Source organism: Actinacidiphila acididurans, from assembly GCF_016918855.1.
Classification (GTDB): domain Bacteria; phylum Actinomycetota; class Actinomycetes; order Streptomycetales; family Streptomycetaceae; genus Actinacidiphila; species Actinacidiphila acididurans.
On the sequence record NZ_JADKYB010000007.1, the window covers coordinates 112,745 to 343,430 of the forward strand.

189 protein-coding genes, 3 tRNA genes and 4 pseudogenes (2 of these 196 cut by a window edge) are annotated in these 230,686 nt (G+C 71.9%); 86 read left to right on the top strand and 110 right to left on the bottom strand.

The genetic code is table 11. The annotated features are described in order from the left end of the window. On the bottom strand, positions 1-760 hold the 5' end (the start) of the coding sequence (locus ITX44_RS14865) for a sensor histidine kinase (protein ID WP_205357908.1). The gene continues 818 nt to the left of window position 1, outside the view; the window shows 760 of its 1,578 coding nt (coding positions 1-760); its start codon is at positions 758-760; the stop codon falls past the left edge of the window. After that, entirely contained in the window at positions 760-1,446 is a 687-nt protein-coding gene (locus ITX44_RS14870) for a response regulator transcription factor (RefSeq protein WP_205357907.1), read from the bottom strand. The genes ITX44_RS14865 and ITX44_RS14870 overlap by 1 nt, the downstream gene beginning before the upstream one ends. Before the next feature lie 484 nt (positions 1,447-1,930). On the opposite strand from ITX44_RS14870, the gene ITX44_RS14875 reads away from it, so the two are divergent. The 6 genes from ITX44_RS14875 to ITX44_RS14900 all read left to right on the top strand — a co-directional run bounded on the left by ITX44_RS14875 (position 1,931) and on the right by ITX44_RS14900 (position 6,966). Continuing rightward, positions 1,931-2,857 (top strand): MEDS domain-containing protein, encoded by a 927-nt coding sequence (locus ITX44_RS14875; protein WP_205357683.1) that lies wholly within the window; start codon positions 1,931-1,933, stop codon positions 2,855-2,857. 188 nt (positions 2,858-3,045) lie between these two features. Further along, the gene (locus ITX44_RS14880) at positions 3,046-4,857 is read left to right on the top strand and encodes a sensor histidine kinase (RefSeq protein ID WP_205357684.1); all 1,812 of its coding nucleotides are present in this window, start codon (positions 3,046-3,048) and stop codon (positions 4,855-4,857) included. Positions 4,858-4,912: 55 nt separating this feature from the next. Then, positions 4,913-5,329, top strand: coding sequence for a roadblock/LC7 domain-containing protein (locus ITX44_RS14885; RefSeq protein ID WP_205357685.1), 417 nt, complete (start codon positions 4,913-4,915; stop codon positions 5,327-5,329). Beyond that, positions 5,326-5,748: a DUF742 domain-containing protein gene (locus ITX44_RS14890; protein ID WP_372440916.1), complete on the top strand. Its 423-nt coding sequence runs from the start codon at positions 5,326-5,328 to the stop codon at positions 5,746-5,748. The genes ITX44_RS14885 and ITX44_RS14890 overlap by 4 nt, the downstream gene beginning before the upstream one ends. Beyond that, positions 5,720-6,325, top strand: coding sequence for a GTP-binding protein (locus ITX44_RS14895; protein ID WP_205357686.1), 606 nt, complete (start codon positions 5,720-5,722; stop codon positions 6,323-6,325). The genes ITX44_RS14890 and ITX44_RS14895 overlap by 29 nt, the downstream gene beginning before the upstream one ends. An 83-nt stretch (positions 6,326-6,408) precedes the next feature. Then, positions 6,409-6,966 carry a GAF domain-containing protein gene (locus ITX44_RS14900; protein WP_205357687.1) on the top strand — a complete coding sequence of 186 codons (558 nt, stop codon included), beginning with the start codon at positions 6,409-6,411 and terminating at the stop codon, positions 6,964-6,966. A 220-nt stretch (positions 6,967-7,186) separates the two neighbouring features. On the opposite strand, the gene ITX44_RS14905 is transcribed toward ITX44_RS14900, so the two are convergent. Further along, positions 7,187-8,425 (bottom strand): acyl-CoA dehydrogenase family protein, encoded by a 1,239-nt coding sequence (locus ITX44_RS14905; RefSeq protein ID WP_205357688.1) that lies wholly within the window; start codon positions 8,423-8,425, stop codon positions 7,187-7,189. A 12-nt stretch (positions 8,426-8,437) separates the two neighbouring features. Between ITX44_RS14905 and ITX44_RS14910 the strand changes: the two genes are divergently transcribed. Both ITX44_RS14910 and ITX44_RS14915 read left to right on the top strand, forming a co-directional pair. Next, positions 8,438-8,713, top strand: a complete 276-nt coding sequence (locus ITX44_RS14910; RefSeq protein WP_205357689.1) for a hypothetical protein — start codon at positions 8,438-8,440, stop codon at positions 8,711-8,713. A 74-nt stretch (positions 8,714-8,787) separates the two neighbouring features. Beyond that, positions 8,788-9,018 carry a DUF2277 family protein gene (locus ITX44_RS14915; protein WP_205357690.1) on the top strand — a complete coding sequence of 77 codons (231 nt, stop codon included), beginning with the start codon at positions 8,788-8,790 and terminating at the stop codon, positions 9,016-9,018. A 26-nt stretch (positions 9,019-9,044) separates the two neighbouring features. Here the strand turns inward: ITX44_RS14915 and ITX44_RS14920 are convergent, their stop codons facing one another. From ITX44_RS14920 to ITX44_RS14945, 6 genes are all read right to left on the bottom strand, one after another. Continuing rightward, positions 9,045-10,727: an MDR family MFS transporter gene (locus tag ITX44_RS14920; RefSeq protein WP_205357691.1), complete on the bottom strand. Its 1,683-nt coding sequence runs from the start codon at positions 10,725-10,727 to the stop codon at positions 9,045-9,047. Then, complete coding sequence (locus tag ITX44_RS14925) at positions 10,724-11,491, bottom strand: MarR family winged helix-turn-helix transcriptional regulator (protein ID WP_236060620.1); 768 nt, start codon at positions 11,489-11,491, stop codon at positions 10,724-10,726. Before ITX44_RS14925 ends, ITX44_RS14920 begins: the two co-directional genes overlap by 4 nt. Before the next feature lie 311 nt (positions 11,492-11,802). After that, positions 11,803-12,264: a hypothetical protein gene (locus tag ITX44_RS14930; protein WP_205357692.1), complete on the bottom strand. Its 462-nt coding sequence runs from the start codon at positions 12,262-12,264 to the stop codon at positions 11,803-11,805. Positions 12,265-12,367: 103 nt separating this feature from the next. Further along, on the bottom strand, positions 12,368-13,831 hold the full coding sequence (locus ITX44_RS14935; protein ID WP_205357693.1) for an LCP family protein: 1,464 nt from the start codon (positions 13,829-13,831) through the stop codon (positions 12,368-12,370). 180 nt (positions 13,832-14,011) lie between these two features. Beyond that, entirely contained in the window at positions 14,012-14,398 is a 387-nt protein-coding gene (locus tag ITX44_RS14940) for an anti-sigma factor antagonist (protein WP_205357694.1), read from the bottom strand. Positions 14,399-14,564: 166 nt separating this feature from the next. Beyond that, complete coding sequence (locus ITX44_RS14945) at positions 14,565-15,431, bottom strand: Sco1979 family transcriptional regulator (RefSeq protein WP_205357695.1); 867 nt, start codon at positions 15,429-15,431, stop codon at positions 14,565-14,567. Between the two features lie 181 nt (positions 15,432-15,612). Here ITX44_RS14945 and ITX44_RS14950 point away from each other — a divergent pair, with 181 nt between their 5' ends. Further along, positions 15,613-16,086 carry an ATP-binding protein gene (locus tag ITX44_RS14950; protein ID WP_205357696.1) on the top strand — a complete coding sequence of 158 codons (474 nt, stop codon included), beginning with the start codon at positions 15,613-15,615 and terminating at the stop codon, positions 16,084-16,086. Between the two features lie 42 nt (positions 16,087-16,128). On the opposite strand, the gene ITX44_RS14955 is transcribed toward ITX44_RS14950, so the two are convergent. Next, positions 16,129-16,371 (bottom strand): DUF397 domain-containing protein, encoded by a 243-nt coding sequence (locus tag ITX44_RS14955; protein ID WP_205357697.1) that lies wholly within the window; start codon positions 16,369-16,371, stop codon positions 16,129-16,131. Positions 16,372-16,642: 271 nt separating this feature from the next. Here ITX44_RS14955 and metG point away from each other — a divergent pair, with 271 nt between their 5' ends. After that, a complete protein-coding gene (gene metG, locus ITX44_RS14960) occupies positions 16,643-18,367 on the top strand; it encodes a methionine--tRNA ligase (protein WP_205357698.1) in 1,725 nt (574 codons plus the stop codon). 75 nt (positions 18,368-18,442) lie between these two features. On the opposite strand, the gene ITX44_RS14965 is transcribed toward metG, so the two are convergent. From ITX44_RS14965 to ITX44_RS14975, 3 genes and pseudogenes are all read right to left on the bottom strand, one after another. Further along, positions 18,443-19,246: a hypothetical protein gene (locus ITX44_RS14965; RefSeq protein WP_205357699.1), complete on the bottom strand. Its 804-nt coding sequence runs from the start codon at positions 19,244-19,246 to the stop codon at positions 18,443-18,445. Positions 19,247-19,331: 85 nt separating this feature from the next. Continuing rightward, a complete protein-coding gene (locus ITX44_RS14970) occupies positions 19,332-20,066 on the bottom strand; it encodes a hypothetical protein (protein WP_205357700.1) in 735 nt (244 codons plus the stop codon). Between the two features lie 187 nt (positions 20,067-20,253). After that, a pseudogene (locus ITX44_RS14975) lies at positions 20,254-20,760 on the bottom strand (SigE family RNA polymerase sigma factor); the annotation flags it as partial. Between the two features lie 243 nt (positions 20,761-21,003). Between ITX44_RS14975 and ITX44_RS14980 the strand changes: the two are divergent. After that, a complete protein-coding gene (locus ITX44_RS14980; RefSeq protein ID WP_205357702.1) occupies positions 21,004-21,318 on the top strand; it encodes a hypothetical protein in 315 nt (104 codons plus the stop codon). A gap of 76 nt (positions 21,319-21,394) precedes the next feature. Here ITX44_RS14980 and aspS read toward each other — a convergent pair whose 3' ends face one another. Then, entirely contained in the window at positions 21,395-23,161 is a 1,767-nt protein-coding gene (gene aspS / locus ITX44_RS14985; protein WP_205357703.1) for an aspartate--tRNA ligase, read from the bottom strand. Between the two features lie 204 nt (positions 23,162-23,365). Between aspS and ITX44_RS14990 the strand changes: the two genes are divergently transcribed. Together ITX44_RS14990 and ITX44_RS14995 are read left to right on the top strand one after the other, a co-directional pair. Beyond that, entirely contained in the window at positions 23,366-25,462 is a 2,097-nt protein-coding gene (locus ITX44_RS14990; RefSeq protein ID WP_205357704.1) for an ATP-binding SpoIIE family protein phosphatase, read from the top strand. A gap of 122 nt (positions 25,463-25,584) precedes the next feature. Further along, positions 25,585-26,763 carry a hypothetical protein gene (locus tag ITX44_RS14995; RefSeq protein ID WP_205357705.1) on the top strand — a complete coding sequence of 393 codons (1,179 nt, stop codon included), beginning with the start codon at positions 25,585-25,587 and terminating at the stop codon, positions 26,761-26,763. A 61-nt stretch (positions 26,764-26,824) separates the two neighbouring features. On the opposite strand, the gene ITX44_RS15000 is transcribed toward ITX44_RS14995, so the two are convergent. Further along, on the bottom strand, positions 26,825-28,108 hold the full coding sequence (locus tag ITX44_RS15000) for a M18 family aminopeptidase (RefSeq protein WP_205357706.1): 1,284 nt from the start codon (positions 28,106-28,108) through the stop codon (positions 26,825-26,827). Positions 28,109-28,759: 651 nt separating this feature from the next. After that, complete coding sequence (locus tag ITX44_RS15005; protein ID WP_205357707.1) at positions 28,760-30,586, bottom strand: acyl-CoA dehydrogenase; 1,827 nt, start codon at positions 30,584-30,586, stop codon at positions 28,760-28,762. Between the two features lie 167 nt (positions 30,587-30,753). Here ITX44_RS15005 and ITX44_RS15010 point away from each other — a divergent pair, with 167 nt between their 5' ends. Continuing rightward, entirely contained in the window at positions 30,754-31,215 is a 462-nt protein-coding gene (locus tag ITX44_RS15010) for an SseB family protein (protein ID WP_205357708.1), read from the top strand. A 134-nt stretch (positions 31,216-31,349) separates the two neighbouring features. Next, on the top strand, positions 31,350-32,312 hold the full coding sequence (locus ITX44_RS15015) for a pirin family protein (RefSeq protein WP_205357709.1): 963 nt from the start codon (positions 31,350-31,352) through the stop codon (positions 32,310-32,312). A gap of 179 nt (positions 32,313-32,491) precedes the next feature. Here ITX44_RS15015 and ITX44_RS15020 read toward each other — a convergent pair whose 3' ends face one another. The 5 genes from ITX44_RS15020 to ITX44_RS43015 form a co-directional block, all read right to left on the bottom strand. Next, complete coding sequence (locus tag ITX44_RS15020; RefSeq protein WP_205357710.1) at positions 32,492-33,286, bottom strand: protein kinase family protein; 795 nt, start codon at positions 33,284-33,286, stop codon at positions 32,492-32,494. An 81-nt stretch (positions 33,287-33,367) separates the two neighbouring features. Next, positions 33,368-33,538 (bottom strand): hypothetical protein, encoded by a 171-nt coding sequence (locus ITX44_RS15025; protein ID WP_205357711.1) that lies wholly within the window; start codon positions 33,536-33,538, stop codon positions 33,368-33,370. Continuing rightward, positions 33,535-34,656: a radical SAM protein gene (locus ITX44_RS15030; RefSeq protein ID WP_205357712.1), complete on the bottom strand. Its 1,122-nt coding sequence runs from the start codon at positions 34,654-34,656 to the stop codon at positions 33,535-33,537. The genes ITX44_RS15025 and ITX44_RS15030 overlap by 4 nt, the downstream gene beginning before the upstream one ends. Positions 34,657-34,737: 81 nt before the next feature. Further along, the gene (locus tag ITX44_RS15035) at positions 34,738-35,127 is read right to left on the bottom strand and encodes a hypothetical protein (protein WP_205357713.1); all 390 of its coding nucleotides are present in this window, start codon (positions 35,125-35,127) and stop codon (positions 34,738-34,740) included. After that, positions 35,079-35,801, bottom strand: coding sequence for an ATP-binding protein (locus tag ITX44_RS43015; protein ID WP_372440918.1), 723 nt, complete (start codon positions 35,799-35,801; stop codon positions 35,079-35,081). The genes ITX44_RS15035 and ITX44_RS43015 overlap by 49 nt, the downstream gene beginning before the upstream one ends. Before the next feature lie 144 nt (positions 35,802-35,945). On the opposite strand from ITX44_RS43015, the gene ITX44_RS15045 reads away from it, so the two are divergent. Then, the gene (locus tag ITX44_RS15045) at positions 35,946-37,124 is read left to right on the top strand and encodes a helix-turn-helix domain-containing protein (RefSeq protein ID WP_205357715.1); all 1,179 of its coding nucleotides are present in this window, start codon (positions 35,946-35,948) and stop codon (positions 37,122-37,124) included. A gap of 89 nt (positions 37,125-37,213) precedes the next feature. On the opposite strand, the gene ITX44_RS15050 is transcribed toward ITX44_RS15045, so the two are convergent. Continuing rightward, a complete protein-coding gene (locus ITX44_RS15050; protein ID WP_205357716.1) occupies positions 37,214-39,292 on the bottom strand; it encodes a transglycosylase domain-containing protein in 2,079 nt (692 codons plus the stop codon). Positions 39,293-39,667: 375 nt separating this feature from the next. Between ITX44_RS15050 and ITX44_RS15055 the strand changes: the two genes are divergently transcribed. Then, positions 39,668-40,999, top strand: a complete 1,332-nt coding sequence (locus tag ITX44_RS15055) for a polysaccharide deacetylase family protein (protein WP_236060622.1) — start codon at positions 39,668-39,670, stop codon at positions 40,997-40,999. A gap of 68 nt (positions 41,000-41,067) precedes the next feature. On the opposite strand, the gene ITX44_RS15060 is transcribed toward ITX44_RS15055, so the two are convergent. Together ITX44_RS15060 and ITX44_RS15065 are read right to left on the bottom strand one after the other, a co-directional pair. After that, positions 41,068-42,678 (bottom strand): DUF5010 domain-containing protein, encoded by a 1,611-nt coding sequence (locus ITX44_RS15060; RefSeq protein WP_205357717.1) that lies wholly within the window; start codon positions 42,676-42,678, stop codon positions 41,068-41,070. Positions 42,679-42,915: 237 nt separating this feature from the next. Continuing rightward, the gene (locus ITX44_RS15065; RefSeq protein ID WP_205357718.1) at positions 42,916-43,383 is read right to left on the bottom strand and encodes a MarR family winged helix-turn-helix transcriptional regulator; all 468 of its coding nucleotides are present in this window, start codon (positions 43,381-43,383) and stop codon (positions 42,916-42,918) included. Between the two features lie 59 nt (positions 43,384-43,442). On the opposite strand from ITX44_RS15065, the gene ITX44_RS15070 reads away from it, so the two are divergent. Then, on the top strand, positions 43,443-44,042 hold the full coding sequence (locus ITX44_RS15070) for a putative glycolipid-binding domain-containing protein (protein ID WP_205357719.1): 600 nt from the start codon (positions 43,443-43,445) through the stop codon (positions 44,040-44,042). Positions 44,043-44,049: 7 nt separating this feature from the next. Here ITX44_RS15070 and ITX44_RS15075 read toward each other — a convergent pair whose 3' ends face one another. Both ITX44_RS15075 and ITX44_RS15080 read right to left on the bottom strand, forming a co-directional pair. Next, complete coding sequence (locus ITX44_RS15075) at positions 44,050-44,460, bottom strand: VOC family protein (RefSeq protein ID WP_205357720.1); 411 nt, start codon at positions 44,458-44,460, stop codon at positions 44,050-44,052. A gap of 93 nt (positions 44,461-44,553) precedes the next feature. Further along, the gene (locus tag ITX44_RS15080; protein ID WP_205357721.1) at positions 44,554-44,946 is read right to left on the bottom strand and encodes a helix-turn-helix domain-containing protein; all 393 of its coding nucleotides are present in this window, start codon (positions 44,944-44,946) and stop codon (positions 44,554-44,556) included. 159 nt (positions 44,947-45,105) lie between these two features. Here ITX44_RS15080 and ITX44_RS15085 point away from each other — a divergent pair, with 159 nt between their 5' ends. Next, positions 45,106-45,360 (top strand): hypothetical protein, encoded by a 255-nt coding sequence (locus ITX44_RS15085; RefSeq protein WP_205357722.1) that lies wholly within the window; start codon positions 45,106-45,108, stop codon positions 45,358-45,360. A 121-nt stretch (positions 45,361-45,481) separates the two neighbouring features. Here the strand turns inward: ITX44_RS15085 and ITX44_RS15090 are convergent, their stop codons facing one another. Beyond that, positions 45,482-47,311, bottom strand: coding sequence for an NHL domain-containing thioredoxin family protein (locus ITX44_RS15090; protein WP_205357723.1), 1,830 nt, complete (start codon positions 47,309-47,311; stop codon positions 45,482-45,484). A gap of 40 nt (positions 47,312-47,351) precedes the next feature. On the opposite strand from ITX44_RS15090, the gene ITX44_RS15095 reads away from it, so the two are divergent. Continuing rightward, positions 47,352-47,846 carry an LURP-one-related/scramblase family protein gene (locus ITX44_RS15095; RefSeq protein WP_205357724.1) on the top strand — a complete coding sequence of 165 codons (495 nt, stop codon included), beginning with the start codon at positions 47,352-47,354 and terminating at the stop codon, positions 47,844-47,846. 269 nt (positions 47,847-48,115) lie between these two features. Here the strand turns inward: ITX44_RS15095 and ITX44_RS15100 are convergent, their stop codons facing one another. Next, complete coding sequence (locus tag ITX44_RS15100) at positions 48,116-48,907, bottom strand: carbon-nitrogen family hydrolase (RefSeq protein WP_205357725.1); 792 nt, start codon at positions 48,905-48,907, stop codon at positions 48,116-48,118. A 132-nt stretch (positions 48,908-49,039) separates the two neighbouring features. Here ITX44_RS15100 and ITX44_RS15105 point away from each other — a divergent pair, with 132 nt between their 5' ends. From ITX44_RS15105 to ITX44_RS15130, 6 genes are all read left to right on the top strand, one after another. Beyond that, positions 49,040-49,867, top strand: coding sequence for a maleylpyruvate isomerase family mycothiol-dependent enzyme (locus ITX44_RS15105; RefSeq protein ID WP_205357726.1), 828 nt, complete (start codon positions 49,040-49,042; stop codon positions 49,865-49,867). 381 nt (positions 49,868-50,248) lie between these two features. Then, a complete protein-coding gene (locus ITX44_RS40985) occupies positions 50,249-52,357 on the top strand; it encodes a sensor histidine kinase (RefSeq protein ID WP_236060628.1) in 2,109 nt (702 codons plus the stop codon). A 12-nt stretch (positions 52,358-52,369) separates the two neighbouring features. After that, complete coding sequence (locus ITX44_RS15115) at positions 52,370-52,825, top strand: roadblock/LC7 domain-containing protein (protein ID WP_205357727.1); 456 nt, start codon at positions 52,370-52,372, stop codon at positions 52,823-52,825. Next, positions 52,822-53,187 carry a DUF742 domain-containing protein gene (locus tag ITX44_RS15120; RefSeq protein ID WP_205357728.1) on the top strand — a complete coding sequence of 122 codons (366 nt, stop codon included), beginning with the start codon at positions 52,822-52,824 and terminating at the stop codon, positions 53,185-53,187. The genes ITX44_RS15115 and ITX44_RS15120 overlap by 4 nt, the downstream gene beginning before the upstream one ends. After that, on the top strand, positions 53,168-53,863 hold the full coding sequence (locus tag ITX44_RS15125) for a GTP-binding protein (RefSeq protein WP_372440919.1): 696 nt from the start codon (positions 53,168-53,170) through the stop codon (positions 53,861-53,863). Before ITX44_RS15120 ends, ITX44_RS15125 begins: the two co-directional genes overlap by 20 nt. Beyond that, on the top strand, positions 53,860-55,569 hold the full coding sequence (locus ITX44_RS15130) for a cytochrome P450 (protein WP_205357729.1): 1,710 nt from the start codon (positions 53,860-53,862) through the stop codon (positions 55,567-55,569). The genes ITX44_RS15125 and ITX44_RS15130 overlap by 4 nt, the downstream gene beginning before the upstream one ends. Positions 55,570-55,659: 90 nt before the next feature. Here the strand turns inward: ITX44_RS15130 and ITX44_RS15135 are convergent, their stop codons facing one another. Next, positions 55,660-56,973, bottom strand: a complete 1,314-nt coding sequence (locus tag ITX44_RS15135; RefSeq protein WP_205357730.1) for an MFS transporter — start codon at positions 56,971-56,973, stop codon at positions 55,660-55,662. After that, positions 56,970-57,659: a GntR family transcriptional regulator gene (locus tag ITX44_RS15140; protein ID WP_205357731.1), complete on the bottom strand. Its 690-nt coding sequence runs from the start codon at positions 57,657-57,659 to the stop codon at positions 56,970-56,972. The genes ITX44_RS15135 and ITX44_RS15140 overlap by 4 nt, the downstream gene beginning before the upstream one ends. A 502-nt stretch (positions 57,660-58,161) precedes the next feature. On the opposite strand from ITX44_RS15140, the gene ITX44_RS15145 reads away from it, so the two are divergent. Continuing rightward, a complete protein-coding gene (locus tag ITX44_RS15145) occupies positions 58,162-60,024 on the top strand; it encodes a glycoside hydrolase family 76 protein (RefSeq protein ID WP_205357732.1) in 1,863 nt (620 codons plus the stop codon). A 60-nt stretch (positions 60,025-60,084) separates the two neighbouring features. Here the strand turns inward: ITX44_RS15145 and ITX44_RS15150 are convergent, their stop codons facing one another. The 4 genes from ITX44_RS15150 to ITX44_RS15165 all read right to left on the bottom strand — a co-directional run bounded on the left by ITX44_RS15150 (position 60,085) and on the right by ITX44_RS15165 (position 63,710). Continuing rightward, positions 60,085-60,786 carry a hypothetical protein gene (locus ITX44_RS15150; RefSeq protein WP_205357733.1) on the bottom strand — a complete coding sequence of 234 codons (702 nt, stop codon included), beginning with the start codon at positions 60,784-60,786 and terminating at the stop codon, positions 60,085-60,087. A gap of 121 nt (positions 60,787-60,907) precedes the next feature. Beyond that, positions 60,908-61,279: a hypothetical protein gene (locus ITX44_RS15155; RefSeq protein WP_205357734.1), complete on the bottom strand. Its 372-nt coding sequence runs from the start codon at positions 61,277-61,279 to the stop codon at positions 60,908-60,910. A gap of 84 nt (positions 61,280-61,363) precedes the next feature. Continuing rightward, positions 61,364-62,929: an AbeC-like domain-containing protein gene (locus tag ITX44_RS15160; protein WP_205357735.1), complete on the bottom strand. Its 1,566-nt coding sequence runs from the start codon at positions 62,927-62,929 to the stop codon at positions 61,364-61,366. A gap of 130 nt (positions 62,930-63,059) precedes the next feature. Further along, complete coding sequence (locus tag ITX44_RS15165; protein ID WP_205357736.1) at positions 63,060-63,710, bottom strand: class I SAM-dependent methyltransferase; 651 nt, start codon at positions 63,708-63,710, stop codon at positions 63,060-63,062. Positions 63,711-63,930: 220 nt separating this feature from the next. On the opposite strand from ITX44_RS15165, the gene ITX44_RS15170 reads away from it, so the two are divergent. Then, positions 63,931-65,337, top strand: a complete 1,407-nt coding sequence (locus ITX44_RS15170; protein WP_205357737.1) for a chloride channel protein — start codon at positions 63,931-63,933, stop codon at positions 65,335-65,337. Positions 65,338-65,356: 19 nt separating this feature from the next. Here ITX44_RS15170 and ITX44_RS15175 read toward each other — a convergent pair whose 3' ends face one another. Continuing rightward, positions 65,357-66,826 (bottom strand): DUF2252 domain-containing protein, encoded by a 1,470-nt coding sequence (locus ITX44_RS15175; protein ID WP_205357738.1) that lies wholly within the window; start codon positions 66,824-66,826, stop codon positions 65,357-65,359. A gap of 376 nt (positions 66,827-67,202) precedes the next feature. On the opposite strand from ITX44_RS15175, the gene ITX44_RS15180 reads away from it, so the two are divergent. Continuing rightward, complete coding sequence (locus ITX44_RS15180; protein ID WP_205357739.1) at positions 67,203-67,625, top strand: SHOCT domain-containing protein; 423 nt, start codon at positions 67,203-67,205, stop codon at positions 67,623-67,625. A gap of 70 nt (positions 67,626-67,695) precedes the next feature. On the opposite strand, the gene ITX44_RS15185 is transcribed toward ITX44_RS15180, so the two are convergent. The 5 genes from ITX44_RS15185 to pdhA (ITX44_RS15205) form a co-directional block, all read right to left on the bottom strand. After that, positions 67,696-67,890, bottom strand: coding sequence for a hypothetical protein (locus ITX44_RS15185; protein WP_205357740.1), 195 nt, complete (start codon positions 67,888-67,890; stop codon positions 67,696-67,698). An 89-nt stretch (positions 67,891-67,979) separates the two neighbouring features. Further along, positions 67,980-68,843 carry an LLM class F420-dependent oxidoreductase gene (locus ITX44_RS15190; RefSeq protein WP_205357741.1) on the bottom strand — a complete coding sequence of 288 codons (864 nt, stop codon included), beginning with the start codon at positions 68,841-68,843 and terminating at the stop codon, positions 67,980-67,982. Positions 68,844-68,992: 149 nt separating this feature from the next. Continuing rightward, entirely contained in the window at positions 68,993-70,492 is a 1,500-nt protein-coding gene (locus ITX44_RS15195; protein ID WP_205357913.1) for a dihydrolipoamide acetyltransferase family protein, read from the bottom strand. A 19-nt stretch (positions 70,493-70,511) separates the two neighbouring features. Then, positions 70,512-71,477, bottom strand: a complete 966-nt coding sequence (locus tag ITX44_RS15200) for an alpha-ketoacid dehydrogenase subunit beta (protein ID WP_372440928.1) — start codon at positions 71,475-71,477, stop codon at positions 70,512-70,514. A 34-nt stretch (positions 71,478-71,511) separates the two neighbouring features. Next, a complete protein-coding gene (gene pdhA, locus ITX44_RS15205; protein ID WP_205357743.1) occupies positions 71,512-72,678 on the bottom strand; it encodes a pyruvate dehydrogenase (acetyl-transferring) E1 component subunit alpha in 1,167 nt (388 codons plus the stop codon). A 481-nt stretch (positions 72,679-73,159) separates the two neighbouring features. Here pdhA (ITX44_RS15205) and ITX44_RS15210 point away from each other — a divergent pair, with 481 nt between their 5' ends. After that, positions 73,160-74,191: a phosphotransferase gene (locus tag ITX44_RS15210; RefSeq protein WP_205357744.1), complete on the top strand. Its 1,032-nt coding sequence runs from the start codon at positions 73,160-73,162 to the stop codon at positions 74,189-74,191. A gap of 71 nt (positions 74,192-74,262) precedes the next feature. Here the strand turns inward: ITX44_RS15210 and ITX44_RS15215 are convergent, their stop codons facing one another. Next, positions 74,263-75,846 (bottom strand): protein kinase domain-containing protein, encoded by a 1,584-nt coding sequence (locus ITX44_RS15215; RefSeq protein WP_205357745.1) that lies wholly within the window; start codon positions 75,844-75,846, stop codon positions 74,263-74,265. Between the two features lie 483 nt (positions 75,847-76,329). On the opposite strand from ITX44_RS15215, the gene ITX44_RS15220 reads away from it, so the two are divergent. Continuing rightward, positions 76,330-78,051: a protein kinase domain-containing protein gene (locus ITX44_RS15220; protein WP_205357746.1), complete on the top strand. Its 1,722-nt coding sequence runs from the start codon at positions 76,330-76,332 to the stop codon at positions 78,049-78,051. Positions 78,052-78,203: 152 nt separating this feature from the next. On the opposite strand, the gene ITX44_RS15225 is transcribed toward ITX44_RS15220, so the two are convergent. The 7 genes and pseudogenes from ITX44_RS15225 to pdhA (ITX44_RS15255) form a co-directional block, all read right to left on the bottom strand. Then, positions 78,204-78,779, bottom strand: coding sequence for a bacterial proteasome activator family protein (locus tag ITX44_RS15225; protein ID WP_205357747.1), 576 nt, complete (start codon positions 78,777-78,779; stop codon positions 78,204-78,206). Between the two features lie 1,994 nt (positions 78,780-80,773). Beyond that, a complete protein-coding gene (locus tag ITX44_RS15230) occupies positions 80,774-81,730 on the bottom strand; it encodes an NAD(P)H-quinone oxidoreductase (protein ID WP_205357748.1) in 957 nt (318 codons plus the stop codon). A 51-nt stretch (positions 81,731-81,781) separates the two neighbouring features. Then, the gene (locus ITX44_RS15235; protein WP_205357749.1) at positions 81,782-83,197 is read right to left on the bottom strand and encodes a molybdopterin molybdotransferase MoeA; all 1,416 of its coding nucleotides are present in this window, start codon (positions 83,195-83,197) and stop codon (positions 81,782-81,784) included. A gap of 767 nt (positions 83,198-83,964) precedes the next feature. Continuing rightward, a pseudogene (locus ITX44_RS15240) lies at positions 83,965-84,902 on the bottom strand (DUF6457 domain-containing protein). Between the two features lie 425 nt (positions 84,903-85,327). Continuing rightward, a complete protein-coding gene (locus tag ITX44_RS15245) occupies positions 85,328-86,989 on the bottom strand; it encodes a dihydrolipoamide acetyltransferase family protein (protein WP_205357750.1) in 1,662 nt (553 codons plus the stop codon). Further along, the gene (locus ITX44_RS15250; protein ID WP_205357751.1) at positions 86,989-88,020 is read right to left on the bottom strand and encodes an alpha-ketoacid dehydrogenase subunit beta; all 1,032 of its coding nucleotides are present in this window, start codon (positions 88,018-88,020) and stop codon (positions 86,989-86,991) included. The genes ITX44_RS15245 and ITX44_RS15250 overlap by 1 nt, the downstream gene beginning before the upstream one ends. Beyond that, positions 88,017-89,117, bottom strand: coding sequence for a pyruvate dehydrogenase (acetyl-transferring) E1 component subunit alpha (pdhA, locus tag ITX44_RS15255; RefSeq protein WP_205357752.1), 1,101 nt, complete (start codon positions 89,115-89,117; stop codon positions 88,017-88,019). The genes ITX44_RS15250 and pdhA (ITX44_RS15255) overlap by 4 nt, the downstream gene beginning before the upstream one ends. Positions 89,118-89,297: 180 nt before the next feature. On the opposite strand from pdhA (ITX44_RS15255), the gene ITX44_RS15260 reads away from it, so the two are divergent. Further along, complete coding sequence (locus ITX44_RS15260) at positions 89,298-89,780, top strand: Lrp/AsnC family transcriptional regulator (RefSeq protein WP_205357753.1); 483 nt, start codon at positions 89,298-89,300, stop codon at positions 89,778-89,780. Between the two features lie 47 nt (positions 89,781-89,827). On the opposite strand, the gene ITX44_RS15265 is transcribed toward ITX44_RS15260, so the two are convergent. From ITX44_RS15265 to ITX44_RS15275, 3 genes are read right to left on the bottom strand one after another with little or no spacing between them, the layout of a single operon-like run. Then, positions 89,828-90,547, bottom strand: coding sequence for an alpha/beta hydrolase family protein (locus tag ITX44_RS15265; RefSeq protein WP_205357754.1), 720 nt, complete (start codon positions 90,545-90,547; stop codon positions 89,828-89,830). Positions 90,548-90,576: 29 nt separating this feature from the next. Then, positions 90,577-91,164, bottom strand: coding sequence for a TetR/AcrR family transcriptional regulator (locus tag ITX44_RS15270; protein ID WP_205357755.1), 588 nt, complete (start codon positions 91,162-91,164; stop codon positions 90,577-90,579). After that, positions 91,161-92,690 carry a 3-hydroxyacyl-CoA dehydrogenase gene (locus tag ITX44_RS15275; RefSeq protein WP_205357756.1) on the bottom strand — a complete coding sequence of 510 codons (1,530 nt, stop codon included), beginning with the start codon at positions 92,688-92,690 and terminating at the stop codon, positions 91,161-91,163. Before ITX44_RS15275 ends, ITX44_RS15270 begins: the two co-directional genes overlap by 4 nt. Positions 92,691-92,845: 155 nt before the next feature. Here ITX44_RS15275 and paaN point away from each other — a divergent pair, with 155 nt between their 5' ends. After that, positions 92,846-94,522: a phenylacetic acid degradation protein PaaN gene (gene paaN / locus ITX44_RS15280; protein ID WP_205357757.1), complete on the top strand. Its 1,677-nt coding sequence runs from the start codon at positions 92,846-92,848 to the stop codon at positions 94,520-94,522. Between the two features lie 35 nt (positions 94,523-94,557). Here the strand turns inward: paaN and ITX44_RS15285 are convergent, their stop codons facing one another. The 3 genes from ITX44_RS15285 to ITX44_RS15295 are packed head-to-tail and all read right to left on the bottom strand — an operon-like array spanning position 94,558 to position 97,478. After that, positions 94,558-95,358, bottom strand: coding sequence for a TrmH family RNA methyltransferase (locus tag ITX44_RS15285; RefSeq protein ID WP_205357758.1), 801 nt, complete (start codon positions 95,356-95,358; stop codon positions 94,558-94,560). A gap of 18 nt (positions 95,359-95,376) precedes the next feature. Beyond that, a complete protein-coding gene (locus tag ITX44_RS15290; protein WP_205357759.1) occupies positions 95,377-96,687 on the bottom strand; it encodes an HTTM domain-containing protein in 1,311 nt (436 codons plus the stop codon). Next, on the bottom strand, positions 96,684-97,478 hold the full coding sequence (locus ITX44_RS15295) for a DUF5819 family protein (protein WP_205357760.1): 795 nt from the start codon (positions 97,476-97,478) through the stop codon (positions 96,684-96,686). Before ITX44_RS15295 ends, ITX44_RS15290 begins: the two co-directional genes overlap by 4 nt. Before the next feature lie 266 nt (positions 97,479-97,744). Between ITX44_RS15295 and paaA the strand changes: the two genes are divergently transcribed. From paaA to ITX44_RS15320, 5 genes are read left to right on the top strand one after another with little or no spacing between them, the layout of a single operon-like run. Next, positions 97,745-98,758 (top strand): 1,2-phenylacetyl-CoA epoxidase subunit PaaA, encoded by a 1,014-nt coding sequence (gene paaA, locus ITX44_RS15300; protein ID WP_205357761.1) that lies wholly within the window; start codon positions 97,745-97,747, stop codon positions 98,756-98,758. Further along, positions 98,755-99,054: a 1,2-phenylacetyl-CoA epoxidase subunit PaaB gene (paaB, locus tag ITX44_RS15305; RefSeq protein WP_205357762.1), complete on the top strand. Its 300-nt coding sequence runs from the start codon at positions 98,755-98,757 to the stop codon at positions 99,052-99,054. Before paaA ends, paaB begins: the two co-directional genes overlap by 4 nt. Before the next feature lie 35 nt (positions 99,055-99,089). Next, positions 99,090-99,791 (top strand): 1,2-phenylacetyl-CoA epoxidase subunit PaaC, encoded by a 702-nt coding sequence (paaC, locus tag ITX44_RS15310; protein ID WP_205357914.1) that lies wholly within the window; start codon positions 99,090-99,092, stop codon positions 99,789-99,791. After that, positions 99,785-100,312 carry a 1,2-phenylacetyl-CoA epoxidase subunit PaaD gene (gene paaD / locus ITX44_RS15315; protein ID WP_307795281.1) on the top strand — a complete coding sequence of 176 codons (528 nt, stop codon included), beginning with the start codon at positions 99,785-99,787 and terminating at the stop codon, positions 100,310-100,312. The genes paaC and paaD overlap by 7 nt, the downstream gene beginning before the upstream one ends. Continuing rightward, positions 100,313-101,368 (top strand): 2Fe-2S iron-sulfur cluster-binding protein, encoded by a 1,056-nt coding sequence (locus tag ITX44_RS15320; RefSeq protein WP_205357763.1) that lies wholly within the window; start codon positions 100,313-100,315, stop codon positions 101,366-101,368. Between the two features lie 70 nt (positions 101,369-101,438). Here the strand turns inward: ITX44_RS15320 and ITX44_RS15325 are convergent, their stop codons facing one another. The 3 genes and pseudogenes from ITX44_RS15325 to ITX44_RS15335 form a co-directional block, all read right to left on the bottom strand. Beyond that, positions 101,439-101,771, bottom strand: a complete 333-nt coding sequence (locus ITX44_RS15325) for a rhodanese-like domain-containing protein (protein WP_205357764.1) — start codon at positions 101,769-101,771, stop codon at positions 101,439-101,441. Between the two features lie 300 nt (positions 101,772-102,071). Then, positions 102,072-102,899, bottom strand: a complete 828-nt coding sequence (locus ITX44_RS15330; protein ID WP_307795282.1) for a hypothetical protein — start codon at positions 102,897-102,899, stop codon at positions 102,072-102,074. A gap of 116 nt (positions 102,900-103,015) precedes the next feature. Next, positions 103,016-104,458, bottom strand: a pseudogene (locus ITX44_RS15335) (DUF2252 domain-containing protein). A 147-nt stretch (positions 104,459-104,605) separates the two neighbouring features. Here ITX44_RS15335 and ITX44_RS15340 point away from each other — a divergent pair. After that, entirely contained in the window at positions 104,606-107,731 is a 3,126-nt protein-coding gene (locus tag ITX44_RS15340; RefSeq protein ID WP_236060629.1) for a SpoIIE family protein phosphatase, read from the top strand. Positions 107,732-107,859: 128 nt separating this feature from the next. Continuing rightward, positions 107,860-108,294 (top strand): MarR family winged helix-turn-helix transcriptional regulator, encoded by a 435-nt coding sequence (locus tag ITX44_RS15345; RefSeq protein ID WP_205357765.1) that lies wholly within the window; start codon positions 107,860-107,862, stop codon positions 108,292-108,294. A gap of 30 nt (positions 108,295-108,324) precedes the next feature. Here the strand turns inward: ITX44_RS15345 and ITX44_RS15350 are convergent, their stop codons facing one another. Beyond that, on the bottom strand, positions 108,325-108,723 hold the full coding sequence (locus ITX44_RS15350; RefSeq protein WP_205357766.1) for a winged helix-turn-helix transcriptional regulator: 399 nt from the start codon (positions 108,721-108,723) through the stop codon (positions 108,325-108,327). A 155-nt stretch (positions 108,724-108,878) separates the two neighbouring features. Here ITX44_RS15350 and ITX44_RS15355 point away from each other — a divergent pair, with 155 nt between their 5' ends. Further along, the gene (locus ITX44_RS15355; protein WP_205357767.1) at positions 108,879-109,526 is read left to right on the top strand and encodes an FMN-dependent NADH-azoreductase; all 648 of its coding nucleotides are present in this window, start codon (positions 108,879-108,881) and stop codon (positions 109,524-109,526) included. 173 nt (positions 109,527-109,699) lie between these two features. Here ITX44_RS15355 and ITX44_RS15360 read toward each other — a convergent pair whose 3' ends face one another. Together ITX44_RS15360 and ITX44_RS15365 are read right to left on the bottom strand one after the other, a co-directional pair. Next, complete coding sequence (locus tag ITX44_RS15360) at positions 109,700-110,275, bottom strand: TerD family protein (protein WP_205357768.1); 576 nt, start codon at positions 110,273-110,275, stop codon at positions 109,700-109,702. A 194-nt stretch (positions 110,276-110,469) separates the two neighbouring features. Then, complete coding sequence (locus ITX44_RS15365) at positions 110,470-111,063, bottom strand: PadR family transcriptional regulator (protein WP_205357769.1); 594 nt, start codon at positions 111,061-111,063, stop codon at positions 110,470-110,472. A gap of 117 nt (positions 111,064-111,180) precedes the next feature. Here ITX44_RS15365 and ITX44_RS15370 point away from each other — a divergent pair, with 117 nt between their 5' ends. After that, entirely contained in the window at positions 111,181-111,756 is a 576-nt protein-coding gene (locus ITX44_RS15370; RefSeq protein ID WP_205357770.1) for a hypothetical protein, read from the top strand. A 290-nt stretch (positions 111,757-112,046) separates the two neighbouring features. Here the strand turns inward: ITX44_RS15370 and ITX44_RS15375 are convergent. Beyond that, a tRNA-Leu gene (locus ITX44_RS15375) sits at positions 112,047-112,130 on the bottom strand. A 576-nt stretch (positions 112,131-112,706) separates the two neighbouring features. Between ITX44_RS15375 and ITX44_RS15380 the strand changes: the two genes are divergently transcribed. From ITX44_RS15380 to pknB, 6 genes are all read left to right on the top strand, one after another. Then, a complete protein-coding gene (locus ITX44_RS15380; RefSeq protein ID WP_205357771.1) occupies positions 112,707-113,624 on the top strand; it encodes an FHA domain-containing protein in 918 nt (305 codons plus the stop codon). 10 nt (positions 113,625-113,634) lie between these two features. Beyond that, on the top strand, positions 113,635-114,150 hold the full coding sequence (locus tag ITX44_RS15385; protein WP_205357772.1) for an FHA domain-containing protein FhaB/FipA: 516 nt from the start codon (positions 113,635-113,637) through the stop codon (positions 114,148-114,150). Between the two features lie 87 nt (positions 114,151-114,237). Then, entirely contained in the window at positions 114,238-115,836 is a 1,599-nt protein-coding gene (locus tag ITX44_RS15390) for a Stp1/IreP family PP2C-type Ser/Thr phosphatase (protein ID WP_236060630.1), read from the top strand. A gap of 22 nt (positions 115,837-115,858) precedes the next feature. Next, a complete protein-coding gene (locus ITX44_RS15395; RefSeq protein ID WP_205357774.1) occupies positions 115,859-117,241 on the top strand; it encodes an FtsW/RodA/SpoVE family cell cycle protein in 1,383 nt (460 codons plus the stop codon). Continuing rightward, the gene (locus tag ITX44_RS15400; protein ID WP_205357775.1) at positions 117,238-118,698 is read left to right on the top strand and encodes a peptidoglycan D,D-transpeptidase FtsI family protein; all 1,461 of its coding nucleotides are present in this window, start codon (positions 117,238-117,240) and stop codon (positions 118,696-118,698) included. The genes ITX44_RS15395 and ITX44_RS15400 overlap by 4 nt, the downstream gene beginning before the upstream one ends. A gap of 239 nt (positions 118,699-118,937) precedes the next feature. Next, the gene (gene pknB / locus ITX44_RS15405) at positions 118,938-120,941 is read left to right on the top strand and encodes a Stk1 family PASTA domain-containing Ser/Thr kinase (RefSeq protein ID WP_205357776.1); all 2,004 of its coding nucleotides are present in this window, start codon (positions 118,938-118,940) and stop codon (positions 120,939-120,941) included. 107 nt (positions 120,942-121,048) lie between these two features. Here the strand turns inward: pknB and ITX44_RS15410 are convergent, their stop codons facing one another. The 5 genes from ITX44_RS15410 to ITX44_RS15430 all read right to left on the bottom strand — a co-directional run bounded on the left by ITX44_RS15410 (position 121,049) and on the right by ITX44_RS15430 (position 125,159). Beyond that, complete coding sequence (locus ITX44_RS15410; protein ID WP_205357917.1) at positions 121,049-121,753, bottom strand: class E sortase; 705 nt, start codon at positions 121,751-121,753, stop codon at positions 121,049-121,051. A gap of 110 nt (positions 121,754-121,863) precedes the next feature. Continuing rightward, positions 121,864-123,363, bottom strand: a complete 1,500-nt coding sequence (locus ITX44_RS15415) for a class E sortase (protein ID WP_205357777.1) — start codon at positions 123,361-123,363, stop codon at positions 121,864-121,866. After that, positions 123,360-124,016, bottom strand: coding sequence for an aminodeoxychorismate/anthranilate synthase component II (locus tag ITX44_RS15420; protein ID WP_205357778.1), 657 nt, complete (start codon positions 124,014-124,016; stop codon positions 123,360-123,362). Before ITX44_RS15420 ends, ITX44_RS15415 begins: the two co-directional genes overlap by 4 nt. Then, complete coding sequence (locus tag ITX44_RS15425) at positions 124,013-124,228, bottom strand: hypothetical protein (RefSeq protein ID WP_205357779.1); 216 nt, start codon at positions 124,226-124,228, stop codon at positions 124,013-124,015. Before ITX44_RS15425 ends, ITX44_RS15420 begins: the two co-directional genes overlap by 4 nt. Positions 124,229-124,397: 169 nt before the next feature. Continuing rightward, positions 124,398-125,159, bottom strand: a complete 762-nt coding sequence (locus ITX44_RS15430) for a DUF881 domain-containing protein (protein WP_307795290.1) — start codon at positions 125,157-125,159, stop codon at positions 124,398-124,400. 103 nt (positions 125,160-125,262) lie between these two features. Here ITX44_RS15430 and crgA point away from each other — a divergent pair, with 103 nt between their 5' ends. After that, positions 125,263-125,517 (top strand): cell division protein CrgA, encoded by a 255-nt coding sequence (crgA, locus tag ITX44_RS15435; protein ID WP_205357781.1) that lies wholly within the window; start codon positions 125,263-125,265, stop codon positions 125,515-125,517. A 339-nt stretch (positions 125,518-125,856) separates the two neighbouring features. On the opposite strand, the gene ITX44_RS15440 is transcribed toward crgA, so the two are convergent. Next, positions 125,857-126,708 (bottom strand): rhomboid family intramembrane serine protease, encoded by an 852-nt coding sequence (locus tag ITX44_RS15440; protein ID WP_205357782.1) that lies wholly within the window; start codon positions 126,706-126,708, stop codon positions 125,857-125,859. A 131-nt stretch (positions 126,709-126,839) separates the two neighbouring features. Beyond that, positions 126,840-127,367 carry a peptidylprolyl isomerase gene (locus tag ITX44_RS15445; protein WP_205357783.1) on the bottom strand — a complete coding sequence of 176 codons (528 nt, stop codon included), beginning with the start codon at positions 127,365-127,367 and terminating at the stop codon, positions 126,840-126,842. 228 nt (positions 127,368-127,595) lie between these two features. On the opposite strand from ITX44_RS15445, the gene ITX44_RS15450 reads away from it, so the two are divergent. The 7 genes from ITX44_RS15450 (at position 127,596) to ITX44_RS15480 (ending at position 137,599) form a co-directional block, all read left to right on the top strand. Next, positions 127,596-128,369 (top strand): DUF5324 family protein, encoded by a 774-nt coding sequence (locus ITX44_RS15450; protein WP_205357784.1) that lies wholly within the window; start codon positions 127,596-127,598, stop codon positions 128,367-128,369. 275 nt (positions 128,370-128,644) lie between these two features. Continuing rightward, a complete protein-coding gene (locus tag ITX44_RS15455; protein WP_205357785.1) occupies positions 128,645-130,462 on the top strand; it encodes a S1 family peptidase in 1,818 nt (605 codons plus the stop codon). 4 nt (positions 130,463-130,466) lie between these two features. Beyond that, positions 130,467-133,079: a tetratricopeptide repeat protein gene (locus ITX44_RS42175; RefSeq protein WP_205357786.1), complete on the top strand. Its 2,613-nt coding sequence runs from the start codon at positions 130,467-130,469 to the stop codon at positions 133,077-133,079. Positions 133,080-133,252: 173 nt separating this feature from the next. Next, positions 133,253-134,869 carry a vWA domain-containing protein gene (locus tag ITX44_RS15465; protein ID WP_205357787.1) on the top strand — a complete coding sequence of 539 codons (1,617 nt, stop codon included), beginning with the start codon at positions 133,253-133,255 and terminating at the stop codon, positions 134,867-134,869. Next, positions 134,866-135,828 (top strand): hypothetical protein, encoded by a 963-nt coding sequence (locus ITX44_RS15470; RefSeq protein WP_205357788.1) that lies wholly within the window; start codon positions 134,866-134,868, stop codon positions 135,826-135,828. Before ITX44_RS15465 ends, ITX44_RS15470 begins: the two co-directional genes overlap by 4 nt. Before the next feature lie 122 nt (positions 135,829-135,950). Next, complete coding sequence (locus ITX44_RS15475; protein ID WP_205357789.1) at positions 135,951-137,243, top strand: ABC transporter substrate-binding protein; 1,293 nt, start codon at positions 135,951-135,953, stop codon at positions 137,241-137,243. 29 nt (positions 137,244-137,272) lie between these two features. Next, positions 137,273-137,599, top strand: coding sequence for a CU044_2847 family protein (locus ITX44_RS15480; RefSeq protein ID WP_205357790.1), 327 nt, complete (start codon positions 137,273-137,275; stop codon positions 137,597-137,599). A gap of 10 nt (positions 137,600-137,609) precedes the next feature. Here ITX44_RS15480 and ITX44_RS15485 read toward each other — a convergent pair whose 3' ends face one another. Together ITX44_RS15485 and ITX44_RS15490 are read right to left on the bottom strand one after the other, a co-directional pair. After that, a complete protein-coding gene (locus tag ITX44_RS15485) occupies positions 137,610-138,302 on the bottom strand; it encodes an 8-oxoguanine DNA glycosylase OGG fold protein (RefSeq protein WP_205357791.1) in 693 nt (230 codons plus the stop codon). Between the two features lie 269 nt (positions 138,303-138,571). Next, entirely contained in the window at positions 138,572-140,260 is a 1,689-nt protein-coding gene (locus ITX44_RS15490; protein ID WP_236060632.1) for an arylsulfotransferase family protein, read from the bottom strand. Positions 140,261-140,804: 544 nt separating this feature from the next. Here ITX44_RS15490 and ITX44_RS15495 point away from each other — a divergent pair. Then, positions 140,805-142,001, top strand: coding sequence for an alpha/beta hydrolase family protein (locus ITX44_RS15495; RefSeq protein WP_205357792.1), 1,197 nt, complete (start codon positions 140,805-140,807; stop codon positions 141,999-142,001). A 179-nt stretch (positions 142,002-142,180) separates the two neighbouring features. Here ITX44_RS15495 and ITX44_RS15500 read toward each other — a convergent pair. Then, a tRNA-Ala gene (locus ITX44_RS15500) sits at positions 142,181-142,253 on the bottom strand. A gap of 101 nt (positions 142,254-142,354) precedes the next feature. Between ITX44_RS15500 and ITX44_RS15505 the strand changes: the two genes are divergently transcribed. Next, positions 142,355-142,915: a helix-turn-helix domain-containing protein gene (locus tag ITX44_RS15505; protein ID WP_205357793.1), complete on the top strand. Its 561-nt coding sequence runs from the start codon at positions 142,355-142,357 to the stop codon at positions 142,913-142,915. 189 nt (positions 142,916-143,104) lie between these two features. Further along, entirely contained in the window at positions 143,105-144,640 is a 1,536-nt protein-coding gene (locus ITX44_RS15510) for a serine/threonine-protein kinase (protein ID WP_205357794.1), read from the top strand. A 102-nt stretch (positions 144,641-144,742) separates the two neighbouring features. Here ITX44_RS15510 and ITX44_RS15515 read toward each other — a convergent pair whose 3' ends face one another. From ITX44_RS15515 to dnaA, 11 genes are all read right to left on the bottom strand, one after another. Beyond that, the gene (locus tag ITX44_RS15515) at positions 144,743-146,239 is read right to left on the bottom strand and encodes a hypothetical protein (protein ID WP_205357795.1); all 1,497 of its coding nucleotides are present in this window, start codon (positions 146,237-146,239) and stop codon (positions 144,743-144,745) included. A 293-nt stretch (positions 146,240-146,532) separates the two neighbouring features. Further along, positions 146,533-146,673 (bottom strand): DLW-39 family protein, encoded by a 141-nt coding sequence (locus ITX44_RS15520; protein WP_205357796.1) that lies wholly within the window; start codon positions 146,671-146,673, stop codon positions 146,533-146,535. A gap of 216 nt (positions 146,674-146,889) precedes the next feature. Further along, a tRNA-Ile gene (locus tag ITX44_RS15525) sits at positions 146,890-146,966 on the bottom strand. Between the two features lie 47 nt (positions 146,967-147,013). Further along, on the bottom strand, positions 147,014-147,658 hold the full coding sequence (locus tag ITX44_RS15530; protein WP_205357797.1) for a DUF3566 domain-containing protein: 645 nt from the start codon (positions 147,656-147,658) through the stop codon (positions 147,014-147,016). 3 nt (positions 147,659-147,661) lie between these two features. Next, complete coding sequence (gene gyrA, locus ITX44_RS15535; protein ID WP_205357798.1) at positions 147,662-150,313, bottom strand: DNA gyrase subunit A; 2,652 nt, start codon at positions 150,311-150,313, stop codon at positions 147,662-147,664. Positions 150,314-150,356: 43 nt separating this feature from the next. Then, a complete protein-coding gene (gene gyrB / locus ITX44_RS15540; RefSeq protein ID WP_307795283.1) occupies positions 150,357-152,357 on the bottom strand; it encodes a DNA topoisomerase (ATP-hydrolyzing) subunit B in 2,001 nt (666 codons plus the stop codon). A 449-nt stretch (positions 152,358-152,806) separates the two neighbouring features. Continuing rightward, positions 152,807-153,409: a DciA family protein gene (locus tag ITX44_RS15545; RefSeq protein ID WP_205357799.1), complete on the bottom strand. Its 603-nt coding sequence runs from the start codon at positions 153,407-153,409 to the stop codon at positions 152,807-152,809. Positions 153,410-153,429: 20 nt separating this feature from the next. Further along, a complete protein-coding gene (gene recF / locus ITX44_RS15550) occupies positions 153,430-154,563 on the bottom strand; it encodes a DNA replication/repair protein RecF (protein ID WP_205357800.1) in 1,134 nt (377 codons plus the stop codon). 104 nt (positions 154,564-154,667) lie between these two features. Beyond that, entirely contained in the window at positions 154,668-155,549 is an 882-nt protein-coding gene (gnd, locus tag ITX44_RS15555; RefSeq protein ID WP_205357801.1) for a phosphogluconate dehydrogenase (NAD(+)-dependent, decarboxylating), read from the bottom strand. Between the two features lie 178 nt (positions 155,550-155,727). Further along, positions 155,728-156,858 carry a DNA polymerase III subunit beta gene (dnaN, locus tag ITX44_RS15560; RefSeq protein ID WP_205357802.1) on the bottom strand — a complete coding sequence of 377 codons (1,131 nt, stop codon included), beginning with the start codon at positions 156,856-156,858 and terminating at the stop codon, positions 155,728-155,730. An 846-nt stretch (positions 156,859-157,704) separates the two neighbouring features. After that, a complete protein-coding gene (gene dnaA, locus ITX44_RS15565; RefSeq protein WP_205357803.1) occupies positions 157,705-159,699 on the bottom strand; it encodes a chromosomal replication initiator protein DnaA in 1,995 nt (664 codons plus the stop codon). A gap of 394 nt (positions 159,700-160,093) precedes the next feature. Here dnaA and rpmH point away from each other — a divergent pair, with 394 nt between their 5' ends. The 9 genes from rpmH to ITX44_RS15610 all read left to right on the top strand — a co-directional run bounded on the left by rpmH (position 160,094) and on the right by ITX44_RS15610 (position 166,874). Then, positions 160,094-160,231, top strand: coding sequence for a 50S ribosomal protein L34 (rpmH, locus tag ITX44_RS15570; protein WP_205357804.1), 138 nt, complete (start codon positions 160,094-160,096; stop codon positions 160,229-160,231). Between the two features lie 21 nt (positions 160,232-160,252). Further along, complete coding sequence (rnpA, locus tag ITX44_RS15575) at positions 160,253-160,651, top strand: ribonuclease P protein component (RefSeq protein WP_205357805.1); 399 nt, start codon at positions 160,253-160,255, stop codon at positions 160,649-160,651. Beyond that, on the top strand, positions 160,648-160,965 hold the full coding sequence (gene yidD, locus ITX44_RS15580) for a membrane protein insertion efficiency factor YidD (RefSeq protein WP_205357806.1): 318 nt from the start codon (positions 160,648-160,650) through the stop codon (positions 160,963-160,965). Before rnpA ends, yidD begins: the two co-directional genes overlap by 4 nt. Positions 160,966-160,967: 2 nt before the next feature. Next, entirely contained in the window at positions 160,968-162,254 is a 1,287-nt protein-coding gene (yidC, locus tag ITX44_RS15585) for a membrane protein insertase YidC (RefSeq protein ID WP_205357807.1), read from the top strand. Positions 162,255-162,270: 16 nt separating this feature from the next. After that, positions 162,271-162,789 (top strand): Jag family protein, encoded by a 519-nt coding sequence (locus tag ITX44_RS15590; RefSeq protein ID WP_205357808.1) that lies wholly within the window; start codon positions 162,271-162,273, stop codon positions 162,787-162,789. A 169-nt stretch (positions 162,790-162,958) separates the two neighbouring features. Beyond that, positions 162,959-163,699, top strand: coding sequence for a 16S rRNA (guanine(527)-N(7))-methyltransferase RsmG (rsmG, locus tag ITX44_RS15595; RefSeq protein WP_205357809.1), 741 nt, complete (start codon positions 162,959-162,961; stop codon positions 163,697-163,699). A 252-nt stretch (positions 163,700-163,951) separates the two neighbouring features. Beyond that, entirely contained in the window at positions 163,952-165,088 is a 1,137-nt protein-coding gene (locus ITX44_RS15600) for a ParA family protein (RefSeq protein ID WP_205357810.1), read from the top strand. After that, positions 165,085-166,179, top strand: a complete 1,095-nt coding sequence (locus tag ITX44_RS15605) for a ParB/RepB/Spo0J family partition protein (RefSeq protein WP_205357811.1) — start codon at positions 165,085-165,087, stop codon at positions 166,177-166,179. Before ITX44_RS15600 ends, ITX44_RS15605 begins: the two co-directional genes overlap by 4 nt. A 77-nt stretch (positions 166,180-166,256) precedes the next feature. After that, positions 166,257-166,874, top strand: coding sequence for a GNAT family N-acetyltransferase (locus ITX44_RS15610; protein ID WP_205357812.1), 618 nt, complete (start codon positions 166,257-166,259; stop codon positions 166,872-166,874). Positions 166,875-166,969: 95 nt separating this feature from the next. On the opposite strand, the gene trxA is transcribed toward ITX44_RS15610, so the two are convergent. From trxA to ITX44_RS15645, 7 genes and pseudogenes are all read right to left on the bottom strand, one after another. Next, on the bottom strand, positions 166,970-167,299 hold the full coding sequence (trxA, locus tag ITX44_RS15615) for a thioredoxin (RefSeq protein WP_205357813.1): 330 nt from the start codon (positions 167,297-167,299) through the stop codon (positions 166,970-166,972). A gap of 61 nt (positions 167,300-167,360) precedes the next feature. Beyond that, positions 167,361-168,326: a thioredoxin-disulfide reductase gene (gene trxB / locus ITX44_RS15620; protein WP_205357814.1), complete on the bottom strand. Its 966-nt coding sequence runs from the start codon at positions 168,324-168,326 to the stop codon at positions 167,361-167,363. Between the two features lie 158 nt (positions 168,327-168,484). Continuing rightward, positions 168,485-169,510, bottom strand: a complete 1,026-nt coding sequence (locus tag ITX44_RS15625; RefSeq protein ID WP_205357815.1) for an RsmA family anti-sigma factor — start codon at positions 169,508-169,510, stop codon at positions 168,485-168,487. Next, positions 169,507-170,262 carry an RNA polymerase sigma factor SigM gene (gene sigM / locus ITX44_RS15630; RefSeq protein ID WP_372440922.1) on the bottom strand — a complete coding sequence of 252 codons (756 nt, stop codon included), beginning with the start codon at positions 170,260-170,262 and terminating at the stop codon, positions 169,507-169,509. Before sigM ends, ITX44_RS15625 begins: the two co-directional genes overlap by 4 nt. A gap of 40 nt (positions 170,263-170,302) precedes the next feature. Further along, a pseudogene (locus ITX44_RS15635) lies at positions 170,303-172,054 on the bottom strand (protein kinase family protein); the annotation flags it as partial. Between the two features lie 690 nt (positions 172,055-172,744). Next, complete coding sequence (gene murJ / locus ITX44_RS15640) at positions 172,745-175,267, bottom strand: murein biosynthesis integral membrane protein MurJ (protein ID WP_205357817.1); 2,523 nt, start codon at positions 175,265-175,267, stop codon at positions 172,745-172,747. 25 nt (positions 175,268-175,292) lie between these two features. After that, positions 175,293-177,704 carry a DUF6049 family protein gene (locus ITX44_RS15645; RefSeq protein WP_205357818.1) on the bottom strand — a complete coding sequence of 804 codons (2,412 nt, stop codon included), beginning with the start codon at positions 177,702-177,704 and terminating at the stop codon, positions 175,293-175,295. Positions 177,705-177,863: 159 nt separating this feature from the next. On the opposite strand from ITX44_RS15645, the gene ITX44_RS15650 reads away from it, so the two are divergent. Further along, positions 177,864-179,279, top strand: coding sequence for a CCA tRNA nucleotidyltransferase (locus ITX44_RS15650; protein WP_307795284.1), 1,416 nt, complete (start codon positions 177,864-177,866; stop codon positions 179,277-179,279). Positions 179,280-179,472: 193 nt separating this feature from the next. On the opposite strand, the gene ITX44_RS15655 is transcribed toward ITX44_RS15650, so the two are convergent. The 3 genes from ITX44_RS15655 to ITX44_RS15665 all read right to left on the bottom strand — a co-directional run bounded on the left by ITX44_RS15655 (position 179,473) and on the right by ITX44_RS15665 (position 182,682). Further along, positions 179,473-180,774 carry an MFS transporter gene (locus ITX44_RS15655; protein WP_205357820.1) on the bottom strand — a complete coding sequence of 434 codons (1,302 nt, stop codon included), beginning with the start codon at positions 180,772-180,774 and terminating at the stop codon, positions 179,473-179,475. Positions 180,775-180,931: 157 nt separating this feature from the next. Then, positions 180,932-182,014, bottom strand: a complete 1,083-nt coding sequence (locus ITX44_RS15660) for an inositol-3-phosphate synthase (RefSeq protein WP_205357821.1) — start codon at positions 182,012-182,014, stop codon at positions 180,932-180,934. Between the two features lie 23 nt (positions 182,015-182,037). Then, positions 182,038-182,682 (bottom strand): PadR family transcriptional regulator, encoded by a 645-nt coding sequence (locus tag ITX44_RS15665; RefSeq protein WP_205357822.1) that lies wholly within the window; start codon positions 182,680-182,682, stop codon positions 182,038-182,040. 542 nt (positions 182,683-183,224) lie between these two features. Between ITX44_RS15665 and ITX44_RS15670 the strand changes: the two genes are divergently transcribed. Continuing rightward, entirely contained in the window at positions 183,225-185,873 is a 2,649-nt protein-coding gene (locus tag ITX44_RS15670) for a transglycosylase domain-containing protein (protein WP_236060640.1), read from the top strand. A 139-nt stretch (positions 185,874-186,012) separates the two neighbouring features. After that, a complete protein-coding gene (locus ITX44_RS15675) occupies positions 186,013-187,512 on the top strand; it encodes a glycosyltransferase family 87 protein (RefSeq protein ID WP_205357824.1) in 1,500 nt (499 codons plus the stop codon). 136 nt (positions 187,513-187,648) lie between these two features. On the opposite strand, the gene ITX44_RS15680 is transcribed toward ITX44_RS15675, so the two are convergent. The 3 genes from ITX44_RS15680 to ITX44_RS15690 form a co-directional block, all read right to left on the bottom strand. Continuing rightward, a complete protein-coding gene (locus ITX44_RS15680; protein ID WP_205357825.1) occupies positions 187,649-188,689 on the bottom strand; it encodes an alanine racemase in 1,041 nt (346 codons plus the stop codon). Positions 188,690-188,749: 60 nt separating this feature from the next. Beyond that, positions 188,750-189,871 (bottom strand): lipid II:glycine glycyltransferase FemX, encoded by a 1,122-nt coding sequence (locus tag ITX44_RS15685; RefSeq protein WP_205357826.1) that lies wholly within the window; start codon positions 189,869-189,871, stop codon positions 188,750-188,752. 146 nt (positions 189,872-190,017) lie between these two features. Next, complete coding sequence (locus tag ITX44_RS15690; protein WP_205357827.1) at positions 190,018-190,314, bottom strand: hypothetical protein; 297 nt, start codon at positions 190,312-190,314, stop codon at positions 190,018-190,020. A gap of 277 nt (positions 190,315-190,591) precedes the next feature. Here ITX44_RS15690 and rpsF point away from each other — a divergent pair, with 277 nt between their 5' ends. The 4 genes from rpsF to rplI are packed head-to-tail and all read left to right on the top strand — an operon-like array spanning position 190,592 to position 192,266. Continuing rightward, positions 190,592-190,882 (top strand): 30S ribosomal protein S6, encoded by a 291-nt coding sequence (gene rpsF / locus ITX44_RS15695; RefSeq protein WP_205357828.1) that lies wholly within the window; start codon positions 190,592-190,594, stop codon positions 190,880-190,882. Positions 190,883-190,941: 59 nt separating this feature from the next. Next, positions 190,942-191,517: a single-stranded DNA-binding protein gene (locus ITX44_RS15700; RefSeq protein WP_205357829.1), complete on the top strand. Its 576-nt coding sequence runs from the start codon at positions 190,942-190,944 to the stop codon at positions 191,515-191,517. Positions 191,518-191,562: 45 nt separating this feature from the next. Continuing rightward, complete coding sequence (gene rpsR / locus ITX44_RS15705) at positions 191,563-191,799, top strand: 30S ribosomal protein S18 (RefSeq protein ID WP_031512678.1); 237 nt, start codon at positions 191,563-191,565, stop codon at positions 191,797-191,799. Positions 191,800-191,816: 17 nt separating this feature from the next. Then, complete coding sequence (gene rplI / locus ITX44_RS15710; protein WP_205357830.1) at positions 191,817-192,266, top strand: 50S ribosomal protein L9; 450 nt, start codon at positions 191,817-191,819, stop codon at positions 192,264-192,266. A 137-nt stretch (positions 192,267-192,403) separates the two neighbouring features. Here rplI and ITX44_RS15715 read toward each other — a convergent pair whose 3' ends face one another. Further along, positions 192,404-193,834, bottom strand: a complete 1,431-nt coding sequence (locus ITX44_RS15715) for an MATE family efflux transporter (RefSeq protein ID WP_372440923.1) — start codon at positions 193,832-193,834, stop codon at positions 192,404-192,406. A 456-nt stretch (positions 193,835-194,290) separates the two neighbouring features. Here ITX44_RS15715 and dnaB point away from each other — a divergent pair, with 456 nt between their 5' ends. Continuing rightward, positions 194,291-195,745 carry a replicative DNA helicase gene (gene dnaB / locus ITX44_RS15720; protein WP_205357831.1) on the top strand — a complete coding sequence of 485 codons (1,455 nt, stop codon included), beginning with the start codon at positions 194,291-194,293 and terminating at the stop codon, positions 195,743-195,745. A gap of 301 nt (positions 195,746-196,046) precedes the next feature. Here dnaB and ITX44_RS15725 read toward each other — a convergent pair whose 3' ends face one another. Both ITX44_RS15725 and ITX44_RS15730 read right to left on the bottom strand, forming a co-directional pair. Further along, on the bottom strand, positions 196,047-196,799 hold the full coding sequence (locus tag ITX44_RS15725) for a hypothetical protein (RefSeq protein ID WP_205357832.1): 753 nt from the start codon (positions 196,797-196,799) through the stop codon (positions 196,047-196,049). A gap of 30 nt (positions 196,800-196,829) precedes the next feature. Then, complete coding sequence (locus ITX44_RS15730) at positions 196,830-199,883, bottom strand: phage tail family protein (RefSeq protein WP_307795285.1); 3,054 nt, start codon at positions 199,881-199,883, stop codon at positions 196,830-196,832. A 522-nt stretch (positions 199,884-200,405) separates the two neighbouring features. On the opposite strand from ITX44_RS15730, the gene ITX44_RS15735 reads away from it, so the two are divergent. After that, a complete protein-coding gene (locus ITX44_RS15735) occupies positions 200,406-201,077 on the top strand; it encodes a M15 family metallopeptidase (protein WP_236060641.1) in 672 nt (223 codons plus the stop codon). Between the two features lie 10 nt (positions 201,078-201,087). Here the strand turns inward: ITX44_RS15735 and ITX44_RS15740 are convergent, their stop codons facing one another. Further along, entirely contained in the window at positions 201,088-201,600 is a 513-nt protein-coding gene (locus tag ITX44_RS15740) for a protein-tyrosine phosphatase family protein (RefSeq protein WP_205357833.1), read from the bottom strand. Between the two features lie 72 nt (positions 201,601-201,672). On the opposite strand from ITX44_RS15740, the gene ITX44_RS15745 reads away from it, so the two are divergent. Further along, the gene (locus ITX44_RS15745) at positions 201,673-202,404 is read left to right on the top strand and encodes a class I SAM-dependent methyltransferase (protein WP_205357834.1); all 732 of its coding nucleotides are present in this window, start codon (positions 201,673-201,675) and stop codon (positions 202,402-202,404) included. A 24-nt stretch (positions 202,405-202,428) separates the two neighbouring features. Here ITX44_RS15745 and ITX44_RS15750 read toward each other — a convergent pair whose 3' ends face one another. Both ITX44_RS15750 and ITX44_RS15755 read right to left on the bottom strand, forming a co-directional pair. Continuing rightward, positions 202,429-205,455, bottom strand: coding sequence for an ATP-binding protein (locus tag ITX44_RS15750; protein ID WP_205357835.1), 3,027 nt, complete (start codon positions 205,453-205,455; stop codon positions 202,429-202,431). A 132-nt stretch (positions 205,456-205,587) separates the two neighbouring features. Beyond that, positions 205,588-208,809: a discoidin domain-containing protein gene (locus ITX44_RS15755; RefSeq protein WP_307795291.1), complete on the bottom strand. Its 3,222-nt coding sequence runs from the start codon at positions 208,807-208,809 to the stop codon at positions 205,588-205,590. Positions 208,810-209,280: 471 nt separating this feature from the next. Between ITX44_RS15755 and ITX44_RS15760 the strand changes: the two genes are divergently transcribed. After that, complete coding sequence (locus ITX44_RS15760) at positions 209,281-210,627, top strand: serine hydrolase domain-containing protein (protein WP_236060729.1); 1,347 nt, start codon at positions 209,281-209,283, stop codon at positions 210,625-210,627. Here the strand turns inward: ITX44_RS15760 and ITX44_RS15765 are convergent. From ITX44_RS15765 to ITX44_RS15785, 5 genes are all read right to left on the bottom strand, one after another. Then, complete coding sequence (locus tag ITX44_RS15765) at positions 210,566-212,107, bottom strand: DHA2 family efflux MFS transporter permease subunit (protein ID WP_205357838.1); 1,542 nt, start codon at positions 212,105-212,107, stop codon at positions 210,566-210,568. The two genes, ITX44_RS15760 and ITX44_RS15765, sit on opposite strands and share 62 nt — an antisense overlap. A gap of 188 nt (positions 212,108-212,295) precedes the next feature. Beyond that, entirely contained in the window at positions 212,296-212,799 is a 504-nt protein-coding gene (locus ITX44_RS15770) for a MarR family winged helix-turn-helix transcriptional regulator (RefSeq protein ID WP_205357839.1), read from the bottom strand. Between the two features lie 223 nt (positions 212,800-213,022). Beyond that, positions 213,023-213,529, bottom strand: a complete 507-nt coding sequence (locus ITX44_RS15775; RefSeq protein WP_205357840.1) for an NUDIX domain-containing protein — start codon at positions 213,527-213,529, stop codon at positions 213,023-213,025. Positions 213,530-213,684: 155 nt separating this feature from the next. Beyond that, the gene (locus tag ITX44_RS15780; RefSeq protein ID WP_205357841.1) at positions 213,685-214,881 is read right to left on the bottom strand and encodes a cystathionine gamma-lyase; all 1,197 of its coding nucleotides are present in this window, start codon (positions 214,879-214,881) and stop codon (positions 213,685-213,687) included. Further along, positions 214,878-215,255: a phage holin family protein gene (locus ITX44_RS15785; protein ID WP_205357842.1), complete on the bottom strand. Its 378-nt coding sequence runs from the start codon at positions 215,253-215,255 to the stop codon at positions 214,878-214,880. The genes ITX44_RS15780 and ITX44_RS15785 overlap by 4 nt, the downstream gene beginning before the upstream one ends. A 143-nt stretch (positions 215,256-215,398) precedes the next feature. On the opposite strand from ITX44_RS15785, the gene ITX44_RS15790 reads away from it, so the two are divergent. Beyond that, entirely contained in the window at positions 215,399-215,716 is a 318-nt protein-coding gene (locus ITX44_RS15790) for a cupin domain-containing protein (protein WP_205357843.1), read from the top strand. Between the two features lie 145 nt (positions 215,717-215,861). Then, on the top strand, positions 215,862-216,080 hold the full coding sequence (locus ITX44_RS15795; protein ID WP_205357844.1) for a DUF5326 family protein: 219 nt from the start codon (positions 215,862-215,864) through the stop codon (positions 216,078-216,080). 51 nt (positions 216,081-216,131) lie between these two features. Here ITX44_RS15795 and ITX44_RS15800 read toward each other — a convergent pair whose 3' ends face one another. Further along, the gene (locus tag ITX44_RS15800) at positions 216,132-217,565 is read right to left on the bottom strand and encodes a YibE/F family protein (protein ID WP_205357845.1); all 1,434 of its coding nucleotides are present in this window, start codon (positions 217,563-217,565) and stop codon (positions 216,132-216,134) included. 192 nt (positions 217,566-217,757) lie between these two features. On the opposite strand from ITX44_RS15800, the gene thiC reads away from it, so the two are divergent. Then, positions 217,758-219,620 carry a phosphomethylpyrimidine synthase ThiC gene (gene thiC / locus ITX44_RS15805; protein WP_372440930.1) on the top strand — a complete coding sequence of 621 codons (1,863 nt, stop codon included), beginning with the start codon at positions 217,758-217,760 and terminating at the stop codon, positions 219,618-219,620. Between the two features lie 128 nt (positions 219,621-219,748). Here the strand turns inward: thiC and ITX44_RS15810 are convergent, their stop codons facing one another. From ITX44_RS15810 to ITX44_RS15820, 3 genes are all read right to left on the bottom strand, one after another. Further along, a complete protein-coding gene (locus ITX44_RS15810) occupies positions 219,749-220,507 on the bottom strand; it encodes a hypothetical protein (RefSeq protein WP_205357846.1) in 759 nt (252 codons plus the stop codon). A gap of 250 nt (positions 220,508-220,757) precedes the next feature. Continuing rightward, positions 220,758-221,816, bottom strand: a complete 1,059-nt coding sequence (locus ITX44_RS15815; protein WP_205357847.1) for a metallophosphoesterase — start codon at positions 221,814-221,816, stop codon at positions 220,758-220,760. Between the two features lie 273 nt (positions 221,817-222,089). Further along, complete coding sequence (locus ITX44_RS15820; RefSeq protein WP_205357848.1) at positions 222,090-223,223, bottom strand: LacI family DNA-binding transcriptional regulator; 1,134 nt, start codon at positions 223,221-223,223, stop codon at positions 222,090-222,092. 580 nt (positions 223,224-223,803) lie between these two features. On the opposite strand from ITX44_RS15820, the gene hisC reads away from it, so the two are divergent. The 4 genes from hisC to cydD all read left to right on the top strand — a co-directional run. Continuing rightward, on the top strand, positions 223,804-224,883 hold the full coding sequence (gene hisC / locus ITX44_RS15825) for a histidinol-phosphate transaminase (protein WP_205357849.1): 1,080 nt from the start codon (positions 223,804-223,806) through the stop codon (positions 224,881-224,883). A 280-nt stretch (positions 224,884-225,163) separates the two neighbouring features. Further along, a complete protein-coding gene (locus tag ITX44_RS15830) occupies positions 225,164-226,678 on the top strand; it encodes a cytochrome ubiquinol oxidase subunit I (RefSeq protein ID WP_205357850.1) in 1,515 nt (504 codons plus the stop codon). A gap of 39 nt (positions 226,679-226,717) precedes the next feature. Beyond that, a complete protein-coding gene (gene cydB, locus ITX44_RS15835) occupies positions 226,718-227,722 on the top strand; it encodes a cytochrome d ubiquinol oxidase subunit II (RefSeq protein ID WP_205357851.1) in 1,005 nt (334 codons plus the stop codon). Between the two features lie 109 nt (positions 227,723-227,831). After that, a protein-coding gene (gene cydD, locus ITX44_RS15840) for a thiol reductant ABC exporter subunit CydD (RefSeq protein WP_205357852.1) crosses the window boundary here: on the top strand, positions 227,832-230,686 show its 5' portion. Its footprint extends 736 nt past the window's final position; only the first 2,855 of its 3,591 coding nucleotides appear in the window; the start codon lies at positions 227,832-227,834; the stop codon falls past the right edge of the window.

Here is a 230,686-nt window from a genome sequence, read left to right on the forward strand (position 1 = left end):
CGGTGTCGGAGTCGGGCACCCGCTCGTGCAGGGCCACTTCGCCGCGGTGCAGGGGCAGTTCGGAGACGCGGGTGGCGGTGGCGGCGACCCGGCGCAGCGGCTGGAGGGCGATCCGCATCAGGGCGGCGCCGGCCAGCCCAGCGGCGACCAGGCCGGCCGCGGACACCGAGACCTCCACCCACAGCAGGGTGCCCAGGGTGTCCTGGACGCTCTTGGTGGACAGGCCGACCACGACGGTGGGGGTACGGCCGCCGGGCTGGGAGGAGGCGGCCCGGAAAGTGCCGAGGTCGGGGATGTGCAGGGTGTGGGTGCGGCCGTCGAGCGGGACCGTGGCGAAGGCGGCGGCCTGTTTCGCGGTGAGCGGGTCGGCGATCAGGGAGCCGCTGCCGGTGCGGGCGGCGCTGACCGAGGCCTGGGTGACGTTTCCGGCCGGGCCGACGACCGCGCCGACGGTGTCGCCGGGCTGGCCGCCGCCGACCAGGAAGCCCAGCGGTGGCCCGGCCGCGCGGTCCGGCCGCGGCGGGGCCGGGAGGCCGGCCCCCGGCGGCGGGGCCCCGTCGTGCGCGGCTCCGTCGTCGTGTCCGGAGGCGCGCAGGGCCAGTTCCTGCACCTTGCCGTCGAGCTGGCCGTAAAGGAAGTCGTGCAGGGCGAAGATGGTGACGGCGCCGATCACCGCGCAGACCACCGCGACCAGCGCGACGCAGGAGGCGACCAGCCGTCTGCGCAGCGACCAGCGGCGGCGGGTCCGGCGGAGCTGGATCACGCCGGCTCGCCGGGCTTGATCAGGTAGCCGGCGCCGCGCCGGGTGTGGATCATCGGGGGCCGGCCGACGTCGATCTTGCGGCGCAGGTAGGAGATGTACAGCTCGACCACGTTGGCCTGGCCGCCGAAGTCGTACGACCACACCCGGTCGAGGATCTGCGCCTTGCTGAGCACGCGGCGCGGGTTGCGCATCAGGTAGCGCAGCAGCTCGAACTCGGTGGCGGTCAGGTGGATGTTCGCGCCGCCGCGGCTGACCTCGTGGCTGTCCTCGTTGAGCACCAGGTCGCCGACGACCAGCAGCGATTCGTTGCGCACGGCGGCGGCTCCGGAGCGGCGGAGCAGGCCGCGCAGCCGGGCGACGACCTCTTCCAGGGAGAACGGCTTGGTGACGTAGTCGTCGCCGCCGGCGGTGAGCCCGGCGATGCGGTCCTCGACGGCGTCCTTGGCGGTCAGGAACAGCACGGGCACGTCCGGGGTCTCGCGGCGCAGCCTGGCCAGCACCTCCAGGCCGTCCATGTCCGGCAGCATCACGTCGAGGACCACCGCGTCGGGCCGGGCCTCGCGGGCGGCCCGAAGCGCGGAGGCGCCGTCGGACTCGGTGCGCACCTGCCAGCCCTCGTAGCGCAGCGCCATGGACAGCAGGTCGGCCAGCGGCGCCTCGTCGTCGACGACCAGGACCCGCACGGGGGAGCCGTCGGGCCGGGCGAGGTCGAGGGCCGGGGCCGTGGCGGGGCCCGGGGCGGAGGAGGCGGGGCGCTGGGCCGGGACGGTCCGGGGCACGGCGGCGGCGCGCGGGGCCGCGGGCGCGGTCCGGGCAGCGGCGTTACGGGCGGTCGCCGCGGTACGGGCGGCCGCGGCGCGGGCGGCGGTCGTACCGGTCGCGGTGCCACGGCCGACGGCGGTACGGGCGCCGGGGACGCCCGTCGAACGGTTCGGGAGCGGTGAGGTGTTAGCCATGGTGGACACCCTGTGGGCGCGCTATGAAAACAGCCTTGGCCGTTTCTGTGAAACGTCTGAGAATCCACGCGAGGAGAACCGGTCGGCACCTCCACCGGACACGTAACCGGATGGCCGAAAATGATCACTTGCGGTCACCGATGGTGGAGATCCGGTCGCGGGGCGTGTCGGCCGGACTGATCGGCGTACGTTCTGCCCTATGCGAGGTGGCATGGTTGCCCAGGGCACCGGACCGACCCCGCGGACCGTCGCCGTCGAGCGGCTGGCCGCGGGTGATCACGCCTGCCTCGATTTCACCGGCGACGACCAGCGGTGGGCGGCCAGGGCCGCCTTCGCGGCCGCGGGGCTGGTGCGCGGGGAGCGGGTGCTGATCTGCACCGAGGCCGGGGTGGACGGGACCGTCGCGCTGGACCGGCTGGCCGAGCACGGGCTGCGGGCCGAGCGCGCCGCCAAGGACGGCCGGCTGGAGTTCGTCACCGAGCAGCCCGGATACCACCCCGCCTCCGGCTTCGACCCCGGGGTGCGCACCGGCTTCTGGTCTTCGGCCTACGACACCGCGCTGGCCTGCGGCTTCACCGGGCTGCGGGCGGCCGGCGACATGGCGTGGGCGGCCGGCCACGACGTCGACCCGGCCGACCTCGCGCGGTACGAGGCGGGGATCACCGGGCTCTTCGCCGACTTGGGCCTGACCGGGATGTGCGAGTACGACCGGCGGGTCTTCGGGGTGCTCGGGGACAACCCCGCGGCGGCCGGTCATCCGCTGTCGATCCTGCCGCCGACCGAGGGGCTGCTCACCCGCCGGGAGGGCGACGTGCTCCGGCTCGTCGGGGACGCGGATCTGGCCACTCGCGAGGAGTACGAGCTTTCGCTGCGGGAGGCGGCGGACGATCCCGGGCTCGGCGTGATTGATATCACGGGACTGGCATTCATGGGGGCACACTGCGCCCGATTCCTGCTCGGAATCGCCGCGCGCGGAACAGGTCGGACGAAATTGCCGAATTCGATTGCCATCGAATGCACAGCGGCCCAGTACCGGCTGCTCAGGCTGTGCGGCGCAGACGAATCGGACGGCAACTCGGACGAGGTCGACCTGCGGATCCGCCACGTGTCGGGCCATGTTTCCCGGGAAGCCGAGTGACTATGCGCGTGGCATCGAACTTGCTACTTGTGCAAGGCTGTTGTCCGCTCACATGCCCGCTCGTGCTCGACTCTGTCCGGCAGTGCGGGGATTGACGGAACACCAGGACCGATATCTGCACACATGTGATAATCGGTGCCCAGTGTGACGGTTGATGCCAGTAGTCGCCCAGTGTGCTGAGGACGTCGATGACCACTCTCTCAACCAGCCGACGCGCTCCCCGGTCGTCCGCCGTCCCCGACTTCCAGCGCGTAGTCCTCATCGAGGGCGCCGCACTGGTGATCCTCGGCGGTGGCACGGCCGCCTGGCTGCTGGCCGCTCATCCGACCGGGTCGAAGCGCGCCGTCGTGCTCATCGTCCTGTTCGTCCTGGCCCTGGGGGTGCTCGGCTGGGGCATAGCCGCGGCGGGCCGCGCCCAGCGCCGGGCCACGCGCGCGCAGAGCGAACTCCAGCGCGCCGCGGCGGACGTGGCCAACGCCGTCTCCTTCGGCGACGAGCGGCTGCGCCGGGCGCTGGAGGAGGTCCGCCAGGGCCGCACCCCCGCCCCGCCGCCGGCCGCCCCCGAACCGCGCACCGTCTCCGGGCCGTTCGGCCAACTGCTCGGCCAGATCGAGTACTCCCAGCTCGCCGCGTACACCGCGGTGGTCGAGGCGTCCGACATGCCGGCGCCCAACGCGGCCGCCACCCAGCAGGTCACCGTTCTGGTCAACCTCGCCCGGCGGCTGCAGTCCCTGGTCCACCAGGGCATCCGCATTCTCGACGAGCTGGAGCAGCAGGTCGAGGACCCGGACCTGCTGCGCGGCCTGTTCGAGGTCGACCACATCGCCACCCGGATACGGCGCTACGTCGAGAACGTCGCCGTGCTCGGCGGCGAGGTCACCCGCCGCCAGTGGCGCAAGCCCGTGCCGCTGGCCTCCGTGGTCCGCTCCGCGATCGGTGAGGTCGAGCGCTACTCCCGGGTCAAGCCGGTGCCGCCGATCGACGGCCGACTCGACGGTGGCGCGGTCGCCGACGTCGTCCACCTGCTCGCCGAGCTCATCGAGAACGCCACCGCCTTCTCCCCTCCCGGCACCCAGGTCTACGTCCGCACCCAGCGGGTCACCACCGGTCTCGTGGTGGAGATCGAGGACCGCGGCCTCGGCCAGGAACCGGACGACGAGCGGATGCGCAACGCCCTGCTGTCCAACCCCGAGCGCGTGGAGCTGGGCGCCCTGCTCAACGACGGCCGCGTCGGCCTGTACGTGGTCGCCGTCCTGGCCCGCCAGCACTCGATCCGGGTCGAACTGCGCCGCAACCTGTTCGGCGGTGTGACCAGCCTGGTGCTGCTGCCCAACCCCCTGCTGGCCGCCGAGGGCGCGGACGACGACGGCGAGGAGGACCACGGCCGCACCGAGGAGGCCGCCCACCAGGAGGCCCGCCGGCCCGTCGCGGTGGCCCCGGCCCAGCCGCAGGCCGCGCTGTCCGCCGCTCCCGCTCCCGCCGCCGTGACCGCCCCCGCTCCCGTGCGGGAGCGCGCCGCCGTCGCCGCCGAACCGGTCGGCGCGGCAGCCGGGGCCCCGGCCGGCGCGCAGCAGCAGAGCGCCGCGTACCAGCAGCCGTACGCCGGTGCCGGTTACGGCGGCACCTCCCCGTACCCGCAGCAGGCGACGGCGCAGCAGGCGTACGCCCAGCCGCAGACCCGCGGTTACGCCGAGCCGCAGCCGCAGGAGCAGACCCGTCAGCTCTACCCGCAGCCGGGGCAGCCCGGGCAGCCGCAGGCCCGCACCCAGGGTCAGCCGACCGCCGCGAGCGAGGGGGCCGGCCAGAACGGCCGCCCGCCGCTCCCCCAGCGCACCCAGCAGACCCACATGGCACCGCAGTTGCAGCGACCGCAGTCCTCGCCGTGGCAGTCCGGCTCCGCCGAGGAAGCGGAGTTCACCCCCGCGAACCCGGGGCTGATGGCCACCTACCGCCGAGGAGTGCGTGCCGCCGAGGAGCAGTCTGGACTGTCCGGCGAGTGACTTCCCCGACTCGCGTATCCCCCGATCTCGCGTTACGTTCCTAGGAGTTCCACTGATGGCGAGCGACACAACATCCGGCAACGAGCTCGGATGGCTGCTTGAGGACCTCGTCGGCCGGGTCCCCTACACCCGTGCCGCCGTCCTGCTGTCGTCCGACGGCATCAAGAGAGCGGTGCACGGACTGGACGTCGAGGGTGCCGACCACCTCGCGGCGGTCGCCTCGGGGCTCTGGTCGATCGTGCGCAGCGCCGGCAAGCACTTCGGGAACGGACCGCAGGCCCGCCAGGTGGTCGCCGAACTCGACGGCGCTCTGCTGTTCGTCTCGGCGGCGGGCAAGGGCAGCGTGCTGGCGGTGCTGGCCGGGCCCGAGGCCGATCCTGGCGTGCTCGGCTTCGAGATGAGCCGACTGATCATCCAGGTGACCAAGAGCCTGGAGACTCCGGCCCGCAACGCGGCGTCCGCGGTACGGTGAGCCGGGCCGAGGGGCTGGGCCGGCGGGCCGGACCGGAACGCCGGCCCGAGGGCCGTGACAACAGCTGGCTGGACGCCGACGCGGGCCGCCTGGTCCGGCCCTACACCGTCAGCGGCGGCCGGACCAGGCCCAGCGTGGCGCTCGAACTGCTGTCCATGGTCCGGGCCACCGGGCGTGCGCTCAAGGTCGACCTGACCCCCGAGCACACGCTGGCCCTCGACATCAGCCGCTCCCCGGTGACCGTGGCCGAGATCGGCGCCCACCTCAAACTCCCCGTCGCGGTGGCGAAGATCCTGCTCTCCGACCTGATCGACCAAGGGGCCGTGACGGCCCGTCCGCCAGACCCGGCCGCCGACCCCGCGGACCGGGACATCCTGCAGAGAGTGCTCGATGGCCTACACAAACGACTACGGCAGTGACGGCGCGACCCAGACCACCGACGACATTTATCCTCAGCCGCTGAAGATCCTGGTCGCGGGTGGGTTCGGGGTCGGCAAGACCACCTTCGTCGGCACCGCCAGTGAGATCGAGCCGTTGAGCACCGAGGAGACGGTCACGGTGGCCAGCGCCGGCACCGACCACCTCGACGGGGTGCAGAACAAGACCACGACCACCGTGGCCATGGACTTCGGCCGGATCACCCTGGACGACCAGTACATCCTGTACCTGTTCGGCACGCCCGGGCAGGATCGTTTCTGGTTCATGTGGGACGAGTTGTCCAACGGCGCCCTGGGCGCGGTGATCCTGGCCGACACCCGGCGGCTGGTGGACTGCTTCGACGCCGTGGACTTCTTCGAGAGCCGCGGCATGCGGTTCCTCGTCGCCGTCAACGAGTTCGACGGCTCCTACTCCTACACCCCCGACGAGGTGCGCGGTGCGCTCGCGCTGGCCCCGCACGTGCCGGTCGTGCTCTGCGACGCGCGGCAGGGCAGCTCCTCCACCCGGGTGCTGATCGACCTGGTCACGCACCTCCTCCAGGCGACCGCGGTGGCCTGAGCAGCACCAGTACCACCCTCACGACCACTTCTCCGCCCCGACAAGATCCGACAGGAACGTTTCCCGACAGGAAGCCGGACGTCATGACATTCGATCCCAGCAACCGTACGAATATCGAAGAGGACCCCGAGCAGACACGGGTGCGCGCGGAACGTCTGCAGGCGATGGGCATCGTCGACCAGCCCTACCCGGAGCTGGACGCGATCGCCGACCGGCTGCGGGAAATCACCGGCGCCTCGTACGCGATGGTCAACTTCATGGTGGAGGGCCGGCAGTACTTCGCCGGTCTGTCCGGCCCCGCCGGCGCGCAGCCGCTGGCCGGCGGCACCGGGCCGGCCCGTGAGATGACGATGGACCAGGGCTGGTGCCCGCACGTGGTCAGCCGCGGCACCGCGCTGCCGCTGGCGGACGTCTGCGCCTACCCGCGGTTCGCCGGCAACTCGGTGGTGGACGAGCTCGGTATACGCACCTACCTGGGCGCACCGGTGAAGGACCCGGTCTCCGGGGTCACCCTGGGCACGGTGTGCGTGATCGACACCGAGCCGATCCAGTGGACCAAGCAGGACGTGGAGAACATCAAGGGGGTCGCCGAGCAGGTGACCTCGGTGCTCCAGCGGCGCGAGCAGGAACCCGGCCAGTAACGGGTCAGCCGCGTGAGCGGCCCGGCGGGTCTGACTGCGGGGGGTCAGACCGCCGCCGGGACCCGGCCGGCGCACGTGAACGCACGTAAGCGCGCGCACGCGAACGGGCACATGCGAAGGGCGCACGCGAACGGGCGCGCCCGCACGCTGTCGCGTGAGGTACGCGCCCGGATACGACCGCCGGCCCGGGCCGGCGAACGGTGCGGCGTCAGAAAGGCGATCAGACGGGCAGGTTGCCCAGCGGAAGGTGACCGATCCGGCCCATCGGCATCGGGTCGAGTCGGACCAGGTCCGACAGCCGCTGCGACCACTGCCCCTTGTCAAGGCCCAGCGCGACCTCGCCCAGCCGCAGGAGCTGGACGTCGGAGGTCCCGGCCGGGGCGAAGATGTGGTGCGCGTCGCGCAGGTAGCGCTCGACCGGGCTGTTGGTGAACAGCCCGCTGGCCGCGTGGATCTCCATCGCGGTACGCGCCGAGTCCAGCGCCATCTCCACGTTGATCAGCTTGGCGTTCATCAGCTCCGCGTCGCACGACTCGCCCTGGTCCAGCAGGAAAGCGGCGTGGTACGCGGCCAGGCGCGCGGTCATCAGCCGGGACTGCATCTGGCCGATCTTCAGCTTGACCGGGGCGACGTCGTACAGCGGCTTGCCGTAGCGCTGCCGGTTGGAGGCGAAGGCGGTGGTCTCCTCCAGGATGGCCTGGTGGATGCCCAGGGCGACCGCGGTGAGGTTGGGCCGGCCGTACAGCACGCTGGAGGAGTACGCGACCGGCAGGCCGTCGCCCTCGTTGCCGAGCCGGTTGGCCGCCGGGACCCGGCAGTTCTCGAAGATCAGCTCGCCGAAGCTGAAGCCGTGCAGGCCCATCGCGGGCTGGTGCTCGCCGAGCGAGAAGCCGGGCCGGTCGGCCTCGACCAGGAAGGCGCTCAGGCCGCGGGAGCCCGGTCCGGTGCGGACCACGACGCCGTGCAGGTCGCCCACGTGGCTGTTGCCGACGAAGACCTTGCGGCCGTTGAGGATGTAGTCGTGGCCGTCGCGGACCGCGGTGGCCTCCATGCCGAGCACGTGGCCGCCCGAGCCGGGCTCCGTGACGGCAATGGTCGGCAGGCAGTCGCCGGCGGCTATCCGCGGCAGCCACTGCCACTTCTGCTCCTCGGAGCCGAAGTGCACGATCTTCGCGACGCCGAGCTGCGAGGCCTGCACCATCGCGCCCATGGCGCCGCTGACCCGGGCGAGTTCCTCGATAATGATGGTCTTGGCCAGGTGGCCCATGCCCATACCGCCGTAACCGCGGCCGATTGTGACCCCGATCCAGCCCTGTCGCGCGATCAAACGCGACAGTTCGTACTCCACGCTCCTCGATGACTCCATCGCGGGAATCCGAGGACGGACCTCGCGTTCCGCGAAGTCCCTGACCAGCTCACGCAGCCGCTCGTGCCGTTGTGTCGTGAAGTAGCCGCTCAACCGAACCCCTCCATGGAAGTCTTCCTGCCCGCCTCGGGTGAAGTGCGCAGGAAGTGCTGCCGCAACGCCCATCCCGGTCTTGAACAGGTCGACAGGATCATGGTGGTGACTCGAAACCGACGATTCAAGATCGACCATTGGATTGGCTGGATCTGGGCCAAAGCAAGCGGAAATATTGCCAACTTCGATCCGACCGAAAGCAATTTGCGGCATAAGGCCCGCGCTCCGCTGTTTCACGGTAGAGCGTTGCGCTTAAAACCAAACAAACGTTCGGGCATGTGCCCATGACAATACCGTTTTTCCGCGGAAACGTGAACCCGGCACTGTGTCACGCGGGACGGGAAGGCGCGAGACTGGGGGGCATGTGCCGAAGCATCAAGACCCTGCGCCCGCCCATGGCCCCCGAGGTGCACGACGAGGACATCCGGGCGGCCGCCCTGCAGTACGTCCGGAAGGTGTCCGGGTTCCGCGCCCCCGCCGCCCACAACCGGGAGGTGTTCGAGGAGGCCGTCGAGGCCGTGGCGGCGGCCACCGCCGCCCTCCTGGACGGCCTGGAGATCCGCGGCGTGGCGGGCGCGGCGGCCCAGGCGTAGGACCGCCGCGGCCCCGCCGGGAGCGGCTACGCCTCCTTGGAGGGCGCGGGCTCGGGCGCCGGCTCGGCCTCCGGGCGGCCCGCCGTCTCGGCCGCGCGCGCCTGGATGCCGGACAGGCGCCGCAGCGGCACCTCGCGGATGGTGAGCATCAGCAGGAAGCACAGCGCGGCGAGCATCGCGGCGATCAGGAACACCACGTGCATCGCGTTGGCGAACCCCTGCTTGAAGGGCTCGGCCAGCACCGGGTCCAGCTGCTTGAGGAACGACGAGTCGGTGACCACCGTCTTGGCGCTGTCCGGGCTGATGGCGTGCGGGTGCGCGGCGATCGCGGCCTGGAAGTCGGCGTGGCCGCGGGCCTTGGTGAAGGCGTCCGCGATCTTCGAGCCGACCGTGCTGAACAGCACCGACAGGAAGATGGCGGTGCCCGCGGTGCCGCCGAGCTGACGGAAGAAGGTCGCCCCCGCGGTCGCCGTGCCCATGTCCTGCGGCGGCACCGTGTTCTGCATGGAGAGCGTCAGTGGCTGCATCGTGCAGCCCAGCCCCGCGCCGAACAGCACCATCATGGCGCTGGTCTCGGGCAGCGGGGTGTTCCACTGCAACTCGAAGAAGAACAGCAGCAGCGCGACGCACATCACCGCCGTGCCGATCACCGGGAAGATCTTGTACCGGCCGGTCCGGGAGGTGGTCTGGCCGGTGACCACCGAGGCGGTCATCAGGCCCAGCATGAGCGGCAGCATCAGCAGACCGGACTTGGTGGGGCTCGCGCCCTTCACGATCTGGAGGTACTGCGGGATCATCAGCAGCCCGCCGAACATCACCATGCCGACCATCGCGCTGAGCAGGCTGGTCCGACTGAAGACGGTGTTGCCGAACAGCCGCATCGGCACCAGGGCGTCGTCGCCCATCACCCGCTCGATCAGTACCCACGACACGCAGCCTGCCACGCCGATCACGTAGCAGAGGATCGCCGGCACCGAGCCCCAGCCCCAGGACTCGCCCTGCTCGGCGACGAGCAGCAGCGGCACCACGCCGAGGGCGATGGTGGTCGCGCCCCACCAGTCGATCCGGTGCTCGCGGCGGCGGTTCGGGATGTCCAGCACCTTGGCGACCACGACCAGTGCCACCAGGCCGATCGGCACGTTGACCAGGAAGACCCAGCGCCAGCCGACGATGCCGAGGATGCTGCTCTGGCCGGCCAGGAAGCCGCCGATCAGCGGTCCGGCCACGCTGGACAGGCCGAACACGGACAGGATGTAGCCCTGGTAGCGGGCCCGCTCGCGGGGCGAGACGATGTCGGCGATGATCGCCAGCGCCAGCGACATCAGACCGCCGGCGCCCAGGCCCTGGAAGGCCCGGAAGGCCGCCAGCTCCACCATTGAGGTGGAGAACGTGCACAGCACCGAGCCGACGATGAACACGCCTATCGCGGTGAGGAAGAACGGCTTGCGCCCGTAGAGGTCGGACAGCTTGCCGTACAGCGGCGTGGTGATGGTCGAGGTGATCAGGTAGGCGGTGGTGGTCCACGCCTGCTCGTTCAGCCCGTGCAGGTCGTCGGCGATGGTCCGGATGGACGTGCTGACGATCGTCTGGTCCAGCGAGGCCAGGAACATGCCCAGCATCAGGCCGCTGAGGATGGTGAGGATCTTGCGGTGGCTGAGCGCGCCGGGCTCGGCCGGCGCCGCCGACGTTCGGCTGACGGACGTGGTCACGGAGTGGGCTCCTTGATCCAGGCCGCGGCATCGTGTGCGCGCGGGCGGTGGGGGGCCGCGGAGGCGGCGGAACCGGCGGGGTCGGCCGGTGCGGGCGGGTGCGGGCGGTCCGGGTCGGGCGGGGGCTCGTCCGGGGTCCGGTCCGGCGGGGCCGGAGCGGGCCGGGCCGCGGCGGCTACGGCCGGGCTCTCGGCGGGGGCGTGGGCCGCGTAGGCCTCGCCCAGGGCCTCGGTGAGCCGGCCGAGCAGCCGTACGAGCTCCCGCCGGTCGGCGGCGGGCCAGGCGGCGAGGGCGCCCGCGATCGCCCGGTCGCGCTGCGCACGGAAGCGCAGCACCTCGGCGCGGCCGGCCGCGGTGACGGCCAGCAGCGCGCCGCGCTTGTCCTCCGGGTCGGGCCGGCGGCTGATCAGCCCCCGCTCGAACAGGGACCGGACCTGCCGGCTGACCGTGGACAGGTCGAGCAGAGTGTCGGCCGCCAGGTCGGTGGCGCGCTGCTCGCCGCAGTCGACCAGCCGCGCGAGCAGCATCCGGTCGCCCGAGCTCCACTGGTTCTCGTCCCGGCCGCGCTGCTTCAGCACGTTCATCAGCCGGACCAGCCGGGTCAGCTCACCACCAAGAGCGGCGCCGTCCGCCAGCGCCGCCTCGTCCAGCACCGCGTCGTCCAGCACCGCGTCGTCCAGCACCGCGTCGTCCAGCACCGCGTCGTCCAGCACCGCGTCGTCCAGCACCGCGTCGTCCGCGCCGGCGCCGGTTCCGTCGTCCATCGCATCGCCTCCGGAAAAACTTGCTTGCCTCAAGCAATAAGATAAGCATACGACCGGTCCGGAGCATCGTCCCCCGTGCCCCGCCCGGCACAGCAGGCACCCGGCGGGCGCCCTGAGGCGATCAGCGGCGCGTCCCGGCCGCCAGGGGTGCCCCGGGGCGGCTCAGGGGGTGGTGCGAGGAGTCGTACGAGGCCCGGTGCGGCCGTACGCGCCCGCGCCCGGCCCGGCGGACGGGGAACGCACGCCTGCCGGATCGGCGGACGGGCACGTACAGCCGCCGGATCAGCGAAGGGAGACGCACGCCCGCCGGCTCAGCGGACCGGGACGAACACCTGCCGGGACTCGCTGTAGCGGTGCGCGGCGTCCGGCTCGAGGTAGGTCGCCCAGGTGCCCGGGCCGTATGCCTCGGTCACCAGCTTGTAGCGGCCGGCCGCGTCGGCGCGGCCCTTGACCACCCAGTACCACTGGCTGTCGCCCTGCGGACGGAAGGCCAGCACCACGCGGGCGCCGGGCAGGCGCACCCAGCCGCGGCGGGTGAGCTGGGTGACCGCGCCGGTGGCGGTCAGCCGCGCGTTCCGGTACGGCCGGGCCGGCGCCATGGCGATCGACATCGCGGTGCGCACCCGCCGCGGGATCGGCACGCTCGGCATCGGCGCCGTGTCGGCGGACGCGGCCGGGGCCAGGCCGGCGGCGAGACCGCCGGCGAGCGCGGCCGCCGCGGAGATCACGCCGGCCCGCAGCACGGCTCGCCGCGAGCTGCCCTCGTCACGCATCGCGGCTCCCCCCAGAGGTCTCGACGGGCGCCCGGCGGACGGCGCGGCGCCCGGACCGGAGTCTATCCGGCCCCTGCCGGGGCCCCGCGGGCCGGGCTCGCTCCTAGGACTGCCCGTAGGACAGCTTGGAGCAGGGGTTGGCGTCGGCGCTGCGGGCCTGCTGGGTGAGCGACTTCGGCAGCGGCTTGGGCGGGGCGGTGGCCGCGGCCTTGGCGTAGTCCTGGCCGAGCACCACGTTGATGCCGGAGATGTTCAGCTGCTCCAGCTGCGAGCCCGGGAAGAGGCCGGCCAGCGCCTTGGCCTGGGCCTGGTCGGCGGCGCCGTACTCGATCAGGGTGGTGGCGTGGTCCTGGCTGCGGGCGGTCGTGGTGGTGGTGACGGTGTAGTGGGAGGCGGTGAGCTTGTCCGCGCCCTTGCCGGCCAGGCCCGTCATGGTGGTGCCGTTGTAGACGCCCACCTGCACGCCGGTGCCGTCCACGGTCGGGGTCGGCGTCGGCTTGGGGGTGACCTTGCCGGAGGCGTTGACGCCGTCCAGGGTCTGGTTCGCCTTCAGGGTGTCGAAGAGGTTGTCCACGTCCGGGTGGACCAGGTCTATCCGCGCGCCGACGTAGCGCCAGGGCGCGGTGATGAACTTGATGTTCTTCAGGTCGATGTTCTGCATCGACAGCCCGAACTTCGCCAGCTTCAGGCCGCTGTCCAGGGCCGGGTCCACGGTGAGGGACTTCGTGACGGCGTTGGCCAGCGGGAGCATGTTGGTCAGGCTCATGCCGCCGTTCTTGACCTTGGCGATCAGGGCGGACAGGAAGGCCTGCTGGCGCATCATCCGGCCGACGTCGGAGTTGTCGCCGATGCCGTGCCGCATCCGCACGTAGTCCAGGGCCTTCCGGCCGGACAGGTTCTGCATCCCGGCCGGCAGGACGAGGTTGCCCCGGTGGCCGAGGTTGGGGTTCAGGTCGCCCTGGTAGATGTTGTTGGGCACGCAGACCTCGACGCCGTGGACGGCGGAGGTCATGGACGCGAAGCCGGCGAAGTCGATCACCAGGGTGTGGTCGATCCGCATCCCGGCGAGCTTCTCCACCGTGTTCTGGGTGCAGGCCGGGTTGCCCTTCGCGGTGTCGCCGGTGGAGAAGGCCGAGTTGAACATGGCCTGGGGCTTGTCGGCGGACCAGGTGCCGTCGGGCAGCAGGCACGGGGGTATGTCGACCAGGGAGTCGCGGGGTATCGATATGCCCACCGCGTGCTTGTGGTCGGGGTAGACGTGCAGCAGGATCGTGGTGTCCGAGCGGCCGATGGGTCCGGCGGCCGAGCCGCCGAGCTTGCCGTTCGCGCCGGCCCGGGAGTCGGAGCCGATCAGCAGGATGTTCACCGGCTTGTCGCCGTTGGCGTCGGCCTTCGCCTCCGCCGGGCGGTTCTTGGACAGGCCCGACGCGTCGAAGGTCGAGATGTTGGCGTTCAGCTTGAGGTAGATCGCACCGGCGGCGCCGACGATCACGACCGCCAGCGAGGCGATCACCGCTATGACGATCTTCTTCCGGCTGCGTTCGCGCTTGACGCCCCGAACACCCATGCCCAGCCCTTCGGTCCGGCGACCTGCGCACAACGAGGGCCCCACGTCTATCACGGCGCCCCGAACACCCGTATGACAGGGGTCACAGGGGTTACGGGACGGGGCACGCGAGACGGACGGCGGGCGCGCCGCGCCGGCGGCGCGGACCGGGCAGCGCCTTCGCCGGACGCTACGGCTCCGCTACGGCTCCAGCGCATCGGCGAGCGTGTGCACCGGGTGGAAGACGGCGTCCAGGCCGGTGAGGGTGAGCAGCCGGCGGGTCTGCGGGCGGGCGCACGCCATCCGCACCTCGCCGCCGCGGTCGGTGATCCGGCGCCGGCCGCGCAGCAGCAGGGACAGGCCGTAGCAGTCGATGAACTCCAGCGGGCCCAGGTCGAGCACCACCCGCGGCCATGCCGCGGCGGCGTCCAGGTGCGGGACCACGAACGGGGCCGCGCCGAGGTCGATCTCGCCGGTCAGCTCGACCACCGTGATGTCACGTATCCGGTACGTGCGCGCGAACGCCGTCGGTGGCGGGATGATGTCGCCGGGCCGGTGCGCGTGCTCCGGCCGATCCCCGTGGTGCACCGCAGCCCCCTCACCTGACCTGCGGTTACCGTAGCGGTGCGGCGGTGTCGCGGGGGAGGCCGACGGGACAATCGGTGGCCGAGGTTCACCCGATTGGCGCAATGCCGACCGGGTGGCCGTCACCGTGTGTCGTCGTCCTCCGGGGTCACATCGCGGACCGGACGCGTCACATCTCGGACTGGAAGGAGTTCAGCCAGTCCAGCGAATCGGCCGGCGAGAGGGCCACCTTGTCCAGCGCGTTCATCGCCTTGTCGTACTCGACCACTTCGTCGTGCTTGTCGACGTAGAGAGCGCCGGTGAGCTGCTCCAGGTAGACGAGATCCGGCAGGTCGGACTCGGGGAAGCTCAGCAGTGTGAAGGCGCCGCCGCCCGCCGCGTGGCCGCCGGTGGCGAACGGCAGGATCCGTACGTCCACGTTCGGCGCCTCGGCCGCCTCCAGAATGTGCCGGATCTGGTCGCGCATCACCTGGCGGGTGCCGAACGGCCGGTGCAGCGCACCCTCGTCCATCACCGCGACGAAGTGCGGGGCCCGCTCGGACACGAGCAGCTTCTGCCGCTCCAGACGTAGTCCGACTCGTCGTTCCACCCAGGAGTCGGCTCCTTCGGGGTGACCAAGTCGGATCACCGCCCTTATGTAGTCCTCCGTCTGCAGCAGGCCGTGCACGAACTGGACCTCGAACGTACGGATGAGGGCCGCGGACTCCTCCAGGCCTACGTACGTCTGGAACCAGGTCGGCATCACCTCGCCGTACCCGTGCCACCAGCCGGCCGCGTTGGCCTCGCTGACCAGGCCGAGCATCGCGGTGCGCTCCGCCTCGTCGGTGACTCCGTACAAGGTCAGCAGGTCGGCGACGTCCCGCTCCTTGAAGCTGACCCTGCCCAGCTCCATGCGGCTGATCTTCGACTCGGAGGCGCGGATCGAGTAGCCCGCGTCCTCCCTGGTGATGCCCCGGGTCTCACGCAGCCTGCGTAGCTGCGCCCCGAGCAGCATTCGTCGCACGATGGACCCGCCTCCCGGCTGCCCTGCGCTCATAGGTCACGCTCCGCCCTTGGTTCATCAGCAGTCTGCCACTAACGGACTGCGCGCAGTACCCATTCAGTCACTCTCCAACGTCACGTGCATCAATTCCTTGCAGATGCACGTGCAGACGCCCTTGCATCATGTGGTCCCGATCCATGAGCATGGTCCCTGTGCAGATACTCCGGGGGCACGTATGAGGCAAGAGGCCGCAGCAGTGCTGGAGCCGTTAAGGCAGCGCGTGCTCGCACCCGAGCGGCTCGCCGCCGGTGACGGAGCCACCTGCGAACTGCCTGCCGCCTTCGAATCGGTGCGTGAGGCGCGCCGGTTCACTCGTACGACCCTTCAGCACTGGGATCTGTCCGCCCTGCGCGAGTCGATGGAACTGGTCGCCTCGGAACTGGTGACCAACGCACTGCGATACGGCGTGCCGGTGGGGTCGCCGGGCCGGCCGGTGCGGCTGAGCATCGTGCGCTGGACGTCACGAGTGGTGTGTGCGGTGCGCGACCCCAGTCCGGTCGGACCGGTCCCCAAGGACCCCGACTTCGTCGCGGAGACCGGCCGCGGACTGCACCTGGTGGAATCCTTCAGCGAAGGCTGGGGCTGGTTCCCGCTGACGGGCGCGGGCAAAGTCGTCTGGGCGCTCTTCCTCGCGGCGGAGCGCCGCTGAGTCGTGTTCGGCCCGCGGGCGGACCCGCGGGAAAGTCCGGCGTCAGCCGGCGGCGATCAGGTGATCGAACTCGCCCGCCTTCACCCCGATGATCATCGATTCGATCTCGGCCCGGGTGTAAATGAGCGCGGGGCCGTCCGGAAAGCGTGAATTGCGGACGGCGACTTCTCCGTCAGGCAGCGCGGCAAACTCCATGCAGGTGCCATTCGCGTTGCTGTGACGGCTCTTCTGCCAGACCACTCCTGTGAGGTCTTCGGCGGCCATTCCATTGTGCGTCCGACGCATCAGCCACTCCCCATAAGTACCGTGCCTGGTCCTCAACGATGATAACTCGCCACGCCCGCACGTGCATCTGCACGTGCAAGTGCACGTGCAGTCACACCCGGTGAACTTCTGGGTGGACCCGGTACGCTCCGTCCCCGGCCGGGTCCGTCAGGTGAAATCGGCGGGAGATACGCCCGATGGGTCCGATACGATATTGAGCATCAGAACCGGCCCGGCACCGGCCCCGAAGCTGAATTCATCACTCCGCGCAACGAATTGGGAGCAGCCTGCAATGGCTCGTCACCTCATCACTTCAGCCCTGCCCTATATCAACGGGATCAAGCACCTGGGCAACATGGTGGGGTCCATGCTCCCGGCGGACGTCTACGCCCGGTATCTGCGGCAGCGCGGTCACGAAGTGCTGTACATCTGCGCCACGGACGAGCACGGCACCCCGGCCGAACTGGCCGCCAAGGAGGCCGGACTCCCGGTGGACGTCTTCTGTGCCCGCGCGCACGACGCGCAGAAGGCGGTCTACGACGGATTCGAGCTGTCCTTCGACCACTTCGGCCGCAGTTCCTCCGCGGAGAACCGGGACATCACCCAGGAATTCGCCCGCGCGCTGAACACCAACGGCTTCATCGAGGAGCGGTCGATCCGCCAGGTGTACTCGCTGGACGACGAGCGCTTCCTGCCCGACCGCTACATCGTCGGCACCTGCCCGCACTGCGGGTACGACAAGGCGCGCGGCGACCAGTGCGAGAACTGCACCCGCGTGCTCGACCCGACCGACCTGATCGAGGCCCGCTCGGCGATCAGCGGAAGCAGCCGGCTGGAAGTCCGCGAGACCAAGCACCTCTTCCTCCTGCAGTCCAAGCTGGCCGGCGAGGTGGAGGCGTGGATCGACGCCAACGGCGCCGAATGGCCGACCCTGGCCTCCTCGATCGCCCGCAAGTGGCTCACCGAGGGCCTCCAGGACCGGTCGATCACCCGCGACCTCGAATGGGGCGTCCCCGTCCCCGCCGACACCTGGCCTGAGCTGGCCGCCGAGGGCAAGGTCTTCTACGTGTGGTTCGACGCGCCGATCGAGTACATCGGTTCCACCAAGGAATGGGCCGACGCCGATCCCGGGAACCGGGACTGGAAATCGTGGTGGTACGAGGCCGATGAGACGGTTCGGTACACGGAGTTCATGGCGAAGGACAATGTCCCCTTCCACACCGTGATGTTCCCGGCCACGCAGTTGGGCACACGTGAACCGTGGAAGAAGGTCGACTACGTCAAGGCTTTCAACTGGCTGAACTACTACGGCGGCAAGTTCTCCACCTCGCAGCGGCGCGGGATCTTCACGGATGCCGCACTCGAACTCCTCCCCGCCGACTACTGGCGCTACTTCCTGATGGCGAACGCGCCCGAGTCGGACGACACCTCCTTCACCTGGGAGCTGTTCGCGGCCTCCGTCAACAAGGACCTGGCCGACACCCTCGGCAATTTCGTGAACCGGGTGCTGTCCTTCTCCCGCAAGCGGTTCGGCGAGCAGGTCCCGGCGGGCGAGGCGGCGGGAGCGGCCGAGGTCCGGCTCGGTGAGCAGATCGCCGGGCTGCTGGCGGAGTACGAGGCGCACCTGGAGACCCTCCAGTTCCGCAAGGCCGCGCAGGCCCTGCGGGCGCTGTGGAGCGCCGGCAACTCCTACCTGGAGGAGAAGGCGCCCTGGCTGGAGATCAAGACCAACCCGGAGGGCGCGGCGCTGACCCTGCGGACCGCGATGAACCTCATCCACCTGTACGCGGTGGTCTCCCAGCCCTTCATCCCCGCCTCGGCCCGCGCGATGCGCACCGCCTTCGAACTGCCCGCCGACGACGCGGCCTGGGTCACCCCGGACGAGGCCCGCGCCCTGGCCGCGGTCCCGGCCGGCACGCCCTTCACTCTGCCGCCGGTGCTGTTCGCCAAGATCACCGACGAGGAACTGGCATCGTACGTCGAGCGGTTCGGCGGCGACCCGGACGCGGCGGCCTGAGCGCTTGCGCGCTTACGGACACCCCGGGCGTACGGACCCGCGCGTCCGTACGCCCGGACCCGTACCGACGGGCGGTCAGCGGGACAGCGCGGCCGCGTCCCCCATCACCACCACCGGGTGGAGGGCCGGGTCCAGCGTGCGCAGCAGGGTCCGCATCGCCGCGGCCGGCAGCGACACGCAGCCCTGGGTGGGGCCGCCGTGGTCCACGTGCAGCCAGATGCCGCCGCCCCGGGACGCGCCGAGCGGCCGGGTCCAGTCGCGCGGTGACGTACCCGGTACGTGGTTGTAGTCGATCGCGATCACGTAGTCGAAGGCGTGGGCCAGCGGCTCCCCGTTGAAGCCGGTGCCGTGCACGGTGAAGCCGATCGGGGCGTGGTCGTAGGTCAGGCGGGTGCCCGGGTCGGCGAGCCGGCCGCCCGCGTCGGTGAGGGCGAACACCCCGATCGGGGACCGCAGATCACCGGTGTGGTGGTCGGACGTCCAGCCGCGCAGCGCGTTGTGCCCCGGCCAGGCGGGCCCGGCGGCGACCCAGCCGCGCACCGGGTCGAGCCGGTAGAGGGCGACCGTGGACCGCGACGCGTCGTGCCCGGCGCCGGTGACCAGCACCACCTGGCGGGCCGTGGCCGGCACCCGGGCGAGGGTGGCCGGGCCGAGTCCCGGGAGCCGGGCCGGCGCGGGCTGCGGCGCGGACCGTCCCGCCCGCCCGGCCTCGGCGGGCACCACCCGCGGCACCGGCACGTCCTTCGTCACGTGCGAGGGCTGCGCCGCGGTCCCCGGGTGCGCGCACCCGGCCAGCACCGGCAGTGCCAGCAGGGACAGCACGCCCACGGCCGCGGCCGGACCGCGGTGACGGCGGGGCACCCCGCGGGATATGCGCATGGAAAACGGCCTTTCGGGACGAGGGGGAGGGGTCGAGGGGGAGCGGCGCGCGCGGTCGGCGGTACGTCACGTCGCCGTGAGGGGCTCAGGAAAAGCTCACCGAGAGCAGGGCGTCCTGCACGGCCCGGCGCTCGGCGGCGGTGGGGCGGGCCAGGCAGTACACGCCGGTCAGCACCTTGCCGGTGGCGGGGCGGTGGGGGTCGGCGAGCATGACGTACCACTGCTCGGTGCCGCCCTCGACGCGGCAGTCCTTGGGGACCGTCAGCGCCGGGCTGATGTTCTTGCCCGGCACGGCCTTGGCCGCCAGACCCGGGCTCTTGACGACCGAGACGACCAGGTAGCCGCCGCCGGGGGCGAGTTGGTGACGCAGCGGCAGGCACATCTGCTGAGTCGGTTGCGCGCAGGCCGCCTGGGGCCACAGCGCCTGGCTGGCGGCGAACACGTTGCCGTACGCCTCGCTCCCCTGCCAGCCCGGCGGCAGCCGCAGGGTCAGCGCCGGGTTCCCGAACCGGACGAGCCGCTTGTCGGTGGTCGGGGGAGGGGTGAAGGTGCGCGGGTCGGTGGTGGGCGCCGCGGTGCCGGCCGCGGCGGGCGGAGGCGCGCCCGGCTCGGTCCCGGCCCCGCCGTCCCGGCCGCCCCCGGGCAGCAGCACTCCCGCGCCGGCGATGGCGGTCACCAGGAGCGCCGACACCCCGGCGGCCCGGCGGCGCCGCCTGCGGCGCACCCGTTCCCGGATCCGCTCCAGGCGCTGCGCCGGCGCCGGAAGCTGCGGCACCCCGCGCTCCAGCAACGCCCGCAGGTCGTCCTCCTCCACGGTCACCCCGTCCACCCCCCTCCGATGGTCCCCGCGGCTCTCAGCACGGCCGCCGCCCGGCGTGATGCCCTTCGTCCACGGCCCGGACGTCCGGCGACGTGCGGTCCGCGTCCGATCCGGTCCGCGGGTCCGTGCCGGTCGATCCGGAGGGTGCCGCTTCCCGTACGCCCGCCCGGTCCGGCGATTCCCGGGTGCCCGGGAGCGAGACCGTGGCCGGCAGGCGGTCGCGCAGGGCGCGCAGGGCCTTGGCGGCCTGGCTCTTGACCGTGCCCTCGGTGCAGCCCAGGGCCTCGGCGGTCTCGGCGACGCTCAGGTCCTCGAAGTAGCGCAGCACCACCACCGCGCGCTGCCGTACCGGAAGCGCGCGGATCGCCTCGGCCAGGGCCTGTTCCAGGTCCACGTCGGCGAAGGGGTCGCCCGGGCGGGCGCGGTCCGGCAGTTCGCCGTGCGGGACCTCGGCCCGCCAGCGGCGGCGCCACCACGAGGCGTGGGTGTGCACCAGCGCCGTACGGACGTACGCCTCCGGGTTCTCCGCGGCGATCCGCGGCCACTTGGGCCAGACCCGGGCCAGGACCGTCTGCAGCAGGTCCTCGGCGAGGTGGGCGTCGCCCGTGAGCAGCCAGGCGACCCGCAGCAGTCTCGGGCCGCGGGCCGCGACGAATTCCTCGAACCCGAGGGGTTCCCTCACCGTCCACCTCATCTCCCACACTTCAGGAACGCCCTCGGTGCGGAATGAGGTTGCCCCGGACACCCCGGAAAACGGAGCGGGGCCGCGGCGACGCGCGGTGCGGGCGGTGACGGGGGTACGCGGCGGCGGCCTGTTCCTCGCGCGCGCCGCTTCATTATCACTTTACGCGGTCGCGCAACCACGTCCGGTAATTCTTGAAGCGGGACGTCTCACCCCCCACACCCCGCAATTCCCGCCCAAGGATTGGAGTGTCCCATGAGGAAACTGCTGACCGCCCTGGCCATGAGCACTGTCGCGATGACCGTACTCGCGGTGCCCGCCGCAATGGCGTCGACCCCGTCGGCCCCGGCGCCCGGCGCACCCACGGTGAATTTCGTCACGTCGGCCACCTGCACCTCCGGCGGCGGCAAAGTGGAGTCCGGACTCTCCCTGACCGGTCAGGTCTGCAAGGGCGGTTCCTCGGACGGCGCCTGGGTGATCCCGGACCTGCCGAGCGCCCCCGCGGCGCCCGGCACTCCCACCGCACCCGGCGCACCCGCGGCTCCGGGCGCCTCCGCGCAGAACGGCTGACCGCCGCCCGGACGGACTCCGGCTTCCGGCCCAGGGCGCGGGCCGGAAGCCGGGCTGCTGCGGAGCCTTGAGAAGATCAGCTCTTCTTCTGCTGCCCGCGCAGCGCGAGGTGCAGCTCGCGCAGCCGGGTCTCGGGAACTGGCGAGGGCGCCCCCATCAGCAGGTCCTGCGCCTGCTGGTTGAGCGGGAAGGCGATGGTCTCGCGGATGTTCGGCTCGTCCGCCAGCAGCATCACCATGCGGTCCACACCCGGTGCGATGCCGCCGTGCGGCGGGGCGCCGTAGTGGAACGCCCGGAGCATGCCGCCGAACTCGGCCGCCACGGTCTCGCGGGAGTAGCCGGCGATCTCGAACGCCTTGTACATCACGTCCGGCTCGTGGTTCCGGATCGCGCCCGAGGACAGCTCGACACCGTTGCAGACGATGTCGTACTGCCAGGCCAGCACGTCCAGCGGGTCCTTGGTCTCCAGCGCCTCCAGACCGCCCTGCGGCATGGAGAACGGGTTGTGGGAGAACTCGATCTGCCCGGTGTCCTCGTTGCGCTCGAACATCGGGAAGTCCACGATCCAGCAGAAGCGGAAGACATCCTCGGTGAACTGGCCGGCCCGGCGCGCGGCCTCCACCCGGACCGCGCCCATGATCCGCGAGACCTCGTCGAAGTCCCCGGCGCCGAAGAAGACCGCGGTGCCGGGCTTGGCGCCGACCGCGGCGACCAGGGCGGTGACGTCCTCCTCGGTGAGGAACTTGGCGATCGGCCCGGTCAGCGCGTTGCCCTCGCCGACCCGGACCCACGCCAGGCCCTGGGCGCCGAGCGAGACCGCGTACTCGCCGAGGGAGTCGAAGAACTTGCGCGGCTGGTCACCGGTGTCCGGCACGGCCAGGGCGCGCACGTGCTTGCCGGCGAACGCCTTGAAGTCGGAGCCCGCGAAGACGCCGGAGACGTCGACCAGTTCCAGCGAGGTGCGCAGGTCCGGCTTGTCGTTGCCGTACTTGACCATCGCCTCGCGGTAGGGGATGCGCGGGAACGGCGAGGTGACGTGGCGGCCGCCGCCGAACTCGGTGAACAGGTCGGTCATCACCTTCTCGATGACGCCGAACACGTCCTCCTGCTCCACGAAGCTCATCTCGACGTCGAGCTGGTAGAACTCGCCGGGCGAGCGGTCGGCGCGGGAGTCCTCGTCGCGGAAGCAGGGCGCGATCTGGAAGTACCGGTCGAAGCCGGAGATCATCAGGAGCTGCTTGAACTGCTGCGGGGCCTGCGGCAGCGCGTAGAAGGTCCCGGGGTGCACCCGGGAGGGCACCAGGAAGTCGCGGGCGCCCTCGGGCGAGGTGGCCGACAGGATCGGGGTGGCCATCTCGTTGAAGCCGAGCGCGGTCATCTCGCGCCGCAGGAAGGCGATCACCTGGGTGCGCAGCATGATGTTGCGGTGCATGCGCTGGCGGCGCAGGTCGAGGAAGCGGTTGGTCAGCCGCATCTCCTCGTTGGCGTTGTCCTCCGGGAAGACCGGGAAGGGCAGCGCGTCGGCGGCGCCCAGCACCTCGAAGGAGGTCACCTCGACCTCGACCTCGCCGGTGGCCAGGTCCGGGTTGATGTTCTCGTCGGCGCGGGCCACGACCCGGCCGTCCACCCGGACCACGGACTCCTTGGACTGGCCGGACAGCTGCTCGTACGCCGGGGAGCCGGGGCGGGCCACGAGCTGCGTGAAGCCGTAGTGGTCACGCAGGTCGACGAAGAGGATGCCGCCCAGATCACGGCGATTGTGCAGCCAGCCGGACAGGCGGACGTCGGTGCCGACGTCGGTGGCGCGCAGTTCGCCGCAAGTGTGGGACCGGTACCGGTGCATCTCTCGTCTCTCGTCCCGTCTCGTCCAGACCCGGGCCTCGTCCGGGCCCGTGGGTGTCGGGCTCAGCCTACCGGCGCCCGCCCCCGCTCCCCCAGCCGGATACCGGGCCACGGGCCGGCCACGGGCGGAACACGGCCGGAACGTCTCTTGCCATATCTTGCCCCGGCTTGTCGAATACCGACCCATTCCTCATAAACTGGCGAAATGCGCACTGAGGACGTCCTTGCCGCAGTGGGCTACGGCCTGTGGCAGTGGGACGAATCCACCGGCACGGTGACGGTCGACGGCCGCGCCGCCCGGCTGCTGGAGCTGTCCGGCGGTGCCGCCACGCACCGGTCGTCGGCGGTACGGGAGCGGCTGCACGCCGCGGACTACGTGGCACTGGCCGGCGCGGTGTCGCTGGCCACCGCCGAGGGCACGGTCGCCGAGTCCGTGCTGCGGGTGACCGGCGACGACGGCAGCGTGCGGCGCACCGTACGGGCCCGGCTGCGCCGGCAGGGTCCGCTGCTCAGCGGGTCGCTGCACGAGGTACGCCCCGGCCGGCCCGGGGAGCAGGCGGCGCCGGCCGGCGGGCGGCGGCAGGTCCGCGAGGCGTTCCTGCTGGACGCCGGGCGGGCGCTGGCCGAGGCGGACTCCACCGCGGAGGTGCTGCGGGTCGCGGCCGGCCTGTCGCTGCCCGGCTTCTCGCCCGACGGCCTCGCGGTGTTCGGCCTGGACGGCGACCGGCTGGCCCTCATCGGCCGACACGGACGGGAGACGGTCGCCGACGGCCCGTTCACGCAGATGCCGCTGACCACGGACTACCCGGCCGCGCTCGTGGTCCGCACCGGGCAGGCGGTCTACCTGCCCACCCCCGAGGAGTACGAGAAGCGGTTCCCGGACACGTGGCCGCTGACCCGCCCCTTCGGCCGCTCCTCGTGGGCGTTCCTGCCGCTGACCGTGGCGGGCACCACCATCGGCGCGTGGCTTGCCGCCTTCCGGGAGCCGGTGGAGTTCACCCCCGACGAGCGGTCGGTGCTCACCACCGTGGCCCGGATGCTCGCCCAGGCGCTGTCCCGGGCCCAGGTGCAGGAGTCGGAGCGGGCGATGCCCGACGGGCCGCGGCACGCCGTGCCGCCGGTGTCCGAGCCCGGCATCGACGGCATGAAGATGGCCGCCCGCTACGTGCCGACCGGCGGCGGGCTCCAGGTCGGCGGCGACTGGTACGACGTGATCGACCTGCCCTCGGGACGTACCGCGATCGTCATCGGCGACGTGCAGGGCCACGACGTACGGGCCGCGGGGATCATGGGCCAGCTCCGGATCGCGCTGCGCGCCTACGCCGCCGAGGGGCACGGCCCGGACGCGGTGATGTCCCGCACCTCGCGGTTCCTGGCCGCCCTCGACGGTCACCGGGACCCGTCGGAGATACGGTTCGCCACCTGCATGTACGTCGAGGTGGACCCGGCCACCGGCACGCTGGACCTGGTCCGGGCCGGCCATCCGGAGCCCGCGGTACGGCTCGGTGACGGCAGCGCCATCGTGCGCCGCACTCCCGGCGGGCTGCCGCTGGGCATCGACCCGGACGCGGACTACCGGACCACCCGGCTGGTGCTGGAGCCCGGCGAGGTGCTGATGCTGTGCACCGACGGCCTGATCGAGACCGGCGGGCACGACCTGGAGACTGGCTGGTCACGGCTGACCGGCGTGCTGGAGGCCGGCCCCGCCCACGACCTCGAGGCGCTGGCCGACGCCATGGTCCGCGCGGTGCACGGACCGGGCTCGCACCACACCACCGGGCCGCTGGCCGACCGGCGCGAGGACGACATCGCGCTGGTCCTGCTGCGCCGCGACCCGGACGGCCCGACCTGCGCGATGCCCAGCCGCCGCACCGTCATCACGGTGCCGCAGGACGAGCCGGCCGCGATCAAGTCGGCGCGCGACGACATCCGCGCGCTGCTGCACGACTGGGCCTCGGACGACCAGCGCGAGTCCGCGGTGCTGCTGGTCTCGGAGCTGGTCGCCAACGTCCTGGTGCACACCGACGCCGACGCGTTGCTGGCCGCGGAGCTGACCGGCCTGCCCGGGGTGCGCCGGCTGCACGTCGAGGTCGCCGACTCCTCCGACGAGATGCCGCACCGCCGCTCCCCCGGCGAGATGGCGTCCTCCGGCCGCGGCCTGCTGCTGCTCGAGGAACTGGCCGACTGCTGCGGCGTGAATCCGCGGGGCGACGGCAAGTGCATCTGGTTCGACTTCGTCGAGCCGCCCACCTCGGCCCCGCCGGGCGAGCCGGCGCCCGGGGAGCCGCGCGCGGCCGCGTAGCCGGGGCCACGTCATCGGGGGCCCGCCGCCACGGCACCCCGCACGACCGCACGCGTAACACCGCGTACCGGCCGGCGCGTCACTGGTGTGACCGATGTTCCGGCCGAACGGAAGGCACGATCGTGCGCGTATTGAGGGCTGTGGCGGTGGCCGCCGCAATGGTGACGGTGGGGGCGGCGGGGATGCTGGCCCCCCAAGCGGCGGTGGCGGGAACGCCGGGCGGCGGATTCGTGCGGCCGGCGCTGCCGCCCGGCGACGGCTCGCTGATCGGTGCGCTGCCGGTGGACGCGGGCGCCACCTGGGCGTTCGGGATGACGTTCGTCCCGTACGGCCGGGGCAGCGCCGTCACGCCGCTGCTGCTGACCGGGGACGGCGCGGGCCGGTGGAGCCAGGCACCGCTGGCCCCCTTCGGCGGGCACAGCCGGATCAACGCGGCGGCAGCGCACGGCGCCGGGGACGGCTGGGTGGTGGGCGACGAGGACGACTCGCTGGGCGGGATCTGGACCCAGCACTGGAACGGCTCGGCCTGGTCGCTGGTGACCGCGCCGCTGCCGGACGGGGCACGCGGCGGCGGCCTGCTGTCGGTGTCCGAGCCGGCCCCGGACGACGTGTGGGGCGCGGGCTGGTCGGAGATCACCGACAGCGTGATCCCCGACCCGAACGGCGGCCCGACCCAGATCGTCTCGCACTTCGAGGCGCTGGTGGAGCACTGGGACGGCTCCGCCTGGAAGCGGATCCCGGTGCCGCAGCCGGCGGACTTCACCCCGCAGACCGTGGTGGCCCGCGGGCCCGGCGACGTGTGGGTGGCCGGCTACAGCGCCGAGGACAACCCCGAGATCCAGCACTTCGACGGGCAGAACTGGACCAAGGAGGCACTGCCGGCCACCGGCGTGTTCGGCGAGGTCGCCCAGCTCGGCCAGAGCCCGGACGGCAGGCTGTGGGCGGTGGGCCGTACCGGCCTGGACGACAGCGACCGCGGGCACGCCCTGGTGCTGCGCCGTACCGCCGGCACCTGGCGCCAGGTCGCGGCCCCGCCGGCCCTGCACCGCTTCACCGGTCTCGCGGTCACCCCGGGCGGGATCACGGCGGTCGGCGACACCATTGCCGACGGCTCCCCCGCCCTCTACCGGCTGACCGGGCCGGCCTGGCGGCAGGTCCCGCTGCCGCAGCCGTCCGACGGGTCGTACTGGTACGTGCTCGGGCTCGCGGCCGGTCCCGCCGGCCTCACCCTGGCCGGCGCCGCGCAGACGTCGGAGACGACCGAGCCGGTTCCGCTGGTGCTCACCGGGTCCGGCGGCTGAGCGGCAGCCGTACGGCCTGTACGGCCCGTACGGCCCGGTCGGTTCGCTCCCGTCCGTCCGGTCAGTCCGTCAGGAACGCGGTGAGCGCCGCGGCCAGGTAGCCGGGGTCGTCGGCCGCGCACAGTTCGCGGGCGGAGTGCATGGACAGGATGGGCACGCCGACGTCGACCGTGGCGATGCCGTGGCGGGCGGCGGTGATCGGGCCGATCGTGGTGCCGCACGGGATGGTGTTGTTGGACACGAAGTGCTGGAACGGCACCCCGGCGCGCTCGCAGGCGGCGGCGAACAGGGCCCGGCCGGTGCCCTCGGTGGCGTAGCGCTGGTTGACGTTGGCCTTCAGGATGGGGCCGCCGCCCGCCTTCGGGTGGTGGGTGGGGTCGTGGCGCTCGGCGTAGTTCGGGTGCACCGCGTGGCCGACGTCGGAGGAGACGCAGACCGTGCCGGCCAGGGCCCGCAGCCGGTCCTCGTAGCTGCCGCCGCGGGCGTGCACCGAGCGCTCCAGCACATTGCCGAGCAGCGGGCCGCGCGCGCCGGAGTCGGACTCGCTGCCGTTCTCCTCGTGGTCGAAGGCGGCCAGCACCGGCACGTACGGCAGCGCGTCCCCGGTCGCCGCGGCGGCCAGCAGCGCGGCCAGCCCGGCGTGCACGGACAGCAGGTTGTCCAGCCGCGGGGCGGCCAGCAGTTCGCCGTCGCGGCCGAGCCGGGCGGGCGGCTGCACGTCGTGCGTCATCAGGTCCCAGCCGGTCACCTCGGTGGCCGGCACGCCCGCTTCCTCGGCCAGGAAGACGATCAGGTCGCCGTCCTGCGCCTCGCCCAGTCCCCACAGCGGCTGGAGGTGGCGCTGCTTGTCCAGGGTCAGGCCGTCGTTGACCGACCGGTCGAGGTGGATGGCGAGCTGCGCGACCCGCAGCAGCGGCCGGTCCACCGAGACCAGCCTGGTCGACCCGTCGCGCAGCACCAGCCGGCCGGCCAGGCCCAGGTCCCGGTCGAGCCAGCTGTTGATCAGCGGGCCGCCGTAGACCTCCACGGCCACCTGCCGCCAGCCGTGCGCGCCCAGGTCCGGCCGGGGCTTGACCCGCAGGTTCGGCGAGTCCGTGTGTGCGCCGACCACTCGGTACGGGCTGTACGGAAGGGCTCCGCCCGGGACGAACCAGGCGATCACCGCGCCGCCGCGCAGCACGAATTTGCCGCCGCTTTCGCCGTCCCACGCGTCCGTCTCGCTCACCTGCCGGAAGCCGGCTGCCGTCAGTCGCTCCGCGACGGTGGCCACGGCGTGGTACGGCGAGGGGCTCGCCGTGACGAACGCGGCGAGGTCATCTGTGTGGGTGTGGTCGAAAGGGCTCATGGCGGCCAAGCATAGGTTCGGGCCGGGCGAAGGGTGCCGTACTCCTTCGGCGGTGCGTTCTTCCGGCTTGGGCTTTTTACGGTTTCCAGCTCGGGGGGTTGCTGCTGTGTGCCGGGGCCTGCTGCGTTGTGGTTCCTCGCGCCCACGCGGCGCCAGCCGCACATCGGACACAGCCCCGCGCCCCTATGTCGGTGCCGCACTCCGCCTGGGCGGCAGCCCGCCGTCGTACCTGCGGTACATCGCCGGCTGCCGCCGCATCGTGGTTGCTCGCGCCCACGCGGCGCCAGCCGCACATCGGACACAGCCCCGCGCCCCTATGTCGGTGCCGCACTCCGCCTGGGCGGCAGCCCGCCGTCGTACCTGCGGTACACCGCCGGCTGCCGCCGCATCGTGGTTGCTCGCGCAGTTCCCCGCGCCCCTTTGGGTGCCGCACTCCACCGGGTCATGGTTGCTCGCCCCCACGCGGCGCCAGCCGCACATCGGGCACAGCCCCGCGCCCCTCATGGGTGCCGCACTCCACCGGGTGCCGCACTCCACCGGGTGCCGCACTCCGCCGGGTCGTGGTTGCTCGCGCCCACGCGGCGCCGGCCGCACATCGGGTGCAGATCGGACAGCTATCGGGTGCCGTACGCCGTCAGCGGCAGCAACGGATCAGAAGGCCTCTTCCGGGAGGTCCATCACCGTGAGGTCGACGGATTCGGCGAGGGTGCGGGTGGTGGCGAGGGTGGGGAGGATCGTGGCGGCGAAGAACTTGGCCGCGGCGATTTTGCCGGCGTAGAAGGGGGTGTCCTTGGGGGAGGCGGAGGGGAGTTTTTCGGTGGCGACGGCGGCGCCGCGGAGGAGGAGGTAGCCGACGACGACGTCGCCGGAGGCGAGGAGGAGGCGGGTGGTGTTGAGGCCGACCTTGTAGATGGAGCGGACGTCCTGCTCGGTGGCCGAGAGATCGGCGAGCATGGCGCCGACGATGGCCTCGAGGTCGGAGGCGGCGCGGGCGAGCTGGTCGCGGGCGGTGGCGAGCTCTTCACCGCCGGCGGCCTCGGCGAGGAACTTCTTGATCTCCTCGCTGAGGGCGGTGAGGGCCTGGCCCTGGTCGCGGACGATCTTCCGGAAGAAGTAGTCCTGGCCCTGGATGGCGGTGGTGCCCTCGTAGAGGGTGTCTATCTTGGCGTCGCGGATGTACTGCTCGACCGGGTACTCCTGGAGGTAGCCGGAGCCGCCGTACGTCTGGAGCGACTGGGCGAGCTGCTCGTAGGACTTCTCCGAGCCGTAGCCCTTGACGATGGGCAGGAGCAGGTCGTTGAGGGACTGGAGCCGCTTGGTGTCCTCGCCGGCCGCTTCGGCGACCTGGATGGCGTCCTGGACGGACGCGGTGTACAGGACCAGCGCGCGCATGCCCTCCGCGTACGCCTTCTGCGTCATGAGGGCGCGACGCACGTCGGGGTGGTGGGTGATGGTGACCTTGGGCGCGGTCTTGTCCATGAAGCGGGCCAGGTCGGGGCCCTGGACGCGCTCCTTGGCGTACTCCAGGGCGTTGAGGTAGCCGGTGGACAGGGTGGCGATGGCCTTGGTGCCGACCATCATCCGGGCGAACTCGATGATCCGGAACATCTGCCGGATGCCGTCGTGGCGGTCGCCGATCAGCCAGCCCTTGGCCGGGTGCTTGTCGCCGAAGGTCAGCTCGCAGGTGTTGGAGACCTTCAGGCCCATCTTGTGCTCGACGTTGGTGGCGTAGACGCCGTTGCGCTCGCCCAGCTCGCCGGTCTCCGGGTCGAACTCGTACTTCGGCACCAGGAACAGCGACAGCCCCTTCGTGCCGGGGCCGGCGCCCTCGGGACGGGCCAGCACGTAGTGGAGGATGTTGTCGGACAGGTCGTGCTCGCCGGACGTGATGAAGCGCTTCACGCCCTCGATGTGCCAGGAGCCGTCGGGCTGCTGGATCGCCTTGGTGCGGCCGGCGCCGACGTCGGAGCCCGCGTCCGGCTCGGTGAGCACCATGGTGGAGCCCCAGCGCTTGTCGACCGCGAGGGCGGCGATCTTCCGCTGCTCCTCGGTGCCCTCCTCGTGGAGGATCGCGGCGAACATCGGGCCCGAGGCGTACATCCACACCGCGGGGTTGGAGCCGAGCAGCAGTTCGGCGTAGGACCAGACCAGGGAGCGCGGCGCGGGGGTGCCGCCGATCTCCTCGGGCAGGCCCAGGCGCCAGTACTCGGAGTCCATGAAGGCGGCGAAGCTCTTCTTGAACGTGTCGGGGAGCGGCGCGGTGTTGGTCTCCGGGTCGAAGACGGGCGGGTTGCGGTCACCGTCGGCGAAGGACTCGGCCAGCTCGTTCTCGGCCAGCCGCGCCAGTTCGCCGAGGATGTCGCGCGCGGTCTCGGCGTCGGTTTCCGCGAACGGACCGGTGCCGTAGAGCTGGTCGCGCCCGAGCACCTCGAAGAGGTTGAACTCGATGTCGCGGAGGTTCGACTTGTAGTGGCCCATGAGGCTGGCTCCTGGCTCCGTTTCCGGCACTGTTTCCGGCACTGCTGTCACGACAGATCATGCGATGCGCACATCTAGGGGTCGTGGTAAATGATGCTACCCGTCAGTAATAAGAAGCAAGCCCCATCGGCCGGATGTGACGTGATTCCTTCGTTAGGCTTGGACGCGTGTACGGCTACGAGCAGAGCGTGAACTCAGGGCCCGGCGTCCCGGGCGGCGGCGCCATGGGCGGCGGCTACGCCGAACCGTCGGCCGCCTATCCCGAGCCGTCCCCGCCGTCGCTGGCCGACGCGGTGCGCGCCTTCACCACCGGCTCGATGGCCGCCGAGGACTTCCAGGCGATCTTCGCCACGTCCAAGGTGTACTGCCCGCGCGGCGAGAACCCCGGCTTCCTGGCGCTGCACGACACCCAGCAGCCGGTCATCCCGATGTTCTCCTCCCTGAAGGAGCTGCGGCGGTACGCAGGCAAGGAGTCCAAGTACTTCGTGATCACCGGCGCCGAGGTGCTGGACCTGCTGCCCACGGGGTACGGCTTCGTGCTCGACATCGACGGGCAGCACCGGATGGTGTTCGACGCGAAGGCGGTCGAGCAGATGGTCGACTTCACGATGCGCAGGATGTACGGATAGCGGACGCTTCGGGTCCCGCGGAACCGGGCAGGACCGGGCCGGAGACCGGGCAGAACCCTGCGGGAACAGCTACGCCTTGCTGGATGTTCAGCTTTCAACTAGATTGGAAGCAGAGGAACCGAAGGAGGGCTGTCATGCCTGCCGTCACCGTGGACAATCCGCTGACCCTGCCGAAGGTGACCGCGCCCACCGGCGCCCGCCCGCGGCCCGCGCTCGCGGTCAGCACCGCGCCCAGCGGCCTGGAGGGCGAGGGCTTCCCGGTCCGCCGCGCCTTCGCGGGCATCGACTACAAGTACCTCGACCCGTTCATCATGATGGACCAGATGGGCGAGGTCGACTACGCGGCCGGTGAGCCCAAGGGCACCCCCTGGCACCCGCACCGCGGCTTCGAGACCGTCACGTACATCATGGACGGCACCTTCATCCACCAGGACTCGCACGGTGGTGGCGGCACCATCACCAACGGCGACACCCAGTGGATGACGGCCGGCTCCGGCCTGCTGCACATCGAGACGCCGCCCGAGGAGCTGGTGCTCAGCGGTGGCCTCTTCCACGGGCTGCAGCTGTGGGTGAACCTGCCGCGCAACGACAAGATGATCGCGCCGAAGTACCAGGACATCCGGGCCGGCGGCCTGAAGCTGCTGACCTCCGCGGACGGCGGCGCCCTGATCCGGCTGATCGCCGGCGACCTGGACGGCCACCAGGGTCCGGGGGCCACCCACACCCCGATCACGATGATCCACCTGTCGCTCACCGCGGGCGCCGAGGTCACCCTGCCCTGGCGCTCGGACTTCAACGCCCTCGCCTACGGCCTGGCCGGCAGCGGCTTCGCGGGCCCCGAGCAGCGCCCCTTCCGGATGGGCCAGGCCGTGGTCTACGGCGGCGGCGAAACACTGACCGTCCGCGCCGCGGAGACCCAGGACTCCCGCAGCGCCCACCTCGAGGTCGTCCTGCTGGGCGGCCGGCCGATCCGCGAGCCGATGATGCAGTACGGCCCGTTCGTCATGAACACCCACGCCGAACTCGCCCAGGCCTTCGACGACTTCCAGGCCGGCCGCCTCGGCACCATCCCGGCCGACTCGCCGTACGGCCGCTGAGTCCTGCCGTACAGCTTGTGCGTTTCTGGCGCGGGGACGAGCCCGCGGAACCGCGCCCAGGGTGGCTGTTGCGCGTACGGACGACGCCGGCCCTCCGCACTGTCGACGCGGAGGGCCGTGGAGAGTCAAGGTGTTGATCTCGCTCAAGGGTCGCGTTACGAACCGCCTGCGGGATGTCGCTACAGGACGTGGCGGTATCGCGCCCACTGTTGGGCTGCCGTTCGTACGTTCGCGGTGAAGGGGTCAGGGTCGGGTCCGGCAACCTGGTCCCAGTAGTTCGCCTTGGCCTCCGCGAAGGCCGTCAGCGCCTCCGGCGGGGCCTCACGCCAGGCCGGTACTTCGCCGGCCCATTTCTCCGCGGAAGCGGGATCGTGCTTGCCTGCGGCCATGAGCCAGATGACCCAGTAACCGGCGTCCAGCCACGCGGCCCCACAAGATGCCCAGGCCCAATCGACCAGCTTGGCCGAAGAGCCCGTCACGATCACGTTCGTGTCGTTCGGGTCCGTGTGGACCAGCGCCTCCCCCTTGAAGAGGTTGGCGTCGGAAGGCTTCGTCACGTAGCTCTTGAGGCGGTCATCCACGGGCCGCAGATCGAGGTCGGGGCATGGCGTCTCGGAGAGGCGGGAAAGCAGCGTGGCGACCATCGGCAGGTCTGCCGACCCGGCAGAGTAGTCGGCGTGGTGACCTTCGAGGGCTTCGAAGATCAGCAGCTCCCAGCCATGGTCGCTGATGTGCCGGATGAGAGCCGGTGAGAGCCCGTTCAGGTGGGGGTTGATCTCGGCTTCCCGCTGCTGTGTCCACACACGCTTGTGGCTGGACTGGAGTCCCTTGACGAAGTAGGTCCCGGAGGCGCAACGGATGCGTACGGCGATCTGGCTGTTGTACCCCTCGCTCACGGACACCACCTCGCCGATGGGGCCCGTGCGGGCCTCGATGTCGGCGACCAGGCCCGGCGGGAGGATGCCGAACGCCATTCGTGCTGTCGTCACGATGTGCTCTCATGCGTAGGCCGGCGGGCCGGCTCTCGCCGACCCGCCAGCAGTCGGTGCGGACGTTCAGTTGTAGGGGTTGTCGTCGCCGCAGCCCGGCGTGGCCCCCTCGGCCAGGGTCTCGACATCTTCCACGATGACCGGCCCCGCGGGCTCCATCGCTACTCCCGTGATCGGCCTGGGTGCGAGGGTGCCGACTGAAGGGCGCGTGGTGATCTCCACGACTACAGCCGTCATAGAGCATCATCTCCGTTTCCGTGTTGGCAGTACGTTTCCAGCGGTGCCTTCGCTTGCTGGTAGACCTTCGCCAGCGGCCGGCACACTCGGCACGTGGCCGAGAGCCGGCAGCCGCTACAGCCACCGGAGCGAAGCATTTGGGCGTCCGCGATGGCGGGCAGACGCAGCAGACCGTCCAGTCCTTCTGCCATGAGGCCGATCGGGTTCTTCCGGCCGACCTTGCACATGGTTGCGAACCCGTGCGGGTCCACATGGAAGAACGTGTGACCTGCGGGACAGCCGTTGAAGACGGCGGATTTGTCGAGGAACCCGGGGGCTTGGGCGGCCAGCGGGTCAGGTGTTCCGTCGTAGGTCGGTGAGATGTTCGCGTACTCAGTGAAGGAGGTCGCGTACTCCTCGGCCAGGGTCCGCATCGCGGGTACTTCGTGGGCGTTGTGCTTGGTGATGATGAGCGCGAGTTCCACCGCGACGCCGGCCTCCTTCATGGCCTGGAGCCCGCGGATCAGGAGTTTGAAGGCCCCGCGCTTACGGGTCAGCGCATCGAAGCTCTCTTCTGACGCCCCGTACAGAGAGACGGTCACCTTGTGGGGGCGCAGCGAGGACAGGAGATCGATGATCTCGGGGCGGTGGAGCCGGCTTCCGTTGGTCAGGATTTCGATGAGCATACCGAGCCGGTAGGCGTACTCGTAGGAATGGGCGAAGTCCTTGTCGATGGTGGGCTCGCCGCCCGTGAACTGGAGCCACAGCACGCCGGCGTCACGAATCAGGTCGAGGAGTTGTTCCTTGCCGTCTCTCGGAAGGCCCTCGAACCGGCGCTCTGCGAGGTAGCAGTGCTCACAGTTGAAGTTGCACCCCTTGTTGATCTCCCACGTCGCCCGGTTGTACCCAAGGCGCGTGGGAGTACGAACCAGCACGCTGCCCGGCGTGGAGAGGACGGCAGCGCTGAGGCCCCACGCCTTCTCTGCCAGCGGTGGCAACCAGGCCGGCAGGCCACCGTTGCTGGTCACGGCCTCGCTCAAGCCGGTGAACATGGCTTCGGGGATCTGCACCGCCGTCCGGGCTCCCGGGCGTACGAGGGTGAATTTTCCGTTCTGTGGGCTGGCGATAATTTCATGCATTGGGCTCCCCTTTACTCCGCTGGATGGGTGGAGCCTGGGCCCGGAATCGCCCTGGCCGGGGAATGGCGGGGGGGTAGAGCGTCAGACCGTCGCTGCGGCGCTCGCGGGCTCGTGGGTGGGGTTCCAGGGGTCGTGGATCTGCCAGGTGTGGCCGCCGGGGTGGTCCTGGTATTCGCAGCAGCGGCCGTGTTCGGCGTGGGTGGCGGGGCAGTCGGGCAGGACCAGAAGGTTCTCCGGGCCACGGTCGTCGGACCACCGGGTCCACACGGCAGTGTTGTCGGCCACGGCGTTGACCATGGCGTAGTGCTGGCCGGTGGTGTGGTGCTCCAGGGTGCAGCGCAGGTCCCGGATGTCGGCAGGCATGCCGGCAGCGTCCCCCGCCCATGCCAGAGCGGTACGGGCCAGCGGGTAGGGCAGGACGGTCAGGGTCGAGCAGATGGGCGGACGGCTGGTGATGGTGGTGTTGGGCAAGGCACTGTCCTGTAGCTGAAGTGGATGGTGGTGGGTGTTTCGAGGGTTGGCCTGCTGCCGGTAGGGCCTGCAGGCACGGCCGAAGGGTTCTGGGTGGTGCGGGTTGGTGCCGCTCCGGTCACACGGGACGGGGAAGCCGGCCCGGGAACGGGGTGGGATCCGGGGCGCTGCCGCTCGCGCGGCGTCTCGTACCGCTGTGGCTGTCCCCTGTCCGTGGACACCTGTGCCTGCTGTGCAGGTGGCGTGATCAGGAGGCGCGCCCAGACCAGCTTGCCGGAGGTGGGAGTGGGGTAGATGTAGCCCCAAGCTGCGCTGAGCCCAGCGACCAGCAAGAGCCCGCGGCCCGACTCGGCTTCGTCTGACGGCTCTCGCAGGACAGGGGGTCGGCGATCCTTGTCGTACACAAGGATGAGCAGGTGATCCGGCATGAGCCGCAGGTTGAGAGTGCAGCCGTGAACGGTGGGCTCCCCAGGAGATTGTTCGTGGCCCGGCTGCGGCTGTGGGTTGGCGTGACGTACGGCATTGCTGATCAGCTCGCCGACGATCGACAGAGCATCGGCCTTGGCCGGGGCTGGGACTCGCCAGGCGCGAAGTACGTCCTCGGTGTGCATGCGGGCGTACCTGGACGCTGACGGTGTGGATGCCAGGTCTAGCCGGTTGTGGAGTGGTCCCACCGCTGGTCCTTCCTGGGCGCGGCTCGCTGTCTGTAACCAGAGAACTCCGCTGGACCAAGATCACTTGGCACAAAGCTTGCACAACAGGACGGTCGCCAGGTTCATTTGATGTGGCAACAGGTCCCTTCGTGGAAGAGTGGCTTCATGGAGAGCACACCTGCGGCCGGTGAAAACATCGCCGTCCTGCGTAAGGCCCGAGGGATGGGCCAGGCCAAGCTCGCTCGCGAAGCGGGCATCTCGCTTTCCCTGCTCAGCAAAATCGAAGTGGGGACCCGTGCCGCGACGCCACCGGTGGTGGCCGATATCGCGAGGGCTCTCCACGTCACCACAGCACGGATCTACGGCCAACCGTTCATGGGACCGTCCGAGCAGGCCGACCTGCTCAACGAACTGCGCAGTGCTGTAAGGCGGCACACGCTCCCGCGAGAAGATCAGCCGACCCCAACCGCGCTGGCCGAAGAACTCAATCGCGCTGCCGCGCTGCGGGCGGACACGCGGTATCTGGAACTGCTGAGGCTGCTGCCCTCGCTCCTGGGCCGGGTCACGGCGAGCGCTCTGGCCTCCGGCGGCGACGCGACGGCGTGGGGCTACGTGGCCGACGTCTACAGTTGCGCATACGCCGTTGCCCACCGGCTCGGTCAACCCGATCTCGCGGACATGATCGTGTCCCGTCAGTTCTGGGCTGCTCAGCAGACATGGAATCCGCAGGCCGAGGCCGCGGCGGCCTGGAATGAAGCAGGTACGTATCAGTCGGCCGGCCAGTACGAGGACGGCCTGGCGATCGTTGAGCGCGCCATCGGACGCTACGAAGCTGCACGGTCGAACGGGGTGGATCGGGTCGTCCACCTCGGTAGCCTGCATCTGCGCGGCGTGGTGCTCGCCTCCCGCAACAAGGACAAGCAAGCCACCGCGGAACACCTGCGGCGCGCCCACGAACTGGCAAGTCAACTTGACTCGGACATGCTCAGGCACAACCTGACATTCGGCGCGGGAAACACGGCTCTGTACGAATTGGCTGCCCGAGTGGAGCTTGGCCAGCCAGACAAAGCCACAGAGATGTCAGCGCCTCTGGTGACAACTCCGCCGCCCGGTTTGAAACCGAACCGAGTCGGCCGGCTCTACATCGACGTGGCTCGGGCGAGGCTCGCTACGAAGGATCTGCCCGGCGCCGAGGAAGCACTCAAGCGTGCCTTCGCTGTTGCCCCTCAACTGTCGGAAATCCATCCGATGAGCCGTGAAGTTCTCCGCGTGCTGTTCGTTCTCCACCAGCGGTCAAAGCCTGAACTCCTGACCATGGCAAAGCGGGCGGGTTTGGCCTCTTAGCCCACTGGGCCTGACCAGCCCACTTCAGCAACTGTGCCCAAAGAAGCGCGGCAGCACGCCTGGGCACGAGGAACTTTCCGGTCGGTCGCTCAGCGCACGCTTGCCATGTAGTGCGTCCAGATCGCGGTCGGCATGCCGCTTCCGGGCTGCGCAGCCGGCCGGCCCTCCGTGCCCGTCAGCGGCATCAGCTGCTGCGTTCTGGGGTCGATACGGAAGACGGTCACGGCCGTCGCCGCCCGGGAGTCGTAGCCGACGAAGGACGCGGAGGTGTTGTCCGGTGCCGTCCCCGGTGTGCCGGCCAGGCCCGGTCCCGCCGCCGCGACCTGCTTGGCGGCACCGGCGGTGACGCTGTCGCGCAGCGCGTCCGTCACGTCGGCGGCGACCTGCGGCGTGAAGGGGTGCGTGACGACGGGCGCGGGCAGCGTGATCCGGTCGCCGCCATGGGTGATGCGCAGCACCGAATACGGTTCGGTGTGCGTGCCGCCCGCCAGGAAGGTCCCGTACGCGGCGGCCATGCGGATCGGGCTGGGGGTGGCGGTGCCGAGCGAGAACTGCGGGACCTGCTCGCCGAATCCGGTGTCCTGGAGCAGCCCGGCGTCGAGGGACGCCTGCCGCAGCTTGTCGATGCCGACGTCCATGCCCAGTTGCATGATGGGACCGTTGACGCCCTCGGCCACCGCCTGCCGCAGCGTGATCCTGCCGTAGGAGCGCTTGCCGGCGTTGGCGGTTCTGACGATTCTGCCGTTCCGGTCCCAGTACGGGCCTTCGGGCGTTTGTATCGGTACGTGGTCGTCGCCGTCGTAGACCGAGTCCGGGGTGACCGGCACGCGGGGCGCGTCGCGGGTGCGCACCACGCCGTCGCGCAGGGCGGCCGCGTACACCAGGGGGGCGTATGTGGTGCCGGCCGGGACGATGGAGATGTTGGCGTCGTCGAAGCCCTGGGTGACGTAGTCCGGGCCGCCGTAGAGGGCGAGGATGCGGCCGTCGCCGGCGACGGAGGCCGCGCCGACCCGGACGTCGCGGTCGGCCGGGCGGGTCGCCGGGCGCAGGTCCGCCATGCGCTGCTTGACCGCGGCGTCGAGCGCCTGGACCTTGGGCTTTTCGAAGGTCGTGTAGATCTGATAGCCCCCGAGGTCGAACCGGGCGTCGGAGATGTCGCTGTGCTGGGAGATCCAGGCCCGCGCGGTGTCGACCAGGTAGCCGGTCTCGCCGCTCAGCCCGGCCGGCCGGGGCGGCGCCTTGGGCTCGGGGAAGGTCTTGTACTGCGCGCGTTCGGCGGGGGACAGCTGCCCGATCGCGACCATGCGGTCCAGCACCCACTTCCACCGGGCCACCGCCCGTTGGTGGTTGGCCTTGCTGATCGCGGGGTCGTAGAGGCCGGCGCCCTTGAGCAGCGAGGCGAGGAAGGCCCCCTCACTGGCGTTGAGCTGCGAGACGTCCTTGCCGTAGTACGCCTTGGCCGCGCGCTGGATGCCGTAGGCGCCGCGGCCGAACCAGCTCGTGTTCAGGTAGCCGTCGAGGATCTGCTGCTTGCTCTCCTTGTTGTCGAGCTTGATCGAGATGAAGATCTCGTCGATCTTGCGGGAGAGGGTCTGGGACTGGTTGAGATAGGCGTTCTTGACGTACTGCTGGGTGATGGTGGAGCCGCCCTGGACGTCGCCGCCGGTGGCCATCTTCGTCACGGCGCGCGCGAGGCCCCGGGGTGAGACTCCGTGGTCGTGGTAGAAGTTCGCGTTCTCCGCCGCCAGCACGGCCCACTGGACGGACGAGGGGATGCGGTCCAGGGGCATCGCCTGCCGGTCGACCGGGCCGACGCGGGCCATCTCGGTGCCGTCGGCCCAGTAGTAGACGTTGTCCTGCTGGGTGGCGAAGGTGTTGAGCTCGGCGGGGATCGCGGTGCGCTCGTAGGCGTAGACGACGAGCGCGGTCAGGGCGAGCACCGACCACACGCACAGCAGCAGGACCTGCCGTGGGGAGGGCAGCCAGCGGCGTACGCCGGTACGGCCGGGTCGCGGGTAGCGCGGCCGCAGTTTCCGCAGGCCCCGCCGCAGCAGCCGCGCGGTCCGTAACCGCCGCGCGATCCGGGCCGGGCCGGCTCCCCGTACCCGTGCCGCATTCCGTGCCCGGTCCGCCAGGCGCGTCAGCCGGGCCCGCCACTGGGGGGTCATGAGCCGCCGTGTGAACATCCGCATCCCTCGCTGGAGCCGCCGTACCGGAGCCGCATCCGTGCCGGAACCGTCCGTGCCGGAACGGCTGTTGCCGGAGGCCGGAACCGACGTCGGGACCGGCGGGGATCACCGTAGGAAGGGGTTGGGACAGTCCCTGGATCGGTTCGTCACGGTCCCGCAACAGATGGGCCGGGGCGTTGACGTGCTGCGGTCCGGCGGGCGGCGCCCGGTGGCGGGCGCGGCCGTTACCGTCTCGTGATCATTTGGGCCAGGGACCATCATGCGCGGACCCCAGAGTGAAGCCGTACCTCTGCCCCGGCGTCCTTGGTTCCCGTGAGCCGCCGTCGCCCCGCGATCCGTCCCCCAGGAGACCTCATGCCTCGACTGCGGCAGCGAATATCGGCGTTACGGCCGGCAGTCCGCCGGCGCCCCGGTGTCTACGCGCTGTGCGGAGTGCTGTCCGCGGCCCTGATCGGCACGGTCGTGGGGGTCACGACCGCGTCGGGCCACTCGGACGGCGGGGCCGGTGGCGCGGCGGCCGCCCCCGACCGGGCGACGGCGTCCGCGAACCGCCCGGCGCCGAAGGGGACGACGCGGACGACGCCGGCGCCGACTCCCACCTGGGACGGGAAGACCAAGGTGATCGGGGACGGCTCGACCTCCTACACCGGGCCGCAGCCCCACCAGTTGAAGCCGGAGAAGCTCAAGCCCGGTGAGAAGCCGCCCCAGTTCGTCGTGTTCTCGTGGGACGGCGCCCTGGAGAACGACGACCACCTCTTCTCCCGCTTCCGCGAACTGGCCCAGCAGAACAACGCCCACATGACGTTCTTCCTCAGCGGCCTGTACCTCCTGCCGAAGGCCAAGCGCACCCTCTACCACCCGCCGATGCACTCCGCCGGCTCGGCCGCCATCGACTTCCCGACCGACCAGCACATCCGGTGGACGCTCCAGCAACTGCGGCTGGCCTGGGAGGACGGCGACGAGATCGGCACCCACTTCAACGGCCACTTCTGCGCGCCCGACCCCGGTGGCGGCGGCAACTGGACCACCGCGGACTGGCTGAGCGAGATCTCCCAGGCGAAGTCGTTCGTCCGCGACTGGAAGACGAACACCGGCTTCACCGACATCCCGCCGCTGCCCTTCGACTACGACCAGGAACTCGTCGGCGGCCGCGCGCCGTGCCTGGAGGGGCAGAAGAACCTGCTGCCCGCCGCCAAGTCCCTCGGCTGGCGCTACGACGCGAGCTCGCCGGGCGACTTCCAGCAGTGGCCGGCCAAGAAGGACGGGGTCTGGAACTTCCCGCTGGAACTGGTGCCGTATCCCGACAAGGACTACCAGGTGCTGTCGATGGACTTCAATTTCCTCTACCACCAGTCCGGCGGCGACGTCACCGAGGGCGACCCGGCGAAGTACGCGCAGTGGGAGAAGACCACCCGCGACGGCTATCTCAACGGCTTCGAGCGCGCCTACAACGGCAGCCGAGCCCCCCTCTTCATCGGCAACCACTTCGAGACCTGGAACGGCGGGATCTACATGCAGGCCGTCGCGGACGTCGTGAAGGACGTCTGCAACCGCCCGGGAGTGCGCTGTGTGTCCTTCAAGGAGCTGTGCGACTGGCTCGACGCCCAGGACCCGGCGGTCCTGGCCAAGCTGCGCAACCTCGACCCGGGCGAGTCCCCGGACTGGTCGACGTTCCTGAAGAAGTGACCCCGCGGAAGCGGAACCCCCGCGGGAGCGCCGGGCGGGCGGGCGACGACCCGCCCGCCCGGCGTGGCTCAGCTACGGGTCGCGGTCCAGTAGTTGAGGTTCAGATTGCCGGTCAGGAACTCGATCCGGACCGTGTGGTAGGTGCCGGTGGCGAAGGCGAAGCTGCCCGCGTCCACCGTCTGGTACGTCTGCCAGCCGCCGGTGGCGGGCACGGAGACCGTCGGGCCGGCCACGCCGTCGACCACGAAGCGCAGCCGGCCGGCGGAGTTGTCCGAGGCGACCCGGACCTGGAAGTCCGTCGTGCCCTGGAGCGGCAGCTGCTCCCACTCCAGCCACTCGCCGGAGGCGATGCCGCCGACGTTCCAGCCGCCGCCGGTGTCGGTGGTGGCCTGCACGTCCAGGTCACCGGCCCGGTAGGCGTTCCAGGCGTTGCCGGCGGTGGTGTCCAGGTACGCGTCGGCGGTCTCGGCCTCGACCTTGGTGGCCGCCGGGAACGGGGTCTTCGAGAACCGGCGCATGATGTTGATCATCTGGCCGGGGTAGTCGGTGTGCCGCTGGTCGTAGCCGCCGTCGGCGGTACGCAGCAGCGCCGCGTTCTCCTCCCAGTCGGTGAAGCCCTCCACCAGGGTCACCTTGGCGCCCTTGCCGACGGTGGCGGTCAGCCCGTTGACCAGGGCCTGGCCGTGGTTCGGGTCGATGTTCATGGTCGTGGTGCCGCTGGCGAAGTGGAAGCCGGGCACGGCCGCCCCGTAGGTCGCCCCGTTGAAGGTGGCCAGGGTGCTGGCCGGGGTGGGCACGCCGAACCAGTCGTCCACCCCGCCGATCTGCGCCGAGACCGTCGGGTCCTGCTGGAGCCAGCTCTGGTCCACCACGAAGTAGGGGTCGACGCCGAACTGGGCCTTGGCCTGCGTGCGCACATAGGCCAGCATCTTGGCGGCGTTGCCGTTGCCCTGGTTGGTGAAGGCGAAGTCGTTGATCGACCACTCGTACACCAGCGGGCGCCCGTCGACCTTGTACCGCAGGCTGTCGGGGACGCGCGAGTAGAACTCCTTCAGGTTGTCGTCCCAGATGTACTGGTAGCCGCCTTCGCCCGCACCGGTGGCGTCGCCGATGTCGAAGGGCGGGGTGTAGCCGCCGGTGTGGTGCTTGACCTGGTTCTTCTTGTCGGTCAGCGAGGCCGGGGTGTCGTCGAAGGCGGCGATCTTCAACTGACCTCCCACCCCTCGGCGGTTGATCGCGTCGACCAGTCCGGTCAGCACGCGCGGGTCGCCGCCGCCGTCCGGGACGGCCCGGCCGGGCACGTAGCCGCGCACGTCCACCGCGACGAAGTCCACGCCCGCGGTGGTGAGTTCCTCCACGTAGTCGTCCCAGAAGGCGGCATTGTTCCCGGTCGTCAGGTACATGGGCAGGTTGTAGATGGTGTTGCCCTGGTTCTGGTGGTTGCCGTTCAGGGTGTCGGTGCTGAATCCGAAGGTCACCCCGAGCGCCCCGGTGGTCGCCGCGTCGCGGTGCGGCAAGGTGGTGCCGCCGTTGTCCGTGATCACGGCGGCCGGGCCGGCGGAGGCCGCGGGAGCCGCCGCGACCTGCCCCGCGCCCGCGAGGGCGGTGGTGACGGCCGCGCCGGCCGCCAGCACGGCCAGCACCGCCCTGATCCTCGTGCGCGCACTCGTACGCCTCACGTCGCTCACTGTCCTCGGCCTTTCGTCGTCGACGAGGGAAAGGCCCGCCCCGGCGGTCGCGGGGGCGGTGCAGCGGCGGCGCACGATCACGGCGCACGGGCCGTCATCGAGTACGGCCACAGGATCACGGGTCCCCGGCGGGCTGTCAACGAGCGCCGGGGTGACGGGAGTGAACCCGAGTGACGGACCACAGGTGACGGCCCGGGGCCGGCCGATCGGTCGGGCCCGAGGGACGGCTCAGGTCTGGCTGATGCGGTCCAGGACGGCCAGCGCCTCGATGAGGTTGCGGCGCTCGGCCTCGGTGCAGGTGTCCTGGAGGACCCGGGCCAGCCATTCCTCTCGGGCCCGGCGGTCCCCGGCGATCATCTCGCGGGCCTGGTCGGTGAGGCTGACCAGCTGCTTGCGGCCGTCCTCGGGATCGGGGTCACGGCGCACCAGGCCGCGCTCCTCCAGGACGGCGACGGTCGCGGCCATCGACTGGGGCCGCACCCGTTCGCCCGCGGCCAGGCCGCTGGTGGTGTCCGCGCCGTCCTGGAGGAGCCGGCTGAGCACGGCCGTCTGCGAGGGCGTGAGGTCGTCGACCTCGGCCACCTGCTTGAGCCGGCGGCGCAGCCGGCTCATCACGGTGCGCACGTCGCTCGCCGCGCGGACCGCCGAGGCCGAGACCGGCCCCGACGTCGCGGTGCCCTGGGGGCTGTCGTTCATCCCCTCACCGTAAGACCTGCCACCGACAGCGTGCAGCCTTTGCGGCATACGGTGGGGTGATGACGACTTCTCGCGTCCTGACCTGGCAGGTCACCGAGAGCGGCGGCTACGAGACCGCGTGGATCGAGCTGGAGGCGGGCGCGCTGCGGGCCCGCGGCCGGGTGGTGGGCACCCGGCCGGAGCCGTACTGGATCACCTACGAGCTGCGGACCGGCGACGGCTTCGGCACGGGCTCGCTCATGGTGAGCGCCGAGACCGCGGACGGCACCCGCGGGCTGGACCTGCTGCGCGACCCCGGCGGCCATTGGACGGCCGACGGGGAGCCGCTGCCCGGCCTGGACGGGGCGCTCGACTGCGACCTGGGGCTGTCGCCGCTGACCAACACGATGCCGGTGCTCCGGCACGGCCTGCACGAGCGGGCCGGCTCCCAGGAGTTCCTGATGGCCTGGGTACGGGTGCCCGACCTGGCCGTCCTGCCGTCCCGCCAGACGTACACCCATCTCGCGCCCGGCCTGGTCCGCTTCACCAGCGGCTCCTACCGCAGCGACCTGTCCTTCGACGCGGACGGCCTGGTCACCGCCTACCCGGGCATGGCCCGTCGGCTCGAACGCGGCACCGGCGAGGCGGCACCGGACGACCAGGGACCCTCGGCCGGCTGAACCGCGGTCACTCCTTCGGCTGGGTGAAGCGGATGCTGTTGCCGAAGGGGTCGCGCAGCGCGCAGTCGATGCCGTACGGGCGCTCGGTGGGCTCCTCGGTGAACTCCACGCCCCGGGCGCGCAGGGTCTCGTAGGTCGTGCGGCAGTCGTCGGTGCCGAAGATGAGCGAGCCGCCCATGGCGCCCTTGGTGACCAGGTCACGGACCTGCTCGGCGATCTCCTCGGACAGCCGCGGCGGGCCCGGCCGCTCCAGCAGGATGTTCCGCTCGGGCCGGCCGGCGACGCTCACCGTCAGCCAGCGCATGAAGCCCAGGTCGACGTCCGCGGTCACCTCCAGCCCGAGCTTGCCGACGTAGAAGTCCAGGGCCTGGTCCTGGTCGAGGACGTAGAGCTGCGAGTGCGTGATCTCGTTGAACATGCAGCTCACGCTAGTGCGCGGAGCCGGCGAAAACTTGTCCGAAACCGCTGGATCGGGGGACCCGGCGTGCGGCCGCGCGTCACCCGCTGAGCCTCACCCGCTCGGCCGGGTCCACGCCATGGTGAAGCAGGTCGGCACGTTCGCGGCGACCGCTTCCCTGCGGTACGCCCGTGGCGAGCGGCCCACGATCTCCCGGAAGGTCCGGCTGAACGTCGCGGGGCTGCCGAACCCGACCTCGAAGCAGACGTCGGTCACGCTGCGGTCCGTCTCCCGCAGCAGGAACATCGCCCGCTCCACCCGCCGCCGCTGCAGATACCGGTGCGGGGTCTCGCCGAACGTCGCGCGGAAGGTCCGGGCGAAGTGCGCCTCCGACACGTGCGCGATCCGGGCCAGTTCGGCCACCGCCAGCGGCTGCGCGTACCCCCGGTCCATCGCGTCCCGCGCCCTCAGCATCCGCCGATTGCTGTCCTCCACGGCCCGGCTCATGAGGCCATCCCACCACGCCCCCCTGTCGCACGGCACCCCTCGCCTGCTGACCGCCGGTCACAAGCCGCGGTCCGGATCGTCCTGAATGCCGGGCGCGGGTGGGGGTAGGCGGCGGATTGACGGCAGTTGGCCGTCATCCGACTCAGGGAGGCGGGCATCGTGGGCATCGGAGGGTGCATCATCCTGATCGCGGTGGGCGCGGTCATCACCTTCGCCACCAACTGGCACGCCAAGGGCGTGAACATGGACCTGCTCGGGCTGATCCTGATGGGCGTGGGCATCATCGGACTGGCCGCCTATGTCAGCATCTTCAAGCGGCGCCGGCTTCCTCCGACGGCCGACGGCGACATACCGCCGGTGGTCGAGGAGCGGTACTACCCGGAGGACCACTACCACCCGGGCGGGCGCTACTGACCGCGCCCCGACAGCCCGCTGGGGGGCGTGCGGACCGGTGCGAAGACCGGCGCGCACGCCCCTTCGCCGTGCGTACGGACGTAACCGGGCGGGCGTACCGGCGTACGGGCCCGCGGAACGGCTACCGCTCCTCGTCCATGCCCGCCAGCACCAGCGCCAGCCGGGAGTCGCCGGAAGCGCCGAGCTTCACCGGGACACCCCAGTCCTGCTGGTGGACGTGGCACGCGGGGTACGGGTTGGACGGGTCGTCGTCGCAGGACGCGGCCATCGCCGAGACGTGCAGCACGCCCTCGCCGGCCGACGGGTCCAGGACCAGGTCCCGGAACAGGTCGGTGCCGGTGCCCGCGCCCTCCTCGATGAGTTCCGGCGGGGTGGCGCTGACCAGCAGCCGGGTGGAGGGGCCGTAGCGCTGGTCCAGCTTCTGGCCGTCCGGGGCGGTGAACACCACGTCCAGCCGGAAGGGACCGGCTGCCACGTCCAGCGCGGCCCGCTGCGTACGGTGGGCCACGGCCTCGACCCGTACCGCCTCCTCCGGCAGGTGCAGGCGGGTCAGCCGGTGCCGGGCGGACTCCACGACCACGATGTCGCCCTCGACCACCACCGCGGCCGACGGCTCGCGCAGGTCGGTGGCGAGAGTGGAGACCTCACCGGAGACCGGGTCGTAGCGCCGCAGCGCGTTGTTGTAGGTGTCACTGACCGCGACCGAGCCGTCCGGCAGCGCGGTGACGCCCAGCGGGTGCTGGAGCAGCGCCTGCCCGGCCGCGCCGTCGCGGTGGCCGAAGTCGAACAGGCCGGTGCCGACCGCGGTACGGATCACGTAGTCGCCGCCGTCCGCGGACCGCTCGGCCCAGCGCAGCGCCGAGGTCTCGGAGTCGGCGATCCACAGTCGGGGCCCGGCGGCGGCCAGCCCCGAGGGCTGGGCGAACCAGGCGTCGCCGGCCGGCCCGTCGACCAGGCCCTCGTTGGTGGTGCCGGCCGCGACCTCGACCCGCTCGCGCGCCGGGTCGTACGTCCACAGTTGGTGCACGCCGGCCATCGCGATCCACACCCGGTCCTCGAACCAGGCCACGTCCCACGGCGAGGACAGCGACACCTCCAGCGCCGCGCCGGAGGTCGGCGATCCCTGCCACCACTGCTTGCCGGTGCCGGCCACGGTGCTGACCCGGCCGCTCTCCAGGTCCAGCCGGCGCAGCGCGTGGTTCACGGTGTCGGCGACGATCACCGCCCCGTCGGGCAGCAGCGCCAGCCCCTGCGGCTCGCTGAACTGCGCCTTGTCGGCCGGACCGTCCGCGAAGCCGCGCTCGCCGGTGCCGATCCGGCGGACCACCGTCTCGCCGTCCGCAGCCAGCTCCACCAGCGCGTGCCGGGTGGAGTCGGAGACCAGGTAGTGGCCGGAGCCGGGCAGCACCAGCGCCTTCCCGGGAAAGCGCAGGTCGGTGGCCTGCGGCTCCGGCGGCACGTACGGTCCGTCGCCGCGGCGCAGCGTGCCCTTGGCCGCGTGCTCCTGCTCCAGCCGGGTGACGAGCTTCTCCAGCGCGTGCGCGTGGCCCTCCCCGGCGTGCTGGGCGACCACGTACCCCTCGGGGTCGATCACCACCAGCGTGGGCCAGGCGCGGACCGCGTACTGCCGCCAGGTGGCCAGCTCGGGGTCGTCCAGCACGGGGTGGTGCACCTCGTACCGCTCGACCGCGTCCACCACGGCCCCGTGCTCGGCCTCGTGCACGAACTTCGGCGAGTGCACCCCGACGACGACCACCGTGTCCCTGTGCTGTTCCTCCAGCTCCCGCAGCTCGTCCAGGACGTGCAGACAGTTAACGCAGCAGAAGGTCCAGAAATCGAGGATCACAATGGATCCGCGCAGGTCGGCGAGGGTAGGTTGCTTGTCACCGGTGTTCAGCCAGCCGCCCTTGCCGATCAGCTCGGGCGCCCGGACGCGTGCACGTGCAGTCATGTTCCCATCCAACCTCATGTTCGCGGGTAACCATTCCCCCATGAAATTCGTGGTGCGCGAGAAGATCTTCGGGATCGGCGACGACTACTGGATCGAGGACGAGAACGGCCGCCGGGCGTTCTTCGTCGACGGCAAGGTGCTGCGGCTGCGGGACACCCTGGAGCTGCAGGACGCGGACGGGGCGGTCGTGGCCGTCATCCACAAGAAGCTGCTCAGCATTCGGGACGCGATGACCGTGGAACGGGACGGCCAGGTCCTCGTCACGGTCAAGAAGAAGCGGCTGGCCCTGCTGCGCGAGGTCTACCGGGCCGAGCTGGCCTCCGGCGGCGAGCTCGAGATCAGGGGCGACCTGATCGACAAGGAGTACGACATCGAGTACGACGGCGACCGCCTGGCCCGGATCTCCCGGCGCTGGTTCTCCCTGCGGGACGCCTACGCCATCGACGTGGAACGCGACGACGCGGACGCCGCCATGCTGATCGCGATCGCGGTGTGCGTCGACCGCCTGGTCGAGCGGGAACACGGCGAGGAGTAGCGGGCCCGGAGGAGCCGGAGGCGAATGGGACCCGTAGGGGCCGGAGGCGAATGGGACCCGTAGGCGCCGGAGCCGCGTAGGACCGAGAGGAGCCGGAGGCGAATGGGCCCGTAGGCGCCGGAGCCGCGTAGGACCAGGAGGGGCCGGAGAGGTGGGGTCCGAAATGCTGACTTATATTTGTGGGCCGCCAGGCCCGTAAATATGAGATTTCGGACCCCACCTCGCAGGCCCCGACCCCGTACGCACTACGGCTTCTGCACCCCCCGCACCTACGGCAACGGCACCCCGAGCACACGATCCCGAAGCACCGGGAACTCCGCCCGGGTGGCCGCCACCCGGCCGGGATCCAGGTCGACGGTGAGGACCTGCTCGTCCGGCCCGGCCTCGGCCAGGATCTCGCCCCAGGGGTCGACGACCATGGAGTGCCCGGCCTGCGCCACCCCGGCGTGCGTACCGGCCGTGCCACAGGCCACCACGTATGCCTGCGACTCCACCGCGCGGGCCTGCACCAGCAGCCGCCAGTGCGCGAGCCGCCGGGCCGGCCAGCCGGCCGGGATCACCAGGATCTCGGCGCCGGCGTCCACCAGCAGCCGGAAGAGCTCGGGAAAGCGCAGGTCGTAGCAGGTGGCCAGGCCGAGAACGGCGGCCGGGTGCCGGGCGGTGACGACCTCGTGGCCGGCCGCCATGAGCGCGGCCTCGCCCGAGTCGAAGCCGAAGCGGTGGATCTTCCGGTACCCGGCGTGCAGTTCGCCGTCGGGCGAGAAGACCAGCGAGGTGTTGAAGAGCGGTCCGTCGGGGTCCCGCTCGACCACCGATCCGGCGTGCAGCCACACCCCGGCGTCGCGCGCGGCGGCGGCCATCGCCTCGGCGGTGGGCCCGCCCTCCACCGGCTCGGCCTCCGCGGCGAACGCACCGGCCGCGAACGCGCCCACCGGCCACAGCTCCGGAAGCACCACCAGATCCGCCCCGGCCTGCGCCCGGACGAGTTCGGCGGCCCGCACCCGGCGTTCCGCGACCGATTCCTTCGGGTCTACGTCGATCTGCAACAGCGTTGCGCGCACCAGGCCACCGCCCATACGTGGGTTCGTCAGCTCGGGCCTACCATCGTCACTCGAAAGCAGTGCATGGGCGCCCGCGCGCAGACTAACTTAGGCGCCACCACCCGACCGCGCACCGATCCGTCGAGGGGTCCCGTGACCGTCCACAGCAAGCTCCAGTCGTACATCGACGCCTGGACCCACTCCATAGAGTCCATCAACGAGATGGTTTCTCCGCTGACCGAGGGGGAGTGGTCCCGAGCGACGGAGTGCCCCTACTGGTCCGTGCGGGACGTCGTCTCCCACATCATCGGTTTCGAGTGCGAACTGCTCGGCGACCCGCGCCCGATCCACACCCTCCCCAGCGACCTGCGGCACATCGTCGACGAGAACGCGCGCTACACCGAGGTCCCGGTCGACATCCGGCGGCACCACACCGCGCCGGAGATGACCTCCGAACTGGAGTACACGATCATCCGCCGCTCCCGGCAGTTGCGGAACGAGTCGCGGCAGCCCGACGCCGTGGTCCGGGCCATCGGCGGCGGCGAGATCACCCTCGAGGACCAGTTGTGGGCGCGGGTGTTCGACGTCTGGGTGCACGAGCAGGACCTGCGCCGGGCGCTGGACAAGCCGGGCAACCTCGCGTCCGCGGGCGCGGTCATGGCCCGGGACCACCTGCTGCGCTCGCTGCCCAGGCTGGTGGCCGAGGACGCCCAGGCCGGGCCGGGCTCGGCGGTGGTGTTCGACGTGCACGGCCCGCTGGAGTTCATGCGTACGGTCCGGGTCGGCGCCGACGGCCGCGGCACCATCGACTCGGCGGTCTCGCTGGGTCCCGCAGTCACCTTCGTGGTCGACTGGGAGACCTTCCTGCGGCTGATGACCGGCCGGGTCAAGCGCAGCGCGGTGGACGAGGACCGGCTGAAGACCGAGGGCGACCTGAAACTGGCCGACGAGATCCTGTCCCGCATCGCGGTCGCCCGGTAGGCGCGGCGGCGCGGGCCCACGAGCAGGGGGGCATGGTACGGGCTGTGATTATCCGGTGACCGTCCGACAGGAAAAGACGTCAATTCCGGCCGGATCTGCGCCCTGGGCGAGTAGTGTGAGGTGCACTCACCCGTACTGCTGAGTACACCGTGTGGGCGACAGGCGTTCGCACCTCGCGTCACAGCAGGTCAGGTGGGTCGGACAGGGCACAGCACGGCTGGCACGACGCAGCACCGTACACGCGGCACGCCAGGCACATCAGGTACGGCACGGCACGTCTCGCACCACCCGCACCCCCGCTTCACAGCACTCCCAGCTCGTACGTCAAGGAACCCCCGGCACGGCGGGCGGCTGCCGGCCTCCCGCCAGAGGTACCGATTGATGTCAGCCCAGGACTCCTCGTTAGCGCCCGCGCCGCTTCCGTCACCGCGCCGGAAGACCTCTGTCACCAGGGCCGCCGCCCTGCCGCTGGCCGTCACCGTCGCGGCGGGTGCGGCGAGCGCGTGGGCGGCGACGCGTACCACCGCCGTGCACGACCGGCCGCTCGTCCTCGGTACCGGCGGCCTGGCCGCGGTGCTGCTCGGTGTCGCCCTGGCGCTGGCCTTGGCGCACCGCCGCATGTCCCGTGAACTGCGGCACCGCACCGAGTGGTTGCACGCCGAGGCGGCCCGTACGGTCGCGGCGCACGCCGACGCGGGCCGGCGGGCGGCGGCCGAACTGGAGGCGGCCCAGCGCGCGTCCCGCGACGCGGAGGTGCGCCGGCGCACCTCGGTCGAGGCCGAGGTGTCGCTGCGGGCCGCGCTGAAGGCCGAGACCGCCCGCGCGGCGGCGCTGGAGGGCGAGACCGTACGGCTGGCCGACGTGACCATCCCGCTGGCGGTGGAGCAGCTGCGCGGCGGCGGTTCGGCCGACACCGTGCTGTCCCGGCTGCCCCAGCCGACCGGCCCGGCCCACCAGCGGCTGCTGGACGTGCTGGTGCGGGAGATCGGCGCCGGCGAGCGGATGCGCGCGGCCGGCCTGACCGCGTGCGCGAACGCCGCGAGCCGGGTGCAGGCGCTGACCACCGCGATGCTCGCCGACCTGCGCGAGATGGAGGAGCGGCACGGCGAGGACGTGCTCGGCGACCTGCTGCACCTGGACCACTGCACCGCGCAGGCGGGCCGGCTGGCCGACAGCATCGCGGTGCTCACCGGTGCCCGCACCGGCCGCCGCTGGACCAGGCCCATCGTGATGGAATCGGTGCTGCGCGGCGCCATGGGCCGGATCAACGCCTACCAGCGGGTCCGGCTGCACTCGGTGTCCACCGCGGCCGTCGCCGGGTTCGCCGCCGAGGGCGTGATGCACGCGCTGGCCGAACTCATGGACAACGCCTGCAACTTCTCCCCGCCGACCGAGGACGTGCACGTGTACGTCCAGGAGACGCACTCGGGGATCGTGATCACCATCGAGGACGCCGGCCTGGTGATGCCGGACGCCACGCTGGCCCGGGCCGAGAAGCTGGTCTCGGCCGAGCCGCTGGACCTGCGGTCGCTGTCCGGCAACCGGCTGGGCCTCGCGGTGGTGGGCTGCCTGGCCCGCAAGTACGGCCTGATGGTGTCCTTCCGCCCCTCCTCCCGCGGCGGCACCGGCGTGGTGGTGCTCATCCCGCCGAAGATCGTCACCCAGGCGCCCGAGGGCTACCCGGTGGCCCCGGTCGAGCCGGTCTCCGGCGGCCCCACCGCGCCGCCCCGCGCCCCGGTGCAGCCCGCGCCCTACGTCATCCCGGTGGTGGACGAGCAGCACGATCCCTCGACCGCGAGCCGGACGGTGGCCGGGACCACGCAGCAGCCGCGCGCGCCGTACCAGGGCCCGTACCAGGGGACGCAGGGAACGCAGGGGGCCGTCCCGAACCAGGGCGCGTACCAGGACCCGTACGAGGGCTCGTACCAAGGCTCGTACCAGGGCCAGGAGAGCGCCGGGAGCACGTACGACGCGAGCGCCGGTTACGACTTCGACTACGACCCGGCCGACTACGAGAGCGGCGGGTACGACGGGACGGCGTACGACCAGCAGCCCGTGCACAACCGCCCCGCCACGCCGCTGCCCAGGCGCCCGAGGGGCCAGACGCTGGCCGCCTCCCGGCACGGCGACCTGACGGGCGATCCGGCCGCGGAATTCCTGGATCCCTCGCCCGAGGAGGAGGCCCGGGCGGCCCGGGCCCGGGCCGCCGCCGGGGCGCGGTTCAGCGCCTTCCGCGAGGCCGCCGCGGGCCGTTCGGCCGACCGGGCACGCGCGGCCGGAACCGACGGCCAAGCGGAGCGGGTTGATCCGGCCGATCCGGATACGGAACCGGGTACGGCGGGTACAGGAGTGACGGGCACGGCCGGTACGGAACCGAGCACAGCGGGTACGGAAACGGCGGAGCCCCGCGGGGAGACCCGCGCGATCAGGGGCCCCGACTTCACGGCCTCGGGGGAGGGACCGATCGCGGGGGAGGCATGGGACCGATGAGGGGTGGGGCGAATGACGACGACGACCGACGGCGGCCTGGAACGGCTGCTTGAGCAAGTGCTGGCCAGGACGCCGGGCGCGCGGCACGCACTGCTGCTGTCCCGGGACGGGCTCAAGCTGAGCCTGTCGCCCGGCCTTTCGGCGGACCGCGGCGACCAATTGGCCGCCATAGCCTCCGGCATCCAGTCGCTCGCGCACGGCGCCTCGATGGAGTTCGGCGACGGCACCGGCGGGGTGCGGCAGTCGATGACCGAGTTCCACGGCGGGGTGCTGTTCATCGTCGAGGTCGGCGAGGGCGCGCACCTGGCGGTGATCGGCGAGGAGGACGCGGACGCCGGGCTGATCGGGCAGCGCATGAACGAGCTGGCCGAGCACATGGCCGGCCGGCTGCGCGCCGACCCGCGGCTGCGGACTCGCGCCGAGGCCGCCGAGGCGCCGTCCGGTCCGGGCGGGAAGCTGGCGGTATGACCCGCCGGCCGGTGGACAGCGGGGTGCCGGACCGGCTCTACACCGTCACCGGTGGCCGCAGCCGGACCCAGGACACCACGTTCGACCTGGTGACGATCGTGGTGGGCGAAGCGGAACCGGCGCTGGGCATGCAGTCCGAGCACATCCGTATCCTGCGGCTGTGCGGACGGCACCCCACCTCGCTGGTGGAGCTGTCCTCCCACCTCGGACTGCCGGTGGGCGTGGTCAAGATCCTGCTGGCCGACCTGCTGGCGGCCGGCCGGATCAGCGCCCGGCACCCGAGGTCCGCCGCCCCCGGCGCCGAACTGCTGCCGCCGGCCGAAACCCTGAAGAAGGTACTGCGTGCACTCCAGAACCTCTGACCTGCCGGCGGACCCCGGTCCGTGGGCGGGCGGCGCGGGCCGGCCCGGTCCCGCCGGACGGCCGCCGGGCCCCGGGTGGCCGCCGAACCCCGGACCGCCGCTGCGTCAGACGGCCGCCGACGGGCTGAAGATCGCCGTGGTGGGCGGCTTCGGGGCGGGCAAGACCACCCTGGTCGGGGCGATCAGCGAGATCCCGCCGCTGTCCACCGAGGAGACCATGTCCAGCGCGGGCGTCGGCATCGACGACCCCGCGACCAGCGGCGCCGGCACCAAGTTCCGTACCACCGTGGCCTTCGACTTCGGCCGGATCACGCTGGACGAGGAGCGGGTGCTGTACGTGTTCGGCGCACCCGGGCAGGAGCGGTTCTGGTTCCTGTGGGACCGGCTGTTCTCCGGCACCATGGGCGCGGTCGTCCTGGTCGACACCCGGCGAATCACCGACTCCTGGTACGCGATCGACCGGCTGGAGCACCTGGGTGTGCCGTTCATCGTGGCCCGCAACAACTTCGGGCCGCCGGGGCACTCGCTGGAGGAGCTGCGCGACGCCCTGGCGCTGCCGCCCGGCATTCCCCTGGTCGACTGCGACGCCCGCAAGCGGCACTCGGCCAAGCGCGTGCTGGTCACCCTGGTCGATCACCTGCTGACCTTCGCCACGGACCGGGAGACGCTGCGGTGACGTCGTACCAGGACTTCCCGGACCGCCCGGACGCGGCCGGCCGGCCGCCGCTCCCGGAGTACCCGGCTGCGGCCCGCGAGGAGCCGGAGCAGCAGCCGTACGCGGCCCGCCCGGCGTATCAGGTGCGACAGCAGGACGCGGTCCCGCAGCCGGGCGCCGGCTGGGACCCGCAGCCCGCGGCCCGGCCGACCCCGCCCCCGCCCTCCCCCGCACCGCCCGCGCCGGCGCCGGGCCTCCAGCCGGTGCCGCCGCCGCAGATCGGCGCACCCTGGGAGCCGCGTACGGACCCGGGTGCGGCACCCGGCTCCTGGTCCGGGCCGGGGGGCGGCGGCTACGAAGGGCGCCCCGGGACGGAGGGCTCCCCCGGGACGCCCGGTCCCTACGAGCCCCGGCCCGGCTCCCCGGCCCCGTCCGGACCCGTGCCGGGCGCGGAGCCCGGCTTCTCCTACGGCACCGGGTCCAGCCCCTGGGGCACCGAACCGCAGCTCGTCCCCACCCGGCTCGACGTGCCCGCGCTGCACGACAATCCGGCCGGATACTTCGGCGCGCTGCGCCTGATGCACGGCACGGTCGCGCCGGTGCTGCTCGAGGGCGACCTGCCGGCCTGGCTGGTGCTCGGCTACCGCGAGGTGCACTACGTGCTGGCCAACCCCGGCCTGTTCGGGCGCGATTCGCGGCGCTGGCACTCCTGGCACCGGGTCCCGCAGAGCTGGCCGCTGCTCCCCCAGGTCGCGCACAACTCCTCGGTGCTGTTCACCGAGGGCGACGCCCACCGGCGGCGGGCCGGCGCGATCGCCGATGTGCTGGCCGGGGCCGACCAGTTCGAGCTGCGGCTGGCCGCCGAGCGCGCGGCGGACGCCGCCATCGACTGGTTCGCCGGCGCCGGCCGGGCCGAACTGGTCGCGGACTACGCCGGACAGGTGCCGCTGCGGGTGATGGCCGCCCTGCTGGGCCTGCACGAGGACGAGACGGCGGAGCTGGCCACCGACGTGGCGCTGTCCTTCGACGACGGCCCGGAAGCGGCGGCGGCCTGCGCCCGTACCCGCAACACCATGGAGGTGCTGCTGGAGCGGGCCCGGCGGCGGCCCGGCCCGGAGATCCCGGCCCGGCTGCTGGCCCACCCGGCCACTTTGGACGAGGAGCAGATCGTCCAGGACCTGCTGGCCCTGGTGACGATCGGCCAGCAGCTCACCGCCCAGTGGATAGGCAACGCGCTGCGGCTGATGCTCACCGACGACCGGTTCGCGGTCACGCTGTCCGGCGGGCGGCGCAGCGTCGGGCAGGCGCTCACCGAGGTGCTGTGGACCGAGACGCCCGCCCAACTGGTCATCGGCCGCTGGGCGACCCGCGACACCCAGCTCGGCGGCCGGCTGGTGCGACAAGGCGACTGCCTGGTCCTCGGGCTTGCCGCGGCCAACACCGACCCGGCGGTGTGCCCGTACGCGGCACCGGGTCTGTCCCAGGCGTCGGCCGCGGCGCCCGGCGCGGTCGCCAACCAGGCCCATCTGTCCTTCGGCCACGGCGAGCACCGCTGCCCCGCGCCCGCCCCGGAGATCGCCGAGATCACCGCCAAGGCGGCCATCGAGGTGCTGCTCGACCGCCTCCCGGACCTGCACCTGTCCGTCCCCGACAGCGAGGTCCGCCCGCGCCCCTCGCTGTGGCTGCGCGGCCCGGCGGCACTGCCGGTGGAGTTCACCCCGGTGTGAGTGCCGCGGGTGCCCGGCGGCCGTACGCGGCGGCGTACGGCCGGGGGCCAGGTGGTACGTGGGTCCGCGCCGGCTGTGTCACTCGCTGCGTCACTCCGGGACGCGGGCGGTCGGGGTGCGGTGGACGCTCTCGACCCGGCTGACCGCTATCCGGTCGCGCTCCAGGCGTTCGGCGCGGCGGCGCAGCCGCAGGATCTGCCAGGTGCCCACCGCCTGGAGGACGAACACGGTGCTCCAGGCGACGCGGTAGTTGTCGCCGGTGGCGTCGAGCAGGACGCCGATCGCGAACAGGGTGATCATGGAGGCGGTGAAGCCGCCGATGTTGACGATGCCGGAGGCCGTGCCGAATCGTTCCGGCGGATTGGCCGGGCGGGCGAAGTCGAAGCCGATCATCGAGCCGGGGCCGCAGGCGCCGAGCACGACGCACAGCAGGATCAGCAGCCACAGCGGGTCGTGCCGGCCGGGCCAGGCCAGCACCGCCGCCCAGGCCACCGCGGTGGCCGCGATCACCCCGAGGGTCAGCGGCATCCGCAGCCCGTGGTGGCGCGCGATGAGCTGGCCGAAGACCATGCCGAACACCATGTTGGCCACCACGACCAGGGTGAGCAGGCCGCCGGCCGCGCCGCGCGACATCCCCTGGGCCTCCACCAGGTACGGCAGTCCCCACAGCAGCAGGAACACCATCCCGGAGAACTGGGTGGTGAAGTGCGTCCACATGCCCAGCCGGGTGCCGGGCTCGCGCCAGGCGTCGGCGATCTGGCGGCGGACGAAGGCGAGCCCGGCATGGTGCGCGGGCGGGGCCTCGTAACCGTCCGGGTGGTCCTTGAGGAAGAGCGCGACCAGGACCAGGACGGCCGCGCCGCCGATCGCGGTGCCCAGGAAGGTCGGGGTCCAGCCGGCCGTGTGCAGCAGCCGGGACAGCGCCACCGTGGACACCAGGTTGCCCGCGACCCCGAACAGCGCGGCGCACTGCGCGATGAGCGGGCCGCGCCGGGCCGGGAACCAGCGCGAGCCGAGCCGCAGCACGCTGACGAACGTCATCGCGTCGCCGCAGCCGAGCACCGCCCGGGCGCCGAGCGCCATGCCGTACGAGTGGGACAGCGCGAACGCCGACTGCCCGGCGGTGAACAGCACCGCTCCCAGCATCAGCACCTTCTTGGTGCCGAGCCGGTCGACCATCAGGCCGACGGGTATCTGCATGCCCGCGTACACCAGCACCTGGAGGATGGAGAAGCTGGACAGCGCCGAGGCACCGATGTGGAAGCGGTCGGCCGCGTCGATGCCGGCCACGCCGAGGCTGGTGCGGTGGATCACCGCGACGAAGTAGACGAGGGTGCCGACCCCCCAGACGAGGGCGGCGCGCCGGCCGCCCGGTGGGTCGCCCGGCAGGGGCCTGCCGGTCACGACGCGCTTCCGGCGAGCAGCACCTTGACCCGGGAGATGTGCTGTTCCACCACGGATTCGGCCTCCTCGGCGGCGCCGGCCCGCAGCGCGTCCAGGATCTCGGTGTGCTCGGCGACGGTCAGCGCCACCCGGCTGGGCTCGGCGTGCATGGTGGCCACGCCCATCCGCAACTGCCGGTCGCGCAACTGGTCGTAGAGGTGCGCGAGGATGCGGTTGCCGGCGGCGCGGACGATCTCGGCGTGGAAGCCGCGGTCGGCGGCCGCGAAGGCCGCCAGATCGCCGCTGGCCGCGAGCTCGCGCTGCTCGGCGAGGGAGTCCTCCAGCCGCGCGATCAGCCCGGCCGGCACCGCGCCCACCACCTTGGCCACCGCGTGCCGTTCGACCAGCAGCCGGGTCTCCACGACGTCGGCGATCTCCTGCGCCGACACCGGCAGCACGAGCGCGCCCTTCTTCGGGTACAGCTTCAGCAGCCCCTCGGCCTCCAGCCGCAGCAGCGCCTCGCGCACGGGAGTGCGCGAGACCCCGACCGCGTCGGCCAGATCCCCTTCGGTGAGCAGCGTCCCGCCCTCGTAACGGCGGTCCAGCACTCCGCTCTTGACATGCGAATAGACCCGCTCGGCGGCGGGCGGTGCTTTGACGGCGGCCTCGGACACGACAGCGGCGGCTCTCTCGGCGACGGCATCCATGATGCGCACATCTTAGATACAACATGGATGCGGAGGTACGGGTGGTCCGCGATACGGACGGGGCGGTCGGGGGCGAGCTGAGGCAGTAGGGGGCACAGGGGGTCGGGGCGGGGTCGGGGCGGAGCCGGCAGGGGCGCGGGGCGGGCGCCGGTACGGGCCGCGTCCGCGCTGGGGCGGCCGGGGGCGGGCACCGGTGCGAACCCGGTCCGCGCCGGGCGGGCGGGGGACAAGGACAGGTGCCGGCCTGGTCGCCACCCCGCCGGCCGTCGTGGCCCGGCGACACCGCCGCGCCGGAGCCGGCCCCTGCCGCCCAGCGCCCCCGAAAACCCGCACCGACGCCGAACGCCGCTGGTCAGCGTCCCTGGCACCACCCGCCTTCTTGACGGGACATGACAACGGTGTCTCAATGGTGGCGCGCCCACACCAATGCCGCGCGCGACCGCGCGATCGGCGTCAAGAGCCCATCGGCCAGGGGTGGTTGACCATGATGTCCCAACGCACGATGCGACTTTTACCGGTGTTGCTGGTCACCGCCCTGGTGACCGCGCTGCTCGCGGCGTGGCCCGCCGGGCCGGCCGCGGCCTCGGCCGCCGCGAGCCCGCCCGGGCCGGCGGCCACGACCACGGTGTGCGCGCTGTACTGCGACACCCGCGACCCGTCGCTGGCGACGCACGAGACCTTCCCGGTGCCGAACATCACCGTCAACGGCCGGGTGGTCGAGCTGCACGTCACCGACCCGGACGGCATGGCGTGGGCGAGCATCGACAACGGGCAGCTCAACGACTCGGTGTGGCTGGACCGTTCCTGGGACGGCGGCGCCACCTGGGACGGCCTGCTCGGCAAGGCGTGGATCCCCTCGACGTGGACCGGCACCCGGACCCTCATGTACAACCTGTACGACCCCACGAACCACCGCCGCGCGGTGCTGCGGGCCTGCGGCGACGCGGGAGGCGTCTCCTGCACCCAGTGGGCCCACCTGGACGTGTGCGCCGCCCACTGCGACGGGCTCGACCCGTCCGTCGGCACCGGCGACGCGCAGCCCCTCCCGGCCACCACGCTGAACGGCCGCACCATCGCCCTGCACATGGACACCTCGGGCATGGCCTGGGCCGCGCTGTCGGCCGGCAAGGCGGGCGACGAGGTGTGGCTCGACCGTTCCTGGAACAGCGGCGCGAGCTGGCCGGACGGCTCCTCCAAGGGCCGGACGTCCGTGCCCGCGGGCGCCACCGGGGTGCGGACCGCCAAGTACAACACCGACGACACGCTCGGCCTGCTGTACGGCGGGGCGGTGCGCGCCTGCGGCCGGGCCGTCGAGGGCCAGAACGGCAGTTGCACCGCCTGGGCCCGTCCGGCCGGCTCGCGCCCCGCGGCCGCCGCCGACGCGCTGATGTACTCCTACGACCCCAACACCGCGTACTGGCCGTCGAGCTGGTGGAACTCCGCCGTCGCCCTGGCCACCGTGATCGACTACATGCGGCAGACCGGCGACACCCGCTACGCCTGGGTGGTCTCGCGCACCTACCAGGTCAACCGCGGCTCCTTCCCGGCCGGGGCCCGCAGCTCCGACCCGATCGAGGGCGACTTCATCAGCCGCGCCACCGACGACGCCGAGTGGTGGGCGCTGGCCTGGATCGACGCGTACGACCTCACGCACGACACCACGTACCTCAACGAGGCGGTGACCATAGCCAATTACGTGAACGGGCTGTGGGACACGGGCAGTTGCGGCGGCGGGGTGTGGTGGGACCGCGAGCGCACGTACAAGAACGCGGTGACCAACGGCCTGTACGTGCGGATCACGGCGGCGCTGCACAACCGGATCGCGGGCGACACCCTGTGGCTCGGCCGGGCCACCACCGCCTGGCACTGGTACCTGGGCAGCGGCCTGATCAATTCGGCCGGGCTGGTCAACGACGGGCTCACATCGGGCTGCGCCAACAACGGCCAGACCGTGTGGTCCTACAACCAGGGGCTGGCGATCGGCGCGGCGGTCGAGGTCTGGCGGGCCACCGGCGACTCCTCCGCCCTGTCCACCGCCCGCCGGCTGGCCGACGCCGCGGTCGCCTCTCCCGCCCTGGTCAGCGGCGGCGTCCTCACCGAGTCCTGCGACACCGCCACGGCGTCCTGCGACGACAACGGCAAGCAGTTCAAGGGCGTCTTCATGCGCTACCTCCAGGACCTGAACTCGGCGACGGGCAACGCGTACGGCTCCTTCGCCGCCACTCAGGCCAACACCCTGTGGTCCACCGACCGCGACTCCCTCAACCGCCTCGGCGAGCGCTGGTCCGGCGGCCAGAGCGGGCCCAACCCCGTCGACTGGCGCACCCAGGCGTCGGCGCTGAGCGCGCTGCTGGCCGCGCCCTGACCACGTCCTGACCGCGTCCTCCGCTCGGTCCAGGCGTCAGTCCAGGCGTCAGTCCAGGCGTCAGTCCAGGTGGATGCTGGCGTCGACGATCATGCCGTCGGTCACCGTGTACGTACCGCTGAAGTTCTTCACCGTGCCGTCGGTCTGGTCGGCGGTCACCGAGACGTCGACCAGATCCGAGGACGAGGGGTCGTCGGTGGCGTCCACCCGGACGTCCTGCGTGGTGGAGAAGCCGTCGACCCAGGCGCTGTAGGAGGACCCGCCGATGTTCCGGCCGCCGAGGTCCCAGGCTGCCTGGAAGTCCTGGGCGTTGATGTCGTCGTAGTACGCCCGCACCACGTCGGCCGGATCGGTGGGCGCGGTGGTGGTGTCGGTGGTGGCCGGGGTGTCCGTCGGCGTGTCCGTGAAGGTGTCGGTGGGCGTGTCGGTGAACACGTCCGTGTCGGTCGGGGTGTCGCTCGGGCTGTCGCCCGGTAACGCCCCGCCCGCGGGGTCGCTCGGCTGCGATTCGTCCGGTGCCGGTGACGAGGCGCTGGAATGTCCGTGCCCGGAGGACGAGGCGAGGAAATACGCGGCGGTGCCGCCCCCGGCGAGCAGCACCACCACCAGGGCCAGCAGCCATACGGGCAGCGCCGTCGACCCCACGGTGAGGTAACCGGGCTGGTGCAGCCCTGGCTCGTCCACGCGCGGCTGGCCGCAGCGGGTGCAGAAGCGGGTGTGGGCGTCCGCGAAGGGGGCGCCGCAGTAGGTGCAGTGGGACACTGCCTGCTCCGTCCGGCGATGCGAATGGGTACGGGATGAGCGCGGGTTCGGACAGGTGCGGACACATACGTGCGGGTACGTACACGCAGCCGCCGGGCGGGTGCGCGTACGTCCGGCTGCGTCACAGGCCGCGGATGGCCTGTTCGATCGTCGCCGCCAGCGCCGCCAGCGGGGCGAAGTCCTCCATCGCGGAGCTGAGCCCGGCGGCGAACCGCCGCAGCCGGCCGGTCCGCGGGCTGGGGGCGGCCAGTTCGTCGCGGGCGGCCTCGATCTCGGTGACGAGTTCGGCGCGCTCCGGGTGCCCTGAGCGCGCGAGTTCGCCGGTCATCCGGGCCAGCAGGGCGCTGATCTCCTGCGGCGAGGTGCGCTGCTCGGCCGCGGACCGCAGCGGCCCGTCGACGCGTACCTCGGCCTTCGACCCGCGGCCGCTGGCCACGGCGTTGCCCGAGACGTTCGAGCCACCGGTGGCGCTGATGCCGCTGTTGCTGTCCATGTCGGTTCCCCCTGAGCCGTTGTCGGCGGTGCGGCGGTCGGTCCTTCGGTGAGTACGCCGGCCGGAATGTCGGCCGGCGCTCCGTCAGTCCGTGTTCACCAGCGGGATCTTGTTCAGGATCCGGGTGAACGCGCTTGCGTTGTCGCCCGAGGCGACCGAGCTGCCCTCCACCTTCGATCCGCCCTGGGCGATGATGCCGTTGTTGACGATGACCTGCTGGCGCTGGACGAGGTCGCCGACGTCGATGTGCCGCGCCTCGGCGAACTCCACCAGTGCGTCGAGCGCCCGCCGCTCGCACACCTTGACGGCCATGCTGCGGTCGAGCTTCTGGAAGTAGCGGTGGTACGCGGTGTCGGACGCCTGCTGCCGCACGCTGATCCGGGCGCCGTAGTCGAAGACGCGCAGCTGCCGGATCCGCTTGTTCTGCCGCCGGACCGCGCGCCGGGTGCGCCATTCGGCGAAGAACGCCTGCACGGCCCGCGCGGGCGACGCCAGCAGGACGAAGAAGGTGCTCGCGGACGCCTGGGAGAAGATCTGGGCGACGTCGCGCAGTCCGGGGCTCGGCATGAGGGTGTCGATGATCCGGTACCGGTCGAGCAGCGGGCACAGCACCGTGTGCACGCCCTCCACCAGCAGGTTGGAGTCCGAGCGGGCGAAGCGCAGGAAGAGCGAGCTGACCAGTTCGCCGTTCCAGCCGGTGGAGTGGACGGCCAGGTAGGTGCGGGCCCGGTCCTCGGGTGCGCGCTTGAGGTCGTCCACCCAGTCCTGCGGTATGCCGGTCACCGGCCGCCGGAACGCGTCGGGCAGGAAGCGCTGGTCGTCGATGATGGCCGAGCCGTCGACGAAGACCCGCTCCTCGATCTCCAGGCCGGGCACGGCGAGGGTGCGCAGGCGCCGCAGCACGTGCTCGTACAGGTCCTGCACGTCGAACTCCCCGGGCGGCTCCCCCGAGCTGCCGGGCCTGGTGAGGTCCAGCGCGAAGGACCAGGACTCCAGTTGGGTGCCGTAGCCGATGAAGGGGGAGTAGCCGCTGTAGACCGTGACGTTGCCGGCCGCGTAGTCGCCGACCTGACGGATGCGGGCCTCGGCGGCCTCGTTGGTCGCCGGGGGCACGGTCGAGGGGTCGAACCGGTCGGGGCGCAGGCTCTGCAGGTGCCGCCCGTACCGGGTGGACAGCTCGAAGGACAGCACGGTCACCCAGGAGAAGAACAGCGACAGCAGGACGCCGATCACCATCCCCTGGAAGATGAAGATGAACGCCAGCACCAATAACGCGGCCAGGACGAGGTCGCGGTAGTTGCGGCGGACGTTGGCGAGGTAGGCGTGCCGCAGCACGACGGGGACGTCGCAGGCCGGGGCCGGGGCGACGCCCAGGTGCGGCTCGGCGGCGACCTGCCCGACGAGCGAGGTGGCGTAGTCGCGGTCCAGATACGCGGCGGCGCACAGATACCGGGTGAGGTCGTGGCCGGCGCCCCAGCGCGGCGGGGCCGAGGGCCGCTCGGGCATGTGCCCGACGGCCGACGGCACGACCACCGGGGCCGGCTTGGTGGGCCGGCCCGGCAACGCCAGGGCCGCACCGCAGTTCCCGCAGAACACCGCGTCCGGTGCGCTCGCCGCACCGCACGCGGCACATGCCGTCAACTCGCTCATGATCCCCCCATGTGCGGATTTCCGCCTATTGTCCAGTTCACCACGCCCGCAAGCCGATGGATTGTCCGGTTTTCCGGCCGATACCAAGTTGTTATGACCTGATCGCACGGCGTCACACATGTGACCCGGCTCACTCCGCTCTGTGAGCCAGCAGGGCGCCCCGCGCAGCCATCTCCCCCTCGTGCGCCTCGCGCCGCAGCGTGACGTCCACGGCCAGCCCGGCCCCGGCGAGCAGTTCGGCGACGGTCTCGGGCCGGCGCCAGTAGTAGTCCAGGGCGACGGTGTGCCCGAACGCCTCGGTCCGGCGGAAGGGCCTGCCGTCCCCGGTCTGGAAGATCAGCAGCACCTTGCCGCCGGGCGCGAGCACCCGCCGGAACTCACCGAAGACGTCCGGCAGTTCGGCATCGGGTATGTGAATGATCGAGTACGAGGCCACGACCCCCGCCAGCGACCCGTCGGGGACGTCGAGCGCGGTCATGGACCCCTCCTCGAACCGCAGCCCCGGATGCCCGGCCCGCGCGAGGGCGACCATCCGCGGCGAGAGATCCACCCCGTACACGTCGACCCCGAGCCCCGCCAGATACGCGGTCACCCGCCCCGGCCCGCTCCCCACCTCCACCACGGTCCCGCCGCCCCCGTCCCGCACCCCCTCGGCGAACACCCCGAGCATGGCCCGCTCCAGCGGCTTCCTCGCCAACTCCCCCCAATACCGCTCGGCGTACGGCTCCGCCATGGTGTCGTACGCCGCCCGCGTGCCCGCCAGAAACCCCGCCTCAGTCATGCCCCCACGCTATGACCTCCCACCGACAGTCCCCGCCGGACGCCCTGTAGGGGCCGGCCACCGGAAAGCGCCCCATTGCGCCATCGGGCCGCGCGCGGTGGCCCGTACGAGGGGACGACGCCGTGTCGGGAGCCGGGCCGGCCGCAGGCGAGTGCTTCAGTCGGGCGCAGGACGAACGACGAAGGCGCGGCGAACCGGAGGGCGCGGGGAGGCGGCAACCATGGCTTCCGCGGAGGAAGGAGCCGCGCCCGGCGACAGGGCCCGCCCCGGCACGAGCGCCCACCCGCAGGGTGACACCCCCGGCCCCGATGTCGTCCGCACCCGCGAGTACGCCGTCCTCCTGATCGTCTGCGCCCTGATCGGCGTCCCGGTCTCCGCCCTGGCCTTCGGCTTCCTTGCCCTCGAAGAGAAACTGCAGCCGCTGCTGTACAAGGACCTGCCGAAGGGGCTGGGGCTGAACGGGACCCCGCTGTGGTGGCCGGTGCCGCTGCTGGTGGTGGGAGCGGTGCTGGTCGCGGCGGTGGTGCTGTGGCTGCCGGGCGGGGGCGGGCACGAGCCGACCGCGGGCTTCGCGGCGGGCCGGGGCCCGATGGCACCGAAGGCGCTGCCCGGGGTGTTCCTGGCGGCGATGGCGACGCTGGCGTTCGGGGCGGTGCTGGGCCCGGAGGCGCCGCTGCTGGCGCTGGGCAGCGGGGTCGCGGCCGGGGGCTTGCGGCTGCTGCGGCGGGGGCTGCCGGAGAACGCGTACGCACTGGTCGGCGCGGCGGGCAGCTTCGCCGCGGTGAGTTCGCTGCTGGGCTCGCCGCTGCTGGGCGCCTTCCTGCTGATGGAGGCGTCGGGGGTGGCCGGGGGGATGGTCGGCCCGCTGCTGGTGCCGGGGCTGCTGGCGTCCGGGATCGGCGCGCTGATCTTCGTCGGGATCGGCTCCTGGACGGGCCTGGGCACGTACAGCCTCACGCTGCCGGACGTGCCGCAGGCGCACAGCCCGACGGCGGCCGAATTCGGCTGGACGCTGCTGATCGGGGTGGCCGCCGCGCTGCTGGCCGCGGGCATCTCCCGGGCGGCGCTGCGGCTGAAAGGGCGGGTCGAGCGGCGCCGGCTCGTACTGACCGTGCTGATCGGCCTCGCGATCGCGGGACTCGCGGCGGCGTACGCGCAGGGCAGCGGCAAGCCGGCCAGCGATGTGCTCTACTCCGGGCAGACCGCGCTCGGCCCGCTGCTCAGCGATCAGGCCGGCTACTCGGTGGGCGCCCTCGCCCTGCTGCTGACCTGCAAGGGGCTCGCCTACTGCGGTTCGCTGAGCGCCTTCCGGGGCGGGCCGATCTTCCCGGCGATGTTCACCGGCGCCACCGGCGGCATCCTGCTCTCGCACCTGCCCGGCCTGACCCTGGTCGCCGCCTTCGCGGCCGGTGTCGGCGCGATGAGCGCGGCCATGCTCCGGCTGCCCCTCACCTCGGTCCTGCTGGCCACGCTGCTGCTGGGCAAGCAGGGCCTGACCGTGATGCCGCTGGTGATCGTCGCGGTGGTGGTCAGTTACGTGGTCACGGTCCTGCTCCGGCCGCCCGCCCGCGCCCGCGCCCGCGCCCGCGAAACCGGAGCCGGAGCCGGAGCCCGACCCGGCCCCTGACCCTGACCCCGCTGAAGCCCTACGCCTCCTGCGCCTCCACCCGCCCCGACCGGACCGCGTCCACCAGCGCCCGGTGGTCCTTCTCGTTGCGATCGGCGTACGCCTCGGCGAATTCCGCCAGGGCTCGGTCGAAGACGTCGCCGCCGCCGAGGTAGGCCGCGATGGCGATGCGGTCCCCGGACCGGGCGTGGGCGCGGGCCAGGGTGGCGCCGCACAGCTCGGCGAAGGCGCTCATGCCGGCGGGCACCATCAGTTCGGGCTGGGCGATGCCCTTCCAGTCGCGCAACTGGCGCACATAGAAGTCGCGGCGGCGGCCGTCGATGCCCTCGGCCCGCTCCCAGCCGAGGAAGATGTCGCTGGTCGCCTGCATCAGCCGCTGCCCGGAGACCACCCGCTCGCCCTCGGTGCGGTGCCCGCCGGCCCCGGCGTAGGGGGTGAGCACGGACGGCCCGGCCTCCTTGGCCTGGAGCAGCAGCGGGTCGCCCTCGTCCTTGCCGAGCAGCAGCACGATCCAGCAGCGGGTGCCGACGCTGCCGACGCCGACGACCTTGCGGGCCACGTCGGCCACCCGGTAGCGCTCGAGCAGGAACCGCCGGTCGGACTGGAGGGTGCCGCCGTACGCCTCGACGAGCCGGCGGATCTGGTCCTCCAGCATCGCCCGCTGCACGTCGGGCAGCAGGTCGGTGAGCGGGGTGACCAGCGGCGGGTCGGGCGCGATCCGGCGCCGGCCGTCCTCGATCCGGGTCAGCTTCTCGAACGCCTGCACATTGTCGCGCCCGCGGGCCTGGGCCGCGGCCCGCCGCCACTGCTTGCGGCCCCGCGCGGCCACCCGCTGCGGCAGCCGTTCACCGATCCACGCCTCGTCGAAGTGCACGTACCAGACGTCGAGGTCGGTCATCGCGGCGAAGGCGCGCATCGCCTCCCGGTACGCGCGCACCCCCGCCCGTACGATGCCGGCCCGCTCCTTGTCGTCGAAGCCGTTGGCGCGGGCGGCGATCACCAGGCTGGCGGCCAGGCGTTTGACGTCCCACTCCCAGGGGCCGCGCAGCGTCTCGTCGAAGTCGTTGATGTCGAAGACCAGTTGCCGCTCGGGGGAGGCCAGGAGCCGGAAGTTGAGCAGGTGCGCGTCACCGCACAACTGGGCCCGCAGGCCGGTCTTCGGGGTGGCGGCCAGGTCCATCGCCATGATCGCCGCCGCGCCACGGTAGAAGCGGAACGGCGACTCGGTCATCCGCCCGTAGCGGATCGGCACCAGCTCGGGCAGCCGGTCCGCCGACTGCTGCTCCACCACGTCCACCGGGTCCGGCCGCCGCGGGTCGGCCGGGAATTCGGCGTGGCTGGACCGCGGCGCCGCCTTGCGCGCGGCCCGGCCCAGTCCGGCCCGCTCGGCGGGGGTACGGTACGGCGGCCGCCGGTCCCCGTCCGCGGGGGTGCTCCTGCGGGCGGCGGCGTGCTCGGCCTCGTCGGGGCGTATCCGCGCGGTGGTCATGGCTGGCTCCTCTCCGCGGGCCGGCCGCGACCCGCCACCCCGCCGAATGCACCGTTGTGACCAGCCTGCCACCGGCCGCGCCCACCTGCATTTCCGCGGAATTCGGCCGTGCGCGGCGGACGCCCGGAATGCGGGATCCGGGCGTGCGTGCTCAAATGTGAATGTGCTGCGTGCCCTGCGCCGTTGAAGGGCCATTGACCGGTCGGACCGAGCTGAACAGGGCGTTTTCGCGGCGGGCGGGGACAATGGAGGCAGCGCGCCGGGGGCGGCGGAATTACGCCGCGACAAAGGGCGCGGTAAAGCCGCGGAATGGGGGACGCGGGAACAGGGGGCGGGCGAGACATCCAAGACCGGCCGCGTCGACAGGAGGCAGACGATGGGCGGGAACACGGTGAATCTGGCCTACGACTATCCGGTCCTCGGGGTCTTCCTGACCGCGTTGTGGGTCTTTCTGTGGGTGTTGTGGATCTTCCTGCTGTTCCGGATCGTCGTGGACATCTTCCGGGACGACCGGATGAGCGGCGCGGCGAAGACCGGGTGGCTGCTGTTCGTGCTGTTCCTGCCGTTCGTGGGCGTGCTGGTGTACGTGGCCGTGCGCGGGACCGGGATGGGGATCCGCGAGCACCGGTCCGCCGAGGCGCAGCAACGGGCCTTCGACGACTACATCCGCAGGACCGCCGGGACCGGGGCCGGTGGCGGGTCCCACGTCGACGAACTGGCCCGCCTCGGGGAGATGAGGTCCAAGGGCGACCTCTCCGAGGAGGAGTTCCAGCGCGCGAAGGAGCGCATCCTGCACTGACCCGGACACCGACCTGGAACCGCCCGCCGGCCGGGTCCCGCGCTGCCCGACGGCCCGTCAGAGATGTCCGTCATGGCCGCAGCGTGGAGACCAGGTCGGCGGCGGACACCAGGGTGGAGTGAATGGTGGGCGCCAGGCTGGTGGAGGCCAGGCAGAAGCCGAGCAGGACGCACAGCACGGCATGACTGGGCTTCAGCGCGTGATTCCGCATGAGCATCATGGCCAGCAGCGCCAGCAGCAGGACGACGGAGACAGAGATGACCATACGGTGATGGCAGCACATTCCACCACGGAAGTGGGGGAACCGCACACGAAAGGATGACCCGGACCCGTGTGTCCCGGGTCCGCCCGCGCTCAGTCCAGCAACGCGGCCAGCCGGCGCCACTCCTCGCGCGGCAGCACGGACGGCGTGGCGGTGATCACCTGGACGGCGACATGGTCCGCGCCGGCCGCCAGATACGCGTCGATCCGTTCGCGGATCCGCTCGTCGGACCCCCAGGCATAGACCGCGTCGACCAGTCCGTCGCTGCCGCCGTCCGCGAAGTCGTCGTCGCCGAACCCGAAGGTGCGGAAGTTCGCCAGATAGTTGGACAGTTTGAGGTACGGCGCGAGGGCCGCGCGGGCCATGGTGCGGGCCCGCGCCGGGGCGCTCTCCAGGACCACCCCGAGTTCGGGTGCGAGCAGCGCGTCCGGGCCGAGCGCCTCGCGGGCCCGGGCGGTGTGGCCGGTGGTCACCAGGTACGGATGCGCGCCCGCGGCCCGGTCCCGGGCCAGCCCCAGCATCCGCGGGCCGAGCGCGGCCAGCACCCGGCGTCCGGCCGGCTGCCCGGCCGCGTCCAGCGCGTCGAGGTAGCCGACCATGGCGGCGTACGGCGACCGGTACTCCTCGATGAACTGGGGGTGGCCGACGCCCAGGCCCAGGAGGAACCGCCCCGGGTGGGCGTGTTCCAGCGCGGCGGCGCGCTCGGCGACCTCCGCGGCCGGGTACTGCCAGATGGTGAGGATGCCGGTGGCCACGGCAAGCCGGGTGGTGGCCTCCAGCAGCGGCTTGGCGTGCTCGACGCCCGGTCCGGAGCCGAGCCAGACCGTGGTGAAGCCGAGTTCCTGCAGTTCGGCGGCGGCCTCCGGGATCTGCTCGCGCAGTTCCGGCTCCTCCGAGCGCAACTGCCGGTTCCAGATCCCGTACCGCCCGACCGCGGCCTTCAGGTCGTCCGTCACCCGCACCCGCCTCCTGCCACAACAGGGCTGAACCGGCCGTCAACGTATCAGAACGGACACGGCGACGCGGGAAGGCGAGGGCCCGGACACGTACGCGTCCGGGCCCGTCGCCGGTGGCTGCCGCAGAGAAACCGGGGTACGGGAACGGCCTAGACCCAGGTCATCAGCCGCCGGGGCTGTTCCAGCACGGCCGCCACGTCCGCCAGCACCTTGGAGCCGAGTTCGCCGTCGACCAGGCGGTGATCGAAGGACAGGGCCAGGGTGGTGACCCAGCGCGGCTTCACCTTGCCCTTGTGCACCCACGGCTGCTCCTTGACCGCGCCGAAGGCGAGGATCGCGGACTCACCGGGGTTGAGGATGGGCGTGCCGGTGTCGACGCCGAAGACGCCGACATTGGTGATGGTGATGGTGCCGCCCTGCATCGCGGCCGGCGAGGTCTTGCCCTCGCGGGCCGTGCCGACCAGCTCGCTCAGCGCGGCGGCCAGTTCGGGCAGCGTCTTGTCCTGCGCGTCCTTGATGTTCGGGACGAGCAGGCCGCGCGGGGTGGCCGCGGCGATGCCCAGGTTGACGTACGACTTGCGCACGATCTCCTGAGCGGCCTCGTCCCAGGACGCGTTGACCTCGGGGTGCCGCCGCACCGACACCAGCAGCGCCTTGGCGACCAGCAGCAGCGGACTCACCCGCAGCCCGGCGAACTCCGGGTCCTCCTTGAGTTCCCGCACCAGCTTCATCGTCCGGGTCATGTCGAAGGTCACGAACTCTGTGACGTGCGGCGCGGTGAAGGCGCTGTTGACCATCGCCGCGGCGGTGGCCTTGCGCACCCCCTTGACCGGGATCCGGGTCTCGCGGGCCTGCCACGCCTCCCGGGTGCCGGCGGCCTCCTGCGGCCGGGCCCCGGCCGCTCCCGCGACGCCGGGAGCGGGCGCGGCGGGTGCGGGTGCCGCAGCCCGCTCGGTGACCGGCGGCAGCGGGGCCGGCGGCGCCGCGGCGGCCCGGATGTCCTCCCGGGTCACCACACCGCCGGGCCCGGTGGGCACCACGGTGGCCAGGTCGATGCCCAGGTCCTTGGCGAGCTTGCGCACCGGCGGCTTGGCGAGCGGGCGGTCACCGGTGTGCGGTGGCGGTACGGCCGGGGCGGGCGCGGGAGCGGGCACCTGGACCGGAGCGGGCGCCGGTGCGGCCGCGGCAGCGGGCGCCGCGGCGTGACCGTTGACCTGGTCGGACGGCGGTTGCTGCTGCTTGCGCGGCCGGCGCGCGGTGGCCGCGGGCGCGACCCCGTACCCGACCAGCACGGCCTGCCGGCCGCCCTTCTCCGGTTCACCGGAAGGAGCGGGCTGCGCGGCGGCCTCACCGGACGGCGCGGGCGCGGCGGGCGCGGCCTCCTCGGCCCCGCCTCCCGCGTCCACCACGATGATCGGCGTGCCCACGTCGACCGTGGCGCCCTCCTCGAAGCGGATCTCGCTGACCACCCCGTCGTACGGAATGGGCAGTTCCACGGCGGCCTTCGCCGTCTCCACCTCGCAGACCACCTGCCCGTCGGTGACATGGTCGCCGACGGACACGTACCACTTGAGGATCTCCGCCTCGGTCAGGCCCTCCCCGACGTCCGGCATCCGGAATTCGCGAAGGCGCCCCGCCTGTGCGGTCATGGTCGTCACAACCCTCTCCTCAGAACGCCAGCGCGCGGTCGACGGCGTCGAGCACCCGGTCCAGCCCCGGCAGGTACTCCTCCTCCAGGCGGGCCGGCGGGTAGGGCGCGTGGAAGCCGCCCACGCGCAGTACCGGCGCCTCCAGGTGGTAGAAGCTGCGCTCGGTGATCCGGGCGGCGATCTCGCCGCCGGCACCGTAGAAGACCGGCGCCTCGTGCACCACCACCAGCCGCCCGGTGCGCTCCACCGAGGCCTGCACGGTGTCGAAGTCGATCGGCGAGAGCGACCGCAGGTCGACCACCTCGAGGCTGCGGCCCTCCTCGGCGGCCACCGCGGCGGCCTCCAGGCACACCTTGACCATCGGCCCGTACGCGGCCAGCGTCAGGTCGGTGCCCGGCCGGGCCACCACCGCCTTGTGCAGGTCGCCCGGGACGGCGGCCACGTCGACCTCGCCCTTGTCCCAGTAGCGCCGCTTGGGCTCGAAGAAGATCACCGGATCGTCGCACTGGATGGCCTGCTGGAGCATCCAGTAGGCGTCGTTGGCGTTCGACGGCGAGACGATCTTCAGCCCCGCCACGTGCGCGAACAGCGCCTCGGGGGACTCGCTGTGGTGCTCCACCGCACCGATGCCGCCGCCGTAGGGGATGCGGATCACCACGGGCAGCTTGATCTTGCCGAGCGCGCGGGCGTGCATCTTGGCCAGCTGCGTGACGATCTGGTCGTAGGCGGGGAACACGAAGCCGTCGAACTGGATCTCGGTCACCGGCCGGTAGCCGCGCAGCGCCAGGCCGATCGCGGTGCCGATGATGCCGGACTCGGCCAGCGGGGTGTCGATCACCCGGCTCTCGCCGAAGTCCTTCTGCAGGCCGTCGGTGATCCGGAAGACACCGCCGAGCTTGCCGACGTCCTCGCCCATGACCAGCACTTTCGGGTCGTCGTCCAGGGCCTTGCGCAGCGACTCGTTGAGCGCCTTGGCGATCGGCATCGTCCTGGTCGTCCGGTCCATCGTCTGGCTCATGTCAGCGCCCCGTTCCGGCGGTGGTGTCCTCGAAGGATGCCTGGTACTCGGCGAAGCGCGCGCGCTCCTCGTCGACGAGCGCGTGCCCGTCCGCGTAGGCGTGCTCGAAGATGGCCATCGGCTCGGGGTCGGGCATGCCGCGCACGCCCTCCCGGACCCGCTTGGCCAGCGCGTCGCTCTCGGCGCCGACCTCGGCGTAGAACGCCTCGTCGGCCAGGCCCTCCCGGTCCAGGTACGCCTTCAGCCGGGCGATCGGGTCCTTGCCCGCCCACTCCTCGCGCTCCTCGTCGGAGCGGTAGCGGGTGGGGTCGTCGGTGGTGGTGTGCGCGCCCATCCGGTAGGTGAACGCCTCCACCAGCATCGGGCCCTGGCCGCTGCGGGCGTGGTCCAGGGCGGCCCGGGTCACGGCGAGCACCGCGAGCACGTCGTTGCCGTCCACCCGCACGCCCGGGAAGCCGTAGCCGGCCGCGCGCTGGTAGATCGGGACCCGGGACTGCCGCTCGGTGGGCTCGGAGATCGCCCACTGGTTGTTCTGGCAGAAAAAGACCACCGGCGCGTTGTAGACCGCCGCGAAGGTGAACGCCTCCGCCACGTCGCCCTGGCTGGAGGCACCGTCGCCGAAGTAGGCGAGCACCGCGCTGTCGGCGCCGTCCTTGGCCACGCCCATCGCGTAGCCGGTGGCGTGCAGCGTCTGGGAGCCGATGACGATCGTGTAGAGGTGGAAGTTGTTCTCGTTGGGGTCCCAGCCGCCGTTGTTGACGCCGCGGAACATGCCCAGCAGGTTCAGCGGGTCCACGTCACGGGTCCAGGCGACCCCGTGCTCGCGGTAGGTCGGGAAGACGTAGTCGTCGTGGCGGGTGGCCCGGCCCGAGCCGATCTGGGCGGCCTCCTGGCCGAGCAGCGAGGCCCACAGGCCCAGTTCGCCCTGGCGCTGGAGGGTGACGGCCTCCCCGTCGAAGCGCCGGGTCAGCACCATGTCCCGGTACAGGCCGCGCAGCTCCTGCGGGGTCAGGTCGACGGCGTACTCGCTGTGCTCGACGCGCTCGCCCTCGGGAGTCAGCAGTTGTACGAACTCGGGTCCGTCCCCGGAACGGTTCTTCGAGCGGCCGCGGGAGGCCGCTCTGCTTTTGGCGGGGGAACCCCCAACGGCAGTGCTTTTCACGCTCACCTTTGCTCCTCCGTCTGTCCGGCCCCCGGGATCCGCCGGGAGACCAGTGCGGCTCACCTGGTGACGCCCCGCGCACGGGGTGTGTGCGGCACGGCGGCAGCAGGCGTTTTCACAGTCCCGGCGAAAGACTGCGAGACAGACGTTACCCATAAAGGAAGTCGTGCGCGTAGGCGGAGCGCAGACTTTCTGACCTTTCTGACCTGCGGTTTTGCTTGGATTTCCTAGTAAGTTCGAGGCTGGGTCCGATGCTGGGTCCGATGCCGAGGCATTCGCGCAGGCCATCGCCGGGACACTGGAACGGTATCCCGGATGACCACGACACGTAAGGGCCCGGAAGATCACGGTGGCGCCGCCTTTCGGGGGGCGCGCGTGCGGCGGATGTCGGCGCAGGGGGTGGCGCGGGGAGGCGAACCCGGGGCGGATGCCCGGCCCGGGGGCCGAACGGCCGGTTGGGCCCTTCAGGTGATCTACGCTGAGGCTCGTGACGGGCACAGCCACCACTGCCCCGGCGCCGACCGCTCTCCTGCTCCGCTACGAGGCCGCGGGCACCCCGCTGAGCTGCGAACCCGTTCCACGGGGGCTGCTCAACCAGGGCTGGCGGATCACCACGGAAACCGGGCGGTTCTTCCTCAAGCACTACCTCGCGCGGGACACCGCCGACCCCGCGGTGATCCTTCGCCAGCACCGCGCCACCCAGGCCCTGGCCCGGCTCGGCGTGCCGGCCGCCGCGCCGCTGCCGGACACGTACGGACACACGGTGACGGCGGCCGGCGGCGCCCGTTATGCCCTGTTCCCCTGGGTCGAGGGACGGCACCGGGAAGGCACCGAACTGACCGAGGCGCAGTCCCGGCGGCTGGGCGCGCTGCTGGGCCGGGTGCACATCGCGCTGGCCCGGATCCTGCCCCCGCCGCACCCGGGCAGGCACCCGAGCGCCCACCCGTCCCGTACCTACGACCGCATCGAGCGGCTGCTCGCCCTGGTCGGCCGGCACCGCCCGCACGACGCCCTGGACGCGGCCTTCGACGCGCTGGCCGAGCACCGGCTGCGCGAACGCAGGGCGCTGCTGCGGCAGTACGCGCACTGCCGGCCGCCGGACGCGTACGGCGCCGTCAACGGCTGGGTGCACGGCGACTTCCACCCGCTCAACCTGATCTACCGCGGCGCCGAACCGGCCGCCATCGTGGACTGGGACCGGCTCGGGGTGCGCCCGCGCGCCGAGGAGGCGGTCCGGGCCGCCGCGATCTTCTTCGTCCACCCGGTCGACGGCCGTCTCGACCTGCGCAAGGTACGGGCCTACGCGCGCGCCTACCGCAGGGCCGCGGGCCTGACCGCGGCCGAGGTCGCCGCCGCCGTGCACCGGGTGTGGTGGGAGCGGCTGAACGACTTCTGGATGCTCGACTGGCGCTACGAGCGCCGCGACCTCCGCTCCGACCCGCTCTTCCCGGCCGCCTCGGCGCTCGCGGTGTGGTGGACCCGGGAGTACGCGGCAGTGCTGGACGCCTTCACGGACTAGGCCGGCCGCGCGGGCGGGCCCAGTCCGTTTCGGCCTGGCTCAGCTTGTTTCCGTGCGGTTCGGCGGCTCGCTCAGTGGGCGCCCGCGTGCGGGAGACCCGCGGTGGGCGTCGAACCGCCGCCCGTGGGCTTGTCGGTCGGCGTGTCCGGCGGGGTCGTGGCCGGGTCCGTGGTGGGCGGCGGGGTCGTGGTCGGCGGCGGCGTGGTGGTCGGAGCCGTGGTCGGCGGCGCGGTGGTGGTCGGGGCCGTCGTGGGCGGGGTGGTGGGCGCGGTGGTCGCCGGGGCGCTGGTGTGCCGCGTCCAGGTCTGGCTCGGGCCGGTGCTGGGCTGCCCGGTGTCGGTCGGCTGGTCGCTGGGCTGGTCGGTGGGCTGCTGAGCGGTCCGGCTGACCGAGGAGGACGGAGTGGTGTCCGCCGGGTTCGCGGTGCCGCCCGAGCCGCGGGTGGCCAGGTACACGCCGAGGGCGACCGCGATGACCGCGGCGACCACGAACAGCACCGGCTTGACCCAGCGGCTGCCGCCGCCGGGGCCCCCGCCGCCGTAGCTCTCCTCGTACGATCCGCCGCCGTACCCGCCGTCGGCGCCGGCCGGCACCCGGCCGAGCTGGGCGGTGTTCCCGGCGCCCATGGCCGCGGCGGCCGCCCCCGCGGCCATGGGCGTGGTCCGGGTGCCGCCACCGGGGCCACCGCCCTGCGGCATCACCGAGGTCACCGGTCCGGTGCTCCACGCCCCGCCGGTCCAGCCGCCCTGCTGGGCGAGGCCCTGGTAGGCGTACGCCACCACCCCGCCCATCTCCTCGGCGGTCTGGAAGCGGTCGTCGGGGTCCTTGGCCAGCGCGCGCAGCACCAGGCCGTCCAGCTCCGGGGGCACCCGGCCGTTGGCGGCCGACGGCAGCATCGGCTCGTCCTGGACGTGCTGGTAGACCACCGACAGCGGGGTCTCGCCGACGAACGGCGGGCGCAGCGCCAGCAGTTCGAAGAGCATGCAGCCGGTCGCGTACAGGTCGCTGCGGTGGTCCACGGTCTTGCCGAGCGCCTGCTCCGGCGAGAGGTACTGCGGGGTGCCCATCACCATGCCGGTCTGGGTCATGGTGGTCGCGGCGCCGGTCAGGGCCCGGGCGATGCCGAAGTCCATGACCTTGACCGCGCCGGTCGTTGTGATGATCACATTGGCCGGCTTGATGTCGCGGTGCACGATGCCGTGCTGGTGGCTGTACGCCAGCGCCTCCAGCACCCCGGAGATGATCAGCAGTGCCTGGTCCACCGGCGGCGGGGTCTCCCCGGCCAACAGCTCCTTGATGGTCTGGCCCTCGACCAGCTCCATCACGATGTAGGGCACCGCGCCGGACGCGGTACGGTCCTCGCCCGAGTCGTAGACCGCGACCACCGCGTGGTGGTTCAGGCCGGCCACCGACTGGGCCTCGCGGGTGAACCGGGCCTTGGCCACCGGGTCCTCGGCGAGATCGCCGCGCAGCAGCTTGACGGCCACGGTCCGGCCGAGCCGCACGTCCTCGGCGCGGAACACGTCGGCCATGCCGCCGCGGCCCAGCTTGCCGGTCAGCCGGTAGCGGCCCTCACCGACCAGGGAGCCCACCCGCCACTCGCCGGAGTACTCCGGCGCTCCGGTGCCGGCGGTCGTCTCGTTGGGGTCGGCCATCAGTCCTCGCCGTCGTTCGTCCGTCAGGTACCAGGGGCCCGGGCGGGCGCCCGGGGCTTGTACGTACCGGGCACGCGGGTCCGCCCCCTTCGCGGACGCGCAAAAGGACGACCCGGTGCGGCCACCGTACCGCTTTTCGGGTTACGGCTCGGGTCTTCGCAGGCCGGCGGCCCGGAACGGAGCACGTCAGGGGACCGCGGCCGCGTACGTCACGAGCCAGCGGCCGGGCCGTCCCGGCGGCCCTTCCACCGGCCCTCCAAGCGGCGCTCCCACCGGCCCTCCCACCGGCCCCGACCGGTGACACGGGAGGTGGGACGGGGGGTGGGACGGGGGGTCGACCCATTGTGCGGGCACAATGCGGATCAGGTGACGAGATGGTCAACGAACTTGACGTGCCGGTGCGATGGGCCAGACTTGGCGGGCAGACTCGGCAACAGATATGTCCCCGGTTCCGGCACGGGGGTACACGGGGGTACAGCACATATGAGCGGGGACGCCTCGCAGGGCGGGTACGCGGCACGCTCGGTCGGCGGCGGGCGGTACCTGCTGCGCGACCTGCTCGGCCAGGGCGGCATGGCGTCGGTGCACCTGGCACATGACACCGTGCTGGACCGGCCGGTGGCCGTCAAGACCCTCCACACCAACCTCGGCACCGAACAGTCCTTCCGCGAGCGGTTCCGCCGCGAGGCCCAGTCGGTGGCCAAGCTCAACCACACCAACATCGTCTCCGTCTTCGACTCCGGCGAGGACACGGTGGACGGCCGGCTGGTCCCCTACATCGTCATGGAGTACGTCGAGGGCAAGCCGCTCGGCGACGTCCTTGCCGCGGACATCGCGCAGTTCGGCGCCATGCCGGCGGACAAGGCACTGCGCATCACCGGGGACGTGCTGGCGGCGCTGGCGGTCAGCCACGAAATGGGGCTGGTGCACCGGGACATCAAGCCCGGCAATGTGATGATCACCAAGCGCGGTGTGGTCAAGGTGATGGACTTCGGCATCGCGCGCGCCATGCAGTCCGGGGTCACCTCGATGACCCAGACCGGCATGGTGGTGGGCACCCCGCAGTACCTCTCGCCGGAACAGGCGCTGGGCCGCGGCGTGGACGAGCGCTCCGACCTGTACTCGGTCGGCTGCATGCTCTTCGAACTCCTCACCGGCCGCGTGCCGTTCGACGCCGACTCGCCCCTGGCGATGGCGTACCAGCACGTCCAGGAGATGCCGCCCGCGCCGTCCGCGTTCAACCGCGCGCTCGGCCCGGGGGTGGACGCCCTGGTCGCGCGGGCGCTGCGGAAGAACCCGGCCGAGCGGTTCCCGACCGCCGACGCCATGCACGACGAGACCGACCGGGTGCTGGGCGCCACCGCGCGCAACACCATGCCGCTGATCTCCGGAGCCAACGGCACCGCCGGCCGCGGCGAGGGCGTGGCCGCGGCCGTCTTCCCGCCCGCGCAGGGCCCGCTGCACACCCCGCCGCCGCAGATGCAGACCCCGTACGCCCCCACGCAGCACGCCGCCTACGGTCCGTCGGCCGGTGCCCCGCCCACCCCGCCGCCGCCCGCGTACGGCTACCCGCAGCAGGGCGGCCGGCAGACCCCGCCGCCCGCGCCGGCCCCCGCGTACAACCTGAGTCCGGTCCCGCCGCAGCGCACCGGCGGTCGCGGCACCGGGAACGGCAACCGGCCGGGCACCGGACTGATCGTGGGGGCCATCGCGGCCGTCGCCGCCATCGCCGTGATCGTGGTCATCGCCGTCGCCGTGACGAAGAACGGCTCGAACAGCAACGACGCGGGCGGCGGCAACACGCCGTCGACCTCCGTCACCACGACGCCGCCGCCCACCACCGCGCCGGCCGTCGACGACAACGGGAACGGTGGGGACAACGGCGGCGGGAACGGCAACGGCGTCGTCCAAGGCGACGAGAGCCGCACCATCGACCAGGACAAGTGCACGCAGGCGCACAACGACCTGATCAACCCCAACCAGCCCGACGTCGTCTCGATGCCCGACTTCACCTCGATCTACGTCGACTCGGTGGTCGCCTGCATGCAGGCCGCGCACTGGCCGTACAAGATCGAGCACGTCGACGAGCAGCAGTGGGGCAAGGGCGCGGTGACCGCGCAGGACCCGAAGTACCTGGACAACTACGACCCGAAGAAGGACGGGAAGATCACGATCTGGGTGTCGACGGGGAAGAGCGCGAACTGATTCTGCTTCCGGGGGCGGGCTGAGCCCGTCTCTCTTGGAAGGTGCCGGTATGCGCGGCGCCCCCGGCCGGTGAGGCGGGGGGCGCCGATTGTTCTGTGCGGGCCGTTTGTGCGGGCCGTGCCCGGCTTGCAGGGACGGCTTACAGGGACGGCTTACAGGTACGGGCCCGAGCGGGCGCCCTGGTGGCCGGGCTGCTCGTCGCCGAGGGCGCCGGGCGGGAGGGCGCGGCGCATCTGCTCCAGTTGCGCGCGGGCCGCCATCTGCTGGGCGAACAGCGTCGTCTGGATGCCGTGGAAGAGCCCTTCGAGCCAGCCCACCAGCTGAGCCTGGGCGATCCGCAGCTCCGCCTCACTGGGCACGCTGTCGTCGGTGAAGGGCAGCGACAGCCGGTCCAGTTCCTGCACCAGCTCCGGGGCCAGGCCGGCCTCCAGTTCCTTGACCGAACTGGCGTGGATCTCCTTCAGCCGCACCCGGCTCGCCTCGTCCAGAGGCGCCGCCCGCACTTCCTCCAGGAGCTGCTTGATCATGCTGCCGATACGCATCACCTTCGCCGGCTGCTCGACCATCTCCGTGACCGGAAGCTCGCGGCTCTCCTCGCCCTCGCCGTCGGCTCCACCGCCGACCACGCCACCGAGCGCCATCCCATCCGGCCCGACCACCAGGACCTGCGGATTGTGCGGCTGCTGTGGCGGATTCTCCGGCGACTGTTCGTTCATCGGCATCTCCATGCGCCCCATTGTCGCGCACCCGGCGGGAAGGTCGGGGGCGGGCCGGTGGGGTGGTCGGGGCGGGGCGGGGGAGGGCCGAGGAGGCCAGCAGCGAGGTCCCGAGCGCCCGGGATGCCAGAAATGTCGCACCATGTGAAGCTGGAAACACAAGGAGTGCGGCGGGTACGGCGCCGGCGGCGGGCGTCCGCCGCGTGGGTGGGCGGTGCCGCGACGCCGGTCGCCGCGACGGTGAGTGATACGGCGGGGGCGCGACGCCGGTGACGGCCGCAGCGAGCGACACGGCAGTGGCAATCAACGGTGGTGACACGGCAGCGGCGACACGGCAGCGGCGATACGGACGATGAAGCGGGCGGGCGCAGCGGGAGGCGATGCGTGCGATGCGTGTGCGAAGGTCAGCGGGCATCCCCGATCCCATACGCAACCGGATACGCACGACCCTCCGCTCCACCGCACCCGCCCTCTTCGCCACGGCCCTCGTCCTGCCGCTGTCCGCGGGACCCTGCTGGGCCGCCGCCCATCCGCCGCCCGGCCTCGCGGGCCCTCCGGGCCTGACAGGAACTCCGCCGGCCGGCTTTGCGAGTCTGATGAGATCGGCGCCACCCCGTTCTGCAAGCCTGACGGGATCACCGCCGCCGGGCCTCACGGGCACGACGGGATCACCGTCGTCCCGCCTTGCGAGCCTGACCGGACCGCCGCCGGCCGGGCTTGCGGGACTCACCGGACCACCGCCGGCCGGCCCTGCGGGCCCGACGGGATCACCGCCGGCCAGCCTTGCGAGCCTGACGGGACCGCCGCCGGCCGGGCTTACGGGACTCACCGGACCACCGCCGGCCGGCCCTGCGGGCCCGACGGGACCGCCGCCAGCCAGCCTCACGGGACTCACCGGACCACCGCCAGCCAGCCCTCCAGGCCCGACGGGACCGCGATCGCCGCGCATCAGGGGCCTGACCGGACCGCCACCGCCCGGGCTCACAGGACTCACCGGACCACCGCCAGCCAGCCCTCCAGGCCCGACGGGACCGCTGCCGGCCGGCCTTGCGGGCCTGACCGGACCGCCGCAGCCCCGCCTTGCAGGCCTGACGGGGCCGCCACCGGCCGGGCCGATCGCTCCGGCTCCGGTCCGCATCTCGGCCTTCGCCCCGGCCCGCGCCCCCGCCCTCCCTGCGCTTCCCTTTCGTCCGCCGCTTGCTCCGCCCCCCGGCCCGCCGCCCGTCGCGACGGCCGCCCCGAGCCCCGATCCGCAGGGGCCCCGCCCGCCCGGGGCGGCTCCTCCGCCTTCGCGGCCGTTCCCGCCTTCGTGGCTCGACCCGTCGGCTCAGCAACCCGGGCCCCCGCGTTCCCCCGGCGCCTCGCCCCCTGGCTCCGGTGCCGAGCCCGGATCCGGGTCCGCCTCCCCGCACCTTGCCGCCCCACAACCATCCCGGCCGGCTCCGAGCCGTACCTCCGCCCCCCGCCCCACCGCGAGCGGCCCGCTGCACCCGCCACCGGACCCGAACACGTACGAGCCGCCGGAACGCCACGGCCCCGGCGAATGGACCGGCCACGGCCCGGGGGACCGGGACCCGCACGAATTCACCCGCTTCCGGCGGCACACCGGGCGCGCGCCCTCGCTCCTGCCGGACGGGACCGGCACCGGTGCCGTACCGGGCACCCCGGCCGGACCCACGACCGCGCCCACCGAACCGGCGCCCGGACCGGGGCAGGCGCCGCGGCAGGGCCCGGCCGGCGGTGACGGCGACTCGGACGCGGTGTACGGCCCGCACGGCGCCCTGCGCGTCCTCCCGCTGGGCGCGGGCATGGCCCTGCTCGGACTGGGCCTCGGCTTCCTCGGCCTGCGGATGCGGCGCCGGTGATGCGCACCCTGAGCCCGTGATCCGCCGCAATGGCGCGGGGCCCGAAACCGTCACCATGGCGACGGGCAACCGGCCGTCACCATTGCGCCGGGGATACGGCCGTACCGCCGTAGCGAACGGGCGGCCGTACCGGCCCCGCGGTCAGAAGGTGAGCAGCACCTTCCCCACGTGCCCGCTCCCCTCGACCAGGCGGTGGGCCTCGGCGGCGTCCTGGATCGGCAGCGTACGGTCGATCACCGGCCGTACGTTCCCGGCCTCGATCAACGGCCACACGTGCTCGCGCACCGCCGCGACAATGGCGGCCTTCTCCGCCAGAGGGCGCGGCCGCAGCGAAGTCGCGGCAATGGCGGCCCGTTTGGTCAGCAGCTTGCCGAGGTTCAGCTCGCCTTTGACGCCGCCCTGGAGGCCGATGACGACGAGCCGTCCGTTGACGGCAAGGGCGTCGACGTTCCGGTCCAAGTATTTCGCGCCCATGATGTCGAGAATCACGTCGGCGCTGACCATCTCGGCGAAGTCCTGCTCGCGGTAGTTGATCAGCACCTCCGCGCCCAGGTCGCGGCAGGCGGCGAGCTTGTCCGCGCTGCCCGCGGTGACCGCGACGGTGGCGCCGACCGCCTTGCCGAGTTGCACCGCCATCGTGCCGATTCCGCTGGACCCGCCGTGCACCAACAGCGTCTCGCCGGGCCGCAGGTGGGCGACCATGAACACGTTCGACCAGACGGTGGACGTCACCTCCGGCAGCGCCGCCGCCGACACCATGTCGACGCCCTTGGGCACGGGCAGCAACTGGCCGAACGGCACCGCCACCTTCTGCGCGTAACCGCCGCCGGCCAGCAGCGCGCACACCTCGTCGCCGACCGCCCATCCGGTGACGCCCGGCCCGACCGCCGCGATCCGCCCCGAGCACTCCAGCCCCGGGTAGATCGGGGCCCCGGGCGGCGGATCGTAGAACCCCTGCCGCTGCAACAGATCCGCCCGGTTCACGGCTGTGGCCGCCACGTCGACGACGACCTCGCCGTCGCCCGCCACCGGGTCCGGCACCTCGGCCCAGACCAGCGCCTCCGGCCCCCCGGGCCGCGGAATCGTCATCGCGTACATGCGGGCGAGGCTACTCCGGGGAAACGTCGCGCCTCACGCGGCGCGAGCGGATCACACGCCGCTCCCCCAGGCCGGGCCGCCGACGAGCCCGAGGTCGAGGACGGCGGCCTCGTCACCGGCACGCGCCCCGCCGGGCGGGATCACCGCCATGCCGTCGGCGGCGGCCAGCCCGCGCAGCATCGCCGGGCCCGCGAAGTGCAGCGGGCGGGCGGCGGAGTCGTCGTCGAACACCACCGGGACCAGCCGGGTGTCGCTGGGGTGCCCGGCCACGTCAGCGGTGAGGGGGGCCGCGTACGGGGCCGGCTCGCGATGACCCGCCAGCGTCCGCAGCAGGGGAGCGACCAGGGTGAGCACTCCGGACACCGCGGCCAGCGGATTGCCCGGCAACCCGATCAGGTGCTCCGGCCCGGACGGCAGTTCGGCCAGCAGCATCGGGTGCCCGGGGCGTACCGCCACGCCGTCCACCAGCAGCCGCGCGCCGAGCCGGGCCAGCACCGGGTGCACGTGGTCCACCGGCCCGCCGGCCGTACCCCCCGTGGTCACGACCAGGTCCGCATCGCTGCCGGCCACCGCCCGCCGCAGCGCCTCCGCGTCGTCCACCAGGCGCCGTACGGCGACCACGTCCGCACCCAGCGCCCGCAGCCACGCCGGCAGCATCGGCCCGAGCGCGTCCCGTACCCGGCCCTCCCGCGGCAGCCCCCGCTCCAGCAACTCGTCACCGAGAACCAGCACTTCGACCCGCGGGCGCGCGGTCACCGTCAACTCGTCGTAGCCGGCCGCCGCCGCCAGCCCCAGCACCGCGGGCGTCACCACGGTGCCCGCGGGCAGCAACTCCTCGCCGCTCCGGCACTCCTGGCCGCGCCGCCGTACGTCCTGCCCGGGCGCGGGCGCCGGATGCGGCCGCCCGACCCGCAGCCACTCCCCGTCCGCACGCCGCTCCACCGTGCCGTGCTCGCGCCGCAGCACCGCGGTCGCCCCCGGCGGCAGTACGGCACCGGTCGCGATCCCGACCGCCTGCCCGTCGCCCAGCCGCCCCGACGGCCGCTGCCCGGCCAGCACCTCCCCGCTCAGCCGCCACGGCCCCGGCCCGGCCACCGCCCACCCGTCCATCGCCGACGAATCGAACGCCGGCAGGTCCGTCAGCGCCACCAACCCCCGGGCCAACGCCGCGCCCAGCGCTCCCTCCCCCAACTCCTCGGCCCTTCCCGCCAACCGCCGCCCGGCGCCCCGCGCCACTCGCCGCGCCTCGGCCCACGCAATGGCAGTGCCCGAGCCCTGCCCATGTTTGTGGGGGCTCGCATTGCGCTCGGGCTTCGCCCTGCCCTCCGGGTTCGCCCGGCGTTGCTTCTCCTCGTGCGGCGCCGCCTCCGCCTTCGCCTTTGCCGCGCCGGGCCGGTCCCGGCCCTCCTCCAACGCGAGCGCGACGTCGAGCGGATCGCCCCGTCCGGCCCGGCGCTTCTCCTCCATCGGACGCCGTTCATTCGCCAAGGCGAGCGCATCGTCAAGCGCCCGGTCGGCGTCGTCCCGGAGGTCGGGCCGGGGAGCGCCACTCCGGCCGGAAGAGCCGCCACTTGGCGCGGACCCGGAACGTGAGCCGGGGGCGGCTTCGGACCGGTCGGCGGCACTCGATCGGGGACGGGAGTCGGCTGCGGTGCCCACGACCCGGGGGAGACCCTCACCGCGAGCGTCCCCGACCCCGGAGGCCGCACCGAAGCCGGCCACCGCACCTGAAGCCGAACCGGCGCCGGGCCCGAAGCCGTACCGAACATCTGCCGACGGCCCGACTCCCCCGTCGGAACCCGCACCCGGCCCGCCCTCGAAAGCGGGACTCGCGCCCGAAGCCGCGCCGAAGCCCGAACCGGCATCGGTCACCGCACCCACACCCCGGGCCGCACCGGATTCATCGTCGGCCCTGGAGCCGCCGCGCGAACCCGACGTCCCCAGGCCCCCGGCGGAACCCGCACGGGAACCGTCTCCAGGACCGCAGCTCGCGCCGGAACCAGCCACCGCACCCCCGGCAGCACCGGGACCGAATTCCGGACTGAGCCCGGAACCGTGTCCGAAGCCGGGAGCGCCGCCGGCCGCGAAGCCGGAGTCGCGGCGTGAGCTGGGACGGTCGCCGGAGCCCCGGCCGTGAGCAGGTCCCGCACCCACGGCTGGACCGAAGCCGGGACCCGAGCCGAAGCCGGACGCGGGACCCGAGCCGAAGCCGTGGTTACCGCCGGGAGCGCCGTTCATCCGGTGGGGTCCGCGTCCGCGCCGGCTTCGTCGGCCCAGCGCTGGGCCAGGGCGGCCGCCTTGGCCGCGGCTTCGCGGACCGCGTCGGGGCCACCGTCCGTACGGCCGGCCGCGTAGCCCACCAGGAAGGTGGTCAGGGGCGCGGCGGGGCGGGCGACACCGTGCGCCGCGTCCCGGGCCAGGTCCAGCAGGACCTGCGTGTCCACGTCGAGGTCGAGGCCGAGTTCACTCTTGGCTGCTGCCATCCATTCGTCCAACACACGCCCATCGTCCCCGATCCGCGCTCGGCGGGCAGCAAGGCTCACCCCTCGGACGCGCCGCCGGCCGCCAGCCGCGCCCGGGCCGCCGCCACGTCCTCCCAGGTGTCGCAGTCGAACGACGCCTCCCCCGTGGGATCCGCGACCCTGCGCACCCTCAACTCCCCGGTCAGCCACCGCAACGGCAACCCCGCCAACCGGCCGTGCTCCACCCGCAGCAACGTCAGCTCCCGCCGCAGCACCTCGCCCCGGTACACCGCCGCCAACGGCTGATCCCGTCCTCCGGGGTCGACCAGCATCGCCCCGTCCCACTCCCCGTCCGAACCGCCGCCGAGCTCCCCGACCAGCACCTCCACCGTCTCCGCGGTCAGGAACGGCAGGTCCGCCGCCAGCACCAGCACCTCGTCCGCCCCGCCCCCGCCCTCACCCAGCGCTCCCAGCCCGGCGTCCAACGCGGCCAACGGCCCCCCGCCCGCCGGCTCCTCCCTCGCCCACCGCACCGGCCGTACGGTCGCCCGCCGCGGCCCCACGACCACCGTGTTCCCAGCCCCCGCGCACGCCTTCAGCACCCGGTCGAGCAACCCCCGCCCCCCGACCGCCAGACCCGGCTTGTCCACCCCGCCCAGCCGCTTGCCCGCCCCACCGGCCAGCACCACCGCGTCGTACCTCGTCCTCATGCCCGCGAGTATCCCCCCGAGCCGCACCCCACCGGCCGGCCCGGCCGCTCTGTTCCGGACCGGGCGTCGTAGGGCCACACCCCGAGCGGGGCCTCGCGCCAAGGCGGCACTCGTACGGGCCTGGACCAGGGGAGCGGTCGCCGAACCGCCGTCGGGCAGCCCGTCCGCAGCTTCCGCGGCTCGTCCGGCCCCTGCGGCCGGCGATCGGACCGCCCTCTGCGACGGCGTGCGGCGGGCCACCGGGCCCCGGCAACCCGCCTGCCCACCGCCGTCCGAGCCCCGACGCATGGCCCACGACGACGGCCCGACGCCCGCTGAACCGACCCCATCACGCCCCATCGCCCCCGTGGCCGGGCAAACCGGGGGCCACGGGGGCGTCGCAGGCCTCGGGTTCGGCGCACATCCGGACGTACCCACCCGCACCGTCACACCGACGCGAGCAGCACCGCCGGATTCTCCACGCAGTCGGCGACGAAACGGAGGAAGCCGCCCGCCGTGCCGCCGTCGCACACGCGGTGGTCGAAGGTGAAGGAGAGCTGGACGACCTGACGTATCGCCAGCTCGTCGCGGTGCACCCAGGGCTTGGGGGTGATCCGGCCGACGCCGAGCATCGCGGCCTCGGGGTGGTTGATGATCGGCGTGGAGCCGTCGACTCCGAACACCCCGTAGTTGTTCAGGGTGAACGTGCCGCCCGTCAGGTCGCCCGGCGTGAGCGAGCCGTCCCGGGCCGCCCGGGTCAGCCGGGCGATCTCGGCGGACAGCTCCGCGGTGGTCCTGGCCTGCGCGTCCTTGACCACGGGCACGACCAGCCCGCGGTCGGTCTGCGCGGCGAAACCGAGGTGCACGGCCGGCAGCCGTACGATCTCGCCCCGTTCGGCGTCCACCGTGGCGTTGAGGTCCGGGAAACGGCTCAGCGCGGCCACGGCGATCCGGCCCAGCAGCGCCAGCACCGAGATCCGCCCGTCCGTGCCGCCGTCCGGCCGCCCGGCGCCCGCGGTCTGCGCGGCCGCGTTCATGGCCGCGCGCACCGCCAACAACTCCGTGGCGTCGGCGTCCACCCAGCAGGTGGCGTCCGGGATCTCCCGCCGGCTGCGAGTCAGCTTGTCCGCCACGGCGCCGCGTATCCCGCGCAACGGAATCCGCTCGGCCCCGGCGACTTCCCCGACGGCCCCCAGAACCTCGCTCGGCGCCGGAGCGCTCTCGGCCGCGGCCACCGGTGCGGGCGCGGCCGCCTCGGCCACCGCGCGCTCGACATCGGCCCGCAGGATCAGCCCGTCCGGTCCGGTGCCCCGCAAAGTCCGCAGGTCCAGGCCGTGTTCCCGGGCGATCCGCCGGACCAGCGGCGAGATCACCGCGACCGGGCCCTCCTGCCCCACGGCACCGGCCCGCGCCGTCGGCGTCCCGCCGTTCATCCGGTGCGCGTCGGATGTCGGGGCCGCCACGCCCGAGCCCGCCGCCGGGGCCGGCCCGGCGCCGGAAATCGTCCCGAGGGCCGCCGCCCGACCGCCCGCCCGCCCGGGGTCCGCCGTCACCGGGCCCGGAGCAGCACCTCCCCCGGTCCCGCCCGACGCGCCGCCGACCGCCGCGTGCCCGTTCGCCGGAGCATCCACCGCTTCCCCGGCCGCCGCCGTGGCCGCGGCCACCGCCCGCACCCGGTTGCGCCGTCGGCCCGTCGCTGCGGCAGTGCCGTAGCCGACCAGTACGTTGCCGGAGCCCTCACCGGACCCGCCGTCACCCGTACCGGCGCCGCCGCCGGCCGGTGCGCCACCGGGACCGGTGCCGCCCGCGGCGCCGCGCATCCCCGGGTCGCCGGCCCCGAGGTCGGAGCCCTCGTCGGCTCCTGGGCCGACCGCGACCGTGACCAAGGGGCGGCCCACCGCGAGGGTCTCGCCCTCCTCGCCGAACCGCGCGGTCACCACGCCCCCGTACGGGCACGGCACTTCCACCACGGCCTTGGCGGTCTCCACCTCGACGACGGGCTGGTCGACGGCCACGACCTCGCCGATCTCCACCAGCCAGCGCACGATCTCCGCCTCGGTGAGCCCTTCGCCGAGGTCGGGCAGGGTGAACTCCTTGACGACGGCCATCACCCCTCCTCCCACTGCAGGCGCCCGACCGCGTCCAGGATCCGGTCGACCCCGGGCAGGTGGTGGCGTTCGAGCATGGGCGGCGGGTAGGGGATGTCGAACCCGGCGACGCGCAGCACGGGTGCTTCCAGGTGGTGGAAGCACCGCTCGGTGATGCGGGCCGCTATTTCCGCGCCCGCCCCGGCGAACCCGGAGGACTCGTGGACCACGACCGCGCGCCCGGTGCCGCGGACCGCCGCCGCGACCGTCTCCTCGTCGAAGGGCACCAGGCTGCGCAGGTCCACCACGCCCAGGTCCCAGCCCTCCTCCTTGGCCGCCTCCGCGGCCTCCAGGCAGACCGGCAGCGAGGGACCGTAGGTGACCAGCGTGGCCGTGCGGCCGGGTCGGCGCACCACGGCCCGGCCGATCGGCGGCACCGGCTCGGGCTCGCCGGTCGGCCAGGCGGCCTTCGACCAGTACAGCCGCTTGGGTTCCAGGAAGACCACCGGGTCGTCGGAGGCGATGGCGGCGCGCAGCATCCCGTAGGCGTCCTCGACGGTGGCCGGGGTGAGGACGTGCAATCCGGGGGTGTGCATGTAGTACGCCTCGGAGGAGTCGCTGTGGTGCTCGACTCCGCCGATGCCGCCGCCGTAGGGGATGCGGATGGTGATCGGCAGCGGCAGTGCGCCCCGGGTGCGGTTGCGCATCCGCGCGACGTGGCTGACGAGCTGTTCGAACGCCGGGTAGGCGAAGGCGTCGAACTGCATCTCCACCACGGGCCGCAGCCCGTACATCGCCATGCCGACGGCGGCGCCGAGGATGCCGGCCTCGGCCAGCGGGGTGTCGGTGCAGCGCTGGTCGCCGAACTCCTTCGCCAGGCCGTCGGTGACGCGGAAGACGCCGCCCAGGGTGCCGACGTCCTCGCCGAGCACGTGGACGGCCGGGTCGGCGGCAAGGGCGTCGCGCAGCGCCCGGTTGAGGGCCTGCGCCATGGTGACGGGTTTCGCGGTGGCGGCCCGGGCCGGCCCGGCGGTGGTGGTCGCGGTGGTCATGACTGGCGCTCCGCTTCCAGTTCGGCCCGCAGCAGTGCCCGCTGCTCGCGCAGTTGCGGGGTGGGCTCGGCCAGGACGTGCGCGAACAGGTCCATCGGGTCCAGCCGGGGTTCGGCGTGCATGCGGCGGCGCAGGTCGGCGGCCATCTCCTCGGCCCGGTCGGCGGCTTCGCGCCGCAGTTCGTCGTCGAGCCGGCCGCGCCGGGTCAGTTCCCGCTCCAGCAGGGCGATCGGGTCGTGCGCACGCCAGGCCTCGACCTCGGCGTCGTCGCGGTAGCGGGTGGCGTCGTCGGCGTTGGTGTGGGCGTCGATCCGGTAGGTGACCGCTTCGACCAGGGTCGGGCCGCCGCCGCCGCGGGCCCGGTCCACGGCCGCGGCCAGCACCTCGTGGACGGCCGCGGCGTCGTTGCCGTCGACCAGCCGGCCGGGCATGCCGTAGCCGACCGCCTTGTGGGCGATGGAGGGGGCGGCGGTCTGCTTGGCCAGCGGCACCGAGATGGCGAAGCCGTTGTTCTGCACCAGGAAGACGACCGGGGCCTGCCAGACGGCGGCGAAGTTCAGCGCTTCGTGGAAGTCGCCTTCGCTGGTGCCGCCGTCGCCGACCATGGCCAGCGCGGCGATCGCGTCCCCGCTGAGCCGGGCGGCGTGGGCCAGGCCGACGGCGTGCGGAAGCTGGGTGGCCAGCGGGGTGCTCAGCGGTGCCACGCGGTGCGCGCGCGGGTCGTAGCCGGTGTGCCAGTCGCCGCGCAGCAGGGTCAGGGCCTCGACCGGGTCCACGCCACGGGCCACCACGGAGAGCGTGTCGCGGTAGCTGGGGAACAGCCAGTCCTCGGGCCGCAGGGCGAGGGCGGCGGCGACCTCGGCGGCCTCCTGTCCGGTGCTCGACGGGTAGACCGCGAGCCGCCCCTGCTTGGTCAGCGCGGTGGCCTGCTGGTTGTACCGGCGGCCGCGCACGAGCTGTCCGTACAGCGTGGTCAGCCACGCGTCGTCCAGCCGGGCGGCGTCGGGGGTGCCCAGCAGCCGGTACGGCTCCGCATCGGGCAGCAGCGGCGCGGGGTCGGTGCGGGGGCGCCAAGCAGGGGTGTCCAGCACGGTCATCACGAGCACCTCCTTGTGATCGTGACCGGTTCGGTCGTCGGGCGCGAGCGGGTCCGCTCTCCCTACCGATTGTTCGGTCGACGGAGGCATTTTGGCTACGGGGTCGTTCAGCCTGTGGACAAACGGTTCTGCACAGCCTGAGATGGAGCCAGTACGTCCATGGTAAGGAGCCGCGGGGGAATGGCGAGAAAACAGATGGCTGACGAAGAACCACCGATCCGACCTCTGGACCAGATCGACCGCACGATTCTGCGCCTGCTCCAGGAGGACGGGAGGGCCTCCATACGTGCAGTTGCCGAGCGTGTGCACGTATCGAGAGCAAACGCGTATGCCCGGATCAATCGGCTGATTGAGGACGGAGTGATCCGAGGTTTCACCGCCCGGGTGGACCACGAGCGAGCGGGGCACGCGGCGTCCGCGTACATCACGCTCAAGATCGTCCAGAACTCGTGGCGGACCGTCCGGGAAAAACTCGTCACCCTTCCGGGGGTGGTCCACATCGCCCTGGTGAGCGGTGACTTCGATGTGCTGCTGCTGGTGCACACCGTGGACAACCGCAGTCTGCGCGAGCTGGTGCTGACCCGGCTGCAGGCCATCGAGGAGGTGCTGAGCAGCCGCACGCTGCTGGTCTTCGAGGAAACCGACCTGGTCCTGGGCCGCTGACCGGGCGAACGACCGCGCGGGTGCCCGGGCTCACGGCCGATCCGGTGTCACCGTCCGTACTTCTTCAGGAAGGCCTCGACCCGGGCGAAGTTGGTCTCGTCGCCGAGCATGCTCACGCCGTGACGGGCGCCGGACACGATCCACAGGTCGTTCACCGGGGCCCGCCCGGTGGCCCTGCTGAGCTGCCGGGTGGAGTCGGCGAACGCGGTGTCGAGGTGGGCGGCCATGTAGAGGACGGGCATGGTCAGGCGGGGGACGACCGTCGAGGCGTCCATGCCGCCGTACGCGGTGGGCGCCGACAGCGACACCACCGCGTCCACCGCGGGAGTGATCGACCCGGCCGCCGAGAGCGCGGCGGTGCCGCCCTTGGACGCGCCGATCAGCAGCACCTTGCCGGCGCCCCGGGCCCGTACGTACGCCACTGCGGCGGTCAGTTCGGCGACCTCGCTGCCCGCGGAGTTCACCGCGACCACCCGGTAGCCGTCCTTGGCCAGCCGGGTCGCGTCCGGCACCCACTGGCACACGTCGCCGTCGGCCTGATGGGCGAGGACCAGCGCGGTGCTGCCGGTGCCGGTCGTGTACGCCTCGACCTGCTGGCCGTCCGCGGCGGGGAACGTCACCGATCCCGTCCTGGCCTGTTCGGGCGACAGGCAGCCGAAGTCGTCCGGACCGGCCGAGGACACGGGGGCCGGCACGGCCTTGCCGTCGGTGCCGTCATCGGCGCAGCCGGCAAGCAGCGGCAGTGCCGCCGTCAGGAAGAGCGGCACACACAGACGACGGATTACAGAAGCCGGGCTCACGTGCACAGGCCGTGGAAGGCCAGCCGTGCCACGGCGTCCACCACCTGCTCGCCGTCGACCGCGCCGCGGGCGCCGGGCCGGTACCACTCCACGACCGAGTTGACCATGCCGAACAGCAGCCTGGTGGCGAGCCGCGGCTCTATGTCGGCGCGCAGGTCGCCCTCGGCCACCGCCGCCTTGAGCACCTCCGACACCCGCTGGTCGAACTCCCGGCGGCGTTCCATGGCCCAGCGCTCGGTCTGGGTGTTGCCGCGTACCCGCAGCAGCAGGGTGACGTAGGGGAGCTCCGCCATCAGCACCTGGGTCATGCGCCTGGTGATGTACTCGAGCTGTTCGATCGCGCGGCCCTCGTGTGCGCCGGGCTCCTCCAGGATGCCGAAGAGGCCGTCCAGGGCGCGGCCCACCGCCCGGTTGAGGAGTTCCTCCTTGCCGCGCACGTGGTGGTAGATCGACGACTTGGAGATTCCGGCCGCTTTGGAGAGGTCCTCCATGGACGTGCCGTCGTATCCGCGCTGGTTGAAGACCTGGACCGCGACGGCGAGCAGCGAATCCGGCGTATAGGTGTCGCGCTTCGACATGGTCATGAGGAGATCACACTTTCCGTCGCGCCCGCACGCCGCCTCAGTTCCGGGCACGGGGCGTACCGTCCGGTGGGATACCAGGCGTGCATGGCGTCGAGGAAATCGCACACATAGGCGGCGGAAATGCGCTTGCCCCACTCCAGCGGGCCCAGCGGGTAGTTCACGCCGAGCCGCATCGCGGTGTCCACGTCGTGGGCGGAGGCGACCTCCTTGGCGACGGCGTCGACCGCGAGGTCCACCAGCATGGCCACGGTGCGGGCGACCACCATGCCGGGCACGTCCCGGATGACGCTGACCTCCTTGCCCATCGCCTGGAAGAAACCGGTCGCCTCGGCGACGGCGTCGGCGTGCACCCCGGCGGAGGGCGCGATGCCGATCCGCCGCGCGGTCGCGTAGTCCAGGGCCAAGTCGAACTGGACCGAGGGCTCGCCCGGCAGCCGGCCGTCGGCCAGCCGCAGTGTGACGCCCGACGGCAGCACGATCACCCCGGGCCGACCGGGCCCGCCGCTCTCCCGCCTGACCTCGATCCCGGACTCCTCGGCCAGCCGGACCACCTCCCGGGCGGGCCCCAGCGAACCGCGGACCGTGACGACGCCGGGCGCCATGGCGAGCGCCGCCGGTTCCGGGTCGGGGCTGTGACCGGCACCCTGACCGTTGGCGGCGTCGTCGTACGCGAACCAGCCGCGGCCGGTCTTGCGACCCAGGCGCCCGGCTTCGACCAAGCGGCGCTGGGCGAGCGAGGGGGTGAACTTCGGGTCGCGGAAGAACGCCTCCCACACCGAGCGGGTGACCGCCTCGTTGACGTCCTGGCCGATCAGGTCCATGAGCGCGAAGGGACCCATGGCGAAGCCGCCGCATTCGCGCAGCAGCGCGTCAATGGTGGCGGGGTCGGCGGCCCGCTCCTCGTACACCCGCAGCGCCTCGGCGTAGAAGGGGCGGGCGACGCGGTTGACCAGGAAACCGGGGGTGTCGGTGCAGCGCACGGGGGTCTTGCCCCAGGCCGCGGCGGTGTCGAAGGCCGCGGCGACCGCGGCGCCGTCGCTGGCGGCGCCGGCGACCACCTCGACCAGCGGCAGCAGCGGCGCCGGGTTGAAGAAGTGCAGGCCGACCAGCCGGCCGGGCCGGCGCAGGGCGCCGCCGACCGCGGTGACGGACAGCGAGGAGGTGTTGGTGGCCAGCAGGCAGTCCTCGCCGACGATCGCTTCCAGGTCGGCGAACAGGTCCTGCTTGACGGCGAGGTCCTCCACCACGGCCTCCACGACCAGCGCGGATTCGGTCAGCTCGGCCAGCGAGTCGGCGGGCGCGAGCCGGGTGAGGGCGGCCTTGTGCTCCACGGCGCCGAGCCGGCCCTTGGCCACCAGCCGGTCCAGCCGGCCCGCGACCGCGTCCACGGCGGTCTGGGCCCGCCCGGGCACCGCGTCGTACAGCCGGACGTGATGGCCGGCGACGAGCGCGACCTGCGCGATCCCCTGGCCCATGGTGCCGGCGCCGACGACGGCCACGGTGCTGGTGCGGTCAAGTGCGGTCACGGTTGCCACGACTCCCTGACGCTCGTCCGGACGGCCCCGTGGGGGTATCCGGAAGTTATCCACAGGCCGGGACGCCACCCTTGTCCCGACCGAACATTCGGTTAATCTAGCGGTGTCGTAGCCACTCAGCCCAGCTCGACGAGGAGTTGGTCCCCATGCCCGCCGATCTCTCCACTGTGCTCTTGATCGAACGCCATCGCGGCACTCTCGACAAGGCCCTGGAGTCCGTCAGGACCCGTGAGTACTGGTCGCCCCACCCCGAACACCCCAAGGCGTACCCCGACGCCGAGGAGGGCCGTGCCGCCTACGAGGCGCTGCTCGGCCACCGCTTCGAGCTGGACCAGCCGGGCACCGACGGCTGGGCCGGCGACGAGCGCTCCCCGTACGGGCCGGAGCTCGGCGTGGAGTACCCGCACCCCGACCCGGACGTCCTGCTCCCCGCGATGCGGGCGGCCATGCCCGCCTGGCGGGACGCCGGACCCGAGGCACGCGCCATGGTGTGCCTGGAGATCATCGCCCGGATCAACGCGCGCACCCACGAGTTCGCCCAGGCCGTCATGCACACCACCGGCCAGGCCTTCACCATGGCCTTCCAGGCCGGGGGACCGCACGCCCAGGACCGCGGCGTGGAGGCAGTGGCGTACGCCTACGTCGAGCAGGTCCGCACGCCGGAGGCAGGCGAATGGATCAAGCCGCAGGGCAAGCGTGACCCGCTGCGGCTGCGCAAGACCTTCACCGCCGTGCCGCGCGGCATCGGCCTGGTGATCGGCTGCAACACCTTCCCGACCTGGAACGGGTACCCGGGCCTGTTCGCCTCCCTGGCCACCGGTAACGCGGTGCTGGTCAAGCCGCACCCGCGGGCCGTGCTGCCGCTGGCCCTGACGGTCTCGGTCGCCCGTGACGTGCTCGCCGAGGCCGGATTCTCGCCCGACCTGGTGTGCCTGGCCGCGGAGCAGCCCGGCGAGGGCCTGGCCAAGACCCTCGCGCTGCGCCCGGAGGTCCGGCTGATCGACTACACCGGGTCCACCGAGTTCGGCGACTGGCTGGAGACCAACGCCCGCCAGGCGCAGGTCTACACGGAGAAGGCCGGCGTCAACACCGTGGTGGTCGACTCCACCGACGACTACCGCGGGATGCTCTCCAACCTGGCCTTCTCCCTGTCCCTGTACAGCGGCCAGATGTGCACCACCCCGCAGAACCTGCTGATCCCCCGCGACGGCATCACCACCGAGTCCGGGCCGCGGACGTACGACGAGGTGGTCGCCGACCTGGCCGCCGCGGTGGACGGGCTGCTCGGTGACGACACCCGGGCCAACGCGCTGCTGGGCGCGCTGGTCAACCCCGCGGTCAAGGCCCGGCTGGACGCCGCGCCCGGCATCGGCGAGGTGGCGCTCGGCTCCCGCGCCGTCACTCACCCGGAGTTCCCGCAGGCGGTCGTGCGCACCCCGGCCCTGGTCAAGCTCGACGGCGCCAAGCCGGACTCCGAGGCGGCCTACATGTCGGAGTGCTTCGGCCCGGTCTCCTTCGCGGTGGCCGTGGACTCCACCGCCGACGCGCTGGAGCTACTGCGGCGCACCGTGCGCGAGAAGGGCGCCATGACCGTGTCCGGCTACACCACCTCGGCCGAGGTGGAGCGGCAGTTGGAGGAGGTCTGCTTCGAGGAGTGCGCCCAGCTCTCGCTGAACCTGACGGGCGGGGTGTACGTGAACCAGACCGCCGCGTTCTCCGACTTCCACGGCTCGGGCGGCAACCCGGCGGCCAACGCGGCGCTGTGCGACGGGGCGTTCGTGGCCAGCCGCTTCCGGATGGTGGAGGTGAGGCGGCCGGCGTGACGAGGCGCCGGTGGCGGACCACTCGGGCGGGCTGCTCAGGGCGTCGGGGCCCGGCCCGGCGCCAGGGGCGAGCCGGAGGTGGCCGCCCAGTGGTAGAGCGTCATCCCGACGCTGGTGGCGAGGTTGTAGCTGGAGACCTGGGCCCGCATGGGCAGCGCCACCAGTTCGGTGGCCCGGTCCCGCAGTTCGCCCGAGACGCCGTGCCGCTCGGAGCCGAAGACGATCAGCGCGTCGTCGGGCAGCGCAGTGTCACGGATGTCCTTGCCCTCGGGGTCGAGGACGTACAGCGGACCCGGAGGCAGTTCCTCGGGGGCGGTGCGCGCGACCTGGGTCGCGAAGTGCAGCCCGGCGCCGGAGCGCACGGCGTTGGGGTGCCAGGGATCGAGGTCACCGGTGGTGACGACCCCGGTGGCCGCGAAGCCGGCGGCCAGGCGGACGACGGCGCCGACATTGCCGAGGTTGCGGGGCCGGTCCAGCACGACGACGGGGGCCCGGCGGGGCAGCCGGGCCAGGGCCGCCAGCGCGTCCGCCCGGTCCGGGCGGACGGCGAGCGCCGCCACTGCGGTGGGGTGCACCCGGGTCACCAGGTCGCGCAGCGCGGGCCCGGGGATCTCGGTGAGCCGGGCCGCGAGATCGGCCGCCAGGTCCGGCGCAAGGCCGGCGGCCAGCCGCAGCGCCGCGTCCTTGTCGTCGGTGACCGCCACCGGCACCTCGGCGCCGAACCGCAAGGCGTGCTTGAGGGCGTGGAAGCCGTCGAGCAGGACACAATCCACGGCCAACCCGGCCCGCCAGCGTTCCACGGCGGCAGTCGCATCGGCCCGGTCCTGCTCGGTCATGGCCGCCAGCCTACGGGGTCAGGCCGGATCGACGGCGGGCCCTTGCGGCGTCGGAGCGGGCGGCACGGCTTCGGGCGCGGGCTGCCCCTCGCCAACGACTGCGGCGGGCACGCGGCGCGGGCCGACCAGCCGTACCAGACGGTCTCCCGCCCAGCGCAGGAAGGCGGTCGGCAGGAACACCGCGTCCGCCGCGATCATGGCGAGCGAGAAGAAGGGCAGGCCCAGGGTGATCGCGATGGAGACGTGCTCCAGCATCATGGCGGCGAGCAGCACGTTCTTCACCCGGCGGTTGAAGAGGGTGAAGGGGAAGGCGACCTGGACGATGACCGTGCCGTAGCAGATCAGCATGATCATCACATCGTTGCCGGCGAGGGCGTGCGACAGGGCCGGCCAGGGCGTGAAGTCGTCCAGGTGGAGGGGGTAGTAGGGCGCGGTGCCGTCCTGCCACCGGCTGCCCTGGATCTTGTACCAGCCGGCGGTGGAGTAGATCAGGCACACTTCGCCGGCGATCACCAGCAGGGCGCCGCCGTGCACCACGTTGCCGATCATCTCCAGCACGGTGCGCGGCTCACCGGGCGCGTACCGCCGGGCCGCCCACCACAGCGCCTGCCCGACCCAGCAGCCCCAGAAGATCAGCCCCCAGCCGGTGGTCAGCTTGCCGGCCACCGAGGCGGCCACCAGAGCGGCGCCCAGCAGGACCCACAGGGCCACGCCGACCGGGTCCGCGTCGCCCGCCGGAGCGCCCCCCTTCTCCACGGCGGCCGTTCGTACGGCCCTGCGCCGGTCCAGTGACCACACCTGACCGCAGCGGACGAAGGCCAGGTAGATGGCCATGATGTGGATGACGTTGTCGCCGCCGTCGCCCATGAAGACGCTGCGGTTCTCCATCGACAGCACGCCGATCATGAACAGCAGGGACGCCGTGCGGGTGCGCCAGCCCAGCAGCAGCATCAGGGCGGACAGGATGGCCACGGTGTAGACGATCTCGAACCACGCGCGGCTGTCGCTCCACATCAGCACGGTGAAGGCGTGGTTGCTGGCGATCAGCCGTTTGGCCAGGTCGAAGGACCAGGGACTGTCCGGCCCGTACAGCTCCGAGCGGTGCGGCCACTCGCGCAGCAGGAACAGCAGCCAGGTCAGCGAGAAGCCGATGCGTATGACCGCGGTCTGGTACGGCGCGATGGCCGAGCCGGTGATCCTGGCCAGGCCGCGGCCCACCGCGCGGTCGACGGAGCCGCCGAGGAGGGCGACGCGGTCGGCCAGCGAGATGTCGGCGGGTTCGGCGCCGGGGGCGTGCGAGCCCTGGGCGCCGGTGTGGGGGGAGGTCACGAGGCGTTCTCCTGTCCGGAGGACGGCGTGGACGACGGGACGGGCGCCGCGGCGGAAGGTGCCGCGGACGGCTGAGTGGACGGAACGGCCGAGGGAATGGTCGTCGGAACGGCCGAGGGGTCGGTGGACGCGGTGGACGCCGAGCCGGTGTTGACGTCCCACCAGGGCAGCACGCGGTAGTCGGTGCTCTGCGCGGCACCGCCGGTGATCCACGGCGGCTGGGCCACCGGGGTGGTGGCGGAACGGACCTGGACCCGCGTCACCTTGCCGCCGTTGAGCGTGGGGCCGAAACGCTTCTCCACGATCTGCAGCAGGTATGTACGGCTCAGGTCGCTGCGGTCGCCCGCGGTGGCCCGTTCGGTGGTGTCGTGGGTGTCGGTGTAGAAGCCCCAGGCGCGGCGCAGTTCGTTCTGCTGCGTGTGGCTGGGGAAGGGGTTGTGCCGCATGGCGGCGATGTCGATGGCGGTCAGGTCGACCCAGCCCGTGGTCTGCCGGCTGCCGTCGGGCTCGAGCACGTCGGCCCGCGCCTGGACATGGATGTTCTGCTGCAGCGGGTCCGGGGCGAACAGCTTCCAGTTCTGCTCGAACTCCGGATAGATGTAGTCGCTCACCGCCGTCGCATGCTCCTTGCTGAGCGTGTTCGACGGCGCGACGTGCAAAAACACCATGCCGAGGTGGTAGAGCGCTCCCACCGCGACACAACCGACCGTCAGCGCGACCGCAATGCGCGAGGGCAGCGACAACGCCCCCACCCGCGGCGGCGGCCCCTCCGGACCCTCCACCGAATCCATCGTCACTCCGCTCCCGCCCTGGACTCCCGTTCCGTTTCCCCGTCACGGCTGCCGGCAGCACGCTACCCACCGCGCGGGCCTCGGCGGCGACCTTATCGAGTTGTCCACAGCCTCAGGAATGGTCTGTTGTCCACAGGCTCAGGAATGGCTTGACACCCCATCCCTCACCCGCGACCATGGAAACTACCGAACGATCGGTCGGTAGATCGAAGAAGCTCGGTGGACCGAAGAAACACGTGGCCGCAGACGAGAGAGGGAGGGGCCCGATGACGACCACGGCAGAGCACACGGCACCCGGTCGGGCTGCGTCCGCACCCCCGCCGGACCAGGGCGAACTGCAGGCGGCCTTCGACGACGCGGTGGCCGCGGACACCCGGATCGAGCCCCGGGACTGGATGCCGGACGCCTACCGCGCCACCCTCGTCCGCCAGATGGCCCAGCACGCCCACTCGGAGATCATCGGCATGCAGCCGGAGGCCAACTGGATCACCCGGGCGCCGTCCCTGCGCCGCAAGGCGATCCTTATGGCCAAGGTGCAGGACGAGGCGGGTCACGGCCTGTATCTCTACAGCGCCACCGAGACCCTCGGGGTCAGCCGCGACGACCTGCTGGACAAGCTGCACGCCGGCCGCCAGCGGTATTCCTCGATCTTCAACTACCCGACCCTCACCTGGGCCGACGTCGGCGCGATCGGCTGGCTGGTGGACGGTGCGGCGATCACCAATCAGGTCCCGCTGTGCCGCTGCTCGTACGGGCCCTACGCCCGTGCGATGGTGCGCATCTGCAAGGAGGAGTCCTTCCACCAGCGGCAGGGGTACGAGCTGCTGCTCGCGCTCAGCCGCGGCACCCCCGAGCAGCACGCCATGGCCCAGGACGCGGTGAACCGCTGGTGGTGGCCGTCCCTGATGATGTTCGGCCCGGCCGACGGTGAATCGGCGCACTCCGCCCAGTCCATGGCCTGGAAGATCAAGCGCCACTCCAACGACGAACTGCGCCAGCGCTTCGTGGACATATGCGTACCCCAGGCCGAAGTCCTCGGGCTCACCCTCCCCGACCCGGACCTGCGCTGGAACGAGTCCCGCGGCTCGTACGACCACGGCGCGATCGACTGGTCCGAGTTCCAGGAGGTGCTGCGGGGCAACGGGCCGTGCAACGAGCAGCGCCTGGACCGCCGCCGGACCGCGCACGAGAACGGCACGTGGGTACGGGAGGCCGCCGCCGCGTACGCCGCCAAGCACGCCGCCGACCAGGACAACGCGCACGAGGAGGCACGGGCATGAGCGGGCAGTCGCCGCAGGACGCGTGGCCGCTGTGGGAGGTGTTCGTGCGCGGCCGCCGCGGGCTCAGCCACACCCACGCCGGCAGCCTGCACGCGCCCGACGCGCAGATGGCGCTGCGCAACGCCCGGGACCTCTACACCCGCCGGGCGGAGGGCGTGTCGATCTGGGTGGTGCCGTCCACGGCGATCACCGCGTCGTCGCCCGACGAGAAGGACCCGTTCTTCGAGCCCGCGGCCGACAAGCCCTACCGCCACCCGACGTTCTACGAGATCCCGGAAGGGGTGAAGCACCTGTGACGCCGGTGACCGCGGCCGAGTCGCTGACGCCCGAGTTGGCCGCCGCTCGGGCGCTGGGCGACGACGCGCTGGTGCTGGCCCAGCGGCTGGGGGAGTGGGCCGGGGACGCGCCGGTGCTGGAGGAGGACGTCGCCCTCACGAACATCGCGCTCGACCTGCTCGGCCAGGCCCGCACCCTGCTGTCGCTGACCGGCGACGAGGACGAGCTGGCATTCCTGCGCGAGGAACACGAGTTCCGGAACGTGCAGTTGGCCGAGCTGCCCATCGGCGACTTCGCCGACACGACAGCCCGGCAGTTGTACTTCTCGGTGTACCAGGAGCTGCTGTACGCGGCGCTGGCGGACACCGGCGGGGCCCTGGCCCCGCTGGCGGCCAAGGCGGTCGTCGAGGTGGCCTATCACCGGGACCACGCCGAGCAGTGGACGCTGCGGCTGGGCGACGGCACCGAGGAGAGCCACCGCCGGATGCAGCGGGCCGTGGACGGGCTGTGGCGGTACACCGGGGAACTGTTCGAGCCACTGGACGGGCTGGGCGTGGACCTGCCCGGGCTGCACCCGGTGTGGCGGGAGCGGGTGGCGGACGTCCTGGGCCGGGCGACGCTGACCGTGCCGGGCGGCCCGGACCGCACCCCGTGGGCGGCCGGAGCGGGCCGGCAGGGCGTGCACACCGAGGCGTTCGGGCGGCTGCTGGCCGAGATGCAGTATCTGCACCGCGCTCACCCGGGGGCGTCGTGGTGACCGCGGGCGCGCAGGCGCCGAGCGCGCTGGAGGCGGAGCTGATACGCCTGGTCGGCGAGGTCCCGGACCCGGAGCTGCCGGTGATATCGCTGGCCGAGCTGGGAGTGCTGCGCGGCTTGGAGGTGCTCGGCCCCGGCCGGGTGCGGGTGGAGCTCACCCCCACCTGGACCGCCTGTCCGGCGCTGGACACCATGGCCGCCGACATCACCGAGGTGCTCACCTCCCACGGCATGACCGAGGTGGCGGTGGACACGGTGCTCGCGCCGGCCTGGTCGACCGACGCGATCACCGCCGAGGGCCGCCGCAAGCTCGCCGAGGCCGGGGTGGCGCCGCCGCGGCCGAAGGCGTCCGGGGCGGCGGGGGCTGCCGGGGGCCCGGTGGCGCTGGAGCTGGCGATCCGCTGCCCCAACTGCGGGTCGACGGACACCAGGCTGCTGAGCCGTTTCTCGTCCACCGCCTGCAAGGCGCTGCGCCGGTGCGCGTCGTGCGGGGAGCCGTTCGACCACTTCAAGGAGGTGTGAATGTTCCATCCGCTCCGGGTGACCGAGGTCCACCCGCTCACCGACGACTCGGTGACCATCTGCTTCGAGGTCCCCGAGGAACTTCGCGCCGCCTACCGTTACGCGCCCGGGCAGCACATCGCCGTCCGCCGGCGGGTGGACGGCGGTGAGATCCGCCGCACCTATTCGCTGTGCGACCCGGTACCGGCCTCGCCCGACCCGGGCCCGCGGCGGCTGCGGGTGGGGGTGCGGCTGGTGGAGGACGGGGAGTTCTCCACGTACGCGCTCAAGGAGCTGGCGGCCGGGGACGTGCTGGACGTGATGACGCCGGCCGGGCGGTTCGTGCTGGAGCCGCGCCCCGGACGGTTCGCGGCGGTGGTGGGCGGCAGCGGCATCACACCGGTGCTGTCGCAGATCGGCACGGTGCTGGCCCGGGAGCCCGGGGCGAGCTTCTGCCTGATCCGCAGCGATCGGACGGCCGCGTCCACGATGTTCCTGGAGGAGGTGGCGGACCTGAAGGACCGGTGGCCGGACCGGTTCCAGGTGGTGTCGGCGCTCTCCCGGGAGGAGCGGCAGACCGGACTGCCCTCCGGACGCCTGGACAGCGCCCGGCTGACCGAGCTGATACCGGCGCTGCTGCCGGTGGCCGCGGTGGACGGCTGGTACCTGTGCGGGCCGCTGGGCCTGGTCGGCTCGGCCGAGCGGGCGCTGCGGGAGCTGGGAGTTCCGCGTTCCCGCGTCCACCAGGAGATCTTCCACGTCGACGAGGTGCCGGCCGGCCCCGCCCGCGCGATACCCGGCGGTGCCACGGTCCGGGCCACGCTGGACGGCCGCGGCGGCGCCTGGCCGGTACGGGACGGCGAATCCGTGCTGGAGACGGTGCTGCGCAACCGCTCGGACGCCCCGTACGCCTGCAAGGGCGGGGTGTGCGGGACCTGCAGGACGAAGCTGGTCTCCGGCGAGGTGCGGATGGACCGCAACTTCGCGCTGGAGCCGGAGGAGACCGAGGCCGGCTATGTGCTGGCCTGCCAGTCGCACCCGGTGACGCCGGTGGTCGAGGTGGACTTCGACGCGTGAGCCCGCCGGTCCGGCCGGCCCGCTACGAAGCGGGCCGGCCGGCACAGGGCGTCACGCGGCCGCTACGTCCTTACAGGACGTAGCCCTCGCCGCCGTTGCCGTCCACCACGGAGCGGCCGCTGGCCTCCCAGTCGAGCATGCCGCCGTTGACGTTGACGGCGTCGATGCCCTGGGCGATGAGGTACTGGGTGACCTGGGCGGAGCGCCCGCCGACCCGGCACACCACGTGGACCTTGCCGCCCTCGGGCACCTCGCCGATGCGGGCGACGACCTCGCCCATGGGGATGTGGACGGCGTTCTCGGCGTGGCCGGCGGCCCACTCGTCGTTCTCCCGGACGTCCAGCAGGATCGCGTCGGCCGGTACGGCGGCGGCATCCACCGCGGGGAGCTGGGCGTGGAACATCGGGTGCGGCCTCCTGGGCTGGCGGTTCGGGGCTGGCGGTTCGCGGACACGGTGTGCCGGGCGGCCGGTCCCGGTGCGGTCCGGCGCAAGGCAACCCTGAAACGCTACCTCAGCGCCGTCGGCGGCGGCGTCCGCTTGCTTGCCGGACTCCGCCTGCTTGCCGGACTCCGCCTGCTTGCCGGACTCCGCCTGCTTGCCGGACTCCGCCTGCTTGCCCGGCCTGATCCGCTCCCGTCATCGCCCCGGCCGCTCCGCTACGGGCGCCGCACGTCGGGGGGAATGCCGTCGACGGGAAAGCCGTCAGTCCCCGCCCGGTTCGCGGACCAGCTCGGCCAGGCGGGCCTCGCGCTGGGCGACCTCGGTGAGGAGTTGCTCGGCGATCTCGTTGAGCAGGGCGTCCGGGTCGTCGGGGGCGAGCTTCATCATCTGGCCGATGGCGCTCTCGTCCAGCTCGGCGGCCAGCGCGGCCAGCTTCTCCTTGCGCTCGGCGAGCCATTCCAGCCGGGCGTAGAGCACCTCGGCCTCGCTGGGCAGCGTCTCCTCCGGCACCGGCCCGGCCTCCCACTCCTCGGCCAGGCCGCGCAGGGCGTCCTCGTCGGCGTAGGCGTAGGCCTCGTTCACCCGGGCGATGAAGGCGCTGCGGCGCTCCTTCTCCGCGTCGTCCTGGGCGAGGTCGGGGTGCGCCTTGCGGGCCAGTTCGCGGTAGAGCCGCTGGGCCTCCTTGCCCGGCCGGACCCGGCGCGGCGGATTGGGGTCCTCCACCGGCCGTACCCCGTCGGCGCCCAGCAGCCCGCCGAACAGCTCCTCCACCCCGGGCATCGGCATGACCAGCGCCCTGGCCTCCCATGCGCGCTGTATGTCCTCCCGGTCACCGCTGTGCGCGGCGACCGCCTCGGCGATCAGCGCGTCCAGTTCGTCCAGCCGCGCGTACATCGGGCCGAGCCGCTGGTGGTGCAGCCGGGAGAAGTTCTCCACCTCGACCCGGAAGGTCTCCACCGCGATCTCGAACTCGATGAGTGCCTGCTCGGCCGCCCGCACCGCCTTCGCGAGCCGTTCCTCCGAGCCGGACGAGGGCTCGGGGCCGGCAGCGGCGGCGGCCGGTGTTTCGGTTCCGGAGCTGTTCGTCACTCGGACAGCCTAGGGCCTGTGCGGTGGATCTTCCCGGCGCTCACGCCGTACCGCGGCCACCGCAGCGGCGTCCACCCGGGCTACGGCCGTTTCCGTAGCGCTTCCCGACCGCTTCCTCAGTCCTCGAGCTCCGCGGCGAGCCGGCCGGCCCGTACCGCCGCCACCAGCTCCGCGTGATCCGCCTCCGTACGGTCGGCGTAGGCGATGGCGAAGTCGGCGAGGGCGGTGTCCAGCTCGTCGTTCTTGCCGCAGTAGCCGGCTATCAGGCGCGGGTCGGCGCTGTGCGAGTGGGCACGGGCCAGCAGGGCGCCGGTCATCCGGCCGTAGTCGTCGAGCAGGCCCGGCTGGAGGGCGGAGGGGTCGACGCTGCCCTTGCGGTTGCGGAACTGCCGTACCTGGTACGGCACCCCCGCCACGTCCGTCCATCCCAGCAGGAAGTCGCTGACCACCTGCATCCGCTTCTGCCCGAGCACCACCCGGCGCCCCTCGTGCGCGACATGTTCCACGTGAAACCCCGCTTTGGCGACATACGGCAGCAGCGCCGACGCGCGGGCCTCCTTCACCTGGAGGACCAGCGGCTCCCCGAGGTGGTCCAGCAGCAGTACGACGTACGAGCGCGTGCCCACGCTGCCGGTACCGACGACCCGGAATGCCACATCGTGCACCGCGTACCGGGCCAGAAGCGGCAGCCGGTCGTCGCCGACGGTCTTCAGGTAGCCGTCCAGCGCGCCCGCGACCGCCGTCGCCTCCTCGTCCGCGACCCGCCGCAGCACCGGCGGCGCGTCGGTGAACCGCCGCCCGCCGCCCTCCACCCACTGCGTGGCCCGCGCCGCGAACTTCGCGCTGGTGTTCCGCCGCGCCTTGGCCTAGACCTGGTCCAGCGTGCCGAGCAGGTCGCGGGCATCGGCGTGGGTGACCAACTCCTCGTCGGCGATGGCGTTCCACGCCTCGATCACCGGCAACTTGGCCAGCAGCCGCATGGTGCGCCGGTACGCGCCGACCGCGTCGTAGGCCGCCGCCCGGCACACGTCCTCCGCGGCGCCCGCCTCCCGCCCGGCCAGCACCAGCGAGGTCACCAGCCGCTTGACGTCCCACTCCCACGGGCCGGGCACGGTCTCGTCGAAGTCGTTGATGTCCATCACCAGGCCGCCGCGGGCGTCGCCGTACAGCCCGAAGTTGGCGGCGTGCGCGTCGCCGCAGATCTGCGCGCCGATACCGGTGACGGGCGCGTCCGCGAGGTCGGCGGCCATCAGCCCGGCCGAGCCGCGCAGAAAGGCGAACGGACCAGCCGCCATCCGGCCCACCCGCAGCGGCACCAACTCGGGTATCCGGCCGGTGTTGGACCGTTCCACCGCCTCGACGGCCGCGCCGGCGCCGTTGCGGCGCTCGCGCCAGGCCCAATGCTCGGGCCGGCCGTGCGCGGCGCGCGGCAGCCGTTCCCGGGCCGCCTTGCCGACCTGCTTGGGGGAGGTGTCGTGCGGCCATGCGGCGAATCCGGCCACCCGGGGCACCCGCACGTCCTGCGGCAGTCGTGCGTCCACCACGCGTTTCCCTCCCATACCGCGCGCGTCAGCCGACGGCACGTCAACCACCCCAACCCGGGGGGTAATCCGGCTATTCGGTCGACCCGGCCCGCTGTTTCGTGCTTGCCTTGAGTCAGAACCAGTCAGGACCCTACTTCAGCGCCGAACCGCAGGTGTACGACGTTGGACGAGATCACTCGGCATTCGCCCGCCACCGACGAAGACCACCAGACCGACCGTTCCACCGGCCATGGCGAGAGCGCCGATCAGGAGCCGCTCACCCACCCGGCCGTACCGGAGCGGCCGGAAACGGACCGTCGGATCCTCCCGGCACCGCCGCCGGACCCGGCCCGCGACCTTGCGGCGGCCGCTGCCGCTGCCGCGTCGGCCAATTCGGGCGCTTCAGCTGCTCCAACTGCTTCGGCCGCCGCTTCGGCCGCGTCGTCCGGATCGGCCGCGGCCGCCACAGCGCCCCGGACCCGCGCCCGTACGGACCGCCGCCCGGGGCCCGTACCCGCCGCTGCCTCCACCGGCACCGGCGCCGCCGCCGTTTCCGCCCCTCCCGCCGCCCCGGACCGCGGTGACCCCCGTACGGACCCGGCCGCCGGTGACCGCCCGCCGGCGCACGCGGGCGCGGGAATGGGCGCGGGCACCGCAGCCCCGCACGCCGACGCGGCCGGCACCCCCTTCGCGGGGGTCGCCGCCCTGCTCCGGCTGGCCGTGCTGTGCGTCGACCCGGAAGGCCGGATCTCGTACTGGAACCGCGGCGCCGAGGAACTGTTCGGCCACCGCTGGGAGCACGTCTTCGGGCACCGCGCCTCGGGGCTGCTCACCGCCACGCGCCCGCCGGCCGGGATCGCCGGGCTGCCGGCCGCCGCGCCGCACCAGGACACGCTCGACCTGCTGGACGACCTGACCCAGTCCGCCTGGTCCGGCGCCCTGGCCGCCACCGACCGCGACGGCACGGTCAAGGACGTGCTGTGGTGGACGTACCGGATCGTGGAGCCCGGCGGCCGCAGCCTGCTGGCGCTGGCCGCGCACGCCAAGCCGCTGCGTACCGGCAGCCTGCGCGTCGCGCTCGGCGGACGGCTGCTGCCGTACACCGCGGACGGCCCGGTCCGGCAGGACGTCTCGGTGGCCGCAGTGCTCGCCCCGGCCACCGACCCGGCGCAGGGCCACGCGCTGACCGCCCGGCTCGGCGCGGTGCTGCCCAGCGCCAGCCCGGGCCGGCTCGACCGGATCGTGCGGCAGATCGTGCCGCTGGGCCACCCTGCCCTGGAGATCGACGGCGGCACGCGGCTGCCGGTCCTCCCCCACGAGTACGTACGGATCGCCGCGGGCTCCCACGCGCTCGCCCACCGGCCCAGGGAACTCCCGGCCGCCCAGCAGCACCCTTCGCCCCTGCTCCGGCCGCAGGACGAGCCGCAGACCCAGCCGCACACCGACCAGCCCCAGGCGCAGCCTCGGTCCGCAACGCAAACGCAGCCGCAGCCCGCCGGCCCCACCGCGGCCGGCACCGGCGCGGCGCCCGCCGACCTGTCCAGCGCCGCCGCCCTCACCGCGGTTCCGCTGCCCCCGCTGGCCGCCACCGCGGGCGTCCCGGGCCCGGTGGCCCCCGCCGCCGGCCACGTACCCGGGCGCCCGGCGGCCGGCACCGCGCTGGACGAACAGCTCGCCCTGCTGCACGAGACCGGCGCGGTGGTCGGCTCCACGCTCGACCTGCACACCACCGCCCGCGAGTTGTGCTCGGTGACCGTGCCCCGGTTCGCCGACTTCGCCTCCGTCCTGATCGTGGACCACCTGTTCTCCGACGACGAGCCGCCCGCCGACGACCGGCCGCACGGCACCGTGCACGTGCGCCGGGTGGCCATCGCGCACCAGGGGCCGCCCGGCCGCTGGGAGACCGCGCTGCCGGAGGACGAGTTGCTGACGCTGCCGGCCGGCGAGATCGTGCCGCGGCTCGGCGAGCCGGTCCTCGTCCCCGTGGTGGACCCCACGCTGGCCGACGGGATAGCGGCCGATCTGGGGGTGCCCGCCCTCGCCCCGCTGCTGCCCGGGCACTCCATGATCGTGGCGCCGCTGACCGCGCGCGGCACCGTACTCGGCCGGGTGTGCTTCCTGCGCAACCCCGGGCGCCGCCCGTTCGACGCCAGGGACGCCGCCACGGCCGCCGAAGTGGTCGCCCGCGGCGCGGTGCACATCGACAACGCCCGCCTGCACCGGCAGGAATCGCGCGCCGCCGCCACCTTGCAGCGCTCGATGATGCCGACCCGGCCGCCCCGGATCCCCGGTGTCCGAATTGCGCATCACTATATGCCGGGGGACCGACAGGCCCAGGTCGGCGGCGACTGGTTCGACGCGATCCAGCTCCCCGGCGGCCGGGTCGCCCTGATCGTGGGCGACGTGATGGGCCACGGGCTCCAGGCCGCGGCCGTCATGGGCCAGTTCCGTACCGCCGTGATCACCATGGCCGCGCTCGACCTGCCGCCCGCCCAGTTGCTGCGCCACCTGGACAACCTCGCCCATCGCCTCGGCACCGAACACCTCGCCACCTGCGTGTACGCCGTCTACGACCCGATCGCCCGCACCCTGACGCTGGCCAACGCCGGCCACATCCCGCCGGTGCTCGCCGGTTACGACGGCCACAGCGAGCTGCTGCAGATCCCCGGCGGCGCCCCGATCGGGGTCGGCGGGGTGCCGTTCGAGACCGTGGAGATCCCGGTTCCGGACGGCAGTTGGCTGGTGCTGTGCACCGACGGCCTGGTCGAAGTCCGCGGCCAGGGCATAGACGCCGGGCTGGCCGCCCTGTGCGCGAACGTGATCGAGCCGCAGCAGACGCCCGAGGACGTGTGCGCGCAGATCCTCTCGCGCGTCCATTCGGAGGACCGCCGGGACGACGTGGCGCTGCTCGTCGCCCGCTTCGAGGGCATCCCGTCCGAGGACGTGATGCGCTGGATGCTGCGGGTCGACGAATCCGAGGTCGCCCGCGCGCGCGAGCTGACCCGGGCCCAGCTGGAGCGCTGGGGCCTGGAGCGGCTGGCGGACACGGCCGAACTGCTGGTCAGCGAGCTGGTGACCAACGCGATCCGGGCCGCCTCGTACGAGGTGGAGCTGCGGGTGATGAAGGTCGGCAAGCTGCTGGTCGAGGTCAGCGACGACAACCACAACCTGCCGCAGTTGCAGCGCGCGGACGCCGACGACGTACGGGGACGCGGGCTGGCGCTGGTGTCCCACCTGTCGCGGCGCTGGGGGACCAGCCGCAAGGCGGTGGGCAAGGTGGTCTGGTTCGAGCTTCCGCTGCCCGCCTGATACGACTGCCTGCTACGGCTGCCCGCCCGATACGGCGTGCGCGCCCCCGTACCGCGCACCTGATATCGTTGCAAAACGCAACATTGCAGGTGGTGCGGGCGGCAGGCGACAAGGGAGGCGCGGGCACGATGTCGGGACGGGATGCGGCACTGGACACCATCCAGCGCGAGCTGACCGCGTTCGCGCGCCGGGCGCGCGCCACCGCGGCACGTATGCACCCGGAGCTCTCCCTGGTGTCGTACACGATCCTCGCGCACCTGGAGGAGCAGCAGGGCTGCCGGGCCACCGACCTGGCGGCGTACTACCTGCTGGACAAGTCCACGGTCAGCCGGCAGGTGGCGGCGCTGGAGCGGCTCGGCCTCATCGAGCGGCGCACGGACTCGACCGACCACCGGGTGCAGGTGCTGCACCTGGCGCCGCGCGGCAACGAGGTGCTGGCCGCGGCCCGCGAGCGGCGCAAGCAGACCTTCGAGGAACGGTTCGCCGACTGGGACCCCGCGGATCTGGGCCGGTTCGCGGAGTACCTGGTGCGCTACAACGAGGACGCGGCGGCGCATCCGTAGGACGCGGCCGGCGCCACGTGCGCGTACGTCTTACGACTGCGCCTGGAAGCGGGCGACCGTCTCGGCGCCCTCGGTGCAGGAGTTGTCCTCCGGCAGGTACTGCTCGGCCCATTTGCCAAGCTCTTCGAGGGCGGGACGGATCGCCTTGCCCGCTTCGGTGAGGCCGTAGCTGACCCGCAGCGGCGGGCCCGGGTCGACCTCGCGGACCACGAGCCCCGCCTCGGCCAGCTCGGTCAGCCGGTCGGAGAGCATGCGCTCGCTGATCTTGGGGATGGCACGGCGGATCTCCGCGAAGTAGGCCGGGCGCTGTGTGAGTACCGCCACGATGAGGCCGGTCCAGCGCTTGCCGAACAACTCGAAGACCCGGGTCAAGCCCACGTCGACGCCCGCACAAGGCACTCGCGCCCCCGCCTGCTGCCCCAGCTCCATGCCTCAAGGGTACCGTGCCGCGCTCGACGTGCTGCAAAAAAGTAAGTCTCTGTGTTATCAATAGCTACGTACGAAATTGCGGCACGGCTGACGTCGTACAACGCCGTACGCGGCTGCCGCGCCCCCATCCCGACGTTTCCTGAATGAGGCTCTCCATGGCCACCTTGCTGCACATCGACTCCTCCGCCCTGTACGAGAACTCCGTCTCCCGGGAGGTCACCGGGATCTTCCGCAAGGAGTGGGAGAGCCAGCACCCGGGCGGAACGGTCATCTACCGCGACCTGGCCGCCGAACCGCTGCCGCACCTGACCGAGGACGGGATCGTGGCCGCGCTCACCCCGGTCGACACGCACACTCCGGCGCAGACCGAGGCGCTGGCGCTGCGTTCGGCGCTGGCCGACGAACTGGAGCGCGCCGATGTGGTGGTGATCGGCACGCCCATGTACAACTTCTCGCTGCCGTCGGTGCTCAAGGCCTGGATCGACCAGGTGGCCATCGTCGGCCGCACGCTCGGCGAGACCAGCTCGGTGGCGGGCAAGCCGATCACCGTGGTGGCGGCGCGTGGCGGCGGTTACGGGCCGGGCACCCCGCGCGAGAGCTACGAGTTCCTGACGACGTACCTGGAGAAGGCGCTCACCGGGCTGCTGGGGGCGGAGGTCGACTTCATCGTCCCGGAGCTGACGCTGGCCCGGTCGCAGCCGGCCATGGCCGATCTCGTCGACGCGGCGGACGCATCACGGGCCAAGGCGCGCGAGGACGCGGTGGTGAAGGCGAAGACGCTGGCGGCGCGATTCGCCGCGTGACGCGCTGACGCGCGCAGGCTCCCAAGGGCGCAGGCTCGGAAGGGCGGGAGGCCCGAGGAGCCGAAGAGCGGAAGAGCGGAGGGGAACGGTCGGGGCGGGCGGCATGGCGACCCCCCCCCCGACCGTGGTGTTCAGATGTGCGGATCGCTGACCCGCGCCAGGTCCGGCGTGGGTCAGATGGTGACGCCGAAGTCCTGGGCAATGCCGCGCAGGCCGGAGGCGTACCCCTGGCCCACCGCGCGGAACTTCCACTCCGCGCCGTTGCGGTACAGCTCGCCGAAGACCATCGCGGTCTCGGTGGAGGCGTCCTCGGTCAGGTCGTAGCGGGCGATCTCCGTGCCGCCGGCCTGATTGACGACGCGGATGAAGGCGTTGCGGACCTGGCCGAAGCTCTGCTGCCGGCTCTCGCCCTCGTAGATGGAGACGGGGAAGACGATCTTGTCCACGTCGGCGGGGACCGTGGCCAGGTTCACCTTGATCGACTCGTCGTCGCCCTCGCCCTCACCGGTGAGGTTGTCCCCGGTGTGCTCGACCGAGCCGTCGGGGCTCTTGAGGTTGTTGAAGAACACGAAGTGCTTGTCCGAGACGACCTTGCCCGACGTGTTGAGCAGCAGCGCGCTGGCGTCCAGGTCGAAGTCCGTGCCGGTGGTCGTGCGTACGTCCCAGCCCAGACCGACGGTGACCGCCGTGAGTCCGGGGGCCTCCTTCGTCAGCGAGACATTGCCGCCCTTGGAGAGGCTGACACCCATGGTGGATCTCCCTGCTCAGTTCGGCGCGGGCCACGCCACTTGACGATTCCTTTGCCCATTGGGACCAACGGACACCACCCTGCCCCGGTTCCCGGCGCCATGCCACCGATGCCGGCGCCGCGTGTCGCGGGGCCGGGGGTCGCGCCGGGGCGGTCGTCCCGGGCGGTGCGACGGGCCGGCGGGCGTCGCCGGTGCTACTCGGCGGGCTCGGTCTGCCTGTGGTCCTGCCGGACGTCCTGCTCGTCCTCCTGCTCGGCGGCCGCGCGCGGCGGTGCCGCCTGGATGCGGTCGATCGCCCACTTCGCCCACTCCTCGTGCAATGTCATGAGCCGCAGGCCGTATTCCAGGGACAGCCGCCCGTAGACGGACATGTCGTCGTCCCCCCAGTCCACCGTGCCCTCCAGCCGCTCCAGCGCGGTGCGGCTCTTGGCCGCGTACTCGGCCTCCAGACCGAGGTAGGCGGTGGCCTCCAGAGGGGTGAGGACGCCGAGGAAGAACACCCGCAGCAACGTCTCGCTGCGGCGGATCCGGTCCGGCTCGGTGGAGGTGAGCCAGTGCCGCAACTCGGCCAGTCCCTCCTCGGTGATGGCGTATTCCTTTCGCCCGCGCGGGCCCTCGGCGGCCACCTCGACCTGGCCGGAGGCGGCCAGCTTGCCCAGCTCGCCGTAGACCTGGCTCTGCGTGGCGGGCCAGACGTTGGCGAGCGACGTCTCGAACAGCTTCATCAGGTCGTACCCGCTGGCCTGACGTTCGGCGAGCAGGCCCAGGACCGCGTGGCGAAGACTCATGGACCCCATCCTACCTTCCACTCTTGACAGGTCAATGCTGGACCTTCTACTTTCGACATGTCAGAGTTGGAATCACGCGGGCCGGGCCGTCCGGATCGCTGATCTCGGAGGGTTTCCATGAACTACCTGCGCGGGTTCGTGCCGTGGATCGCGTTCGCCGCGGTCTCGGCGGCAGGCTGGCAATGGGGTGCGCCGGCCGGGCTGGCCCTCGGACTGCGGCTGCTCGCGACGGACCGGCGGGCCGGGGTCACCGCGGACGCGCTGGTCCTGGAATGGAGCACCTCGGCCTATTTCGCGGTCCTGACCGCCGTCGCCTTCGCACGGACCGACAGCGGGCTGCAGCACTGGACCGGCGCGCTGTCGCTGGGCTGGCTGGCCGTCACCGCCTGGGCCACCCTCGCGGTCAAGCGGCCCTTCACCCTCGGCACAGCCCGGCGCCAGGCCCCGCCGGAGCTGTGGCGCCACCCGGCCTTCCTGCGGATCAACACCGTGCTGACCGGCGTGTGGGCCGCCGCCTTCACGGTCACCGCGGGCGCGCTCGCCGCCGTCTGCGCGGCCGGTGCGGGCAGCGCCGTCTCGGTCCCGGTCCAGATAGCCGGCTTCGTCCTGCCCGCGCTGTTCACCGCCAGGTACCCGGACCGGGCCCGCGCCCGCATGGCGGCCGGCGCCGCAGCCGGCGGTCACCCTGCCTGACACCTGCCACCGGGCGGACGCGGCGGGGGAACTGACGGTCAGCCGGCCCATCGACGTCCCGGCGCACATGATGACGCACGACGCTCCACCTGACGGCCCGCCATGTCGGCTTCGTGGACCTGCCGGTGGTCTTCGGCCAGGGCACAGCCGGCCGACCCCGCCGCACTGACCCCGCGCATTCCCGGAAGCCCGCGCAACACCCCAGCCCGCACGTCCGCCGAGAAAAAGAGAGGCAAAAAATAAGCGGGCCTCCTCCGACGACTTCCGTCACCGGCGAAGACCCGCCATTGTGCGCGAGGGGGGAGTTGAACCCCCACGCCCTTTCGGGCACTGGAACCTGAATCCAGCGCGTCTGCCTATTCCGCCACCCGCGCATGGGTGCTGCCGTTCGGATCTCGCACTTTCCGGTGGACTGGCCGGTCCGGTGTGGTGCGGGAGCGCCTCCCGACATGCAGAAGATTAGCACGACGGCCGGAGTGGAATCACATCCGTTTGAGCGGGGGCGCCTCGGGCAGGCCGGGGCCCTCGGCAGCGCCCTCGTCAGGGCCTGGGCTCGGCATCGGGCGGCGCCCGCGGCCAAAGCTCATCGGCCCGCGGGGTGTGCGAGCGGCACGCGGGGGCAGACGGCCCGCGGCGGAAGCGACTTCGGGCGGAAAGAAGAGAGGCAAGCGCGGACGAGCGGAAGGCGGGCGGCAGGGGCGGCGGCACGCAGAAGGCCCCCGGTGGGGGACACTGGGGACACCAACTGGGGAGCGGCGAACCGGGGACCGCGCCCCTGGGCCGCCTCTACCATCGCAGTGGGCCGGGGGGCGCTCAGGCACGGCGTGGTGTGAGGGTTGACACTGCCCGGCCAGGCGGATCGGGGAACCACTGGTTTTTCCCACGCGTGGATACGATCAGTAAGCAGTACTGGAAGTGATGTCGACGAAGGCCCAGGAAGGAGGTGCCCGGTGGGTGTACTGAAGCGCTTTGAGCAGCGGCTGGAGGGCCTGGTGAACGGCACCTTCGCCAAGGTGTTCAAGAGCGAGGTGCAGCCCGTCGAGATCGCGGGCGCACTGCAGCGCGAGTGCGACAACAACGCCACGATCTGGAATCGCGACCGCACCGTGGTGCCGAACGATTTCATCGTGGAGCTGAGCGCGCCGGACTACGAGCGGCTCAGCCCGTACTCGGTGCAGCTCGGTGACGAGCTGGCCTCGATGGTCAGCGAGTACGCGGCGCAGCAGCGGTACACCTTCATGGGCGCGGTCAAGGTCCACCTGGAGCGGGCCGACGACCTGGACACCGGGCTGTACCGGGTCCGCAGCCGCACGCTGGCGGCCAGCGAGTCGCAGTACCAGCAGCCGGCCGCGTATCAGGGCGGTGGTCCGCAGGGCGGTCCGCCGCAGGACGGTTACGGCCGGCACGGACAGCGCGCCGGATACCCCCAGCAGCAGCAGTCCGGCCCGCCCCCGCGCCCGGCCGGCCTGCCGCCGATGCCCGCCGCACCGCCCCCCGGCGCCCCCGGTGGCGGCGGTCAGCAGCGCGGCCCGGCCCAGGTCACCCGGCTGCCCGGCACGGGAGTCGCGCCCGGCTCGCCCGCGGCCGGCGTCCGCCGCTGGATCGAGATCAACGGCACCCGCCACCAGATCTCCCGGCCGACCCTGGTCCTGGGCCGCTCGACCGAAGCCGACGTAAGGGTGGACGACCCCGGAGTCTCCCGCCGGCACTGCGAAATCCGGGTGGGTACGCCCTCCGTGGTCCAGGATCTCGGGTCGACCAACGGCATCGTGGTGGACGGACAGCACACCCAGCGCGCTACGCTCCGCGACGGCTCCCGCATCGTCGTGGGGAGTACCACCATCGTGTATCGGCAAGCCGAAGGGTGATGCGGGGGCAATGTCAGAGCTGACCCTCACGGTCATGCGGTTGGGTTTCCTCGCCGTTCTGTGGCTGTTCGTGATCGTCGCGGTACAGGTCATCCGCAGTGACCTGTTCGGAACCCGGGTGACCCAGCGCGCCGTGCGCCGCGGGGACGACCGGTCCCGGCCCCCGCAGCAGCGCCAGCAGGACCGGCCGGCCCCCCGGCAGCAGCAGGCCGCCCCCCGACCGCGCCGCGGCGCCCCCACCAAGCTGGTGGTCGCCGAGGGCTCGCTGGCCGGCACCACCGTGGCGCTGCAGGGTCAGACGATCACGCTCGGCCGGGCGCACGACTCGACAATCGTGCTCGACGACGACTATGCGTCCAGCAGGCATGCCAGGATCTACCCGGACCGCGACGGCCAGTGGATCGTCGAGGACCTGGGATCCACCAATGGCACCTATCTGGACCGGAACCGGCTCACCACACCCACCCCGGTCCCGCTGGGTGCGCCGATCCGCATCGGCAAGACGGTCATCGAGCTGCGGAAGTAGTCGCACAATGGGCGAGCGGAGCCACCAAGGGCGAGCGAGAGGGCGGGCAGCGTGCGGATGTACCCGGAGCCAACGGGGGAGGTGCGCATGTCTTTGAGCCTGCGTTTCGCCGCCGGTTCGCACAAGGGAATGATCCGCGAGGGGAACGAGGACTCCGGCTACGCCGGCCCCCGTCTGCTCGCGATCGCCGACGGCATGGGCGGCCAGGCCGCCGGCGAGGTCGCCTCCTCCGAGGTGATCTCCACCATCGTCACCCTCGACGACGACATCCCCGGCTCCGACATCCTCACCTCGCTGAGCAACGCGGTGCAGCGCGCCAACGACCAACTGCTGCACATGGTGCAGGAGGACCCGCAGCTCGAGGGCATGGGCACCACACTCACCGCCCTGCTGTGGACCGGCCAGCGGCTCGGCCTGGTGCACGTCGGCGACTCCCGCGCCTATCTGCTGCGCGACGGCGTCCTCACCCAGATCACCCAGGACCACACCTGGGTGCAGCGCCTGGTGGACGAGGGCCGGATCACCGAGGAAGAGGCCACCACCCACCCGCAGCGCTCCCTGCTGATGCGCGCGCTCGGCAGCGGCGAGCACGTCGAGCCCGACCTGTCCATCCGCGAGGTGCGCGTCGGCGACCGCTACCTGATCTGCTCCGACGGCCTGTCCGGCGTGGTCAGCCACCAGACGCTGGAGGACACCCTCGCCGGGTACCAGGCACCGCACGAGACGGTGCAGGAGCTGATCCAGCTCGCGCTGCGCGGCGGCGGCCCCGACAACATCACCTGCATCGTCGCCGACGTCCTGGACGCCGACGACAGCGACACGCTGGCCGGCCGACTCAACGACACCCCGGTGGTGGTCGGCGCGGTCGCCGAGACCCAGCACCAGCTCCAGGACGCCCGCCACCTGCAGACCCCGGCCGGCCGGGCCTCCGAACTCGGCCGCGCCCCGCACCAGGCCGGCCCGACCGGCGCCTTCGGGCCGCCCGGCAGCGGCCCCGGCCCCAGCGGCCCGCTCGGCAGCTTCGGCGCCTACGACGAGACCGACTTCGACAAGCCCGGCAAGAACCGCGCCTGGCTCAAGCGCAGTCTGATCATCGTGGCCGTGCTGGCGGTGGTCGGCGGCGGCCTGTACGGGGCGTACGCGTGGACCCAGACCCAGTACTACGTCGGGGCCAAGGACGACCACGTCGCGGTCTACCAGGGCATCGACCAGAAGCTGGCCTGGATGAGCCTGTCGCGGGTGCACGAGGACCGCGCCGACATCCCGCTGAAGTACCTGCCCGCCTACCAGCGCAAGCAGGTCCAGGACACCATCGCGGTCAGCGGGCTCGGCCAGGCGAACGACAAGGCGCAGGAGCTGGCCCAGCAGGCGGGCGTCTGCAAGAAGGTCGCCGACGCCAAGAACGCCCAGACCGCCGCCGCGAAGGCCGCGGCCGCCGCCAAGGCCGCGCAGAGCCGGGTGGGCGGCGCCGGCGCCGTCGGAGCGGCTGGAGCCACCGGCAGCGCCGCCGGCCGGCCCGGATCCACCGCCACCAACGCCCCCGTCAAGCCGTCCAGCACTCCCACCACCGGCACCCGCCGCCCCACGACCACGACTCCGACGACCACCCCGACCCCTGTGCCCACCCCGTCCCTGTCGCCCGACGAAAAGAAATTGGCCGAACAGTGCGGTACGGGCCAGCAGTAGCACCAGGAGGGGCCGGCTCGTCATGAGCACCAGCAACACCACCATCACCTCGATCGGCGCGCCGAACCGCCGTAACACCGAACTCGCCCTGCTGGTCTTCGCGGTGGCCATCCCGGTCTTCGCGTACGCCAACGTGGGCCTGGCCAAGAACAACTCGGTGCCCGCCGGCCTGCTCGGCTACGGCCTGGGCCTGGGCGCCCTGGCCGGCATCGCGCACCTGCTGGTGCGCAAGTTCGCGCCGTACGCCGACCCGCTGATGCTGCCGATCGCCACCCTGCTCAACGGCCTGGGCCTGGTGCTCATCTGGCGGCTGGACCAGGAACCGCGGCTCGGCAAGGCCATGGCGCCCAACCAGCTCCTGTGGTCGACCCTGGGCGTGGCCCTGTTCGTGGCCGTCCTGGTCTTCCTCAAGGACCACCGCATCCTGCAGCGCTACACGTACATCTCGATGTTCCTGTCGCTGGCGCTACTGGTCGCACCGGTCTTCTTCCCCGCGGTCTACGGCGCCCGGATCTGGATCACCCTGCCGGGCATCGGCTCGCTCCAGCCCGGCGAGTTCGCCAAGATCATCATCACCGTATTCTTCGCCGGCTACCTGATGGTCAAGCGGGACGCGCTGGCGCTGGCCAGCCGCCGCTTCATGGGCCTGTACCTGCCGCGCGGCCGCGACCTCGGCCCGATCCTGGTGATCTGGGCGATGAGCATGCTCATCCTGGTCTTCGAGACCGACCTGGGCACCTCGCTGCTGTTCTTCGGCCTCTTCGTGATCATGCTCTACGTGGCCACCGAGCGGACCAGCTGGATCGTCTTCGGCCTGCTGCTCAGCGCCGGCGGCGCGGCCGTGGTCGGCAGCGCCGAGCCGCATGTGAAGGTGCGCGTGCAGGACTGGCTGCACCCGCTGAAGCTCGCCGCCAACGGGGGCGTCACAGAGACCGCGCAGTCCATGTACGCCTTCGGATCCGGCGGCCTGTTCGGCTCCGGCCTCGGCCAGGGCTACTCCCGGCTGATCGGCGGCATCGCCCCCAAGAGCGACTACATCCTGGCCACCGTCGGCGAGGAGCTGGGCCTGGCCGGCCTGATGGCCGTGCTGCTGCTGTACGCGCTGCTGATCGAGCGCGGCATACGTACCGCGCTGGCCGCCCGCGACCCGTTCGGCAAGCTGCTCGCGATCGGCCTGTCGGGCGCGTTCGCGCTCCAGGTGTTCGTGGTCGCGGGCGGGGTGACCGGGCTGATCCCGCTGACCGGTATGACGATGCCGTTCCTGGCCCAGGGCGGCTCCTCGGTGATCGCCAACTGGGCGCTGGTGGCGATCCTGCTGCGGATCAGCGACACCGCCCGGCGGCCGGCCCCCAGCCCCGCTCCCTCGCCCGACGCCGAAGCGACCCAGGTGGTGCGCAGCCAGTGAACAAGCCCCTGCGACGGGTCGCGGTCTTCTGCGGTCTGCTCATCCTCGCCCTGCTCGCCCGGGTGAACTACGTCCAGTTCATCCAGGCCGACCAGCTTCAGAACGACAAGAACAACCGCAGGGTGGCGATCAACCAGTTCGCCCAGCCGCGCGGCGACATCATCGTGGACGGCCACGCCATCACCGGCCACACCACGACCACCGGCAGCGACTTCAAGTACAAGCGCACGTACGTCGACGGCCCGATGTGGGCGCCGGTGACCGGCTACGCCTCGCAGGCGTACGGCACCACCTTCCTGGAGGGTGTCGAGGACAAGTTCCTCACCGGCAACGACGACCGGCTGTTCTTCAACCGCACCATCGACCTGCTCACCGGCAAGCAGAAGCAGGGCGGCAACGTGGTGACCACCCTGAACGCCAAGGCCCAGGAGGCCGCGTTCAAGGGCCTGGGCAACAAGAAGGGCGCCGTCGCCGCCATCGACCCGCGCACCGGCGCGATCCTGGCCATGGCGAGCACCCCGTCGTACGACCCCTCCTCCTTCGCCGGCAACTCCACCACCGACGAGAAGAACTGGGTCGGGCTCGACAAGAAGAACAACACCGACGACCCGATGCTCAACCGCGCGCTGCGCCAGACGTACCCGCCCGGCTCGACGTTCAAGCTGGTCACGGCCGCCGCGGCGCTGGAGTCGGGCAAGGTCACCGACATCAACGCGCCGACCCAGTCGCCGCAGAAGTACACGCTGCCCAACACCCGTACCCAGCTGATCAACGAGGGCAACATCCCCTGCCAGAACGCGACGCTGGTCGACGCGCTGAGGTACTCCTGCAACACCGTCTTCGGCAAGCTCGGCGCCGAGATGGGCGAGAAGACCATGCTGGACGAGGCCGAGAAGTTCGGCTTCAACAACGAGCAGTTCGTGCCGGTCCGGGCTTCCGCCAGCAACTTCGACAAGAACATGACGCCGGACGACGTCGCGCTGTCCTCGATCGGCCAGTTCGACACGGCCGCCACCCCGCTGCAGATGGCCATGGTGGCCTCCGCCATCGCCAACAACGGCACCCTGATGCAGCCCTACGAGGTGGACAAGCTGGTCGCGCCGAACCTCAGCACGATCGCCCAGACCAGCCCCAAGAAGCTCAGCCAGCCGCTGTCCGCGCAGAACGCCCAGAAGCTCCAGCAGATGATGGAGAAAGTCGTCAAGTCCGGCACCGGCACCAAGGCGCAGATCTCGGGCGTGCGGGTCGGCGGCAAGACCGGCACCGCGCAGCACGGCGTGAACAACGACCAGAAGCCCTACGCCTGGTTCGTCTCCTACGCCATGACCGACCAGGGCTCGCCGGTCGCGGTGGCCGTGGTCGTCGAGGACGGCAGCGCCAACCGTGACGACATCACCGGCGGCGGCCTGGCCGCCCCCATCGCCAAGAGCGTGATGGAGGCGGTCCTCAACAAGTGAGAACCAGTGAGCCCTCACACACGTGAAGCAATTGAGACAAGCATCACGTGCGGAAATCCCCGCCCCCAGGTACCGGTCAGGTATCGGCGGGCGTCCAGGGGCCGGACGGGCGGGATACGCCCGGTAGCGTATGCCCGAGCAGGGCAGGGCAGCGGGGCGTGCGGAAGCACGCGGACATGAACGCGAACGCGAAACGGATGAGAACTCGGCTGATACGGGTTTGAGGAGAGGGCAGAGCTATGGAAGAGCCGCGTCGCCTCGGCGGCCGGTACGAGCTGGGCTCGGTGCTCGGCCGCGGCGGCATGGCCGAGGTGTACCTCGGCCATGACACGCGCCTCGGCCGTACCGTCGCCGTGAAGACACTGCGGGTGGACCTCGCCCGCGACCCGTCCTTCCAGGCCCGGTTCCGCCGGGAGGCGCAGTCGGCCGCCTCGCTCAACCATCCGTCGATCGTCGCCGTGTACGACACCGGCGAGGACTACGTCGACGGGGTCTCGATCCCGTACATCGTCATGGAGTACGTGGACGGCTCCACCCTGCGCGAGCTGCTGCACTCCGGCCGCAAGCTGCTGCCCGAGCGGGCCCTGGAGATGACCGTCGGCATCCTGCAGGCCCTGGAGTACAGCCACCGGGCCGGCATCGTGCACCGCGACATCAAGCCCGCCAACGTCATGCTCACCCGCACCGGCCAGGTCAAGGTCATGGACTTCGGCATCGCCCGCGCCATGGGCGACGCCGGTATGACCATGACCCAGACCGCGGCCGTGATCGGCACCGCCCAGTACCTCTCCCCCGAGCAGGCCAAGGGCGAGCAGGTGGACACCCGCTCCGACCTGTATTCGACCGGGTGCCTGCTGTACGAGCTGCTGACGCAGCGGCCTCCGTTCGTCGGCGACTCGCCGGTCGCGGTGGCGTACCAGCACGTGCGCGAGGACCCGCAGCCGCCGTCGGTGTACGACCCCGAGGTCAGCCCGGCCATGGACGCGATCGTCCTGAAGGCCCTGACCAAGGACCCGAACTACCGCTACCAGACCGCCGACGAGATGCGGGCCGACATCGAGGCCGCGCTCGACGGCCAGCCGGTCGCCGCCACCGCCGCCCTGGGCGCGGTCGGCTACGGCTACCCGCAGCAGTACGACACCGCCGCGGCCACCACCGCGCTCCCGCAGCAGCCGGACGCCCAGCGCACCTCGATGCTGCCGCCGATGCGCGAGGACGACGGCGGCTACGGCTACGACGACCGGCCGGACCGCAGGCGGCAGAAGAAGAACAACAGCACCTCCACCGTGCTGCTGGTGGTGGCCGGCGTCCTGGTCCTGGTGGGCGCGATCTTCCTGGGCAAGGCGCTGTTCGGCGGCGGCGGCCCCAAGGACAGCGGCACCGTGCCGAACTTCGTGAACAGCACGCTGGCCGACGCCCAGACCAAGGCGACCAACGTCAACCTCACGCTGGTCAAGGACCCCCCGAAGTACTGCCCCAACGTCGACGCGAACCTCATCTGCAGCCAGACCCCGGCCGCCGATGCCCAGGTGCCCTCCGACAAGACCGTCCACGTGGCGCTCTCCAAGGGCGCCCCGCCGCAGGCGGTCCCGGACGTCACCAACGACAAGGTCGCCGACGCCGAGCAGGCGCTGACCAACAAGGGCTTCCAGTACAAGGTCAAGTACCAGTCGTCCACCACGCAGGACCCGGGCATCGTCATCGACCAGACTCCCAACGGCGGCGTCGACGTGCGCCAAGGCACCGTGATCACCCTGACGGTGACGCAGGAGCCCTCGAAGCAGACGCCGGACAACGAGAAGGGCATTCCGTACGACACGGCGGTCGCCCAGCTCAAGCAGCAGGGCTTCACCAACATCTCCAGGAACCCGCAGGACCAGCCGTCCACGGAGACCCCGGCGGGCAGCGTGATGAGCCAGACCCCGGACCCCGCGAACGGGCCGGTCACGCTGGACACGCCGATCGTGCTGACCGTCTCCTCCGGCCCGCCGCCGACCCAGCAGCCGCAGCAGCAGATGCCGGGCGATCTGCAGGGCAAGACCGTGGGCGATGCCAAGGCGGAGCTGAACGGCCTGAACCTGAACCTCCAGATCAGCGCGGTCGGCCCGGACGGCAACCCGGTCGACGACAACGCCCGGGTGATCAACGTCAACCCCGGTGCCGGCACCCCGCTCAACGAGGGTCAGCAGATCCAGCTCACCGCCTGGGGCGGCAAGGGCGGCCCGGGCGGCCTGGGCGGCTGACCGGTACCGGCAGGTACGAGCGAAAGGGGCGGGGCCCGCACACGGTGTGCGGGCCCCGCCCCTTTCACGTCCTACTCGGGAGTCCTGCTCGGAAGCCGTACCCGGGATCAGCGCAGCTCCGGCGGCAGCGTCCGCTGCGGGTCGACCTTCTGGGTGCGGACCAGCTCGCCCCAGACCACGTAGCGGTAGCGCGAGGTGTAGACCGGCGTGCAGGTGGTCAGCGTGATGTAGCGGCCCGGGCGGGTCTTGCCGGACTCCTTGGGGATCTGGTCGGTGACCGCGACGTTGTACTTCGAGGTCTGGTCGAGGATCTTGTAGACCCGGTAGATGTACCAGGTGTCCTTGGACTCGAAGACGATCGGGTCGCCGGTCTTGATCTTGTTGATCTTGTGGAACTTCGCCCCATGGCCGTCGCGGTGGGCGGCCACGGTGAAGTTGCCCTTGCTGTCCCAGGGCAGCGCCGAGGGGGTCGGCTCGGTGTAGTAGCCGGCCACGCCCTCGTTGAGCACCTTGGTGGACGTGCCCTTCTTGACCAGCACCTCGTAGTGCTTGCCCATGGCCGGCACGTGCAGGAAGCCGATGCCGTCCTTGGTGTCCAGGCCGCGCGCAGGTATCGACGGCGTCTGGGCCCACTCCTGGCGGACCTTGTCGCTCGCCTGCTTCTCCTGGCGGTCGGCGACCACATTGGTCCACCACAGGGAGTAGACGACGAACAGGGCCAGGATCAGGCCGGCGGTGATCAGGATCTCGCCGATGACGCTGATGGTGGCCGCGATCGGGCCGCGGGTCCGCTGCCGCGGCTCCCGCGCCACCGGGAATCCCTCCTGCTCCCCCTGTCCGCCGTGCTCTGCCGGCCCTTCGGGCCCGTTGTGCTCGCTGCCGCGATCCTCGACCTCAGTCACCGCTCCACCACTGTGTCCGGCTACCCATTGAGCAACGCATCCGGCTTGCCCTCGCTACGGGGCCGCTGCTCTATCAGCTTGCCCCAGACGATCAGCCGGTACTTGCTGGTGAACTCCGGCGTGCAGGTGGTCAGGGTGAGATAGCGGCCCGGCCCGGTGAAGCCGGAACCCACCGGGACCGGCTGCAGCACGCTGACGTTGCTCGGCGAGGTGGACGGCAGCGAGCTGGTGATCTGGTACGTGTAGTACGCGCTCGCCGTCTCGACCACCACCTTGTCCCCGGGGACCAGGCGGTTGATGTAGCGGAAGGGCTCGCCGTGGGTGTTGCGGTGCGCCGCGACCGCGAAGTTCCCGGTCTTGTCCCACGGCATCGCGGTGTTGAGCGCGCCGTCGTAGTGGCCGATCTCGCCCTTGTCGAGCACGCTGTGCTTGTCGACGCCCTGGGCGATGGGCGCCTTGACGTCCAGCTTCGGGATGTACATGATCGCGAAGCCCTGGCCCGGCTGGAAGACGCCCGGCGCCCGGTTGGGGTCGTTCGACGCGCTGTTCCATTCCTTCTGCAGGTGGTTGGCGGCGCCGGCGGCCTCGGCGTGGGCCCGTACGTTCGTCCACCACAGCTGGTACGTGACGAACAGCAGCATCAGCACGCCGGTGGTGATGAAGAGTTCGCCCACGACCCGGCTGAGGACGACCGCGGGGCTGTCCTTCGCGGCCTTCTGCGCCCTGCGCGCCTCCACCCGGCTGAGCGGGGCCGCGCCCTCGCCCGGTGCCAGGGCCGCCTCGGCGCCCGGCTGGGCCGTCCCCGTACGGGCGCCTGCCCGGTGGCCGCCGCCCGCCCGTGCCGCCTTGCGCCGGGCCGCCCGTCCCCCGTCCGCGGGCGCCACGACCGGCGCGGGCCCGCTGTCCACCGCGATCTCCGGGCCGCCCCCCGCCGCGGCCCCCAGCGCCTCCAGGCTCACCACCGGCAGCTTCGCGGTCTCCTGCACGGCGTCGTCGGGCGCGTACGCCTCCGGCGGCTCCGGGGGGCCGAACGGCATCTGCGGCGGTACGGCCGGGGCCGGGCCCGCGGGCGCGGGGGCCGGCGCGGGCGGTACGTCGGTCGGGGCGGCCATGGGTGCCGGCGGAAGTACGTCGGCGGGCGCGGCCGCATGAGCAGGCGGGCGTACGTCGGCAGGCGCGGCCACGGGCGCCGGCGGTACGTCCACCGGTGGGGCCGTGGCGAAGACCGGCGGCTGCTCGTATCCGTCCGGCTCGGGACGGGCGTGCGCACGGCGGGCGCGCCGGGGGGCCTCACCGGACGGCGCCGACGGTGGGCTCGGCTGCTGTGCCTGTGCCTGTGCCGGGGCGGGGGCAGGAGTCGGTGCCGGAGCCGGCGCGGGGGCAGGTGCCTGGGCCGGGCGCTGACCGGGCAGCGGGTCGTTCAGCGGGTCGTTCAGCGACTCCACGACAGCACGGAACTCCCCGGTGTCCTCGTACGACATCGGGCCGTCCGCCGGCCGCTCCGGTCGGAGCGTGGTCACGCCCCGGCCCTCCCGGCGGAACCGCTCGCCCCGACCACGGGCGCCAGTCCCCTCGAGCGCTCCACCGCCCCCGGATCACCGCATTCGGCGAGCCAGTTGGCGAGCATCAGGTGCCCCCATTCGGTGAGCACCGACTCGGGGTGGAACTGGACGCCCTCGACGCGGGCGGTGCGGTGCCGCAGGCCCATCACGATCCCGTTCTCGGTCCAGGCGGTGACCTGGAGTTCGTCGGGGAGCGTGGCCGGTTCGACGGCCAGCGAGTGGTAGCGGGTGGCGGTGAACGGCGTGGGCAGGCCGGCGAACACGCCGGCCCCCTCGTGGCTCACCAGGGAGGTCTTGCCGTGCAGCAGTTCGGGGGCGCGGTCCACCACGCCGCCGTACGCCACCGCCATCGACTGCACGCCCAGGCAGACGCCGAAAACCGGCACTCCGGTTTCCGCGCAGTGCCGGACCATGTCGACGCAGATCCCGGCCTCCTCGGGGGTGCCGGGGCCGGGGGAGAGCAGGACGCCGTCGAAGTTCTCCTCGGCGTGCCGGAGTTCGACCTCGTCGTTGCGCAGCACCTCGCACTCGGCGCCGAGTTGGTAGAGGTACTGGACCAGGTTGAAGACGAAGCTGTCGTAGTTGTCCACGACGAGAATGCGTGCGGTCATCTGACGGCGGTCACCCCGAGAAGCGGTCCCAGGCCGTTGGTGCCGGTGGTGCTGTTGTTGTCCACAGTGACGTCGTTGAACGGCAGCAGCGGTTCGGCCCACGGGAAGACGTACTGGAAGAGGATGTAGACGATGGCCAGGATCAGCATCAGCGAGATGAACGCGCGCATCCAGCCGTTGCCCGGCAGATGACGCCAGATCCAGCCGTACATGCCTCGCCTTTCCCTCGATGTCCCCGGAACAGAGTAAGGGGAGATCGGCTCCCCGGGGGCGCGGCCGGGACAAAGCTTCGGCATCGCTTCACCCGGCTGCTCATGGCCGCCGCACAGCGTTCTCCCAGGTACCCGCCGGGTCGGCGGGCGAGGGTGGATGGCCGGGGCGTCAGCTCGACGGCTGCGCGTACCGCAGATCGGTGGAGCCGTCGTAACCGGGAAGAGTGACGGAGTGCTCGGTGCCGACCTGCCAGCCCAGGCCGTACGCCCGCACGTACTGGAGATAGTTCTGGATCGCCGGGCTGGCGTTCAGCGCCCGGCGCAGACCGTCCGGGTCACCCACAGCGGTGATCCGGTAGGGCGGGGAGTAGACGCGGCCCTGGAGGATCAGGGTGTTGCCGACGCAGCGGACGGCGCTGGTGGCGATGAGCCGCTGGTCCATCACGCGGATGCCGCGGGCGCCGCCCTGCCACAGCGCGTTGACCACGGCCTGGAGGTCCTGCTGATGGATGACCAGGTCGTTGGGCTGCGGGTCGGGGACGCCGGGGACCAGCGGGGTGGCGCCCAGCGGCGCGTCGTTCAGGGTGACGTCGAGCGCGGGGCCGGCGAGCGGGTCGGTGCCGGCCGCCTTGCCGAGGGCGTCGATCCCGCGCCGCTCGGCCGGGTCGAGGCCGCTGCCCTGCCGGGCCAGCCGGTCGACGTCGCCGCGCATGCTCGCGAGCTGGTGCTCCAGGGTCCGGTTGCGGGCGCTTTGCAGGCGGACGTTGTCGGAGAGCTTGGGCAGCGGGTCGTCGCTGCGGATGTCGACGCCCTTGGCGGTGTCGAAGCTGGTCCAGAAGATGAGTCCGGCCAGTGCGAAGACTCCCGCAGTCAGGGTCCGCAGCGCTACGGTGCGAGGAGCAGGCCGGGAGGAGGGGGTGGGGGCGTCCACTCCATAGTCCGTCACCGTACCCTGTCTCCTTACAGGCCGAGTAACCACTACGCTAACCGACGCCCAGAAGCGGCAGCAGCGCGCATCGACAGGAGAACCCCTCGTGCCGAAGTCACGGATCCGCAAGAAGGCCGACTTCACTCCGCCCCCGGAGAAGAACGCGGCCGTCATCAAGCTCGGCGCCCGCGGCTGGGTCGCGCCGCTGATGCTGGCGTTCTTCGTCGTCGGGCTGGCATGGATCGTGCTGTTCTATGTGACGCAGGGCGATCTGCCGATCAACGCGTTCGGCAACTGGAACATCGTCGTCGGCTTCGGCTTCATCGCGGGCGGGTTCGTCGTCTCGACCCAGTGGAAGTAGCTGTCCACAGGCTCGCCCAAGCCCTGCCCACAGGCTTACCCACAGGGTTGTCCACATGGTTATCCACAGTGGGGAAAAGGTCGGAAGATCTGTGGATAACCTCTACGAGGTTGACGCCGGTACGACCGGTGGCCGGTGCTCCGGTCACCGGTCTTTCTGTCCCTCGCGCCCCTTTTAAGGGTGTTTTACGCCTGCCTTAAGGCCTGACGCCGCGGCTTTTCGACGGATTTGGAACCGCGCCCACCGCTTGTGGACACCCTGTGCACATGCCGGGCACACCATGCGAACGACCGTCTACCCGCTGTGGATAACGTCGGATCAACGCCAAGGACACGGGCGCTACGATGTGACCTGGGCCACAGCGACCCCGGTGAGCACCAGGGACAGCACGAGCACGGCGGCACAGGTCCCCCACTGCACCAGCGCGCGCCGGTGGGCCGGCGCGTACGCCAGTCCTACGGCGGTCAGGGTGCCGGCCGCGAGCCCGCCCATGTGCCCCTGCCAGCTCACGTTCGCCCAGGTGAAGCTGAACACGATGTTCAGCGCGAGCAGCACCAGGATCGGACGCATGTCGTACCGCATCCGCCGCATGAACACCGCGGTCGCGCCGAACAGCCCGAAGATCGCCCCGGAGGCGCCCAGGGTCAGTGTGTTGGGGGCGACCAGCAGCACCAGGGCGCTGCCGCCGAGCGCGGAGACCAGGTAGAGCGCGAGGTAGCGGGTCCGGCCCAGCAGCCGTTCCAGCGGGGCACCGATCCACCACAGCGACAGCATGTTGAAGCCGATGTGATAGAGCTGCTGGTGCAGGAAGGCCGAGGTCAGGACGCGGTACCACTCGCCGTTCGCGACGCCGATGCAGACCTGGTGGCCGGTGAAGTCCGTCCCGCACTGCGCATACAGCCCGAGGTCGGTGACCACTTTGTCGCCGGCCGCCTGCACCCACAGGAACACCGCGAGGTTGATGCCGATGAGCAGCTTCGTGATCAGGAACGGGTCGTGCGACACGCGTCCGCCGGCGACCGTGCGCGGCTGGGGGGTCATCCGGTGGGCCTGGCCCACGCACTCCGGGCACTGGAAGCCCACCGACGCGCTGACCATGCACTCCGGGCAGATCGGCCGCTCGCAGCGGGTGCAGCGTATGCCGGTCTCCCGGTCCGGGTGCCGGTAGCAGCTGACCGCCTGGTCCTCCATGAAGCCCACTCCCCTGACGACGGGCACGCAGTACGGCGCCCCGCCCGCTCGTTCACAGAGACTGACGTGCGGACGGGGCACGGTGTTCCCGAAGCGTACGGTATGGCGGCCTCAGCGCCTCTCAGCGCTTCTCAGCGCTTTTCGATGACCACCGTGTGGATCACGGCCTCTTCCAGCGGGCGGTCGGTGCGCGGGTTGGTGGGGCTGTGGACGACCGAGTCCACCACCTTCTTGCTCGCGTCGTCGGCGACCTCGCCGAAGATGGTGTGCTTGCGGTTGAGGAAGGGGGTGGGCGCGACCGTGATGAAGAACTGGGAGCCGTTGGTGCCCGGCCCCGCGTTGGCCATGGCCAGCAGGTAGGGGCGGTCGAAGGCCAGGTCCGGGTGGAACTCGTCGGCGAAGGTGTAGCCCGGGCCGCCGGTGCCGGTGCCCAGCGGGTCGCCGCCCTGGATCATGAAGCCGGAGATCACCCGGTGGAACACCGTGCCGTCGTACAGCTTGGCGGTGGAGGGCTGGCCGGTGCGCGGGTCGGTCCACTCGCGGGTGCCCTCGGCGAGCCCGACGAAGTTCGCCACCGTCTTGGGCGCGTGGTTCGGCAGCAGCCGGATCACGACATCGCCGTGGTTGGTCTTCAAGGTGGCGTAGAGCTGCTCGGCCACGATCCGCCTTCCTTAGGTCCCGCACAGGTTTAGTGCCCGAAAGTGCACATCCTTGCACGTCCACCGGTCACCGTGGTTCGGATCCCCGCGCCGCCGGGCCGGCCCCCGTACGGCCTACGCCGCACTGACCCGTATGCCTTGCCGCACATGCCGTACCCGGTCCGGCCGGGCATGATTTCAAACCGGGTGGAAAGGCGAATTCCGTACGCCACCGAGGAGGAGGTACCTGTGACCCGCATCGACAGCGTGCGCCGGGCGGCCGACGTGACGAGGGACGGCGTACGGCACGCCGCGGAGGTGGCGGCACCGTACGCGACCACGGCCAAGGAAGGCGCCGTGCGCTACGGCCGGCAGGCGGGTGCTTACGGCATCCAGTACAGCCGGCAGGCCGGGCAGCTCGCCCGGCAGGGCTATGAGGCCAAACTCGCCGAGCGCGTGGATCAGGCTCGCGAGCAGGCGATGGCCGCTGTGCCGCCGAAGGCCGCGACCGCGGTGGAGAACGCCGCGCGGCGCACCCTGGAGAGCGCGCGGGCGGCCACCGAATACACGGCGCCCCGGGTCGGCCAGGCGGTCGCCGTCACCAGGTCGGTGGCGCTGCCGGCCAAGGACGAGGCCATCGTGCGGGGCGCCGCGGTGCTGCACGCCCTGCGCGGCCAGGTGACGGCCGCGGAGATCGACCGGCTCGTGCGGCAGAAGATGCGCCGGGAGCGGGCCGGCCGCGTGATGCGCGGCCTGGTCGTCACCTCGCTGGCCGGCGGCGCGGCCGTCGCGGCCTGGAAGTGGTGGAACAAGCAGACCACCCCGGACTGGCTGGTCGAGCCGTCCGAGGCCACCGAGGTGGACGAGCGGGCCACCACGCTCACCGTCGTGGACCCCCTGGAGGACTCCGCGACGTCCGTCAACGGCTCCGCCCCCCACGTCGGCCGGGTCGACGGCTCCGCCGACGTCGCCGGCCTCGACTCCGAACCCGAGTCCCGCAAGAAGGAGGAGGGCGAGCAGTAGCCCGTCGCGCCCGACTCCTGCCGCCCGCTTCCCGCAGCCCGGGAAGCGGGCGGTTTTTCATGGGTGGGCGATTCGCGAGCCGGCCCTTCGCGTACGACGGCTGACCCTGCGCGGTAGCGGCTCGCAAGCGCGATGTTTCACGTGGAACATGCGTGCTTGTCCGTGTTTCACGTGGAACATGCGGCCGCGCGTCGGGGGAACAGGCGAGCGCGGGCAGCAGGACCGGACGCTCACGGGCGGTTACCGTTCCGGGCCCGCCGCCCTACCGTTGAGGGATGGGGACGCATCACCACCGCGACGATCCCTGGCGGGTCAGGGTGGACAGCGACGAGGGGACCCCGTGCGGGGCGGGCGTGCTGCTGGACGAGCGGCACGTACTGACCTGCGCTCATGTGGTCCGGCACGCGCACGCCGAACCCGGCGGGCGGGCCCGGGGATTACGGATCAGCAGCGTGGCGTGCGATCCGGAGTGGCAGCACACCGCCCGGGTCGCCCCCGGCACCTGGGTGCACACCGGCGACACCCGGCGCGGCGACGTGGCGCTGCTGGAGCTGGACGAACCCGCCGACTGCGGCACCGTCACCGCCCTGTGGCGGGCACCCATCTCCGGCGGCAAGGTCCGCGTCTACGGCTTCCCGCAGGCCGAGCCGTACGGCATCTGGACGGACGCCGAGCTGTCCGGCTCGGGCGGCCGGCAGGGCGAGTGGGGCCAGCTCAGCCGGGTGCGCACCGGCAGCCCGTGGATCGAGCCGGGCTACTCCGGCGCCGGTGTGCAGGCGGTCGGCGGGGAGTTCGACGGACGGATCATCGGCATCGTGGTCCGCGACTACGTGGACGACGACGCCAAGGCCGGGTGGATGCTGCCCACCGAGACCGTCGTCGGCTACCTGCCGCGGATCGAGCGGCTGTCCGGCGGCAGGCGCGCCAACCAGCTCGGGCCGGCCGCGGCCGAGCACCTCGGCGGGGCCGCCGACGACGTGCTCGGCGACGCGCTGCGGCTGGCCCTGACCCAGGAACTCACCCGGCTGCTCACCGGCCCCTGGTCCGGCACCGTCGTCGTCCGCACCGGCGGCACCACCGGGACCGGCACCTCCTGGCTGGTCCGCCTGGTACGCACCGCCGACCCGGCCGCGCGGGCCACCCTCTCCGACGCCGAACTGGCCGCGGCCCCCGGCGACACCGTGCTGGGCCTGGGCGCGATCGACGCCGCCTACGACGCCCGCGGCAGGACCCTCGCCGACGTGTGCGACTACCTCGCCCACCGGTTCGCGCTGCCCGCGACGGACGGCGCCGACGGTCTCGTCCGCCGGCTCCTGCGGCTCAAGCCGCCGGTGTGCCTGGTCGTCGGCGGGGTCGACCAGGCCGCCGAACGCGAGGCGCTGGTCACCGAATTGCTGGCGCCGCTGGCCGCCCGCGCCCGCTCCCGCGGCATCCGCCTGGTGCTGGGCGTCGAGGGACCGCCGCCGGCCGGTCTGCCCCACGAGGCGCTGCTCGACCCCGAACCGCTCACCGATGCCGCCGCCCCGGGTGTGACCGCCGCCGCGGCCGACGAGGCGGTCCGGCAGCTGGCCGACGCGGAGGAGGCGGCCACCCGGCTCCAGACGCGGTGGGGGCTGAAGCTGTTCGCCGCGCCGCACCTGCCGCCCGCCGTGGCGCCCCGGCTGCGGGTCCGCCTCGCCGCGGGCCGGGACAGCGGACAGGGCGCCGGGCCGGCCGCCGAACCGGCCGCGATCCACACCCGCGCCGTCGCCGCCCGCGCCGAGGTCACCCGCTACGACCGCGCGGTGCGCCACCAGGTCGCCGACGTGGAGGACCTGCGGCAGAGCCTGGAACTGCACCGGATGCGGGCCGCCCGGTACTTCGGCGCCGAGGACCGCGCGCTGGGCGACCTCCACACCCCGGCGGCCCGCGCGCTGTGGACCGTACCGATCGACGTCGCCGGCGCGCGGGAGCTGGTGCGTCGCTACACGGACGAGGTCAACCGCAGGATCGAGGGGACGGGCGAGGGCGGCGGGTCGAGCGGGGACGGCGGGCCCGACGGACGTGACGGAGTCGGCGGAATCGGTGGAATCGACGGACTCGGCGGGAGGTGACGGCGTGGCCAGGTGCGACCGGCCCGATTGCGGGCGGGGCAAGATCGACGAGCAGGGCTTCTGCGAGGTGTGCGACCGGCGGCCGCTCGGGGGCGGGGCGGATTCGGGCCGAAGGGGCTCCGCCGAGAAGGGGGCCGGCAAGGAGGCGTCCGAGGGAGCTTCCGGGGCGGGCCCCGCTTCCGGTACGGGAACGCGCTCACGAGGCGCCAGTGCGGCCCCGTGGACCGCGAACGGCTCGCCGGAATCCGGCGGTACGGCCGGCGATACGTCCGCGGGTGCGGCCGCCGCTGCGACCGGCGGGCTCGGCGGCGCGAGCGTCGGGGTGGCCCAGGTCCGGCCCGATCCCTGGTGGGGGCTGGGGCTGGTGGAGACGGGGGACGGCCCGCCGGAGCCGGCAGAAGCAGAAGGGGAGCAGGGCCCGGAGGTGAAGGGCGCGGAGGTGAAGGGGCCGGCCGCGGACGAGCCGGTGCCCGAGGACCACCGGTTCTGCGGCAACCCCGAGTGCGGCCGCCCGGTCGGCCGCGGCCGTGCCGACGCGCCCGGCCGTACCGTCGGCTTCTGCCCGGCCTGCGGCACCGCCTTCGACTTCACCCGGCCGCCCGCCGGCCACACCATCGCCGACCGCTACGAGGTGCGGCGCGTGCTGGGCGCGGGAACGTACGGGGCCGCGTACCTGGCGCACGACCGCAACCTGGAAACCCAGGTGGTGCTCAAGGCCCTCAAGCGGGAATCGGCCGCCCAGACCGCCAAGGACGAGCGGAACGCGCTGGTCGCGCTGCGGCACGACGCCATTGTCCGCATCCTCAGCTACGAGCCCGAGGGCCCGCACCTGGTGCTCGAGTACGTGCCCGGCGCCCCCCTGTCCGCGCGGTCCGGCGACCGCCTGGAAGGGCTGCTCGCGCACGGCGTCCGTATCCTCCAGGCGTTGGACTACCTGCACGCCCGCGGTCTGCTGCACTGCGACGTCAAGCCGTCCAACATCATCCGGTTCCGGGAGGAGACCCCGCTCGGCCCGCGCGACCGGGTGCGGCTGATCGACTTCGGCTCGGTGCGCACCATGGGCGACGAGCGGCCGGTGGTGGCGTACACCGAGGCGTACGCGCCGCCGAAGGAGGACGGGCGGCCGCCGGACCCGGAGCACCTGCGCCCCACGGCCGGCTTCGACCTCTTCTGCCTCGGCAGAACACTGGCCGAGGTCTGCCGGCCCCGGATGCGGGACCGTACCGCGCCCGGCGTCGACTCCTTGTACCTGCTGCTGGACCGGGCCGTCGCCCCGTACGCGCCCGAACGCCGGTTCGTCACCGCCCGTCAGTTCGCCGAGCAGCTCAGCGGGGTGATCCGGCAGATCGTGGCGGCCGGCCCGGAGGGGAGGCGGGTCGCGCACGCCTCCGCGCTGTTCGGCTCGATGCCCGAGGCGCTGCACGGCGGGCTCGGCGAGGTGCGGCCGTTCGCGCACTGGGTGACGGCCGCGCAGTCGTCCGGCGACGGCCTGCTGACGCTGCCCGCGCCCTTCGCCGTACCGCCGCCGCAGGACATCGCCGTCGCGCTGCCGACGCCGCTGACCGACCCCGACGAAGGCCCGGTCGCCGCCCGGGCGGAGGCCGCACTCGCCGAGTGCCGGCTCGCCCTGCGCCGCCGCGACCCCGACCTCGCCGACCGCGCCCTGGCCTCCGCCGCACTGCCGCCCGCGCACTGGCTGCACTCCTGGTACGCCGGCCTCACCGCGCTGGCCCGCGCGGACGTCGCGACCGCCACCGAACGGTTCACCGAGGTCCGCCAGGCCCTGCCCGGCGAGCTCATCCCCCAGCTCGCGCTCGGCCTGTGCGCCGAGCTCCGCGACGACCTGCCCGTCGCCCAGTCCCACTACGCCACCGTCTTCGGCACCACCCCCGCCCTCGGCTCGGCCGGCTTCGGCCTGGCCCGGGTGCACCTGCGGGCCGGCCGCCGCGCGCAAGCGGTGGCCACCGCCCGGCGCCTGGCGGGGGAGTTCCGCTTCGAACGCGAGGCGCGCGTCGCGGCCGTACGTCTGCTGGTCGCAGTGGGGGCGACGGTGCCTCCGCAGGCCGAACCCGCGGCGGGGGTACGTACGGAAGGTTCGGGTTCGGGTTCGGGTTCGGCAGGGGTACGTACGGGAGCGACGCGTATGACAAGTGCGGCGGGGACACGTACGGGAGGCTCGGGCACGGCGTCGGCACGTACGACAAGTGCGCCGGGAGTACGTACGGAAGGCGCGGGCACATCGTCCGCAGCCACGGCAACACCGTCGGCCACCTCCGCGACCACCGCCCCCGTACCGCCCGCAGGACCCGCAGGACCCGCCGCCCCCACCGCCGATGACCTGGACCGGGCCGCCGAGGCGGTGGCCGGGCTGGGGCTGGACGCTGCGGGGGCGGCCGGGCTGCAGGCGGAGATCCGGTACGCGCGGGGCCTGCTCGCCGGAGACCGGCTGCTGCTGTCGGACGTCGTCCGCGACGTCGCGCCGCTGGCCCCGACCGCGCGGGAGTACACCGCCCTGGTGGACCTGGCCAACCGGCTGCGGCCGCCGCTGCCCTGGCGCGGCCTCGGGCGCAGGCTGCGCCGGAGTATCCGTACCGATCGCGTCCCGCACGGCGCCTGACGCGGCACCAGCCGGTAAGCTCGGCGTCACCGGACGGACACGCACAATCGAGCCGACGGGCGTGCCGGTGCCGGGCGGGGGACCCCGGGGTCGAGTCGTACGGAGGACGCCGACGACACGGCCGCGGCCGAATCCCCTGCTCCGCGCATCGCGACCGTACGTACGCCTGCGGCATGACAGCGGCACGACGCGGTCGGGTGATACGGGTGGGGGACAGGTCGCCAGCAGGGCTGAGTTTCACCGTCGGGGTGGAGGCGACGGCGGATCTGGCGTACGACGCACGGCGGGCGGACGCGCTCGTCACCGTGCACGCGCAGGTCCAGGGCGGGGCGGCACCGGCGCCGCGGGCCGCCGAGGTGCTGATCATGGACCGTTCGCTGTCCATGGCGGCCCTGGGCAAGCTCGACGCGGCCAAGGAAGCGGTGTGCGCGGCCGTCGACAGTGTGCGCGACGGCACGTATCTGGGCATCGTCGCAGGTCATCACAAGGCCGAGGTGCTGTGGCCGCCCGGTGGCCGGCTCGCCCCCGTCGACGCCGCGGCCAAGGCGGCGGCCAAACGCCGGATCAGGGGCCGGCTCCCGGAGGGTGGCACCGCGATCGGCAGCTGGCTGGCCTGCGCCCGCGACCTGTTCGCCACGGTTCCGGCCGAGGGCACGGTGCGCCACGCGGTGCTCTACACCGACGGCAAGGACGAGCACGAGACCCCGGAGGAGCTGGGCACGGTGCTGGCCGCGTGCCGGGACCGTTTCGTGTGCGACGCCCGCGGGCTCGGCGAGGACTGGGACTACGCGGAGCTGCTGCGGATCACCGCGGCGCTGCACGGCGACGCCAAGGCCGTGATCGCCGTGTCCGACCTGACCCGGGACCTCACCGAACTGATGGAGCAGGCCCGGCTGCTGGTCGTCCCCCGCACCTACCTGGGGCTGCGCCTCAACGAGCACTTCACGCTCGGCTTCGTCCGGCAGACCCTGCCCGTGCAGGCCGACCTGACCGGCCGCCCTGAGCCGCGGGACGGCGAGCTGCACATCCCGCTCGGCGCCTGGTCGCCGGGCGTGCGGCAGTACCAGGTGTCGCTGCGGTTCGACCCGGAGGCGCTGGAGGTGGACGAGGAGTTACGCGCCGCCCGGATCACGCTGCGCACCGAGCGGGACGGCGAGCGTCCGGCCTGCGCCGAGTCCCGGCCGATGGCGGTCCGCCGCCGCTCCACCCCCGGCTCCCGCACCCTGGTGCCCGACAGCCTCACCCGGGTGGAAAGCGAACGCGAACTCGGCATGGCCATGCGGGCCTGCGCCGACGCCTGGCAGGCGCGCGACACCGTCCGCGCCGACCACGAACTGCGGCTCGCCCTGGAACTGGCGGAACGTCTCGGCGACGCCGTACGGCTGGGGCTGCTGCGGTCCCTCGCCGAAGCCGACGCCGACCCGGAGCCTGACGCCGACCGTGGCGGCGACCCCGGCGGCGGCCCGCCCCGCCTGCGCCCGGACGTCACCCGCGGCGAGATGCAGCGGCTCGGCCTGGACTCGACCAGGACCGGCACCGCCCGGCCGGGCGCCGGCCTCCCCCACGACCCGCTCGCCCCTGCTCCGTCCCCGACCCCGTCCCGCGTGCGCTGCCCGCGCTGCGGTACGACGACCACGGCGGCCGTACTCCTCTTCTGCGAGAACTGCGGGGCGCGGCTGGATGCGGAGGTCCGGCCCGAAGCGCCCAACGGCGGCGGCCGTCCCGATGGCGCGGACGGTGCGGAGGGTGCGGGCGACTCGGGCCGCGGCTTCCCGGCGGACGCGTCGTGAGCGCGGCCACCGCCCCCGCCTCCGCCCGGCGCTCCCCGCTGCTCGTGGTCGCGGGGTGGTACGGGGAACTGCGGGCGACCCATCCGGCGCGGGTGCTGCGCTGGTTGCGCAACGGCGTACTGGCGACTGTGGCGGTCACCGCGCTGCTCTACGTGACGGCGGCCGTCCAGGCCGGCCACCGGATCGCCGACGCCCGGCACACCCGGCTGGCCGTCCAGGAGATCGACGCGGCCCACGACGCCGCGGTGGGCGCCGACAGGGCCCTGACGAGGTCGTTCGGGACCAGGCAGGTGGGGCTGATCGGCACGGGCACGGAGTTCGCCAACGACACCGCTCAGGTCAACACCGATGTCACGCTGGCCGCCGAGGGCAATGCGGCCGGGGACCGCGGGCGGACCCAGATCCAGTTCGTACAGGGCCAGTTGATCACCTGCCAGACGCTCGCCGAGACCGCCGTCCAGGACACCTCGCCCGCCGGCGTGGTCGGCATCACGGATGTGCACAGCGCCCTGACCGCGCCCCAGGAGCGCGACGGGACCACGCCGATACCCGACACCGGTGGCCTCACCTCCTCCCTGACCGACCTGCGCGTCCTGGAGAACGCGGCTCTCTCCCACCAGCGCTCCTCCGGCTGGCTGAGCCCGGCCGTCCCCTGGACCCTGATCCTGGGCCCGGCGCTGGCCGTCCTCCTCCTCACCACCGCCACCGGATACGTCCTGGCCCGCCATTTCCGCCGCTGGCCCGACCCCCGGCTGATCGCCGCGGCCGCCCTCACCGCGGCCGTCGGCATCACCACCGGCGTCCTGTGCCACCTGGACGCGGCCCACCTGTCCGCCCACCCCCGGGCCGGCCACCCGGTCACCACCACCGTCGCCCTGTGCGCCCTGACCGCCGCCGGCGTCCTGGCCTACCTCGCGTACCGGCCCCGGCTGGCCGAGTACCGCTTCCCGCGGTCATGAGGGGGGTTGCGGTGCGGGTTCCGGTGCGGGTTCCGATACGGGCGGCGGTGCGGGGCGGGTTCGTACGGTCATCGGTACGGTCGTCGGCACGTGAAGGGGCGCGGCGATTCGTACGGGCCCGCGTGCGCCCGGCGCGTAACGGCGGCCCGTACGCCCGTGCCCTGGCCGGCCGGCTCGTGCGCGCCGTCCTCGCCCTCGGGCTGCTGCTGACGGCCGCGGCGTGCGGCGGCGGTTCGGGCGCGCAGCAGCGGGTGACGATCATGGTCCCCTGGAGCGGCGCCGAATTCCGGGCCTTCTACCAGGTCGTCAAGAAGTTCGAGCGGGACACCGGGATCGGCGTGGACGTGCAGGTCACCCGGGCCACCACGCAGCAGCTCGACGCGGCGGTGGCCGCGCACGCCCCGCCGGACCTGGCCGTCCTGTCCAGCGTCGGGGCGATCGACGGCTACGCCGCGTCCGGGGAACTGCACCCGCTCGGCCTCTCCCTCGACGGCTTCGTCGAGCCGTTCCGCGGGCTGGCCACGGTCGGCGGCAGGGTCTACGCCGTCCCCGTCAAGGCCGACGTGAAGAGCCTGATCTGGTACGACCCGGCCGCCGGGGGCTCCGCGCCGCCGCAGCGCCCCGCCGACCTGCGGCAACTGTCACAGCGCGACCCGCACGCATGGTGCCTCGGCCTGGCGTCGGGCCCGACCTCCGGATGGCCCGGCGCGGACTGGATCGCGGACATCCTGCTCGGCCGGAACGGCACCGACGGGTACGAGCAGTGGCTGTCGGGTGGGCTGCCCTGGTCCTCGGCGAAGGTCACGGCAGCCTGGACGGCCTGGCGGCAGCAGGTCGCCGACAGCGTCTCCGGGGCCGCGGCCACGGAGTTCGCCAGTGCCGCGGCCGGGATGCGGCCGCCCCACCCCACCTGCTCCCTCGCGCACGGCGGCCTGGCCGCGATGGGCTTCACGGCCGCGCAGACCCCCGGCCGGGACTACGACTACGTGCCGTTCTCCCCGGACCGCCGACTCGAGGTCTCCGCCGACTTCGTGGGCATGTTCACCACCGGCAACCCGAGCGCGACCGCCCTGCTCCGCTACCTGGCCACCGACGACGCCCAGCGCCTGTGGGTCAACCAGCCCCTTGGCTACGCGCTTTCCGCCGACAGCCGCGTGAAGCCGACCGCGTACCCCGACAACCCCGTGCAGCGCCGGATCGCCGGAATACTCCAGCCGCACTCCGGCTCGACCCTCTGCTTCAGCGCCGCCGACGTCCTCCAACCGGACGTGTCCGCCGCCTTCTACCGGGCCGTCCTCCGCTACACCACCGGCGCCGAGCGCCTCGCCGACCTCCTGACCGGCCTGGACGCCGTCCAGCACGCGCAGCCCCGCTCCCCCGTACCACCCGCCGCACTCTGCGCCGCCCCGCAGTAACCCCGCCTCAGCCCCAGGAGCCCCTCGCCATGTCCGAACCGGTCGCCTTCACCCTCGCCGACGGCACCGAGGTGATCGTCGCCCCCACCGCCCGCTCCGGCAGCGGCGTCGTCGGCCTCGGCACCCACCTCGAACGCGCCCAGCGCACCCTGCGCGAATCCCTCACCCCCATCACCTCCGCCGCCTCCGAGGTCATCGCCCAATTCCGCGCCCTGCCCCACCACCCCGAAGAAATCGAGGTCTCCTTCGGCGTCGTCCTCGACGCCTCCCTGGGCGGCGTCATCGCCAACGCCAAAGCCGGCGCCCACCTCGACATCACCCTCCGCTGGCGCTCCGCTCCCCCCGAGTCCCCCTGAGCCTCGGCCTCTACTGCCCCTTCTGCCGGCCCTTCTCCTTCCCCCGGGCGAACAGCGCCGCCTCCACCTGGTCGGGCAGCACCCCGCGCCGCTCGGCGTATTCGTGCACGACTTCCAGGTAGCGGGTGTACTGCGGCGTCGTCCACCCGTACCCCGGCCACGTACCGTCGACGGCCTTCGCCTGCCGCAGCGTCCGCGAGACGACGCTGTCCAGGATCAACGGACGCAGATCCGTACGGCTGTCGTGGCCGGCGAAGTACAGCACCTTGGTGAAGAAGGCGGGTCCGAGGTAGGCGATGCGCTGGTGATCGTTGTTGTTGAACCCGAAGTAGGCCGCACTGCTGCCTTTTTCGTGCAGCGTCTTGAGCGCGTCCCCGAGCTTTTTGTCGACCTTGGCCACGCACTCCCGCTCAAAGATCCGCCCGCGCCGCTTCACCGACCGCGCCTTCGTCCCCGACCCCCACACCAGGGCCGCGACCAGCAGATGACGCCGGCCTTCCAGGCTTTCGGCCCGCTGGGCGATCCCGAACACGGTCCTGCGGTCCACCCGAGGCCAAAGCCCCTCCCGCGGACACTCGTCCAGTTCCCCCGGCCACCACCCGCTGTCCGGCAGCAGCTTCCGCCACCGTTCCGGATCAAAGGGCACCGCCTGCCCGAGCACCGCCTCACGCGTCGGCAGCTCAGCCCTGTCGTCGTCCAGCACACCCATACGAGCCCCCTCCCGGAGCCGGACCTTGTGCCCCTATCCGTACCAAAAGGCTGCGCCACTTTTCCGTACATCAGCCGAAGTGACCGCCGAACACCGGCAGTTCCCCTCAACGTCGGCAGTCGGGGCTCCACTCGTACGCCGCCGACCGGGCCGGCCGGTCACTGGCCGGCCACCTCTCCGTACCCTTCCATTTCGGGAGCCCCGACCTCTCCGACGACGAGGCTCCCCGCTGGCACCCCTGAACCGGGGGCGCCGTCGGGCCGTCAGCGGTGGCCGGCTCGGACGACACGGGAGACGCCGAGCACCTTTCCGTTCGCGTCCAGGGCTCTGACCTGGAAGTACGGGCCCCGGCTCCCGGTGGTGACGGCCGTCTCGAAGCCGGTGCGGGGGGCGGGTGGGGCGGCCGGGGAGAGGGTGCGGGGGTTCGGTCCTGCGAGGACCTGCCAGCCTCGGGTCAGCGTGGAGCCGTTCCAGGATGCGTAGACGACGCTCCGGCCGCCGCTCGCCGGCCGGACCGCCGCGCTCGGCGGGTAGGCGGGGCGGCCGACCCAGGGAATGCGGAAGGCCCGGTAGGAGATGTCGGAGCCGGGCAGCTTCGCGTCGTAGAGGAGGTTGCGCCGGGCGTCGTTCTCGGTGTTCCCGGCGGCGGCGTACTCCGAGTAGTACGGCTCCTGGCCCCATCCGACGAACTCGTTGCCGCCCGGGAGCGCCTGGGTGCTGCCCTGCGAGGCCGCGAACAGGGGCGGCCGGTGGTAGTACGTGCTCGCCGTGGTCGCGCGGTGGTCGCGGAAGTCGAGGTCGAGGATCAGGCCGTGCGACTGTTGTTCGGGGGTGCCGTCGGGCTGGTTGCAGCAGCCGTCGTCGAACATGCTGATGCGGTTGCCGGGGCGGTAGCGGGCGTCGTGCTGCCAGTAGAAGTCCGCGCCCGGTCCGAAGGTGAAGTCACTTCGCCTGCCGCCCAGTTGCCACTGGATCCGGCCGGTGCCCCGGGAGATCTGGTAGATCGCCCACATGTTCCGGGAGGACAGCAGCAGCCGGCCGTCGGGCCCCTCGTCGATCGAGTTGAGGTGGTAGGCGTCCCAGACCCCGCCGGAGGACGACGCGTCCGAGGCCGGCACCTCGGAGAGGGCGGGGTCCACGTGGCGCAGCATGTCCCAGGAGAAGACGAGCCGGCCGGTGGCCAGGTCGACCTCCTGGATCTCGCTGTCCAGGATCGCTCCGTCCGCCGGGCCGCCGTATCGGGTCAGGTCCATCGGTACGGGCCTGGTCGCGAGGAACAGTGCGGTCCCCCTGCGGGTCAGCAGGAACTCGTGCTCGTCGGCGCTGAATCCGTGCCGGGCGAAGACCGTGCTGAGCAGCCGGTAGTGGCTGTCGTAGACGTAGTAGCAACCGCCGGGCTCCGGCGCGCCGCCCGGCAGGTTCGTGTACTGCGGGGGAATGGCGATGGACCCCTGCCACCAGGTCAGCACGGGCTGCCCGGTGCCGGTCCGGGGATCGCGGTACGTCTGCACCGTGAAGTCGGCGTTCTGCAGGCTCGTGGAGGGCAGCGGGCGGAACCAGACGGGGTCTCCGGCGTCGTCGACGATCAGCGCTCCGGTCTGGCCGGTCATCGTGGTGCCGATGGTGTACGGGGCGACGAAGATCTGCCCGGGCGCCCTACCGGGGCGGCGCGTGGTGACGCCGACCCGCATCGGGTGAAGGCCCGGCGCGGAGACGAAGCTCCATACGCCGCTGCCCTTCGTGTCCAGCACCGGGCCCTGCGCGGTGCCGGAGGAGGGGGCCGGCCGGGTCGCGCACAACCGCGGCGCGCTCGGAGCGTCCGTATCCGCCGCGGCCCGCGGTACGCCGCCGGCGGCGGCGAGTCCGGCCGCGAGCAGCAGGGCTCCCGCGGCGCCGAGGACACGTCGCGCCGTCCCGCCACGAACCGGCAGGTGCTGCTGCCGCTGCGCCATCGCCTGTCTCCTCCTGCCCGCCCGGTGCCGGTGGCTGCCCCGCTCGCGTGAGCGTCCGGTGGCGACGCTGGCACATCGCGCGGCGGCCGACGTGGCGGCAGGCGGCCGGATGAGCCTTTCGGGACGGCTTCGGCACCCTGTTGGGCGCGGCTCGCCTCCTGATGGCCCATCGGTGGCGCACCGGGCGCGCGCGGGGCGGCCGTATTGCCTAGCGTCGCCAGAAAGCAGCCAGGGAGTCGCCGGGAAGCATGCGCTGCCGCGGCACGGGCTCCGCCGCGATGCGCGTCCTGATGGGGTTTCCGGCATGGCAGATTCCGACATACCCGGCACGCCGGGCGAGCGGTCCACCCGCTTCTCCCCGCTGCGGCGGTCCCTCTTCCTACGACGCGTTCTCCCGCGCCGCCGACCCGGTGGAGCACTCCGGCCCCGGGGCAGAACGGCGGTGGCCCTGCCACTTGCCGCCCTCCTCGCCACGGGGCTGGCACTCCCGGCGGGAGGCGGTCCGGGGGAATCCGGGGCCGCCGGCCCGACGAGCAGCGGATCGGTGGTCGGTTCCCATACGCCCCTGCGCAATGTGCCGCCGGCGATCTCCGCCGTGGCGGACGGCACGCTGCTCGTCTACCGGATGCCCGGCCTCACGGGAAAGCAGGTCAACGCGACGGCCATGCTGTTCGTCCCCAAGGGACCGTCGCCGGCCGGCGGTCGGCCACTGTTCGTCTGGGGTCACGGCACGGTCGGGTGGGCGCCGGAGTGCGCCCCGAGCGTCCAGCTCCAGGAACACGGCACATGGGCCGACGGGCCGAACGCCGAACTGCTGGCGGCCGTGCTGAAGCAGGGCATCACCGTCGTGGCTCCCGATTACGAGGGACTCGGCCCGGTGGCCGCCGGCGTCCCGACCGGCCACGGCTACTACGACCTGGCGAGCCTGGGCCACTCCATGATCTACGCCGCGGTCGCGGCACAGCGGGTCCTCGGCGACGCGCTGTCCGGGCAGTGGGCGCCGGGCGGCTGGTCCGAAGGGGGCTTCGCGGCGCTCGCCGCCGCCTACTACTCCGGCGAAGCCGCGGCAGCCGACCCGCGCCTGACGTACCGCGGCACCATCTCCCTCGCCCCGGTCCCGGACGTGCCCGCGATGAACAAGATCCTCTGGAACGACATCACCACCGCCTCGGCGTCCGGACTGCCGCCGACCGCCCACCGGATCGACCAGCTCGTCTTCGCCAACGCCGAGACCATCTACTTCACCAGAACCGAGAACGCCGCGGGCTACGCCGTCGACCCGGCCCGTATCTACGGCCCCAACATGCTCCGCTTCTACCAGCAGAACTGGCGGACCTGCCTGGACGACCTGAACCCCCTGGTCAAGCAGGACATCCAGACCTACCTGGCCGCCTCCCCCGACCACCGCCTCGACACCTACCCGGGCATCCGCGGCACCACCCCCGACGCCCTCCCGGAAAACCAGCGCTTCTACCGCGACAACCAGGGCAAACTCGAGAACGCCCTCCTCCCCGGCTCCGTCCTGTGGCTCTTCGGCACCGACGACATCACCAGCCCGGACAGCGTCACCTACGCCGTGGTCAACAAAATGCTGATCAACGGCAACGACATCAACCTCGCCGTCCTCCAGGGCGCCACCCACTACGACGTCCCCACCACCGGCCAACCCCTCGTCCTGGCCCGCCTCCACCAACTCTTCACGGCCCCCTCCGCTCCCCGCCCGGGTAAACCGAGCCGCTGACGGGAAGACCGCGCGCGCCGGCGGCAGGAAGGGCCGTTACCCCATTCGGGTGAACGAGGTCAGCGGGGAGGGGGCGGCAGGTGACGTACGCCTGGGGCACCCTCAGCCCGCCCGCACCGCATGCTTGCGGCCCTCCCGGACGGATCACTGAGAGGGCCGCTGACCAGCGAAAAGAGGGGTGGAGCCTAGGGGATTCGAACCCCTGACATCTGCCTTGCAAAGGCAGCGCTCTACCAACTGAGCTAAGGCCCCGTGTCGGGGACAGCGTACCTGTTTTGGTGAGGGCGGCCGAGTGGGGAGCCGGGGTACGTAGGATGGTTTGCGTATTTCGCAGCCGCAAACGGGGAGCGGGTATGGAGGGGTCGGCGCGGGAGGCGGTGCGGCGGGCGGAGGAGGCCCGGGAGCTGCAGCGCGGGTGGTACGGGGAGCCGTTGGGGGATTTGTTCCGGCGGTTCATGGCGGAGCTGGGGCTGAACCAGGTGCGCCTGGCCGGGGTGCTCGGGCTGTCGGCGCCGATGTTGTCGCAGCTGATGAGCGGGCAGCGGGCGAAGATCGGGAACCCGGCGGTGGTGCAGCGGTTGCAGGCGCTCCAGGAGCTGGCGGGCGAGGTGGCGGCCGGGCGGGCCGACGCCGTGGACGCGGCCGGCCGGATGGCCGAGATCCGCGAGTCGACCGGATCGTCCCTGCTCGGGCCCGGCACCCATTCGACGTCCGTCGAGTTCGGCGGTGTCCCCGCGCGGCAGGTGGTGCACGGCATACAGACGGTGCTGCGGTCGGTGGCCTCCGCCGGCGAGATCGAGCGGGCCGCGCTGACCCTCGCGCCCGCCCACCCGCAACTGGCAGAGTTCCTCCGTGTGTACGGCGCCGGGCGCACCGGCGACGCGGTCGCCCACTACGAGGCGCACCAGGACTGACCGTACGGGCGGCAGGAGCGCGGTACGGTCCGCGGAACGGGCGGCCGGTCGGCCGGCGGCCACCGCCGCCCCGGCCCCGCCCACCCCGGCCGACGGCACACGACTTGCACACGGACTTGCACACGGACTTGCACACGGACGTACAGGCGGACAGACATACGGACGGCAAGAAGGGGCGGACCGCACGACATGGGTGAGCTCTTCGCGGGCCGGTACGAACTGGTGGACCCGATCGGACGCGGCGGCGTCGGCGCGGTATGGCGCGCCTGGGACCAGCGGCGGCGCCGGTACGTGGCCGCCAAGGTGCTCCAGCAGAGCGACGCCCACTCGCTGCTGCGCTTCGTGCGGGAGCAGGCGATGCGCATCGACCACCCGCACGTGCTGGCCCCGGCGAGCTGGGCCGCCGACGACGACAAGGTTCTGTTCACCATGGACCTGGTGCGCGGCGGTTCGCTGTCGCACCTGGTCGGCGACTACGGGCCGCTGCGCCCGCACTATGTGGCGGTGCTGCTGGACCAGTTGCTGGCCGGGCTGGGCGCCGTGCACGCCGAGGGCGTGATCCACCGCGACGTCAAGCCGGCCAATGTGCTGCTGGAGGCGACCGGCACCGGCACTCCGCACGTCCGGCTGTCCGACTTCGGCATCGCCATGCGCAAGGGCGACCCGCGGCTCACCGAGGCCAACTACGTGGTGGGAACGCCCGGTTACTTCGCCCCCGAGCAACTGCTGGGCGCCGAACCGGACTTCCCCGCCGACCTGTACGCGGTCGGGCTCGTCTCGCTCTACCTGCTCAGCGGGCAGCGGCCGGACGCCGACGCGATCCGGGAACGGTTCCTGGCCGCCGGGATGCCGCCCGCGCCGCTGGGCGTGCCGGACGCGCTGTGGCAGGTGATCGGCTCACTGCTGCAGCCGAGCCCGGACGTGCGGTTCCGTACGGCGACCGGCGCGCGCAAGGCGCTGGCCGCCGCCCTGGAGCTGATACCGCCGCCGCCCGAGGACGAGGAACCGGTCGAGATCTTCGACCAGATCGGCCAACTGCCGGAGGGCTTCGGGCCGGACGGTCCGCTGGCCCCGGCCCGCCGACCGATCACGCCGCGACCGCCCGGCGCCCCCGGCCGGCACGCGGCGCCGCAGCCCGCGTACCAGCCCGCCCAGGCACCCGTCACGCACACCAGGACACATGCGGACCCGGTGGCGCCGGTGCCGCCGCCGCCCGGACCGGTGCCGCCGCCCAGCCCTGCGCCGGCGTACGCCCCCGGGCAGGCCGTACCTCCCGCGCCCCTGACCGCGCCGCATACGCCAGGTACCCCCCTGCCAGTGATGCCGGCCGCGCCGCCCGTACCCGCGACGCCTCCCCCGACCCCGCTGCCGTCGCCCGCCTCGACGCCTTCCCCGGCGCCTGTCCAGGTCCCGCCCCGGCCGGCGGAACCGCCCACGCCGCCGCCCTTCCCGCGACAGCCGCAGGCCCGGCCCGAAGCCCCGCCGCAGGCCCAACCTCAGGCAGAGCCTCAGCCGGACGACCCCGCGGCCGAACCCGTCCCGTCATCGGATGCGCCCAACGCGGACGCCGCGGATGCTGCGGACCCCGCCGAGGACACGGCCTCGGCCGAGCTCCCGGTGCGCCGGAAGCGGCCCGGCCCCCCGGTCAAGGTGGTCATCCCGGTGCTGGTGCTGGCCGCGATCTGCTTCGCGGTCGGCTTCGTGGCCCTCGCCGCGGCCTCCTGACCGGCCCGAGCAGCACGAGCGGCGGTACGTGGGGTACGCAGCAGCGGGATACGGATTACGCGCCCGGCGTACGCCCCAGCGCGAGAAGGCGTGAGCCAGCCGCTACCGCCCCCGCCGTACCGCGGCAGCCCCCACCGCGCCCCCCGCCGTACCCCGAGCAGCGTCCCCCGCCCCGCGCCGCGCCCAGCGCCGGGCGACCACCGCCCACAGCGCCAAGCCCAGCACCAGCGCCGTGCCCGTACCGATGGCGGAGAAGCCGAGCATCCGCAGGCCCCGCGCGTGCGGGGAGGCCGGGCCCGCGGCCGCCGCGGAGGACGAGCCGGAGGCGCCCTGCGAGGCCTGCGAGGACGAGGACGAGGAGCCGGGAGGCGGCGCGTCCAGCCCGATCCCGGCCTGCCGCGGATCACCGGCGTACGCCGGCGCGTGCGCAGCCGTACCGGCCACCGCCACCCGCAGGGTCACCGGCACCGCGCCGTTCCCGGCGACCTCCGCCACCCCCGGGTGCACGGTGACCGCGAAGACGTACCAGCCGGCGAACCGGACCGCCGCCACCTGCGGGTCGGGGGAATCACGGTTGACGTACTCGGCCGGCGCGAGCTGGGTGCGCAGCAGAACCGACCGGCCGTCGTAGGAGTGGCTGTCGCCGCTGATGTACGCGAGCACCGGGCTGTACGCGCGCAGCCGCACGCCGGAGCCGATGAACACGGCGGGCGTCCCGCCCGAAGACCCGGCGGACCCGGCGGAGGACCCGCCGGTCAGCCCCGAAGAAGTCCCCGACGCCCCGTCCGACGAGCCCGCTGAGCTCCCCGCGGCCGCCCCTGTGAGGTCCCCGCCGCCCCCGAACTGCGCGAAGACGGTGGCCTGTTGCCCCCAGTCCACCGGCACCCGGTAGAAGCGGGTCTCGCCGGGCCGCACCTGGTCCTGCCAGGCCCCGGCGCCCAGCGCGGGGGCGGTCCGCGGGGAGGTTCCGCCGGCCGCCGGGTGCTCGACACCGCCGGTGGGCAAAGTGGCGGCGGAGGAGGGGTAGTACGGGGCGGCCTGCGGGGTGGCGCCGGCCCGCAGCGGCGGCTCCAGGACGTAACGCAACTCCAGCGGCCAGGCGGCGGGGTCGGAGTCGCCCCCGCTGCTGCGGTGCACCCGTAGCGCGTACCCCCCGGCCTCCTGGCACGGCCGCCCGCTGCCGGTGGTACGCGCGACCGCGGTGCCCACCGGGCGCGGGTCGTCGTCCTGGAAGTGTGCGTCCTGGGCGTCGCAGTCGGCGCCGTCGGCGGAGACCAGCCGCAGATCGATGCCGTCGCCGAAGGTCACCCTGGCCCCGGGGCGCGGCACGGCGAAGACCGAGGCGTATGCGGAGGACGCGGCGTCGAGCGTGATCCCGTAGAACTTCGTCTCGTTGGGGCCGATCGTGTCCCGGTAGGTGACCGCGGCCCGCATCCCCGGCCGGCCCGCGCTGCTGGTGCTCCCGGCCAGCGGGGTCCCGGCCGGCTGCCACGCGCCCTGTCCCGTACCCCCGGGGGCGGCGGACGCGTCCGGGGCGCCGGAGCCCATAAGAGCGGCGAGCGCGAGCAGCACCGCCCCGGTGTATGTCGTACGCCTCATGTCCCACCCCTTCGGGTCCCGATGCCGCCACGGCCCCCGTACCGCCGGGACCACGGACCGCGCGCACCCGAGGGCGGCGCCTGTCACCGTACGGCAACAGAGCGTACGGGCATCCCGCCGGTACGGGTCCCCGGGTACGGCCAAATCTCGCGCACGGCAAAGAGTCGGGCACGACAAGGGTTCGGGCACGACGAAGGCTCGGGCACGACAAAGGCCCCGGTCGCACAAAGATGTGCGGCCGGGGCCTTCGAGACTGGCGGGCGCTCGTCGTCCGGCGCCGCGATCAGCGGGTCCTACGAGCCGGAGCCGGAACCCGCGGGGACGGCGTCAGTCGCTTCCGTCCACAGGTCCTGCTCGGCGCGGTCCGCCTGGATCTGTCGGTAGACGAACAACCCGGCGACGGCAGCCAGTGCGATCAGCAGAAACTTCTTCACCGCGCGACCTCCTCTTCATCTCTGGGACGAGCCATCTGACCTGCCCGACTATACGGGCGCCCCCTACCGCACACCAAAGAGGCCCGGGCACGTATCGGGTTCGGCCCGCCCCTTGAGGGAGGTGCGAGTGGCGAAGCCCCCGCTGCGCGAGGCGAAGCCGAGCAAAAAGAAGAGCGAGGCACGTCCGCTTCCCGCGGACCTGCCTCGCTCTCTCGCTGGTGGGGCTAACAGGACTTGAACCTGTGGCCTCTTCCTTATCAGGGAAGCGCTCTAACCGTCTGAGCTATAGCCCCGCGCTGCACCGAAAGATTAGCGCACGAGCAGCGCTGCCCCAAATCGGTTACTCGTCCTCGGCCAGGGTGAGCTCGACGCCGCCGACGAAGCCGGCGGACATGTTGTAGATGAAGGAGCCGAGCGTGGCCAGCGCGGTGACGAGCACCACGTCGATGACCGCGATCACCGTGGTGAAGATGAGCACGTGGGACAGGGACAGGAAGGAGACCAGGTCGAAGCCGCCCTTGCCGCCCTGCTGCGAGGTGGTCGCCTCACTGATGGTGGAGCCGACCGTGGTGAACACCCCGATGGCGTCGAGCACCATCCACAGCACGGCCATCGCCACGATGGAACAGATGCCCAGCGCGATGGAGAGCAGGAAGCTCACCTTCATGACCGACCACGGGTCGGCCTTGGCCACCCGCAGGCGGGCCTTGCGGGTGCGCGGCGCCGCCTTGGCCGCCGCCGGCCTGGGCTTGCGCACGCCGGATGCCGACTGCCCCGACCCCATGGTGCCGGTCAGGCCGCTCGAGCCGCTCCCCGGCGCCCCCGTGGGCGGCGGCGCGTACGCGGACGGCGGCTGGTGCGGCTGCGCCGACTGACGGGTGTCCGTCACGGTGTAACCCCCCTCGTGCGGAGTGCCCCGATCGGCCGAGCCACGGGCGCCTCCGGTATTGCCGGGGCCGCCCGAGGCGCCCGTGGCTCCACTCACGGCTCACTCCTCCGGTTCGCCGGCCGCGGGCGACTCGCCCCCGGCCGCAATGTCCTGCTGTGCGGCGCCGGCCACAGTGGTGGGCGCCTCCGGTTCGACCACGACACCGGTGGCCGACTCCGCATCTTCCTCCGCCTCCGCGTTCCGCGCGATACCGACCACCGCGTCCCGCTTGGCGAGGTTGATGAGCTGAACGCCCATAGTGTCACGTCCGGTCTCGCGCACGCCGCTCACCCGCGTCCGGATCACGCCACCGCTCAGGGTGATGGCCAGGATCTCGTCGTTCTCCTCGACCACCAGGGCCCCGACCAGTGAGCCGCGGTCCTCCACGATCTTGGCGGCCTTGATGCCGAGCCCGCCGCGCCCCTGGATCCGGTACTCGTCGACCCGGGTGCGCTTGGCGTAGCCGCCATCGGTGGCCGTGAAGACGAACGTACCCGGCCGGACGACGTTCATGGACAAGAGTTCGTCACCTTCACGGAAACTCATGCCCTTCACGCCCGACGTGGCCCGGCCCATCGGGCGCAGTGCGTCGTCGTCGGCGGTGAACCGGATGGACTGCGCCTTTCGGCTGATCAGCAGCAGGTCGTCGGCCGCGGAGACGAGCTCGGCGCCGATCAGCTCGTCGAAGCCGCCCTCCACGTCGGCCTCGCGCAGGTTGATGGCGATCACGCCGCCCGCGCGCGGGGAGTCGTAGTCCTTCAGCGGGGTCTTCTTCACCAGGCCCGACTTGGTGGCGAGCACCAGGTACGGCGCCGCGTCGTAGTCCTTGATCGCCAGGATCTGGGCGATCCGCTCGTCGGGCTGGAAGGCCAGCAGGTTGGCCACGTGCTGGCCGCGGGCGTCCCGGCCGGCGTCCGGCAGATCGTACGCCTTGGTGCGGTAGACACGGCCCTTGTTGGTGAAGAACAGCAGCCACTGGTGGGTGGTGGTCACGAAGAAGTGGTCGACGATGTCGTCCTGCTTCAGCTTGGTGCCGCGCACGCCCTTGCCGCCGCGCTTCTGCGAGCGGTAGTCCTCGGTACGGGTGCGCTTGACGTAGCCGCCACGGGTGATGGTGACGACGATGTCCTCCTCGGCGATCAGGTCCTCGATGGACATGTCACCGTCGAAGGGCACCAGCTTCGAGCGCCGGTCGTCGCCGAACTTGTCGACGATGGCCTGCAGTTCCTCGCTGATGATCTGCCGCTGCCGCTCCGGGGAGGCCAGGATCCGGTTGTACTCGGTGATCTTGGCCTGCAGCTCGTCGTGCTCCTGCACGATCTTCTGCCGCTCCAGGGCGGCCAGCCGGCGCAGCTGCATCTCCAGGATCGCGTTGGCCTGGATCTCGTCGATCTCCAGCAGGCCCATCAGGCCCGTGCGAGCGATCTCGACCGTGTCGCTGCCCCGGATCAGGGCGATGACCTCGTCGATCGCGTCCAGCGCCTTGAGCAGGCCGCGCAGGATGTGGGCCCGCTCCTCGGCCTTGCGCAGCCGGAACCGGGTGCGCCGGACAATGACCTCGATCTGGTGGGTCACCCACAGCTTGATGAACTGGTCCAGCGACAGGGTGCGCGGCACCCCGTCCACCAGGGCCAGCATGTTCGCGCCGAAGTTGGTCTGCAGATCGGTGTGCTTGTAGAGGTTGTTGAGCACGACCTTGGCGACCGCGTCGCGCTTGAGCACGATCACCAGGCGCTGGCCGGTGCGCGAGGAGGTCTCGTCGCGGACGTCGGCGATGCCGGCGACCCGGCCGTCCTTGACCAGGTCGGCGATCTTCTGCGCGAGGTTGTCCGGGTTGACCTGGTACGGCAGCTCGGTGACCACCAGGCACTGCCGGCCCTGGATCTCCTCGACCTCGACGACCGCGCGCATGGTGATCGAGCCGCGGCCGGTGCGGTACGCGTCCTCGATGCCCTTGCGGCCCACCACCAGGGCGCCGGTCGGGAAGTCGGGGCCCTTGATCCGCTCGACCAGGGCGTCCAGCAGTTCCTCGGTGGTGGCCTCGGGGTTGGCCAGCGCCCACTGGGCGCCGTCGGCGACCTCGCGCAGGTTGTGCGGCGGGATGTTGGTCGCCATGCCGACCGCGATGCCGGCCGAACCGTTGATCAGCAGGTTGGGGAAGCGCGACGGCAGCACCGTCGGCTCCTGGTTGCGGCCGTCGTAGTTGTCCTGGAAGTCGACGGTCTCCTCGTCGATGTCCCGGACCATCTCCATCGACAGCGGCGCCATCTTGCACTCGGTGTAGCGCATGGCCGCGGCCGGGTCGTTGCCGGGCGAGCCGAAGTTGCCGTTGGAGTCCACCAGCGGCATGCGCATCGACCAGGGCTGGGCCAGCCGGACCAGGGCGTCGTAGATGGAGGAGTCGCCGTGCGGGTGGTACGTACCCATCACGTCGCCGACCACGCGGGCGCACTTGTAGAAGCCGCGCTCGGGGCGGTAGCCGCCGTCGTACATCGCGTACAGCACGCGGCGGTGCACGGGCTTCAGGCCGTCACGGACGTCCGGCAGCGCGCGCGAGACGATGACGGACATCGCGTAGTCGAGATAGCTGCGCTGCATCTCGGTCTCGAGGCCGACCGCCTCGATCCGCAGGGTGGTGTCCGTGTCGGCGGCGCCCTCGGGGAAGTCCTGGTTTTCGGGCGCGCCGGGGGAAGGGGTGGTGTCGTCGGCCATGGGTGGTCAAAGTCCTTTCGAGCTGCGGCTGCTGGAGGCCGACTCAGATGTCGAGGAAGCGGACATCCTTGGCGTTGCGCTGGATGAAGGAGCGCCGCGCCTCGACGTCCTCGCCCATCAGCACCGAGAACAGGTCGTCGGCCAACGCCGCGTCGTCCAGGGTGACCTGGCCCAGCACCCGGTGGTCCACGTCCATGGTGGTGACCCGCAGTTCCTCGGCGTTCATCTCGCCGAGACCCTTGAAGCGCTGGATGGAGTCCTCGCGGACCCGCTTGCCGTTCTGCCGGCCCAGCTCGATCAGCGCGTCGCGTTCGGCGTCGGAGTAGGCGTACTCGAAGTCGTCCCGGCCCCACTTGATCTTGTACAGCGGCGGGCGGGACAGGTACACGTGCCCGGCCTCCACCAGCGGCCGCATGAAGCGGAACAGGAAGGTCAGCAGCAGGGTGTTGATGTGCTGGCCGTCCACATCTGCGTCCGCCATGAGGATGATCTTGTGGTACCGCAGCTTGGCGATGTCGAAGTCCTCGTGCACGCCCGTGCCGAAGGCGGAGATCAGCGCCTGGATCTCCTGGTTCTGCAGGATCTTGTCGATCCTGGCCTTCTCCACGTTGAGGATCTTGCCGCGGATCGGCAGGATCGCCTGGTACTGCGGGTTGCGGCCGGACTTGGCCGAGCCGCCGGCCGAGTCGCCCTCGACGATGAAGATCTCGCACTTCGTCGGGTCGTTGGACTGGCAGTCGCTGAGCTTGCCGGGCAGTGACGCGGACTCCAGCAGCCCCTTGCGGCGGGTCAGATCGCGTGCCTTGCGGGCGGCGACGCGGGCGGTGGCCGCCTGGATCGCCTTGCGAATGATGTCGATCGCCTCGTTGGGGTTACGGTCCAGCCAGTCGTTCAGGTGCTCGTGGACCACCTTCTGCACGAAGGTCTTGGCCTCGGTGTTGCCGAGCTTGGTCTTGGTCTGGCCCTCGAACTGCGGCTCGCCCAGCTTGACCGAGATGATCGCGGTCAGGCCCTCGCGGATGTCCTCGCCGGTGAGGTTGTCGTCCTTCTCACGCAGCAGCTTCTTCTCCCGCGCGTAGCGGTTGACCAGGCCGGTCAGCGCCGCGCGGAAGCCCTCCTCGTGGGTGCCGCCCTCGTGCGTGTGGATGGTGTTGGCGAAGCTGTAGACACCCTCGCTGTACTGGGTGTTCCACTGCATGGCCACCTCGACCGACAGCAGCCGCTCGGTGTCCTCCGCCTCGATGTCGATGACGGTGGGGTGGACCAGCTCGCCCTTGCGCGAGTTGAGGTACTTCACGAAGTCGACGATGCCGCCCTCGTAGTGGTACGTGACGGCGAGCGGGTTGCCCTCCTCGTCCACGTGGTCCGGGCGCTCGTCGGTCAGCGCGATGCGCAGTCCCTTGTTGAGGAACGCCATCTCCTGGAAGCGGCGGGAGAGGGTCTCGAAGGAGTACTCCGTGGTCTCGAAGATCTCCGGGTCGGCCCAGAAGGTGACCGTGGTGCCGGTTTCCTCGATGGCTTCGTTGCGGGCCAGCGGCGCGGTGGGCACGCCCAACTTGTAGTCCTGCGTCCAGCGGTAGCCCTCGGTGCGCACCTCGACGGCGACCCGGGTGGACAGCGCGTTGACGACCGAGACGCCGACGCCGTGCAGACCGCCGGAGACCGCGTAGCCGCCGCCGCCGAACTTGCCGCCGGCGTGCAGCACGGTCAGTACGACCTCGACGGCCGGCTTGCCCTCCGAGGGGACGATGCCCACCGGGATGCCACGGCCGTTGTCCACCACGCGCACCCCGCCGTCGGCGAGGATCGTCACGTCGATGGAGTCCGCGTGGCCGGCCAGCGCCTCGTCCACCGAGTTGTCGACGACCTCGTACACGAGGTGGTGCAGGCCCCGTTCACCGGTCGAGCCGATGTACATGCCGGGACGCTTGCGGACCGCGTCGAGTCCCTCGAGGACGGTGATCGCGCTGGCGTCGTAGGACTGGTTGGAGTTCTCGTTGAGGTTGCCGGAATCGGCCACGAAGCGCCCTTTCTGGCACAGCACGACCGGCTCCCGCGAGCGGGATCGGCCGTGTCGTTCTGGGGTCTACTTGGCGTTCGACTGGGTGTCGTACGACATGTTCCGCTGGGGTACCCCTGCCAGGTGCCAGGGGAGGGCGGTGTTGCTTACCAGTCTACCGGTAGCGCCGACATGAATGGGGCTTTGGCGGTACCTGAGTTCCCATGTGCCGCCCAAAGCCGCGGTCGCGCGACTCCCTCCACACGGACCGGGGGCCAAAACGGCTCACACGGGCGTCCAGGGCTTCCGGCTGTCAACCCCCGGCTACGCTGAGCAGGGGTACGCCGACGGGCCCGCCAATGCGTACGATTCCGGCCACGGCCGGATCGCGCGGGCGGGTGGTCGCGGGCTCGCGGCGGCGCGCACGGCGGCCCGAAAGGCCGCGGGAAATCGCAGGTCACAGGGTCGGCCCGGAAACGGCCCGGGCGGGCGGCTCAGCCGTAGGTGTCACCGGGGCCGCGGCTGCCGGGAGCGCGCAGCCGGCCGTAGGACCGGGCGGGTCCGGCCGGACCGAGCACCTTGATCATCTTCACGGTGTCCGGGCCCTGCCGCTTGTTGATCTGGCGCACGAATGCGGCCGCGAGCATGCGCACCTGCGTGGCCCACGCGGTTGAGTCGCATCTCACAGTCAGCACCCGGGCCTGCTCGTCGTAGTGCTCCGGGGTGCAGTGCAGGGCGACGTCCTCGCCGACCGTGCCGGCCCAGTCGCCCATCACGCCGCCCACCGCGGCCGGCGTCTCCCAGCCGCGCTCGGTGATCAGCCGCTGGATGGCCGTGCCCAGCGGCAGCGGGTCCCGGCCGTCGGCCCGCGCGCCGCTGCGCAGGCCGCCGCGCCGGGCCTGCTTCTTCTGCACGGCGGCGGCCCCGCGGGCGCGCGCCTGCTCACGGGCGGCGCGCAGCGCGACGCGGGCCAGGTCCACACCGGTCGGAGCGGTCTGCGGAAGGGAGGGGGCCGAAGTCGGGGTCGGGGCCGGGGTCGGCGGGAGGTGCCGCCCGGCGTCCGGCAGGGGGCCCTGCGGGTTCACCGGCCTGTTCATGGGCGTGTTCATGGGCTCGTTCACAGCCGCTCCACCGCTCCGTTCTCCACCGAGAACCGTGCCCCCGCCAGCACGCCCGGCACGTCGTCGTCCACCGCGGCCGTGACGAGCACCTGCTCGCCGGGGGCCACCAGTTCCGCCAGCCGTTCCCGCCGCCGCTGGTCCAGTTCCGCGAACACGTCGTCCAGGACGAGCACCGGCTCGCCGCCGTCCGCGCACAGCAGCTCGTACGAGGCCAGCCGCAGCGCCAGCGCGTACGACCACGACTCGCCATGGCTGGCATAGCCCTTCGCGGGCGCCGGGCCGAGCTTCAGCACGAGGTCGTCCCGGTGCGGGCCGGCCAGCGTCACGCCCCGCTCGATCTCCTGGCGCCGGACCTCGCCGAGCGCCTGGAGCATCCGCTCGTACAGCTCCTCCCGGCCGAGGACCGCGGGCGGCTCCTGCTCGCCCAGGGACCAGCGGTAGTCCAGCGTCACCGGGCCGCCGCCGGGGGCGAGCTGTTCGTACGCCTTGTCGGTCAGCGGCTGGAGCGCCGCGACCAGTTCCAGCCGGTGCGCCAGCAGCTCCGCCCCGGCCCGGGCCAAGTGCTGGTCCCAGATGTCCAGGGTGGACAGGTCGGCGCCCTTGCCGCCGTGCCGGCGGGCCAGCACCGCGGTCTTCAGCAGGGTGTTGCGCTGCTTGAGCACCCGGTCGTAGTCCGCGCGGACCCCGGCCAGCCGCGGCGCGCGGGCGGTGATCAGCTCGTCCAGGAACCGCCGCCGCTCGCTCGGGTCGCCCTTGACCAGGGCCAGGTCCTCGGGGGCGAACAGCACGCTGCGCACGATGCCCAGCACGTCGCGCGGCCGGACCCGGTCCGAGCGGTTGATCCGGGCCCGGTTGGCCTTGCCCGGGTTGATCTCCAGCTCCACGAGCTGCTGCCGGTCGCCCTGCACCACCTGGGCCCGGACCACCGCGCGCTCGGCCCCGATGCGCACCAGCGGGGCGTCCGCGGCCACCCGGTGGCTGCCGAGCGAGGCCAGGTAGCCGACCGCCTCCACGAGGTTGGTCTTGCCCTGGCCGTTGGGGCCCACGAAGGCCGTGACGCCCGGGTCGAGGCGGACCTCGGCCCGGGCGTAGGAACGGAAGTCGGCGAGCGAAAGGTGCGTGACGTGCATCGCGTGTGCTGTGGCGCGTCCGGCGCGCCGGCCTCCCTGCCTTAGCTCGTGGCCTCAGTGCCTGCCGGCCGGCCTCCTGCTGTCCGGCCGCGGCCGGCCGGCGGTCACTCCGCGGCCGTCACCGCGTGACCGCCGAACTCGTTGCGCAGCGCGGCGATCATCTTCATCTGCGGCGAGTCGTCCTGGCGGGAGGCGAAGCGGGCGAAGAGCGACGCGGTGATCGCGGGCAGCGGCACCGCGTTGTCGATCGCGGCCTCCACCGTCCACCGGCCCTCGCCGGAGTCCTGGGCGAAGCCCCGCAGGCCGTTCAGGTGCTCGTCCTTGTCCAGTGCGTCCACCGCGAGGTCCAGCAGCCAGGAACGGATCACGGTGCCGGCCTTCCAGGACCGGAAGACCTCGCGGACGTCGGTGACCGAGTCCACCGCCTCCAGCAGCTCCCAGCCCTCGGCGTACGCCTGCATCATCGCGTACTCGATGCCGTTGTGCACCATCTTCGCGAAGTGGCCCGCGCCGACCTTGCCCGCGTGCACCGCGCCGAAGTCGCCCTCGGGCTTGAGCGCGTCGAAGAACGGCTGCGCCTTGGCGACGTCCTCGACGGTGCCGCCGTACATCAGCGCGTAGCCGTTGGCCAGGCCCCACACGCCGCCGGAGACACCGCAGTCCACGAAGCCGATGCCTTTGGCGCCGAGCTGCTCGGCATGCTTCTCGTCGTCCGTCCAGCGGGAGTTGCCGCCGTCGATGACCAGGTCGCCGGGGGAGAGCAGCTCGCCCAGCTCGTCGATGGTCGACTGGGTGGCGGCGCCGGCCGGAACCATCACCCATACCACCCGGGGGCCCTGCAGCCCGTCCACAAGCTCCTTCAGGCTGTGGACATCGGCGACGTCGGGGTTCCTGTCGTACCCGATGACGGTGTGGCCGGCGCGGCGGATGCGCTCGCGCATGTTGCCGCCCATCTTGCCGAGACCGATGAGACCGAGCTGTGCCATCACTGACCCTTCGTCCGAAACGCGTGCATCGTCCGGGCCGTTCGCCGGCCTGTTCGACGCGTGCGAGATCTGCTCCCTGACCTGAGGACGAGCCTACGTCCGCGGGTCGCCGGCCGTCCGACCGGACGCCCCGGTCGCGGCATGGCGCACGTCACTCGGCGCCGGGGGGCGGTACGGGTCAGCCGGACAGGCGCACCGGCATGATCAGGTACTTGTACGCCTCGTCCGCCTCGGCGTCGACCGCCGGGCGGCCGCTGAGCAGCGCGGGCTTGGTCGAGGTGGTGAAGGAGAGCTGGGCCACCGGGGAGTCGATGGCGCTCAGGCCGTCCAGCAGGAAGGTCGGGTTGAAGGCGATCGAAATGTCGTCGCCCTCCAGCTTGGCGTCGACCCTTTCCACAGCCTGTGCGTCGTCGCTGGAGCCGGCCTCCAGGGTGAGCACGCCCTGCTCGAAGCTCAGCCGCACCGGGGTGTTGCGCTCGGCGACCAGGGCGACGCGCTTGACCGCCTCGACGAACGGCGGGGTCTCGATCACCGCCACCGAGGCGAACTCGGTGGGGAACAGAGTGCGGTACTTGGGCAGGTCGCCCTCGAGCAGCCGGGTGGTGGTCCGGCGGCCGGCGCCCTCGAAGCCGATCAGGCCCTCGCCGGCGCCCGATCCGGCCAGCGCGATGGCCACGGTGTCCCCGCTGGTCAGCGACTTGGCGGTGTCCAGCAGCGTCTTGGCGGGCACCAGGGCGACGGCGGAGATGTCGGCCTGCTCGGGCTTCCACAGGAACTCGCGGACCGCGAACCGGTACCGGTCGGTGGCGGCCAGGGTGACGGTGTCGCCCTCGATCTCGATCCGGACGCCGGTGAGCACCGGCAGCGTGTCGTCGCGGCCGGCGGCGATGGCGACCTGGGCGGCAGCGGCGGCGAAGACGTCACCGGGCACGGTGCCCGAGGCGGTGGGCATGGCGGGCAGCGCCGGGTACTCCTCCACAGGCAGTGTGTGGAGCGTGAACCGCGAGCTGCCGCAGACGACGGTGACGCGTACGCCGTCGCTGGAGATCTCCACCGGGCGGTTCGGCAGCGCCCGGGAGATGTCGGCGAGCAGGCGGCCGGAGACCAGGACGGTGCCCTCGTCCTCCACCTCGGCGTCCACGGCGACGCGGGCCGAGACCTCGTAGTCGAAGCCGGACAGGCTCAGCCGGCCGTCCTCGGCGCGCAGCAGGAGCCCGGCCAGGACGGGCACCGGGGGACGGGCCGGGAGACTGCGTGCCGCCCATGCCACCGCCTCGGCGAGTACGTCGCGCTCCACCCGGATCTTCACCGGAACCGCCTCCTGCTTGTTGCCGACTGTCGGGGACCAGTCTGACGCACGCCACTGACACCTGGTGCTGCTTGGCGTCAAGTCGGGACACAGGGGCCGGGGCGGCTCCGGGGCGAGTTGTGCACAGCCCCCGCTTTGAACCGATCTCCCCGCTAACTAACTGTGGCAGTAGTAGTAGGGGGTGTGGATACCGTGGATAAGTGGTCTCCGCGCAGGTCAGGCCCCATTTTTTATCCACCGCGCCTGTGGAGGACGCCTGTGGACGAACAGGGCCGGCTGTGGACAACCGAAAGTTGTGCACACCCCATGCACAGGGGACGTGGGTTTCTCCCCAGGTTCGTCCCCAGGAATACCCAGGTTCTCCCCAGCCCAACCCACGCATGTGGTGTGACGCCTTTCACTCTTCCGAGGGACAGAGCGCATTTCGTTGCCGAACAGTGGACAAAGGTGTGGAGAAAACGGCTTCTCCTGTGCACAACCCGGCCCAGCCTGTGGGCGAGCGGTGGACAACCGGAAGTGGACCCCTTTTGGTGTCTTTTCCGTCCACAGTCTGTGGATCATGGTTGCCCACATATCCACAGCCCGCTGAGCTGGGTGGACTCCTCGCGGCCGACCCCTCCTGTGGAGAGCGCGGGGACAACCCGGTTCTCCCCAGGGTGTGGAAACGCCCCGCCCGGTGAACCTGTGGAGAAACGTGCCGCGCCGACCCTGATTCGAACAGGGCCGGCGGGCACGAAAAGGCCCCGCGGGCCGTGGAGGCAGCGCGGGGCCGGTGGAAAACGGGGTCGGCGAAGGGCCGGGGACGAGCTGGGGACGGCCTGAGAGGGCTTTCCGGAGGCCGGGGGCTCAGCTCTTGATGCGGTTGGTCAGCTCGGTCACCTGGTTGTAGATGGACCGCCGCTCGGCCATCAGCGAGCGGATCTTGCGGTCGGCGTGCATCACCGTGGTGTGGTCCCGGCCGCCGAACAGGGCGCCGATCTTGGGCAGCGACAGGTCGGTGAGCTCGCGGCACAGGTACATGGCGATCTGCCGGGCGGTGACCAGCACGCGGCTGCGCGAGGAGCCGGACAGGTCGTCCACGTTGAGCCCGAAGTACGCGGCGGTCTCCGCCATGATCGCGCTGCCGCTGATCTCCGGCACCGAGTCCTCGCCGCCCGGGATCAGGTCCTTGAGGACGATCTCGGTGAGCTGGAGGTCCACCGGCTGCCGGTTGAGGCTGGCGAAGGCGGTCACCCGGATCAGCGCGCCCTCCAGCTCCCGGATGTTGCGGGAGATTCGGGAGGCGATGAACTCCAGCACCTCCGGCGGCGCGTTCAGCTGCTCCTGCACCGCCTTCTTGCGCAGGATCGCGATCCGGGTCTCCAGCTCCGGCGGCTGGACGTCGGTGATCAGACCCCACTCGAAGCGGTTGCGCAGCCGGTCCTCCAGGGTGACCAGCTGCTTGGGCGGCCGGTCCGAGGACAGCACGATCTGCTTGTTCGCGTTGTGCAGGGTGTTGAAGGTGTGGAAGAACTCCTCCTGCGTCGACTCCTTCTGCGCCAGGAACTGGATGTCGTCGACCAGCAGGATGTCCATGTCCCGGTACCGCTTGCGGAACGCGTCCGCCTTGCCGTCCCGGATGGAGTTGATGAACTCGTTGGTGAACTCCTCCGAGCTCACGTAGCGCACCCGGGTGCCCGGATACAGGCTGCGGGCGTAGTGCCCGATGGCGTGCAGCAGGTGCGTCTTGCCCAGGCCCGACTCGCCGTAGATGAACAGCGGGTTGTACGCCTTGGCCGGCGCCTCGGCGACCGCCACCGCCGCGGCGTGCGCGAAGCGGTTGGAGGCGCCGATCACGAAGGTGTCGAAGAGGTACTTCGGATTCAGCCGGGCGGTCGGCTCGACGCTGCCGCCACTGCCACCGGACCCGGAGCCCGTACCGCCGCCCCCGGCTCCCCTGCCGCCCGGGCCCGGCCCGCCGACCCCGGAGCCCGCGCCGCCGCCGGCCCCCGGCAGGTTCGGCAGCGCGGCGGGGCCGGTGAGCGGCCGCTCGTCGCCCGGCTCCTGGCGGCCCGGCCCACCGCCGTGCGGCGGCCAGCCGCCGGACGGGGACGCGTACCCCTGCGGGCCGGACTGGCCCTGACGCGGCAGTGCCGGATAGCCGGACGGGTAGTCGTACGACTCACGCGGCGGCTCGTAGGACTCGCGCGGGCTGTCGTACCCGTCACGGCCGCCGTCACGGGGTGGCGCGTAGTCGTCGCGGGGCGCACGCGGGTCGCGGTCGCGGGGGCCGCCCTCGTAGCCGTCGCGGGAGTCGCGCGGGGCGTCGTAGGAGTCGTACGACGAAACGTCCCCGAAACCGGGCGTGCCCCAGCCGCCGAGCCGGGGCTGCTGCCAGTCCGGGCGGTCGGAACGGTCGGAGCGGTCCTGGAAGTCAGGGCGGTCGGGCCGGTCCTGGAAATCGGACCGCTCGGCCCACGCCGGGCGCACCCGGGGGCCGTCGGGAAGGTCGTACGTCTCCTGCTGCGGGATCGCCGGCGGCTCGGCCGGCCGGGGGCGCTCCGGGGCGGCGGCCGGCGCCTGCTCCTGGTCGCCGCCGGAGGCCACCGCGATCGCGATCCCGACCGCGTGGCCGAACTCACGGCTGAGCACATCGGTGATCAGCGGCAGCAGCCGGCCCTCGAGGACGCTCTTGGCGAACTCGTTGGGCGCCGAGAGGACCGCGGTGCCCGCGACCAGGGCCAGCGGCTGAGTGCGCTGGAGCCACTCGGCATCCTTGGGCTTGAGGTCCTCGCCCTCCACCAGCAGTTTCTGGAGGACACGCGGCCACACTGCGGCGAGATCGGCAGTTACGTCGGCCACAGTGCACGCTCTCTCGGTCGCTGGATGGTGCTGAGAACTCCCGCGAAAGTGTGGTCCTGCTGTGCGGCGGGAAGAGTACGAGGTTCTGCGCCGGGCGCGGTGCAGAGGTCCGGCCACGGTAATCACGGCGGCCTGCGCGGTTCAAGTCGTTGTCCACAGGGTGTGTACAAATGGCGGGCGGGCGCGGGCGGGTTTGACCGGATGGCCCAGCCGCACGTACCGTATCGAGGTCGAGTTGTCGATGGCTGCTGCCTGCCTACTGATGGGCGAGGGATCGTCCGGGTCTCCCGGGTGATCGTCAAAGCGGTACTCCGGCTGGTCCGCGAGCTTCTCGTGGGCGCACGGTGACAGCCAGGCGACGCCCCGCCGGACCCAACGACCCTGGAGCCCCCGAGTGAGCAAGCGCACCTTCCAGCCGAACAACCGCCGTCGTGCCAAGACCCACGGCTTCCGTCTGCGGATGCGGACCCGCGCCGGCCGCGCCATCGTCACGGCCCGCCGCAGCAAGGGTCGCGCCCGCCTGTCCGCCTGATCCACGACAGGTCGCTTTGCCGTGCTGCCCACCGACCATCGGCTGCGGCGGCGGCAGGACTTCGCAGAAGCGGTTCGCCGCGGACGCCGGGCAGGTCGGCCGCTGCTGGTCGTCCACCTGCGCCGTGACGCCTCTGACCCGCACGCACCCGGGGGGAATGCCCCCCCGGCGCGTGCGGGTTTCGTCGTGAGCAAGGCCGTCGGCAATGCGGTCCAGCGCAACCTGGTCAAGAGGCGACTGCGTCATCTCGTGAGGGAGCGTCTGTCACTGCTGCCCCCCGGTAGCCTTGTGGTAGTACGCGCGCTGCCGGGAGCCGGCAGTGCGGACCAGGAACAGCTTGCCCTCGACCTGGATGCCGCGCTGAAGCGGCTGCTGGGTCGTGACACCCATGGCGACGCCGAGGGGAGGGTGGCTCGATGAAGTATCCGTTGCTGGCACTGATCAAGCTCTACCAGTGGACGATCAGCCCACTGCTGGGGCCGGTCTGCCGCTATTACCCCTCGTGCTCGCACTATGGCTACACCGCCATTGACCGGCACGGCGCGATCAAGGGCAGTGCCCTGACCGTGTGGCGCATTCTGCGGTGCAATCCGTGGTCGCCCGGCGGCGTGGACCATGTCCCGCCGCGCAAGCGACCGCGCTGGCACGAAAGGCTGCGCCGCTACCTGCGGGGCGGCTCCGACGGGCCCGTCACGCCCGAGCCCACCGGACCCTCTCACGCCCAAGGAGCCTGACCGTGGGGATTCTCAACCCCCTGTATGACGCCGTCTCGTGGATCATCGTCCAGTTCCACTCGTTCTACGGCCTGATCTTCGACAAGGACAGCGGCTGGGCCTGGGGTCTGTCGATCGTCTCGCTGGTGGTGCTGATCCGGATCTGCCTGATCCCGCTGTTCGTGAAGCAGATCAAGTCGACCCGGAACATGCAGGCGCTCCAGCCGAAGATGAAGGCGATCCAGGAGCGCTACAAGAACGACCGGCAGCGCCAGTCCGAAGAGATGATGAAGCTGTACCGGGAGACGGGCACCAACCCGCTCTCCTCGTGCCTGCCGATCATCGCGCAGTCGCCGTTCTTCTTCGCCCTGTACCACGTGCTGAGCAACATCTCCAAGGGCAAGCCGGTCGGCGTCATCCACCAGAACCTGGTGACCAGCGCCCAGGACGCGCACATCTTCGGTGCTCCCCTGGCGTCGAAGTTCACCGACAGCGCCGCCCACGCGGTCTCGCTCGGCTCGACGGTGACCAACGTGCGGGTCGTCACGATCCTCATGATCATCCTGATGTCGGCGTCGCAGTTCTACACCCAGCGCCAGCTGATGACGAAGAACGTGGACATGACGGTGAAGACGCCGTTCATGCAGCAGCAGAAGATGCTGATGTACGTCTTCCCGCTGATCTTCGCGGTGCTCGGCATCAACTTCCCGGTCGGTGTCCTCATCTACTGGCTGACCACCAACGTGTGGACCATGGGCCAGCAGATGTTCGTGATCCGGCGCAACCCCACCCCGGGCAGCCTGGCCTTCCAGCAGCGCCAGGAGCGGCTGCGGGCCAAGGGCAAGCTGGTGGAGGCGCCGGAGGAGGTCAAGGCCAAGGAGGCGGTCGAGGCCGCCCGCGCGAACCGTACCCAGCCCAAGCGGCAGACCAAGGCCCAGCGGTCGGGCTCGGGCAGCGGGGCCGCCGCGGGCACGACCCACACCGGCGGTGCGCCGCGAGCCGGCGCCCAGAAGTCGGCCGAGGGCGATGCTCACGAGGGCAGTGCGCACGAGGGCAGTGCGCACGAGGGCGGGGCCCACGAGGGCAGTGCACACGAGGGCCCGCAGGACGGCACGTCCAAGGCGAACGGCACCGGCACCCCGAAGGCGAACGGCGCTCCGCGCGCGGGCCAGGCCCGCAAGCCCGGGGCCCCGCGGGCGGGCGGTGCCAAGCAGCGGGGCGGCGCCGCGTCGACGTCGGCCGGCAAGCAGTCCGGCACGGACGGCAAGGGCGCCAAGGGCAAGCCCACCAACTTGTCGAAGAAGAAGTGAGAGGGAGATACCGGGCGTGAGCGACGTCAACACCAGCACGGCCGCCGACGGCGGCTCGGCCGCGACCCTGACCCGCCTGGAGCAGGAGGGTGAGATCGCCGCCGACTACCTGGAGGGGCTGCTGGACATCGCCGACCTCGACGGCGACATCGACATGGACGTCGAGGGCGAGCGCGCGTCGGTGTCGATCATCGGTGACACGGCCAGCCGCGATCTGAACAAGCTGGTCGGGCGGGACGGCGAGGTGCTGGAGGCGCTCCAGGAGCTGACCCGGCTGGCGGTGCACCGGGAGACCGGCGAGCGCAGCCGGCTGATGCTGGACATCGCCGGGTTCCGGGCCCGCAAGCGGGCCGAGCTGACCAAGCTGGGCACCGACGCGGCGGCCGAGGCCAAGGAGACCGGAGAGCCGGTGAAGCTGGACCCGATGACGCCGTTCGAGCGGAAGGTCGTGCACGACGCGGTGGCGGCGGCCGGGCTGCGCAGCGAGTCCGAGGGCGAGGAGCCGCACCGCCGGGTGGTCGTCCTCCCGGCCTGACCGCAGCTCCGGTTCGGCCCCGTCCGACATCTGCCGTCCGTCCAGCCGGCCCCGTCTGTTCGCAGACGGGGCCGCGGCTTGTCAGTCCGGCGCTGTGTAGTAAGCCTGAACGTGTACGCCCGGTGGACCCCCGCGGGCTGACCCAGGACTCCAGGAAAGGACCGCCCTCGTGACCGAGGCAGCAGCCGAGCTCCCCGCGCCGCCGGAGCAGGCCAGGACCGTCTTCGGTGACCGGTTCGCCGACGCCCTGCGCTACGCCGAGCTGCTCGCGGACGTCGGCGTCGGGCGTGGGCTGATCGGGCCCCGGGAGGTGCCGCGGCTGTGGGAGCGGCACCTGCTGAACTGCGCGGTGCTGTCCGAGGTGATCGACGACGACCTGTCGGTGTGCGACGTCGGCTCGGGGGCCGGGCTGCCCGGCATTCCGCTCGCGCTGACCCGGCCGGACCTGGAGATCACCCTGCTGGAGCCGCTGCTGCGCCGGACCACCTTCCTCGAGGAGGTGGTCAAGCTGCTGGGCCTGTCCAATGTCACGGTGGTCCGCGGCCGCGCCGAGGAGATGGTGGGCAAGCTGCCGCCGGTCGACCTGGTGACCGCGCGGGCGGTGGCGCCGCTGGAGCGGCTGGCCGGGTGGGGGCTGCCCCTGCTGCGGCCGCACGGTGAGATGGCCGTCCTCAAGGGCGACACCGCCGAGGAGGAGCTGAAGGGCGCCAGGGCGGCCCTGCACCGGCTCGGAGCGGTGGACGCCACGATCGTCCACGTCGGCGAGGGCATCGTGGACCCGCTGTCCACCGTGGTGCGGGTGCTGGTGGGCGAGAGCCCGGGCGGGGTACGGGCGGCCACCCGGCGGGCGAAGGCGGCCCGGGCCAGCCGTACGCCGCGGGGCGCTGCGGGCGGGCGCAAGCGCCGCTGAGCGCGTTCGGCCAAATACACCATACAAACGACCAAGCCGACATAAAGCCGGAGTGTCTCCGGACAAAGACGCGCGACGCTCGCCATCGTGTTCCACGTGAAACGTCGCTCTCTGCTCCCCGGCGTGCTCAGCCGCGGCCGTGCCGCAGCCGAAGCGCGCGCGAATCGGCCCCCCAGAACGACCCCGACAGGGGATGGATCCCGGGATTTGTCCACAGGCAGCCGGGGCTCGCTGGTTCAGCACCCCTCAGGCATGGCAGGCTCTTCTCATCGCGAGCCTGACGTCGAGGAGTGTGAGTCCTTGCGGTCCGACGCCAATATCGCGGGGCCGATGGCCGATCCGGTCCCCGGTCCCCGCTCTGCTGAAACAGCCGGTGGACCCATGTCCGGTCCCCCGGGGTTCGGAGGCGATGTTTCACGTGAAACATTGCCTCCCATGGATGACACCCCCATCGGTCGCGCTGCCCAGTTGGCCGTCGAAGCACTGGGCCGGGCCGGTGAGGGCCTGCCCCGACCACCGCAGACCCGGGTGATGGTCGTCGCCAACCAGAAGGGTGGGGTCGGCAAGACCACGACCACGGTGAACCTGGCGGCCTCGCTGGCCCTGCACGGTGGCCGGGTGCTGGTGATCGACCTCGACCCGCAGGGCAACGCCTCCACGGCGCTGGGCATCGACCACCATTCCGAAGTCCCGTCCATCTACGACGTGTTGGTGGAGAGCAAGCCGCTGTCGGACGTCGTGCAGCCGGTGGCCGATGTGGAGGGGTTGTTCTGCGCCCCCGCCACGATCGACCTGGCCGGCGCCGAGATCGAACTCGTCTCCCTGGTGGCCCGCGAGAGCCGGCTGCAGAAGGCGATCGAGTCCTACGAGCAGCCGCTGGACTACATCCTGATCGACTGCCCGCCCTCCCTGGGCCTGCTCACCGTCAACGCCCTGGTGGCCGGTGCCGAGGTGGTCATCCCGATCCAGTGCGAGTACTACGCGCTGGAGGGCCTGGGGCAGTTGCTGAAGAACGTGGACCTGGTCCGCGCCCACCTCAACCCGAAGCTGCATGTCTCCACGATCCTGCTGACCATGTACGACGCCCGCACCCGACTGGCGTCCCAGGTCGCGGAGGAGGTGCGCGCCCACTTCGGCAAGGAGGTGCTGCGCACCAGCATCCCGCGGTCGGTCCGTATCTCCGAGGCGCCCAGTTACGGCCAGACCGTCCTGACCTACGACCCCGGATCCACCGGCGCACTGTCGTATCTGGAAGCCGCCCGGGAGATGGCCCTACGGGGGCTGTCCGGCGGCAACAGCGCCGCCGAGTACGGCTCCGAGGGTGACTACGGCCCGCAGGGCCAGCACACCGAGCACAACCCGCACAGCATGTCGGAGGGGATCCAGTGAGTGATCGACGCAGAGGGCTCGGCCGTGGTCTCGGCGCGCTGATCCCTGCCGCGCCGCAGACGACCAGTACGCCGCAGGGGACCGCCCCGGTCCTGACGCCCGACCGGGGCGTCGCGGCGGCCAAGGTCGCCGGCCTGGTGGAGCGCAGGGCGTCCGAGAGCGCGCCGCCGGCGGCGGACATCCCTGTTTCACGTGAAACCGAACCGGAGCTGCCGGCGCCCCGGGTCCCGGTCAGCGGTGCCTACTTCGCGGAGCTGGAGCTCGGCGTCATCACTCCGAACCCACGCCAGCCGCGGGAGGTCTTCGACGAGGACGCCCTCAACGAGCTGATCATCTCCATCAAGGAGGTGGGTCTGCTCCAGCCGGTCGTGGTCCGGCAGATCGGTCCGGAGCGCTACGAGCTGATCATGGGCGAGCGGCGCTGGCGGGCCTGCAAGGAGGCCGGCCTGGAGCGGATTCCCGCGATCGTCCGTGACACCGACGACGAGAAGCTGCTCCTGGACGCCCTCCTGGAGAACCTGCACCGGGCCCAGCTCAACCCGCTGGAAGAGGCGGCGGCCTACGACCAGTTGCTGCGGGACTTCGCCTGCACCCACGAGCAGCTCGCCGACCGGATCGGCCGCTCCCGCTCACAGGTGTCCAACACGCTGCGGCTGCTGAAGCTGTCCGCCCCCGTGCAGCGGCGGGTGGCCGCCGGGGTCATCTCCTTCGGGCACGCCCGGGCGCTGCTCTCCCTGGAGGACCCGGAGGAGCAGGACAAGCTGGCGCTGCGGATCGTGGCCGAGGGGCTGTCGGTGCGCGCGGTCGAGGAGATCGTGACGCTGATGAACAGCGAGCCCAAGGCCGCCCGGAAGACCGCGGGCCCCCGGGCCGGCCGCCGGGTGTCTCCGGCACTGACCCACCTGGCCTCGCGGCTGTCCGACCGGTTCGACACCCGGGTGAAGGTGGACCTCGGTCAAAAGCGGGGAAAGATCGTTGTGGAGTTCGCCTCGATAGAGGATCTGGAGCGCATCCTGGGGGCGATGGCTCCCGGCGAGGGGAAGGTCCTGGAGACCAGCCTCGACGAGGAGCCGGAGGACGAGACGCAGTGATGTGACGGCACCCCGGCGGCTTCCGCCGGGGTGCTCTGGGGGCAGTCCGCTCACGGCAGAAATGGGGTCCAGGCCACATGGGACGTCGGCTCGTACCGCTCACCCTGGACAACCTCCCGGACATCCCCAAGCCCTGTCGCCGCTGCGTGTTCTGGGAACTGGATCCGGTCAGCGGTGAGGCCGCCGTGCAGGCAGGCAAGCCCGAAGTGGAGAAGGAGGCGTGGATCTCCGCGGTCCTCCTGGAATGGGGCTCCTGCGGCCGGGTGGCCTACGTCGACGAGGTCCCGGCCGGCTTCGTGCTCTACGCGCCGGCCGCCTACGTGCCGCGCTCCACGGCCTTCCCCACCAGCCCCGTCTCGGCCGACGCGGTACAGCTCATGACGGCCCGCATCCTGCCCGGCTACCAGGGCCAGGGACTGGGCCGGGTGCTGGTGCAGACGGTCGCCAAGGACCTGGTGCGGCGGGGCTTCAAGGCGATCGAGGCGTTCGGGGACGCCGCCTGGGACACCCCGGCCTGTGTCCTGCCCGCCGACCACCTGACGGCCGTCGGCTTCAAGACGGTCCGCCCGCACCCCCGCTATCCCCGGCTGCGGCTGGAACTGCGCTCGACGATCTCCTGGCGGGAGGACGTCGAGATGGCGCTCGACCGCCTGCTGGGGGCGGTGCAGAAAGAACCGGCCCTGCGACCGCTGTAGCGGCAGCGCGAGGGCGGACGCGGCCCTGAGGGGGCCCGGAAACGCGACGGCGGGCGGTGTTCCACGTGGAACACCGCCCGCCGTTTGTTGCCCGCTCAGCCGATGAAGTCGGCGAGGTCGCGCTCCAGCGCGGCCTTCGGCTTGGCACCGACGATGGTCTTGGCGACCTCGCCGCCCTTGTAGACGTTGAGCGTCGGGATGGACATGACGCCGTACTTGGCGGCGGTCACCGGGTTCTCGTCAATGTTCAGCTTGACGATGGTGATCTCCTCCGGGTGCTGGGCGGCGATCGCCTCCAGGGAGGGGGCGATCATGCGGCACGGGCCGCACCACTCCGCCCAGAAGTCCACCAGCACGGGCTTGTCGCTGGCGAGGACCTCCTCGGCAAAGGTGTCGTCGGTCACGTGCTTGATGTTGCCGGCCACGGTTCTCCTCAATTCTTCGAGTGAGTTGTTCGGATGGGTGCGGGCGGAGCGGGGATGCCGGTCAGACCGCGGCGACCGTCTCGGCCTTCTCGGCGTCGGCGAGGGCCGCGAGGTACTTCTCGGCGTCCAGGGCGGCGGAGCAGCCGGTGCCGGCTGCGGTGATCGCCTGGCGGTAGGTGTGGTCCACGACGTCTCCGGCGGCGAAGACGCCGGGGATGTTGGTCCGGGTGGTGGGCGACTGGACCACGAGGTAACCCTCGGCGTCCAGGTCGAGCACGCCCTTGAACAGCTCGGTCCGCGGGTCGTGACCGATGGCGATGAACAGGCCGCTGACGGGCAGTTCGGAGGTCTCGCCGGTCTTGACGTTCCGCAGGGTCAGTCCGGACAGCTTGCCGTCGCCCTTGATCTCGGCGACCTCGCTGTCCCAGACGAAGGAGATCTTCGGGTTGGCGAACGCGCGCTCCTGCATCGCCTTGGACGCACGCAGGCTGTCCCGGCGGTGCACGATCTGCACCGACCTGGCGAACCGGGAAAGGAAGGTGGCCTCCTCCATCGCGGTGTCGCCACCGCCGATGACGGCGATGTCCTGCTCCTTGAAGAAGAAGCCGTCACAGGTGGCACACCAGGAGACACCGCGCCCGGAGAGCATGTCCTCCTTGGGGAGGTTCAGCTTGCGGTGCTGCGAGCCGGTGGTCACGATCACGGCCTTGGCGCGGTGCACGGTCCCGGCGGAGTCCGTGACGGACTTGATGTCCCCGGTGAGGTCCACCGCGATCACGTCGTCGGCGACCAGCTCGGCGCCGAAACGCTCGGCCTGGGCACGCATGTTGTCCATCAGGTCCGGGCCCATGATGCCCTCACGGAAACCCGGGAAGTTCTCCACATCGGTGGTGTTCATCAGCGCACCGCCGGCGGTCACCGAACCCTCGAAGACCAAGGGCTTGAGAGAGGCACGTGCGGTGTAGAGAGCCGCGGTGTATCCCGCGGGCCCCGAGCCGATGATGATCACGTTACGGACGTCACTCACGCCTGTTTCCTCGTCTCTGCGAACTCTGCGGGGGCCCTGGCTGGACTCTCGTCCTGCCTAACGGATCCTACGGGGCGGGCATTCCCCCGGCGCTGCGCCGTTCGTGCACCGGCGTGCCCTCGGGTGCCCCGGGACACCCGGGGCCGCCTCGGCGAGGGTCAGCGGGGGTAGGTGTGGCGGAACAGGACGGCGCCGGGGCCGGCGGTCGTGCAGTCCGCGGTGACGACGAAGGCATCCACCTCGTGGGCGTCACCCGGGTGCGGCAGCACCACCAGATAGGAGTCGGTGCCCTGGAAGCTCTCGTGGTCCGACGCCAGCGGGAGCTCGGTGCGGTGGGTGGCCTTCAGGACGCACGACGGTACGGCCGGCAGGCCGCCCGGTGCGGCGTCCGTGTGGGTGCCCTGCCCGGTGAGCATCGGGGTGTCGGCCTTCTTGCCCGGCTCGCTCAGCAGCGCCCGCACCCGTTCCCCCACCTGGTCGCTGCCCTTGGACCCCGCGGCCCGGCTCTGGCCACTGCTGGAATCCAGGTTGGAGCCGCCGCCGGCGCTCGTCACCCCGTACAGCACGAGTCCGCCGACCAGGAGGACGGCGAGGGCCGAGGCGGCGGCGAGCAGGCCGCGGTGCCAGGTGAGGCGTCGTCGTCCGATCGGGTGACTGCCGAGCGATGTACGGCCGGGGCCGGTGGGTGTCTCGGGCCGGCCGCCCGGGCGGGTCCGGTCGGACCCGGAGCGGTCCGGTCGGGTGGATGTTTCACGTGGAACAGGCGTCGAGGTTTCACGTGGAACATCGGACTGGGCGGCCGACTGCTCGGTCTCACCGTCGGCACTCTTCTCGGTTCCACGTGGAACAGCCCAGGGCTCGGTTCCACGTGGAACATCGCTCTCTGCGGACTCCTGCGTCGTGGTTCCACGTGGAACATCGACGTCGGTCGCGCTCAGCAGCGCCTCGGCGGCCAGGGCGGCGTCGATCCGGCCCGCGATGTCCTCCGGCATCGGGGGCGGGCCCGGCAGCGTGCCGAGCAGCCCACGGATCTCCATCAGGGACACCAGGACGTCCGAGCACAGCTCGCAGTCGTCCAGGTGCTCGTTCACCTCAGTGCTGCGGTCCACCGGCAGCAGGCCCTCGGACAGGGCGGAGATCTCCGCGACCTCGGGATGCGGATCCGTACCGCCAGGTGATGTCACCGGTGACCACCTCCGCCCTTCTCCGTGCCCGTCTCTGGGACGGATGTCCCCTCGACCCGGTTCCGTTGCCGGCCCACGGTGCCGCTCGCTGCCCCGGTTGCTGTTCCGCTCGCTGCCCCACCGGCCGTCCCGCTCCCGGGTCGGCCCTCGGCGCCGCTCGCACCGACGGTACCGGCGCCCCCTGTACGCAGATGCGTGAGCAGCGGCAGCAGCCGGGCCCGGCCCCGGGCGCACCGGCTCTTCACCGTGCCGGCCGGGACGTCCAGGATCTGCGCGGCCTCGGCCACCGGGTAGCCCTGCATGTCGACCAGGACCAGCGCGGCCCGCTGGTCGGGTGGCAGCGTGGCCAGAGCCGCCAGCAGCTCGCGGTGCAGTTCGCTGCGTTCGGCCGGCGCCTCGGCGGATTCCTCGGGCTCCATGAGGGCCTCGAAGTTCTGCTCGTCCGCGACGGGCGCCGTCCGCCGGGTGGCCGCCCGGCGGGCCCGGTCCAGGCAGGCGTTCACCGTGATCCGGTGCAGCCACGTGGTGACGGCCGACTGGCCGCGGAACGTGTGGGCGGCCCGGAACGCCGACACCAGGGCGTCCTGGACGGCGTCAGCGGCCTCCTCGCGGTCCCCCAGGGTCCGCAGCGCCACCGCCCACAGCCGGTCCCGGTGGCGCCGGACGAGCTCCCCGAACGCCTCGGGTTCCCCGGCCACGTGCCGGGCCAGGAGCTCGGCGTCGGTCACGTCGCCGAGCGGGTTGCCCTCCAACGCCAGCTCCCCCGTCCCCGTCCAGTCCGGCAGCGGAATCTCAGCCCGTGAAGGAGATCTCCTCAAGGGCCTGCTTGTATCCCGCCCTGTAGTAGTCCTCCGTGCTGGAGTACGGAAGAGCGGTGAACCAGACGACGACGTACCGGCTCGGGTGGGGGTTCCGCACGTCGATCCGCACCTTGTTCTGTGAGCTCTTCGTGCTCGCGAGCTTCGTCATGCCGGAGAGCGGGGCCGAGTCCGAGAAGGAATCCGTGCCGTACAGCTCCACCGTGGTGTGGTCGCCCGCGTAGCGAAGGTCGAGCGTGGCGGAACGCACCGCCTTGGGCGACCCCAAGTCGTAGATGACACCGACACCCGGCTTGTACGGGGCCAGCACCGGACCGTCGTTGAATGTCTTCGTCCGCCAGTACGTGGAGAGCTTGCCGTCGTACGTCGCGGCGATGTCACTCGTGTCCTGGAGCGCGCCGTCCTGGGTGAACTCCTTCGCCCCCGTGATGGTGAGCGGGTGCGACGTCACCGCCCGGTGAGTGGCCTGGCCGCCCTTCGGGCCGGTGGGCGCGGGGTTCTTGGTGGACTGGTTCTCGTTGGACTTCATGGCGTCCGCGAGCTGCCAGCTGCCCAGGCCGATGGCGACGACGACCAGCGCGGCCACCGCCCACTTCAGGGCCTGACCGGTGCGCCCGGGAAGGGCGGGGGGCGGCGGGGGAGGCGCGGCCACGGGCTGGCGTCCCGCCGGGGGCCGGCCGGGGCCGCCTGCGGGCGGGGCCGGCGGCTGGTACGGGGACGTCTGGTAAGCGGCCGGCTGGTACACCGGCGGCTTCGGGTCGGGCCGCCGGATCCGCGGCACCGAGGCGACCACCTTGGCCAGCTCCTCGGGAGTGGTGCAGGGCGGCTCCTCGCGGGAGGCGGTGGCGCCCTCGTTGACCAGCGCCCGCATGGCGACCTCGGACAGGCCGCGGTGCACGCCGGCCCGGACCTGGTCAGGGGCGACCAGGCCGACGCCCTTGGGCAGCCCGGTCAGGCCGTGCGCGTCCTCCTCGTACGGCCAGCGCTGGGTCAGCGCCGCGTACAGCAGCGCGCCGATGGACTCGGTGTCCTTGCGCTGCGGCCGGTCGGAGTTCAGGCCGCGCAGGGCGGCGGCGACGGCGAGCCCGCGGATGCGGTACTGCCCGGACACCGTGCGCAGCACGTCGCCCGGGTCGAGCCGCAGATGGGCCAGGCCCTCCCGGTGCGCGGCGGCCATGCCCTGGGAGACCTGGCTGACCATCTGGTAGGCCTCGTGCGGCTCCAGGGGACCTGCCGCCAGCAGGTCGGTGAGCGAGGCGGCGTCGGGCAGCCACTCGTGGATGACGTAGACCAGGTCGCTCTCCTCGACGGCGTCGAGGACCTGGACGAAGCGCGGGTCGCCCAGCAGCGCGGCCGAGCGGGCGGCGGCCAGCACCTGGCGGCCCCGCGGGTGGTCGGAGGGCAGGATGTGGATGCCGACCGCGCGGCGCAGCTTCTCGTCCACCGCGCGCCAGCTGCTGAAGCCGTCGACGCGGGTGACGCACTCCTCCAACTGGTACCGGCGGGCCAGCTTGTGACCGCTGTGCAACTCCGGAGCCGTGACCGGCCCCCGGGCCGCCCTGCGGTCCGCCGGGTTCGCACCGGCGGCGGGAGCCGCAGCGGCTGAAGACGTGGTGGCTGAAGACGGGGTGGCGGAAGCCTTGGCGGCAGTGGAGCCCGTACCGGCGGTGGAGGCACCCGTACCGGCGTCGGAGGCACCCGTACCGGCGGTGGAGGAAGCCGAGGCAGCGGCGGCGCCGGCGCCCGGCTTCTTCTCCGGCCCTGCGGCGGCTCCTGCGGCCCCGGTGGACGAACCATCGGGGGATGCGGCCGGCGCCTCGGCAGCGGCGGTCCTGGAGCCCTTGGCGGCGCTCCTCGCGCCCTTCGCGCCGTTGCGGGACCCGTTGAGCTGAACGGTCCGCTCGGCGGTCTGCTCCAGGGTGGTTTCGGCGGCCTTCTCGGCCGTCTTGCCCGGGGCCTTCTCCGGGGTTTTCCCGGGGGCTTTCTCCGGGCGCTTCCCGTTGCTCTCCTCCGCGGGCATCGCCTGTGTGTCGTCGGCGTCGGGAACGAGCGGCTGGGTGGCGTCCGGATCCTGGCCCCGCCCCGGGTCCGCGGCGGGGCGGGAGGCTCGGGGCTGCCGGCCGCGTGACGCGTCAGCGGCCGCGGAATCGGCGGAAGTCGTGCTGGTCTGGTCGTCCGTCATGGTCCCGTCGGATGTGGCGCCGCCCTCGTTGGCCACTCCGACGGCGGCCGTGCTCCGATCCGCCACCGTCGTTCCTGCCTCCCCATCCATTGCGCGATCTCACATCAAGCCACATCGAGCCGAGGACAATTGTGCCCGTCCCCCGCCCCAATCACGACACGCAGCAGGCTGTGATGGTTGCGCCCGCCCCCTGTCGGTGTCCTGTTCCGCTCCGCCCCCGGGTGCCGTCCCCGGTCAGCGGCCGAGGCGGCCCCGGATCATGCCGATCATGGCGTTCAGCTCCTCGATCCGCATCCGCTTGGCGGCCGCCAGGAACAGCACGGCCAGGACGCCTCCACCGACGAACAGGGCGGCCAGCGAGCCCACCGCGCCGCTGCCGAGCGCGTTGAGCACGAAGTACACCGCGATGCCGGCGATGCCCGCGGCCGGGATACAGGCTCCGGTCAGCCGGGCATAGGTGCGGACCACACGGCGTCCGTCCAGGTCGCCGTGCAGCCGCTCCTTGAGTCGCTTGACGGCTACCCGGACTCCGACGGCGTACGCCAGGCCGTACGAGGCGGCCATGCCGACCACGGCCCAGCGGGCGGGGAGCACGAAGAAGCACAGCGCGGAGGCGGCCGCGTTGACCGCCGCCACGACCACCGTGTTGTAGAAGGGGGTGCGGGTGTCCTCGAAGGCGTAGAAGCCGCGCAGGATCACGTACTGCACGGAGAAGGGGATCAGGCCCGCGCCGAACGCCATCAGGATGAAGCCGATGTTGCGGGCGGAGTCGGCGCCGGTGCTGGAGTAGAGCAGGCCGCACATCGGCACGCCGAGCGCCAGGAAGGCGAATCCGGCCGGCACGATGGCCACCGCCGAGGTGCGCAGGCCGTAGGAGATGTCGTCGCGGACCGCGGAGATGTCGCCGTCGGCGGCGGCCCGGGAGATCCGCGGCAGCACCGCCGCCATCACCGACACGGTGATGATGGCCTGCGGCATCTGCCAGATCAGCAGGGCGTTGTTGTACGCGGTGATGCCGGTGCCCTGGTAGCCGCTCTTGTCGGCGTTGGCGCCGGCCCAGGTGGCGAGCTGGGTGACGACGATCAGGCCGGCCTGGTTGGCCAGGACGAAGAAGAACGTCCACTTGGCGAGCTTGGCCGCGTGCCCGAGGCCGTGACCGCGCCAGTCGAACCGTGGTCGGAACCGGAAGCCCGCGTCGCGCAGATAGGGCAGCATCGCCAGCGACTGCACGACCAGGCCCAGCAGGGTGCCGACGCCCAGCAGCCTGGTGCCTTCCGGGGTGATGGTCGTGGCGTCCATGTGGGTGGTGCTGTAGGAGCCGTACACCCAGATGAACAACAGGAAGGTGAAGATCACCACGATGTTGTTCAGCACCGGCGTCCACATCATGGCGCCGAACCGGCCGCGGGCGTTGAGCACCTGACCCATCACCACGTGCACGCCCATGAAGAAGATGGTCGGCAGGCAGTAGCGGGCGAAGGTGATGGCCGCGCTGTAGCTCTGCGGGTTGTCGGCGATCTTCGCCGACATCAGCCGGATCAGCAGTGGCGCGCCGAGCACGGTGACCGTGACGATACCGCCGAGCAGCACCATCACCACCGTCAGCAGCCGGTTGGCGTAGGCGGAGCCGCCGTCGTCGTCGTCCTTCATGGCGCGTACGAGCTGCGGGACGAAGACGGAGTTCAGGCCGCCGCCGATGGTGAGGATGTAGATCATCGTCGGCAGCGTGTTGGCCACCGCGTAGGAGTCGCCGAGGCTGGCCACGCCGATCGCGGCGGCGATGACCAGGGTGCGCACGAAGCCGGTCACACGTGAAACCAGGGTGCCCGCGGCCATCAGCGCGCTGGACTTGAGGATGCCGCCGGCCTTGCCGCCCTCTGCTGTCGCGGGGGCGGGCACCGGCACCTGGATGATGGGGATCTGACCGGTCTCGTCCGGCGGCGGAAGTATCCCGTCGCCGGACGAGGTGTACTCGGGCTGGTACGGATACGCGTACCGCGGGTCGACGTATCCCTGCTGGGGCCAGCCCTGCTGTCCGTACCCCTGTTGCTGGTAGGCGGGGTCCTGGTACGCGCCCTGCTGGTCGTAACCCTGCTGTCCGTACTGCTGTTGCCGGCCGTACGCCTGCTGCTGCTGCCCGTAGCCCTGTTGCTGTTCGTAGCCGGGCTGTTGCTGCTGCCCGTACTGCTGCTGCTGTTGCTGGCCGTACCCCTGCTGTTCGTAGCCCTGTTGCGGGTAGCCCTGCTGCTCGTACGCGTCCTGGTCGTAGAACTGGTACTGCTGCTGCTGTTGGGGGTCCGGCTGCTGCTGCGGGTACTGGCCGTAGTTCTGCCGGGGGTCCGGTCCCTGTGCCTGGGCCTGCGGCGGCTGGGCGTAGCCGGGGTTCTGGTCGCGGAAGAGGTGGTCGTACGCGTCGTACGGCTGCTGGCCCGGCGCCTGCTGACCCGGGTGGCCGGGCTGGCCCGGCTGCCCCGGCTGACCGGCACCGCCGATCAGGCCGTCCATGCCCACGTACTCGCTGTGCTGCTGCTGCCACTGGCCGCCGTTGCCGTTGCCGTACTGCGGCGGTGGCGGCGGGTGGGCGGACCGGTCGTAGAGTGCGTCGTCCACCGGGTCCTGCGCCGTGGGGTCCTGACCCTGGTACGGGTCGTAGGCGTAGGTGTTCTGCAGATAGGGGTCAGGCGGCGAAGGGTGCTGGTCGGGCGAAGGAGGCATCTGGCCCGCAGCGTTGCGATCACCGTCGTACGGCGCGTTCATCAGTGCCCACCTTATGGTCCGCGTGCTATCCGTCCACCTTCTCACCTGCCGGGGACGGCTCCGGGGTTTCGAGTCCGGTGTCAGTGGCAGGGTCACCCGGGTGTCCGGATGCGGTGCCGTCCCCTGTGCCGTCGTCTCCGTCATTGTCGCCGCCGGCGCCCCTGGGGCCGTCGGCGGCGAGCGCCTCCGAGGCGCTGTCCTCCCCGCCCCCGGCCGCGGCCCGGCGCTTGCGCTGACGGTAGATGCGTACCCCGGCGAGCACCAGCAGCAACAAACCCGCGGCGATCACCAGCATGACCAGGTCGGTGACCTTGGTGATGTTGACCCGGAACGACACGCTCCCGCCGCTCCCGCCGTACACCTGACCGTCCTTGGTGTACAGCGCGGCGGTGAGCTGCGTCGGCCCGTTGGCGCTTGCCTTGGTCTGGAACTTCAGGGTACGGGTACGCCCGGCCTCGATGGAGATCGGCTGCTCGGGGTTGCGGATCTCCAGCCGGATGTTCTGGCTGGACGTGAGACGCAGCACAAGGCCGGTGATCGGCTGCCCGAGGTCGTTCTTGACGGTCACGGGGATGGTGCCGCTGCGTCCCGAGAGGGTCAGCGTGGTCTTGTCCAGGATCTTGACCGCGTTGATCAGGCTCTGCAGGTACGTGCCGGTGGAGTTGCGGAAGTCGCGCCCAGCGCCCTGCTCGCCGCGCCACTCGGTGGACAGCGCCCGCAGGAGCGCGTTGCCGAACGGCACGGTCACCCGGTCCTTGCGGGTGAGGATGATGGCGAAGTCGTTGAGGCCGCGCTGCTGCTGGTCGGTCTCGCGCAGGTCGGGCTGCTGGATCTCCTGCTTGCGCAGGGACGACGGGTACGACGAGGCCGAGGCCACCTTGTGACCGGCGTCCGGGTCGGGGTGGGTGGCGGCGGCTGTGGCGAACGGCACAGTGGCCGCCCAGGGGCTGCCGTCCACCGCGCCGATCGCGGTCGCCATGGCCTTCGCCTGGGCCACCGTGGGCATCCGCTGCGGCGCCACCAGCAGGGTGCGCTGGGGGGTCGACGGCTGGGTGGTGATCAGCAGCGTCTGGGCGAGGAAGTCCTGCGCCGCCAGGGCCGGGTTCTGGGTGCCCGTCATGTCGCCGGAGAACTCCATGGACAGCGAGGCGTCGGCGACCACCGCGGTGGTCCCGCCGCCCAGCGAGCGGGCGGCCGAGGGGGTGTAGCTGAGGGTGTTGTCCGGGAAGCTGTCGCTGCGGGTGATGATCTGGGTGTCGCCGCCGGCCCGCGCCACGGACAGGATCGACGGGTCGACCGCGCCGTCCACCGGCCAGGCCACGCCCGTGGTGATCTTCCCGTACTGCATGTTCTTCACGGTGCTGGTGCCGAGCACGGTTTCCACGGTGCTCACGCCCAGCTGACCGGCGGTCTTCAGATCGGCGGTCAGGCGGCCGGTGAGCCCGTGCATTCCGCTTGCCCGGTGGGCGATCGACGCCAGGTCGGTGTCCCCGAAGGGGAGCGCCACCACCTGGTCGCCGGAGACGGCGTCCTTCAGCTCGTTCAGCCACGCCCTGGCATACGCGCTGCCCGTGCCGGGGGTGGTCTTGGTCACGTCGCCGCCGGGACCGGTGACCCGGTAGCTCTTGGTCATGGCGTCGACCTCGGCCAGCAGGTCCGGGTCGATCACCCAGGTCACCGGGAGGCTCTTGGCCAGATCCAGCATCGTCCACAGCCGGCCGCCGGGCTTGAGCTCCGCGGTGAGGCCGTCGTCGAGGAAGAGCGGGCTCTGCTGGGAGTCGTTGTCACCGGTGGCCGCCATGTGCGGTCGGTCGACCAACGGCCACAGGTAGCTGATCCGGGTCGGCTTGGCGGTCTCCCCCTGCGCGTACCAGGGCAGGAAGGTCCGTTTGAGGCCGAGGACGTGCGGCCAGGCCTCCGCGGCGGTCTGGCCCTCCAGCGCGGGGGCGATCTGGTAGACGCCGGTGGAGCCGAGGTTCAGGGCACTGACCGGGACCTTGAGCGTGAACGGGGTGCTCACGCCCGGCGCGAGGGTGGGCACGGCCGCGGTGTGCCCGGGCAGCTCGTCGCCGTCCAGGGCGCTGAAGTAGTTGCTGCGGCTGACCGCGCTCTTCATGGTGCTGCGGGCGTCGATCGGGCCACCGGGGGCCACCAGCAGGCCCATGTGGGCGCCGGTGACCGCGGACTTGGTGTTGTTGGTGACCGTGCCGGTGACGGTCACCGTGTCGCCCTTGCCCGGCACCTGGGGGCTGATACTGGTGAGGGTCACCGTGGCGGAGTGCGAGCCGGTGGGGGTCCGCGCCTGCGAGCCGGTCGCCTGTACCGTCTGCAGCAGGCCGGTGAGCACGGTCGCGCCGGCGATCAGCGCGACGTACCGTCGCCACCGCCGCCGGGGGCCGGCCGGGGGTGTTCCGGGTCCTAGTGCGGCCTCGCCCACGCGTTCGCCCGTCCTTGTACTCGTCGCTCGTCGGTTCCCACTCAAGTGCGTGCTGGCATGGTAACGAGATGCGCTGTGCCGCCGTGCCGCGGAACCGGGATGGGAGGCCGCCGAATCACGGGCGCGAGGGGCGGCCCGGGAGCCGTACCCTTTGACGTTGTGCCGAATGCCAACAATGCCGCCCAGACACCACAGGCCCGCCACCGGGTCGAGCCCGTCGCCGAGGACCTCGGCCGGCGCTTCCGTGACGCCGGTCACCGCCTCGCCCTCGTCGGCGGATCGGTCCGGGACACCCTGCTGGGCAGACTCGGCCACGACCTGGACTTCACCACCGACGCCCGCCCGGAGCAGGTGCTGCGGATCCTGCGGCCGTGGGCGGACGCGGTGTGGGAGGTCGGCATCGCCTTCGGCACCGTGGGCGGATTGAAGGACGGCTACCAGATCGAGGTGACCACCTACCGCTCCGAGGCGTACGACCGCACCTCGCGCAAGCCGGAGGTCTCCTACGGCGACACCATCGAGGAGGACCTGGTCCGCCGCGATTTCACGGTCAACGCGATGGCGGTCGCCCTGCCCGACACCGACTTCATCGACCCCTACGGCGGCCTGGACGACCTCGCGGCCCGGACGCTGCGCACCCCGGGCACGCCCGAGGCGTCCTTCTCCGACGACCCGCTGCGGATGATGCGGGCGGCCAGGTTCGCCGCCCAGCTCGACTTCGAGGTCGCGCCCGAGGTGGTGGCGGCGATGGCGGCGATGGCCGACCGGATCGCGATCGTCTCGGCCGAGCGGGTCCGGGACGAGCTGAACAAGCTGCTGCTGTCGGCGCACCCGATCAAGGGGCTGCGGCTGCTGGTGGACACCGGGCTCGCCGACCGGGTGCTGCCCGAGCTGCCCGCGCTGCGGCTGGAGCGCGACGAGCACTTCCGGCACAAGGACGTGTACGAGCACACGCTGACCGTGCTGGAGCAGGCGATCGCCCTGGAGACCGAGGGGCCGGACCTGACCCTGCGGCTGGCCGCCCTGCTGCACGACATCGGCAAGCCCCGCACGCGCCGCTTCGAGCCGGACGGCCGGGTCTCCTTCCACCACCACGAGGTGGTGGGCGCCAAGCTGACCAAGGCCCGGATGACCGCGCTGAAGTACCCCAACGACCAGGTGAAGGACGTCTCGCGGCTGGTCGAGCTGCACCTGCGGTTCCACGGCTACGGCAACGGGGAGTGGACCGACTCGGCCGTACGCCGCTACGTGCGGGACGCCGGCCCGCTGCTGGAGCGGCTGCACAAGCTGACCCGCTCGGACTGCACGACCCGCAACAAGCGCAAGGCCGAGGCGCTGTGGCGCACGTACGACGGCCTGGAGGAGCGGATCGCCGAGCTCCAGGAGCAGGAGGAGTTGGACTCCATCCGGCCGGACCTCGACGGCAACCAGATCATGCGGATCCTGGACCTCACCCCGGGGCCGCTGGTCGGCAAGGCGTACCAGTACCTGCTGGAGCTGCGGCTGGAGCACGGTCCGCTCGGCGAGGAGGCCGCCACCGAGGAGCTGAGGAAGTGGTGGGCGGCCCAGGGCTGAGACCAGGGGTGAGGACAGGGGTGAGCCGGGCGGAGTCCAGAGCTGAGGCTGCCTCCCGGGCTGTCTGCTGAGACCGCCCCCTCCTCGTGGGCGAGGCCTCCGCTTCATGTTCCACGTGGAACATCGGCCGGGCGACGTCACTCGGCTCCGTCGCCCAGAGCGATGTTCCACGTGAAACATCGCCGGATGTCGTTCAGCCCGCGCCCTGTGTTCCACGTGAAACATCGCGCACCCGCACCATTCCCACGGCGGTGGCTGCGTAGAACACGGTGAGGGTCAGGACCAGCCCGGAGGAGCGTCCGTCGGCGGGCAGGATCAGCGCGGTGGCGGCTGCCGCGCCGACGTAGGCGACATTGAAGGCGACGTCGTAGAGAGAGAAGACCCGTCCCCGGAACCGGTCGTCCACCTGGGTCTGTACGACCGTGTCGGTGGCGATCTTGGCGCCCTGGGTCGTGAGGCCGAGGAGGATCGCCGCCAGCATCATGGGGGCCACCGCGAACGGCAGGGCCAGTGGCAGAAGCAGCAGTGCGGAGCCGGCCGAGCAGCCGGTGATCCAGCCTGCCGTGCCCAGTCGCCGGGTGGCCCACGGGGTGATCACCGCGGCGGCGAAGAAGCCGGCCGCCGACAGGCCCACCGCGAGGCCCAGCAGGGCCAGCCCGTGGTCGGTGCCGGTGTCCGGGTCGGCCCAGGCGTACCGGCACAGCATGAGCAGCATCACGGTGAGGCCGCCGTAGCAGAAGCGCATCGCGGTCATCGCGGTCAGCGCCTGCCGGGCGGCGGGCCGCTCGCCAAGGTGCGTCAGCCCCTCGCCCAGTCCGCGGGCGGTCGAGGCCATCGCCCGGCCGAGCGGCGCGGGACCAGTGCCGGCGAGGTCCGGGCCCAGCAGGTCGCGGCCGAGCGCGAGGGCCGACAGCCCGGCGCAGAGATAGAGGAGTCCGGCCAGCAGGACGGTGGCCGCGTCCGCGCCCCTGCCGGCGGGCAGCACCAGGTGGACCACGAAGGCGCCGCCCCCGCCGAGCGCGGCGGCCAGGGTGCCCGCGGTCGGTGTGAGCGAGTTCGCGGTCACCAGCCGCTCGGCGGCCACCACCCGGGGCAGCGCCGCGGACAGCCCGGCCAGGACGAAGCGGTTCACGGCGGTGACGGACAGCGCCGAGAGGTAGAACAGCCAGTCGGGCACGTGCAGCAGGATCAGCCCGGCGGTGGCGCAGGACAGCACGGCCCGCAGCAGATTGCAGTGCAGCAGCACCTGCCGGCGCCGCCAGCGGTCCAGGAGCACACCGGTGAACGGCCCGAGCAGCGAGTAGGGCAGCAGCAGGACGGCCAGTGCCGACGCGATAGCGGCCGGGGTCGCCTGTTTCTCCGGGGAGAACACCACGTAGGCGGCCAGCGCGACCTGGAAGACGCCGTCGGAGAGCTGCGACAGCAGGCGTACGGTCAGCAGCCGCCGGAAGTCCGGCAGCCGCAGCAGTACGGCGAGATCGCCCGCGACACCCATGGCCATACCCTCACATGCGTGGGGCCCCGGGTCATGACCCGGGGCCCCAGGAACTGCGTGGCCGGTACGCGTGCTCGGCGGTGGTGCGCTCGGCACGCGTCGCGGCGGCGTGCGCTCAGCCGCCTGTATTCAGCCGCGTGTGTTCAGCGGTGAGCGTTCAGCGCTCGACCTCGCCGCGGATGAACTTCTCCACGTTCTCCCGCGCCTGGTCGTCGAAGTACTGCACCGGCGGGGACTTCATGAAGTAGGAGGAGGCGGAGAGTACGGGGCCGCCGATGCCGCGGTCCTTGGCGATCTTCGCGGCACGCAGCGCGTCGATGATGACACCCGCGGAGTTCGGGGAGTCCCAGACCTCCAGCTTGTACTCCAGGTTCAGCGGGACGTCGCCGAACGCGCGGCCCTCCAGGCGGACGTACGCCCACTTGCGGTCGTCCAGCCAGGCCACGTAGTCCGAGGGGCCGATGTGGACGTTCTTGGCGCCCAGGTCGCGGTCGGGGATCTGCGAGGTGACGGCCTGCGTCTTGGAGATCTTCTTGGACTCCAGCCGCTCGCGCTCGAGCATGTTCTTGAAGTCCATGTTGCCGCCGACGTTGAGCTGCATGGTGCGCTCCAGGACCACACCGCGGTCCTCGAAGAGCTTGGCCAGCACGCGGTGCGTGATGGTGGCGCCCACCTGCGACTTGATGTCGTCGCCGATGATCGGCACGCCGGCCTCGGTGAACTTGTCCGCCCACTCCTTGGTGCCCGCGATGAAGACCGGCAGGGCGTTGACGAAGGCGACCTTGGCGTCGATGGCGCACTGGGCGTAGAACTTGGCGGCGCTCTCGGAGCCGACCGGCAGGTAGCAGACCAGGACGTCGACGGCGCGGTCCTTGAGGATCTGGACCACGTCGACCGGGGTCTCGGCGGACTCCTCGATGGTCTCGCGGTAGTACTTGCCCAGGCCGTCCAGGGTGTGGCCGCGCTGCACGGTCACGCCGGTCGCCGGCACGTCGGTGATCTTGATGGTGTTGTTCTCGCTGGCGCCGATGGCGTCCGCCAGGTCGAGACCGACCTTCTTCGCGTCGACATCGAAGGCTGCCACGAACTCGACGTCACGCACGTGGTAGTCGCCGAACTGCACGTGCATGAGGCCAGGCACCTTGCTGTCCGGGTCGGCGTCCTTGTAGTACTCGACACCCTGCACCAGCGACGCGGCGCAGTTGCCCACGCCCACGATGGCTACGCGAACCGAACCCATACCGGTTGCTCCCTGTGTAATCGTCACGCGGTTCCCCGGCTTTCGGGTCGGCCGCCGTTCTCTTGGTTGTTGTCGTTGTCGGCCCGCCCGGTGCCCGGACGGTTGTCCGTCCGACCGGCGCGTTCGGTCTCGATCAGCTCGTTGAGCCAGCGGACCTCGCGCTCCACCGATTCCATGCCGTGCCGCTGCAGCTCGAGCGTGTAGTCGTCGAGCCGTTCGCGGGTGCGCGCCAGTGAGGCACGCATCTTCTCCAGTCGCTCCTCCAGACGGCTGCGCCGCCCTTCCAGGACGCGCATCCGGACGTCCTTGGACGTCTGACCGAAGAAGGCGAACCTTGCGGCGAAGTGTTCGTCCTCCCAGGCGTCCGGGCCGGAGTGGGCGAGCAGCTCCTCGAAGTGCTCCTTGCCCGCGGCCGTCAGCCGGTAGACGATCTTCGCCCGGCGGCCGGCGAGGGGCGTGGCCGGCGAGTCGCTGTCCGGCGCCGTCTCCTCGATCAACCACCCCTGGGCGACCAGCGTCTTCAGGCAGGGATACAGGCTCCCGTAACTGAAGGCGCGGAACACCCCGAGCGAGGTGTTGAGCCGCTTGCGCAGCTCGTAACCGTGCATGGGGGACTCGCGCAGCAGGCCGAGAACCGCGAATTCGAGGATTCCGGAGCGCTTGCTCAATCCCTCGTCCCCTCGTCCGCCTCGACCCGGCTGCCTGCCGTCCCGGCTGCCCGGCTACTTTGTTCCCTTGTTCCGCAGCGTGTGTCGGCTCGATGTATCGAGTCGATACATCGTGACGATAGAACGGCGTGACACATCATGCAAGGCGGGTCCCGGTGACCGGCGTCACATCGGCAAACCTGTGCGGGGTCAAGTGCCCCTTATGTGATGAACATTCGCGTCGCGCGTCTTTTGGCCCTGCGTACTCTGTTCGCCATGCGTAGCGCCGGGAACCCCGTGACAGCGGGGCGCGTCTTGATCCTCGGTGTGGTGCGGCGTGACACAGCCGTACGCAGGGGGACCGACCGGAATGTCATCGATGCCTGCAGGCGATCCCGCCTGTCGAGGAGAAGCTGTTCATGAGCGAGCACCGTCGCAAGCCGCCGCAGACGCCGCCGCCTCCCGGCGGCGGCCGCGCTGCCGCAAGGCGCGGAGGACAGCAGCCGACCCCTCCCCCCGGTGGTCGGCGTGCCGCGGGTGGCCCCCCTCCGGATCCGAGCGGCATGCCACCCGGGGACCCCACCCAGGCCGCTACGCCCAGCGGTCCCGCGGGCGGTGAGCCGTACCAGGGCCGCGCCGCCGCGCGCCGTGCCGCACAGGGCGGCCACGGCCGGCGCAGGGCGGGCGGCGGACCCGCGGGCCCGGGTGGTCCGACCGGGCCGGGCGGACCCACCCGGATCGGCCCGCAGGGACCGGACGGCGGCGGAAGGGGCCGCGGCGGCCGGCGGCCGGGCAAGAAGAGGTTCATCGACTACCCGCGGTACGGCAAGGTCGGCTGGCGGCACTGGATGCCCTCCTGGCGCCAGGTGACCGCGGTGTGCGTCGGCTTCTTCGGCACCCTGATCGGCGTCGTCGGCATCTCCTACGCGATGGTCGCCGTGCCGGACGTCAACCTGGCGGCCAAGGCGCAGAACAACGTCTACTACTGGGAAGACGGCAGTCAGATGATTGCCACCGGCGGCGAGGTCAACCGCCAGATCATCGGCATCGACGCCATCCCCAAGGCCATGCAGAACGCGGTGGTCTCGGCCGAGAACAAGACGTTCTGGACCGACCGCGGCGTCGACCCGATGGGCATCACCCGCGCCATCTACAACATGGCCCGCGGCGGGGCGACGCAGGGCGGCTCGACCATCACCCAGCAGTACGTCAAGAACACCCGGCTCAGCCAGCAGCAGACGTTCACCCGTAAGTTCAAGGAACTCTTCATCTCCATAAAAGTCGGCGCGACGATGAAGAAGACCGACATCATGGCGGGCTACCTCAACACCTCGTACTTCGGGCGCGGCGCCTACGGCATCCAGGCCGCGGCCCGCACGTACTACGGCGTGGACGCCATCAAGCTCAACCCCAGCCAGTGCGCCGTGCTGGCCGCGCTGCTCAAGGGCCCCACGTACTACGACCCGGCGGGCGCCACCGACATCGACCCGACCGCGACGGCCGCGAGCAACACGGCGAACTCCAAGAGCCGCTGGGGCTGGATCCTGGACAAGGAGGTCCAGGACGGCTGGATGACCGCCTCCCAGCGCGCCCAGTACACCAAGTACCCGATGCCGCTGCCGCCGAAGAAGAACGCGCAGATGGCCGGCCAGATCGGCTACCTGGTGGACCTGGCCAAGAGCTACGTGATCAACAACAACATCCTCACCAGCGACCAGCTCGCCCAGGGCGGCTACCAGATCTACACCACCTTCCAGAAGCCCAAGGTGGACGCGCTGGAAGCGGCGATCAAGAAGGTGCAGAAGGCGAACATCAAGCCCGGCGGCACCCATGTGGTCAACGGCGAGGACATGGACAAGTTCGTCCAGTTCGGCGGCGCCTCGCTCAACCCCAAGGACGGGGCCATCGAGGCGATCTACGGCGGCACCGACGCCACCCAGCACTTCACCAACAACGCCGACGAGACCGGTGCCCAGGTCGGATCGACGTTCAAGCCGTTCGTGATGGCCGCGGCCCTGACCGACGGCGTGCGCGACCCCAACCTAGGGCCGGTCCAGGGCCCGGAGACCCGTACCAAGGTCTCGCCCGACAGCCACTTCAGCGCCAAGAACAACCTGCTGATCAAGGACTACACGGGCAAGCCGTGGATCGGCCAGGACCAGCACGGCCAGCCCTTCCAGTGGCACCAGGCGAACGACGACGGCGAGAGCAAGGGCGACGTCACCCTGCGGGTGGCCCTGGACGACTCGCTGAACGCGCCCTTCGTCCAGCTCGGCCAGGACGTCGGCACCGACAAGGTGCACGACGAGGCGGTGGCCGCCGGCCTGGTGCCCAACTCGGTCAACGGCCTGGAGGACTACAAGAACAGCGTCACGTACTCGATCGGCACCTCCTCGCCCAGCGCGATCCGGATGGCGGACGCCTACTCCACCATCGACAACCACGGCCAGCAGAACGACCCGTACTCGGTCATCAGCGTCAAGCACAACGGCGAGGTGCAGTGGAAGCACCAGGTCAAGACCAAGATGGCCTTCCAGTCGGACGTCGCCGACACGATCACCGGGATGCTCCAGGACGTCGTCAAGAAGGGCACCGGTATCCCGGCCCAGCTCCCCGACGGGCGGCAGGCGGCCGGCAAGACCGGTACCACCGACGACAACAAGTCCGCGTGGTTCGACGGCTACACCCCGCAGCTCGTCACCACCGTGGTGATGTTCCGCCGCGACGACCAGACCCACACGGACAAGGCCGGCAAGGCCATCCAGAACCCGTTCCTGAAGATGTACGGAACCGGTGGCGCGGCGAAGATCCACGGTAACTCCTTCCCGGCGCAGATCTGGAAGGACTACATGAGCACCGTCCTGCAGGGGCAGCCGCAGCTGACCTTCCAGCCGCCCTCCGGCGACATCGGCAAGGTCTACTGGGCCGTGCCGAGCCCGACGCCGAAGCCGACGTTCACCACGCCGACGCCCACGACGACCACCCCGACCCCGAGCATGACCTCGCCGACGGCCACCCCGCCCGGCGGCAAGCCGGGCAAGGGTCACCAGACGCCGCCGCCCACCCCCACGGACACCTCGACCGGCATGTGCTTCCCGTGGGACCCGACCTGCAACACATCGAGTCCGACGACGACGCCGACGGACACCGGCACCCCGACCACGACCGCTACGCCCACCGGCCCGGGCGGACCCGGCCACAAGGGCGGCTGATCCGCCGGGGCACCAGTGGCCCCGCCCGGGTCCCGGACCGATCGAGTCCGGGACTGATCGGGACCCCGAATGATGAAGTCCCCGGAGCCACGGCTCCGGGGACTTAATCATGCACAGCCCGGTACGGCAGGATGGCGCCATGACGAGCGTGCGCGACCGCGGACAGCGCGGAGCAGAGGACCGGCGGGAGCTGCCCGTGCGCCCCACGGACGAGGACCCGCTGGCCGCCTCCGCCAGCGAGCTCATCGGCGGCCCGGCCGGCCGCCGGGTGCTGACCGGCGGCCGGCGCTGGTGGAACCCGCTGCGGGTGATGGTGCTGGTCCTCATCGGGGTCTTCGCGCTCGGCATGGCCCAGAAGGCGTCCTGCTACTCCAGCGGCTGGTTCCAGCCCGGCGACCCGCAGTACATCCACGCCTGCTACTCCGACATCCCGCACCTGTACAGCCAGCGCGGCTTCGCCACCGACCTGGTGCCGTACTTCGACCGCATCCCGGACGGCATCTCCAGCGCGCCCGACATCCACTACCTGGAGTACCCGGTGCTCACCGGGCTGTTCATGGAGGTGGCGTCCTGGGTGACCCCGCACGGCGGCGACATGCAGCACCGGGCGCAGATCTACTGGATCGTCAACTCCGCGATGCTGCTGGCGTGCGCCGTCGCGCTGACGGTGTTCGTCGCGCGCACCAACCGGCGCCGGCCCTGGGACGGGCTGTTCATCGCGCTGTCGCCCGCGCTGGCGCTGACCGCGACCATCAACTGGGACCTGTTCGCGGTCGCCCTGGCCGCCGCCGGCATGATGCTGTGGGCGAAGAGCCGTCCGGTGGCGGCCGGTGTGCTCATCGGCCTGGCCACCGCCGCCAAGCTGTATCCGGTGCTGCTGCTGGGCGCGCTGTTCCTGCTGTGCCTGCGCGCCGGGAAGCTGCGGGCCTTCGCGCTGACGCTGGGCGGCGCGGTGGGCGCCTGGCTGGTGGTCAACCTGCCGGTCATCCTGTTCGCCCGGGAGGGCTGGGCGCAGTTCTACACCTTCAGCCGCAGCCGGCCCACCGACTACGGCTCGCTGTGGCTGATCATCATGGAGCGCAGCGGCAACCCGCTCAACGGCGTGACGTCGTACGCCACCGCCCTCATGCTGCTGCTGTGCGCCGGCATCGCGGCCCTGGCGCTGTACGCCCGCCGCCGTCCGCGCATCGGTCAGCTCGCCTTCCTGGTGGTGGCGGCGCTGCTGGTCAGCAACAAGGTCTACTCGCCGCAGTACGTGCTGTGGCTGCTGCCGCTGGCGGTACTGGCCCGGCCGCGCTGGCGCGACCTGCTGATCTGGCAGGGCGCGGAGGTGCTGTACTTCCTGGGCATCTGGATGCGGCTGGCGTACGTCACCGGCACCAAGCACCACGGGCTGACTGCGGACGCCTACCACCTGGCGATCGGCGTCCACCTGGTCGGCATCCTGTACCTGGCGGCGATGGTGGTACGCGACATCCTGCGGCCCGAGCACGACGTGCTGCGGCAGGACGGCTCGGACGACCCGGCCGGCGGCGTGCTGGACGGCGCCGAGGACGTCTTCGTCCTGGGCGCGGCGGCGGTGCGCGACGACCAGCCCGCGGCGTACGAGCAGCCGGTGGGCGCGCCGCAGGGCCAGTGACGTGCGGGCAGCGACGCCGGAGTGGCGACGCGGGAGTGGTGACGCACGCCGGACCGGCGTGGTGGATGCGCTGACGCCGGGCCGGTGCGACGCCGGGCTGTGACGCGGGTGCCGTGACCTTCGGCTGGAGGGGCCGTCAGGCGGGCTGGCGGTCCACTGTCCGGTCGAACTGGGTGGTGGTGTGCCGCAGATGGGCCACCAGTTCGTCGCCGACCGCGGGCGGGGCCACGTCGCCGGGCAGGAACAGGATCGACACCTGCATGTGCGGCGGCTCGGCGAACCAGCGCTGCTTGCCGGCCCACACGAATGGGGACAGGTTGCGGTTGACGGTCGCCAGGCTCGCCCGGGCGACGCCCTTGGCCCGCGGCATCAGGCCGTGCAGCGCCTTGGGCGCCTCCAGGCCCACCCCGTGCGAGGTGCCGCCCGCGACCACCACCAGGTGGCCGTCGGCCGCGGCCCTCTCCTGCCGGTAGCCGTACCGCTCGCCCTTGGCGATGCGGGTGACGTCGAGCACCGCGCCGCGGTACTCCGTCGCGTCGTGGTCGCCCAGCCACAACTGGGTCCCTATCCGGGCCCGGAACCGGGTCTGCGGGAACTGCTTCTGGAGCGAGGCCAGTTCGGTCGCCTTCAGGTGGCTGACGAACATGGTGTGCAGCGGCAGCCGGGCCGCGCGCAGCTTCTCCATCCAGGCGAAGACCTCCTCCACCGCGTCACTGCCGTCGGCACGGTCCAGCGGCAGGTGGATGGCGAAGCCCTCCAGGCGTACGTCGTCGATCGCGGTGTGCAGCTTGCCCAGGTCGTCCCCGGCGACGCCGTGCCGGCGCATGCTGCTCATCACCTCGACCACCACCCGGGCGCCGACCAGCCCGCGCACCCCCTCGACCGAGGACACCGAGCGGATCGCCCGGTCCGGCAGCGGCACCGGCTCCTCGCCGAGCCGGTAGGGCGTCAGCACCAGCAGGTCACCGCTGAAGAAGTCCTTGATCCTGGCGGCCTCGTACGTCGTGCCCACCGCGAGCATGTCCGAGCGCAGCCGGGTCGCCTCGTCGGCCAGCCGCTCGTGGCCGAAGCCGTAGCCGTTGCCCTTGCAGACCGGGACGAGGCCGGGGAACTGGTCGAGCACGTGCTGCTGGTGGGCGCGCCAGCGAGCGGTGTCGACGTACAGGGTGAGCGCCATGGCCTGGTGCGGACCTTTCTGCGTTGGGTGTCCCGGCCGGGTCCGGGGCGAGTCGGCCGGTCAGCGGCGCGACATGTAGATGTCGAGAGCCTTGTGGAGCAGCTTGTTGAGGGGGAAGTCCCACTCGCCCAAGTATTCGGCAGCCTGGCCGCCGGTGCCCACCTTGAACTGGATCAGGCCGAACAGGTGGTCCTTCTCGTCCAGCGAGTCGCTGATGCCGCGCAGGTCGTACACGGCGGCGCCCATGGCGTACGCGTCCCGCAGCATCCGCCACTGCATGGCGTTGGACGGGCGCACCTCGCGCTTGTGGTTGGCCGAGGCGCCGTAGGAGTACCAGACGTGCCGGCCGACGGTGAGCATGGTGGCCGCGGCCACCGCCTCGCCCTCGTGCACCGCCAGGTACAGCCGCATCCGGCCGGGGTCCTCGGTGTTGAGCCGGGTCCACATCCGCTGGAAGTACGACAGCGGGCGCGGGCGGAAGTGGTCGCGCTCGGCGGTGATCTCGTAGAGCTGCTGCCAGACCGGCAGGTCGTCGTAGCCGCCTTGGACGACCTGCACGCCGGCCTTCTCGGCGCGCTTGATGTTGCGGCGCCAGAGCTGGTTGAAGTTCTTCAGTATGTCGTCCAGCGAGCGGTTCTCCAGCGGGACCTGGTAGACGTACCTCGGCTGGACGTCACCGAAGCCGGCGCCGCCGTCCTCGCCCTGCTGCCAGCCCATCCGGCGCAGCCGCTCGGCCACCTCGAAGGCGCGCGGCTCGATGAAGGTGGCCTCCACGTCCCGCAGCCGCTTCACATCGGGGTCCGCGATGCCGGCCTTGACCGCGTTGGCGTCCCAGCGCCGGATGATCACCGGGGGGCCCATCTTGACGCTGAACGCGCCCTGCTTCTTCAGATGGGCGAGCATCGGCTGGAGCCATTCCTCCAGGTTCGGCGCGTACCAGTTGATGACCGGACCCTCCGGGAGGTACGCCAAGTACCGCTTGACCTTCGGCAGTTGGCGGTACAGCACCAGGCCCGCACCCACGACTGCGCCCGTCTTGTCGTCGATCCAGCCCAGGCTCTCCGAGCGCCACTCGGACTTCACATCGGCCCATGCCGGGGTCTGGCAGTGACTCGCGGACGGCAGACTCTGGATGTAGGCCAGGTGCTGCTCCCGGCTGATGGTCCTCAGGGTCAGGCTCATGCGGGGCGCTCCCCATGGTCACGACGTGCGGGCTTCACTGGTGCTCATTACTGGCCCGAAGCCTACTGTGCGGGGGATACCGCCCGGCCAGCCCTTGTGGACAACTGTGGACAACCTCGCCGGAACGGGGGTCAGCGGCGTGCGGCTTATACGAATCCGCCGTGCGCCATGCCGATGTAGAAGCCGAGGCCGGCCAGGCCCAGCCCGATGATCAGCGCGAAACGTTCCGCTGTGGTGACGGAGATGAACTGGCCCCAGCCGCCGGTGATCAGGCCGGCCACCCCGGTCCAGGCGGCGAGGCTGTGCAGGCTCCGGAAGCCGCAGGTGGCGACCGCGATCACGCCGAGTGCGAAGGTGACGGCGACCAGGCCGTTCTCCAGGGGATGAGGGCGGCCGTCGGTGTTGAAGGTGAAGTGGTGGGTTCGTTCCGCGTGCTGTGTCATGGGGACCTCCGTGACGGAGCTGCGGCGCACGGTAACGCCGTACACACCCGATGTGTACAGATTGGGGGCATAAGGGGGCGGATTTCAACCCGGAGGGCGGAGCCGGGTAGGCTGGGCGGTCTGCACCGGTCTACGCGCCGGCCGACAGCCTCCCCGCGGAGCCCCTTTCCGGGCGCCGAGGCGCTGTCAGTGGCCCGCGCTACCGTTGCGACGCAAGACAAACCCTCCTGCCACGGAAATGCCGTGGCCGCTGAGTCCAAAGGAGGTGGGTTCCCCTATGCGTCACTACGAGCTCATGCTCATTCTCGACCCCGATCTCGAGGAGCGCGCTGTCTCCCCGCTGATCGAGTCCTTCCTGTCCGTCGTCCGCAACGGCGGCGGCAGCGTGGAGAAGGTCGACACCTGGGGCCGTCGTCGTCTCGCCTACGAGATCAACAAGAAGCCCGAGGGCATCTACTCGGTGGTCGACCTCAAGGCCACGCCTGATGTCGTCAAGGAGCTGGACCGTCAGCTCAACCTGAACGAGTCGGTGCTGCGGACCAAGGTCCTGCGTCCGGAACTGCACTAGTCCGGACGTCCGAGCAGCAGCCACCAGCACTGCCCACAGCCAGTCGAGAGGTCATCCCAATGGCAGGCGAGACCGTCATCACGGTCGTCGGCAATCTCGTCGACGACCCCGAGCTGCGCTTCACCCCGTCCGGTGCGGCGGTCGCCAAGTTCCGCGTCGCATCCACCCCCCGCACCTTCGACCGGCAGACCAATGAGTGGAAGGACGGCGAGAGCCTGTTCCTGACCTGCTCGGTCTGGCGGCAGGCGGCAGAGAACGTCGCGGAGTCGCTCCAGCGCGGCATGCGCGTCATCGTGCAGGGCCGGCTGAAGCAGCGGTCGTACGAGGACCGTGAGGGCGTCAAGCGGACGGTCTACGAACTCGACGTGGACGAGGTCGGCGCCAGCCTGCGCAGCGCCACGGCCAAGATCACCAAGACCAGTGGCGGCGGCGGCCGCGGTGGTCAGCAGGGTGGTTACGGCGGTGGCGGCGGCGGTCAGGGTGGCGGCTGGGGCCAGCAGGGCGGCGGCGGTGCTCCCGCCGACGACCCGTGGGCGACCAGCGCACCGGCCGGTGGCCAGGGCGGTGGCGGCGGCGGAGGCTGGGGCGGCGGCTCCGGTTCCGGCGGCGGCTACTCGGACGAACCGCCCTTCTGACGGGCGACCCCACACTCCACTTCTTGATCGCACAGGAGAATCACCATGGCGAAGCCGCCTCCGCGCAAGCCGAAGAAGAAGGTCTGCGCGTTCTGCAAGGACAAGACCGTGTACGTGGACTACAAGGACACGAACATGCTGCGGAAGTTCATTTCCGACCGCGGCAAGATCCGTGCCCGCCGCGTGACGGGCAACTGCACTCAGCACCAGCGTGACGTCGCCACGGCCGTGAAGAACAGCCGTGAGATGGCGCTGCTGCCCTACACCTCGACTGCTCGCTGAGGGAGGGTGACGTAATCATGTCGAAGATCATCCTCACCAACGAGGTCAGCGGTCTGGGCGCTGCCGGCGACATCGTCGACGTCAAGCCCGGGTACGCCCGCAACTACCTGATCCCGCGTGGCTTCGCCATCGCGTGGACCAAGGGCGGCGAGAAGGACGTCGAGCAGATCCGGCGGGCCCGCCGGATCCGCGAGATCCACTCGCTCGAGGACGCCAACGCGGTCAAGGAGAAGCTCCAGACCGTCAAGGTCAAGCTGAGCACCCGCGCCGGCGACACCGGCCGCCTCTTCGGGTCGATCACCCCGGCCGATATCGCCGCGGCGATCAAGGACGCGGGCGGCCCGGCGGTCGACAAGCGCCGGGTCGAGGTCGCCGCGCCGATCAAGACGCTCGGCGCGCACCGCATCACCGTGCGTCTGCACCCCGAGGTCGCGGCTGTCCTCGACCTGGAGGTCGTGGCCGCGTAATTGCGGCGCCGCCGCTGCGATGCGGCATATGTTCCACGTGGAACATCGGGGTGGAATCGTCCCGAGGTTCGGCGCGGGAACATCGAAGGCCCGGTCTCTCCTGGGAAGACCGGGCCTTTCGCTGTCCGCCCCGGCCCTCAGCGGGCCGCGCCCGTGACGATCCATCGGCCGGAGCGGGCGCGCAGCCACAGCGCGGCCAGCCGGGTCAGCATCATCAGGGTCATCGCCCACCACAGGGCGGTCAGGCCCGCGCCGGCGGCCGGCACCGCGATGGCGGCGGGCGCGAAGACCAGCAGCGTCACCAGCATCGACCAGGCCAGGTACGGCCCGTCGCCCGCGCCCATCAGCACGCCGTCGAGGACGAAGACCACGCCGGAGACCGGCTGGCCCACGGCGACCACCAGCAGCGCGGACATCAGCGCGGCCCGCACCGCCGGGTCACCGGTGAACATCGGCCCGATCAGCGGCCGCGTCAACGCCACCAGCAGCCCCAGGACGACCCCGCAGGCCACCCCCCACTGGATCATCCGGCGGCAGGCGGCCCGCGCCCCCTCGGCGTCCTCAGCGCCCAGGTAGCGGCCGATGATGGCCTGTCCCGCGATGGCGATCGCGTCCAGCGCGAAGGCCAGCAGCGACCACACGGTCAGGGTGATCTGATGGGCGGCGATCGCGGTGTCGCCGAGCCGGGCGGCCACCGCGGTGGCGATCAGCAGGTTGGCCCGCAGGCTGAGCGTGCGCACCAGCAGCGGGGCACCGGCGCGGGCGCAGGCGCGTATCCCGGCGGCGTCCGGCCGCAGCAGCGATTTCCAGTCACCGCCGTCGGTGCCGCTGGTGCCGTCCGCGTCCTTGGTGCCGGCGGGGAAGCGGGTACGGGCGCCGCGTACCACCACCCACAGGTAGGCGACGGCCATCGCGTTCTGCGTCATGACGGTGCCCCAGGCGGAGCCGGCGATGCCGAGCCCGGCGCCGTACACCAGGGCGGTGTTGAGCCCGGCGTTGGCGGAGAAGCCGGCGACGGCCACGTACAGCGGCGTGCGGGTGTTCTGCAGCCCGCGCAGCACCCCGGTGGCGGCGAGCACGACCAGCATCGCGGGGATGCCCAGCGCGCTGATCCGCAGGTACGTGGCCGCGTACGGGGCGGCCGTGCCGGATGCGCCGGACAGCCGTACCAGGGCGGGCGCGGTGGGCAGGACGGCGGCCAGGACCACGGCGCCGAGGATCAGGGCGAGCCAGATGCCGTCCACGCCCTGGCGCAGAGCGGCGCGCGGGTCGCCGGCGCCGATCCGGCGGGCGACGGCGGCCGTGGTGGCGTAGGCGAGGAAGACGAAGATGTTGACGGCGGTGGTGAGCAGCGCGGCCGCCACACCGAGCCCGGCGAGCTGCGCGGTGCCGAGGTGGCCGACGACGGCGCTGTCGACCATCACGAACAGTGGTTCGGCTACCAGGGCGCCGAAGGCCGGCAGCGCGAGGGCGACGATCTCCCGGTCGTGGCGGCGGCGGACGGGCGCCGGCAGGCGTGTGGAGCCACGCTGGGCAGGCTGGGGGGAGGGGCTGGCGACCGGGTTCACAAGCACAGCGTAATCGTCCACAGGTAAGTGGTGGAAGTGTGCCGTGTCTCTTACCGGTGACTGCGCAGAGTGATCTCCTCCGCGTTGTTTGTGGCGATCTTGAACTGGTGGGCGAAGTTTTTCTCCTGCACAGGCTATGGATGAAGAACTGCCTGGTCAGAGCCCCTGCGGCAGGAGCGGCTGCGACTTGTCCACAGCGCTGTCCCAAGGACTGTACACAGGTTGGGGGCAGTTCTCCACAGGTATCCCGCCGTCGTCCACACCCCCTGTGGATAACGAGGTTGGTCACGGTGCTCCGGGGCCCTACCGTGGTGCCTCCCCGGCTGCCGTGGACGCGTCCGCGACGCGCCGCGAGCGAACGCCGGGCGAGCGCAGGGACACAGCCGTGCCGTGAATAGAGTGGCACGCACGCGGAATCCGGCCGGAAAACGGCTGGACGGGAGGGGAGGTGCGGGGGTGAGCCAACCCACGCCCGCCGGCGATCAGTGGGGAGACCTCCCACCGGACGGTTCCGCGGCCGTCAGCCAGTTCCGCAAGAAGCCTGGCAACGGCCCCGGCGGGGACGAGGGCCGCTTCTCCGAGGGCGGCTTCGAACGGGTGCCGCCCCAGGACATCGACGCCGAGCAGTCCGTCCTCGGCGGCATGCTGCTGTCCAAGGACGCCATCGCCGACGTCGTCGAGGTGATCAAGGGCCAGGACTTCTACCGCCCGGCCCACGAGACCGTCTTCAACGCGATCCTCGACCTGTACGCGCGCGGCGAGCCCGCGGACCCCATCACCACCGCCGCCGAGCTCACCAAGCGTGGCGAGATCGCCCGCATCGGCGGCGCACCCTACCTCCACACGCTCGTCAACGCCGTCCCCACCGCGGCGAACGCGGAGTACTACGCCGAGATCGTGCACGAGCGCGCCGTCCTGCGGCGCCTGGTCGAGGCCGGCACCCGAATCACCCAGATGGGGTACGCGGCCGACGGCGACGTGGACGACATCGTCAACAACGCGCAGGCCGAGATCTACGCGGTCACCGAGCAGCGCACCTCCGAGGACTACCTGCCGCTCAGCGACATCATGGAGGGCGCCCTCGACGAGATCGAGGCGATCGGCTCGCGCAGCGGCCAGATGTCCGGCGTCCCCACCGGCTTCGCCGACCTGGACTCCCTCACCAACGGCCTGCACCCGGGCCAGATGATCGTCGTCGCCGCCCGCCCGGCGATGGGCAAGTCCACCCTCGCACTGGATTTCGCGCGTGCCTGCTCCATCCACAACCGGATGCCCAGCGTCATCTTCTCGCTGGAGATGAGCCGCAACGAGATCGCCATGCGGCTGCTGTCCGCCGAGGCCCGGGTGGCGCTGCACCACATGCGTTCGGGCACGATGACCGACGACGACTGGACGAAGGTCGCCCGCCGCATGGCCGACGTCAACGAGGCGCCCCTCTACATCGACGACTCCCCCAACCTGTCGATGATGGAGATCCGCGCCAAGTGCCGCCGCCTCAAGCAGCGCAACGACCTGCGCCTCGTCGTCATCGACTACCTCCAGCTCATGCAGGCCGGCGGCTCCCGCCGCCCGGAGAGCCGCCAGCAGGAGGTCTCCGACATGTCCCGCAACCTCAAGCTCCTCGCCAAGGAACTCGAAGTCCCGGTCATCGCCCTCTCCCAGCTCAACCGCGGCCCCGAACAGCGCACCGACAAGAAACCCATGGTCTCCGACCTGCGCGAATCCGGCTCCATCGAACAGGACGCCGACGTCGTCATCCTCCTCCACCGCGAGGACGCCTACGAAAAGGAATCCCCCCGCGCCGGCGAGGCCGACCTGATCGTCGCCAAACACCGCAACGGCCCCACTGCCACGATCACCGTCGCCTTCCAGGGCCACTACAGCCGCTTCGTGGACATGGCCCAGACGTGATCCCGTGCTGTCTTTTGTAGGGTCTCAGATTCCGCTGCATAATCTCAGCGCCGACTGCGTATGGGGTGCACTTATGCGGAGATCGTGAGACTCGCAGGTCGGGCCCTTGAGTTGACGCACCCACCACCAACACGGGCCTGACCTTCCGTCACGCGACGACTGTAGTGGTCACCGACCGTCACCGCGCACCCAAATTCACCACCCTGCGCTTACGCGGCGAATGTTTAGGGCTCAGCTCAAGCTGTCCGGCGCGTGTTCGGCCGGGCTTCTGAGAGTCGCGGACATGAAGGGCAGGCGCGCTCTACCGGGCGATGCGTTCGAGGGCCCAGCCGGTGGATTTGTTGGCCATCCAGGCGGCTTGCTGCAGCGCAGCCTCGCCCTCAGGTCGGGCGTCGACGGCGATCCGTTCCAGAGACTTGCGTTCGTCTTCGTCCTGCCGTGCCATGAGACTCAGTGCCCCGCCCAACCGGATCGCGGGGGAGAGTTCGTGCGGCCTCTCCCGAAGCCACTGCACGTCGGATGCGTTCCCCAGCCGGAGGGTAATGGCGAGATGCGCCACTGCTTCGATGATGTCGATCTTCGTGGGCTCACCCACCTGCTCGTCATACATCCGTCGAAGCGTGGGGATCAGCTCCGGGCCCGACTCCTTGATCCGTGAGAGCAGGTAGGCAGCCGAGCTGCGCACCGCTTCGCTGTTGTCGGCCCCGAGGAGGTTTAACACCGAGGGGATGGAGTCCCGGTAGCTCTGTGAGATGGACTTCTCCCACGACACCATCTTGGTGAAGTGATGGCGACTGGCCGGCTCATCTTCACATCGGAACTGCCATGTGCCCAGCGTATATGCGTACGCGTCGCCAAGATAAACAAGAATCTCCGGCCTGATGGACGTTTCGGGGCGTGTGGCAGTATCCAGCAGTACCGGGATCGCCGTGACTGCCTCTTCCATGAAAGCGACGCCCTGAGGGCTGATTCTCTCTTCCAGCGCGCTCAGCGCGGAGATAGCCTTTCGTCGGTCTGATGTGCGAACCCGTTTGAGTAGTTTCTGCAGTTTCACCCTGCGCTCCGTAGTTTTGAACTGTCGCGATCAGCGGTTGCTGATAGTTATCCCCATGGCGGAGAGTAGTGGTCCGCAGAGTGGGCAGGGCAGATAGGGGTCTCCGCAGTTGTCATTCTCCGCCTTCGTCGCCTCCATGCTTCCGTTTCTGGCCGGATTGATCTTCTCGTCGCCGTTCTTGGTGTCCTCGTACACTCTGTTGCGCCGGTTACGCTCGGCCTTCTCCTTGTCCTGCTCAGCCTTCGCCACATAGGCGGCGTTGATGCACTCTATCTCGGCGCAGCCGAGATGGTGGGTCGGCCGCAGGCGTCTGATCTCCGCGAGTGCATCCGGGTTGAGGGAGCTCGCCGGGCGCTTCTGCATGCTTGCGCCTACGAAGTAGCCGCCGTCCTGAGTACGGAGGATCGCAACAGCCTTGCATTCTCCCTTTTTTGACTGGGCGAGCCTCATGAGTTCGTCCGAGTTCTTATTGCCCTTCTTGGATTTCTTGCCGGATGGCTTTTCTTTCTTCGGGTTGATCTTCCCGACGATCAGCCAGTTCCCGTTGTCGGGTACTGTGTAGAGCTGGGTCAGTCCATACTTTTCCCGTACGGAGTCGAGGACGGGGTTGATGTCCTCCTTCTCCACGGCGTCACCCGGGAGTTCGTTCACCTGGGCGACGGCTGCGTCCACGGCCTTGTCGAGGCGGGCTTGCTTCTCTTCGAGGGCGGACCGGCCCTCGATCCCGTCGGCCTTGCCTCGTCCTTTGAGCTTCGCCCAGAGTTTTTTGCCGATTTTGACGATGAAGCCGACGATCTTGTCGATGACGCGGTTGACGGGGCGGGCCACCGCGTGGAAGACGGATTTGACCTTGTTGGCGAGGTTTTCTATGCCGAGGAGGGAGGCGAGGAGGCCGAGGAGGGTGGGAATGGCGGCGGCCAGGGCGGTTTCGACGAGTTTGGGGACGCCGGCGGTGCCGCCGTTTGCTATGGCGATGACGGCGTCGAGGACGGCGTTGACGAATTCGATGACCTGGGCGCCTTGGGTGACGACGAAGGTGACGATGTCGATGATGGCTTTGACGGCGCGGACGAAGGCGGAGGCGGGGTTGAGGAGGGAGAGGATCCAGGTGATGCCGGCGATGATGACGGTGGGGATCAGGTAGCCGGTCAGTTTGCCGAGGATGGTGGCTTTGAGGTCGCCTGCCTCGGCGACGATTTCTTTTTCGGCGCCGGCGGGGCCTTCCTTGGCGAGCTTTGCGGCGATGGGGACGGTTTTCTCGGCCTCGGTGACGGCTTGGTCGGGGACGCCGCGGCTGGTGATGCGGGCGCGGATGTTGGCCCAGGTCAGGCCGAGGAGGGAGGCCAGGAGCTGGATGATGCCGCGCAGGTCGAAGGAGGAGGGCAGGTCGAGGCCGGCTTTGACGGCGGTGCCCAGGAGCCAGGAGACCAGGCCCTGTTTGAGGTGGTCGGCGATGTTGGCCAGGAAGAGTTTGAGGCCGGCGCCGACGGCGGTGACCAGGTGGCCGAGGAAGCCGATCGGGTCCTGGATGATCTTGGCGATGGCCGATGCCGCCTTGGCCAGGACGCCCATCAGCATGTTCTTCAGCTCGATGATGGTCTTGATGACCCCGGCGATGGCGCCCACGGCCTTGGAAACCAGGCCCTTGTTGGCCTCCTGGAGTTTCGTGATCTCCTCGTCCACGCTTTTGAGAGCCTGCGTGTACTTGGTGGCCAGGTCCTGGACCAGTTGCTTGGACTTCTCGTCCACCTCCGATTCCAGATCGTCGAACTTGCCCGCGAAGTCCTTCGCGGCCTGCTGCCCGTACGTCTTCAGGTCCGCGGGGAGCTTGTTCACCTCCGCCGTCAGGTCGGAGCGGCCTTTGGCGATGCGGGCCTTGGCCCGGCCGAGTTCGGTGCCGATGGTGTCGGCGATGGAGGAGATGACCTGCTGCATCCGGGACACGTAGAGCTGCCGGGAGAGCTGGAAGAGATCGTCCGCCTCCTTCGGCATCCCCAGCAGCTTGTCCTTCGCCCACTTCAGCCCGCCGAACATGCCGCCGTAGCGCTTGTCCTTGTACGCCTTCATCCGCCGCTTCTGGTCGGCCTCGAAGGCGTCCCGGGCGGCCTTCTCCCCGGCCGTGAACTGCTGGTCGACCTTGCCGTCCAGCCCGGACAGGACCGACTCCACGTCCTGCTTCGTGGCGTCGAAGACCTTCTGCAGCCGGCCGGTGACCTCCGCCCGCTTCTGCTCGTCCTTCGACTTCGCCCCGCCCTTGCCGGCGTCCACCGCCTTCCCCGCGGCGGATCGGGTCGCGGTCAGATGCGCCAAAGCCTGCGCACCCGACGCCGCGGCGCCCGACTTCGCGGCGGCGATCTGCTGCTTCTCCGCGCCCCGGGCCCGACCAGGCGCGGTCGCCGAGTGCTGGTCGGCCTGCTTCTTGTCCTGCAGAGCGGCTGTGAAGTCCGGCTCGTTGCTCCTGGCCAGCTGAGGTTCGGTGACGTCGGCGGCGGCCATCTGCTGGTCGGTCTTCGCCGGGCCGTCGGAGAAGTCGGTGACCGCGGCGGGCTGCGGCGCGGGGGCGGCGTCGGCCGCGTTCGGCGCGCCGGGGTCGGCCGGCGGCTGATCCGGCCGCATCGGGACGACCTGCTTGTCCTTGGCCTGGGAGGTGTCCGGCGGCGCGGCCGTGCTGGTCGCGATGTCCTTGGCGGAGGCATGCTTGCCGTCGGTGACCTTCCCGTCGACCTGGCCCTTGATCTTCTCGGCCTTGCCCGAGGAGGAGAACTTGTCGGCCTCGTCGAGGTTCTTGGGCGCCTGCGCGGCGATCGCGTCGTTGACGGCCGCGATGAAGGCGGCCTTGTCGAACTCACCGGGCTTGGCCGCGTCCATCTTCGCCGAGTTGGCGACCTTGCCCTGCGCCTCCCGGTCGTCCGGCGGCGCGACAGCCGAGTCCTGCGCGGACTTGGACTCCGAAGTCGCCGGCTGGTGATGGGCCAGCTTCTGCTTCTTGGCGGCGATGTCCGCGTTCACCCGGCGCATCCCGGGCGCCTGGAAAGCCGGCGGCGCCACCGGAGGCACGTACCGCTGCGCCACCAGCCGCGACACGGCCGTATTCCCCGCCGTCCCCTGCAGGAGCTGTACGGTCTGCCGGCTGAGCCCCCGCGCCCCCGGCACCGGTGTGGGCGCGCCCCGGGCAGCCGGGGTACTCCGTTCAGGCGACGGCGACACCTCGTGCGCGGACGCCCGCTGTCGGGCACCGTCAGGCGGCGACTTCTCCGGAGTGGCCTTCACCGCACCACTCCCATCGCCCACCCGGCCGGCCGTGCGCTTCCTCAGCATGTAGGGGCCGTACGGGATCCGGGGATGCACAACGGGGCAGCGACCGGTGCAGAGAACGGGTGCCCGTCAGGGAAATCGGGCCATCGTCGACGCGTGATGACGTGCATGCGGTGCTACTGGGACAAGGAAGACATCGGGTTCTACGTCGAGGTCGACGCCGACAGCGAGGTGACGCGCACGATCGAGGCACCTCTCACGGCGCCGGCACGATCACGGCACGTCTCACGGCGCCGGCCCGATCACAGAGGTCCCGCACGAGGCCCAGCCGGCAAGCGCGATGATCGCCGCATGAGAAATGAGATCGTCCTGATGTCCGATCCCGAGGTCGCCGCCGTGCCGGTCGACGAATGCGGTGAACGGCTGGTGGATGTACGGGAGGGCGGCCGGTTGCTGGTCGACGAGCGGAAGTGGCACGACGAGGCCGGCGCCTTCGCGCACCTGCGGGAGAGGGTGCTCGAGCGCATCGTCGAGGCGCAGGAACTGCTGCCGGCGGGCATGCGACTGCTGTACGTCGAGGGGTATCGGCCGCCCGACCTGCAACGACGCTACTTCGAGGAGTACGCCGCCCAACTGCGGGCCGAGCATCCGGAATGGACCGCCGAACAGATCCGGTCGGCGGCCAGCCGCTACGTGTCTCCGCCCGAGATCGCACCGCACAGCGCCGGAGCGGCCGTCGATCTGACGCTCGCCGACGACGACGGACACGAGCTCGACATGGGCACCCGTATGAACGCGACCCCGGAGGAGAGCGCGGGCGCCTGCTACACCGGGGCCGACACCATCACCCCCGAGGCACGCGCCCGACGGGACGTCCTCGGGGGTGTACTCACGGCCGCCGGGCTGGTCAATTACCCGACGGAGTGGTGGCACTGGTCGTACGGTGACCGCTACTGGGCCCTGACAACGGGGGCGGCGGCAGCCCGGTACGGGCCCAAGAGCCTGGACCGACCCGCCCATTGAGACGACGTGCTCAGGCCGGCGCGTCCAGGTCGCTGAGCAGGTAGGCGATGTCGAGGCCGGTGGTGAGGTAGTCGACGAAGATCTCGTTGTTGAGGGCCCAGGGGGAGCGGCGGGCGCGGATCAGGCTGATGGCGGAGGGCGCGTCGTGGCCGAGGGCGATGAGGGTCTGGGCGGCGACCAGGCCGGAGCGGTTGTAGCCGGAGTGGCAGCGGACGAGGACGGTACGGCCGGCGCGGACGACGTGGGTCGCGACGTCGGAAGCCTGCTGGACGCAGCGGATCTGCGCGGCGGTCAGCGGGCCGTCCGGGATCTCGGCGACCAGGTGGTCGACCGTGGGGTGCGGGCCGTGGCCGGGGGCCGTGAACAGGCTGATGACCAGGTCGAATCGGGTGCCCACCACGGCGGGCTGGAGCTCACCCGTACGGTCGGTCCAGTAGTGTCCGCCCATCCACAGCCCCGGCCGGATCTCGTTCCAGGGCTCCTGCGGGCCGGGCATGTCGCGGTCTTTCTGCCGTGTCCTCACCTGGCCTCCTCCGAGAGGTCAACGGCGGGCGGGGGGCTGGCGGTTCCGCGCACAGGGTAAGAGCCTGGCCCCATGGTTGACGAAGTATTTCGGCACCCCCGGCTGGCCCCGCTCTACGACACGCTCGATCCGGACCGCAGCGACCTCGACGCGTATGTGCGGGTCGCGGAGGAGGTCGGGGCCCGGCGGGTACTGGACATCGGGTGCGGGACCGGGGTGTTCGCGCTGATGCTGGCCGACCGCGGGGCCGAGGTCGTCGGGATCGACCCGGCGCAGGCGTCGATCGAGGTGGCGCGGGCCAAGCCGGGGGCCGAGCGGGTGCGGTGGATCCACGGGGACGGGACCACGCTGCCGCCGCTTCAGGCCGACCTGGTGACCATGACGGCGAACGTGGCCCAGCACATCGCGGAGCCGAGGGCCTGGGCCGGGACGCTGCGGGGCGCGTACGAGGCGCTGCGGCCCGGCGGACACCTGGTGTTCGAGACCCGGGACCCGGCCGGGCGCGCCTGGGAGGAGTGGAATCGGGACGCCACCCGTGAGGTGACCGACATCCCGGGCGTGGGCGCCGTGGAGAGCTGGGTGGACCTGATCGAGGTCGACGGTCCGCTGGTGACGTTCCGCGGGACGTACGTGTTCGCCGCCGACGGGCAGGCGCTCACCTCGGAGTCCACCCTGCGGTTCCGGGAGCGGCAGGAGGTCGAGGCGGACCTGGCCGCGTGCGGATACCTGCTCACGGACGTACGCGACGCCCCCGACCGGCCGGGCCGGGAGTTCGTCTTCCTGGCCCGGCGGCCGACGGCGTAACGGCATGCCTGGGAAAGCCGCAGCTCACCGGTCCGGTACGGAGCCCCCGCGCGCCCCCGCCATCAGCCCGGCCGATCCGGCGGCCAGCTTCGCGGCCTGGGCCGACCACGGCGCGGCCTGAAGCCGGACGAAGGCGGCCCGGGCGGCGGCCAGGTGCGGGACCGCATCGCGGACACGGTGCCGGTGGTGCAGCCAGCGGGCCCGGCTGAGTTCGGTACGGGCCCGGTCGAAGGGGCGGGGATCGGCAGCGTGGAGTTCGAGGGCGGTACGAAAATACGTCTCCGCCTCCGCGTCCGTGACCGCGACCAGCGCGCGGCAACGGGCGAGCAGCGCCTCGGCGGCGGGCAGGTTCAGCCGGAGCGCCCAGGCGGACACCCGCCGGGTGAGTTCGCGCGCCTCCGGGGTGTGGCCGAGCGCGACCAGGGCCTCGATCAGGTCCGGCAGGCCGCGGCTGAACGGCGGGTCGAAGCGGGCCGGGGCGGGAGCGGCGATGTCGAGCCGGGCCAGCGCCGCATCGAGGTGGCCCGCCCCCAGGTCGAGCACGGTCAGCGCCCAGTGCGCCCAGGTGGTGCCCGCGCGCCCGAAACCGGGGGTGCCGCCGAGCGCCTCCGCGGCCAGCACCCGGCAGCCGGTCCGGTCACCGCCGACCGCCGCGAGATACGCCAGCACCCCGCACACGTGCCGGGCCCAGCGGTCCTGGCCGGTGTCACGGGCCAAGTCCAGCGCCTCCCGCCCGCTCGCCCCGGCCCGCGCGTGTTCGCCGAGCAGCACCTCCGCGGTGGCCCGCAGCGCCAGCGCGACGGTCAGCAGGCCGAGCCGCCCGTCCGCCCGGGCCTCCTCGGCGACGGCCGACGCCACGTCCCGTGTTTCCCGCTCGTGCCCGGTCACGAGCCCCGCCCCCAGGATCAGCGCCACCTCGTCCGGCGCCCCTACGCCCCCCTCGCGCGCCCCCGCCACCGCCTCGGCCAGCGGCGGAAGCCCACCCGGAGGCAGCGGCCGACCCAGCGGCAGCGCGACCAGCCCACCCAGCAGCCCCCCCACCGGCACCAACGGATCCCCGTCCGGCAACCGCGCTGCGTCCAGCCCGTCCGCCGTCACCGCCAGCATCCCGACGTCCCCCGCGGCCCACGCCGCCTCCACCGCACCCAGCCGCATCCGCAGCTCCAGCCCCGGATCGGTGCCCCCGATCCCCCGCGCCCCCTCGATGAGCAGGGCGTGTGCCTTGCCCGGCCGGCCCTGCGCGAACTCTTCGGCAGCCCGCACCCGCGCGGCCCGAGCCCGCAGCTGGGCCGTCCCGGGCAGCGCACCGGCTCCGCCGGCCGGGTCCGCGAGAATGGCCTCCGCCTGCTCGGCGGCCGCTTGGGCCCGGGCGCCGGGGGTACGGGGGCCGGCTGTTCCGGGCTGCAAGCCCGCACCGCCGGCTTGGCCTGCGGGAGCCGCGTCCGTCTGCCCGGCTGCAGTTCGTGCGCTGTGCCGGCCCGCTGCTTCGGGCAGCGGGTTCGTGCCGGACCCGGGGTCCGTGAGCACCCCTTCTGCTCGCGCGGTCTCTGCCCGCGGGGCATCGGAGGCCCGCCGATCGGCCCCACCGGGCCGGAGGTTCGTACCGGTTGCCCGGGCCGCGGACGCCTCCTCCGCCGCCCCCGCCCGCTCCACAGGTACGGTCCCGCCCCAGCATTCCGCGGCCGGCACCAGCCGCCGCGCCCGCACGGCCGGTTCGGTGCTGAGCCGGGCGGCCTCCTCGTACGCCCGGGCCGCCGCTTCCCGGCCGCCCCGCCGCAGTGCCCGCCGGGCCGTACGCTCGAGCTCCTGCGCGACCGTCTCGTCCGCCTCGTCCGGACCGGGCGCCGCCCACGCGAGCTGCCAGGCTCGCCGGTCCGCGCACCCGGGGCGACCCTTCAAAACGGTGGCCAGCGCGGCATGCGCGGCTCGCCGCTCGTCGGGCGACGCCGTCCGCAGTACGGCGACGGCCACGAGCGGGTGCCGGAGAGCCCCGTCATCCCTGGTCAGGCCACCGGCCAGGGCAAGCGCTCCGGGCGCCGCACCGGCCTCGCGTACGACGGCCATGTCCCCCGTTCCCTCGGCCGCGGCCAGCAGCAGTGCGCGCCGGGTCGGTGCGGGCAGCTCCCGTATCCGGGCGGCGAACGTACGGATCAGCCGGTCGGAGAGCGGGCCGCCGTCGGCTCCCGGAGGCAGTTCCAGCAGGGCCAGCGGGTTGCCGCCCGACCCGGCCAGCAGGCGTTGCCGTGCGGGTTCGGGCAGGTCGCGGCGGCGGGCGGAGAGGAGGGCGGACGCGGCGGTCGGGGTCAGGCCGGTCAGGGGGAGGGTGCGCAGGCGGGGGGCGGGGAGGGGGTCGGCGGGGTCGTCGTCCATGGCGAGGATCAGGGCGACCGGGTCGGCGGACAGGCGGCGGCCGGCGAGGACCAGTGCCTCGGCGGAGGCCTCGTCCAGCCAGTGGGCGTCGTCCACCAGGCACAACAGGGGGCAGGGCGAGCGGCGCGCGGCCTCGGCGAGCAGGGACCGTACCGCCGGGCCGACCAGGAACCGGCGGTCGGGGTCGGCGAGCACACCGTCGAAGGAGTCGTCGCAGTGGCCGTCGTCCGTGGTGTCCGCGTCGGCGCCGCCGTCCGCAAGGCCCAGCGCCTCCCGCAGCGCCCCCCGCTCCGGCTGCGGGAGGTGGTCCACCAGGTCGAAGAGGGGCCGCAGCAGCCGGATCAGGCCCGCGTAGGGGAGGACGGTCTCGGCCGGGACGCAGGCACAGCGCAGGACGGGGCCCGGGCCGGCGCCCACATCGCCGGAGCCGGAGCCGGAGTCCGAGCCCACGTCGTCGGTGCCGGTGCCGGAGCCGGAGTCCGAGCCCACGTCGTCGGTGCCGGAGCCGGAGTCCGTGCCGGAACCCGCCCCGGAGAGGGCTGTCGCCGCCCAGTCCAGGAGGGCGGTCCGGCCGGTGCCGGGTTCGCCGCGCAGGACGAGGGCCGTGCCGCTCCCGTCGGCCGCGGCCCGTACCACCTCACGCAGCACCCGCTGTTCGCTGTCCCTGCCGTGCAGCCGCATGATGCTGATCATATCGATTCGCCCACTTTCGTACCGTATGACCGGATGGCTGGACCTCGCTGGCACGGGGACGCCCCCGGACCGGCGAGCGGTCCGGGGGCGTCCCTTTGGTTCAGGGAGCAGGAGCGGTTCTCAGGTGGTCGTCCACACGAAGGTGGCCGAGCCGGTCGCGCCCGACGTGTTCCGGGCGGTGACCGTCACCGTCCAGGTGCCCTTCGCGCCGGCCGAGCCACTGAACGTGCCGGTCGAGCCGAGCGTGATGCCCGGCGGCAGGCCGGTCGCGGAGTAGCTGGTGCCGGCCGCGCTCTTCGGGTCGAAGACCCAGTTCACGGCCTGGTGCGCCGGGCTGCTCATGCCGTGCGGGTTGGGCACGGACAGGGTCGCGGCCTGGGTCGACGTCGTGGCGGTCGCGGCCTTCGGCCCGGCACCGGCGGCGACGGCGCCGTTGACGGTGGTCGGGACGCTGAGCGTGCCGGACACCGGGAGGTTGCGCGAGGAGTCGCCGACCAGGATCTGGTAGCTGCCCGCCGCGGTGGTCCAGGTGTTGCCGCTGGTGTTCCAGTACGCCAGGTCGTGCGTGCTGACCGTGAAGGTGAGCGTCTGCGCCTGGCCCGGGTTCAGGGTCACCCGCTGGAAGCCGCGCAGCTGGTGCACCGGCTCACCGGTGGACGCCGGGTCGCCCACGTAGAGCTGAGCGACGTCCGTACCGGCCCGCGACCCGGTGTTGGTCACCGTGACATGCACGGTCGCGGTGTTCCCGTTCAGCGCCCCGACCTGGAGGTTGGAGAAGCCGAACGTGGTGTACGACAAGCCGTAGCCGAACGGGAAGAGCGGCTGGATGTTTTGCGCGTCGTACCACCGGTAGCCGACCTTCAGGCCCTCGCTGTACTGGACCTGACCGTTGGTGCCCGGCCACTGCGCCGCGGTGTTCGCCGGCACGTCCGCGAGGGACTTCGGGAAGGTGACGGGCAGCTTGCCGGACGGGTTGACGTCGCCGAAGATCAGCGCCGCCATCGCCGTGCCGATCTGCTGGCCCGGGTAGAAGCCCTCGAAGACGCCCGCGACCTGGTTCAGCCACGGCATGTTGGTCGCCGAGTTGGTGTTGAGCACCACGATCGTGTGCGGGTTGGCCGCCGCGACCTGGGCGATCATGTCGTTCTGGGCGACCGAGCTGCCGCCGTTGTTGGGCAGGTCGAGGGTCGTGGTGTCGTGCTCCTCGTTGCCGTAGTTGTCGCTGGCGAACACGATCGCGACATCGGAGCTGCGGGCGAGGGTGACCGCCGACGCCAGGTTGGTGGCGTCGTTGTACGTCACGGTGGTGCCGGTGCCCGCTACCCGGTTCTGGATGCCGGTGATCGGCCAGACCGTGCCGGGGCTGGTGACGGTGGCGCTGCCGCCGCCGATGGTCTGCACGCCGGCGCCGCCGTCCCAGCCGATCACCGCGATCGAGTGGGTGGTGGAGGTGGACAGCGGCAGGATGCCGTTGTTCTTCAGCAGGACCGCGCCCTCTTCGGCGCCCTGGAGGGCGACCTGGGCGTGCGCCGCGGTGGTGACGGTCGCGTCCCGGTTGCCGCTGGGCGCCTTGTCGAACAGGCCGAACGCGAAGAACTGGGTGAGCAGCCGGCTCACCATCGTGTCCAGCGTGGCCTGGCTGACCGTGCCCTGGGCGACGGCCTGGGCGAGGAAGTCGGCGTAGAAGTAGCCGTTGGGCATCTCCACGGTCAGGCCCGCGTTCGCGGAGTCCGCGGTGGAGTGGGTGCCGCCCCAGTCGCTGGTGATGAAGCCGCCGAAGCCCGCCTGCTGGTAGAGGCCGACGTTCATCAGCGCCGGGTTCTGGCAGGCCGGCACGTTGTTGACGATGCTGTACGCGCACATCGCCGCGGCCGGCGAGCCCTGCTGGACGGCGGCCTGGAAGGCCGGCAGGTAGATCTCCTGCAGCGTCCGCTGGTCGACGATGACCGTGCCGGCCGGGTTCTCGATGTTGTAGACGGCCACGTGCTTCATCTCGGCCATGACGCCCTGGCTCTGGATGCCCTTGATGTCGGCGGTGGCCATCTGCCCGTTGAGGTACGGGTCCTCGCTGAAGGTCTCGAAGGACCGGCCCCAGCGCGGGTCACGGACGATGTTCAGCGTCGGGCCGAGCGCGACCTGCACGCCCTTGCCGGCGAACTCCGCGCCGATGGCGGAGCCGTACTGCTGCTCCAGCGCGGTGTCCCAGGTGGCGGCCGACGCGTTCGCGGACGGCATCTGGGTGACGCCGCCGAGGCCGTCACCGACGCCGTGCGGACCGTCCTGGAGGCCGATGTTGGGGATGCACAGCGACGGGATGCCGGTGATGTTGCCGATGTACGGCGAGGAGTTGTTGTTGCCGTGCAGGATCGACACCTTCTGCGCGTTGGTCATCTGCGCCATGACCTGCGAGACACGGGTGGCGATGGGCTGGGTGGAGCCGACCCACGGGCAGTTGCCGTTGCCCCCGCTGGGCGGGGTGGTGGCGCCCCCGGGGGTCAGGATGGTGAACTCCCACAGCGAGTAGCCCCACTGAGTGGCGCGCTGGGTGCCGTACATCCGCACGTAGCGGCCGGTGGCGTTGAAGGTGAGGTTCTCCACGCCACCGGGGCCGGTGGTGGTGGAGTACGCGGTGTTCCACGTGGAACCGTCGTTCGACACCTGGATCTGGTACGCCGTCGCGTACGCCGTCTCCCAGTTGAGCTGGGCGCCGCAGATGCTCTGGGAGCTGCCCAGGTCGACCTGGACCCACTGCGGGTCGGAGGCGGCGCTGGACCAGCGGGTGCCGGTGTTGCCGTCGAAGGCAGCCGAGGCGGGGGTGCCGGCGTTCTCCGTGGAGGAGGCGGTGGCCGGCCTGCCCAGGGCGGCGGTGGTGTTGCCGCAGGTGGGGGGCGGGGTGCTGCCGCCGGAACCGCCGTACACCTGGAACTCCCACAGTGAGTAGCCCCATTGGGTGGCGCGGGCGGTGCCGTACATCCGCACATAGCGGCCGGTGCCGGTGACGTTCAGGTTCTGCACACCGCCGGTGCCGGACGTAGTGGAATAAATGCTGTTCCACGTGGAACCGTCGCTCGACACCTGGATCTGGAAGGCCGTGGCGTAGGCGGTCTCCCAGTTGAGGGTGACCTGCGTGATCGACTGGCTCGAGCCGAGGTCGACCTGGAGCCACTGCGGGTCACTGGCCAGGCTGGACCAGCGGGTGCCGGTGTCGCCGTCCACCGCCGCACTGGCCGTGAACGCGTCCTGCACCGAGGACGCGGTGGCGGGCTTGCCCTGGGAGAGCAGTGTGGGGGTCGCGGCGTGCGAGGCGGCGGGCAGGATCGCCAGGAAGATCGAGGCGACCATGGCCAGCGTCAGCAGGACCGCTGTCTGGGGGGAGGGTCGGAAACGTTTACGGGATAGGGAGAGCTGGGAGAGCCCCATCGGGGTGCCCCTCATGTGTGCTCCTACGTGTCGGATTCGGCTCGTTGCGTGGGGGATGAACCGGTGCGCTCCCGGCCGGTCGTGTTGGCGTGGGGTGAAGGAACGAATCAGTACTGAGAGCGCTCTCTGACCGAAGCGATGTCTACGCCTGGCCGGGTGGGGTGTCAACCGTTCCGGCAGGTACGGGGGTTGGGGTTTCGGCATGGTGGCGCCGAGAGGCGATGGCCCGGGCGGATTATCGTGACGACGACGGGCCGGCCGGCCCGTCCCCGCACGGCAGAGAGGTTTCGACGAGTGACAGTTGATCCCGCGTTCCCGCCCGGCCCCGGCAAGATCCGGCCCGGCGACGTCGCCGCGACAGACGTCAACTCGGCAGGGCCGCGCGCACACGACCTGCTGCCTGGCACCCGCCGGGCACTGCTGCACCGGATCGCCGTCGGACAGACCGAGGGCAGGGCGCCGTCGCTGGTCGGGGCGGTGGTGCGCGACGGGCGCCTGGTGTGGTTCGGGTCGCGCAGCATGATCGAGGGACATGCGCCGGACACCGACACCCAGTACCGGATCGGCTCGATCACCAAGACGTTCGTGGCCGTGCTGGTGATGCGGCTGCGGGACGAGGGACGGCTGGAACTGACCGATCCGGTGGGCCGGCACCTGCCCGACGCCGGACCGGCGGCCGGCCTCACGGTCGGTCAACTGCTCGCGCACACCTCCGGGCTGGCCGCCGAGACGCCGGGCCCCTGGTGGGAGCGAACTCCCGGTGAGCTGCGGCCGGAACTGGCCGACGTGCTGGGCGACGCCCCGGCCAAGCACCCGGCGGGCAGTCGGCACCACTACTCCAACCCCGGATACGCCCTGCTGGGCGCGCTGGTGGAGCGGCTGCGGGGGATGCCGTGGGGCGAGGCACTGCGCGCGGAGGTGCTGGAGCCGCTGGGGATGACCCGCACCACCCTGCTGCCGCAGCAGCCGGCGGCCGGCGGTTTCGCCGTGCACCCGTGGGCGGACGTGATGGTGCCCGAGGCCGTCCAGGAAACCGGACGCATGGCGCCGGCCGGGCAGTTGTGGTCGACCGCCGCGGACCTCGCCCGGTGGGCGGCGTTCCTGGCGGCCGGGGACGACCGGGTGCTGGGTACGGAGACGGTGGCGGCGATGCGCGCGCCGGCCGCACCCGCCGACGCCACCGACCCCGACGGCGGGTACGGGCTCGGGGTGCAGCTGACGCGCCGCGGTGACCGGATGCTGGCCGGGCACACCGGGTCGATGCCCGGCTTCCTGGCCGCGCTGTGGGTGAGCGTGCCCGACGGGGTCGGCGCACTGGTGCTGGCCAACTGCACCTCCGGGCCGCGGGTGGGGGCAATCGCCGCCGACCTGCTGACCATCACCGCCGACGCCGAGCCCGCCCTTCCCGCGCCCTGGCGCCCGGCCGGCGCGCTCGACCCGGCACTGCTGGACCTGGCAGGGCCCTGGTACTGGGGCACGAACGCGTTCGGGCTGCGGGTCCGGGCCTCCGGGGAGTTGGACCTCGCGCCGCTGAGCGGCAACGGGCGCGGATCACGGTTCCACGTGGAACCCGACGGCACCTGGACCGGCCTGGAGGGCTACTACGCGGGCGAGACGCTGCGGGTGGTGCGCCGGCCGGACGGCTCGGTCAGCCATCTCGACCTCGGCTCGTTCGTCTTCACGCGTCAGCCCTACGATCCGCAGGCCCCGGTGCCGGGCGGCTTCCCGGGCTGGCACTGACCGCTGCCATGCCGCCCGCCGGCTTCGGCCGGGCCCCGGTACGGCCGGCGGGCGCGCGCAGCAGCACCGCCGCGGCGAGCGTCGCGGCACCGAGCAGGCCCGCGGCCGTGCCGAACGCCAGGTGATAACCGCTGGTCAGCGCGGCGGCCGGGGCTCGCCCCGCGGCGAGCAGGTGGTCGGTGCGGGCGGTGGCGAGCGCTGCCAGGACGGCCAGGCCGAGCGCGCCGCCGATCTGCTGGGCGGTGGTGAACACTCCGGAGAGCAGCCCGGAGTCCTCCGGGGTGGCCTGCGCCATGCCGAGCGTCATCACGGCGGGCATCGCCAGGCCGAAGGACATGCCGAACAGCAGGAAGGCGGGCAGCACGTCGGTGGCGTAATCGGCGTGCGCGGACGGTGCCCGGGCCAGCAGCAGGAAGCCGGCGCCGAACAGGGCCAGGCTCGGCAGCAGCACCGCGCGCTCCCCGAAGCGGGCGCCGAGCCGCGCGGACAGCCCCAGTGACATCACCCCGATGACCGCGCCGACCGGCGCCATGGCCAGGCCGATCTCCAGCGGGTCCCAGCCGAGCACCCGCTGCATGTACAAGGCGGTCAGGAACTGGAAGCCGAAGCCGCCGGCGACCATCAGGACCTGGACGAGACCCGCGCCGGCGACGGTCCGGGACCGGAGGAGCCGCAGCGGCACCAGGGGGCGGGCGGCACGCGACTGCCGGACCAGAAACGCGGCGAGGAGCCCCGCGGCCAGGGCGCCGTATCCGGCGGTGTGCGCGCAGGCCCAGCCGTGGCCGGTGGTGGTCACGATGGCGTAGACGCCGAGCATCAGGGCGGTGGTGACCAGCAGCGCGCCGGGGATGTCGGCGCCGCGCGCGGACGTACGGGCGGCCGGCCGGTCGTCTGGCAGCAGCCGCAGGCTGAGCAGGGCCGCGGCGGCGCCGATCGGGAGGTTGACGAAGAAGATCCAGTGCCAGGTCAGGCTCTGGGTGAGGACGCCGCCGGCCAGCAGGCCGAGGGTGCCGCCGGCGGACTGGGTGAAGCTGTAAACGCCCATCGCCCGGGCCCGGCCGCGCGGGTCGGGATACAGCGCGACGACCATGGCGAGGCTCACCGCCGAGACCATCGCGCCGGCCGCGCCCTGCACGAAGCGGGCCGCGATCAGCACGCCGCCGCTCCCGGCCAGCCCGCAGGCCAGGGACGCGGCGGTGAACGCGGTGAGCCCCGCCACCAGGACGCGGCGCCGCCCGAGCAGGTCGCCCAGCCGGCCGGACAGCAGCAGGAGACCGGCGAAGGCGATGAGGTAGGCGTTCACCACCCAGGCCAGGCCCGACTGGGAAAAGCCCAGGTCACGCTGGATGGACGGCAGTGCGACGTTAACGATCGTGCCGTCCAGGATGATCATCAGAGTGCCGGCACTGAGCAGTGCGAGGGCGGCGCCGGAGGACTGGCCGGCGCTGCTCGGGGAGGAGGTGCGGGAACGCGGACGCATGAGGTCGCCTCCTGGCGAGGGCGGGAGGGGATGCCAGAAGTGACCGTAGCAGATGGTTTTGTTGAAGACTATCTATGACGGGAGTGTGCTGGTGGCATGGCTGTGTTCGGGGCGTACGGGACGGCGTCGGCTGACCGCGCAAGCCGATCGCCGGATGACTGACCGCGCCGGCTGACCGCGGACGGGTGTCAGGCCCGCGACTGGCGGGGCCGGCGGGCGCCCGAGGTGCCCTCCGGGGACTCGGTGGGGACGGCCAGATGACCGGTGACCAGCCGGTTCAGCGCGGAGAGGAAGACGGCGCGCTCGTCCTGCGGCAGCGCGTCGAGCACGTCCTGGTGCACCCGGTCGACGATGGCCTGGCCCTCCGCCGCCACCCGGTCCCCCTCCGAGGTGACCTTGATGATCCGGGCCCGGCGGTCGGTCGCCGACGGCACCCGCTCGGCGAGCCCGGCCCGCTCCAGGTGGTCGACGGTCACCACCATCGTGGTCTTGTCCAGGTCGGCGAGGTCCGCGAGTTGGGCCTGGGTGCGGTCGGCCTGCCGGGCGTGCGCGAGGACGCAGTGCGCGCGTGGCGACATGCCGATCTCGGCGAGGGCCGCCGTCATCCGCGTGGTCAGCACGTGCGCGGTGTGCTGGAGCAGGTAGGACAGATCGGCGGTCGCGCGGGGCGCGGGAGCGGTCTCGGCGGTCATGCGTCGAGACTAGCAAGATAGGTTTCTTACGGGATCATCTGCCGGCGGACCTATCTGTCGACGGACCGGTTTGCCAGCGGACCGATCTGCCGGCGGACGTATTTTTCGGCACACGCTCGACGCCTCGCCGCGCTCGGGCTCGAACCAGGCCGGTGACAGCGAGTGCTCGCCGGTCACGACGAGTGTTCCACGTGGAACATCGCGTGTTCCACGGGAGACGTCCTCAGTCCAGGTCGGGGCCGAGCAGCCCGAGGATGCCCTCGATGTTCGCGTCCAGGTAGTGCCGCAGGGTCAGCGGGACGATGTCCACCGAGGCGATGCCCATGCGGCTGAACGGCACCCGCACCACCTCGTACTCGCCGTCCGGCGCGTCGATCTCGGGGCCGTGCCGCAGCGACAGGTCCATCGACTCCAGCCGGCAGGCGAAGAAGTACTGCACTTTCACGCCGTGCTCGCCGTCGCCCGTGATGTGCTCCACGGTGTCCACGAAAGCCGGCACCACATCGGTGACCTTGGCGCCGAGTTCCTCGTCCACCTCGCGGTGGAGGGCGGCCATCACGCCGGCGTCGTCGTCCTCCACCCCGCCCCCGGGGGTGATCCAGTACGGGGCCAGGCCCGGCTTGGTGCGCTTGATCAGGATGAGCTTGCCGCCGTCGTCGAGCAGGATGGCCCGGGCCGTGCGTTTGACCACCGGGCGGGTGGCGGGACTTGAGGGAATGTCCGGAGGCATGCCAGACATCTGCCGCGGGGCGGCCGGGGACAAACGTGGCCGGGACGGCGAATCGGAGCACGCGGATCCGCTGGTCCGCGCCCGCTCCGACCCGTGCGCGCCGCCCGTGTCCCGCCCCGGCTCGCTCGTGTCCGCCGCCCTCCGGTCCCGCCCGCTCACGCGTCCCCGGCCCCCGTTTGCCCCTGCTCACGCGATTCGTCCAGCGCCCGCAGCACATCGGCGACGATGTCGGCCGCGTCCTCGACGCCCACCGAGAAACGGATGAAGCCCGGCGGCACCGCGTCGCCGCCCCACCGGCCGCGCCGCTCGGCCGTGCTCTGGATGCTGCCGAAACTCGTCGCCTCGGCCGTGATCCGCAGGGCCGCCAGGAAGCGCTCGGCGTACGCCTGGTCGGGCAGGGTGAAGGACACCACGCTGCCGAAGCGCCGCATCTGGCGGACCGCCACCGGATGCGCGGGGTCGCCGGGCAGCGCGGGATGCCGTACGTCCGTCACCTCGGGCCGGTCCAGCAGTGCCCGGGCCAGCGCGACGGCGTTGTCCGCCTGCCGGTCCACCCGCAGCGCCAGCGTCGCCAGCGAGCGGTGGGCCAGCCAGGCCTCCATCGGCCCGGGGATGGCGCCGACCGTCTTGCGCCACAGCCGTACGCTCGCGGCCAGTTCCGGATCGCGGGTGGCGACGTAGCCGAGCAGCAGGTCGCCGTGGCCGGTCAGCGCCTTGGTGCCGCTGGCCAGCGAGAAGTCCGCGCCCAGGGCCAACGGGCGCTGCCCGAGCGGGGTGGCCAGCGTGTTGTCCACCGCGACCAGCGCGCCGGCCGCGTGCGCCGCGTCGGCCAGCCGCCGGATGTCGCACACGTCCAGGCCCGGGTTCGACGGAGTCTCCAGCCACAGCAGCCGGGCGCCCTCCAGCGCCGCGAGTTGCCCGTCGCCGGCCGTCGGCGCCAGGCGTACGGCGACCCCGTACGACTCCAGGCGCGCCTGGAGCGAGCGCGTCGCCTGGTAGCTGTCCGACGGCAGCACCACCGTCTGCCCGGCCCGGACCTGCGACAGCAGCACCGCCGCGATCGCGCCCATCCCGGAGGCGAACGCCAGCGTGGTCACCGCCGGGTCGTCCGGCGCCTCCAGCTCGCCGATGGCCCGCTCCAGGTGGGTCCAGGTCGGGTTCTCGTCGCGGCCGTACGTGTACGGGCCGGCCGCCTCGCCCGGCAGGTGGTAGTGCGAGACGAAGACCGGGCCGGGCAGCGACGGCGTGTACGGCTCGGCCGGCGGGCGGCCGGCGTGCACGCTGCGGGTGCTGTCGCCCGGGGTGGGGTCCGGGCCCGGGGCCGGGGTCGGGTCCGGGGTGGCGGCGCTCACTCGTCGTCCGGGAGTACGACGTGCAGCGCCCAGGACACGATGCTGACGATCAAGGCGCCGACCACGGCCGTCCAGAAGCCGTGCACGTGGAAGTCCAGGCTGAGCTTGCCGGCCAGCCACGAGGTGAGCAGCAGCATCAGGGCGTTCACCACCAGGGTGATCAGCCCGAGGGTGAGGATGAACAGCGGGAAGGACAGGACCTTCACCACCGGCTTGACCAGCCAGTTCACGACGCCGAAGACCAGAGCGACGAGGATGAGCGTGAGGATTTTGTGCGCGGTGGAGCCGCCGGACAGGGTGATGTCCTTGATCAGCCATATGGCCACCCCGAGGGCACCGGCGTTCGCCAGGGTCTTGACGACGAAATTTCTCATGGTGGGATCGTCGCAGACCTGGTCAGCAGGGCAAGAGACGAGACGGAACCGTAGCGGGACTGCGGCTCGGGGGACCCGGGGAACCCTGGGAGCCCGACGAAGCCGCGGAACCCGGGGATCCCCAGGAAGAGGAGGAGCGGACGATGAAGGTGTTCCGGCTGGACGACCTGGACGCGGAACGCGCCGCGAACCAGGGGGCCTACCTGCGTTTCCTGCGCGAGCGCCACATGTCCGCGGGGCTGTACGCGCTCAAGGCCGGTGACACCGATCCGCAAGCGCCGCACGCGCAGGACGAGATCTACGTCGTGATCAGCGGGCGCGCGGCGCTCACCGTCGGTGAGGAGACCACGACCGTGGCCCGCGGCAGCGTGGCGTACGTCCCGGCCGGCACCCCGCACCGCTTCCATCACATCAGCGAGGACCTCAGGGTCATGGTGGTCTTTTCACCGCCGGAGCCCTAAGGGAAGCTTCAGGGTCGGATCCGGCGCCGGGGCCGTCCGCACGGGACCCCGGTGGCCCTACAGTCGAAGTACCGGCGGAAGACCGTACGGGAGCGCACCGGGACGGACCCGGGAACGCGTCGCGGCGAAGGAGAGTTCTACCGACATGGAGAAGCTGCTCAGAGGCCTGCCCTGGTGGGTCAAGTGGATCGGCATCCCGGTCATCGCGCTGGTGATCTTCGGCAGCCTGGTGGCGAGCCTGATCAGCCTGGTGGTGGGCCTGCTGTTCAAGGTGCTCGTCTTCGTGATCCTGGTCGGCGCGCTGGTGTTCGTCGTGAAGCGCGTCACGTCGTCCGGCTCGTCCGGCAACAAGCGCGACTGGTGACGGCCGGCGGGCGCCTCCCCGCGCCCGTGCGCCACCGGCCCTACCGTCCCCTCATTTGCGGTGGCGGCGGTGTCCCGCCGGTACCGCGCTCCCCTGGCCCGCCGCGGCCCCGGCCGTCACAGGCGCCGGCCGGTCCGCGCTGACGACCAGCGCGGCCAGCGCCGTGGTCAGCGGCACCGACGCGACCAGGCCGATGCTGCCGACGAGCGTACGGACGATCTCCTCCGCCACCAACTCGCTGCTCGCCACCTGCCCGATGCCGCTCTGGGCGATCGAGAACAGCAGCAGCAGCGGAAGCGCGGCCCCCGCGTACGCCATGACCAGCGTGTTCACCACCGAGGCGATGTGGTCGCGGCCGATCCGCATGCCGGCGGCGTACAGCTTGCGCCGACTCGTCAGGGGGTCGGCGGCCTTGAGCTCCCACACCGCGGCGACCTGGGTGACCGTCACGTCGTCCAGCACCCCGAGCGAGCCGATGATCACCCCGGCGAGCAGGACGCCCTTGATCTGGATGTCCGGGTAGAGGGTGTGGATCAGGCCGGTCTCGTCCGAGGTGTTGCCGGTCAGGTGGCACCAGGAGATGAAGACCGAGCCCAGGAAGCCGATCAGCAGCAGGCAGCACAGCGTGCCGAGCACGGCCACCGAGGTACGGGCGTTCAGGCCGTGGCACATGTACAGCGCCGCGAGCATGATCGCGCTGCTGCCCACCACCGCGACCAGCAGCGGGTTGTCGCCGTGCAGGATCGCGGGCAGGACGAACAGCGTCAGCACCCCGAACGACACCACCAGTGCGACCAGCGCCATCAGCCCACGCATCCGCCCGATCAGGACCACCGCGACCGCGAAGATCCCGGCCAGCAGTTCCATCGGGAAACCGCGGTCCACGTCGCTGACCGAGTAGCGCATGCCGGGCGGCGCGTTGGGGGCGTACGCCAGGACCAGACCCTCGCCCTGCGTGTACCGGCGGGTCTGGTCGGGCTGGACGATCTCGGTGAAGGTGGTGCCCTGGTCCGGGCCGGAGGTGACCGCGATCGTCGCCTTCTGGCAGGCGTCGCTTGCGGCCTTCGAACTCGCCGAACTCCCCTGACCGTCACTGCCGCCGGTTGTGGCGGTGTCCGGGGCGAGCGAGGTGCTGTCGGGGGCCGCGCCCGCCGCCTTGCACGAGACGTCCACCAACCTCGCCACCATGCCGGCGCGGGTCTGCTGGTCGAAGCCGAGGCCGCTGCGGGCGTGATGGGGGGCGCCGCCCGGCCACAGCAGGACCAGTCCCGCGACCACCGCCGCGGCGAAGGGGATCAGGACCGCCGCGATCACCTTGCGCAGGTGGCGCGAGACGGGCGGGACCGGGCCGTGCGCGTGGGTGTGGCTGTGGCCGTGACCGCCTCCGGGGCCGGCGCTGTGGCCCTGAGCCTGCGCCTGGACCGGCGGGTGGCCAGAGGAGTGCCCCTGGCCGGGGAGGTGCGGGTGCGCACGGGGGGAGTCCACCGCCCGATCATCGCAAGGGACCTGGTGTGCGCAAGTGTCCAGCCGCTACCGTTGGCGTCACCTTTGCACAAACGCGGGAGCTCGGAGCACCGGGCTGAGAGGGCGCTGACTCGCCGGAGGGCGGACAGCTGCGCCGACCGCTGAACCTGTTACCGGGTAATGCCGGCGTAGGGAGTGGGTCTCAACATGACCATGCAGGATGCGCACGCGTACGACGCTGCCGGTGATCGCACCACGGGCACCGAAGGCGGCACGGACGACGCGGGCAGCACAACCACGACGAACGGCACGGACACCGCGGGAGCGCGGGAATCCCGCACGTTCGGCTGGCACAAGGCGTACCTCGGCGGATCGCGGCCGGACCTGCGGGTGCCGGTGCGTCAGGTGCACCTGACCAACGGCCGGGACGTGACGCTGTACGACACGTCCGGCCCGTACACCGACCCGACGGTGACCACGGACGTACGGCGGGGGCTGGAGCCGGTCCGGGCGAACTGGATCGCAGGCCGCGGCGACACCGAGGAGTACCCGGGCCGCCCGGTACGCCCCGAGGACGACGGGATCAAGCACACGGCACCCCGCGGGGGCCTGCGCAACCTCGACGCGGTGTTCCCCGGGCGGCCACGGCTGCCGCGCCGGGCCCGGTCCGGGCAGCCGGTCACCCAACTGGCGTACGCCCGGCGCGGCGAGATCACCCCGGAGATGGAGTTCGCCGCGCTGCGCGAGGACGTCCACCCCGAGGTGGTCCGGGAGGAGATCGCGGCCGGCCGGGCCGTGCTGCCCGCCAACGTCAACCACCCGGAGAGCGAGCCGATGGTCATCGGCAAGCGGTTCCTGGTGAAGGTCAACGCCAACATCGGCAACTCCGCGGTCACCTCCTCGATCGAGGAGGAGGTGGAGAAGATGACCTGGGCCACCCGGTGGGGCGCCGATACGGTCATGGACCTGTCCACCGGCCGCAACATTCACACCACCCGCGAATGGGTGCTGCGCAACTCCCCCGTGCCGATCGGGACGGTGCCGCTCTACCAGGCGCTGGAGAAGGTCGACGGCCGCGCGGAGGAGCTGAGCTGGGAGGTCTACCGCGACACGGTGATCGAGCAGGCCGAGCAGGGCGTGGACTACATGACCGTGCACGCCGGGGTGCTGCTGCGGTACGTGCCGCTGACCGCGCGCCGCAAGACCGGGATCGTCTCCCGCGGCGGCTCGATCATGGCGGCCTGGTGCCTGGCCCACCATCAGGAGAACTTCCTCCACTCGCACTTCGAGGAGCTCTGCGAGATCCTCGCCGCCTACGACGTCACGTACTCCCTCGGCGACGGCCTGCGCCCGGGCTCCATCGCGGACGCCAACGACGAGGCGCAGTACGCCGAGCTGCGCACACTGGGGGAGCTCAACACGATCGCCAAGCGGCACGGCGTGCAGACCATGATCGAGGGCCCGGGCCACGTGCCCATGCACAAGATCAAGGAGAACGTCGACCTCCAGCAGGAGATCTGCGAGGAGGCCCCCTTCTACACGCTGGGCCCCCTCACCACCGACATCGCGCCCGCGTACGACCACATCACCTCGGGCATCGGCGCGGCGATGATCGCTTGGTGGGGCACCGCGATGCTCTGCTACGTCACCCCCAAGGAGCACCTGGGCCTGCCCGACCGCGACGACGTCAAGACCGGCGTGATCACCTACAAGATCGCCGCCCACGCCGCCGACCTCGCCAAGGGCCACCCCGGCGCCCAGGACTGGGACGACGCCCTCTCCGACGCCCGCTTCGAATTCCGCTGGGAGGACCAGTTCAACCTGGCCCTCGACCCCGACACCGCCCGCGCCTTCCACGACGAGACCCTCCCGGCGGAGCCCGCGAAGACGGCCCACTTCTGCTCGATGTGCGGGCCGAAGTTCTGCTCCATGAAAATTAGCAAATCCATCACAGACCGCTTCGGCGGCGACGCCGACGCCTCGGCATCAGACGAGGAGGTGGCGGCAGGGATGCTCCAGAAGTCCCAGGAGTTCGCCGCCGCAGGCAACCGGGTGTACCTGCCGGTGACGGAGTAGCCGCGCGGGCTGCGGTGACGGCTACGGCTACGGCTCGGCTCGGAGAGGTCCTGGGGTCCGCCGGGGCCTCTTCGGGCGCGGGCGCGACACGACCAGGCGATGAAGGGGCGGCCCCGCCGGCGTGACCCTCAGCCGTGGGCGTGCGGGTCGCGCTCCGGGGGGTGGGGGGAGGTGAAGTCGGGGCGGGAGTAGCCGAGGTGGGGGAGTTGGGTGGCCGGAGGGGAGGGTGGGGTCGGGGTGGGGGTGCGGGTCAGGGCGGTGGTGAGAAAAGGGAGCATCGCCCGGGTGAGGAGGGCGTCGCGCCAGGCGTCGCGGGCCGCGGCGACGTCGGCGGGCATGGCGTCGGGGGTGTCGTGGATGGCGGCGGAGGAGTCGCGCAGGGCGGTGAGGAGGAGGCCGATGCCGCCCAGGACGACGGCCGCTCCGGTGACCAGTGCGAAGAACCAGCCGACCGTACGGAGCGGGTGGGCGATGCCCGGCTCGGGCGAGATCGCGCCCAGCAGGTAGCCGATCAGGAGGAAGATGACCGCCGCCGCGCCGGCGAGCAGCGGAGTGAGCACGGCCATGACGGCCAGAAGGCCGGCTCCGGAGCCGGCCCCCTCGGCAACCCCCATCGCGGCATAGCCGAAGGCCCGGTTCTCCCTGGCCCGGGCGGACTCCCGGGCGTCGTCACGGGTGCGGGCGCGCAGCGCGCAGTAGGTGTCGTACTCCTGGGCCACGACCGCGGAGATCTCGTCGCCGGCGGCCAGCGCTCTGGTGCGCAGTTGCTCCCCGTTGAGCGGCGACTCGCCGTCCTGCCAGTCGTCGAGGACCGTCCGTATGGCGGTGGTCAGGACGCGTTCGAAGTCGGGGCGGTCTTCGTTGAGGAGATGTGGGGCTGTGGTCATGTGCATCCCCCGATGCTCCGACTCCCCCGTGCGTGGCCGGTGTTCCCCCGGGGAGCCGGGTGATCCGCCCCCGGGGGCCCGGCTCGGCCGGCCGGTTGCGCGCGGGGAGCGGTGTGGCTATGGATACAAGCCGATGGTAGGGCCGTACGGGGGACGGTGACAGGGTGCAACCACGAAATGTGCTCAGGACTCAGGACAGCACTCAGGACACGGCTCGGGACACCACTCGGAACACCGCTCAGGACACCGCTCAGGACACCAGCGGAAGCTGAGCCACCAGCAGCCGGCCGTCCATCGTGACGCCGCCGTCCATGGCGACCGCCAGGTTGTCCGCGTAGACCATCGGCCCGTTCACCGTCGTCGGCCGCTCCTCGCTGTCCGCCGGGTAGTCACCGCCGACCTCGCCGAGCAGGTACGGGATGGGGCTGTGGCCGTGCACCACCCGGCTGCCACCGTACTGGCCGAGCAGTTCGCGGGCGGCTTCCGCGCCGCCGTCGCCGCGGAACGCGAACCGCTTGGTGAACTTGCGGAACAGGTCCCAGCACTCGTCGGCGTCCCCGCGCTGGAGCACACCGGTGACCGCGTCGTTCATCTCCTCGACGCTGCTGCCGTACTCCAGGTAGGCGGTGGTGTCGGAGTGCAGCAGCAGGTGGCCGTCGGTGACGTGCGCGGCGTCCAGCCGGGAGATCCAGGTCAGGTGCCGGTCCTCCAGCCGTTCCATGTCCGAGGGCTGGCCGCCGTTGAGCCGCCAGGCGGCCAGGAAGGAAGCGGTGCCGCCGGTGGAGTTGACGGGCGTGTCGCCGAAGCGGTGCGCGCCGAGCAGCAGCAGTTCGTGATTGCCCATCAGGGCCCGGCAGTAGCCGCCGGCCGCCGCGGCCTCCGCGGACAGCTGCATCACCAGCTCGATCACGCCGATGCCGTCGGGGCCGCGGTCGGTGAAGTCGCCGAGGAACCACAGCCGCGCGCTGCCCGCCGACCAGTGGCCCTCCTCGTCCACCAGGCCGGTCTCGTGCAGCGCCGCGAGCAGTTCGTCGAGGTAGCCGTGCACGTCGCCGACCACGTACAGCGGGCCGCGGCCGGCGGGCTGTTCGGCGTCGGCGGAGATCACCGGCAGGTCGCGGGCGGTCGGGGTGTAGTCCGGCGGGACCAGCGGGGTGTCCGGCCGGGTCGGCTCGTAGGCGGGGGCGGGCACCGGCGCGGGCGCGGTGGTGTCGTACGCCGGAGCGCCGGTCTCGTACTGGTACCCGTAGCCGGGCGCGGGCCGGTACCCGGAATCGGGCTCGTACCCCTGACCTGCCCCCTGAGTCATCGACCCCTCCACGATCGCGCCGCCATCCGCCCATCATAGGAATGACGCTGTCGCGTTGTGACATACCCAGGCACCTGGATTTCGTGAGACCTGGACGAAGGCCCGGTGAAGGCCCGTACGAGAACCGGGACAAGGAGCCGTACGAGGACCCGTACGAGGACCTGTGCGAGACCCCGGCAAAGACCCGGACAAAGATCTGGACGCGGGCTCCGCGCGAGCCGGGACGAAGGCCCCGGCGATGCCCCGGGCCGAGGCATGGACGGGGCCCGCGTCCTACTGCTCCGTCGGGCCCCGTGGTGTGTCCTGACCGGCGTGGGCCGGGCCGCGCGGCGGGCTGACCGTCGCGCGGTGCGCTCGGGGCTGCGAGGAGGCGCGCACGATCAGCTCGGTGGGCATCACCTGCTGTACGGGATGCGCGGGCCCGATCCCCTCGATCGCGTCGATGAGCAGTTGCACCACCGCCGTGCCGATGCGGCGCGGCTGGAGCGACAGCGTGGTGATGGGCGGGTCGGTGCCGGCGTAGCCCCCGCTCTCGCTGCAGCAGACCAGCAGCAGGTCGTCCGGGACCCGCAGGCCGTAGCGGCGGGCGGCGGACAGCAGGTCGGTGCCGTTGGGGTCGAACAGCCCGTAGACGGCGTCCGGCCGGTCCGGCCGGGCGAGTAACCGGTCCGCGGCCACCGCGCCGGCGCACGGGTCGTGCGCCGGATACGCCTCGTACACCGGCTCCTGGCCGACGCGTTCGCACCACTCCAGGTACGCGGTGGTGGACAGCCGGGTGTACGTGTCGGTGCTGGTGCCGGTGAGCAGGCCGATGCGGCGCGCGCCGGCCGCGGCCAAGTGGTCGAGGATGCCGAGCACGGCCTCCTCGTGGTCGTTGTCCACCCAGGCGTGCACCGGCAGGCTGCCGGCCGGGCGGCCGTCGCTGACCACCGGGACGCCCTGCCGGAGCAGTTCGGTGACCACGGGGTCCTGGTCGGAGGGGTCGATCACCACGGTGCCGTCGAGCGCGACGTTTCCCCACACGTCGTGCCGCGACGAGGCGGGCAGGATGACCAGCGCGTATCCGCGGGCGAGCGCGGCGGAGGTGGCGGCCCGGGCCATCTCCGCGAAGTACGCGAACTCGGTGAAGGTGAACGGTTCTTCGCCGTATGTCGTCACCGTCAGGCCGATCAGGCCGGAGCGTCCGGTGCGGAGGGTGCGGGCGGCGGCGGAGGGGCGGTAGCCCAGCCGGTCGGCGACCTCGCGGACATGGCGGCGGGTGGCGTCGGGCAGTCGGCCCTTGCCGTTGAGCGCGTCGGAGACCGTCGTGATCGAGACTCCGGCGGCGGCGGCGACGTCTCTGATGCCCGCACGCTCCAGCCGGCGTCCGACGGGCCGGCTCGCCTGATGGTTCCCTGCTGCTGTCATGGCGAGCCCGATAGTAGGGCGGCGCTGGTCCGTCCGGCTGCCGCCTTCGAAACCCCTCCGAAGAACGGTTTCTGCAAGGTCGAAATCGGAGTGCGGCACGGAATACGCAGGCGGCACGCTGGTTTCTGGCGGTAACACGGGATGAGCGCCGCCGAATGTCGGCCATTGGTCCAGCGGCAGCGTCATCGGCAACTCACCCCTACGGGGTAACCCGGGATGAGCCGGCCCTTCCGCGGGCGTACGGTTCGCCGGGAATTGCCTTGAACACGGGCGAGGCCCACCGTGTGCAGTGCGGTTCGCCGGGAGTGCCCCGAAGGGGCGCGGGGAACTGCGCGCTCAGCCAGTGACGGCCGGTGGCCCGGATGCGACAGCGATTGCCCCTTCGGGCCGGTGGCGACCCGCGCCACGGTGGTGGGTTGCTCGCGCTGGGGGCACCCCCGGACGGAGTCTGGGGGACCCCGCGCCCCTGGGTACTCCGGTGGCGCCGCAGAGCGCATGGTCCCCGCGCCCCTTCGGGGGCGCCCCCGCAGGGCCCGTCACGGCTCTCCACAGGGTGCCCCACCACTCGTAAGGTGACCCCATGAGCACCCCTAAGCTGCGCGCGGAATTGGACGGCATTCCCACCTACAAGCCCGGGCGACCCCCGGCGCAGGCGGACGAAGGCAGGCCTGCCTTCAAGCTGTCCTCGAACGAGAACCCGTATCCTCCGCTGCCCGGCGTCCTGGAGGCGGCCATCGCCGCCGCGGGCGCTTTCAACCGCTACCCCGACCTGGCCTGCGTGGCGTTGACGGAGGCGCTGGCCGAACGATTCGGCGTGCCGGCCGAGCACATCGCGACCGGCACCGGCTCGGTCGGAGTGGCGCAGCAACTGCTCCAGATCACCGCCGGCCCGGGCGACGAGGTGATCTACGCCTGGCGGTCCTTCGAGGCGTACCCGATCGTGACCCGGATCAGCGGTGCCACGCCGGTGCAGGTGCCGCTGGACGCGGACGAGCGGCACGACCTGGACGCGATGGCGGCGGCGATCACCGACCGGACCCGGCTGATCTTCGTGTGCAACCCCAACAATCCGACCGGCACGGTGGTGCGCCGGGCCGCGCTGGAGCGGTTCCTGGACCGGGTGCCCGCCGATGTGCTGGTGGTGCTGGACGAGGCGTACTGCGAGTTCATCAGCGACCCCGAGGTGCCCGACGGCGTCGGCCTGTACCGGGACCGGCCGAACGTGGCGGTGCTGCGGACCTTCTCCAAGGCGTACGGCCTGGCCGGGCTGCGGGTCGGCTTCGCGATAGCGCACGAGCCGGTGGCGGCGGCGCTGCGCAAGACCGCCGTGCCCTTCGGCGTGAGCCAGCTCGCCCAGGACGCGGCGATCGCCAGCCTCAAGGCGGAGCCGGCGCTGCTGGAGCGGGTCGCCGCGCTGGTCACCGAGCGCACCCGGGTGGTCGACGCGCTGGCCGGCCAGGGCTGGACGGTGCCGGAGAGCCACGCGAACTTCGTGTGGCTGCGGCTGGGGGAGCGCACCGCGGACTTCGCGGCGGCCACCGAGCGCGCGGGCGTGACCGTACGCCCGTTCCCGAACGAGGGCGTCCGCATCACTGTCGGCGAGACCGAGGCGAACGACCTGCTGCTGGGCGTGACGGAGCAGTTCCGCAAGGAGCTCTGACCCCTCCGCTCCGCAACCGTCTCGGCAGCGTCTCCCTGTCGCGTCTCCCCGGCATCCGCCCCCAGCGACGAAGGCGGAAGGGCCGCTCGGCCCTGGAATCCGGGCCCTCTGCCCCCTGACCCACCCCCGGTGTCAGGGGGCACAGTCATGTGCGCGATACTATCTTGTGAATGTATTCACGTTCACAAGCGAGCATCGTCATGCATGCACATCGGGGCATGCCGGCCTGTTCGGTGAACCCGGGGCGTACCCCGCCCCCTCGTGACAAAGGAGGCGTACCGTGCAGCTCGCCCTCGAGCCACTGAGCGTCGCCCGCTGGCAGTTCGGGATCACAACCGTCTACCACTTCTTCTTCGTCCCGCTGACCATCTCGCTGTCCGCGCTGACCGCCGGACTGCAGACCGCCTGGGTCAGAACGGGCAAGGACACCTACCTCCGGGCCACCAAGTTCTGGGGCAAGCTGTTCCTGATCAACATCGCCATGGGCGTGGTCACCGGCATTGTCCAGGAGTTCCAGTTCGGCATGAACTGGTCCGCCTACTCCCGGTTCGTCGGCGACATCTTCGGCGCGCCGCTCGCCTTCGAGGCGCTGATCGCCTTCTTCTTCGAGTCGACCTTCATCGGCCTGTGGATCTTCGGCTGGGACCGGTTGCCCAAGCGGATCCACCTGGCCTGCATATGGATGGTCTCGATCGGCACGGTGCTGTCGGCGTACTTCATCCTGGCCGCCAACTCCTGGATGCAGCACCCGGTCGGTTACCGCTACAACCCGGTCACCAAGCGCGCCGAGCTCACCGACTTCCTCGCGGTGCTCACCCAGAACACCGCGCTCGCCCAGTTCTTCCACACCATGTCCGCGGCCTTCCTCACCGGCGCCGCCTTCATGATCGGCATCTGCGCCTACCACCTGGCCCGCAAGAAGCACATCGCGGTGATGCGCTCCAGCCTGCGGATGGCGCTGGTGGTCGCGGTGGTGGCCGGGGCGCTCACCGCGATCAGCGGCGACACCCTCGGCAAGGTCATGTTCAAGCAGCAGCCGATGAAGATGGCCGCGGCCGAGGCGCTGTGGGACGGCCAGAAGGGCGCGCCCTTCTCGGTCTTCGCGGTCGGCAACGTGAACAAGGGCCACAACGAGGTCGCGATCGAGATCCCCAACCTGCTGTCCTTCCTCGCCGACGACTCCTTCACCAGCTACGTCCCCGGCATCAACGACGTGAACAAGGCCGAGCAGGCCAAGTACGGGCCCGGCGACTACCGGCCGGCGATCCCGGTGGCGTACTGGGGCTTCCGCTGGATGATCGGCTTCGGCGTGGTCTCCATCGGGGTGGGCGCCGCCGGGCTGTGGCTGACCCGGCGCCGGCTGTGGGTCGCGCCGGAGCACCGCACCGGCGAGGACGAGGTGCCGCATCTGATGCTCACCAGAAGCACGGCGATCGGCCCGTCCCTGTCCCGCTGGTACTGGCGGATCGCGCTGCTCACCATGCTCTTCCCGCTGCTGGCCAACTCCTGGGGCTGGATCTTCACCGAGACCGGCCGCCAGCCCTGGGCGGTCTACGGGCTGCTGCGCACCAGCGACGCGGTCTCCCCCGGCGTCTCCACCGGCGAGGCGCTGACCTCGGTGATCGTCTTCACCGCGCTGTACGCGGTGCTCGCCGTGATCGAGGTGCGGCTGATGCTGACCTACGCCAAGGCCGGCCCGCCGGAGCTCACCGATGCCGACCGGCGCTCGCCCAAGCGGATCGGCGGGGACGGCGACGACGCGGACGCCGACCGGCCGATGGCCTTCTCGTACTGACGGCGCCGGACGCAGAAGACACAGAAGGGAGACCAGGACATGCATCTGCACGACGCCTGGTTCGTCATCATCGCCGTCCTGTGGACCGGCTATTTCTTCCTGGAGGGCTTCGACTTCGGCATCGGCGTGCTGACCGGGGTGCTGGCCCGCGACCGCGCCGAACGGCGGGTCCTGATCAACACCATCGGCCCGGTCTGGGACGGCAACGAGGTGTGGCTGCTCAGCGCAGGCGGCGCCACCTTCGCCGCCTTCCCGGACTGGTACGCCACCCTCTTCTCCGGCTTCTACCTGCCGCTGCTGCTGATCCTGGTGTGCCTGATCGTGCGCGGGGTCGCCTTCGAATACCGCGCCAAGCGGGCCGAGGAGCGCTGGCAGCGGGCCTGGGAGCGGGCGATCTTCGTCACGTCGCTGGTGCCGGCCGTGCTGTGGGGCGTGGCCTTCGCCAACATTGTGCACGGGGTGAAGATCGACGCCCACCAGGAGTACGTGGGCGGTTTCTGGGACCTGCTCAACCCGTACGCCCTGCTCGGCGGCCTGGTGACACTGGCTCTGTTCACCTTCCACGGCGCGGTGTTCGCCTCGCTGAAGACGGTGGGCCCGATCCGGGACCGGGCGCGGGCGCTGGCCACCCGGGTGGGGGCGGTGACCGCGGTCCTCGCGCTGGTGTTCCTGATCTGGACCCAGGCGCACAGCGGCAACGGGCGCAGCCTGGTCGCGATGCTGGTCGCCGTCGCCGCCCTGGTGCTGGCGCTGGCGGCGAACCTGGCCGGGCGCGAGGGCTGGTCGTTCGCCTTCTCCGGAGTGACGATCGCGGCGGTGGTCGCGATGTTCTTCCTGGCCCTGTTCCCGGACGTGATGCCCTCGACGCTGAATCCCGCCTGGAGCCTGACCGTCGGCAACGCGTCGGCCACCCCGTACACCCTGCGCATCATGACCTGGTGCGCCGGGGTCGCCGCCCCGCTGGTGATGCTCTACCAGGGCTGGACGTACTGGGTGTTCCGCAAGCGGATCGGCACCCAGCACATCGCGGAAGGTGCGCACTGATGCCCGGACAAGCGGACATACGGGCAGTCGTTCGGGCCGGCATACGGATCGGCATACGTGCGGACGTACGCTCCGGCATACCGGCAGCGGCGCGCCGCGGTGGTGCCCGGTGAAGCCCGTCGACCCGCGGCTGCTGCGGTACGCGCGCAGCACCCGGCTGTTCCTGGCCGCCGTCGTGCTGCTGGGAGCGGCCGGGGCGGGGCTGGTCGTCGCTCAGGCGGCGCTGATCGCCGATGTCGTGGTCGGCGGCTTCCAGCACGGGTACGGGCCCGGCACGCTGCGCGGCGACCTGATCGCGCTGGCCGCGGTGGCGGTCGGGCGCGGCCTGGTGGCGTGGCTGACCGAACTGGCCGCGCACCGGGCCGGGGCCGCGGTGAAGTCCGAACTGCGGGAGAAGCTGCTGGCGCACGCCACCCGGCTCGGGCCGACCTGGCTGACCGGGCAGCGCAGCGGCGAGCTGACCACGCTGGCCACCCGCGGCATCGACGCGCTCGACGACTGGTTCGCCCGCTACCTGCCGCAACTCGGCCTCGCGGCCGTGGTGCCGGCGGTGGTGCTGGCCCGGATCTGCGCCGCCGACTGGATCTCGGCGCTCACCATCGCGGTGACGCTGCCGCTGATCCCGCTGTTCATGGTGCTGGTCGGCTGGGCCACCCGGGACCGCATGGACCGGCAGTGGAAGCTGCTGGGCCGGCTGTCCGGGCACTTCCTGGACGTGGTCGCCGGGCTGCCCACGCTCAAGGTCTTCGGGCGGGCCAAGGCACAGACCGCCGCCATCCGCCGGATCACCGACGACTACCGGCGGGCCACCCTGCGCACCCTGCGGGTGGCCTTCCTGTCCTCCTTCGTGCTGGAACTACTGGCCACGGTCTCGGTGGCGCTGGTCGCGGTCGGGATCGGGATGCGGCTGGTGCACGGGGACCTCGATCTGCGCACCGGGCTGCTCGTGCTGATCCTGGCGCCGGAGGCGTATCTGCCGCTGCGGCAGGTGGGCGCGCAGTACCACGCGGCGGCCGAGGGAATGGCGGCCGCCGAGCAGGTCTTCGAGGTGCTCGAGACGCCGGCGGGGGACGGTACGGCGGCCGGCCTGCTGCCCGCGCCCGACCTGCGCACCGCCACGATCCGCGTCGAGGGCGTGGAGGTCACCGAGGGCGGGGTGGTCGCGGAGACGTCCTTCACCCTGGCCCCCGGGCAGGTGCTGGCCGTCACCGGGCCGAGCGGCGCCGGCAAGTCCACGCTGCTGGCCGCCGTGCTGGGCCTGGTCACCGCGGCCCGCGGGCGGATCCTGGTGGACGGCATCGACTTGGCCGCGATCGACCCGGAGAGCTGGCACCGGCAGATCGCCTGGGTGCCGCAGCACCCGCACCTGTTCGCCGGCACGGTCGCCGACAACGTACGCCTTGCCCGGCCCGACGCCACCGAGGCCGAGGTGACCGCGGCGCTCGCCGCGGCCGGGGCCCTGGGGTTCGCCGCGCCCGGCGATCTGCTCGGGGAGGACGGCGCCGGCCTGTCCGCGGGCCAGCGCCAGCGCCTCGCCCTGGCCCGGGCGCTGCTCGCCGACCGCCCTCTGCTGGTGCTCGACGAACCCACCGCCCACCTCGACGCCCTCACCGAGACCCGGGTCACAGCCGCCCTGCGCGCCGCCGCCCGCGGCCGCACGGTGCTGCTCACCGCCCACCGCCCGGCCCTGCTGCCGCTGGCCGACACGGTGCTGCCGCTGACGGCGGCCGTGTCCCCGGGGGAGGCGGCGCAGGTATCCGCCGTACGCTCGGCCGACGCCCTTCTGCCGCCGGACGCGCGTCCCGGGGACGGAGCCGGGTCCTCCGGCGCGGCGGAGGCGGCCACTGCGGTCACCGGGCCCGCGAGTTCCGTCGTACCGCCGCCGCGGCGGGGTGACGGTGAACGGGTGGGCGGGGACGACCCGGTTGCGGACCGGGTGAGCCGGGAGCGGGGCGACCGGGACGACGTCGACGACCTCGATCCCCTGCGGCCCGGGCGCGGCTTCCGGCGGCGGTTCGCCGGGGCGTGCGCGCTCGGCGCGCTGGCGCTGCTGTCCGCGATCGGGCTGATGGGCACCTCCGGGTGGCTGATCAGCCGCGCCTCGCAGGAGCCGCCGGTGCTGTACCTGATGGTGGCGGTCACCGCGACCCGCACGTTCGGGATCGGCCGGGCCGTGTTCCGGTACGCCGAGCGGCTGGTGAGCCACGACGCGGTGTTCCGGGCGCTCGGCGGCATCCGGGCCGGGGTGTTCCGGCGGCTGGAGCGGCTGGCACCGGCAGGGCTGGGCGGCACGCGCCGCGGCGACCTGCTCTCCCGGGTGGTCGCGGACGTGGACGCCGTGCAGGACCACTACCTGCGCTGGCTGCTGCCCGCGGTGACCGGCGGGCTGACCGCGGCCGTCGCGGTGGGCTTCACCGCCTGGCTGCTGCCGGCCGGTGGCCTGGTGCTCGGTGCCGGGCTGCTGGCCGCGGGGGTGGGCGTGCCCGCGCTGACCCTGGCGGTGGCCGCGCGTACCGAACGCCGGCTCGCCCCCGCCCGGGGCGACCTGGCCGGCCGGGTGCTGGCGCTGTTCACCGGCACCGCCGAGCTGACCGTGGCCGGAGCGCTGGGCGCGCGCCGGGCGCACGCCACGGCGGCCGACCGTACGCTGCGGGAGATCGCCGCCCGCTCGGCAGCCGCCACCGCACTCGGCGGCGGCCTGACCGCCCTGATCAGCGGCTTGACCGTGATGGGCTGCGCCTGGGCCGGGGTCGGCGCCCTGCACGGCGTCACCCTCGGCGTCCTGGTGCTGCTGCCGCTCGCCGCCTTCGAGTCGGTGACCGGGCTGCCGCTGGCCGCCCAGCAGCGCCGCCGCGGCGCGCAGGCCGCGGCGCGGGTCCGCGAGGTCCTGGACGCCCCGCTGCCGGTCACCGAGCCCGAGGCACCGGCGCAGCCGCCCGCGGCGCCGTATCCGCTGGTCGTACG

Coding starts and splice junctions, on each gene's coding strand:
- ITX44_RS15775 (WP_205357840.1), bottom strand. CDS start 213,529: ATGCCTCCGGACATTCCCTCAAGTCCCGCCACCCGCCCGGTGGTCAAA.
- ITX44_RS15420 (WP_205357778.1), bottom strand. CDS start 124,016: ATGACCGCACGCATTCTCGTCGTGGACAACTACGACAGCTTCGTCTTC.
- ITX44_RS15235 (WP_205357749.1), bottom strand. CDS start 83,197: ATGGAGGAGAAGCGCCGGGCCGGACGGGGCGATCCGCTCGACGTCGCG.
- ITX44_RS15175 (WP_205357738.1), bottom strand. CDS start 66,826: ATGACCACCGCGCGGATACGCCCCGACGAGGCCGAGCACGCCGCCGCC.
- ITX44_RS15750 (WP_205357835.1), bottom strand. CDS start 205,455: ATGCGGCTGCACGGCAGGGACAGCGAACAGCGGGTGCTGCGTGAGGTG.
- ITX44_RS14900 (WP_205357687.1), top strand. CDS start 6,409: ATGACATTCGATCCCAGCAACCGTACGAATATCGAAGAGGACCCCGAG.
- ITX44_RS14990 (WP_205357704.1), top strand. CDS start 23,366: ATGCGCACTGAGGACGTCCTTGCCGCAGTGGGCTACGGCCTGTGGCAG.
- ITX44_RS15320 (WP_205357763.1), top strand. CDS start 100,313: ATGTTCCATCCGCTCCGGGTGACCGAGGTCCACCCGCTCACCGACGAC.
- ITX44_RS15250 (WP_205357751.1), bottom strand. CDS start 88,020: ATGACCACCGCGACCACCACCGCCGGGCCGGCCCGGGCCGCCACCGCG.
- ITX44_RS15515 (WP_205357795.1), bottom strand. CDS start 146,239: ATGAGGCGTACGACATACACCGGGGCGGTGCTGCTCGCGCTCGCCGCT.
- ITX44_RS14945 (WP_205357695.1), bottom strand. CDS start 15,431: ATGAGCGCAGGGCAGCCGGGAGGCGGGTCCATCGTGCGACGAATGCTG.
- ITX44_RS15145 (WP_205357732.1), top strand. CDS start 58,162: ATGCGACTTTTACCGGTGTTGCTGGTCACCGCCCTGGTGACCGCGCTG.
- ITX44_RS14910 (WP_205357689.1), top strand. CDS start 8,438: ATGGAAGTCTTCCTGCCCGCCTCGGGTGAAGTGCGCAGGAAGTGCTGC.
- ITX44_RS14950 (WP_205357696.1), top strand. CDS start 15,613: ATGAGGCAAGAGGCCGCAGCAGTGCTGGAGCCGTTAAGGCAGCGCGTG.
- cydB (WP_205357851.1), top strand. CDS start 226,718: ATGCATCTGCACGACGCCTGGTTCGTCATCATCGCCGTCCTGTGGACC.
- ITX44_RS15600 (WP_205357810.1), top strand. CDS start 163,952: ATGGCAGGCTCTTCTCATCGCGAGCCTGACGTCGAGGAGTGTGAGTCC.
- ITX44_RS15170 (WP_205357737.1), top strand. CDS start 63,931: ATGGCTTCCGCGGAGGAAGGAGCCGCGCCCGGCGACAGGGCCCGCCCC.
- ITX44_RS15180 (WP_205357739.1), top strand. CDS start 67,203: ATGGGCGGGAACACGGTGAATCTGGCCTACGACTATCCGGTCCTCGGG.
- ITX44_RS15070 (WP_205357719.1), top strand. CDS start 43,443: ATGACGACTTCTCGCGTCCTGACCTGGCAGGTCACCGAGAGCGGCGGC.
- pdhA (WP_205357752.1), bottom strand. CDS start 89,117: ATGACCGTGCTGGACACCCCTGCTTGGCGCCCCCGCACCGACCCCGCG.
- ITX44_RS15230 (WP_205357748.1), bottom strand. CDS start 81,730: ATGTACGCGATGACGATTCCGCGGCCCGGGGGGCCGGAGGCGCTGGTC.
- thiC (WP_372440930.1), top strand. CDS start 217,758: ATGCAGGATGCGCACGCGTACGACGCTGCCGGTGATCGCACCACGGGC.
- ITX44_RS14915 (WP_205357690.1), top strand. CDS start 8,788: ATGTGCCGAAGCATCAAGACCCTGCGCCCGCCCATGGCCCCCGAGGTG.
- ITX44_RS15790 (WP_205357843.1), top strand. CDS start 215,399: ATGAAGGTGTTCCGGCTGGACGACCTGGACGCGGAACGCGCCGCGAAC.
- ITX44_RS15285 (WP_205357758.1), bottom strand. CDS start 95,358: ATGACCGAGCAGGACCGGGCCGATGCGACTGCCGCCGTGGAACGCTGG.
- ITX44_RS14925 (WP_236060620.1), bottom strand. CDS start 11,491: ATGGACGACGGAACCGGCGCCGGCGCGGACGACGCGGTGCTGGACGAC.
- ITX44_RS15795 (WP_205357844.1), top strand. CDS start 215,862: ATGGAGAAGCTGCTCAGAGGCCTGCCCTGGTGGGTCAAGTGGATCGGC.
- ITX44_RS15075 (WP_205357720.1), bottom strand. CDS start 44,460: ATGTTCAACGAGATCACGCACTCGCAGCTCTACGTCCTCGACCAGGAC.
- ITX44_RS15815 (WP_205357847.1), bottom strand. CDS start 221,816: ATGACTCAGGGGGCAGGTCAGGGGTACGAGCCCGATTCCGGGTACCGG.
- ITX44_RS15685 (WP_205357826.1), bottom strand. CDS start 189,871: ATGAGCCTGACCCTGAGGACCATCAGCCGGGAGCAGCACCTGGCCTAC.
- ITX44_RS14895 (WP_205357686.1), top strand. CDS start 5,720: ATGGCCTACACAAACGACTACGGCAGTGACGGCGCGACCCAGACCACC.
- ITX44_RS15755 (WP_307795291.1), bottom strand. CDS start 208,809: ATGGTCGCCTCGATCTTCCTGGCGATCCTGCCCGCCGCCTCGCACGCC.
- rpsF (WP_205357828.1), top strand. CDS start 190,592: ATGCGTCACTACGAGCTCATGCTCATTCTCGACCCCGATCTCGAGGAG.
- ITX44_RS15350 (WP_205357766.1), bottom strand. CDS start 108,723: ATGGAGCTGGGGCAGCAGGCGGGGGCGCGAGTGCCTTGTGCGGGCGTC.
- rplI (WP_205357830.1), top strand. CDS start 191,817: ATGTCGAAGATCATCCTCACCAACGAGGTCAGCGGTCTGGGCGCTGCC.
- ITX44_RS15370 (WP_205357770.1), top strand. CDS start 111,181: ATGAACTACCTGCGCGGGTTCGTGCCGTGGATCGCGTTCGCCGCGGTC.
- paaA (WP_205357761.1), top strand. CDS start 97,745: ATGACGACCACGGCAGAGCACACGGCACCCGGTCGGGCTGCGTCCGCA.
- ITX44_RS15270 (WP_205357755.1), bottom strand. CDS start 91,164: ATGACCATGTCGAAGCGCGACACCTATACGCCGGATTCGCTGCTCGCC.
- ITX44_RS15735 (WP_236060641.1), top strand. CDS start 200,406: ATGAGAAATGAGATCGTCCTGATGTCCGATCCCGAGGTCGCCGCCGTG.
- ITX44_RS14885 (WP_205357685.1), top strand. CDS start 4,913: ATGGCGAGCGACACAACATCCGGCAACGAGCTCGGATGGCTGCTTGAG.
- ITX44_RS15510 (WP_205357794.1), top strand. CDS start 143,105: ATGGGTGAGCTCTTCGCGGGCCGGTACGAACTGGTGGACCCGATCGGA.
- paaB (WP_205357762.1), top strand. CDS start 98,755: ATGAGCGGGCAGTCGCCGCAGGACGCGTGGCCGCTGTGGGAGGTGTTC.
- ITX44_RS15440 (WP_205357782.1), bottom strand. CDS start 126,708: ATGGAGGACCAGGCGGTCAGCTGCTACCGGCACCCGGACCGGGAGACC.
- ITX44_RS15390 (WP_236060630.1), top strand. CDS start 114,238: ATGTCTTTGAGCCTGCGTTTCGCCGCCGGTTCGCACAAGGGAATGATC.
- ITX44_RS15660 (WP_205357821.1), bottom strand. CDS start 182,014: ATGGGTTCGGTTCGCGTAGCCATCGTGGGCGTGGGCAACTGCGCCGCG.
- ITX44_RS15610 (WP_205357812.1), top strand. CDS start 166,257: ATGGGACGTCGGCTCGTACCGCTCACCCTGGACAACCTCCCGGACATC.
- ITX44_RS15030 (WP_205357712.1), bottom strand. CDS start 34,656: ATGCATGAAATTATCGCCAGCCCACAGAACGGAAAATTCACCCTCGTA.
- ITX44_RS15200 (WP_372440928.1), bottom strand. CDS start 71,477: ATGCCGATCGCCAAGGCGCTCAACGAGTCGCTGCGCAAGGCCCTGGAC.
- ITX44_RS15050 (WP_205357716.1), bottom strand. CDS start 39,292: ATGACCCCCCAGTGGCGGGCCCGGCTGACGCGCCTGGCGGACCGGGCA.
- ITX44_RS15765 (WP_205357838.1), bottom strand. CDS start 212,107: ATGCGTCCGCGTTCCCGCACCTCCTCCCCGAGCAGCGCCGGCCAGTCC.
- ITX44_RS15670 (WP_236060640.1), top strand. CDS start 183,225: ATGCCACCCGGGGACCCCACCCAGGCCGCTACGCCCAGCGGTCCCGCG.
- ITX44_RS15195 (WP_205357913.1), bottom strand. CDS start 70,492: ATGACCGCACAGGCGGGGCGCCTTCGCGAATTCCGGATGCCGGACGTC.
- ITX44_RS15225 (WP_205357747.1), bottom strand. CDS start 78,779: ATGGAGATGCCGATGAACGAACAGTCGCCGGAGAATCCGCCACAGCAG.
- ITX44_RS15015 (WP_205357709.1), top strand. CDS start 31,350: ATGCCTGCCGTCACCGTGGACAATCCGCTGACCCTGCCGAAGGTGACC.
- ITX44_RS15785 (WP_205357842.1), bottom strand. CDS start 215,255: ATGAGAAATTTCGTCGTCAAGACCCTGGCGAACGCCGGTGCCCTCGGG.
- ITX44_RS15365 (WP_205357769.1), bottom strand. CDS start 111,063: ATGAGTCTTCGCCACGCGGTCCTGGGCCTGCTCGCCGAACGTCAGGCC.
- ITX44_RS15005 (WP_205357707.1), bottom strand. CDS start 30,586: ATGGGCCACTACAAGTCGAACCTCCGCGACATCGAGTTCAACCTCTTC.
- ITX44_RS15655 (WP_205357820.1), bottom strand. CDS start 180,774: ATGGGTGTCGCGGGCGATCTCGCCGTACTGCTGCGGCTGCCGGACTTC.
- ITX44_RS15675 (WP_205357824.1), top strand. CDS start 186,013: ATGACGAGCGTGCGCGACCGCGGACAGCGCGGAGCAGAGGACCGGCGG.
- ITX44_RS15185 (WP_205357740.1), bottom strand. CDS start 67,890: ATGGTCATCTCTGTCTCCGTCGTCCTGCTGCTGGCGCTGCTGGCCATG.
- paaN (WP_205357757.1), top strand. CDS start 92,846: ATGCCCGCCGATCTCTCCACTGTGCTCTTGATCGAACGCCATCGCGGC.
- ITX44_RS15700 (WP_205357829.1), top strand. CDS start 190,942: ATGGCAGGCGAGACCGTCATCACGGTCGTCGGCAATCTCGTCGACGAC.
- metG (WP_205357698.1), top strand. CDS start 16,643: ATGGCTCGTCACCTCATCACTTCAGCCCTGCCCTATATCAACGGGATC.
- ITX44_RS15490 (WP_236060632.1), bottom strand. CDS start 140,260: ATGGCGCAGCGGCAGCAGCACCTGCCGGTTCGTGGCGGGACGGCGCGA.
- ITX44_RS15395 (WP_205357774.1), top strand. CDS start 115,859: ATGAGCACCAGCAACACCACCATCACCTCGATCGGCGCGCCGAACCGC.
- gyrA (WP_205357798.1), bottom strand. CDS start 150,313: ATGGCCGACGACACCACCCCTTCCCCCGGCGCGCCCGAAAACCAGGAC.
- ITX44_RS40985 (WP_236060628.1), top strand. CDS start 50,249: ATGTCAGCCCAGGACTCCTCGTTAGCGCCCGCGCCGCTTCCGTCACCG.
- ITX44_RS15295 (WP_205357760.1), bottom strand. CDS start 97,478: ATGGATTCGGTGGAGGGTCCGGAGGGGCCGCCGCCGCGGGTGGGGGCG.
- hisC (WP_205357849.1), top strand. CDS start 223,804: ATGAGCACCCCTAAGCTGCGCGCGGAATTGGACGGCATTCCCACCTAC.
- ITX44_RS15505 (WP_205357793.1), top strand. CDS start 142,355: ATGGAGGGGTCGGCGCGGGAGGCGGTGCGGCGGGCGGAGGAGGCCCGG.
- ITX44_RS15455 (WP_205357785.1), top strand. CDS start 128,645: ATGGGGACGCATCACCACCGCGACGATCCCTGGCGGGTCAGGGTGGAC.
- gnd (WP_205357801.1), bottom strand. CDS start 155,549: ATGGCACAGCTCGGTCTCATCGGTCTCGGCAAGATGGGCGGCAACATG.
- ITX44_RS15690 (WP_205357827.1), bottom strand. CDS start 190,314: ATGACACAGCACGCGGAACGAACCCACCACTTCACCTTCAACACCGAC.
- ITX44_RS14880 (WP_205357684.1), top strand. CDS start 3,046: ATGACCACTCTCTCAACCAGCCGACGCGCTCCCCGGTCGTCCGCCGTC.
- ITX44_RS15095 (WP_205357724.1), top strand. CDS start 47,352: ATGAAATTCGTGGTGCGCGAGAAGATCTTCGGGATCGGCGACGACTAC.
- ITX44_RS14935 (WP_205357693.1), bottom strand. CDS start 13,831: ATGGGTGTTCGGGGCGTCAAGCGCGAACGCAGCCGGAAGAAGATCGTC.
- ITX44_RS15160 (WP_205357735.1), bottom strand. CDS start 62,929: ATGAGCGAGTTGACGGCATGTGCCGCGTGCGGTGCGGCGAGCGCACCG.
- ITX44_RS15325 (WP_205357764.1), bottom strand. CDS start 101,771: ATGTTCCACGCCCAGCTCCCCGCGGTGGATGCCGCCGCCGTACCGGCC.
- ITX44_RS15245 (WP_205357750.1), bottom strand. CDS start 86,989: ATGGCCGTCGTCAAGGAGTTCACCCTGCCCGACCTCGGCGAAGGGCTC.
- ITX44_RS15745 (WP_205357834.1), top strand. CDS start 201,673: ATGGTTGACGAAGTATTTCGGCACCCCCGGCTGGCCCCGCTCTACGAC.
- ITX44_RS14875 (WP_205357683.1), top strand. CDS start 1,931: ATGGTTGCCCAGGGCACCGGACCGACCCCGCGGACCGTCGCCGTCGAG.
- ITX44_RS14965 (WP_205357699.1), bottom strand. CDS start 19,246: ATGCGCATATCCCGCGGGGTGCCCCGCCGTCACCGCGGTCCGGCCGCG.
- ITX44_RS15020 (WP_205357710.1), bottom strand. CDS start 33,286: ATGGCGTTCGGCATCCTCCCGCCGGGCCTGGTCGCCGACATCGAGGCC.
- recF (WP_205357800.1), bottom strand. CDS start 154,563: ATGCACGTCACGCACCTTTCGCTCGCCGACTTCCGTTCCTACGCCCGG.
- ITX44_RS15820 (WP_205357848.1), bottom strand. CDS start 223,223: ATGACAGCAGCAGGGAACCATCAGGCGAGCCGGCCCGTCGGACGCCGG.
- ITX44_RS15680 (WP_205357825.1), bottom strand. CDS start 188,689: ATGGCGCTCACCCTGTACGTCGACACCGCTCGCTGGCGCGCCCACCAG.
- ITX44_RS15810 (WP_205357846.1), bottom strand. CDS start 220,507: ATGACCACAGCCCCACATCTCCTCAACGAAGACCGCCCCGACTTCGAA.
- ITX44_RS15465 (WP_205357787.1), top strand. CDS start 133,253: ATGACAGCGGCACGACGCGGTCGGGTGATACGGGTGGGGGACAGGTCG.
- ITX44_RS15090 (WP_205357723.1), bottom strand. CDS start 47,311: ATGACTGCACGTGCACGCGTCCGGGCGCCCGAGCTGATCGGCAAGGGC.
- ITX44_RS14955 (WP_205357697.1), bottom strand. CDS start 16,371: ATGCGTCGGACGCACAATGGAATGGCCGCCGAAGACCTCACAGGAGTG.
- ITX44_RS14930 (WP_205357692.1), bottom strand. CDS start 12,264: ATGCGTGACGAGGGCAGCTCGCGGCGAGCCGTGCTGCGGGCCGGCGTG.
- ITX44_RS15120 (WP_205357728.1), top strand. CDS start 52,822: ATGACCCGCCGGCCGGTGGACAGCGGGGTGCCGGACCGGCTCTACACC.
- yidD (WP_205357806.1), top strand. CDS start 160,648: ATGAAGTATCCGTTGCTGGCACTGATCAAGCTCTACCAGTGGACGATC.
- ITX44_RS15360 (WP_205357768.1), bottom strand. CDS start 110,275: ATGGGTGTCAGCCTCTCCAAGGGCGGCAATGTCTCGCTGACGAAGGAG.
- ITX44_RS15000 (WP_205357706.1), bottom strand. CDS start 28,108: ATGAGCCCTTTCGACCACACCCACACAGATGACCTCGCCGCGTTCGTC.
- ITX44_RS15385 (WP_205357772.1), top strand. CDS start 113,635: ATGTCAGAGCTGACCCTCACGGTCATGCGGTTGGGTTTCCTCGCCGTT.
- ITX44_RS15425 (WP_205357779.1), bottom strand. CDS start 124,228: ATGTACGGCTGGATCTGGCGTCATCTGCCGGGCAACGGCTGGATGCGC.
- ITX44_RS15080 (WP_205357721.1), bottom strand. CDS start 44,946: ATGAGCCGGGCCGTGGAGGACAGCAATCGGCGGATGCTGAGGGCGCGG.
- ITX44_RS15045 (WP_205357715.1), top strand. CDS start 35,946: ATGGAGAGCACACCTGCGGCCGGTGAAAACATCGCCGTCCTGCGTAAG.
- ITX44_RS15355 (WP_205357767.1), top strand. CDS start 108,879: ATGGCCACCTTGCTGCACATCGACTCCTCCGCCCTGTACGAGAACTCC.
- ITX44_RS15260 (WP_205357753.1), top strand. CDS start 89,298: ATGGCGAGAAAACAGATGGCTGACGAAGAACCACCGATCCGACCTCTG.
- ITX44_RS14980 (WP_205357702.1), top strand. CDS start 21,004: ATGAGGAAACTGCTGACCGCCCTGGCCATGAGCACTGTCGCGATGACC.
- ITX44_RS15220 (WP_205357746.1), top strand. CDS start 76,330: ATGAGCGGGGACGCCTCGCAGGGCGGGTACGCGGCACGCTCGGTCGGC.
- ITX44_RS15140 (WP_205357731.1), bottom strand. CDS start 57,659: ATGGATGCCGTCGCCGAGAGAGCCGCCGCTGTCGTGTCCGAGGCCGCC.
- ITX44_RS15065 (WP_205357718.1), bottom strand. CDS start 43,383: ATGAACGACAGCCCCCAGGGCACCGCGACGTCGGGGCCGGTCTCGGCC.
- ITX44_RS15215 (WP_205357745.1), bottom strand. CDS start 75,846: ATGGCCGACCCCAACGAGACGACCGCCGGCACCGGAGCGCCGGAGTAC.
- ITX44_RS15055 (WP_236060622.1), top strand. CDS start 39,668: ATGCCTCGACTGCGGCAGCGAATATCGGCGTTACGGCCGGCAGTCCGC.
- ITX44_RS15770 (WP_205357839.1), bottom strand. CDS start 212,799: ATGACCGCCGAGACCGCTCCCGCGCCCCGCGCGACCGCCGATCTGTCC.
- rpsR (WP_031512678.1), top strand. CDS start 191,563: ATGGCGAAGCCGCCTCCGCGCAAGCCGAAGAAGAAGGTCTGCGCGTTC.
- ITX44_RS15165 (WP_205357736.1), bottom strand. CDS start 63,710: ATGACTGAGGCGGGGTTTCTGGCGGGCACGCGGGCGGCGTACGACACC.
- ITX44_RS15345 (WP_205357765.1), top strand. CDS start 107,860: ATGTCGGGACGGGATGCGGCACTGGACACCATCCAGCGCGAGCTGACC.
- ITX44_RS15115 (WP_205357727.1), top strand. CDS start 52,370: ATGACGACGACGACCGACGGCGGCCTGGAACGGCTGCTTGAGCAAGTG.
- murJ (WP_205357817.1), bottom strand. CDS start 175,267: ATGAACGCGCCGTACGACGGTGATCGCAACGCTGCGGGCCAGATGCCT.
- ITX44_RS15025 (WP_205357711.1), bottom strand. CDS start 33,538: ATGACGGCTGTAGTCGTGGAGATCACCACGCGCCCTTCAGTCGGCACC.
- ITX44_RS15545 (WP_205357799.1), bottom strand. CDS start 153,409: ATGAACAGGCCGGTGAACCCGCAGGGCCCCCTGCCGGACGCCGGGCGG.
- ITX44_RS15480 (WP_205357790.1), top strand. CDS start 137,273: ATGTCCGAACCGGTCGCCTTCACCCTCGCCGACGGCACCGAGGTGATC.
- pknB (WP_205357776.1), top strand. CDS start 118,938: ATGGAAGAGCCGCGTCGCCTCGGCGGCCGGTACGAGCTGGGCTCGGTG.
- ITX44_RS15155 (WP_205357734.1), bottom strand. CDS start 61,279: ATGGACAGCAACAGCGGCATCAGCGCCACCGGTGGCTCGAACGTCTCG.
- aspS (WP_205357703.1), bottom strand. CDS start 23,161: ATGCACCGGTACCGGTCCCACACTTGCGGCGAACTGCGCGCCACCGAC.